The following is a 225,381-nucleotide window of genomic DNA, read 5'->3' as shown; positions in this document are numbered from 1 at the left end:
AGGCGATGGCAGCGGCGGTGGGCTCGCTGATCAGGCGCAGCACATTGAGCCCTGCCAGTTGCGCGGCATCCTTGGTGGCCTGTCGCTGGCCCTCGTCGAAATAGGCCGGCACGGTGATGACCGCGCCGTACAGGTCGCCGTCGAAGGTGTCTTCTGCGCGGTAGCGCAGCGTGGCCAGGATCTCCGCGCTCACCTCCACGGGCGACTTGGGGCCGGCGACGGTCTGCACCTTCACCATGCCGCCCTCATCGAGGAGCGTGTAGGGCATGGCAGACCGGTTGGCGATGTCGCCCAGCCCGCGGCCCATGAGCCGCTTGGCCGAAGTGACGGTATTGGCCGGATCCGAAGCGCGCGCATCCAGGGCCGCAAAGCCGATCTGCCGCCGCTGCGCATCCAGGTAGCGCACCGCCGATGGAAGGATCACCCTGCCCTGCTCGTCGGGCAGGCATTCGGCGACGCCGTTGCGCACCGAGGCAACCAACGAATGGGTGGTGCCCAGGTCGATGCCGACCGCGATGCGCCGCTGATGCGGGTCCGGCGCCTGGCCGGGTTCGGAGATCTGAAGAAGTGCCATGGAGAAAACTATTGTCCCAGCCGGTCGAGCCGCTCATCGAGTTCTGTCGAAAAGCGTTCGATGAACATGAGGGCTCTGACCTGCTGCGCTGCGGCGGGGTAGTCGCCCTTCTCGTCGATCAGCCAGTCCAGGCTGGAGAGGGCGCGAGCGCGGGCGGACTGCACCTGCTGCTGCAAGGCATCGAGCGCCGACGCGTCGCCTGCTTCTTCCAACTCCTCGCGCCAGCTCATCTGCTGCATGAGGAAGTCCGCCGGCATGGCCGTGTTGTTCTCGGCCTGCACAGGCGCGCCGTTCATTTCGCACAGGTAGGCCGCACGGCTCAACGGATCCTTCAGTCGCTGATAGGCCTCATTGATGCGCACGGACCATTGCATGGCCAGTCGCTGCGCCGCCGTGCCCTGCGCCGCGAAGCGATCAGGATGCGCCTCGCGCTGCAATTCCTTCCAGCGCGCATCCAATGCACCCCGGTCCTGCCCGAACGTGGGCGGCACCGCGAACAGCGTGAAGTCATCGTCGGTCAATTGCATGGGCCATTCCTCGTGCTGCCAAGAAAAAGCCGCCAAGCCCTTTCGGGTGGCGGCCCCGCTCCTTCCGAGTCGCAATCAGACGCGGAAGCTCTCACCGCAACCACAACGGTCGCGCTCGTTCGGGTTGTTGAAGCGAAAGCCTTCGTTCAGCCCTTCGCGCACGAAATCCAGCTCCGTGCCATCGATGTAGGCCAGACTCTTGGGATCCACCAGCACCTTGACGCCATGCTCCTCGAAGATGACATCCTCCGGCGCCGACTCGTCCACGTACTCCAGCTTGTAGGCAAGACCGGAGCAGCCCGTGGTCTTGACCCCCAGTCGCACGCCGATGCCCTTGCCACGCTTGCTCAGGTAGCGGGAGACATGGCGCGCCGCAGCTTCGGTCAGCGTGATCGCCATTGCGGTTGAAGCTCCAGTCACGAGGCGAGGGCTTCGGCGCCGGTCTTCGCGCCAACTTTGGCGCGATAGTCGTTCACGGCGGCCTTGATGGCATCTTCCGCCAGGATCGAGCAGTGGATCTTGACCGGCGGCAGCGCCAGCTCTTCGGCGATCTGCGCGTTCTTGAGCGAGGCGGCCTCGTCGAGCGTCTTGCCCTTCACCCACTCCGTCACCAGCGACGACGATGCGATGGCAGAGCCACAGCCATAGGTCTTGAAACGCGCGTCCTCAATGACGCCGGTCTGCGGATTCACCTTGATCTGCAGCTTCATCACGTCGCCGCAGGCGGGCGCACCCACCATGCCGGTGCCGACCGTATCGTCGCCCTTGTCGAAGGAGCCGACGTTGCGGGGGTTTTCGTAGTGGTCGATGACCTTGTCCGAATAAGCCATGGGGTCCTCTTCTTTCTTGGTGGATTCAGTGGGCCGACCACTGGATCGTGCTCAGGTCGACGCCATCCTTGTACATCTCCCACAACGGGCTCAACTCGCGCAGCTTGGCGACGTTGTGGCGGATGGACGCGATGGCGACGTCGATTTCTTCCTCGGTCGTGAAGCGGCCGATGGTCATGCGCAAACTGCTGTGGGCCAGCTCGTCGCTGCGGCCCAGGGCGCGCAATACGTAGCTCGGCTCCAGACTGGCCGAGGTGCAGGCCGAACCCGACGACACCGCAAGGCCTTTGATGCCCATGATCAGCGACTCGCCTTCGACGAAGTTGAAGCTGATGTTCAGGTTGTGCGGCACCCGGCGCTCCAGGTCGCCGTTGATGAACACCTGCTCGATGTCGGACAGGCCGTCGATCAGCCGCTTCTGCAGCGCGCGGGCCTTGGCCAGGTCCTGCGCCATCTCTTCCTTGGCGATGCGGAAGGCCTCGCCCATGCCCACGATCTGGTGGGTGGGCAGCGTGCCCGACCGCATGCCGCGCTCATGGCCGCCGCCGTGCATCTGCGCCTCCAGGCGCACGCGCGGCTTGCGGCGCACATAGAGGGCCCCGATGCCCTTGGGGCCATAGGTCTTGTGCGAAGCCAGGCTCATCAGGTCGATGGGCAGCTGGGTGACGTCGATCTCGACCTTACCGGTGGCTTGCGCCGCATCGACGTGGAAGATCACGCCCTTCTCGCGACAGGCGTTGCCCAGCGCGACCATGTCCTGCACCACGCCGATCTCGTTGTTGACGAACATCACGCTCGCCAGGATGGTGTCGGGGCGGATGGCGGCCTTGAACTTGTCCAGGTCGAGCAAGCCGTTTTCCTCGACGTCGAGGTAGGTCACCTCGAAGCCCTGGCGCTCCAGCTCGCGCATGGTGTCCAGCACCGCCTTGTGCTCGGTCTTGACGGTGATGAGGTGCTTGCCCTTTTCCTTGTAGAAGTGGGCCGCGCCCTTCAGCGCCAGGTTGTCGGACTCGGTGGCACCGGAGGTCCAGATGATCTCGCGCTGATCAGCATTGATCAGGGCGGCGACGTCGCCGCGGGCCTTTTCCACCGCCTCTTCCGCCTCCCAGCCCCACGCATGGCTGCGCGAAGCGGGGTTGCCGAAATGCTCACGCAGCCAGGGGATCATGGCGTCGACCACGCGCGGGTCGACCGGCGTGGTTGCGCCGTAATCAAGATAGATCGGGAAATGAGGAGTGACGTCCATGGCTCGCTCGTGCTGGCGTGGATACGGAAACAATCACGAACGGAGGAGCCGGCAGCGACAGGCCGCCGCGGCTCGCCCGCCGTGCATCAGGACTTGGCGAAGGCGTTGCCGAGGGCGAACACCGAGTTGGGCGCATTCACCCGGATCGGCTTGACCACCGGCTGGCTCGAGATCGCCCGCTTGACGGCCGGCTTGTTCTCGACCTGCACGCCCTTGGCGATCTGGTCGTCCACCAGCTTCTGCAGCGTGACAGAATCCAGGAACTCGACCATCTTCTGGTTGAGCGAGGCCCACAGCTCATGCGTCATACAGCGGCCGGCTTCGCCCATGCAATTTTCCTTGCCGGCGCAGTGGGTAGCGTCGATCGGTTCGTCCACCGATACGATGATGTCGGCGACGGTGATGTCGGCCGCCTTGCGACCCAGCGAATAACCGCCGCCGGGGCCGCGGGTGGATTCCACCAGCTCATGGCGACGGAGCTTGCCGAACAGCTGTTCCAGATAGGACAGCGAAATCTGCTGCCGCTGGCTGATTGCGGCCAGCGTGACCGGACCGGAGTTCTGGCGCAATGCCAGGTCGATCATGGCGGTGACCGCAAAACGGCCTTTGGTAGTGAGACGCATCGCAAGCTCCTTCAGTTGGCTTACCGTTAAACAACACCTGGGATCCACAGGATCCGGTGGCGCCCGTCTCCGCCCTGCCCGGCATCCAACCCATCGAAAGGTAGGAGCCGGCCCTTCATCGCGAAGTTCTTTGTTCTTGAGTGTTTCGCTCAAGTATAACAGAAACCCCGAGCCGTGCTCGGGATAACTCGGGTTTTTCCTCTTACTTGCGTCCGCCAACCGGAAGCACCGCGATGTTGTCGCTTCCGGCGGCGCCGAACGCCTGCTCGCGCAGCAGCGCCAACTGGTCGCGCACCCGGGCCGCCTTCTCGAACTCGAGGTTGCGGGCGTGCTCGAGCATCTGCTTTTCCAGCCGCTTGATTTCCTTCGCCACGTCGCGCTCGCTCATGTCCTCGACGCGGGCGCGTTCGACCTCGCGCTTGCCCGCCTCCTTGGCCGACTTCTCGCCGTAGACGCCGTCGATCAGCTCGCGCACCTGCTTGACGATGCTGCGCGGCACGATGCCATTGGCTTCGTTGAAGGCGATCTGCCGCTCGCGGCGGCGCTGCGTCTCGCCGATCGCCTTGTTCATTGACGCCGTGATGATGTCGGCATACAGGATGGCCTTGCCGTGCAGATTGCGCGCGGCGCGGCCGATGGTCTGGATCAGGCTGCGCTCGGCGCGCAGGAAGCCTTCCTTGTCCGCATCGAGGATGGCAACGAGCGACACCTCGGGAATGTCCAGGCCCTCGCGCAGCAGGTTGATGCCCACCAGCACGTCGAAGCTGCCCAGGCGCAGGTCGCGGATGATCTCCACCCGCTCCACGGTGTCCACGTCACTGTGCAGATAGCGAACCTTCACGCCGTTGTCGCTCAGGTACTCGGTGAGCTGCTCCGCCATGCGCTTGGTCAGCGTGGTGATCAGCACGCGCTCGTTCTTCTCGACGCGGATGCGGATCTCGCCCAGCACGTCGTCCACCTGGTGGGTGGCGGGGCGCACCTCGACCTCGGGATCGATCAGGCCGGTCGGCCGCACCAGTTGCTCGACCACCTGACCGGCATGCTCCTGCTCGTAGGCAGCGGGCGTGGCCGAGACGAAGATGCACTGGCGCATGCGGCGCTCGAATTCCTCGAACTTGAGCGGCCGGTTGTCCAGCGCCGATGGCAGCCGAAAGCCGTATTCCACCAGCGTGGTCTTGCGCGCCCGGTCGCCGTTGTACATGGCGGCGAGCTGGCCGATCATCTGGTGGCTTTCGTCCAGGAACATCAGTGCGTCCTTGGGCAGGTAGTCCGTCAGCGTGGCCGGCGGGTCGCCGGGCGCGGCGCCGGACAGGTGGCGCGTGTAGTTCTCGATGCCCTTGCAGTGGCCGATCTCGGCCAGCATCTCCAGGTCGAAGCGAGTGCGCTGCTCCAGGCGCTGCGCCTCCACCAGCTTGCCGGCGCCGACGAGTTCCTTCACGCGGTCGGCCAGCTCCAGCTTGATGGTGTCGACCGCGCGCAATGTCTTGTCGCGCGGCGTGACGTAGTGGCTGGACGGGTAGATGGTGAAGCGCGGAATCTTCTGCCGCACACGGCCGGTGAGCGGGTCGAACAGCGACAGGCTTTCGATCTCGTCGTCGAACAGCTCGATGCGGATGGCCAGCTCGCTGTGCTCGGCCGGGAACACGTCGATGGTGTCGCCGCGCACCCGAAAGGCGCCGCGCGAGAAGTCCTGCTCGTTGCGCATGTACTGCATGCGGATGAGCCGGCCGATCACGTCGCGTTGGCCGATCTTGTCGCCCACGCGCATGATGAAGCGCATCTCGGTGTAGTCCTCCGGGGCGCCGATGCCGTAGATGGCGCTCACCGTCGCCACGATCACCACGTCCCGCCTCTCCAACACGCTCTTGGTGGCCGACAGGCGCATCTGCTCGATGTGCTCGTTGATCGACGAGTCCTTTTCGATGAACAGGTCGCGCTGCGGCACATAGGCCTCGGGCTGGTAGTAGTCGTAGTAGCTGACGAAGTACTCCACCGCGTTCTTCGGGAAGAACTCGCGGAACTCGCTGTACAGCTGCGCCGCGAGCGTCTTGTTGGGTGCGAATACGATGGCCGGCCGGCCCAGGCGCGCGATGACGTTGGCCATGGTGTAGGTCTTGCCCGAGCCCGTCACGCCCAGCAGCGTCTGGAAGACCTCGCCGTCCTGAATGCCCTCGACCAACTGCTCGATGGCCTTGGGCTGATCGCCAGCGGGCGGATAGGGCTGGAACAGCTCGAAGGGCGAATCGGGGTAGCGGGCGAATTCGCCCTGGCGCGGCGCGGCGGCATCGTCGGCGGTCTGAAGGTCTGCGGTCATGGTGATGAGGCTCCGGGGCAGCAGTCCAACTGTGGGGCGGCCGGTAAAATTCCAAGCGAACCGGCAAGGCTACCCCAAAGGCGATGCCCGGTTCTGCACCCAGCCTCGCCGGCCGCGAGGCTCGCCCCAGCATCCAAAGGACTTTCTCCATGTCTCTCTTCTCCGCCGTCGAGATGGCGCCGCGCGACCCCATCCTGGGTCTGAACGAACAATTCGCCGCCGACACCAACCCCAACAAGGTCAACCTGGGCGTGGGCGTGTACTACGACGACAACGGCAAGCTGCCGCTGCTGGAATGCGTCAAGAAGGCCGAGGCCGACATGATGAAGGCCCCCTCGGCCCGCGGCTACCTGCCCATCGACGGCATCGCCGCCTACGACAACGCCGTCAAGGCCCTGGTGTTCGGCGCCGACAGCGAGCCAGTCAACTCCGGCCGCGTGGCGACCATCCAGGCCCTGGGCGGCACGGGCGGCCTGAAGGTCGGCGCCGACTTCCTCAAGAAGCTTTCGCCGTCGGCCAAAGTGCTGATCAGCGACCCGAGCTGGGAAAACCACCGCGCGCTATTCACTCAGGCCGGCTTCGAGGTCGGCACCTACGCCTACTACGACGCCGCCAAGCGCGGTATCGACTTCGACGGCATGCTGGCCGCCCTGCAAGGCGCGGCCGCCGGCACCGTCGTCGTGCTGCATGCCTGCTGCCACAACCCGACCGGCTACGACCTCACGCCCGCGCAGTGGGACCAGGTGGTCGAGGTGGTCAAGGCCCGCCAGCTGACGCCCTTCCTGGACATGGCCTACCAAGGTTTCGGCTACGGCATTGCCGAGGACGGCGCCGTGATCGGCAAGTTCGTGGCCGCCGGCCTGACCTTCTTCGTCTCGACCTCCTTCTCCAAGAGCTTCAGCCTGTACGGCGAGCGCGTGGGCGCCCTGTCGGTGCTGTGCGAGAACAAGGAAGAAGCAGCGCGCGTGCTGTCGCAGCTGAAGATCATGATCCGCACCAACTACAGCAACCCGCCGACGCACGGTGGCGCCGTCGTGGCGGCTGTGCTGGGCAACCCCGAGCTGCGCGCCCTGTGGGAGAAGGAGCTGGGCGAGATGCGCGTGCGCATCAAGGCCATGCGCCAGAAGCTGGTGGACGGCCTGAAGGCCGCCGGCGTGGAGCAGGACATGAGCTTCATCACCAGTCAGATCGGCATGTTCAGCTACTCGGGCCTGACCAAGGACCAGATGGTGCGCCTGCGCAACGAGTTCGGCGTCTACGGCACCGACACGGGCCGCATGTGCGTGGCCGCACTCAACAGCAAGAACATCGACCACGTCTGCGCGAGCATCGCCAAGGTGGTCTGAGGCGTTGCGGCCGCTGCCTCCTCCTCTCGGAGGTGGCCGCGCACCAAAGAAAAAGGCAGCACGGGGATCCATGCTGCCTTTTTCTTTGCAGCCCGCCAGCATAGGACCGGCGGGCCGTCCTCACCCGACGATCAGGCGAAGTTCTTTTCGGCGAATTCCCAGTTGACCAGCTTGGCCAGGAAGGTCTCGACGAACTTGGGACGCAGATTGCGGTAGTCGATGTAGTAGGCGTGCTCCCAGACGTCGACGGTCAGCAGCGCCTTGTCTTCGGTCGTCAGGGGCGTACCGGCGGCGCCCGTGTTGACGATGTCGACGGAGCCGTCGGCCTTCTTCACCAGCCAGGTCCAGCCCGAGCCGAAGTTGCCGACGGCGGACTTGACGAAGGCTTCCTTGAAGGCGTCGTAGCTGCCCCATTTGGCCTCGATGGCCTTGGCCAGCGCGCCAGAAGGGGCGCCGCCGCCTTGCGGCTTCATGCAGTTCCAGAAGAAGGTGTGGTTCCAGATCTGCGCGGCGTTGTTGTAGATGCCGCCGCTGGACTTCTTCACGATTTCTTCGAGCGTCATGCTCTCGAATTCGGTGCCCTTCTGCAGGTTGTTCAGGTTCACCACATAGGCGTTGTGGTGCTTGCCGTAGTGGTACTCCAGCGTTTCCTTGGAGTACTCGGGGGCCAGCGCGTCCATCGCGTACGGCAGGGGAGGCAGAACATGTTCCATGTGAAGCTCGTTCGTGGGTTGGTTGACAGAAACCGTGGGATTCTAGGAAGGATTGCCGCTGCCTGCGTCGGACGACGTCCCTTGCTGGAGGGTGATGACCTGCAGGTTGGCCGTGCCATCCGCCAGTGTGGCGTTCACGGATTCGCCCGGACGCAGTTGGGCCACGCGGGTCACGGTGCGTCCCTTGGCATCCGCCAGCCAGGCATAGCCCCGCTGGAGCACCACCGCAGGGTCGAGCATCTGGAGACGCAACGCAGCACGCTCCAGCCGATCAGAACGGTTGCGCAAGCTGGCCCGACCCGCGGCGGGCCATCGCCCTTCAGCGGCATCGAGCCGACGCTGCGCCTGATGCAGCCACGCGGTGGTGGCGCGATGCAGACGCTGGTCCCACTGCGCCAGCACCGCCTGCTGCCGCGCCGCGAGCCCGGAGGGTCGGCCAAGCCGGGAGGCAGCCTGGTCGAGCCGCTGCGCCAGCCGGTCCAGCCGGCCTTGCAAAGCATCTCGCAGATCGTCTTCGAGCGCATCCAGCCCCTGGAGCCAGACATCGCGCGAAGGCGCGACGAGTTCGGCGGCGGCGGTCGGCGTGGGTGCGCGCAGGTCGGCGCAGAAGTCGGCGATGGTGAAGTCCGTCTCATGTCCCACGCCGACGACCACAGGCACAAAGCTGGCCACGATGGCGCGCGCCAGTTGCTCGTCGTTGAATGCCCACAGGTCTTCCAGCGAGCCGCCGCCCCGCACCAGCAGGATGGCATCGGGCCGCGGTTCGATCTCCTGCAAGGCCGACAGGGCAGCGACCAGTTCGCCCGGCGCCTGGCCGCCCTGCACGGCCGCTGGAGCCACCACCACCTCCACATGCGGGGCGCGTCGGCGCAGCGCAGTCACCACATCGTGCAAGGCCGCCGCACCGAGGGAAGTGACCAGCCCGATGCGGGCGGGAAACATCGGCAACCGTCGCTTGCGCAAGGGTTCGAACAGCCCCTCGGCCTCCAGCTTCGCCTTGCGCTGCACGAACTGCTCGAACAACGTGCCCTGGCCCGCCCTGCGCAGGCTCTCCACCACCAGTTGCAGGTCGCCGCGGGCTTCGTACACCGTCAGCCGTCCGCGCAACTCGACAAGATCGCCATTGCGCACATCGAAGTCGACCAACGATGCTGCACGGCGGAACATGGCGCAGCGCACCTGCCCCTGGCCATCCTTCAGCGAGAAATAGCAATGGCCGCTGGTGGCGCGAGAAAAGCCGCTCACCTCTCCCTGCACCGCCACCGGGTTGAAGCGCGCATCGAGCGCGTCCGCCGCGGCCCGGCACAGCGCCCCCACAGCCCACACGCGCGGCTGGATGCCCAAGCCTTCAGCCATGGCCCGCCGCCTTGCGTCTTCCACAAGTACAGCGGGCACTGACGCGCGTGCGGCGCATGCCACTGGAGAGCCACGGTTTGTGGTGCAAGTGCTTGATGGAGAAAGAAAAACGACTGCTCAAAATCTGATCGTCCTGACGCCGGGCCCGTCAATGCTGGGCGCGCCAACGTTGCCCGCAGGGTTAGCCACAAAGTTATCCACAGAAAATGTGGGCGGCTGCAGCGCAGACGCCCCGGGTCGCGAGAAACATTCGGTCATAATTTTCGGCTGTTGGGCAGCGCTTCGCGACCACGCAGGAGGAACCTTGTTTTCGATCTTAGTCGCCGCAGGCTGGCCCATCGTGCCGCTGCTTTTGTGCTCGATCATCGCCACTGCGCTCGTCATCGAGCGCTTCGTCAGCCTCAAGGCGGCCAAGGTGCTTCCACCGCAGTTGCTCAACGAGGCCATCGCCGTTTCCCAGGACGGCATTCCTCCCGCCGACGTGATCGCCAAGCTGGAAAGGAATTCGGCGCTGGGCGAGATGCTCGCCAGCGGCTTCCGTGCCGCCCAGGCCGGCGCGGGCCATCCGGCGGATGAAGCGCGCACGGCCATGGAGACCTCGGGCCGGGCGATCGCCCACCGGCTCGAACGCTATCTGCCGGCGCTCGCCACCATTGCCTCGGCGGCGCCACTGCTCGGCCTGCTGGGCACCGTCATCGGCATGATCGAGATCTTCGGCTCGCAGGCACCGGGAACCGGCGCGGCCGGCAATCCGGCGCAACTGGCGCACGGCATCTCCATCGCGCTCTACAACACGGCCTTCGGCCTGATCGTGGCGGTGCCCACGCTGATCTTCTGGCGCTACTTCCGCAGCCGCGTCGACGGCTATCTGCTGCACCTCGAACTGGCCGGCGAGCGCTTCGCCCAACACTTGGCCGGGTTGCGGGCGGCCCCCCGCCCATGAGCGCGCCCCTGCCGGGGGGCGCCCGCCCCGCCTCCGCGCCGGGGAGTCGCCGCAGCGGACGAATTCAACTGCGGGCCGCGTCACGCGACGAGCCGGAGATCAACCTGATCCCCTTCATCGACGTGCTGCTGGTGATCCTGATCTTTCTGATGCTGTCGACCACCTACAACCGCTTCACCGAGATGGAAGTCCGACTGCCCACGGCCGACGCCGAGACGGCCACCACCCGCCCGCGCGAGATCGTGGTGGCGGTGGCGGCGGACGGCCGGTATGCCGTCGACCGGCAGGCACTGCCGGACCGCAGCGTGGAGGCCCTGGCCAGCGCCCTCGCGCCGCTCGCCAAGGTCGACGCCGGCGCTCCGGCGCCGATCCTCATCATCAGCGCAGATGCCGCCGCCGCCCATCAGTCGGTCATCACCGTGATGGAGGCGGCGCGGCGTGCGGGGCTGATGCAGATCACCTTTGCGACGCAGACCTCGGGCAAGGCGGCCCGCTGACGTGCTGACGGCCGACGTCTGGGAGCGCCGCGGCGCACGGGCCTGGATGCTCCGGCCGCTGGCGTGGCTCTTCGGCCTGCTTGCAGCCGTTCGGCGGCAGGCGTATGCCCGTGGCTGGCGTACGGTGCACCGGCTGCCCGTGCCCGTTGTCGTGGTCGGCAACGTGGTGGCAGGCGGCGCAGGCAAGACACCCGTGGTGGTGTCGCTGGTCCGGCATGCGCGGGCCCAGGGCTGGCCGGTTGGCGTCATCTCCCGAGGACATGGGCGGCGCACGCGGGAGGGGCAGGTCGTCCACGCCGACAGCGATCCGCGCGACGTGGGGGACGAACCTCTGCTGATTCATCGCGCGACTGGCGCGCCCGTGGTGGTCGATGCCGACCGGGTGGCCGCCGGGCGCCGGCTCCTGGCGCTGCATCCGGACACCCGCCTCATCGTCGCCGACGATGGTCTGCAGCACCTGCCGCTGGCACGCGATGTGGAGATCTGCGTGTTCGACGACCGCGGCGTCGGCAACGGCTGGCTGCTGCCGGCAGGCCCGCTGCGCGAGCCCTGGCCGCGCCAGTGCGATCTGGTGCTGCACACCGGCGAGCAACCGGCCTTCGCGGGCTTCCGCGGACATCGGGCGCTGGCAGCGCACGCGCTTGACCAGCGGAAGCAGCCCGTGCTCCTGCCCGAACTGGCGGCGCGGGACGATCTGGTGGCAGTCGCGGGCATCGCCCAGCCCCAGCGTTTCTTCGACATGCTGCGGGCGCGGGGCCTGCGACTGCAGCGCTGCATCGCGCTGCCGGATCACCATGACTACACGGACTGGGCACCGCCCGAGGGCGTGCAGCTGCTCTGCACGGAAAAGGATGCGGCCAAACTCTGGACACGCGCGCCCTCGGCGCTGGCCGTGCCGCTGGAGTTCTCCATCGAGCCGGCCTTCTTCGAGGCCCTCGACGCGCGGCTATCATCCCTCGATGGATCCGAAGCTGCTTGAACTGCTGGTCTGCCCGGTCACCAAGGGACCGCTGCAATGGGACGCCGCGCGTCAGGAACTGTGGTCGCGCAGTGCACGCCTCGCCTACCCGGTGCGCGATGGCATTCCTGTGATGCTCGAAAACGAGGCGCGCCCGCTCACGGACGAAGAACTCGGCCTGTGAGCTTCACCGTCCTGATTCCGGCGCGCATGAAGTCGACGCGCCTGCCCGATAAACCCCTGGCGGATATCGGCGGCCTCCCGATGGTGGTGCGAGTGGCGCAGCAAGCCGCACGTTCGGGCGCCAGCACCGTGTGCGTGGCCTGCGACGATCCGCGCATCGTACAGGCCTGCGAGGCAGCTGGTGTGCAGGCCCTGCTCACCCGCGCCGACCATCCCAGCGGCAGTGACCGCCTGGCCGAGGCCTGCACCCTGCTCGGGTTGGCCGACGACACCATCGTGGTCAATGTCCAGGGCGACGAGCCGCTCATCGACCCGACCCTGATCGACGCCGTCGCCCAGTCGCTGGCCGCCCGCCCGGACACGCCCATGGGCACGGCGGCGCACGCCATCGAGGACGAGGCCGACTTCGTCAACCCCAACGTCGTGAAGGTGGTGCTCGACGCGGCAGGGCAGGCGCTCTACTTCAGCCGTTCTCCCCTGCCCTTCTGGCGCGACGGCGGGTTGCCGCCCAGGCTTTCCGCGGACCACCCGGCGCTTCGCCACATCGGCATCTACGCCTACCGCGCCGGCTTCCTGCGCAGCTTCCCGGGCTTGGCAGCTTCACCGCTGGAGCGCGTCGAATCGCTCGAACAGCTTCGGGTGCTGTGGCATGGCCATCGCATCGCCGTGCACGTGACCCCGCACGCACCGGGCACGGGTGTCGACACGCCCGAGGATCTGGCCCGCGTGCGCCTGCATTTCTGAAGGGGTGGCGGACGCCCATCGGTGCGGGGGGCGCATGCTATCCTCGCCGGGATGGCGCGCCCGGAGGAGCCGGCACTGCTCGCCCACACGATTTCCATAAAAAGCTTCCGAGGACACCATGAGACTCATCCTGTTGGGCGCGCCGGGCGCCGGCAAAGGCACACAGGCCACCTTCATCTGCCAGAAGTTCGGCATTCCCCAGATCTCCACCGGTGACATGCTGCGCGCCGCCGTGAAGGCGGGCACGCCGCTCGGACTCCAGGCCAAGACCGTGATGGACGCCGGGGCGCTGGTGAGCGATGACCTCATCATCAACCTCGTCAAGGAACGTATCGCACTGCCCGACTGCGCCAATGGCTTCCTGTTCGATGGCTTTCCGCGCACCATTCCCCAGGCCGATGCGATGAAGGCGGCCGGCGTCAAGCTGGACTATGTGCTGGAGATCGACGTCCCCTTCTCCGACATCATCGAACGCATGAGCGGTCGGCGCTCGCACCCGGCCTCCGGCCGTACCTATCACGTGCGCTTCAACCCGCCAAAGGTCGAAGGCAAAGACGACGTGAGCGGCGAAGACCTGATCCAGCGCGAGGACGACAAGGAAGAGACGGTGCGCAAGCGTCTCGACGTCTACAGCCAGCAGACGCGCCCGCTGGTGGACTACTACGCGAAGTGGGCCGAGCAGGACCCCGTCAACGCGCCCAAGTACCGCGCGATCAGCGGCGTGGGCACGGTCGACGAGATCACACGCCGCGCGATGGCTGCGCTCGAGGGCTGACCCTCACGCCCCGGGGCTTACGCCCTCGGCATTCCCACGCCAAAGGCCGGCCGCAAGGCCCGGCCTTTTTGCTTCATGCAGGTCGATGGCGGCTGTCCATCAGATGGAGCATCAGCGAGATGCGCGCCTTCACCGGGGACAGGTCGAAGGCATGGGGACAACGATCCTCGCCACTCGACAGCACCGCCCCGTCCGCACAGCGGGTGGCACGTACCACGGCGATTCCCGCAGCCTGCGCCTTCGCGAGCGCCTCCTGGAGGCTCTCGTGGACTGTGCCATTGCCAGTCGCCGCCACCACGATGCCATCCACGCCGCCGGCCTGGACAAGCGCATCGACCAATGCCGTGTCGGCCCCTGCATGACTGGTGATGATCTGCACCGAAGGCCAGAGATCGGCGGCAGGCAGCCGCTGGGCGGAAAGCCTCGGGGCCAGCACCTCGGGCCACGCACAGACGCGCCGAATGCGCCCCTCCTCCACGAAGCCGACCGGTCCGCTTTCGCCCGAGGAAAAGGCATCGAGCCGATAAGTGTGCACCTTGCGCACCTGCCGGGCGCGATGGATGGTGCCGGCGCAGACCGCAAGCACACCCCGCGCGCGTTCGGCCACCGCCACGGCCAAGGCGTCTCGCAGGTTCTGCGGGCCATCCGGGGCGGCGGAGCTCGCCGGCCTCATGGCGCAGGTGAGCACCACAGGCTTGTGCGCCATCAGCACCTCGCCGAGGAAGAACGCCGTCTCTTCCAGCGTGTCCGTGCCATGGGTGATGACGATGCCGCGCACGCCTGGGTCATCGAGCAGTTGCTGGCACCGGGAGGCCAGCGCCCGCCAGTGCGCATGCGACATGTCCTTGCTGTCGAGGTTGCACACCTGTTCGGCGGCCCAGGTGATGCCTTCAGGAATCGGCACGTCCGCGAGGAGCTCGCCGACCTCCACCTGTCCGGCCACGTAGCCGAGGTTGTCGCCAGCAATCGCCGCACGTCCGGCAATCGTGCCTCCGGTGCCGAGCACCACGACGCGGGAGGGATGGGCGGGGGTGAGATGAGGACTTGTCAACGGTTTGAAAACTGGTTAAAAATACAGACACTGGATATGCACACAGTATGTGCATCAACCGCTGGAGCCGCAGACACATGCTCAAAGTGCCCACTCCCACCGCGTCGGTCAAGCTTACCGCCCGACAGCAGCAGATTCTCGAGTTGATCCGCGCCACCATGGCTCGCACGGGCGCGCCGCCGACACGCGCCGAGATTGCTGCCGAGTTGGGCTTCAAGTCCGCCAATGCTGCCGAAGAGCACCTGCAGGCCCTCGCGCGAAAGGGCGTCATCGAGCTGGTGAGCGGCACCTCGCGTGGCATCCGGCTCAAGAGCGAGGCGCTGCGCAACCTGCAGGAGAGCCGCACGCCGCAGTTCTCGCTGCCCATTCCTGGCCTGTCGCAGCTGTCCCTCCCGCTCATCGGCCGCGTCGCAGCTGGTGCCCCCATCCTGGCGCAGGAACATGTCGACCAGACCTATTACGTCGAAAGCACGCTGTTCCAGCATCGCCCCGACTACCTGCTCAAGGTGCGCGGCATGTCGATGCGCGACGCCGGCATCATGGACGGCGACCTGCTTGCAGTGCAAAGCACCCGCGAGGCACGCAACGGCCAGATCGTGGTGGCCCGGCTGGGCGACGAGGTCACCGTCAAGCGGCTCAAGCGGCTCAAGGACGTGGTCGAACTTCATGCCGAGAACCCCGACTACCCCACCATCATCGTCCAGCCCGGCGAGCCGTTCGAGATCGAAGGCCTGGCCGTCGGCCTGATCCGCAACACGATGCTGATGTAGCCCCCACCGTCATTTGCTGCTGCCGCGCCAGGTGGCGGGCGTATGGCCGGATGGCCATCACCCTGGTGCGTCGGCTTCGCTTCTCAATCCTGCCTGTGTCCAAACCCCTTCCGATCCTCAGGAGTTCAACATGGGAACCGCTCTGCTCGCCTTGTCCAGTCTTTTCGCCCCGATCCAGTCCTGGGTTGCCCGCCACGCCGATGCCCGCCGCAGCAGTGGACTCAATGCAACGGAGCTGCATTATGTGAATGTCCGCCCTCGCCCCGGCCGGGAGATGCGGCATGCCGCAAGCAGCCGGCGCGATGCAGCCGAGCGCCCCCCGCTGCGCGTCGTGCGGGTGGTGGAGTCGGGAGAGCCGCGCTCCCACGGTTCGAGACTGGTGATTGCCGGCCGCATGGCCGACGTCTGCGCCGAACTCGACCGCCTCGTCGAGAAGGAATTGCGCGAAGCCGCCCGGCCATCTGGCAGCACGCTGCACTGACGTCGCGCGACAGACGCTCTCCTTTCGAGGACGAGCGGAAGACCGCCGGAGCCGGAGGCAAAATGGGCGGCCATGAACATCGTGATTCTCGACGACTACCAGGACGCCGTACGCAAGCTGCGCTGCGCCTCCAAGCTGGACGCCTACACCGCCAAGGTCTACACCAACACGGTCAAGGGCATCGGGCAGTTGTCGGTCAGGCTGCGGGACGCGGACGTGATCGTGCTGATCCGCGAGCGCACCCAGATCTCCCGCCAGCTCGTCGAGAAGCTGCCACGCCTCAAGCTGATCTCGCAGACGGGCCGCGTGGGTGGTCATGTGGACGTGAATGCATGTACCGAGTACGGCGTGGCCGTGGCCGAAGGCACCGGCTCTCCCCTGGCACCGGCCGAACTCACATGGGCACTGATCATGGCGGCCACGCGCCGCCTGCCGCAATACATCAGCAACCTCAAGCACGGCGCGTGGCAGCAGTCCGGGCTCAAGTCCGCGTCGATGCCGCCCAATTTCGGCCTGGGCTCCGTGCTCAAGGGCAAGACGCTCGGCATCTGGGGCTATGGCCGCATCGGCCAATTGGTGGCGCGGTACGGACAGGCCTTTGGCATGCAGGTTGTGATCTGGGGCCGTGACGCGAGCTGCGAGCGCGCACGCAACGACGGCTTCCAGACGGCGCCCAGCCGCGAGGCGCTCTTCGAGATGGCGGATGTGCTCACCCTGCACCTTCGGCTGAATGACGACACGCGCGGTCTGGTGAGGCTGGAGGATCTGTCCCGCATGAAGCCGACGTCGCTGTTCGTCAACACCAGCCGGGCTGAACTCGTCGAGTCCGACGCCCTGCTCGCTGCACTCAACCGTGGACGGCCGGGCATGGCGGCCATCGACGTCTTCGAGAGTGAACCGCCCCTTCAAGGCCATGCGCTGCTGCGCCTCGAGAACTGCATCTGCACGCCGCACATTGGCTACGTCGAGCAGGAGAGCTATGAGCTCTACTTCGGCCAGGCCTTCGACAACGTCGTGAGCTTCATCCGCGGCAATCCCACGAACATCGTCAATCCCGGGGCGCTGCAGGTGCGCCGGTGAGGCGCGAGGCGCCCTGGCCTGGGGCGCTGTGGGCCTTGCTCTTCGGCAATTTCGCCATCGGCACGGGCGTGATGGTGGTGCCGGGCACGCTGCCCGAGTTGGCCGCTTCGTTTTCGACCTCCATCGCCGCGGTGGGGCAGTTGATTACCGCCGGCGCATTGGTGGTGTGTGTCGGCGCCCCGCTGCTGGCCGGCCTGGTGGCGGGCTGGGACAGACGCCGTCTCCTCGCCGTCTCGCTGGCCTGGTTTGCCCTTGGACACCTGGCGTCTGCGCTGATGCCGACGCTGGGCGCCCTGCTACCTGTCCGCATGGCCACGCTGGTCGCGCCCGCGGTCTTCACCCCCCAGGCGGCCGCTTGCGTAGGCATGCTGGTGCCACCGCACAGGCGCGCAGCGGCCGTGGCCTTCATCTTCCTGGGATGGTCCCTGGCCTCGGTGCTCGGATTGCCGATGGCCGCCTACCTCGGCGGGCATTGGGGCTGGCGCGCGGCCTTCGGCGTCATCGCCGCCCTGACGGCGATTGGCGCCCTGTGGGTCTGGCGCACCATGCCGGCCGGGGTCAAGCCTGCCCCGCTTTCGCGCGAAGGCTGGTTGCAGGTGCTGCGTCATCCGATCCTGATGCCCGTCGTGGGCATCACGCTGCTTCAGGCAGCGGGGCAGTTCGTGCTCTTCAGCTATTTCGGGCCGCTGCTCGTCCAGCGACTGCACGCGGGCCCAGGCGAACTCAGCCTGATCTGGTTATGGATTGGCCTGTGCGGCGTGGTGGGCAATCTGCTGGCCACGCGCTACATGGACCGGTTGGGCAGTGCCGGGATGGCGATGCTCGCGATGGCGCTGATCAGCGTCAGCCTGCTGTTGTGGCCTTTGGGCCTGGCCTTGGGCTGGACGGCGCTGACGGCCGTCCTGCTGCCCTGGGGCCTGGGCTGCTTCGCCGCCAACTCGTCGCAGCAGGCCAGGCTGGTGGGGCTGGCGCCCACGCTGGCCTCTGCGTCCATCGCGCTCAACAGTTCCGCGATGTACATGGGTCAGGCGGCAGGCGCAGGGCTGGGGGGCTGGCTGCTCGCCCGCGGCACGTCTTCGTGGATGAACTGGTGCGGCTTGGCGTGCCTGGTGGCCGCCATGCTGCTGAGCCTGAATCTGGGCCGACGCGGCCGCGCTACCGCCTGAGACACGGCGGGCGGGCGACCGGCCGACCCAGCCGACCCAGGCTCAAGGTGTCGGCGGCTTCTTGATGGACGCGCCCGGCCGGATGCTGTCCTCGAGTTCCGGATCGAAGAGCTGGAAGTCCGGCGGCACCGGGTCGAAATCGTTCGGCACGGTCAGCGCCGGATCGGCTTCGTGTGCGGCGGGTGGCGCCGGCTCGGCGGGGAGCGTGCGACCCTTCAGCGCCTTGGGGATGGTGTCGATGGACGACGCTTCCAGGTCTGAAAGGTCGAAGTCGATCGTGCCGGGAGGCGGCCCTGACACGACAGGAGTCGCCGCGCCCCCGCCTGTCCCCGCCGCCAGCGGCAGCGGCGCGGTCGGCGGCTGCGAGACGGCCATCGGCGCCAGCAACCCCATCGCCGAGGTCGTCCCGGCATCGCTGGCCATCATCATGCTGCCGTTCGCGATGCGCTCCTGGGCAGCGCCATACAGGGCCAGCAGCTCACGATACGCGGGCAGGTCGAAGGGCGCGCGGCCCTGCGAGTCCACGGCCTGGAACAGGAAGCCTTCGATGACGCCCAACACCTCCCGGCGCGGCCACGCCTTCTCGATGCGCTCGACCGCCTCGGGATAGGCCGCCAGCGAACGACCTTCGTCCTGGAAGTCGTCATAGGCCGGCAACTCGAGCCCCAGCGCCTTGCGGCATTCGCGCCGTGTGGTGTCGTAATCGGCCTTGCGCCCCTGGGAATGCAACAGCCGCAGCAGTTCCATGTACATGAGCGGGCTGGTGACGCCGTACTCGTCCAGGTGATCGGCCAGCACGCCGACGGCCTGATCGAACTGCCCGAGCGACAGGCAGAACTCGGCCTGCTGCTGCACGTCGAGCAGCCTGTCGGCGCTCACCGGCTCGGGCCCATCCGGGGGAAGCGTGGAAATGGTGTCCGGCCCCGGGTCGGCCGCCACCGCCACGGGGGCAGGCGTGGCACCGGCACCCGCGATATCGCCGGCAGCGGCGACGGCTGCCAGGCCAGCGGGCTTGATTGGCGGATCCGCAGGCAGATCGGCATACGGCTCCACCTCGCTGGGCTGCCACCAGGATGACTCCGCCGCCTGGCGCCTGGCACGGCGCCACAACACGCCGGCCACGGCGAGCAGCACGGCCAGCAACAGCAGCAACGGCCAGAGCCACCACGGCCTTTCCGAGGCGGCCTCGCGGGCCTGCGCCAGCTCGGTCCTGAGGCTTTCGATGGTGCGGTCGCGCTGGGCCATCTGTGCGCGCAGCGCCGCGCTCTGGCGGTCGGCGGACTGCGCGTCCTGGGGGGCGCTCGCCGCACCGGCCGGCGTGGCGGCGGCATCGCTCGCACCACCCTGAGGCAGTGGCGCAACGGCACCGGCCTCGATGTTCCTCAGCCGGGTGGCGATCTTGAGCCAGGCGGGCGGCAAGGTGTAGTCGTCTGCAGCGCCGGACGCGGCAGCGATGCCGGCAGCACCGGCGGCCGCAGCCGCTGCGCGGGGATCGAGCGCATCTACACGCAGCCGTCCGCCGGTGGTGAGCGCGGGGGTCCGCGGTGCGGCCCGGACCGCACCACCGGCACGCGGCGCCGGTGCGGTGTCGCGCGTGCGCGCGCCGGTGGAGGCACTGCGCCCCTCGGTGCTGCGCGCCCCGGAGCGCGGCGGCTGAGCACCCATGGGCGGCAGCGACGCGCCCAACGCTCGCTCGGCGCGGTCCGCATCGATGGCCGAAACCGGGGGCGGGTCGGCCAGCAGCGCGAACTCACGCACCATCGTGGCGCCGCAACCCACACGCACGTTCACTGTGACGACCGGCTCGTCGATCGGCCGGGTGGTGCGGATGCGCAGCCAGGGCGCGTCCGGCGAACGCCCCGGCTCCACGGTGGTGCCGAAGTCGCGGTCGGAGAGCGTGGCATCGCCCAGCTTCACACCGACCGAGGGACACGCACCGCCGCTGCCCTCCAGTTGCACGGGCACGCGCAGATCGAGCGGCTTGCCGATCCACACCGCCCCTTCCGGCCGGCCGATCGTCAACGCCGAGGCGGCAACGGGAAGCACAAGCCCCAGTCCGAGTACAAACGAAGCAGTCGATGCAGGTTTCGGAGGCACAGCGGGGCGTCGAGGGGAAGTAAAAGGTTTAAATATTTTCACACCACCCTGACGTTTATGAACAAACAAGATGCATATTTCTAACAGGGCTGGCGCCTCCGCCCCGCATCCCGACGCAATTGGCCTCGCCTCGACGCCATTTCCCCCGCATTGCGACACCCTCCCGACGATGACAATCGCCGGGTTTTTTGTATTTCTGGAGACAACTGCCATGCCTCTTTCGCCCCGGCCCGACGCTGCCACGGAGCCTTCCCGATGAGCGCGGAATTGAAGAGCACCACACAGGGCCGCACGATGGTGCTGACCCTGTCCAATCCTGCCCAGCGCAACGCGCTCGGCCCCGAGATGTACGCCGCTGGCGTCGAGGCCCTGTACGGCGCTGGCAGCAATGCCGAAATACGCTGCGTGGTGCTGGTCGGCGAAGGCCGCTGGTTTTGCGCAGGCGGGTCACTGCAGCGGCTGCAGTCCAACCGGGAGCGCGATCCCAGCGTGCAGGCCGAAAGCATCGACGCACTGCACAACTGGATCGAGGCCATCCGCAGTTTTCCGAAGCCGGTGATCGCCGCCGTGGAAGGTGCCGCCGCCGGCGCGGGGTTCTCGTTGGCCATGGCGTGCGATCTGGTGATCTCGGCGCGCGATGCCGTGTTCGCGGCGTCATACAGCAACGTTGCCCTGTCCCCCGATGGTGGCCTCAGCTGGCATCTGGCGCAGTGGCTGCCGCGACAACTGGCCACCGAATGGCTGATGAACGGTGAGCGCATCACCGCATCGCGCCTGCACGAACTCGGCCTGGTCAACACGCTGACCGAGACCGGCAATGCGCTGGACGAAGCGATGGCCCTTGCCCAGAAGCTGGAGGCCCGTGCTCCCAATGCGCTGGCCAGCATCAAGGAGCTTCTGGGCGAGGCCCGGGGCCGCACGCTCGGCGAGCAGTTGGGCCAGGAGCGCGAACACTTCGTGCGCAACCTCCACCATGCCAACGCCGGCATCGGCATCGGCGCTTTCCTCGGCAAGACCACGCCGCACTACCAATGAGCATGCTGGTCGCCCCTGCGACAAGCCCGCAAGATCCAGTCACGCAAACGACACGCCATGGATGACCCCATTCTTACCATCGAAGAACGAGAAGCCATCAACAGTGGCCGCTGGTTCACTTCACTCTCCCCTTCGCTCCGTCACGACATCCTCCGATGTGCCTTCGTCAAACGCTACAAGGACGGCGACCTGATCGCCGCACGGGGCGATCCGCCAGACCAGTGGATCGCCTGTGCGAAGGGCGCGGTGCGTGTGAGTTCGACGGCGGTCTCGGGCAAGCAAGTGACGCTGACGTACGTCGAGCCGGGCATCTGGTTCGGGGACGTCGCGATGTTCGATGGCGACCGGCGCACGCACGACGCCTATGCGCATGGCGACACGACCATCCTGTGCGTGGCACGTGCGGACTTCAACAAGATCCTCACCGCCCACGTGGAGTTGTACGAGGCGCTGATGCGCCTGCAGGCGCGACGCATCCGCACGCTCTTTGGCCTGGTGGAAGACCTGAACACCCTGCCCCTTCGGGCGCGGCTGGCCAAGCAGCTGGTGCATCTGGTGCGCAGCTACGGCGTCCCCAATCTGGCCGACGGAAGCCAGACGCGCATCGGCCTGCAGCTGGCACAGGAAGAGTTGGCGCAATTGCTGGGTGCCTCGCGTCAGCGCGTCAACCAGGAACTCAAGACGATGGAGCGCGAGGGCGCGATCCGCATCGAGCCGGCGGGGCTGGTGGTGCTGGACCGCGACGCGCTCACCCGCATCTCGCAGGCGGACAGCTGAGCGCGCCGTGCGGGGCGCGACAGGGCCGCCCCGCTCCCTTTCAAGAACAAAGAAAAAGCCAAGAGACATGAGCCAGGACTTCAGCACCTTCGTCGGCACCCGCGCGGTGTCCTCCCAGCATGCGGTCGACGTGCAGGCTCTCGAAGCCTGGCTCACCACGCACGTGGAAGACTTCAAGGGCCCATTGAGCATCGAGATGTTCAAGGGCGGCCAGTCCAATCCCACGTACAAGCTGCTGACGCCCGGCCGTCAGTACGTGATGCGCGCCAAGCCAGGCCCGGTGGCCAAGCTGCTGCCCTCGGCCCATGCCGTGGAGCGCGAATACAAGGTGATGCATGGCCTGGCAGGCTCCGATGTGCCCGTGCCGAAGATGCTGGCCCTGTGCGAGGACGAATCGGTGATCGGCCGCGCCTTCTACGTCATGGAGTGCATGCAGGGCCGCGTACTGTGGGACCAGACGCTGCCCGGCATGTCCAATGCCGAGCGCACCGCGATCTACGACGAGATGAACCGCGTCATGGCGGCGCTGCATACGGTCGACTTCGCCTCTCGCGGCCTGGGCGACTACGGCAAGCCCGGCAACTACTTCGAGCGCCAGATCGGCCGCTGGAGCAAGCAGTACAAGGCCTCCACCGATGGCGCCGGCGAGTTGTCGCAGCCCATCGACGAGATGGAGCGCCTGCTCGAGTGGCTGCCGGCCAACATTCCGGCCAGCGCACTCGATGCCTCGAAGGTGTCGATCGTCCACGGCGACTACCGCCTCGACAACATCATGTTCGCGGCCGATCAGCCGCGCGTCATCGCGGTCCTGGACTGGGAGTTGTCCACGCTGGGCCATCCGCTGGCCGATTTCAGCTACCACTGCATGTCTTGGCACATCCCGGCAGGCACCTTCCGCGGCATCGGCGGGGTGGACTTGGCGCCTCTCGGCATTCCGTCCGAGAAGGACTACGTGCGCCGCTACTGCGAGCGCACAGGGCTCACCACCCCCGAGGCGCTGGCGCAGGACTGGAACTTCTACCTCGCCTACAACCTGTTCCGTATCGCCGCCATCCTGCAAGGCATCGCCAAGCGGGTGGAAGCCGGCACCGCCTCCAGCGAGCAGGCGGTCAATTCCGCCAAGGGCGCCCGTCCCATGGCGCAGTTGGCCTGGCAATTCGCCCAGCGCGCCTGAGGACAGCGCCGCTTTTCACGACCCGACACCCACCACCGGAGACAGCATGGAGTTCGATTTTTCCCCCAAGGTCAAGGACCTGCAGAAGCGCGTCAGCGACTTCATGGACGAGTACATCTTTCCGGCCGAGGCGGAGTATGCGCAGGAGATGGAAGCCAATACGGCCGCCCGCAAGCGCTGGACGCCGCTGCAGGTGATCGAGCGCCTGAAAGACAAGGCCCGCGCCCAGGACCTGTGGAACCTGTTCCTGCCCAACGACACCGCAGAACTGGCCAAGAAGAAGGGCGGTGGCCTCACCAACATGGAGTACGCGCCGTTGGCTGAGTTGATGGGCCGTGTGCCATGGGCATCCGAGGTCTTCAACTGCTCGGCGCCCGACACCGGCAACATGGAGACCATCGCACGCTACGGTTCCGATGCGCATCGCGAGCAATGGCTGACGCCGCTGCTCGACGGCAAGATCCGCTCGGCCTTCGCCATGACCGAACCGGCGGTGGCCTCCAGCGATGCCACCAACATCGAAACCCGCATCGAACGCCAGGGCGACGAGTACGTCATCAACGGCCGCAAGTGGTGGATCTCGGGCGCCGGCGACCCGCGCTGCAAGGTCTTCATCACCATGGGCAAGTCCGACCCGGAGGCGCCCAAGCATTCGCAGCAGAGCATGGTGCTGGTGCCCGAGGGCACGCCCGGCATCAAGATCCTGCGTCCGCTCAACGTGATGGGCTACGACGACGCGCCCCATGGCCACATGGAGATGGTGTTCGAGAACGTGCGCGTGCCGGCCAGCAACATCCTGCTGGGTGAAGGCCGAGGCTTCGAGATCGCCCAGGGCCGCCTGGGCCCAGGCCGCATCCACCACTGCATGCGCCTGATCGGCCTGGCCGAACGTGCGCTGGAGCTCATGTGCCGCCGCGCGTCTTCCCGCGTTGCCTTCGGCAAGGCCGTGGCCGCGCAGACGGTGACGCAGGAGCGCATTGCCGAAGCACGCTGCCGCATCGACATGGCCCGCCTGCTGACGCTCAAGGCCGCCTGGCTGATGGACGTCGCCGGCAACAAGGTCGCCAAGACGGACATCGCCATGATCAAGGTGGTGGCGCCAAGCATGGCCTGCCAGGTGATCGACTGGGCAATGCAGGTGCATGGTGGCGGTGGCATGAGCGATGACTTCCCGCTGGCCTATGCCTACGCCAATGCCCGCACGCTGCGCTTCGCCGACGGCCCGGACGAAGTGCACCGCAATGCCATTGCGAAGTGGGAACTGGGCAAGTACGCGGCGGACAAGACGCCGATCGAGCCGCCCGTCACGCGCTTCTGAGTTCAGGGCCGCACAGAGACAAGAGCCGCTGCAGCCTCGACGGGCTGCAGCGGCTTTTTGCTTCCAGGGTCGCGTCACTGCCGATCGAGCGTGATCACGCGCGGACGACAGCAGGCGAGCTAGAGCTTCTTCTGAAGGAAGATTGCCTTGCCGTACGCCGGGTCGAGCTCGTAGCCATCGAAACCCGCGCGCCGGTAGGCGTTGAGCGCGGGCGCATTGCCCGAAAGCACTTCCAGCGTCAGCTTGCAGGCGCCGCGCCGGCGGGCCTCTTCCTCCACGGCAGCCAGCATTTGCTGCGCCACGCCCTGCCCGCGCGCATGCGCCAGCACCACCACGTCGTGGACATTCACCAGCGGCCGGCAGGCAAAGGTGGAAAAACCTTCGAAGCAGTTGATGAGCCCGACGGGCTCGTCCTGCGCGTCATAGGCCAGAACGCTGAAGGCCTGCGGGCGGGCTGCAAGGGCGGCCGGCAACTGGCGTTTGGCTTCGGCGTCCAGCGGTTGCCCACCACCGGCCGGATCGCAAGCATAGGCATCGAGCAGCCGCACCAGCGCGTCGGCCTGCTGCGGATCGAGGTAGTCGACGAGGTGGGTGCGCATCAGACAGGTTCCAAGGGACGATAGGGTTGTGCAGGCAGGACGACGGTGATCGCGTCACCGGCGGCCACCGAACCACCCGCGGTCACGATGGCCATCACGCCTGCCTTGCGCACGGTATGGCCCTCGGCATCGCGGTCCAGCACTGCGGCCATCAACCCGGGCTGGAAGCGGTCGATCTGCTTGCATGGATTGCGCAGGCCCGTGAGCATCAGTTCGGCGCTTGCGCCGATCCGCAGCCGCGTGCCGGTCGGCAGGCTCAGAAGGTCCAGGCCACGCGTCGTGATGTTCTCACCCATTTCGCCGGGAAAGACCGGGAAGCCCCTCGGCAGCAACTCGTCGAACAGTTCGGCAGGCAGCAGGTGCACCTGGCGCAAGTTGGGCTGCTGCGGATTGCGGGCCACGCGCGAGCGGTGCTTCACGGTCTTGCCCGCATGGGCATCCCCTTCGACCCCCTGCCCTTCGACCAGCACGATGTGGTCCTCCTCGAACTTGGAGAAGCCATGCACGGTGCTGGCGTGGACGGCCACGACGCGCGCTTGCATGCCGCCGCGTTCAGGCCGCCGCGACCGTGGCCGCAATCCGCGAGGCCAACGCCTGGGCACGCGCCTCCTCGGGGGCCTCCACCATCACACGCAGCAGCGGCTCCGTGCCGCTGGCACGGATCAGCACCCGGCCCTGATCGCCCAATTCGGCCTCCACCCGGGCACTTTCCTCGGCGAGGGCTGGATTGGACTTCCAGTCCTGCCCCGGGACGAGCCGCACGTTGACCAGGCTCTGCGGGAAGAGCTGCACCTCGGCCAGCAGTTCGGCCATGCTGCGCCCCCGCCGCACGATGGCCTGAAGCACCTGGAGCGCACTGACCAGGCCGTCCCCGGTGGTGTGACGGTCCAGCGCGAGCAGGTGCCCCGAGCCTTCGCCGCCCAACAGCCAGCCCCGACGATCCAGCTCTTCCAGCACGTAGCGGTCACCCACCCTGGCGCGAACGAAGTCGATGCCGGCATTGCGCAGCGCCACCTCCACCGCCTTGTTGGTCATCAGCGTGCCGACCACGCCTTCCACTGGCGTGCCGCGTGCCACGCGGTCCATGGCCATCAGGTACAGCAGCTCGTCGCCGTTGAACAGCCGCCCCGACGCATCGACCATCTGCAGGCGATCGGCGTCGCCGTCGAGCGCGATGCCGTAATCCGCACCCTGCGCCTTGACCTCGGCCACCAAGGCGCCGGGATGGGTGGCACCCACGCCCTTGTTGATGTTGAGTCCGTCGGGCCGCACGCCGATGCTGGCCACATCCGCACCCAACTCGTGGAAGATGTTGGGCGCCACCTGGTAGGCCGCGCCGTGCGCTGCGTCCACCACCAGGCGCATGCCGCGCAGGCTGAGGTCGGTCGGGAAGGTGCTCTTGCAGAACTCGATGTAGCGGCCCGCGGCATCGCTCAGCCGACGGGCACGGCCCAACCCGGCGGAGTCGACCCACACGGGCGGCTCGGCGAGAGCGGCTTCGACCTCGGCCTCCCATTCATCACTGAGCTTGGTGCCTTGTGCGCTGAAGAACTTGATGCCGTTGTCGGGATAGGCGTTGTGGCTCGCGCTGATCACCACACCCAGGCTGGCCCGCTGCGCACGGGTCAGGTAAGCGACGCCGGGCGTGGGCAAAGGACCGAGCAGCAGCACGTCGACGCCGGCAGAGTTGAAGCCGGACTCCATGGCCGACTCCAGCATGTAGCCGGAAATGCGCGTGTCCTTGCCGATGAGGACGGTGGGCCGAGCCTCCTTGCGCTTGAGCACGCGCCCCACCGCATGCGCGAGGCGCAGCACGAAGTCGGGGGTGATCGGGGCCTGCCCCACGGTGCCACGGATACCGTCCGTGCCGAAATACTGTCTGGTCATGTGTCGGGTTCTTGTTGTTGTGGTCGATGGGCCGGAGTCTGGGCCCGCATGGCTGACCACACGGCCAACCCCTGCACCGTCTCGCGCACGTCGTGGACACGGAGCACGCGAGCCCCACGATCCGCCGCGAGCACTGCGGCCACCACGCTGGGCAGGACACGTTGCGACGCCTCCGCCAGGCCAGTGACGGCACCGAGCGAGGATTTTCGCGACCATCCCGCAAGAATTGGGAAACCAAGTCGCACGAAGGCCTGCTGGCGCGCCAAAAGTGCGAAGTTCTGCTCAACCGTCTTGCCGAAGCCCACGCCAGGGTCGATCACGATGCGCTCGGCGGCCACGCCCAAGGCTTGAAGCTGACGCACCTGTTCCGCCAGAAAGTCCATCGACTGAGCCACGGCGTCGCCCTCCACGGGCGCCACCTGCATGGTCTGCGGATCGCGGTGCATGTGCATCAGGCAGACGCCGCAGCGAGGATGGCCCGCCACGACCTCGCGGGCGCCTGGCTGCCGCAGGCTCCAGATGTCGTTGACGATGTCCGCGCCCAGGTCGAGCACGGCCTGCATCACCTGCGGCTTGTAGGTGTCGATGGACAGCGGCACACCCAGCCGGACCGCTTCGCGGATCACCGGCACGACCCGTCGAAGCTCTTCCTCCAGCGGCACGGCGGGACTTCCGGGTCGGGTGGATTCACCACCGATGTCGAGAATGTCGGCCCCTTCGGAAAGGAGTTGTTCGCAGTGCGCCAGCGCAGAAGACACATCGGCATGCGAGCCGCCGTCCGAGAAGGAATCGGGCGTCACGTTGACGATGCCCATCACCAGCGGCCGGGCCAGATCCAGCTGGAAGCGACCAGCCTGCCAACCAAAGAAAACGGGGCCCGAAGGCCCCGTCTGCATGCCGTGCGCGGTCGGCATCATGCTGCGGTGGGCGCCGGGTCGGGCTTGACGGCCGGAGCGCCACCGCTGCCGCCGCCACCGGAGGACGGCGTGCGCGGCGTGAAGTCCTTGGGCGGACGCGGCTCGCGGCCAGCCATGATGTCGTCCAGTTGCTCGGCGTCGATGGTCTCCCATTCGAGCAGGGCCTTGGCCATGGCGTGCATCTTGTCGCTGTTCTCCTCGATCAGACGGCGCGCCAGGGCGTACTGCTCGTCAATGATGCGACGCACTTCCGAGTCCACCTTCTGCATGGTGGCCTCGCTCATGTTGGTGGTCTTGGTCACCGAACGGCCCAGGAACACCTCGCCCTCGTTCTCGGCATAGACCATCGGGCCCAGAGCCTCGCTCATGCCGTACTTCATGACCATGTCGCGGGCCAGATTGGTGGCACGCTCGAAGTCGTTCGAAGCGCCGGTCGTCATCTGGTTCATGAATACCTCTTCAGCGATCCGGCCACCGAACAGCATGCTGATCTGGTTCAGCATGTACTCGCGGTCGTAGCTGTAGCGGTCGTTCTCGGGCAGGCTCATCGTCACGCCGAGCGCACGACCGCGGGGGATGATCGTGACCTTATGGACCGGATCGCACTTGGGCAGCATCTTGCCGATCAACGCATGACCGGACTCGTGATAGGCCGTGTTGCGGCGCTCTTCCTCGGGCATGACCATGCTCTTGCGCTCGGGGCCCATGAAGATCTTGTCCTTGGCCTTCTCGAAGTCCTGCATCTCCACGACGCGGGCGTTGCGGCGGGCTGCCATGAGCGCGGCTTCGTTGCACAGGTTGGCCAGGTCGGCACCGGACATGCCAGGCGTGCCGCGGGCGATGATGCTCGGGTTGACGTCCTGGCCCACCGGGATCTTGCGCATGTGCACGCTCAGGATCTGCTCGCGACCCCGGATGTCCGGCAGCGTCACATAGACCTGGCGGTCGAAGCGGCCGGGGCGGAGCAGCGCAGCGTCCAGGATGTCCGGGCGGTTCGTCGCAGCGACGACGATCACGCCAAGGTTGGTCTCGAAGCCGTCCATCTCGACCAGCATCTGGTTGAGAGTCTGCTCGCGCTCGTCGTTGCCGCCGCCCAGGCCCGCGCCACGCTGGCGGCCGACGGCGTCGATTTCATCGATGAAGATGATGCAGGGCGCGTTCTTCTTGGCGTTCTCGAACATGTCGCGCACACGGGCCGCGCCCACGCCAACGAACATTTCCACGAAGTCCGAGCCCGAGATGCTGAAGAACGGCACCTTGGCTTCGCCGGCGATGGACTTGGCCAGCAGCGTCTTGCCGGTGCCCGGAGGGCCGACCAGCAGAAGGCCTCGGGGAATGCGGCCACCCAGCTTCTGGAACTTCTGCGGGTCCTTCAGGAAGTCGACGACCTCCTTCACCTCTTCCTTGGCCTCGTCGCAGCCCGCGACGTCCGCAAAAGTGACGGTGTTGTTGTTCTCGTCCAGCATGCGCGCCTTGCTCTTGCCGAAGCTGAAGGCGCCGCCCTTGCCGCCGCCCTGCATCTGGCGCATGAAGTACACCCACACGCCGATGAGCAGCAGCATGGGGCCCCAGCTCACCAGCAGCGTCATGAGCAACGAGCCCTCTTCGCGCGGCTTGACGTCGAACTTGACGTTGTGGTCGATGAGATCGCCGACGAGGCCTCGATCCAGCACGGTGGCGTTGGTGCGGATCTTCCGGTCGTCGTTGGTGATGGCGGTGATTTCACCACCGGCCAAGCCTTCGGGGATGACCGCGCTCTTGATCTGGTTGTTGCGGACCTGCTCCAGGAACTCGGAGTAGTTCACCGTGCCGGATCCCATGGCGCCTCGGGTGTCAAATTGCTTGAACACCGTAAAAAGCACCATTGCGATGACCAGCCAGACGGCGATCTTGGAAAACCACTGATTGTTGTTCAAACGAAGCTCCAGTCGTAATGCGCGGTGGGACACGCGCCATCGTGAACCCTTGCACGATGCTAATTGACGGTTATTTTAGGCTTTTCAAGCTGCGAAAAAGACCTACACGCCTATGACGTCCATAGGGCCAGCACGGTTACAAAATTCGAATCGCACTGAAGCTGCGGCGCATCAAGACTTCAGTCCGATCCCCACGAGGAAGGTTTCCGACGAGCGGTCCCGCGACGACTTGGGCTTGTGGGGCTTCACCACCTTGAACGTCGCCTTGAACAGGCGCACCAGCGGGTCATAGGCGGCACCATGAAAAACCTTCGTCACCAGGGCCCCTTCAGGACGCAGGTGATGGAGCGCGAAATCCAAGGCCAGTTCCACCAGGTTCTCGACGCGCGCCGCGTCCGCCGACTCGATGCCGGACAGATTCGGGGCCATGTCCGACACCACCAGATCCACCGGCCGCCCGGCGACGGCAGCCTCCAGTTGCGCCAGCACCTCCGGCTCACGAAAGTCCCCCTGCAGGAAGACGACGCCTTCGATCGGTTCCATCGGCAGGATGTCCAAAGCGATCAGCGTCCCGTCCAGCGCACCTTGCGCCGCGCCCACGGGTGCCATGCGCCGGCGCAGGTACTGGCTCCAGGCACCCGGTGTGGACCCCAGATCCACCACCACCTGCCCCGGCCGCACCAGGCCGAAGGCTTCGTCGATCTCCCTGAGCTTGTAGGCCGCGCGGGCGCGATAACCCTCCTTCGCGGCCAGTTTGACGTAAGGATCGTTGACGTGATCGTTGAGCCAGGCCTTGTTGACCTTCTTGCTCTGGGTGCGGACTTTCATGCGGGCTCGATAATACGGGGATGCCCGCCATTCAACTGACTCCCGCACAGCGCAAGGCGCATCGTGCGGACGCCCACCACCTCGACCCGATCGTCATGATCGGCAGCGACGGGCTCACCGACGCCGTCAAGAAGGAAGCCGACGCGGCCCTCAAGGCACACGGTCTCATCAAGATCCGCGTCTTCTCCGACGACCGCCTCGCCCGTGAAGCCATGCTGGGCGAGCTGGCCGATGCCCTGGACGCCGCGCCCATCCAGCACATCGGCAAGTTGCTCGTGCTTTGGCGTCCCAAGCCGGCCAAGACCCGCGGCGAAGAGGACGAGGACCGCATGCCCGGCCCGCGCGACGTCAAGATCCTCAAGTACAGCAAGCGTGGCGGCCAGCGGCCGGAGGTCAAGATGCTGCGCGTGCTGGGCAACCAGCGCCTCACGCCCGGCGGACTGGTCAAGCGCGCCAAGCCCAAGCAGAAATCCATCAAGAAGCGGCAGGACTGACGCGTGAGCGCGATTTCAGCCGCCAGCGCTGCCGATGGCGCGCCGGCGGAGAGCCAACGGCACATCCTGTGCATGAAGTGGGGCACCAAGTACGGGCCCCACTACGTCAACCGTCTTTATGCAATGGCCCGCCGGCACATGACCGGCGACTTCAGCTTCGTCTGCCTCACGGACGACGACCGGGGCATCCGCCCCGAGGTGCGCTGCCTGCCCATCCCGCAACTGGCAATGGAGCTCAAGCCCGGCCAGCCCGACCGTGCCTGGCGCAAGCTCACCACCTTCGAAGCGGACCTGCACGGCCTGCGCGGCACGGCGCTGTTCGTCGACCTCGACGTGGTGATCGTCGGCGGCCTGGATGCCTTCTTCGAGCAACCCGGTGAATTCCTCATCATCCACGACTACCCGCGCTTCTGGCGATTCGGCGAACGGGTGACGGGCAATTCCTCGGTCTATCGCTTCGAGCTGGGTGCCCATGCGGACGTGCTGGCGTACTTCCGCGCCCACATGGACGAGGTGCCGCGGCAATACCGCAACGAACAGGCCTACCTGTCTGCCTTCCTGCATCGCCAGGGCAAGCTGAGCTACTGGCCAGCCGAGTGGTGCCCGAGTTTCAAGTACCACAGCATCCCGCCCTGGCCCACCAACCTTTGGAAGGCGCCCGTGGTGCCGCCCGGTGCCCGCATCGTCATCTTCCATGGGGAATGCAATCCGCCGGACGCGCTCGCGGGCCGACGTAACCGGCGCTTCCGGCATATCGAGCCCGCCGCCTGGGTCGACGAGCACTGGCGCGAATAGCCGCGCCTGCGCGGGTCTCGTTCAGCCCGCCGCGTCTGCGCCCACGAGCGACCGCCCCGTGAGGCGCGTGAGGATGCCCAGCGGGCTCGCCGCATGGTCGTACTCGCCGCCAGCGCGCAGGAACAGGGTCTGCTCCATCATGTACTGGCCCGACATCGCGGCATGCGAAGTCTGGTCCGAAAAGCAGACCCAGGTCGAGCCTGCCGGGAAGTGGACGGTCTGCTGCGGCGAGTTGCGCTGGTAGTCCAGGTCACGCTTCATGCCGTCATGCAACTGGAGCATGAGGTGGTCGTACTCGCTGCGCAGCGACTTGGTCACATGCAGCGCCGCCAGCGCCTTGGCCTGCCAGAGCGCATAGGGCTTGGCGCGCGGCAGGAAGGTGCGGGCGACGGTCTCGAACGGCTCGCCCACGCGCCAGACGCGCTCGCCACCCGAGGGATGGATGTTGGTGAACACGCGCAGGATGCGCTCGCCCCGGTTGGGCCGCGAGGGGAAGGCATCCACGTGCAGCCGGCGGTCGTCGGCGCGCCATGACTGCTCGCGGCTCTCCACCTCCGAAGGACGCAGGCTCGTGGGAGCCAGCCGCAACTTGTGCTGGTAGCCAGGCAGCAGCCGCGCGATCAACTCCTGCGACTGGACCCGGAATCGGCCCATCCAGGCGGTGACGGCGGCCTGGACGGCGCCCTCGCCCGCCAAGCCTTTGAGTCGGCCGTCGGCATCGAGGCTGATGTTGCGGGACTTCGGATCGCGCATCTCGGGGCGAAGCAGCGCCTGCTCCTCAGCTTTCAGGCCGAAGCCGAGGTGCGGGAAGTACAGCACCTTGCCGGACTCGAGCGCGGCGGTCCATTCCGGGTTTTCTTGCAACTGCCCCACGGACGAGGCAGTGATCTCGATGATCTGGGAATCCATGGTCATTCTTGATGTTGTTATGACCGGCCATGGTGCCACCAAGTGGCGGGACGCGCCTTCGCTAGGCTCTACGCCACAGGGTTGCACCCGCACACAGCCATTGCGCTGCGTACATGGCCGTTCCCACGCCGTGCCACAGGCGAAGGTTCTCGCGCGCGACGATCCGCGGCGCGACGGCGTACTCCACCAGCAGGGCCAGCAGCAAGCCGCCGAGCATCAGCATCACCACGCCCGGGGGCGTCTCCGGCTCGCCCTCGTCCCGGCGGCCCATCGCCACCAGCATGAGGAGCACGCAGCCCACGGTGATCCAGGTCTGGGCGGAGAACAGCTTGGCCGCGGTCGCCCCGGCGAGCGCGGGCGTGGGCAGGTGCATGAACAGCAGCGGCACAGCGACGAAGCCGATTGCCGTGAGACTGCCCCACCAGAGCCCGGCGGCCATCAAGGCCACCCGCGGTTTCCAGGCCATGTGCTCAGGCGTAGCTGACGCCGACGATCTCGTAGCGCTTGACACCACCAGGCGCCTGCACCTCGGCCACGTCGCCTTCTTCCTTGCCGATCAGGGCACGGGCGATGGGGCTGGAAATGTTGATCAGACCCTGCTTCAGGTCGGCCTCGTCCTCGCCGACGATCTGGTACTTGACGGTGTCGCCGGTGGACTCTTCCTCGAGCTCGACCGTCGCGCCGAAGACAACCTTGCCACCGCCGTCGATTTCGGAAGGATCGATGACCTGCGCAGCAGACAGCTTGCCTTCGATCTCCTGGATGCGGCCTTCGATGAAGCCCTGTCGGTCCTTGGCAGCGTCGTAGTCGGCGTTCTCGCTCAGGTCGCCCTGGGCGCGCGCTTCGGCGATGGCGTTGATCACGGAGGGACGCTCCACCGTCTTCAGGCGATGGAGTTCTTCGCGCAGCTTTTCTGCGCCACGCTTGGTGATGGGAATGGTGGCCATGTCCGTCGTCGTTCTGGTCTGTCAAAGAAGCCCGGGCGGCCCATCCCAAGGAGGGGCTGCCCCACCGATGCGCGACGCGCACAGCGGCATGGGCCGGCGGCAAAAAAGAACGACACCGCCGGGCCGGAGCCGGGCGGTGTCGGTCATTCGATTATGCCGGCTGTTGCGGCCGGGTCAAAACCCGCACGGACGAGGCAGGCGATCCGGTGACATCAGTCGCGGCCCGCCTCCTCGATCTTCGCGGCGAGCAGGGACGGATTGGAAAAGCACAGCTCATGGCTGCCCGCGCACTCCACCAGCCGGAACAGCCCCAGCCGCTCGGACAGACGCGGATGCCACGGCAGGCTGTGCGGCAGCGCGGTGTCCTGCTGGGCATTGAGGTAGCTCTTGCCCACCTCCAGTGCAGCCAGCGGCTGCGGCAGGACGGCCGGTTCGGTGAACGTGCGGTAGGGGTGCGGATTGAGCAGCGCATAGGTGCTGCGCGCCAGAGCCTCGTCAGCGTCGTTGATGAAGGATTCGCGCCAGATCGGAAAAGGCAGCATCACCGCCTGACCATTGGCCGCCGCCACGCCGTCGAAGAGTTCTCGGTAGTGTGGCGGCACCATGTCGTTGAGGCATTGCCCATCCAGCGGCACGAAGGCGTTCCAGTAGACGAGGCGACGGATGCGCCCCGGAAGCCGGTGCGGCATGTGGCTGATGACCATGCCGCCGTAGCTGTGTCCTACGAGCCGGACGTCCTTCAGATCCTGCTGCTCGATGAAGGCCGCCAGGGAGTCGACGGCATCGGCCAGGCCGATGACGGATCGGTCGTCGCCCGGACGATTGCCGGCCAACGTGGGACAGTGGACGACGTGGCCGCGCTCACGAAGGAATTGCGCGGTCGCTTCCATCTCGGCGCCGGTGTGCCAGGCGCCATGCACGAGAACGTAGGTGTCTGCCATGGGGTTGCTCCATTCGATGATCAAGGCAGCCGGCCGCAGGAAAAAAACCGTGGCCGGCGCAGGGCTGACCTTAGAGGGCCGGTGGGGCCCGCGATGGCCTGCAAGAGCCACATGCATGGACGCCCCGTGCCATGACGACCGCTGTGCAGCACGACCGCCGCAACCCGGCTCAGCTGGCGCGACCCGATCCAGCCGCGCGACCGCGCGCGACGAAACGCCCGCAACTCAGCGCCTGCGACGCCAGGCCGCCGGCGTCGCCCCGACACTCCGCTGGAACTCACGCACGAAGTGCGACGCATCGGCGAAGCCGCAGCGCCGGCCGATTTCGCCAATGCCCAGATGGGCAAGCCGGGGCTGCGTCAACAGCGCCTGCGCCCGCTCGATGCGCAGGGACCGGAGCGTGCCCGCGAAGGTGCCGCCCGCCGCGGCAAAGGCGCGATGCAGCGTCCGCAGCGAAACGCCTGCCCCGTGGGCCAGCACCTCGGCCCGCAGGCCCGGCTGGTCGAGTTGCGCGCGCATCAGGGTCAGCAGCCGGCCGTGCAGGCTGACGCAGGCGCCCTCCTCTGCCCGCGGCGGCTCGAAGGCCGCGCCCATCAGTGCGCCCAGGTGCTGCGCGAACATGGGCGCGGGCATGGCGGCCGCGGTGTCCGGATCGCGCGCGAGCTGCACCAGCAGCGCCCCCAGGCTGCGGCCCCAGCCCTGGTCGTGCCATGCCACGCGGGGGCCATGCGCCTCCGGCCCGCTCAACCATTGCGCAACCCAGGCCCGTGGAAGCTGCACCGACACGCAATGCACGCCCTGCGGAAAGTGCAGCTCGTACGGCACCGCGGCATCGACCAGGGCCGCATCGCCAGGACGCAGATGCGCCACCTGGCCACCCTGGCGCACATGCCAGGGCCGGTCGGCCTGACCGATCAGGTAGAAATGGGAACGCCGGCTGCGGGCAATGCCGGCCGGCGTTCTGTAGACGTCCTGCGTGGACGCGATGACCTGGTTGACCGAAAGCTCCTCAATGTCGCGGCTCGCGAGCTGCCCGCCGAAGGCCTCGGCCTCGCGCGAGCAGCAGTCCATCTCGAGGAAGGCCTCGCAGATCGCGCCGACCCAGTAGTCCAGCCGCTCGTTGCATTCGACGGCCTCCGTGCTCCAGAGGCGTCGGTGCTCGGCGATGGCAGGCGGTGCGGGCGGCATGCGCGCACTCTAGCGATCCGCCCGTGCCATGCAAGCGGGCGAGCCCCAGGGATCGCTCGCCGCGGCGATCAGGCGCCGGCCAGCTCCGCGTGCATCTCCTGCACCGAGATCACGCCCAGGTCCTGCAGGTGCTGCATGCCCTCGACAGCCGCTTCGGCGCCGAAGATCGTCGTGATGGTCGTCACACGGGCCAGCAGCGCCGAGGTGCGGATCAGGCGGGAATCGGTGATGGCGTTGCGGCGCTCTTCCACCGTGTTGATGACCAGGGCGATCTCGTTGTTCTTGATCATGTCCACGATGTGCGGACGGCCTTCGGTCACCTTGTTGACCACCGCGCAGTTGAGGCCCGCCGCCTGGATGGCCGCGGCCGTGCCCTTGGTGGCGACCAGCTCGAAGCCCAGCTTGGCCAGGCCGCGGGCGCATTCGACCGCACGGGCCTTGTCGTTGTTCTTCACCGAGATGAAGACCTTGCCCGACTTCGGCAGGATGGTGCCGGCGCCCAGCTGGCTCTTGACGAAGGCCTCGCCGAAGGTCTTGCCCACGCCCATCACCTCGCCGGTGGACTTCATCTCCGGCCCGAGGATCGGATCGACGCCCGGGAACTTGACGAAGGGGAACACCGCCTCCTTGACGCTGAAGTACGGCGGCGTGACTTCCTTGGTGACGCCCTGGCTGGCCAGCGACTGGCCGGCCATGCAGCGCGCCGCCACCTTGGCCAGCTGGACGCCCGTGGCCTTGCTCACATAGGGCACCGTGCGCGAGGCGCGCGGGTTCACTTCCAGCACGTAGATCACGTCCTGACCATCTTTTTCCTGGATGGCGAACTGCACGTTCATCAGGCCAACCACGTTCAACGCCTTGGCCATGGCCGCGCTCTGACGCTTGAGTTCGGCGATGGTCTCGGCCTTGAGGCTGTAGGGCGGCAGCGAGCAGGCAGAGTCGCCCGAATGAACGCCGGCCTGCTCGATGTGCTCCATCACGCCGCCGATGAGCGTTGCGCCCTCGGCATCGCGGATGCAGTCCACGTCGCATTCGACGGCGTCGTTCAGGAAGCGGTCCAGCAACACCGGCGAGTCGTTGCTCACCTTGACGGCCTCGCGCATGTAGCGCTCCAGATCGCGTTGCTCGTGCACGATCTCCATCGCACGGCCGCCGAGCACGTAGCTGGGACGCACGACCAGCGGATAGCCCAGCGACGAGGCCTTTTCCAGCGCCTCGGCCTCGGTACGGGCGGTGGCGTTGGGCGGCTGCTTGAGATTCAGTTCGCGCAGCAGCGCCGAGAAGCGCTCGCGGTCTTCCGCAGCGTCGATCATGTCCGGCGTGGTGCCGATGATCGGCACGCCGTTGGCCTCCAGGTCGAGCGCGAGCTTCAGCGGCGTCTGGCCGCCGTACTGCACGATCACGCCGGTGGGCTTTTCCTTGTCGACGATCTCCAGCACGTCTTCCAGCGTCAGCGGCTCGAAGTACAGGCGGTCGGAGGTGTCGTAGTCGGTCGAGACGGTCTCGGGGTTGCAGTTGACCATGATGGTCTCATACCCGTCCTCGCGCATCGCCAGCGCCGCATGCACGCAGCAGTAGTCGAACTCGATGCCCTGGCCGATGCGGTTGGGACCGCCGCCGAGCACCATGATCTTCTTGTTGGTCGTCGGCTCGGCCTCGCACTCCTCGTCGTACGTGGAGTACATGTAGGCCGTGTCGGTGGCGAACTCGGCCGCGCAGGTGTCCACGCGCTTGTAGACCGGGCGGATGCCCAGGGCGCGGCGCTTGTCGCGGATGGCCTTGTCGGTGGTCTTGAGCTGGCGCGCCAGACGGCGGTCAGAGAAGCCCTTCTGCTTGAGCACGCGCAGCGTGTCGGCGTCGATGTCGTCCAGGCTCTTGGTCTCCAGCTCGAGCTCGATCTTCACGATCTCCTCGATCTGCACCAGGAACCAGCGGTCGATCTTGGTGAGGTCGAACACCTCGTCCACGCTCAGGCCCTGGGCGAAGGCATCGCCCACGTACCAGATGCGCTCGGGGCCGGGCTCGCCCAGTTCCTTCTCGAGCACTTCGCGGTCCTGGGTCTTCTCGTTCATGCCGTCCACGCCCACTTCCAGGCCGCGCAGCGCCTTCTGGAAGGACTCCTGGAAGGTGCGGCCCATGGCCATCACCTCGCCCACGGACTTCATCTGCGTGGTCAGGCGCGAATCGGCCTGCGGGAACTTCTCGAAGGCGAAGCGCGGGATCTTGGTGACCACGTAGTCGATGCTGGGCTCGAAGGAGGCCGGCGTGGCGCCGCCCGTGATCTCGTTGCGCAGTTCATCGAGCGTGTAGCCCACGGCCAGCTTGGCCGCGACCTTGGCGATCGGAAAGCCCGTGGCCTTGGAGGCCAGCGCCGACGAGCGCGACACGCGCGGGTTCATCTCGATGACGATCATCCGGCCGTCCTTCGGATTGACCGAGAACTGCACGTTGGAGCCGCCCGTGTCCACGCCGATCTCGCGCAGCACCGCCAGGCTGGCGTTGCGCATGATCTGGTATTCCTTGTCGGTCAGCGTCTGCGCCGGCGCGACGGTGATGGAGTCGCCCGTGTGCACGCCCATCGGATCCAGGTTTTCGATCGAGCACACGATGATGCAGTTGTCCGCCTTGTCGCGGACCACTTCCATCTCGTACTCCTTCCAGCCGAGCAGCGACTCTTCGATCAACAGCTCGTTGGTGGGCGAGGCTTCCAGGCCGCGCTTGCAGATGGTCTCGAACTCTTCCGGGTTGTAGGCGATGCCGCCGCCGGTGCCGCCCAGTGTGAAGCTGGGCCGGATCACGGTCGGGAACCCGACGCTCTTCTGAACCGCCCAGGCTTCTTCCATGCTGTGGGCGATGCCCGAGCGCGCCGAGCCCAGGCCGATCTTGGTCATCGCGTCCTTGAACTTCAGGCGGTCTTCGGCCTTGTCGATGGCCTCGGGCGTGGCGCCGATCAGCTCGACCTTGTACTTGTCGAGCACGCCATTGCGCCACAGGTCAAGCGCGCAATTGAGCGCCGTCTGGCCGCCCATGGTGGGAAGGATGGCGTCGGGCCGCTCCTTGGCGATGATCTTCTCGACCGTGGGCCAGGTGATCGGCTCGATGTAGGTGACGTCGGCCGTGGCCGGGTCGGTCATGATCGTCGCGGGGTTGCTGTTGATCAGGATGACCTTGTAGCCCTCCTCGCGCAGCGCCTTGCAGGCCTGGACGCCGGAGTAGTCGAACTCGCAGGCCTGGCCGATGACGATGGGGCCGGCGCCGATGATGAGGATGCTCTTGATGTCTGTGCGCTTAGGCATTCACCGCCTCCGCCTTGTGTTTTTCGATGAGGGTCGTGAAGCGGTCGAAGAGGTAACCGATGTCGTGCGGGCCGGGCGAGGCCTCGGGGTGCCCCTGGAAGCAGAAGGCCGGCTTGTCGGTGCGGGCCAGTCCCTGCAGCGTGTTGTCGAACAGGCTGATGTGCGTCGCACGCAGGTTGGCGGGCAGCGTCTTCTCGTCCACCGCGAAACCGTGGTTCTGGCTGGTGATGGAGACGCGGCCGGAGTCCAGGTCCTTCACCGGATGGTTGCCGCCATGGTGGCCGAACTTCATCTTGAAGGTCTTGGCCCCCGAGGCCAGCGCCATGATCTGGTGGCCCAGGCAGATGCCGAAGGTGGGGATGCCGGTCTCGATCAGCTCGCGCGTCGCCGTGATGGCGTAGTCGCAGGGCTCCGGATCGCCGGGGCCGTTGGCCAGGAAGACGCCATCGGGCTTGAGCTTGAGCACGTCGGCCGCAGGCGTCTGCGCCGGCACCACCGTGATGCGGGCGCCGCGCTGCGCCAGCATGCGCAGGATGTTCTTCTTGACGCCGAAGTCGAAGGCCACGACATGGAAGCGCGGCGTGATCTGCACGCCGTAGCCGGCGCCCAGCTTCCACTCGGTCTGCGTCCACTCGTAGGTCTGGCGGGTGGAGACCACCTTGGCCAGGTCCAGGCCGGCCATCGAAGGCGCCGCCTTGGCGGCGGCGATGGCGGCGTCGATGCGTTCCTGCGTGGGCGTCTCGCCAGCGGCCAGGCCGACGATGGTGCCGTTCTGCGCACCGTGGGTGCGCAGGTGGCGGGTCAAGCGGCGGGTGTCGATGCCGGCAATGGCGACGGTGCCGTTGGCGGCGAGGTATTCGCTCAGGCTGCGCGTCTTGCGGAAGTTGGACGCCAGCAGCGGCAGGTCCTTGATGATGAGCCCGGCGGCCTGGATCTTGTCGGCTTCGATGTCTTCCTCGTTGACGCCGTAGTTGCCGATGTGCGGATACGTCAGGGTGACGATCTGCTGGCAGTAACTGGGGTCGGTGAGGATTTCCTGGTAGCCGGTGATGGCGGTGTTGAACACCACCTCGCCGACTGTGGTGCCCGGGGCACCGATCGACTTGCCGAGAAAGACCGTGCCGTCAGCGAGCGCCAGGATGGCGGGCGAAAAAGACCCTTGGAGGGACAAAAGCACTGGGTTCTCCGGATAAGACGGTCGCCCAAGGTTCGTGGCCGCGCTGGCTGCGAACGGTGCTAGGGAATTTTCTGGCGAAGAAAAGAATCGGGCGACGCGGTTTGCGAAAAGCCGCCTATTGTAGCCTCGCCGCCTCACCTTCCAGCCGGCTGGTGTATGCCGAGACATCGAAGTCCGCCATCTCGCAGCGGTTGCGCCCGGCCCGCTTCGCCCGGTAGAGGGCCTGGTCGGCGCGGCGCAGCAGTTCATGGGTGTGCAGCCTCGCGTTCTGGCGCGTGAGCGCCACGCCGAAGCTCGCAGTCACGGCCATGGTGCCGTGGTCCGGAATCGAGAACGGCCGCCCCAGGGCGCTGCGCAGGTGTTCCGCCAACGCCATCGCCTCGGCCGGGCGGGCCACGGCCTGGAACACCACGAACTCCTCGCCCCCGATACGTGCGGTCTGGTCGGGCCGGTGCAGGGTCGACCGCAGCCGGTCCGCCAGTTGTCGCAGCAACTGGTCGCCAACCTCATGCCCATGCTGGTCATTGATCTGCTTGAAGTGGTCGATGTCGAACATGATCAGCGCCAGCATCTGGCCGCCGCTTTCCGCGCTGGCCTGCAGAAGCCGCTGCTCGAAGGTGCGACGGTTGGGCAGGCCGGTCAGATGATCCGTGCCTGCAAGTACATGCAGGCGGGCGATCAGTGCATCGCGCTCCCGCCGCACATGGATCGAGCGCTGAAGCAGTTCCTCCAGGTGGCGCAGAGCAGCAAAGATGGTCCGCAGCTCGCGCGCATACCCGCCGCGCCGCTGCGCCGGCGCCAGCGGCGTGAACGTGGTGTCTTCCTGGGTCAGGCCGATCAGCCGGTGCACGGTGTCGAGCAGGGGTGAGAGCAGCCGACGATTGAGCATCACGAGACCCACGGCCAGCAGCATCGTCAGCGACAGCGTGGCGACCACCACGCCCACCAGCACCCACCAGGCGCGATCGTGCAGACCGGAGAGATGGTTCTGCGCCAGCCGGGTCTCCAGGTCCCGCAGCGCCACGATCGGCGCCATGGTGGGGACATAGGCCTCCGCGAACTCGGCAGGCGTCGGACCGCGATGCTGGGCCATGCGCTCGAGCGTCGCGTCGAAATAGGGCATGCCCTGGCCGAAGTAGATGTCGGCCACGCGACCAAAGGCCCGGGCTTCTTCACCCTGGCCCTGCGCGGCAGGTATCGATGCCTGCAGCAGTTCGCTGAGCTGGCGGATCCGTCCCAGCAGCTCGGCGACCCCCTGCCGCTCAGGGACGGACAGCTCGCGCTGGGTGGCCAGGGCCACGGTCAACCGGGAGCCCAGGCGCCCTGCGTTCTCCCTCAGGCGGGCGGCCAGCCGGGCCCGGGTCACCGGGGCGGCAATCTCCGGCGCGAGCCGCTGGAGGTTCTGGCCGAGTTGGTCGATCAGTCGGAACTCGAGATCGACGACGCCGATCATGCGCTCGATGGTCAGGGCCATCTGCCCCGGGTCACGCTGCGCGAGCGTCTGCGTCAGCAAGGCCTGCACCTGCGTGCGGGCCTGCTGCAACTCGCTCTCGATGGCCGCGAATTCGTAGGGGCCCAGCTGGCAGGAACTGCAGGCCGACGCGGCACGTCGGAGGGCTTCGAGGGAAATGTCTGTCTTGCGGCGCGCCGCATCCAGCGTCGGCGCGAACTGGCCGGGGCGTCCGAGGGCTGCATTCATCGGCCCGCGCTCGGCGGACACCTGTTCGACCGCGCTCAGGGCGAGGCGATACACCTGCAGCTGGTCTTCGATCTCGTGCACCGCACGCACGCGCTGGACCGACCAGGTGAACACGAGGGCAGCAAACACCGCCGCCATCAGCAGCACGGCCGCTACCACCGCATTGACCAGCTGATTCAGCACCTGGGGCGCCGCACCGTTGCCACCGTGATGTTGCATGAACGAGCGCAAACACGATCCTGGCTGACGTCCCCGCCAACTCGGTCAATGTTTTTGACACGAAAGTTCACAATTCTGCCCCAACGGGCGCCACTTGCCCAGCAAGTTACGCACAAGTGTGAAAAATCGCACTCCCGGAAGCGCGTTGCACGCCCCAGGCGGTTCCCTCGTCAGGGCTGCGCGGACAGCTTCAAGGCGGCGCTGGCATGAAGGCAGACGGCGGCTGCGGCTGCGACGTTGAGCGACTCCTCGCCGCCCGGCTGCGCAATGCGGATGTGCAGATCAGCCCGCGCATCGAGCCCTGCGCCCAACCCCTGCCCTTCGTGCCCCATCATCCAGGCGCAGGGCCAGGGCAACGGGGCCTGGTGCAGCCAGAGCCCCCGATGGGAGCTCGTGGCCAGCAGCGGCAGGCCAAGATCGCCCACGGCCTCGGGCTCCAGGCCTTCAACGAGCCGCAAGGCGAAGTGCGCCCCCATGCCCGCGCGCATCACCTTCGGCGACCATAGCGCCACCGTTCCCTTGAGTGCCAGGATCTGCCCGAACCCAAAGGCAGATGCACTGCGCAGGATGGAGCCGACGTTGCCGGGATCCTGAAGGCGGTCGAGCACGACCGACGCCAGTCCCGCCTGGACGGAATGCTGCTCAGGCAGATCCATCAGGAAGCCGACCGGCGCGGGTGACTCCAATCCACTGGCCTCCGCCAGCAGCGCGTCCGGCAGCAGGAAGATCTTGGGCGCCGCCTCGGCGAGCTGCTTCGGCGCGTGGGCCCAGAAGGATTCCGCAAAGACCGCAGCCGCGGGCCGAAGGCCCCGATTCAGCGCCGCGCTGCAAAGGTGGTCCCCCTCCAGCCAGAGCCGTCCCAGGCGGCGGTAGGCGGCGCCATCGCGGGCCAGGCGACGCAAATCCTTCAGAAGCGGGTTGTCGCGCGAGCTGATGCGCACGGGCTCGGTCGCACGGTGCGCCATGGCCGGCGAGCGGGAACCGTCCGGGCCCGTCGAACCCGCACTCATGGCAGCAGCCGCTCCGGTGACGCGGCCATCTGCACCCGCACTGCGCTCTCCACCTGCACCACCACGGGCGGCACGCCGGCCACCTGCAGCGCCTGCGCTACAGGCGAGAACGAACGCCGGTGATGGACGCAGGCACCGTGCTGGCGCAACGCCGCCAGGTGCTCGGGGGTGCCATAGCCCTTGTGGGCGGCAAAGCCATACTGCGGAAACTCATCGTGCAGCGCCAGGCACAGCCGGTCCCGATGGACCTTGGCGAGGATCGAGGCGGCGGAAATGGCCTTCACCCGTGCGTCGCCCTTGACGATGGCTTCGGCCAGCACATCCAGGGGCGGCAGGCGGTTGCCGTCGACCAGCACCTTGGAGGGTCGAAGGCGCAGGCCCTGCACGGCGCGGCGCATGGCCAGCATCGTCGCCTGCAGGATGTTGTGGGTGTCGATCTCTTCCACCGTGGCGGTGGCGATCGAGCAGCACAGTGCCTTGGCCAGGATCTCGTCGTGCAGTTTCTCGCGCCGCAGCGGCGTGAGCACCTTGGAATCGGCCAGGCCCTTGATGGGGTGCAGGTCGTCCAGGATCACCGCCGCCGCCACCACCGGTCCGGCCAGGGGGCCGCGCCCGGCCTCGTCCACGCCGGCCAGCAGGCCCGGGGCATCCCACGCGAGGGGCACCTGTTCAGGCTTGGAGGACTTTCTCGATCGCATCGGCACAGAGTGTGGGGGTGTCACGCAGCAACTCACCATGGAGTTGCGTAAACCGCTGGCGCAGTGCGGCAACGCGCTCCGGCGCGTCAAGCCACGCCAGCGTGGCATCCGCGAGTGCCTGCGGCGTGGCAGCTTCCTGCAGCAATTCCGGCACCACGAAATCGCTGCACAGGATGTTCGGCAGTCCCACCCAGGGCTGCAGCTGCTGCCGGTGCATGAGGTGCCAGGAGACGCGGTTCATGTTGTAGGCGATCACCATGGGCCGCTTGAAGAGCGCCGCCTCCAACGTGGCCGTACCGCTGGCGATCAGCGTCACATCGCAGCTGGCCAGCACCTGGTGCGAGCGGCCGTCGACGAGCCTGATCGCACCGGCCATCTCGCTGGCCGCCAGCAAGGTCTCGGCCTCCCCGCGCAGACTGGGGATGATGGGCGCCACGAACTGGAGCTCCGGCCGGCTGCGCCGCATGCGCGCAGCGGCGGCAAAGAAACGTGTCGCCAGATATCGCAGTTCCGAACGCCGGCTGCCGGGCAGGAGGGCGACCACGGGCCGGTCTTCGTCCAGATCCAGGGCGCGGCGGGCCGCACGCTGATCCACCTCCATCGGGATCACATTCGCCAGCGGATGGCCCACGTAGCTGGCCGAGACGCCCTGCTCCGCCAGCAGCGCAGGCTCGAAGGGGAAGATGCACAGCACATGGTCAGCGGCGGCGCGGATCTTCTCGATGCGGTCTGCCCGCCATGCCCAGATGGAGGGGCAGACGAAGTGAACGGTGCGGATGCCGCGCCCGCGCAGGGCGGCCTCGAGATCGAGGTTGAAATCGGGGGCGTCGACACCGATGAACAGCTGTGGCCATTCGCGCAGCAAGCGGGCCCGCAAGTGCCTGCGGATGCCGGCGATCTCGGCATAGTGGCGCAGCACCTCGATGTAGCCGCGCACGGCGAGCTTTTCCTGGGGCCACCAGCTCTGGAATCCGCGGGCAAGCATCTGCGGCCCACCGATGCCCACCAGCGAGGCGTCGGGCCAACGGGGCTTGAGACCGTCGATGAGCAGGCTGGCCAGGAGATCGCCGGACGCCTCGCCCGCGACCATCGCGAACTGGCGCGAAGACACGGAAGTCCCCGCCATGTCAGCGTGCAATGCCGCGCGTGCTGTCCGCGAGAAAGGCGCTCATCAGCTGAACGTCGACTGCCGCATCGGGCATGTCGACGGCGAGTGCGTCGATGGCGGCGCGGGCGTCGTCGAGCGTGCGGCCCTGGCGATACAACAGGCGATGCATCTGCTTGATGGCCGCAAGACGCGCTGCCGAAAAATCCCGGCGCTTCAGGCCCACGATGTTGAAGCCGCGAACGGCCATGGGATTGCCATCGACCAGCATGAAGGGCGGGACGTCCTGGGAAACGGCGGTCGCGAAACCGACCATCGCATGCGCCCCCACCTTCACGAACTGGTGGATGCCCACCAGGCCGCCCACCGTCACCCAGTCACCCAGTTCCACATGGCCTGCCAGGGTGGTGTTGTTGGACAGTGTGGTGTGGTCGCCGACCCGGCAATCGTGCGCGATGTGGCTGTAGGCCATGATCCAGTTGTCGTGGCCCACGCGCGTGATACCACCGGCGCCTGGCACGCCCAGGTTGAAGGTGCAGAACTCCCGGATCGTGTTGCGGTCGCCAATCTCGAGCGCCGTATCCTCGCCGGCGTATTTCTTGTCCTGGGGGATCGCCCCGAGCGACGCGAATTGGAAGATCCGGTTGTCACGTCCGATGGTCGTGCGCCCTTCGATCACACAGTGCGGGCCGACGGAGGTGCCCGCCCCTATGCGGACCTTCGGCCCGATCACGGCGTAAGGGCCGACGCTGACCGACGCATCCAGCTCGGCGCCCGGGTCGACGATGGCGGTCGGATGGATCTGGGGCATGCCTCAGGCCTCGATGCGACGCATGGCACACATCAGCTCGGCCTCGCACGCGAGTTCTTCGCCCACCTTGGCGCGGCCCCGGAACTTGGAAATGCCCGCTTTCATGCGGTCGATCTCGACCTCGAGCGTCAGCTGGTCGCCCGGCTCCACCGGACGCTTGAAGCGTGCGCCGTCGATGGCGGCAAAGTAATAGACGGTGTTGTCGTCCGGCACGATGTCCAGCGAGCGGAAGGACAGCAGTGCCGCGGCCTGCGCCATGGCCTCCAGCATCAGCACGCCGGGCATGACCGGGCGATGCGGAAAGTGGCCGTTGAAGAACGGCTCGTTCATCGTCACGTTCTTCAGCGCCGTGATGCGCTTGCCCTTCTCCATGTCCAGCACCCGGTCGACCAGCAGGAAGGGGTAGCGATGGGGCAGGAGCTTGAGGATCTGGTGGATGTCGAGCGTGTTCGTCATGGTGTCAGGCCAGAGGCGGCTTGCTTCTCGAGCGCGCGCAGGCGCTCGCGCAACTGGTGCAGATGACGCAGCGTGGCGGCATTGCGCTCCCAGGCCGCGTTGTCATCGATGGGAAACACGCCAGTGTACTGCCCCGGCTTGAGGATCGAACGGGTGACCACGGTGGCGGCGGAGACATGAACGCCATCCGCCAGCTTGAGGTGACCGAGCACCACCGCGCCGCCGCCGATGGTGCACTGCGCGCCGATGTCGGCGCTCCCTGCCACGCCCACGCAACCGGCCATGGCCGTGTTGCGACCGACGCGCACGTTGTGGCCGATCTGGATGAGGTTGTCCAGCTTGACGCCGTCCTCGAGCACCGTGTCCTCCAGCGCCCCCCGGTCGATGCAGGTGTTGGCACCGATCTCCACGTCGTTGCCGATGCGTACCGCCCCCAGCTGCTCGATCTTGACCCAGGCACCTTCATGAGGCGCCAGTCCGAAGCCATCGGCGCCGATGACGACCCCAGGGTGGAGCAGGCAGCGATCACCGATGACGCAGTCCTCGCTGACGGTGACGCGCGACTTGAGGACGGTGCCAGCCCCGATGCGGGCACCGCGTTCGACCACGCACAGCGGACCGATGACCGCCGTCGCATCGACATGCGCACCCGCATCGACCACTGCCGAGGGATGGATGCCCGGTGGTTGCACGGGCGAGTGCCGCGCCTTCCACAGCTGTGTCAGCCGGGCAAAGTAGAGATAGGGATCCGCGACGACCAGGCAGGCTCCGCGCGCCATCGCCTCGTCCCGCATGGACGGGGCCACGATGACGCAGCCCGCCCGGGAGGCCAACAGTTCCTTGCGATAACGAGGGTGGCTCAGGAAGCTGATGGCGGCGGGGCCGGCCGCGCTTAGCGGCTCCAGCCGCTCTACCACCATCGCTGCATCGCCGAGCAACTCGCCGCCGAGCACAGCGACGATCTCGCCCAGAAGCAGGCTCACGGCGCCGGCGTCACTTGCTGCCGCTGCCGTTCGGAGCGGCCGCGGCGTTCAGGGCCTTGATCACCTTGTCGGTGATGTCGTGCTTGGGATTGACGTAGACCGCATCCTGAAGGATCACGTCGTACTTCTCGGCCTCGGCGACCTGCTTGATCGCACGTTGCGCGCTTTCGTACACCTTCTGCAGTTCTTCGCTGCGACGCAGGTTGAGGTCCTCCTGGAACTCACGGCGCTTGCGCTGGAAATCGCGGTCCTGATCGACCAGTTGGCGCTGGCGCTGGGTCCGCTGCGTCTCGGACAGGGTCGGCGCATCGCGCTCCAGCTTGTCCGAAGCCGCCTTGAGTGCCGCTTCCTGGTCCTTGAGATCCTTCTCGCGCTTGAGGAACTCCTGTTCCAGGCGAGTCTGGGCGGCCTTGGCCGCAGGCGCCTCGCGCATCACGCGATCAGGATTGACCACGCCAAAACGGAACGCTTCCTGGGCGTGCGCCACGCCCGTCATCATCAGGCCTGCCAGCAGTGCGGCAGCAGACCAAGAGTACATCTTCTTCATTGACTGACTCAGAATGCCGTACCGATCTGGAACTGGACGCGCTGCGTGCGGTCCGCCGGCACCAGCGGGACGAGAGGATTGTTGGGGTCCGGCACTTCCTTCTGCTGCCGGATCGGCACTGCATAGGCGATGCGCAGGGGGCCGAGCGGCGAGATCCAGCTGATCCCCAGGCCGAAGGAGGCACGGATGCGCTGCTGCGCCTTCCACTGCTCATCGGTCTGGCCGTCGCGGCGGTCGGCAAACACGTTACCGGCGTCGAGGAAGGTATAGAGACGCAGCGTGCGGTCATTGCCCGCGCCCGGGAACGGCGTGCTCAGTTCGATGTTGAACACGGCCTTCTTCGTGCCACCCAGTGCCGCGGTCGTGACCGTGTCGCGCGGACCGAGCGAGTTCTGCTCGAAGCCACGGATGGAGCCCAGGCCACCAGCATAGAAGTTCTTGAAGATCGGGAAGTCCTTGCCGCCGAATGCCTTGGCGTATCCCAGTTCGGCGTTGAGGGCCAACGTGTACTGCTTGGACAGCGGGATGTACTGCTGGAACTGGTAGCTCGTCTTGCCGTAGCTGAAATCGCCGCCCACGCCGAACTCGAGGTTGGCGCGCTGCACGCGACCCTTGGTCGGAACCAGAGCGCTGTCTCGATCGTCACGGGCCCAGCCGACCGTCAGCGGCACGCCCCAGACCGAGTCGCGGTTGCAGTCCAGCGACGTGGCGTAGCCGCCCGCGCCATACTGGAAGCCGCACTGGAAGTAGTTCAGGTACGCCTGCGGGATCGACTTGCCGTACAGGTCGCGGTAGTAGGTCGCCAGCGCCGGGTTGACGAGCGCGAGCAGCGAATAGTCGGGCACATCGCCCGGCTTGAACTTGTAGCGCTCGATGCCCGCACCGAAGAAGACTGTGTCCACTTCGCTGAACGGCACGCCGAAACGGATCGAGCCGCCCTCAGCCACGAGCGAGTAGTCGCCGTCGGTGCTGTAGTAGGGCCGCGTGGTCTGATGGAAAACGCTGATCGTCCGGGAGATGCCGTCCTGCGTGAAGTACGGGTCCGTGGTGGTCAGCGAGATGGTGCGGTAGTACTTGCTGGTGTTGACGTTCAGACCGAGGTAGTTGCCCGATCCGAAGACGTTCTCCTGCGTGATACCGAAGTTCAGCGAGATCTTGTCCGAACTCGAGAAACCCGCGCCCAGTTGCAGCGAACCCGTCGGCTTCTCGACCACGTTGTAGGTCAGGTCGACCTGGTCTGGCGAACCCGGCACTTCCTGCGTATCGACGTTGACTTCGGTGAAATAGCCCAGACGGTCCACCCGCTCGCGCGACAGCTTGATGCGATCGCCGTCGTACCACGAAGCCTCGAATTGGCGGAACTCGCGGCGGATCACTTCGTCGCGCGTCTTGTTGTTGCCGGACACGTTGATCCGGCGCACATAGACGCGGCGCGACGGATCGGCCTGAAGCACCAGCGCGACGCGGTTGTTCTCGCGATCGATCTCGGGCTTGGCCTGCACACGGGCGAAGGCATAGCCGAAGCTGGCGAAGTAGTCGTTGAAGGCTTTGGTGGTCTCCGTCACCTGCTCACCGTTGTACGCCTCGCCGGGCTTGATGGTGATCAGCGATTTGAACTCGTCGTCACGCCCGAGGTAGTTGCCATCGAGGCGGACACCCGATACGACGTACTTCGGACCTTCGTGGATGTTGACGGTGATCGACAGATCCTGCCGGTTGGGCGAGATCGCCACCTGCGTGGAGTCGACGCGGAACTCCATGTAGCCACGCGTAATGTAGTACTGCTTGAGCGTCTCGAGGTCGGCGTTGAGCTTGGTGCGCGAGTACTGGTTCGACTTGGTGTACCACGACAACCAGCCGCCGGTGTCCTGGTCGAACAGCCCGAGCAGCGTGGACTCGCTGAAGGCATTGGCACCCACGATCCGGATGTCGCGGATGCGGGCGGGCGCCCCTTCGGTGACCGTGAACGTGAGGTTGACCCGGTTGCGTTCGATCGGCGTCACCGTGGTCACCACCTCGGCGTTGTAGAGGCTGCGGGAGATGTACTGGCGCTTGAGCTCCTGCTCTGCACGATCCGCCAGCGCCTTGTCGAAAGGACGGCCGTCGGTCAGGCCGACCTCGCGCAGCGCCTTCTTCAGCGCTTCCTTGTCGAACTCCTTGGCGCCCACGAAGTCGACATCGGCAATGGTGGGACGTTCCTCGACGATCACCACCACCACATTGCCATTCACGTCGATGCGTACGTCCTTGAACAGGCCCAGGTCGAACAGCGCACGGATGGCCGCGGAGCCGCGATCATCGGTGTAGGTCTCGCCGACGCGCAGGGGAATGGAAGCGAACACCGTGCCGGGCTCGACACGCTGCAGGCCCTCGATGCGGATGTCCCGGACGGTGAACGGCTCAATGGCCCAGGCGGCCGTCGCGGCCAACGCACTGGTGAGCACCGCTGCCACGCTGCGCAGGCGAAAGCGACTGATCTGTTGGTTCATGTGTGAAGAAGAAGGCCGGCGCCGCCAGGGGCCGGCTGAAGGTTAACCAAAGAGACGATTCACGTCGTTGAAGAGTGCAATCGACATCATCACCAGCAGCAGCGCGACACCCCCGCGCTGAAGACGTTCCATCCAGGCGTCGGACACGCCCCTGCCAGTCAGGCCCTCCCAAAGATAATACATCAGGTGCCCCCCATCGAGGACCGGCAGCGGCAGCAGGTTCAGTACGCCCAGACTCACACTAATGAGGGCCAGGAAGACGAGGTATTGGGTCAGCCCCAGGCTGGCGGACTTGCCCGCGTAATCGGCGATGGTGAGGGGCCCGCTGATGTTCTTGATCGACGCTTCCCCGATCACCATCTTGCCCATCATCTTGAGCGTCAGCGTCGACACCTCCCAGGTGCGCTGCACGCCCTTGACGAGGCCATCCAGCGGACCCTGCCGCACCGTCACCATCTCAGGCGCGGCCCCGACATAGGCGCCGATTCGTCCGATGGCGGTGCCCGACTCGTCGCGGACGTCGGGCCGCACCTCCAGCGTCAGCATCCGCCCATCCCGCTCGATATGCCAGGGTTGCGCGCGGCCTTCTCGCCCGTCCACCGAGCGGCGGATGAGTTCGCGCAGGTGCTGGCCGTCGATCACCGTCGTGCTGCCGACCGACAGGACCTGGTCGCCCGCCTTCAGGCCGGACCGGCTCGCAGCCCCGTCGGCCATGACCTCGCCGATGACCGGGCGGGTGAACGGCGCGGCCAGGCCGATCCTGGCGAACATCTGCGGATCGGCATCTCGCGCACCCATGCTGCTCAACGGCAGCACCACCTCGCGCGTTCCTCGGCCTGCGGCGCCTTCGATCTCGAGCCGGAGGTCGCGGCCGTCCAGGGCGGCTCGCGTCGCCTGCCATCGAAGATCCTCGAAAGAGGAGACGGGACTGAGCGAGTCGGCGCCATCATCCCCCACCCCCAACACGCGTTCGCCGCCCTGAAGCCCAGCCTGGGCAGCCAAGGAAGATTCGGCGGGCTTGCCGATCACGGCTGCAGGCTCCTGGACGCCGATCCATCCCACCACCGCGTAGAGAAGAACGGCCAGCAGCAGGTTGGCCACAGGGCCGGCAGCCACGATGGCGGCCCGGGACTTCAAGGGTTGCGTATTGAAAGCGCGATGGCGCTCTTCGGGCGCCACCGGTGCCTCGCGCTCGTCGAGCATGCGCACGTAACCGCCCAGCGGCAACGCGCCCACGACGAACTCCGTGTCCTGGCCGGGACGCTGCCGGCGAGGCTTCCACCGCAACAAGGCGGGACCGAAACCGATGGAGAAACGGATGACCCGCACATTGCAGGCCACGGCCACGCGGTAATGGCCGTATTCATGGACGGCGATCAGCAGCCCCAGCGCGACGACGAAGGCAACGAGGGTGAGCATGGCAGGCAGGGGGTTGCAGTCAGGATGCCATCCGGCCGACGGCAAGCTCGGCGGCACGCCGGGCCTGCGCATCCAGATCCAGCAGATCGGCCAGGGACTGCGCCTTCGAGGGCCGCACACGGTCCAAAGTTTCGACGTTGACGGCGTGGATCCTGTCGAAGCGCAGCCGCCCGTCCAGGAAGGCCGCCACCGCCACCTCGTTCGCCGCGTTGAGCACCGCCGGCGTGCCCGGCGCGGCCTCGAGTACCTGCCAGGCAAGCTTAAGCCCGGGGAAGCGCCGCTCGTCGGCCTCCTCGAAGGTCAGCGAAGCCAGCTGACGGAAGTCGAGCCGCTGCGAACCGCTCTCCACCCGTTCGGGCCAGGCCAGACCGCAGGCGATCGGCACGCGCATGTCGGGCGTCCCCAGTTGCGCGAGCACGGAGCCGTCGATGAACTCCACCATGGAGTGGATGACGCTCTGCGGATGGAGCGTCACCTCGATGCGCGACGGGGGCAGCCCGAACAGATGCCGGGCCTCGATCACCTCCAGCGCCTTGTTCATCATGGTGGCGGAATCCACCGAGATCTTGCGACCCATCACCCAGTTGGGATGCGCGCAGGCCTGGTCCGGCGTCACGTCTGAGAGAGTTGACGGGTCGCACCCACGGAAGGGGCCGCCCGACGCGGTGAGGATCAGCCGCTCGACCCGCTGAGGCCAACTGGCCGGGTCTTCGGGCAGGCACTGGAAGATGGCCGAATGTTCGCTGTCGATCGGCAGCAGGGTCGCACCACCGCGGCGGACCGTCTCCATGAACAGCGCGCCACCCACCACCAGCGCCTCCTTGTTGGCCAGCAGCAACCGCTTGCCGGCCGCCGCGGCGGCAAGGCACGACGCCAGGCCGGCCGCGCCCACGATGGCTGCCATCACGGCATCGACGTCGGGATGCGCCGCCACCTCGTCCAGCGCCTGCGGGCCGCTCAGGACGCGGGTGGACAACTGGGCGGCCTCCAGGCGCGAGGCCAGATCGCGCGCCGCCAGCTCGTCAGCCATGACGGCGAAGCGGGGCCGGAAGCGCAGGCACTGTGCGGCCAGTTCGTCGACGCGGGTGGCGGCCGTCAGGGCGAAGACCTCGTAACGGTCCGGATGGCGGGCGATCACGTCCAGGGTGCTGGTGCCCACGGAGCCCGTCGCCCCGAGGATGGTCACGCGTTGTCTCACCGGAATCCCTTGAAGAAGATCAGGCCAGTGACGACAGCATCATCGCCAGTGGCAGTGTCGGGAGCAGCGCGTCGATGCGGTCGAGCACGCCACCGTGGCCCGGCAACAGTCCGCTGCTGTCCTTGGCGCCGGCGCTGCGCTTGATGAGCGACTCGACCAGGTCGCCCACCACGCTCATCGCGGCAAGGAACACAACGCCCAACAGCAGCAGCCACCAGCCGCGTGCAGCCAGGTGCGTGTACAGGCTGGGGACCACGGCAGCGGCCACCCGGTCCGCCCAGACCCAGCAAACTGCCAGCACGATCACGCCGACCACGCCGCCCCACACCCCTTCCCAGCTCTTGCCAGGGCTGATGGCTGGCGCCAGCTTGCGATGGGTGAAGCGAAGGCCGAAGGCGCGGCCCGCGAAGTACGCGAACACGTCGGCCACCCAGACCAGCACGAGAATCGACAGCAGGAAATTGATGCCGATGGTGCGCGCCTGCACCGCCGCGAGCCAAGCCGCCCACAGCGCCAGCAGCCCGCCAACGACACGGACGGCCTTTGGAACATGCGGCCAGCCCGGCACCGCCAGCTTCAGCAGTGCGGCGCCACCCAGCACCCACGCTGCACCGGCCACCGTCCACAGCAGAGGCAACGGCTTCGACAGCAGCCCCAGCCACCACGACAACGCGCACAGCAGCACCATCTCGCCACCCAGCAGCAAGGCGATGCCCTGGTGGTAACCGTTGAGACGGCCCCATTCCCAACCTGCTGCGGCCACCAGCACCAACATGACGCAGGCGAAAGGCTCGGGCGATGGGTAGAACAGCGCCGGCAGCAGAACGGCCAGCAGGACGAGGGCGGTGATGATGCGCTGCTTCAGCATGGAGACCGTCGCTCAGGCCACCTGGCTTTGCAGCGGCTGCGGTTGGTGACCCGCCACCAGCTGCTCGGAGGTTTTGCCGAAGCGACGCTCGCGGCCACGGAAGGCCTCGATCGCGAGATCGAGCGCGGCCTCGTCGAACTCCGGCCACAGGCAGTCTGTGAAGTACAGCTCGGAGTAGGCGCTCTGCCAGAGCAGAAAGTTGGAGAAGCGCTGTTCGCCACCGGTGCGGATCACAAGGTCCGGATCAGGGCTGTGCGCCAGCGCCATGGCCCGGCCGAGGCTTTCCTCGGTGATGGGATGACCATGCCGGGCCAACTGGGCCGCCGCCTGGGCGATGTCCCAACGGCCGCCATAGTTGAAGCAGATGTTCAGCACCAGACGCGTGTTCTGCGCAGTGTCCGCCTCGGCCTTGGACAGGCCCGACACGAGCCGGGCCGACAAGGCGGTGCGATCACCCACGAAATGCAGTTGCACCCCGTCCGCCGCCAACCGTGGCACCTCGCGCTGCAACACCAGCAGCAGCAGGTCCATCAGGCCGGAGACTTCGTCCTTGGGCCGGTTCCAGTTCTCCGAAGAGAACGCAAAGACAGTCAGCACCTCGATGCCGCGGTCGGAGCAGGCACGGACGCAGCGACGCAGCGATTCGACGCCTTGACGGTGGCCGGCCACCCGAGGAAGGAACCGGCGCGTCGCCCAGCGGCCGTTGCCGTCCATCACGATGGCGACATGGCGCGGCACACGTTGGGCAGTCATGGACGGGTCGGCTCCTGGCTCCGGCGTTCCGGAAAAGACACGGGGAATGGGCGACGCGACAGGGCGGGCCTCAGACGGCCAGGATGTCGACTTCCTTGGCCGCCACCAGCTTGTCGATCTCCGCGATGTAGCGGTCGGTCATCTTCTGGATCTCGGCCTCGGCGCGCTTCTGGTCGTCTTCCGACGCCGCCTTGTCCTTGACCAGCTTCTTGACCGACTCGTTGGCGTCGCGGCGAAGGTTGCGCGTGGCCACCTTGGCGTTCTCGCCCTCGTGGCGCGCCAACTTGGTCATCTCCTTGCGGCGCTCCTCGCTCATCGGCGGCATCGGCACGCGGATCAGCTCACCCATGCTGGCGGGATTGAGGCCCAGATCGCTTTCGCGGATGGCCTTCTCGATCTTGGCGCCCATGTTCTTTTCCCAGGGCTGGACGCTGATGGTGCGTGCGTCAAGTAGGGCCACATTGGCCACCTGCGACAGCGGCACCTGCGAGCCGTAGTACTCGACATGGATGCTGTCCAGCAAGGCCGGATTGGCGCGGCCCGTGCGGATCTTGGCGAGATGGCCCTGCAGCGCGGTCAGCGTCTGCTTCATCTTGGCTTCGGTCCCGCTGCGGATATCGGCAATGGTCATGATTTGTTCTCGTTGTCAGACATGCACCAAGGTGCCTTCGTCCTCACCCAGCACCACGCGCTTGAGGGCACCGGCCTTGAAGATGGAGAACACCTTGATGGGCAGTTTCTGATCGCGGCACAGCGCGAAGGCGGTCGCGTCCATGATGCCGAGGTTCTGGGAAATGGCCTCGTCGAAGGACAGCGATGAATAGCGCTGGGCCGACGGATCCTTCTTGGGATCGGCGCTGTACACGCCGTCGACCTTGGTGGCCTTGAGCACCAGCTCGGCGCCCACTTCAGCGCCGCGCAATGCAGCGGCGGTGTCCGTGGTGAAGAAGGGGTTGCCGGTGCCGGCGGCGAACACGACCACCTTGCCCTCTTCGAGGTACTGCAGCGCCTTGGGCCGCACGTACGGCTCCACCACCTGGTCGATGGCGATGGCCGACATGACGCGCGCGGTCAGGCCCTGCTTGTTCATGGCGTCGGCCAGGGCCAGCGAGTTCATCACCGTGGCCAGCATGCCCATGTAGTCGGCCGTCGCACGGTCCATGCCCACGGCACCGCCCGCGACGCCGCGGAAGATGTTGCCGCCGCCGATGACCACCGCCACCTCGACGCCCAGACGCACCACTTCAGCCACTTCCTCGACCATGCGCACGATGGTCGCCCGATTGATGCCGAAGGCGTCGTCGCCCATCAGCGCCTCACCCGACAGCTTGAGAAGAATACGCTTATGGGCGGGAGAGGCGTCTTGCATAGGCAATGGGAACAGAATGTTGAAGCGGGAGGGAGTGTACGTGGTGAGGCGCAAGAAAAAAGCGGTGGCACGCCCCGTTACAGGGCCCGCCACCGCTTGCGCGGGCAATCAGGCGCCGGCCTTGGCGGCAGCCACCTGTGCGGCGACTTCGGCCGCAAAGTCGTCGACCTTCTTCTCGATGCCTTCGCCGACGACGTACAGGGTGAAGCCCTTCACGGTCGTGGCCTTCTCCTTGAGCATCTGCTCGACAGTCTGCTTGTCGTTCTTGACGAAGGCCTGGTTGAACAGCGAGACCTCCTTGAGGTACTTCTGCACGCCGCCTTCGATGCGCTTGGCCACGATGTCGTCGGGCTGGGGCTTCTTGCCGGCAGCTTCAGCGGCCTTGCGGTCTTCCTCAGCCTTGCCGGCGGCCACGGCGCGTTCCTTCTCGATCAGCTCGGCGGGCACGTCGTTGGCGGACAGCGCCACGGGCTTCATGGCGGCCACGTGCATGGCCACATCCTTGGCGGCCGTGTCGTCACCTTCGTACTCGACAACCACGCCGATGCGGGTGCCGTGCAGGTAGGAAGCCAGCTTGGCGCCGTTGTCGAAGCGCTTGAAGCGGCGGATCGACATGTTCTCGCCGATCTTGCCGATCAGGCCCTTGCGCACGTCTTCCAGCGTGGGGCCGAAGCCGTCCTGGCTGTATTCCAGGGCGCCCAGGGCGGCCACGTCGGCCGGGTTGTGCTTGGCGACCAGTTGCGCCGCGGCCTGGGCCATGGCGATGAAGCTGTCGTTCTTGCTCACGAAGTCGGTTTCGCTGTTGACTTCGATCAGTGCGCCGACGGTACCTTCGATGCTGGCGGCGACCACACCTTCCGCGGTGATGCGGGCGGCGGCCTTGCCGGCCTTGCTGCCCAGCTTGACGCGCAGCAGTTCTTCGGCCTTTTCCATGTTGCCTTCGGCCTCGGTCAGGGCCTTTTTGCACTCCATCATGGGGGCATCGGTCTTGGCGCGCAGCTCGGCGACCATGCTTGCAGTAATTGCTGCCATGTCTTAACTCCGTAGATCGTTTTCAGTAGCCAGAGGAACGAAAAAGGGGCCACGAAGCCCCTTCTCCGGACCGCCTTGGAAATCAGGCCGAGGCGGAAGCGTTGTCTTCGACTTCGACGTATTCGTCGCCTTCGCCTTCGGCGACGGCCTTGACCACGTCATTGACGGCATTGTTGCGGCCTTCGATGACAGCGTCGGCCATGCCACGTGCGTACAGGGCGACGGCCTTGGAGGAGTCGTCGTTGCCGGGGATCACGTAGTCGATGCCTTCGGGCGAGTGGTTGGAGTCGACCACGCCGATCAGCGGGATGCCCAGCTTGCGGGCTTCGGACACGGCGATCTTGTGGAAGCCCACGTCGATCACGAAGATGGCGTCGGGCAGGGCGTTCATGTCCTGGATGCCGCCGATGTCCTTCTCGAGCTTCTCGATCTCGCGGGTGAAAGTCAGCTGTTCCTTCTTGGACATGCCTTCGAGGCCGGCTTCCTGCTGGGCCTTCATGTCCTTGAGGCGCTTGATGGAGGTCTTGACCGTCTTGAAGTTGGTCAGCATGCCGCCGAGCCAACGCGTCTCGACGAAAGGCATGCCGGCGCGGCGGGCTTCGTCGGAGACGATTTCACGGGCTTGGCGCTTGGTGCCGACAAACAGGATGGTGCCGCGATTAGCAGCCAGCTGCTTGGCGTACTTCTGCGCGTCCTGGAACATCGGCAGCGACTTTTCCAGGTTGATGATGTGGATCTTGTTCCGGTGGCCGAAGATGAACGGCGCCATCTTGGGGTTCCAGAAACGGGTCTGGTGGCCGAAGTGGACGCCGGCTTCCAGCATCTCACGCATGGTGGTGGACATTGCAGTTCTCCAAAGGTTGGGTCTTGAATCCAGCCCGCATATCGCACCCGGCAGCAGGGCCGGGTGGCGAACACCTTGAATGGGCTGGTTCGCGGATGAATTCCGCCGGCGGACCAGACAGCCGTACCGCTGCGTTGGGCCCTGCCCGGCATGCATAAAGACAGCCGGGACCGACGAAACCGTGGGAGTGTATCACGTGCCCTCCCCTCCTCGACGGCAGCGCCCCGCCACGTGGCCGCCCGGCCAGGCCTCGCCGATCGACGCATGACGGCAGCTGACTCGCTTCTCCGCAGATCCGGTCAGGCCCGCGTCCGCCAACAGCCGGCAACAAACGTTGCCTGAACTATGCTCCGCGCATCGGCTGACCGCGCGCGGCGTGCCCTGCCCTCCTCTGCTCTCCAATGAAAATCGCCATCGTGGGCGCCGGGATCATCGGCGTCACCACTGCCTGGGAACTGGCCTGCGACGGCCACGACGTCGCCGTCTTCGAACGCCGCCAGGCGGCCGCCGAGGAATCGAGCTTCGCCAACGCCGGAGTCGTCGCCCCCGGCTACGTCACACCGTGGGCCGCGCCGGGCATGCGCATGAAGGTGCTGCGCTCGCTGCTGTCGGCCCATGGCGCCATCAAGCTGCGCTGGCCGCTGCACCGCCGCGACCTCGCTTTCATGCGCGCCTGGCAGAAGGCCTGCCGGCTCGAGACCTACCTGGCCAACCGCGGCCGCATGCAGCGCCTGGCCTTCTACAGCCGGCAGCGCCTGCACGGAATCGTGGAAAGCCGCGAGCTGGCCTATGAGCGCAGCGATGGCTACCTCGTCCTGCTGCGCGGCGCGCGCGAACAGAAGCTGATCCAGCCCGGCCTGGACGTCCTGCGCGAAGCCGGCGCCGCCTTCGAAGTGGTCGACGCCGATGCCGCCCGCCGGATCGAGCCCGGCCTGACCGAAGGCACGGCCCTGGCCGGTGCCATCCACCTGCCCCAGGACGAGGTCGGCAACTGCCGGCAGTTCGCGCTGCTACTCAAGCGCGAAGCCGAGGCCCTGGGCGCCGAGTTCCATTTCGGCTGCGACATCGCGCCGCTGTCGGCTGCGCATCCGCGTTCGCTCAGCCTGGCCTCCGGCTCCGAGTCGGTGGCATTCGATGCCATTGTCGTCTGCGCCGGCCTGGGCGCCGTCCCGCTTCTGGCGCCCCTCGGACTGCAGATCCCGCTTGCACCGGTGTACGGGCACTCGATCAGCGCACCGATACGCGAGCCCTTGAATGCACCGCGCAGCGCCGTGATGGACGAGCGCTTCAAGGTGGCCATCTCGCGGCAAGGCCAGCGGGTGCGCGTGGCGGGTGGCGCCGAACTCGGCGGCGAGCCCGGCCGCATCCATCCAGCGGCGCTGCCGACGCTCTTCAAAGTGCTGCAGGACTGGTTTCCGGGGGGCGTCAATCTGAGCGCAGGCATGCAGCAGTGGAAGGGCGCGCGCCCCATGCTGCCCGACGGACCGCCGATCATCGGCCCGAGCGGCGTTCCCGGCGTATGGCTGAACCTGGGCCATGGCTCCAGCGGCTGGGCGCTGTCATGCGGCAGCGCACGCGTGCTGGCCGATCTGGTGGCTCACCGCGAGCCCGAGGTGGACATCGACGGCCTGGGCATGGAGCGCCTGCTGCGGCGCTGACCCGCGCGGGTTCAGGCATGCTCGCGCCATGCACTGCCTGGACCTCACCCTGCCCCATCCGCTGCACGGCGTCGCCGCATCGCGGCACATCGAACGAGCCGCTGCCGCCCACCTTCCTGCGCACACGCTCATGCGGCGTGCCGGCGCGGCGACGGCACGCCTGGCCATGGCCCTGGCCCCGCACGCGCGCTGCATCTGGATCGCCTGCGGCCCCGGCAACAACGGCGGCGACGGCTTCGCGGCGGCGCTCGAACTGGTGCGGCGCGGTCGGCCGGTGACCGTCACCTTTGACGGGGATGCGCAGCGACTGCCCTCCGACGCGCGCGACGCCTTCGACCGTCTGTGCGCGGCCGGCATCCCCCTCGCCCCTGAGGCGCCCGTGCACTTCGACTTGGCCGTCGACGCGCTGCTCGGCCTGGGCGCCTCGCGAGCGCCGGGCGGCCGAATGCGCGATCACCTTCGCATCATGCAGACCAGCGGCGCGCCCGTCCTGGCGGTCGACCTGCCCAGCGGCCTGGACGCGGACACGGGACGGTCTGCGGCCGATCCTGGCATTGCAGGCCCGGGCCAACGCCACTGCCTGAGTCTGCTCACGCTCAAGCCCGGCCTGTTCACGGCGCAGGGCCGCGATGCGGCGGGCGTGGTGTGGTTCGACGACCTGGGGGCTGACCGAACCAGTGTCCCGCCGGATGCCCGACTGCCTGGGCGCCCGGCACGTGCCTCGCGCCCGCACGACAGCCACAAGGGCAGCTTCGGCGACGTCGCGGTCATCGGTGGTGCCCCGGGCATGACCGGCGCTGCGTGGCTCGCGGCCACCGCTGCGCTGCATGCGGGCGCAGGCCGTGTGTTCGTGGGGCTGCTGGACGACGAAGCGCCCTCGCCCGCGGCCGACGATGCGCTCATGCGCCGCAACCCTCGGTCACTGGCGCTTGACCGGATGACGGTGGTCTGCGGGTGCGGGGGCGGCGTGGCCGCGGACGCGCTCCTGCCCGAGGTGCTCGCCCACGCAAAGTCGCTGGTGCTCGATGCCGATGGCCTCAACGCCCTCGGGCGCCACCCGGATTGGCGCGAACTGCTGCAGAAACGAGCGCAGGCCCATCGGGCCACCGTGCTCACGCCGCATCCGCTCGAAGCCGCAAGGCTGCTGAAGACCGACACCCAGGCCGTGCAGGCGGATCGTCTGACCGCGGCAAGCCAGCTTGCGCACGCCTTGGGCTGCACCGTCGTGCTCAAGGGCTCCGGCTCGGTGATCGCGAGCCCCGATGACTGCCCCCGCATCAACCCCACGGGCAACGCACGGCTGGCCACCGGCGGCACTGGCGACGTGCTGGCGGGCATGGTGGGCGCGGCCCTGGCATCCGGCCTCGATCCGCAAAGCGCCGCGACCCAGGCCGTGTGGTGGCATGGAGCGGCCGCGGACAGCTGGCTCGCCGACCGTCCGTTCAGCGCGTCGCAACTGGCGCGCCATGCCGGCCTCGGACTGGCGCTGCCCGCCTGACGCGCATGCTCGTCAGCCGCGACCGACGAACGGCATCTTGGTGGCCATCACCGTATGGAAGAGCACATTGGCCTCGAGGGGCAGATTGGCCATGTAGAGCACCGACTGGCCCACGACGTTGACGTCCATCGTCGGCTCGATCGCGATCTCTCCATTGGCCTGCGGCACGCCGCGCTGGAACTTGGCAGCCATCTCGGTGAGTGCATTGCCCACATCGACCTGGCCCACCGCGATGTCGTACTTGCGGCCATCCAGCGCAGCTGTCTTGGTTAGGCCGGCCACTGCATGCTTGGTGGCCGTGTAGGCCATGGAGTTGGGCCGCGGCGTGTGGGCCGAGATGGACCCGTTGTTGATGATGCGCCCGCCCCGCGGCGACTGGTCGCGCATGGCGCGGAAGGCGCGTTGCAGGCAATAGAACATGCCGTTGAGGTTGATGTCGACGACGCCCTTCCATTGCTCGGGCGTCCAGTCCTCGAAAGGACCGGGCGGGTTGCTCACGCCGGCATTGTTGAAGAGCAGGTCGACCCGGCCGTAACGCTGCAAGGTGGCGGCAAACAGCGCATCCACCGATTCGGGCTGGGTCACATCGGTCGGTACGGCGAAGACGCGCTCGCCCGCGCCGGACTCATCGGCCACGGCCTCCAGCGGCTCGGGACGGCGGCCTGCGAGCACGACGCTCCAGCCGTCGGCCAGCAGGGCCAGGGAGGCGGCGCGACCGATGCCGGAGCCGGCGCCAGTGACGATCGCGATGCGCGGCGCGCGGGCCGCAGGATTGGAACTCTTGTCGGTCATGGAAAGGAACCCGGCCACCGGCCGCATCGCCGGGACGATGCAGGAAGCCGATGGCCTTTCGGGTGGAGTCTCAGGGTGAAGGAAAAAGCTCAGGGACGCGGCGGACGGCGCTTCTTCTTGATCTTGCCAGCCGCCTTCTTGACGGCCGATTTCAGCGCCTGGATTGGCGACGCCGGCAGGTTGCCCTCGTGGCGCGACGAATTGGACGCCGCACGCTGGCGCGACTGCCGCTTTTCCGACGCCTTGACCGGCACGCCCTGCGCTGACACGCCCTTGTCGCGCATGGCGCGGGCCGTCAGGTCCTCGCCCTCGCGCACCAGGCGGAAGTCGATCTTGCGGCCGTCCAGGTCGACGCGGCTCACCTGCACCCGCACGCGGGTGCCGATGGAGTAGCGGATGCCGGTGCGCTCGCCGCGCAGTTCCTGCCGCGCCTCGTCGAACTTGAAGTACTCGCCGCCCAGCTCTGTGATGTGCACCAGGCCTTCGACATACATCGCGTCCAGCGTGACGAAGATGCCGAAGGTCGTGGCCGCGGTGACCACGCCGCCGAACTCCTCGCCCAGGTGCTCGCGCATGTACTTGCACTTGAGCCAGGCTTCGACGTCGCGGCTCGCCTCGTCGGCACGGCGCTCGTTGGCGCTGCAGTGCAGACCGGCGGCCTGCCAGGCCTGCGTTTCCTTCGTCTGCGCCGCCGGCAGCTTGGCCGGCGCCTGCGTCGGCGCCTTCACGCGCGAGGCGAGCCGTTTGGCCAGCTTGGCATGGGCCTCGCCCGGCGTGGGCAGCACCGGCAACTGATAGCGCGCGCCATCGAGGATCGCCTTGATCACGCGGTGCACCAGGAGGTCCGGATAGCGCCGGATCGGGCTGGTGAAGTGAGTGTAGGCGTCGTAGGCCAGACCGAAGTGGCCGCTGTTGATCGGCGTGTAGATCGCCTGCTGCATCGAGCGCAGCAGCATGGTGTGGATCTGCTGCGAATCCGGCCGCCCCTTGGTCGCCTCGGCGATGGCCTGGAACTCGGAGGGATGCGGCTCGTCGGTGATCGACATGCCCACGCCCATGGCCCGCAGGTAGTTGCGCAGGATCTCCTTCTTCTCGGGTGTCGGGCCTTCGTGCACACGAAACAGGCCGGGGTGCTTGCTCTGTGCGATGAAGTCGGCACTGCAGACGTTGGCGGCCAGCATGGCCTCTTCGATCAGCCGGTGGGCCTCGTTGCGCGTGCGCGGCACGATCTTCTCGATGCGTCCCGATTCGTCGCAGACGATCTGCGTCTCGGTGGTCTCGAAGTCCACGGCGCCGCGCTTGCTGCGCTGCGCCAGCAGGGCGCGGTACACGTCCGCCAGGTTCAGCAGGTCCTGCACGCGCTCCTTGCGGCGCGCCGCTTCGGGACCGCGCGTATTGGCAAGGATCGCCGCCACCTCGGTGTAGGTGAAGCGGGCGTGGCTGTGCATCACGGCCGGGTAGAACTGGTAGGCCTCGATCTCGCCTTCGGCCGTGATCACCATGTCGCACACCATGCACAGGCGGTCGACGTCCGGGTTGAGCGAGCACAGGCCGTTCGACAGCTTCTCCGGCAGCATCGGGATCACCCGCCGCGGGAAGTACACGCTGGTGGCGCGGTCGTAGGCGTCGATGTCGATGGGGGAGCCGGTCTTCACATAGGCGCTGACATCGGCAATGGCGACCAGCAGGCGCCAGCCGGTCTTCGCGGTCTTGCCACGGCCGATCTTCATGGGCTCGCAGTACACCGCGTCGTCGAAGTCGCGCGCGTCCTCGCCGTCGATGGTGCACAGGGGAATATCACGCAGGTCGATACGGTGGCGCCGGTCGGTGGGCCGCACCTTGTCGGGCAGCGCCTTGGCCTCGGCCAGGCACGCCTCGGAGAACACATGGGGCACACCATACTTGCGCACCGCGATCTCGATCTCCATGCCGGGGTCGTCGATCTCGCCCAGCACCTCGGCCACGCGACCCACAGGCTGACCGAACAGGGCAGGCGGCTCGGTGAGCTGCACCACGACCACCTGGCCCGTCTTGGCGGTGCCGGTGGCGCCCTTGGGGATCAGCACATCCTGGCCGTAGCGCTTGTCCTCAGGCGCTACCAGCCAGACGCCTCCTTCGTTCAGCAGCCGCCCGATGATCGGCTGCGCAGGGCGTTCCACGATCTCGACCACCCGCCCTTCCGGGCGGCCCCGCCGGTCGGTGCGCACGATGCGGGCCTTGACCCGGTCCTTGTGGAGCACCGCCCGCATCTCGTTCGGTGGCAGATACACATCGGCTTCCCCGTCGTCGCGCTGAACGAAACCATGGCCATCACGGTGACCTTGCACCGTTCCTTCGAACTCTTCCAACAAGGGGTTGGCAACTGCGGGATTTTTGATATGATCTCCTTCTTTCCTGAAACGCACACAAATTTTTGACGTTAACCCCTCTAGGGTACGACAGAAATTGGCCCAGGTGGCGGAATTGGTAGACGCACTAGTTTCAGGTACTAGCGAGTAACATCGTGGAGGTTCGAGTCCTCTCCTGGGCACCAACACAAAGCCGCCGGCAACCCCGGCGGCTTTCTTATTTGTGAGAGCCATTGCTGCTCCGCAGACGTCCAGCCTCCCCGCGCGACGCCAGTCGGAATGGATCAGCAAAGATTTTTTGGCAGTCAGTTGCACAACACATCTGATCGCTGATATGATCGCAGGCTTTCCTGAAACGGATATGTTCTTCGCGAAAGCAATGAATATTGAGCCCAGGTGGCGGAATTGGTAGACGCACTAGTTTCAGGTACTAGCGAGTAACATCGTGGAGGTTCGAGTCCTCTCCTGGGCACCAAGACACAGCAAAAAGGCCACCTCCGGGTGGCCTTTTTGTTTTGGCGCGCCGGGTAGAGGACAAGGAGGCTGCGCCTCCCGGTCCTGCTGCGGCCTCAGATGGGAAGCGCCACCAGGTCGTGCCCTTCGGCCGCCACGATGCGCGCCTTGGTGAACTCGCCCACCTTCATCGTCTTGCTGATCTTCTCCGGCGGCAGCAGCCGCACCACGCCGTCGATCTCGGGCGCATCGGCATAGCTGCGGCCTACCCCGCCCTTGCGGCCCAGGCCGGGCGCCGAGTCGACCAGCACTTGCATGGTGGCGCCGACGCGGCGCTGCAGGCGTTGGGCCGACACGGCCTCGGCCACTTCCATGAAGCGCGCGCGGCGCGCCTCGCGCTCGGCTTCGGGCAGCATGCCGGGCAGCTCATTGGCCGTGGCGCCTTCCACGGGGCTGTAGGCGAAGCAGCCAGCACGGTCGATGCCCGCGGCGCGCACGAAGTCCAGCATGTGCTCGAACTCCTCTTCCGTCTCGCCAGGAAAGCCGGCGATGAAGGTGCTGCGGATGACTAACTCCGGGCACATCCCGCGCCAGCGCGCGATGCGCTCCAGGTTCTTCTCGCCGCTGGCCGGGCGCTTCATGCGCCGCAGCACGTCCGGATGGCTGTGCTGCAGCGGCACATCCAGGTAGGGCAGCACGCGACCTTGGGCCATCAGCGGAATGACCTCGTCCACGCTCGGGTACGGGTAGACGTAATGCAGGCGCACCCAGGCGCCATACGGCTCGGCGATATCCCCCAGCGCAGCGACCAGGTCGAGCATGCGCGTGCGCACCGGCTTGCCGTCCCAGAAGCCGGTGCGGTACTTGATGTCCACGCCATAGGCGGAGGTGTCCTGGCTGATGACCAGCAACTCCTTGACGCCGCCTTCGAACAGCGCCTTGGCTTCCTTGAGCACATCGCCGATGGGCCGTGACACCAGATCGCCGCGCATCGACGGGATGATGCAGAAGGTGCAGCGGTGGTTGCAGCCTTCGCTGATCTTCAGGTACGCGTAGTGGCGAGGCGTGAGCTTGATGCCCGCGGGTGGAATCAGATCGATGAAGGGGTCGTGCGGCTTGGGCAGGTTGGCGTGGACGGCGTCCATCACCTCCTGCGTGGCATGCGGGCCCGTGACGGCCAGCACCGAGGGATGCAGTTCGCGCACCATGTTGCCGCCGCTGCCGCCCGTCTTGGCGCCCAGGCACCCGGTGACGATCACGCGGCCGTTCTCAGCCAGCGCCTCGCCGATGGTGTCCAGGCTTTCCTTGACCGCGTCGTCGATGAAGCCGCAGGTATTGACGATCACCAGGTCAGCGCCCTGGAAGGTCTTGGAGGTCTGGTAGCCCTCGGCGCTGAGCTGGGTGAGGATCAGCTCGGAATCGGTCAGGGCCTTCGGGCAACCGAGGGAGACCATACCGATACTGGGTGCGCGCTTCGGCTCGTCGGTGATCGTTGGGGTGTTCATTGGCAGGACTGATATGTAGCTACGCGCGTGTTGTCGGACCCGCGCCCAACCAGAGGAATGGGCACGCAGCGGCATGCGGCCTACGCGACCCGCTGGGCCGCGGAGCACGGGCTGCGGCGAACGAATCGCTGACGTTGCAGGATGAAGGGCTGTTGGCCTGCCACCACTGGCACGTCAGGCCGGGCACGCAGGGGTGTTGCGGGGCCACCGTCGAGTCTGGGAGGTGCAGGCTGCGTCCCTGGCTTTGGCCGAAGGCCACACCGACTCTTGCGGATCGAGCCCTTCCAGGCCACGGCCCATAGGGCCCGAATTGTAGATGCCGGAACCACTTGGCACCGCCTTGGCAAGGAGCCCCACCCGCAGCACCCCGCCCCTCCCCATCCTGGCACCGACGCCTTGGGGGTCTTGGCCCGCGCCGCCTTACCATGTCATGCATATTGAAGCGAGCGCGCAGCGAATGCAGCCAATCCCACCCCGGCTAGTGGTCCGACATCTTCAATCGCCCCGCTCCGGCCCGCACGCGCTCCAGCTCGACCGCGGCGAATGTGTCGCGATAAGAGGGCGCTCCGGCTCCGGCAAATCAGTCCTGCTGCGTCTGATCGCCGACCTCGATCCCCCCAGCGGAGGCACGGTCGAGCTGGACGGCCGGCCGCGCGAGCAGTTCAGCGGCCCGCAGTGGCGCCGTCGGGTCATCTACCAGTCGGCGGAGCCTGCCTGGTGGGCGCCCACGGTGGGTGACCATTTCGACGCTGCTCAGCGCTTGCGCATTGTGCAGATGGTTGAGGCACTGGGTCTGCCGCAGACGTCGCTCGACGCCGAGGTTCTCCGCTTGTCCACCGGCGAAAGGCAGCGATTGGCTCTCCTGCGATCACTGGCCCGTGAACCTGCCGTGCTGCTGCTGGACGAGCCCACGGCCGCACTGGACGCCGAGTCGACACAGGCCTTTGAGGACCTGCTGCGCCGGCAATGCGGGCAGGGGCTGGCGATCCTCTGGGTGACACACTCGGACGAACAGGCACGCCGGGTGGCAGCGCGCTCGCTTGTGGTCGATGGCGACTGGACACCTTCTTCGACGGTATTGCCCCTGCACCGGCCGGGCGTCGAGGCCCAGCTGGCGCTCGGCCTGCCCATGAAGACGGCACTGCAAGCGTTGGTCCGCACGTCCATCCGACGCGGGATCATTCCGATCATCAACCAGATGTCTGCCGCCGGCATCATCACCCTGCCTGGCATCATGACCGGGCAGCTGCTTGCTGGGATGGATCCCATCGACGCGGCGAAGTACCAGATCGTTCTTCTGCTGCTGCTCACGGGAGCGGGTGGACTGGCCTGCGTGGGCGCTGTCCTCATGGCAGCCCGAATGATCTCGGACGACCGGCAACGGCTGCGCATCGACCGACTCAGTCCAGCCAAGCCCACACGATCAGTGCCGGCCGGAAAAGGCTCAGTTCTCCGTGTCGGCCGGTCCGCCTTGCCAGGCGCGCCTGCGCCGTGGCGCTCCTGATCAGCCGCGAAAGCGCACCCGCACCCGCAGCCCACCCAGCGCGGCCGAGCGGTCCAGCGCCAGTTCTGCGCCATGCAGCTGCGCCACCGAGCGCACGATGGCCAGGCCGAGGCCGCTGCCTGAAGCGCCCGCGTCAGGCGCCCGGTAGAAGCGGTCCCACACCCGCTCGCGGTCCGACTCGGCCAGGCCGGGCCCCGAGTCCTCGACCACCAGCACCACGCCGCCGCCCTCTTGCTGCACCGTCAGATCGACGCGCCCGCCTTCAGGCGTGTACTTGACGGCGTTGTCCACCAGGTTGCGCAGCAGGATGCGCAGCGCATCCACATGGCCTGCCACGCTGACGGCGTCGGCGCGCGCCAACCCAAGGTCGATGCGTCGGGATTCGGCGCCGGGCACGGCATCCGCAATGGCCTCGCGGGCCAGTGCCGCCAGGTCTACCGGCACGGTCTCGCCGCCCGCCGCGGCGTGCGCCTCGTTGCGCGCCAGGGTCAGCAACTGCTCGACCAGCCGCGTCGCCCGGTCGATGCCGGCGGCCAGGCGCTGCACGGCCTGCTCATGCGCCGCCGGATCGCTGGCGCGGCGCAGCAGCTGCACCTGCAGCTTGAGGGCCGCGAGTGGCGAGCGCAGCTCGTGCGCCGCATCGGCCACGAAATGCTTCTGCGCGTCGAAGGCCCGGCGCACCCGCTCGAAGAGCAGATTGAGTTCGGCCACCAGCGGCCGCACTTCCTCGGGCAAACCTTCCTCGCCCACGGGCGAGAGATCGTCGGGCTGCCGCGAGGCCACCTGGCTGCGTACCCGCGAGACCGGCGCCAGGGAGCCGCTCACCACCCACCACACGACCAGCATCAGCAGCGGCGCCATCAGCGCCACGGGCGCGACGGTGCGCAGCGCCAGGCTGCCGGCCATCTGCCGCCGCGCCGCCATGTCCTGCGCCACCTGGATGACCAGGCCGCGCGTCTGCATCGACAGCACGCGGTAGGTGGTGCCCCGCGCATTCACCTCGGCGAAGCCCAGCACCGCCAGCTGCGGCAGCAGCGCCTCGTCGGCGGATTCGAAGATGCGCTGGCCGTCCTGCGTCCACACCTGCACGACGAAGTCGAAGTTCTGCTCCGAGGGACCGAGACCACTCACGGCCGCGCTGGGTGGCAGGCCGGAGCGCAGCGACAGCGCCATCTGCTGCATGTGATAGTCGAAGATGGCATCGGCCTCGCGCAGCACGGTGCGATAGGTCACGGCGGCCTGGATGCCACCGGCCAGCACGATGGCCGCCAGCAGGAAGGCCAGCAACCGGGCCCGCAGCGAGCGCATCAGCCGCGGGCGATTCATTCCTTCGGGACCATGTAGCCCACGCCCCGCACGTTGCGGATCAGGTCCGCGCCCAGCTTCTTGCGCAGGCCATGGATGTAGACCTCGACCGCATTGCTGCTGATCTCGTCCTTCCAGCTATAGAGCTTTTCCTCCAGTTGAGGGCGCGAAAGGATCAGCCCTGGCCGGGCGATCAGCGCCTCCAGCACCGCCCATTCGCGGGCCGACAGCACCATCGGCTTGCCGTCGACCATCGCCTCGTGCGTGGCAGGGTTCAGGCTCACGCCCTTGTGCTCGTACACCGGCTCGGCCCGACCCGCGGCGCGGCGCAGCAACGCACGGATGCGTGCCAGCAGCTCGTCCAGGTCGTAGGGCTTGAGCACGTAGTCGTCGGCGCCGGCGTCCAGGCCCTCGACGCGCTGCTGCACGGCGTCGCGCGCGGTGGTGATGAGCACCGGCATGCGCTGCTTGCGGGCCCGCAGGCCGCGCAGCACCTCCAGCCCGTCACGGCGCGGCACGCCCAGGTCCAGCAGCACCAGGTCGTAGTCCTGCGTGCGCAGGGCCGACTCGGCGGCCTCGCCGTCCTTGACCCAGTCGACGGCGTAATGCTCGGCGCGCAGCAGGTCGAGCACGGCCTCGCCGATCATGAGGTCGTCCTCCAGCAGGAGCAGTCGCATGGCGCAGGCTCAGCGGCGCTCGATGAGCTGGCCGCGCAGCTCGCCGTCGGGATAGCGGGCCGTGTGCAGGTTCACGTACCAGCGGCCGGCCAGCAGCTCGGCCTGCTGCGAGGGCGTGAGGTTGGCCCGGCCCTCGGGGGCGCGGTTGGGCGACGCGTCGATGGTGATGACCGGCGGCGCATTCATGCCGATCAGCGCCGGCCCGTGGAAATGTGCGGCAGTGACCGGGCCGCTGAGGTTGCTGTAGGCCAGACGCCAGCGCAGCAGTCCGGTGCTCTTGTCGAGCACGGCATCGAGCGTACCGGTGCCCATGCTGGCCACGGGCGGCACCTGGTTGCGGCCGTCCATGCGCGTGCTGAAGGCGGCCAGTTGCGGTTCGCGCGGCGGCTGGGGCCGGGGCGCCGGTGTCGGCACGTCCAGCGGCACCGAGGTACAGCCGGCCAGCACGGCGGCCATCAGGCCCAGGCCCAGGAGTCGACGGGAAAGGGGATGCGAGGTAACAGGCATGCGCGCGACCTTATCACTGCGATGCGGCGGGGCCAACGGGGGACGGCGGCATGTCGGCGGCCTCAGGCGGAAGGCGCCGTGTCCACCCCGGTGCCGGGCCGGCGAACACGCGCATGATCGGGCCTGGCCAGGTCGTAGGTGGTGACGCCGCCGCCCTGCACCTGCCGCTGCAGCCATTCCGGATGCGCGAGCGAGTGGCGCATGTCGCGAAGGCCATCGGCCCAGTGCGCATCTATCGCCAGGCGGGAGAACTCGTAGTCCTTGGCGTCCTGCTCCCATTCGGCGGGCCGATGGATGAGGTGGACGATGTCGATGGGCGCGCTGCGCAGGTGCTGGCACAACGCGCGCAGTCCCGGCTCTTCCAGCATCTGAGGCGGCAGGCGCTCCAGCAATCCGGCCAGCGCCTGCTGCAGGTTGACGTTGGCACCCAGCACATCGGTGTTGAGCCGGGTGCGGCTGGAGTACTGGATGTCCTTCTGCCGGGCTGTCACCTCGGCCAGCGTGGTGGGCATCGGGCCGACGGCGCTGAACAGATCCACCTGCAGCACGAGCAGGCGGCGGTTGCGCTCGTGCTCGTCCAGCACGTACTGCAGCGGCGTGTTGGAGACGATGCCGCCGTCCCAGTAGTCCTCGCCATCGATGTGCACCGGCGGAAAGCCCGGCGGCAACGCGCCGCTGGCCATGATGTGTTCCGGCCCGATGCGCACGCGGTGGTTGTCGAAGTACACCGAGTTGCCGTTGCGCACGTTGACGGCACCGACCGACACGCGGATGCCGTCGTCGTTGAGGCGGTCGAAGTCCACCAGCCGCTCCAGCGTGGACTTGAGCGCGGACGTGTCGTAGTAGCTCAGCACGGGTGCCGCGCCGCCCAGCAGCAGCGTCGGATCGACGCGCGGCGAGAAGAAGCCCGGGATGCCCATCGCCACGGCCGCATTGGCGCTGAACTGGGCGAGCAGCCGACGTTCGCCCGCCCAGATGGGCAGTTGCTGGCCCGGCGCCGACGAGACCAGCTGCCAGAACTCGCGCAGCCGCTCGACACGCCGCTCGGGCGGGTTGCCCGCGATCAGCGCCGCATTGATGGCGCCGATGGAGACGCCCGCCACCCAGTCGAGTGCGTGGTGCTCGCTGGACAGGCTTTCATACACGCCGGCCTGGTAGGCGCCGAGTGCGCCGCCGCCCTGAAGCACCAGAGCGCGGACCGTCCGGCCGTCACTGGCCGCCTCGGCTGGCGTGCTGGCCGATGGCTCGGCCGATGTGGATGGAACGGAAGACGGGGTCGGGAGTCGTCGGGAAGCCATGGCCGCATTGGACACCAGCCGCTTGACTGCCAGCCGACCTGGGCCCATCGGTCCAGGCCGGTGGAAGGCGCATGCCACCCGCTGGCCGCGATGCGCCTTCGGCCCCGGCTTCCGGCTCAGTCCAGGCTGGCGCCGGACTCCTTCACCAGCGCCTCCCAGGCCGGCGCGTCGCGCCTGTAGGCAGCGGCAAAAGCCTCCGGCGTAGAGGCCGCCACCGAGAAGCCCATGGCCACGATGCGGGCCTTGACCTCGGGCTGCTCGCACAGCTGCTGCACCTCGCGCGACATGCGTTGCACGATCTCCGGCGGCGTGCGCGCCGGGGCCGCCATGCCGACGAAGCCGACGATGCGGTAGGCGTCCTCGCGCATGCCCTGCTCGGCCAGCGTGGGCAGCTGCGGCAGGATCTCCATGCGCTGCTCGCCCGTCACGCCGATCAGCCGCAGCCGGCCGGTGTCGGCATGCGGCTTGGCGCCCAGCGCGCTGGCGAAGGCCATCTGGATCTGGCCGCCGATCAGGTCCTGCAGCATCAGGGCCTCGCCCTTGTAGGCCACGTGGGCCATGTCGGCATTCTGGCTGCGGCTCATGAAGGCGCCGCCCAGGTGCGCATAGGAGCCGATGCCCCAGGACCCGTACGACACCTTGCTGCGGTTGGCGCGCACATAGGCCAGCAGCTCCTGCGCGTTCCTGGCCGGCACGCTGGGATGCACGGCCAGCACCACCGGCGCCACCGCGACCTGGGACACCAGCGCCAGGTCCTTCTGCGGGCTGTAGGGCAGCTTGCTGTAGAGGAACTGGTTGATCAGCAGCGAGGTGCTCAGCGCCACGGTGAAGGTGCTGCCGTCCGGCGCCGCCTTGGCGACCATGTCGGTACCCAAAATGCCGCCGGCGCCGCCACGGTTGTCGACCACGATGGGCTGACCCAGCTTCGGCGCGAGCTTTTCCGACAGCAGGCGTGCCACGATGTCGGTTGCGCCGCCGGCGTTGAAGGGCACGACGAAGCGGATCGGCTTGTCGGGCCAGCTGGACTGGGCCTGCGCCAGGGGCAGCAGGCCGGCCGCACCCACTGCGGCGGTGGCGCGCAGCAGGTGGCGGCGGGTCAGGCCGAAGGGTTGGATCGAGGTCATGGTCTTGTCTCCTTTTCTTGCTTCCACTTGAAATCGTCGGGCGGCGTTCAGCCGTCCCGCAAGTGCACCTTCACGGGCAGGGGCGCCAGCGCGGCCTTCAGCGCTTCGCGCGCAGCGTCGGTCCAGTCGGCGCCCAGGTACACGGCCACATCGGCCGCGCCCTGGGGTTCGATGCGCACGCGGCCCGCGTCTGCGCCCTGCCCCGCCACGATCTGCCGCACCACCGCCACGGCGGTCATCTGTCTCAGCTCGGGCTTGTAGATCTTGCCGACGTTGGTGGTCGGCAAAGCCGGCAGCACTGCCACCCACTTCGGGCGCGCCGGCGGCTCGTCGACGCGGGCGCTGGCGAAGGCCAGCAGCTCGGCCTCCGTGGCCTCGGCGCCCGGCCGCAGCGTGGCGAAGAGCACCGGCAGTTCGCCGGCATAGGCGTCGGGCGCGCCCACGGCCGCGCAGGTCTGCACGGCGGGATGCGCGCCCAGGGCGTCTTCCAGCATGCCGGGGTCGATGTTGTGGCCGCCGCGGATGATCAGGTCCTTGGCGCGACCGGCCAGGTGCAGCAGGCCCTGCTCGTCCAGCCGGCCGAGATCGCCCGTGGCCAGCCAGCCATCGGGCGTAAAGGCCTTGGCCGTGTCCCGCGGGTCCAGGTAGCCCGGAAAGACGTTGGGCGACTTGAACAGCACCATGCCCGTCTCGCCGGGCGCCACCTCGCGCGCGCTGGCGCCGCCCTGCGCGTCGAGCGCCACGATGCGCACCTGCGCATGCGGCGGCACGAAGCCCACGCAACCGGCCGGCGCATACACGCCGCGCGGCGTGACGCTGCTGATGCCGGCCATCTCGGTCATGCCGAAGCTCTCGTGCACATGCAGGCCGAACAGCCGCTCGAAGCGCGCGCCCAACTCAGCCGGCAGCGGCGCCGCGCCGGTACGGCAATAGGTGATGGAGGAAATGTCGGCGCCTTCCAGCGGCACATTGGCGAGCGCCGCCAACATGGTGGGCACGGCCGCAAGCACGGTGGGCCGGTAGCGCTCGACGAGCTTCCAGTAGTTGCGCACCACCTCGCGGTTGCGCATCAGCAGCGTGGTCGGGATGACGATCTCGGCACCGGCCGAAAGCGACGCCAGCGCACCCGGCAGCACGCCTGCCACATGGAACAGCGGGAAGCCGGCGATGCCGACGTCGGCACTGTTCGTGCCCTGCGTGACGACGCTCGCCCAGGCGGTGAAGATCTGGTTGCCGTGCGTGTGCTGGGCGAGCTTGGGCGCGCCCGTGGTGCCGCCGGTGTGGAAGCAGGCCGCCACGTCCTCGGCGGCGATCACGCGGCCGCTCACCAGAAGGTCGTCGGGCTGGGCTGCCAGAACCTCCTGGAAGTGCAGCGCCCCGGGCGGCAGCGCGGGCGCATCCGCGGGCGCCTCATCATGCGGCGCCACGCGCAGCACATGCCGCAGGGTGGGCACGCGCGCCTGCAGCCGCAGGGCCTTGTCCCAATACTCCGCATCTTCCGGCGCGCCGTAGGCGATCAGCGCCTTCGCGCTAGTGGCCTGCAGCAGCGCCGCCAGCTTGTCCTCGGTCAGCAGCGGATTGAGCGGCTGCACGATGCAGGCCGCCTGGCCGCCCCAGTGGGCCAGGTGGTATTCCAGGCAGCCGGGCAAAAGCGCCGCCACGGTATCCGTGGGACCCAGGCCGAGCGCATGCAGCGCATTGGCCGTCTGATGCATGCGGGCCAGCAGCTCGGCATAGGTCCAGCGCACCGGCGGCGTGTCGGGGTTGCCGTCGCGCAGAAAGGTCAGCGCCGTCTTGTCGCCAAAGGCCAGCGCCGCGTTGCGGATCAGCTCGTAGGTGCTGCGCGCAGGCAGCGACTCGGCCAGCGGGGTGGCCGCCAGTCGCTCGATGTCGGCCCGGCTGCGCACGGGAAACGGCGCGGCCAGCGGCGGATGCCGTGGCGGCCAGGCCTGGGCGGAAGACGCGGCGGCGGCAGCCATCAGTTCACCGCCACCTGCTTGTCGCGGATCACCTTGCCCCATTTGTCGAAGTCGGTGCGCATGCGGCTGGCCATCTGCGCAGGGGCCTGGTACTCGGCGATGGCGCCGGCCTGGATCAGACGCTTCTGGATGTCGGGCTCCGCCAGGATCGCCTTGACCTCGCGGCTCACGCGGTCGATGACCAGCTGCGGGGTGCCGGCCGGCGCCAGCAGGCCGCCCCAGGACACGGCGTCGAAGCCCTTGAAGCCCTGCTCGGCCACCGTCTTCACCTCGGGCAGCTGCGCGATGCGCTGCGGCGAGCCGACGGCAATGGCGCGCAACTTGCCCGCCTGGATGTGCGGCAACGCCGCGACCAGGTCGGCATACATCACGGGCACCTGGCCACCCAGCAGGTCGGTCACGGCCGGCGTGCCGCCCTTGTAGGCGATGTGCTGCATGTCGAAGCCGCCCAGGTCCTTGAGCATCTCGGTGGTCAGGTGGCCGAAGCTGCCCGGGCCCGAGCTGGTGTAGTTGAGCTTGCCGCCTTCGGCCTTGGCCTTGGCGATGAGGTCGGGCAGCGTCTTCACGTCCGGCAGCACGGTGGGGTTGACCACCATCACGATGGGCAGGTCGTACACCGTGGCGACGGGCGCGAAGTCCTTGGCGGTGTCGTAGCCGGCGCTCTTGTACAGGTGGGGCGCCAGCAGCGTGGGCGTGGCCAGCATCATGAGCGTGTAGCCGTCCGGCGCACTCTTGGCGACGAACTGCGCGGCGATGGTGCCGGAGGCGCCGGCGCGGTTCTCCACCACCACCGGCTGCTTCAGGCGCTCGGCCAGCTTCTGGCCGACCAGACGCGAAGCCGTGTCGGTGGGGCCGCCCGGCGGGAAGGGCACGATCAGCTTGATGGGCTTGTCGGGCCAGGCCTGGGCGGCGGCCGGCAGTGCGGCCAGGCCGAGGGCGCCGGCCGCGGCGGCGAGAAGAAGGCGGCGGGCGTTGTGGGCTCGCTGGGTCATGGTGATGTCTCCAGGTCCTCGTGGGACCGTGTCGTCAAAAAAAGAAAGCCGACTGCCCGAGATGCAGATCGGTTCACCCGTTCGCTCTGAGCTTGCCTGTCCTAAGCCCGCCGAAGGGTCGAAGGGCTTTGACACGCGCGTGCCCGGCTTCGACAAGCTCAGCCCGAACGGACCTGGGTTCATTGGCCCGCATCGGACAGACGCCCGCTTGGGAGGCTGCCGCAGCAAAGCATTCAGAGCGCGCCGGACTGCCGCAGCGCCGCAACGCGGCTCGCGTCCAGGCCGAGCAACTCACTCAGTACATCCTCGGTGTGCTGAGCCAGGCCGGGCGGCGCGCGGCGCACCGGCACACGGGCGCCATCGAGGCGGTAGGGCGGCGCGAGCACGGGCACTGGAACGTCCGGCGCATCAGCCTCGGCGTACTGCGTGAGCAGCCCCGCATCGGCGGTGCGCTGGGACTGCAGCGCCTCCAGCAGGCCCAGCACCTCGCCGCAGGGAATGCCCGCGGCGCGCATGCGTTCGAGCAGCAGCGCGCGCGGGCGCTTGGCCAACTCGGCGCGCAACTCGGGCAGCAGCGTGTAGCGGTTGCGCGAGCGCGCGAGGTTGGTGGCATAGCGCTCGTCGGTCGCCATCTCGGGCCGCTCGATGACGTCGGTGCAGAAGCGCTGGAACTGCGTGTTGTTGCCCACGGTGATCACCACCGGGCCGTCTTGCGCATCGAACACACCATAGGGCACGATGGACGGATGCGCATTGCCGTACTTGGGCGGGTCGCCGCCCTGCAGCAGCGCCTCCATGCCGTAGTAGGCGGTGATCATCAGGCCGCAGTCGTACAGCGCCATCTCCACATGGCGTCCCTGGCCGGTGCGCTGGCGGTCGAACAGCGCGGCCAGGATGGCCTGCGCCGAATACATGCCGGTGAACATGTCCACCGCCGCCACGCCGAACTTGAGCGGGCCCTGCCCTTCCTCGCCGTTCAGCGCCATCAAGCCGGCCTCGCCCTGCACCACCAGGTCGTAGCCGGGGCGCGCCTTCTCGGCGCCGCCGCGCTCGTAACCGGTGATCGAGCAGTACACCAGGCCGGGGTTGATCGCGCGCAGCGCCTCGTAGCCCAGGCCCATCTTCTCGATGCCGCCGAACTTGAAGTTCTGGATCAACACGTCGCACTTGGCGGCCAGCTCGCGCGCGAGCTGCTGGCCCTCGGCCGTGCCGAGATCGATGCCGATGGAGCGCTTGTTGCGGTTGGCGCTGTTGAAGTAGCTGGTGTTGCGCGCGCCCACGCGCAGGCCCCAGTCGCGCGTGTCGTCGCCGCGGCCGGGATGCTCCACCTTGATGACCTCGGCCCCCAGGTCGCCCAGGGCCTGGGCGCACATGGGGCCGGCCAGCACGCGCGAGAGATCCAGCACGCGCACGCCTTCGAGCGGCAGGCGCATCGTCATGCCGGCACCTCCGCGCTCAGCGCCATGTAGCGCGCCAGGTGGTGGTCCTCGTCGCCGAACTGATGGTCGATCATGACCAGGCGCTTGGCATAGTGCGACAGCGGCAGCTCCCAGGTCATGCCGATGCCGCCATGCAGCTGGATGCTCTCTTCCGCCACCTTCGTGCCGATGCGGCCGATGCTGTACTTGGCGGCCGACAGCGCCTTCTCGCGCGCCAGCCGATCGGCGTCATCGATGGCCGCCGCCGCATTGATGACGGCCGAGCGCGCCTGCTCCACCTCCAGCAGCAGGTCGGCCATGCGGTGCTGCAGGGCCTGGAAGCTGCCGATGGGCACGCCGAACTGCCTGCGGGTGCGCAGGTATTCGAGCGTGTCTCGCTTGGCGATTTCCATGGCGCCCAGGGCCTCGGCGCACAGGGCGAGCACGCCCCAGCCGACCGCGCGCTCCAGAATGCCCGCGCCCTCGCCTTCCGCACCCAGCAGTGCATCGGCGGGCAACTGCACGCCTTCCGGCGTCAGCTCGGCCACGCGGCCACCGTCGATGCGCGGGCAGTCGCGACGCAGCAGGCCGGGCGCGTCGCCGGGCACCAGGAAGAGCGAAATTCCCTGCGCATCGTCGATGCCGCCGCCGGTGCGGGCCGAGACCAGCAGCAGATCGGCTTGCGCGCCCAGCGCCACCACGGCCTTGGCACCGTCGAGGCGCCAGCCCTCGCCCTGCCGCACGGCGCGCGTCGCCACGCGGTGGACCTCGTAGTGCGAACCGGGTTCGTCATGCGCCAGTGCGGCGAGGATGCTGCCATCCACCAGACCGGCCACGCGGGCCTGCTGCGCCTCGCTGCCCGCGGCGGCCAGGGCCTGGCCCACCACCAACGCGCCGAGGAAGGGCTCGACCACCAGGCCCTTGCCCAGGCTCTCGAACACCACGGCCACGTCGAAGCCGGTTCCGCCGAAGCCGCCCACGGCCTCGGGCAGCAGCGCGCCGATGGCGCCGATCTCGGCCAGCTGCGCCCAGTGCGCGCGGCTGAAGCCCTCGTCGCTCTCGGCGATGCGGTCGCGCGCCTCGAAGCCGTACTGGTCGGCGATGAAGCGGTCCAGGGAATCCGCCAGCATGCGGCGGTCTTCGGTGTGCTCGAAGTTCATAGGCCGAGGATCATCTTGGAGATGATGTTCTTCTGGATCTCGTTGGAGCCGCCGAAGATCGACAGCTTGCGGTTGTTGAAGTACTGCGCGGCCAGCGGCGCAGCCTCCTCGGGGCCGACGGCGGGCTCGTCCCAGCCTGCGTGCAGCGCGGCCTCGATGAAGGGCTGCGCATAAGGGCCCATGGCGCGGCGCGCCAGCGAGGAGATTTCCTGCCGGATCTCGGTGCCGCGGATCTTGAGCATGGAGCTTTCCGCCCCCGGCACACCGCCACCGGCCACGGCGGCGATCACGCGCAGGTTGGTGGTCTTCATGTTCTCCAGATCGATCTCGACCTTGGCGAGGCGCGCGGCGAAGAGCGGGTCCTGCGCCAACGGCCGGCCGTTGCGCTGCACCTTGGCGGCGATGCGCTTGAGCTTCTCGAGCGCGGCCACCGAGAAGCCCACGCCCGCGATGTTGGTGCGCTCGTAGGTCAGCAGGTACTTGGCATAGGTCCAGCTCTTGTCCTGCTCGCCCACCAGGTTGGCAGCCGGCACGCGCACGTCGGTGAAGAAGACTTCGTTGACCTCGTGTTCGCCGTCCAGCGTGATGATGGGCCGCACCTCCACGCCGGGCGAATCCATGTCCACCAGCAGGAAGCTGATGCCCGACTGGGCCTTGGCCTCGCGGTTGGTGCGCACCAGGCAGAAGATCATGTTGGCGTGGTGGCCCAGCGTGGTCCAGGTCTTCTGACCATTGACCACGTAATGGTCGCCGTCCAGCACGGCCGTGGTCTTGACCGAGGCCAGGTCCGAGCCCGAGCCGGGTTCGGAATAGCCCTGGCACCACCAGTCTTCGCCGCTCAGGATGCGCGGCAGCCAGTACTGCTTCTGCGCCTCGCTGCCGTACTTGATGAGCACCGGCCCGAGCATGTTGACGCCGAAGGGCACGATGCGCGGCGCGCCGGCCAGGGCGCATTCGTTCTCGAAGATGAACTTCTGCACCGCGCCCCAGCCCGGGCCGCCGTACTGCTTGGGCCAGTGGTTGGCCAGCCAGCCGCGCTCGTTGAGGATGCCGTGCCACTCGGCCATGTCCTCGCGCGTCAGGCGCAGCCCGCGCCTGACCTTGTCGGCGATGCGCGCGGGCAGCTTCTCACGCAGGAACTGCAGCACCTCGCTGCGGAAGGCCTCTTCCTCGGCCGTGAATTTCAGGTCCATCGGTGGTCCTTTGGGATGAGCACGGCCCTGCGCCTGCCGGCGCATGAACGCATGCTCGAAAAAAGAAATGAAAGACCGGCTCAGCGCGCCTGGTTCAGGCTCGAAAAGTCGCGGCCCTCGGCCACCAGCCTCTCCAGCAGCGGCGCCGGCTTCCAGAAGAGCGGGTCTTCCTTGGCGAAGGTGCGGATGTCGTCGAGCACCTTCGGCAGGCCGACCATGTCGGCGTACTTCATCGGGCCGCCACGGAAGCGCGGGAAGCCGTAGCCGTAGAGGAAGGTCACGTCCACATCCAGCGGCCGCAGGGCGATGCCCTCCTCGACCACCTTGGCGCCCTCATTGACCATGGCGGCCATGTAGCGGCGCATGATTTCTTCGGGTGTGAACTTCCGCGGCGTGATGCCCTTCTTCTGCCGCTCGGCATCGACGATGGCGAGCACTTCCGGGTCGGGCTGGCCGGTGCGGGCACCCTCGGGGTACAGGTAGAAGCCGCGGCCGGTCTTCTGGCCGAACCAGCCGCGTTCGCACACGCGGTCGGCCACTTCCACATAGCGGGCCTTGGGGTCGCGCGTGGCGGCGCGGCGCTTGCGCGTGGCCCAGCCGATGTCGCCGCCGGCCAGGTCGGTCACCTGGAAGGGGCCCATCGGATAGCCGAAGCCGCGCACCGCGTCGTCGATCTCATAGGGGCTGGCGCCGTCTTCCATGATGTAGTCGGCAGCCTGCTTGTAGACGGCCAGGATGCGGTTGCCGATGAAGCCGTCGCACACGCCCGCGCGCACCGGCACTTTCTTCATCTTCTTGGCCAGCGCGAAGGCGGTGGAGACCACGTCGGCGCTCACCTTGGCCGGCACCACGATCTCCAGCAGCTTCATGATGTTGGCCGGGCTGAAGAAGTGCAGGCCGATGACGTCCTGCGGCCGCGAGACGCTCGCTGCGATGGCGTCGATGTCCAGGTACGAGGTGTTGGTGGCCAGCACCGCACCGGGCTTGCAGACGCGGTCCAGCTCCTTGAAGACGGCCTTCTTGACCTCGATGTCCTCGAACACGGCCTCGATGACCAGGTCCACGTCGGCGAAGGCCGCGTAGTCGGTGCTGCCGCTGAAGCGGGCCATGACGGCCGTCTTGGCCTCGGGCGTCATGCGGCCCTTCTTGATCAGGCCGTCGTAGACCTTTTCGACGTTGGCCTGGCCGCGCGCAATGGACGCATCGTCGCGCTCGACCATCACCACCGGCAGGCCGGCGTCCAGCGCCGACACGGCGATGCCCGCGCCCATGGTGCCGCCGCCGACGATGCCCACCTTGTCCAGCTTGCGCGGCTGCGCGGCCTGGGCCTCGGGCACCTTGACCACTTCGCGTTCGGCGAAGAAGGCATGGATCAGGCCGGCGCGCTGTGGGCTGTCGATGCAGGCCATGAAGGCCTGGCGCTCCAGCGTCATGGCCTCGTCGAAGGGCTTGTCGAGTGCGGTCTGAACGGCCTCGACGATCTTGTGTGGCGAGAACAGGTTCTTCGACTTCTTGGCGGTGTCGGCGCGGGCCGCGTCGATGGCGGCCTGCGCAGCGGCCCGATCGGCCAGTCCCTGGGCGTCGCGGGTGCGGCGAACCGAGGCGTCGGCGGCCAGCAGCGCCTGGACATAGGCCAGACCCGCCGCCACGGCATCTTCACCTTCGGCAATGCGATCCACCAGGCCCAGCGACAGGGCCTCCTTGGCCTTGACGTGACGGCCGCTGAGCATCAGCTCCAACGCAGCCGCGGCACCGATGAGACGGGGCGCCCGCACCGTGCCGCCAGCACCGGGCATCAGGCCCAGTTGCACCTCGGGCAGGCCCAGCTTGGCATCGGGCAGGGCCACCCGGTAGTGAGCGGCGATGGCGATCTCCAGCCCCCCGCCCAGGGCTGCACCGCGCAGCGCGGCGACCACCGGCTTGCTGCAGGCCTCGATGCGGTTGCAGACCTCCGGCAGCGAGGGCGGCTGCGGCGTCTGGCCGAACTCGCGGATGTCGGCACCCGCGATGAAGTTGGCGCCCTGCCCCACGATCAGCACCGCCTTGACGCGCGGTTCGGCGTCCGCGGCCTCGATGGCGGCCAGCAGACCGCGCCGCACCGCGGCCGAGAGCGCGTTGACGGGCGGGTTGTCGACGGTGATCTGCAGGATCTCGCCCTGGATCTGGTGGCGGACGGCGTCGGCGGGCGTGGCGGGGGTCGATGTCATGAGGCGGCTGTCTCCGGGAAAGGCACAAGCCGGCATTGCGCCGGCACCTGCGCATTCTTGTCCCGCTCGTCGTGGATGACAATCCGCCGCTTGCTTGACAGACTGTCAAATGGGATTTGACGATGGATCTGAACATGCTCTCCCTGCTGGTGGAGATCATCGAAGCCGGCAACCTGAGCGAGGCAGCACGGCGCCTGCGCATGAGCCGCGCCAACGTGAGCTACAGGCTGGCCCAGTTCGAACGGACCCTGGGCCAGCAGCTGTTGCGCCGCACCACCCGCCGCATCGAGCCCACCGAGATCGGCCAGCGGCTCTACGAGCACGGCCGCGCCATCCGCGACGAATTGCTTGCAGCGCGCGAATCGGTGCAGATGCTGGGCCAGAGCCTGCAGGGCCGCATCCGGCTGTCCGTGCCCAGCGGCTACGGCCAGCAGGTGATGGCCGCTTGGCTGATCGACTTCAAGCGGCAGTACCCCGGCATCGTGCTGGACGTGGTGTTCGAGAACCGGGTGGAAGACCTGCTTCAGGGCGAGGTGGACATCGCCGTGCGCGTGATGTCCGAGCCACCGCAGAACCTGGTGGCGCGCGACCTGGGCCGGGTGCGCTACGTGGCCTGTGCGTCGCCGGCCTATGCGCAGGCGCACGGCCTGCCGCAGTCGCTGGAGGCGCTGCGGCAGTCGCCGCTGATCACGGCGATGGTGATCGGCCGCCAGCTGCGCGTGGCGGCCTACCTGGGCGCCGAGCGGCACGAGGTGCTGCTGGAGCCGACGCTGATCTCGGAGAACTTCGAGTTCCTGCGCCAGGCCATCGAGGCCGGCCTGGGCGTGGGCATCGTGCCCGACTACGTGGTGCGCAACGCCGTCGACCGCGGCGAGGTGCTGACCACGCTGGACGAATGGCGCCTGTCGATCTTCGGCAACCACATGTACATGCTGTACATGCCCAACCGCCACCACACCCGGGCGACGACGGTGTTCATCGACTTCCTGCTCGAACGTGTGAAGGAGACGGGCCGGCGCCGATGAGGCGGCCCGTCCGGGCCAGCAATCAGAGACCTTCGGGCCGCATGGGGATGTCGCCCATGGCTTCGTCGTTGCGCACGTCGCCAGCCACCTTGAGCGTGTCGATGGACAGGCCGTCGCCCCGGCCGGCGAAGCCCTGGGCGATGCCTTCGAGCGCCGAGGCCAGCGGCTGGTTGCCGTCTTCGCGCGCATTCATGCTGATGTTGAGCACACGGGCTGCCATCTGGCGGTAGCTGACGACGCCGTTGCGCTCCAGCAGCGCCACCAGGTCGAGGTACAGCGCCAGGTTGAGGTCGAACGCCAGCTTGGCGGACGGTTCGAAGCCGGCACCACCCGGCAGGTTGTCGTTGTCGTTGTTGTCGTTCATGGCTTCTTGCTCTTTCTTCATCAGGATGCGGCCGCCGCCTGGCGCTGGCGCATGGCCTCGTAGAGGCAGACGCCGCTGGCCACGGACACGTTCAGGCTCTCGACCGCGCCGGCCATGGGAATGCTCACGAGCTCATCGCAGGTCTTGCGGGTGAGCTGGCGCATGCCGGCGCCCTCGGCGCCCAGCACCAGGGCCGTCGGGCGGCGCATGTCGCATTGGTAGAGGGTGCCGGGCGCATCGTCGCTGGTGCCCACCACCCAGATGTCGCGCTCCTTCAGTTCGTTGAGCGTGCGCGCCAGGTTGGTCACCATGAAATAGGGCACCGTCTCGGCGGCACCGCTGGCCACCTTGGCCACCGTGGCATTGATGCCGGCGGCATGGTCCTTGGGCGCGATCACGGCCTGGGCACCGGCACCGTCGGCCACGCGAAGGCATGCGCCCAGGTTGTGCGGATCGGTCACGCCGTCCAGCACCAGCAGCAGCGGCACGGTGCCCGCGGCGTCGAGCTGGTCGAGCAGCTCGTCGAGGGAATGGGTCTGGGCGACAGGCTCGACGCGGGCGGCGACACCCTGGTGCCCATGGCCGCCGGTCAGGCGGGCCAGCCGCACGCCGTCGGCTTCGATGAGGCGCACGCCGCTTTCCTGGGCGCGGGCGATGAACTGCTTCATGCGGGCATCGCGCCGCGTGGGATCGAACAGCACCTCGAGGACGGAACCCGGCGAGGTCTTCAGCCGCACGCCCACGGCGTGGAAGCCGAAGATCACTTTGGGGGAGGAAGACATATCGCGCGGGATTATCGGCGGCCACCGGCGAGCCGCCCTCCTCCGCATGCCCGGGCCTTGTCGGCCGGCGCCGCATCGGCCTGACGGCCAAGGGCGCCCCCACCCGCGCCCCGCGCCCCGCGGCGCCCATGCGGCGTGCCGACGCCCCGTGGGGACCGCCTACCGCGCGCCGCTCAGGCGGCGGTGGCCCTGCTGCCCTTTATCGTGTCCATCACCTGCTGCGCCTGCGCCGGGCTTGCAAGGCCGTCGCCGGCCCAGGCGACGAACTGGTCCGGCCGGACCAGCACGAGCGCGGCACCGTAGCGCTGGCGATCGCCGTCCGCCGTGTCGCGGACCACGGTCAGGGGCAGCTTCACCGCTGCCGCAGCTTCGACCAGGGCTGCGACGTCCGCGTCGCTCGCGCCGAAGGCCAGCAGCGTGTAGCCCTCGCCCAGCGCCTCGAACACATTGCGGCCGTCGCGCAGGCCGGCCGGCGCCAGGTGATGGCCCGCGCGGGCCCGGAAGCTGTGGCTACCCACCGCGCTGCATGGACCGGCGTGGGCACCCGGAGCGTGCATCACGACCGGAGACCCTTCGTAATGGGGCTCGAAGGACTGCACCTCGCCCACCGCGCCGCTGCTGCGCGCGTTCCACGCCTCCTCGAAGGCAGCCGGGTCGCGGGCCGGGTCGTGGGCACGCAGGAAGTCGCGGTCGATCTCGATGGAGCGGGCGATGAAGTCGCGCGAGGTGGAGGCGAACACCGGTCGGCGCTCGGCGTCGTAGGAATCGAGCAGCGCCTCGCCGCCCCAGCCCTGCAGCGTGGCGGCGAGCTTCCAGCCCAGGTTGCGGGCATCCTCGAAGCCGGTGTTGACGCCGTAGCCACCGTAGGGCGGATGGCTGTGGGCCGCGTCGCCCGCAATGAAGACCGGGCCGGCGCGGTAGCGGTCGGCGATGGCGAAGCGCAGGTCCCAGAAGCCGATGTGCTGGAAGTCCACCTCGAACTCGGCGCCGACCGCCTCGTGCAGATAGCGCTTGAAGTCGAAGTTGTCGCGCGTGGTGCCGGGCGGCACCGGCGCATGGAAGAACCAGGTGCTGCCCAGGTCGACACGGCCGAAGAACTTCCAGTAGCCGTCCAGCTCGGGCTGCAGCACGTTGTAATAGGACTTCCCGGGGTAACGAGACAGCAGCTGGTGCAGGCCTTCGGAGCGGAAGACCAGCAGCACCATCATGCGGTCGTGGTCCGACAGCGTCTGCGTGATGCCGGCCTGGGCGCGCACCCTGGAGCGGCTGCCATCGCAGCCCACCAGGTAGCGGCCTTCGATGATGCGGTGGCCCTCGCCCCCGGTCTCCGCCACCTCGGCGTAGACGGTGTCGTTGTCCACACGCACGTCCTCGGCCGTCCAGCCGTAGAGCACGCGCACGGTGGGCAGCTGGGCGGCGCGGGCACGCAACACCGCCTCGGTGGCGTACTGCGGCAGACGTTCGTTGGCGGTGAAGTAGTAGGGCCGCACCAGTTCGCGCTGCAGCCAGTCGTAGTGGTAGGGGCTCAGCAGCGTGCCATGCGCCGTCAGACCGCCGATGCCGTATTCCGGTGGAATGGTGCGGGCCGCACGCAGGGCGGCTTCGGCACCCCAGAAATGGAAATGCTCCATCGTGCGCTGCGTCAGGTTCTGGCCCTTGGGGATGGGCTGCGGCTCGCGGTGGCGCTCGACCAGCGTGCAGTGGATGCCACGCTGGCCCAGCTCGATGGCCAGTCCGATGCCCACCGGGCCGCCGCCGACGATGACGACCTGTGTCTTCTCGTGCGGAATGCCGGTGCTTGCGTTGTCTGCGGTCATGGTGTGCGGTCTCGATGTCGTGTAGGCGATGGCGGTATTGGGCCGCAGGCCCAGGCATCAGACAAGTTTAGGTATGACATGCACTCATAAAATCAGCATATGAACCTGACCATGCGGCAGATCCGCGCCTTCCTGAGCGTCGCCCAGGCCGGCAGCTTCACCCGGGCGGCCGAGCGGGTGCACATGACCCAGGCCGGTCTCAGCATCCTGGTGCGCGAGGTCGAGAAGCAGCTGGGCGCGCGCCTCTTCGACCGCACCACGCGCGCCGTGCAGCTCACCGAGGCGGGTCGGCGCTTCGCCGCGGTGGCCGAGAACGTGCTGCAGCAGCTGGACGACGCCGGCACCGAGGTCGGCGCGCTGGGCCAGCGCACGCGCCAGCAGTTGCGCATCGCAGCGACGCCGCTGGTGTCTTCGCACCTTCTGCCGCAGATGCTCGCGCGCTTCAGCCAGGCGCAGCCCGAGGTGCGCGTCCAGCTCCTGGACAGCGACCTGCAGGGCGTGCAGGCGCTGGTGGAGTCGGGCGCGGCCGACATCGGGCTGGGCTTCTTCTTCAAGGTGACCTCGGGCCTGGTGCGGCGGCAGATTGCCGAATTCGCATTGATGAAGGTCTCGCCTGCGGCCGAGGCGCCCACGGCCGTCGGCCGGACGGGCTGGACCTCGCTGCGCGGCACGCGCCTGATCACCCTGCCGGCCGAGAACCCGATCCAGCGCAGCATCGACACCCATCTGCATCGCCTGGGCGTGACGCCCGAGGAGACACAACCGGTCAGCTTCATCGCCACCATGATCTCCATGGTGGAAGCCGGCTTCGGCAGCGCCGTGATCCCCACCTTCGCCGTGGCCGCCTGCCGGCGCCACCGCGTGGCCATCGACGTGCTGGGCAGCCCGCAGGTCAAGCTGGGCTTCTACCGGGTGTCGCGGCGCGGCGCGGCGCAGACAGCGGCGATGCAGGCCTTCGACGAAGTGCTGGTCGAACTACTGCCGACGATGTCGCGTTGAGCCTCGACAGGACGGGGGCCATTCATTGCCATGGCTAATCAATGCATGTGATTCCTGAATTTCACTTCATGGCCGCCCGCTGGCCCAATAGCACGCATCCCGACGCGCCGCCTTGCGCTGGCGCAAACTGAGATTCGACCGCCGCATGAAGCGGCAGGAGTGGAGACATGAAGATGAAGTGGATGCGCTGGCTGCCTCTGGTGGCCGCCGCGATGACGAGCGCCGCCCCCGCCTGGGCCTGGCCCGACCGCCCCATCACGCTGGTCGTGCCCTACACGCCCGGCACGGGCATCGACATCGTGGCGCGCCAGCTCTCGGCCCGCCTGCCCAAGACCCTGGGCCAGCCGGTGGTCGTGGACAACGTGCCCGGCGCCAGCGGCAACATCGGCAGCGAGCGCGTGGCCCGCGCCGCGCCCGACGGCTACACGCTGCTGGTGCAGGTCAACACGCTGGTGATGAACAAGAGCCTGTACAAGTCGCTGCCCTATGACCCCGTCAACGACTTCGCGCCCGTGGCCCTCACGTCGTGGGGCACGCTGCTGCTGGTGACCAACCCGCAGGTGCAGAAGGCGCACACGGCCGCCGAACTGGTGGCCCAGGCCAAGGCCAAGCCCGGCCAGCTCACCTACGGCACGCCCGGCGTGGGCACGCCGCATCATCTGTCGATGGCGCTGCTGACGCAGACCTCGGGCGTCGACATGCTGCATGTGCCCTACAAGGGCACAGCCGGCGCCGTGACCGACCTGCTGGGCGGCCGGCTCGACGCCATGTTCCTGCCGGTGCATGTGGCCCTGCCGCACATCAAGGCCGGCAAGCTGCAGGCCCTGGCGGTGGGCAGCGACAAGCGCGTGCCGCAACTGCCACAGACGCCCACGCTGACCGAGGCCGGTCTCAAGATGGGCAGTGTGGACATGTGGTACGGCGTGTTGGCGCCCAAGGGCACGCCCCAGGCGGTCGTCGACCGGCTCAACCGCGAGATCGCCGACGTGCTGAAGCAGCCCGAGGTAGCGACCATCTTCGAGGCGCAGGGAATGGTGCCCGCCCAATCGACGCCGGCCGACTTCGGCAAGCTGATCGCGAAGGACGCGACGCGCTGGGCCGAAGTGGTGCGTACAGGGAACATCACCGCCGACTAAGCGTCGGTGCGGCGAGTGGCGCTGTAAGGGGCCCTGTCTCGCGCAGCCCCCTGCACCGAGCCTGGCCGACAGGCACCGCCCCGCCAGCCTCCAGGCTCTAGATCAGGCGCCCTTGAGCGCTGCGGCGTGGTGCGCCACGTGGTCGCCGATGAAGCTGGCGATGAAGTAGTAGCTGTGGTCGTAGCCCGGCTGCATGCGCAGCGTGAGCGGATGGCCGGCGGCGTCGCAGGCCTTCTGCAGCAACTCGGGCTTCAGTTGCCCGGGCAGGAATTCATCGCCCTCGCCCTGGTCCACCAGCAGCGGCAGGCGCTCGGTGGCGGTGCCGATCAGCTCGACCGCGTCATGGGCTGCCCACGCACTGCGGTCCTCGCCCAGGTAGGCCGCGAAGGCCTTCTGGCCCCAGGGCACCTGCGTCGGCGCCACGATGGGCGAGAAGGCCGACACGCTCGCGTAGCGACCCGGATGGCGCAGGGCCAGCGTCAGCGCGCCATGGCCGCCCATCGAATGGCCGGAGATACCGCGCCGCGCGGTGGTGGCGAAGTGCTGCTCCACCAACGCAGGCAGCTCCTGCACCACGTAGTCCTCCATGCGGAAATGCGGCGCCCAGGGCGCCTGTGTGGCATTGAGGTAGAAGCCCGCGCCCTGCCCCAGGTCGTAGGCCGGGTCATTGGCGATGGCCTCGCCGCGCGGGCTGGTGTCGGGCGCCACCAGGATCAACCCGTGCTGCGCTGCATGCTGCTGCGCGCCGGCCTTGGTGATGAAGTTCTGCTCGCTGCAGGTCAGGCCCGACAGCCAGTACAGCACCGGGCAGGCCTCGCCGGCCAGCGCGGCCGGTGGCAAGTAGACGCCCAGTTTCATCTCGCAGCCCAGCACTGCGGAGGCGTGCTTCCACACCTCCTGGCGGCCGCCGAAGCTGGCATGTTGTTCGACGCGTTCCATCATGGTCACGCGCTCAGGCGTAGTGCACGACGGAGCGGATCGACTTGCCCTCGTGCATCAGGTCGAAGGCTTCGTTGATGTCCGTCAGCGGCATGGTGTGCGTCACGAAGGGCTCGAGCTGGATGCGGCCGGCCATCGCGTCCTCGACCACGCCCGGCAGCTGCGAGCGGCCCTTGACGCCGCCGAAGGCCGTGCCCAGCCACTTGCGGCCGGTGACCAGCTGGAAGGGCCGCGTCGAGATCTCCTGCCCCGCCCCCGCCACGCCGATGATCACCGACTGGCCCCATCCTCGATGGGCGCACTCCAGAGCGGCACGCATCACATTGACGTTGCCGATGCACTCGAAGCTGTGGTCCACGCCCCAGGTCGTCATCTCGACGATCACCTGCTGGATCGGCTTGTCGAAGTCCTTGGGGTTGACGCAGTCGGTGGCGCCGAAGGTGCGCGCCAAGTCGAACTTGGAAGGGTTGGTGTCGATGGCGATGATGCGGCCGGCCTTGGCCAGCTTGGCACCCTGGATCACCGCCAGGCCGATGCCGCCAAGGCCGAAGACGGCGACCGAATCGCCCTCCTGCACCTTGGCTGTGTTCTTGACGGCGCCCAGGCCCGTGGTCACGCCGCAGCCCAGCAGGCAGACCTGTTCGGGATTGGCATCGGGGCTGATCTTGGCCAGCGACACCTCGGCCACCACGGTGTACTCGCTGAAGGTCGAGCAGCCCATGTAGTGGTAGACCGGCTGGCCGTTGTAGCTGAAGCGGGTGGTGCCGTCGGGCATCACGCCCTTGCCCTGGGTGGCGCGCACGGCCACGCACAGGTTGGTCTTGCCGCTCTTACAGAACAGGCATTCGCCGCATTCGGCGGTGTAGAGCGGAATGACATGGTCGCCCGGCTTGACGCTGGTGACGCCCTCGCCCACCTCGACCACGATGCCGGCGCCTTCATGGCCCAGCACGGCGGGGAACAGGCCTTCCGGATCGTCGCCGCTCAGGGTGAAGGCGTCGGTGTGGCAGACGCCCGTGTGGGTGATCTTGACCAGCACTTCGCCCTTCTTCGGCGGGGCCACGTCGAGCTCAACGATCTGCAGGGGTTCTCCGGCCTTGAAGGCAACGGCGGCGCGGGATTTCATGGTCGGTTCTCCTGATGATGGATGGGTAGGGAAACGAAGAAGGTCTCAGCGCAGGTAGCTGCGCACGATGCGCATCACCTGCTCGATCTCTGCCTGGGTATCGGCCGGCTTTTCGCCGGCGGTGCCGAAGGTTTCGCGAAGGTGGCTGTCGAGCACCTCGGCCATCAGGCCGGTGGCGGCGCCACGCAGCGCCGACAGCTGCTGCAGCAATGCGCCGCAGTCGGTGCCGGCCTCCACCGCACGCTCCAGCGCCTCCGTCTGGCCACGGATGCGGCGCAAGCGGGTGATGACGCGCTTCTTCTCTTCGGCGGAATGGGGCAAAGGCGCTCCTCGGATACTCCCGGGGAGTATAAGAGTAGCGTCGTGCCGCGTCGAGTGGCGACGCGCTCGACAGTCGTCGTCCGGGTCAGGCGGCCAATGGCGCCGACGTCGATTCGTCCTGCGCGACCCGGCCGGCGGCAATGGTGATACGCCGCTCGCAGCGTTGCGCAATGGCGCGGTCGTGCGTCACCAGCAGCAGCGTCGTGCCCAACTCGCGGTTGAGATCAAACATGAGTTGCATCACCTGCTCGCCGGTGGCGAAGTCCAGGCTGCCAGTGGGCTCGTCGGCCAGCAGCAGCCGCGGCTGCACCACGAAGGCGCGGGCCAACGCCACCCGCTGCTGCTCGCCCCCGGACAGCAGCTTGGGATAGTGGCCCAGGCGCTGCCCCAGTCCGACGCGGCCCAGCATCTCGGTGGCGGCGGCGCGGGCATCGCTGCGGCCGGCGAGTTCGAGCGGCAGCATCACGTTCTCCAGCGCCGTCAGGTTGCCCAGCAACTGGAAGCTCTGGAACACGAAGCCGACCTGGCGTGCGCGCAGTGCGGCGCGGTCGTCCTCGTCCACCGCGAAGAGGTCCTCGCCCGCCAGCCTGACCGTGCCGCGGGTGGGAACGTCCAGCCCCGCGATGATGGACAGCAAGGTGCTCTTGCCGGAGCCCGACGCACCGACGATGGCGGCGGTCTCCCGCGCGCCGAGGGTGAAATGGATGTCTTGCAGAATGTCCAGCGTGCCTGTGGAATCGGCGACGGACTTGTAGACGTGTTCGACGGCGACGATGGCTTCCACGGTGTTGGACATGAATTGGAAAGGACTCGCGTGCTGATTCGACGTCACTTTATCCTGCGCACCGCGCTGGCCCTGTCGGCGGCGGGCCCGTGGGGTCTTTCGGCCCTGGCGCAGCCGGCGCCGGCCAAGACACCCGTGATCCTGGTGGTCGGCGATTCACTGTCGGCCGAGTACGGCCTCAAGCGCGGCGAAGGCTGGGTGGCGCTGATGGAGAAACGGCTCGCCGAGCAGAAGATCGCCGCCAAGGTCATCAATGCCAGCATCAGCGGCGACACCACCTCGGGTGGCCGGGCCCGGCTGCCGGCGCTGCTGGCCCAGCACAGGCCCACGCACGTCATCCTGGAGCTGGGCGCCAACGACGCCCTTCGCGGCCTGCCGCTGGCGTCGACCGAGGACAACCTCACGCAGATGGCAAAGGCCAGCCAGGCGGCCGGTGCCAAGGTGCTGGTGGTGGGGATACAGGTGCCGCCCAACTACGGGACGGACTACACGCGGCGCTTCGGGGAGATCTTCGGCCGCGTGGGAAAGGCGACCCAGTCCGACGTGGTGCCCTTCCTGCTGAAGAACGTGGCAGACGGGCCGGATGCGGCTTCGATGTTCCAGGCGGACCGAATTCATCCGCTGGCCATCGCGCATCCCCGCATTCTCGAGAACGTCTGGCCCGCCGTGCGCAGGATGCTGCGCTGAAGGGGCGAGCCTGGCCGGCGGAGGGGCTCAGCCGTCCTTGGTGGGCGTGTCGGGCACGGTGGGCGCGTCGTGCTCGAGCGAGGCGACATCCGTTTCGGGATCGCCAGGCGCGAGGCCCGGGCTGCTCGGGGGGATCTTGCGCTCCGCCTTGGCCCGCAGCTTCTCTTCCTTCTTCTGCCTCTTGGCCAGTTCCCGCTGCCTTTTCTCGTAACCGTAATTGGGTGTGGCCACGCGCACGCCTCCTTGTCGATGCCGCCGCCCCGGGGCTCGGGGCAGCCTCCGCCCCAATGTAAGCGATATCGCAGGACGTGCCTACGGCGCGCCAGGCGCTAGCGAGTCCGGCGCGAAGCCGAAGCCGCGCTCAGAGCCGGGCGAGCGCCTGCGCCAGGTCAGCCTGCAGGTCCTCCACCCGCTCCAGCCCCACCGAGAAGCGCACCAGCGTGCCCTTGTGGGGCCAGCGGCTCACGGAAGGGTCGCGCATCAGGCCGATGTCGTAGGGCACGACGAGGCTGATGGGTCCGCCCCACGAGTAGCCCAGCTTGAACAGCTTCAGACTGTCGCAGAAGCGGTCGATGGCCTCGACGGCAAAGCGGCCATCGAAAACCACCGAGAAGAGCCCGGCCGCCAGGTCGCTGGCGCCGCACAACGTCTGCCAGTGCGCATGACCGGGCGAGCCGGGCAGCGCCGGGTGCAACACCTGCGCAATTTCCTCCCGCTCGCCCAGCCAAGTGGCCAGGGTGCGCGCCGCGCGGTCGTGCGCGGCATAGCGCAGATGCACGCTGGGCAGCGCCCGCAGCAGCGTCTCGGCGTCGTTGGCACCGACACCGATGCCCAGGCGCATGTGCGTGAGCTTGAGCTTGAGGTGCAGGGCCTCATCGCGGGTGACCACGCTGCCCATCAGCACATCGCCACCGCCGCTCGGGTACTTGGTGAGCGCATGGACGGAGATGTCCACGCCCTGCCCGTCGCCCACGAGGTCGAAGGGATTGAAGGCCAGCCCTGCGCCCCAGGTGTTGTCGAGTGCGCTGACCACGCTCCGCGCGCGGCAGGCCGCGACCAGCGCGGGCAGGTCGGGAAACTCCATCGTGACCGAGCCCGGCGCCTCGATCCAGACAAGTCGGGTGCGCTCGGAAATCTTGGCGGCGAGGTCCGCGGGGTCCATCGCGTCGTACAACCGGTGGGTGATGCCATAGTTGGCGAGCTCACCGGTGGCCAGGGCCTTGTTGGGGCCGTAGGCGTTGTCGGGGATCAGCACCTCGTCGCCACGGCTGAGCAGCGAGAGCGCCACCAGCGAGATGGCGGCCAACCCGCTCGGCGCCAGCAGGCACTGGCTGCCGCCTTCGAGGGCTGCCAGCCGTTCCTCGAGCAGGAAGGTGGTGGGGGTGCCGTGAAGGCCGTAGGTGTAGCCGGCCTTGCTCTTCCAGTCGCGCGCACGCATCGCGGCGACGTTGGGGAAGAAGACCGTCGAGGCCTTGAAGATGCCCGGCTGTGGGGCTTCGAAACTCGACGGGGGAAGGTAGGGGTGGTGGATCAGGTCGGTGGCAGATGCGCTCATGCCACCGATGCTAGCCCCTCTTCAGACGGACCACTTCTTAAGCAGCTTCTCCGGTCGCATCGTGTCGTAGCCCTCGAAGGGCTGGTGGATCCAGGGATTGGTCTCCAGGTACTCCACCGAGTAGTCGGGCGTGAACACCGACAGCTGCTTGGTCCAGAGCACCGCGCTGCGCAACTCGGTGATGGGGGCGTACTTGGTGCGCAGCAGTTCCACCACGGCCTGCAGCGTGTGTCCGGAATCGGCCAGATCGTCCACCAGCAACACGCGGCCGGCGATCTCGCCTTTGGGTGTGGTGATGTAGTGGGCGATGTCCAGGTGGCCCTGGATAGTGCCGCCCTCGGAGCGGTACGAGCTGGTGGACATGATGGCCAGCGGCTTGTCGAAGATGCGCGACAGCACATCGCCGGGCCGCATACCGCCGCGGGCCAGGCACAGGATGTTGTCGAACTCCCAGCCGGACTGGTGGATCTTGAGCGCGAGCTTCTCGATGAGGTTGTGGTACTCGTCGTAGCTGACGTACAGGTGCTTGCCGTCTTCGGTCAACATGGGTCGTGGGCTCCTGGCGTGTTCAATCGGCGAGGTAGGGATGGCGCATCATGATCGTGTGGTCACGATCCGGGCTGGTCGAGATCATGGCGATGGGCACGCCCGTCACCTGCTCGATGCGCTGCAGGTACAGCCGGGCATTGACCGGCAGCTTGTCGTACTGCGTCACACCCACGGTGCTGTCGGACCAGCCTTCCATCGTCTCGTACACCGGCACGCAGCGCTCGATCTCGTCGGCACCCAGCGGCAGGATGTCGATGTGCTCGCCGTCCAGCTCGTAGCCGGTGCACAGCTTGAGTTCCTCGATGCCGTCCAGCACGTCGAGCTTGGTGATGCACAGCCCCGACAGGCCGTTGACCTGGGCCGAGCGCTTGAGCAGCGCGGCATCGAACCAGCCGCAGCGGCGCGAACGGCCGGTGGTCACGCCCTTCTCGGCACCCACGGTCGACAGGTGGTAGCCCACGGTGCCCGGCTTCTCCCAGTCCAGCTCGGTGGGGAACGGGCCGCCGCCCACGCGGGTGCAGTAGGCCTTGGTGATGCCGAGCACGTAGTGCAGCATGCCCGGGCCCACGCCCGAGCCGGCGGCCGCATTGCCGGCCACGCAGTTGCTGGAGGTGACGTACGGATAGGTGCCGTGGTCGACATCAAGCAGCGTGCCCTGCGCGCCTTCGAACAGCAGGTTGGCGCCGTTGCGGTGGGCCTCGTTCAGTTCACGTGACACGTCGGCGATCATGGGCTTGAGCACCTCGGCGTGCTTCATCGCCTCGCTGTAGACAGCATCGAAGTCGATGGGCTCGGCACCCAGCACCTGCGTCAGCACATGGTTGTGCAGGTCGAGCAGCACGCGCAGCTTCTGCGCGAAGCGCTCGGGGTGCTTCAAGTCCTGCACGCGCAGCGCGCGGCGGGCGATCTTGTCTTCGTAGGCCGGGCCGATGCCGCGGCCGGTGGTCCCGATCTTCTCGATGCCGCCCTTTTCGCGATAAGCCTCGCGCGCCACGTCCAGCGCGGCGTGGAAGGGCAGGATCAGCGGGCAGGCCTCGGACACGCGCAGGCGCGAACGCACCTCCACCCCCGCTTTCTCCAGCCCTTCGATCTCTTCGAACAGTTTGGCGCACGACAGCACCACGCCGTTGCCGATGTAGCAGGTCACGCCCGGGCGCATGATGCCGCTGGGAATGAGGTGCAGCGCCGTCTTGACGCCGTTGATGACCAGCGTGTGGCCCGCGTTGTGGCCGCCCTGGAAGCGCACCACACCCTGGGCGCTTTCCGTCAGCCAGTCGACCAGCTTGCCCTTGCCCTCGTCGCCCCACTGGGTGCCGACGACGACCACGTTACGTCCGGTTGTCACGCTCATGAATGTTCTCGTTGATCAGATGGCTTGCACTTCCCACCGGCCGCCGACGCAGTTCAGCGTGCGGTCGCAGTGGAATTCGTCGATTTCGCTCTCATGGCCCGGCAGCACGCAGACCACCGTCTCGCCGCCGGCGCGCAGCGCCGCAATGGCACTGCGCAGGCCAGCGTCGGTGTCGCTCCAGGGTGCACGGATGGCCGCGCGCAGGGGCGGCCGCGGCACCACGGCCACCAGGCTGCGTACGTCCAGGCTGAAGCCCACGGCTGGCCGGTTGCGGCCGAAGACCGCACCCACCTCGTCATAACGGCCGCCCCGCGCCAGCGAGTCGTTGGCACCCTCAGCGTAGATCGCAAACCGGGCACCGCTGTAGTAGGCATAGCCCTGAAGGTCGGCCAGGTCGAAGCTCACGCGGGCGGTGCCCAGTTCGGCCAACTGGGCCGACAGCCAGCGCAGGCCCGCCACGGCCGACAGGGCGTCAGGGAAGGCAGCCAAGACGCGTTCGGCTTCGTCCAGCACCAAGCGGTCGCCGTACAGCTCGGGCAGGACGCGCAGCGCATCGCGCACAGGCGCCGGGAATCCGCGTGTGAGTTCAACCAGCGTGCTCGCATCCTTGGCGGCCAGGGCCGCATGCACGCGCTCCAGGATGTCGCGGGGCGCCTGGGCGCCGGCCAGCAGGGCACGCACGATGCGCACGTCCGCCAGATCCACGAGCGCATCGCGCACATCCGCGGCACGCAGCGCGGCGAGAGCGAGTTCGAGCGCTTCGAGGTCCGCCTCGCGGCCGGCATGGCCGTAGATCTCGGCACCGAACTGCAGCGGCTCGCGGGTGGCGTTGGGACCGTCGGGCCGCGCATGCAGCACGGGCCCGCAGTAGCACAAGCGTGCCACGCCTTCGCGATTGAGCAGGTGCGCATCGATACGGGCGACCTGCGGCGTGGTGTCGGCACGCAGGCCCATGCTGCGGCCGGAGAGTTGGTCGACGAGCTTGAAGGTCTGCAGGTCCAGCGCCTCGCCGGTGCCCGAGAGCAGCGATTCCAGATGCTCGATGAGCGGCGGCATCACCAGCTCGTAGCCGTAGCTGCGGGCGGTGTCGAGGAGTTGGCGTCGGAGTTCTTCGATGTGGCGCGCCTCGGAGGGCAGCACATCGGCAATGTGATCCGGGAGGACCCAGGCGGACATGGCGTGTAGGCCGTGGTTAAAACGGGATTCTAACGGCCCTCGACAACGCCCCGGAGACGGCCGCGGCGGGCCGTCGCCTCAAGGACGCACGTGGAAGGCCTTCGGCAAGACGAAGGGATTCAGCTCGCCAGCCAGAAGAGCAGCACGCCGACGGCCACGCTGCACAGGGCAAAGAAGCGCAGTTGGCCGTCGCGCAGCTGGAGCAGCTGGCTGAACGCACGACGCCAGCCACCCGGCGAGAGCAGCGGAAACAGCCCCTCGATCACCAGCACGAGCGCCAGCGCCTGCCAGAGGCTGTCGCCGCTCATCAGCGCTGGGGCGAGGTGGTACTGCCGCTGCTGCGCATCGCGCGGAAGAAGTCGGTGGCGGCAGGATCCACCACCAGCACGTCGCTCTTCTTGTTGAAGCTTTGCTTGTAGGCCTCGAGGCTGCGGTAGAACTGCGCGAACTGCGGATCGCGGCCGAAGGCATCGGCATAGGCGGACGCCGCCTGCGCATCGCCCTCGCCCTTGATCTTCTGGGCGTCGCGGTAGGCGTTGGCCACCGTGACCTCGCGCTGACGGTCGGCGTCGGCGCGGATCTTCTCGCCCTCGGCCTGGCCGGTCGAACGCAACTCGTTGGCCACACGCTTGCGCTCGGCCTCCATGCGACGGTAGACCGACTCGGTGATGGCCTCGACATAGTCGATGCGCGTCACACGGACATCCACGATGTCGATGCCCCAGGCGTTGCCGCCCTGCACCACACTCAGCACCTCGCGGCGGACGTCGTTCATCACGTCCTCGCGGCGCGCGGAGATCAGGTCGCGCACGGTGCGCTTGTTGATGTTCTCCTGGAAGGCATTGCGGACCACGCGGTTGAGCTGCACAGCACCGGCGCTCTCATCGAGGCCGACGTTGCGGATGTAGGCCGACGGATCCACGATGCGCCAGCGCACGTACCAGTCGATCACAACGCGCTGTTTCTCGGCCGTCAGCATGGGTTCGGTGTCCATGCTCGACAGCGTCAGCAGGCGCTTGTCGATGTACGAGACGTTCTGCACGGGCGGGGGCAACTTGAACTTGAGGCCCGGCTCGGTGATGACTTCCTTGATCTGGCCTAGCTGGTAGACCACGCCGAACTGGCGCTGGTCCACCACGAAAAGCATGGAGCTGGCGAGCACCAGCAGGATGAGCAGCGAGGCGCCGATGAATCCGATTCTGTTCATGTTCTTGTTCTCGCCGGTTTCAGCGGACGTCACGCTCGCGCGAGCGAGCGTCGCGGGCGCGCGAGTCGCCCGAGGGCGCGACCGGGATGGCCGAGGATTGCGGGGCGGCGGTGCCAGCCACCGCCGGCGGTGCGCCGTCGGCCGGCGCGGGCGTGTTCTGCGATCCGCTCTGCTGCATCAACTTGTCCAGCGGCAGGTACAGCAGGTTCGAGCCCTGACGGCTTTCGACCAGCACCTTGCTGGTGTTGGCATAGATCTGCTGCATGGTGTCGGTGTACATGCGGTCACGCGTGACCTGCGGCGCCTTCTGGTACTCGGCCAGCACCTGGCCGAAGCGCTGCGCATCACCCTGGGCCTGCGCCGCTACACGGGCCTTGTACGCCTCGGCCTCTTCCTTCAGGCGCGAAGCCGTACCCACGGCACGCGGCACCACGTCATTGGCATAGGCCTGGGCCTCGTTCTTCGCGCGCTCGCGCTCCTGGCCGGCCTTGAGCACATCATCGAAGGCGGCCTGCACCTGCTCGGGCGGACGCACGCCGCCCTGCTGCAGGTTGATGCCGACGACTTCCACGCCCACCTTGTAGCGGTCGAGGATGGTCTGCATCAGCTGGCGCACCCGCGGCGAGATCTGGTCGCGCTCCTCGGCGAGTGCGGCGTCCATCTTCATCTTGCCCACGACCTCGCGCACGGCGGTCTCGGCCACCTGCACCACGGTCTCGGACGGGCTCTTGCTTTCGAACAGCCAGGCCCGTGCGTCGGACAGGCGGTACTGCACCGCAAACTTGATCTCGACGATGTTCTCGTCCTCGGTCAGCATGGCCGACTCGCGCAGGCCCGTCGAACGCACGATGGCGTCACGACCGACATCGGCCGAACGGATCTGCGTGACCACCACGATCTCGTGGCGCTGGATCGGATAGGGAAGGCGCCAGTTGAAGCCGGCACCCACGGTCTGCTTGTAGCGACCGAACTGGGTGATCACCGCCTGCTGGCCTTCGTTGACGATGAAAAAGCCGGTGCCCAGCCAGATCAGCAACGCGACGCCGATGACGGCACCGATGCCGAAGCCCGCATTCTTCATGTCAGGCTTGCCGCCGCCGAAATTGGGCGGACGCGGACCACCGCCATTGCCACCGCGACCGCCGAACAGGCCGCCGAGCTTGCGATTGAAGTCGCGCCAGAGTTCGTCGAGATCCGGCGGCCCCTGGTTGGGACCCGGATTCCTCGGACGGGGGTTGGAAGGCGGCACGGGCGGCTCGCCCTCCGGCCGGCTCGTGGACGGGCGGTCGCCCTCGGAGGAGGACGACGCATCGTCGCCCCGACCCCAACGGCCATCGTTCAGGTTGAACATTCCCTGAACCCGTCTCCACACAGGCATTGACTTCATTCGGTGATTAGGTGTGATTGGCGCGGGCTATTGTGCCCAATCAGTGCTCGGCACTCTGCAATTCGGACTGCGACCATGGGGTGATCGCGGCCGCTTCGGCACGCTGGGCCAGCGCCCCACGCAGCGCGGGCAGGCCCTCGCCCGTGTGGGCACTCACGAAGAGGCGCGGGACGGCCTGGCCATCCAGCTCCATCTCATCGGCGAGCTTGAGCGGACGCCGCTCCTCGGGCAGGGCGTCCAGCTTGTTGAAGACCAGCAGTTGCGGCACGTCGGTCGCGCCGATGTCGGCCAGCACCTGCTGCACCTCCGCGATCTGCTCGGGATGGTGAGGATTGGCGGCATCCACCACGTGCAGCAGCAGGTCGGCATCCACCGCCTCCTGCAGCGTGGCCTTGAAGGCATCCACCAGGCCGTGGGGCAGTTCGCGAATGAAACCGACCGTGTCCGAGATCGACACGCGCCGACCCACATCGCCGAGGTAGAGATGGCGGGTGGTGGTGTCCAGCGTGGCAAAGAGCTGGTCGGCCGCATAGGCACGCGCCTTGACCAGCGCGTTGAACAGCGAGGACTTGCCGGCGTTGGTGTAGCCGACCAGCGAGATGTTGAAGGTGTCGCGCCGCTCGCGCTGCCGCCGCTGCGTACCACGCTGCTTCTGCACCTTGGCCAGACGCTCGCGGGTGCGCTTGATCGACGAATCGATCATCCGGCGGTCGAGTTCGATCTGCTTCTCACCTGGGCCGCCCCGCACACCGGCACCGCCCGTCTGGCGCTCCAGGTGAGACCAGCGCCTTACGAGGCGCGTGCTCAGGTATTGCAGACGCGCCAGCTCAACCTGAAGCTTGCCCTCGTGGCTGCGCGCCCGCTGGGCAAAGATCTCGAGAATGAGGAAGGTGCGGTCGTACACGGCCACGCCCAACTCGCGTTCGAGGTTGCGCTGCTGGGCGGGCGACAAGGCCTGATCGAAGATCACCTCGCTCGCACGGTGCATCAGCGCGAGTTCGCGGATCTCTTCCGCCTTGCCACTACCGACGAAGAGTGCGGCATCGGGTGCCTTGCGCTTGCAGCTCAGGCGGGCAACAGGGTCGAGCCCGGCGGTCTGGGCGAGAAGGCCGAGTTCTTCCAGCTCGCCATCGAAATGGGGAAGGCCAAAGTCGACGCCGACCAGAACGGCCGCGCCTTCTTGGCGGGGGATGGATTCAGACAAATGCAGGGGAGCCTGATGCATGTTGGACGGGTTGACGGTTCGCCAACCCGTCCCATGCCACTCAGGCGCTGGCGTCGCTCTCGGTGACCGAGAAATTGACGGCCCGGCCGGGCACGATGGTCGAGATGGCGTGCTTGTAGACCATTTGCGTCACCGTGTTGCGAAGCAGCACGACGTACTGGTCGAAAGACTCGATCTGGCCCTGCAGCTTGATGCCGTTGACCAGATAGATCGAGACAGGAACATGCTCGCGGCGCAGCGTGTTCAGGAACGGGTCTTGTAGAAGTTGCCCTTTGTTGCTCACGATATTCTCCGTGTTCAGAAGAAGAGTTGTTGGACCGGGCACCTTAACACAGGGTTTCCGCACTGCAACATTCGCGTGCGAAAGCCGTCGTAAAAAGAGCGGCTACTGCCCGGAGGGGACGCCATGATGACGGATCACGATCCGTCCTTGTCGGCATAGGGGTTATGCGAAGTCTTGAACTCGATGCGCAGCGGCGTGCCGATCAGGTCGAACTCCTTGCGGAAGCGCGTCTCCAGGAATCGGCGATAGCTGTCGCTCACATGTTCCAGCGAATTCCCGTGGATGACGATCACCGGTGGATTCATGCCGCCCTGGTGCGCATAGCGCAACTTGGGCCGGTACATGCCGCTCTTCTTGGGCGCCTGGAACTGCACCGACTCCAGCAGCACGCGCGTGAGCACGGGCGTCGCCATCTTGCGCGTGGCCGAACGGTGGGCCTGGATGATCGACTGCCACACCGGCCCCACGCCCAGCCGCTTCTTCGCCGAGATGAAGTGCAGCGCGGCGAACTTGAGAAAGGGCAGCCGGTTCTCGATCTGCCGCTGCAGTTGCTCGCGCTGGTAGCTGTCGACGGCATCCCATTTGTTGACGGCGATGACCACCGCCCGGCCCGCCTCCAGGATGAAGCCGGCGATGTGCGCGTCCTGATCGGTGACGCCCTGTGTGGCATCGATCAGCAGCAGCACGACGTTGGCCGACTCGATGGCCTGCAGCGTCTTGACCACCGAGAACTTCTCGATGGCCTCGAACACGCGCCCCTTGCGACGCAGACCGGCGGTATCGATCAGCTCGAAGCGCTGCCCATTGCGCTCCAGCGGGACCGAGATGGCGTCGCGCGTGGTGCCAGGCATGTCGAAGGCCACCAGTCGCTCTTCGCCGAGCCAGGTGTTGATCAGCGTCGACTTGCCCACGTTGGGGCGACCGGCCACCGCCAGACGGATGGGGCGCACGCCCTCCTCGTCCTGCGCATCGGCGTCTTCCTCCTCGACGGGCGGCAGCATGTCGAGGGCCAGATCGACCAGCGTGCGGACGCCCTGGCCGTGTGCCGACGAGACGGCATGCACGTCTCCGAGCCCCAGCTCGTAGAACTCGGCCAGGCGTCCGCTGTCCTTCATGCCCTCGGCCTTGTTGGCAGCAAGGACGCAGGGCTTGCCGAGCCGGCGCAGTTCGCCGGCGATGTCGTGATCCTGGGCCGACAGGCCCTCGCGCGCATCCACGACGAAGACGATCACATCGGCCTCGGCCACGGCCTGCCGCGTCTGCTTGGCCATCTCCTGGTAGATGCCGCTGCCGGCATCGGGCTCGAAGCCGCCGGTGTCGATAACGATGAACTCGCGCGGCCCCGCCCGGCCGCTGCCGTAGTGCCGGTCACGGGTCAGGCCGGCAAAGTCGGCCACGATGGCGTCGCGCGTGCCCGTCAGGCGGTTGAACAGGGTCGACTTGCCGACGTTGGGGCGCCCTACGAGCGCGAGAACCGGCTTCATGCAAACCTTCGTTCAGAGCGGATCATTGAAAAAACGGCCGGCAGGCGCCGGCCATGCGGGAATCAGTCGGGCCGGTAGCCGAACACGCCGCCGTTGCGGGTGACGATCACGACCGTATCGGCAGCGACCGTCGGCGCGGCAGCCACGGCAGAACCGTCGGGCACCAGGCGGTTGAGCACGGCCCCATCCTGGCGCGAGAGGAAGTGCACGGTGCCCGTGTCCTCGCCGATGACCAGGGTGCGGCCCACGGCCAGCGGTGCCGTCAGATTGCGCAGGCGCAGGCGCTCCATGCTCCAGGCACGCTGGCCGTCGGCACGACGCCAGGCCTGGACGGTGCCGTTGCTTTCCACGCCGTACACCAGGGTGTCGTCGCCGGAGACGCCTTCAGAGCCGACGGCCGGCTGGGTCCACGTCAGCGCGCCACGCTGGGCATCCACACAGCCGACGGCCGCGTAGTAGGCCCGCGCACAGATGCTGTCGCCCACACGGCTGACGGTGCCGGTCAGGTCGACCAGCCGTTCCACATCGTTCGTCCCACGCGGGGACGCGACGGGCACCTCCCAACGCGAGTTGCCATTGGCCGGGTTCATGCCCACCAGACGTGCCCCGATGCCGGTGACCAGCGTGTCACCGAAAGGCAGCAGCACGCCCGGCTTGCGCAGCACCAGGGAATCGGCGCCAGCCCGGCTCTGCTGCCAGAGCCGACGGCCGCTCTGGCCATCGAAGGCTGCCGTGGTGCGATCGGCCGTCTGCACGAAGACCCGGCGGCCAGCCACCAGCGGCGGCGTGAAGGTCTCGGCGGGAAGGCGCTCCTTCCAGATGACCTTGCCGGCCTCGATCGCGACGAGTTCGTTGTTGCGGGTCACGACCGCGGCGAGCTGGCCGTCGCTGCCCACGCCTGCCGACAGCGGCGCGCCCACCTGGGTGCGCCACAGCTCGCGGCCCTGACGGGCGTCGATGGCCACCACGGTGCCGTCCGAAGCTGCCACGGTCACGCGGTCGCCGCTGACCGCCGCGCGCAGCGGAAAGCTCACCGACGGCATCTTGACGCTCCAGGCCTGGCTCACGCCGAGCGTGGCCGGATTCGCCGGCAGCTCCTCCGGCTTCAGCTTGGGCGCGCCTGAGCAGGCGGCCAGCGCTGCCACGAGGAGGCCGGCACAGGTGGCCCGCAGGGCGGAGACAGTGGACGTGGAAAGCTTCGACAGGGTCATGAATCGGATCCGTTTCAGGAAGTGGCCTTGGCCGAGAGCGAAGCCGGGTCAACGCCCACGGCGTTGAGCTTGACCTCCACCAGCCTGCGATAAGCCGCGTCCTGGGCCAGGGCGGCCCATGCCTTCTTGTATTCGGCCTGCGCCTCGTTGCGCTTGCCCTGCGCCAGCAGCACATCGCCACGGCGGTCGGCCACCAGGCCCTTGAATTCCTCAGGGAAGCTGCCGTCGAGCTGCTTGAGGGCCTCGTCGTAGGCCTTGGTCTCCATCAGCGCCGCAGCCAGGCGCAGCCGCGCGACAGCGCGATAGCCGGGATCGCTGCCCTTGTCCGCCACCCAGGTCAGCGCCGCGCGGCTGGCATCGGCCTGGCCCTTGTCGGCCAGCGTCTTGCTGGCCAGCAGGCCCGCCTGCTGGGCATAGACCGTGCCGCCGAAGCGGCTGGTCATGTCGTCGAAAGCCCGCTGGACCTTGGCCGGATCGCCCGCCTGCGCCGCACGATCGAGCTCGTCGTAAAGCGCGGCGGCTTGCGTGGACTGGCGCTGCTGCCAGTACTGCCAGCCGTTCCAGCCCAGCACTGCCACCGCGGCCAGGATCACGACACCGGTGATCAGATTGCCGTAGAGATTCCAGAAGTGCTTGAGGCGGTCGAGCTGTTCCTGCTCTTCGAGATCGAGATGGGTCGCCATACGGAGGGTCAGTCTTGGGAAGCGGCGGATTGTAGGCTGGGGGCCCAGGCGGCCACGTCGTCGAGCGGACGCGCGATCTGGGCGCCCGTGCCGTCGCGCAAGGATTTCACGGTGACCTCGCCACGGGCCAGTTCATCGGCGCCGAAGATGAGCGCAAACCGCGCGCCGCTGGCGTCGGCCCGCTTGAACTGCGACTTGAAACTGCCCTGGCCATCGGGCCCGGCCGCGTGCATCTGCACCTGCACGCCCTGCGCCCGCAACTGGGTCAAGGTGCGCAACACGACCGGCATGGCCGCGGCGTCGGGCACCACGGCGAACACGTCTGCAGCCGGCGTCGGGAATTCGGCGCCCTGCTCTTCCAGCAGCGCCAGCACGCGCTCCACGCCCATCGCCCAGCCCACGGCCGGCGCGGGCTTCCCGCCAATCTGAGCGATGAGATCGTCATAGCGGCCGCCGGCGCACACCGTGCCCTGGGCACCCAGACGATCGGTGACGAACTCGAACACCGACAGGTTGTAGTAGTCCAGGCCGCGGACCAGCCGCGGGTTGATGGTGTAAGCAATGCCGTTGGCATCGAGGATGGCGCGCAGGCCATCGAAGTGCGCCAGCGAGTCCTCGCCCAGGAAGTCGAGCAGCTTCGGCGCCGCCTCGACCACGTCCTTCATCGCCGGGTTCTTGGTATCGAGGATGCGCAGCGGATTGCTGTGCAGGCGGCGCTTGCCGTCCTCGTCCAGCTTGTCGGCATGCTGCTCGAAGTGGGCAATGAGCTGGGCGCGGTGTGCGGCGCGCTCGGCCGGCTGGCCCAGGCTGTTGATCTCCAGCCGCACGTCGGTCAGGCCCAGCGCCTTCCACAGCGAAGCGGCCAGCAGGATCAGTTCGGCATCGACGTCCGGGCCGGCGAAGCCCAGGGCCTCGGCGCCGATCTGGTGGAACTGCCGGTAGCGCCCGCGCTGCGGACGCTCATGGCGGAACATGGGGCCGGTGTACCAGAGCCGCTTCGGGCCGTCGTACAGGAACGAATGCTCGGTCACGGCACGCACCACGCTCGCGGTGTTCTCGGGACGCAGCGTCAGATGCTCGCCATTGAGGCGGTCCTCGAAGGAGTACATCTCCTTCTCGACGATGTCGGTCACCTCGCCGATGCCACGCACGAACAGCGCGGTGTGCTCCAGGATCGGGGTGCGGATGTTGCGGTAGGCATGGCGCGCCATCTGTTCGCGCACGATGCCTTCGAGCCATTCCCAGCGCGCCGATTCCGGCGGCAGGATGTCGTTCATGCCTTTGACGGCACTGATCTTTTCAGCCATGGGTGACGGGGGGTCGATCAGGCGCCTGCGGTGGCCGTGGCCTGGCCGAAGCGCTTCTCGATGTAGTTTTCGACGATCTGGTGGAATTCGGCGGCGATGTTCTCGCCGCGCAGGGTCAGCGCCTTCTCGCCGTCGATGAAGACGGGCGCGGCCGGCGCCTCCCCGGTGCCGGGCAGGCTGATGCCGATGTCCGCATGTTTGCTCTCGCCCGGGCCGTTGACGATGCAGCCCATGACGGCCACCTTCAGCGCCTCCACGCCCGGGTACCGATTGCGCCAGACGGGCATCTGCATGCGCAGGTAGTCGTCGATCTGCTTGGCCAGCTCCTGGAAGGTGGTGCTGGTGGTGCGGCCGCAGCCGGGGCACGCCGTGACGCTGGGCACGAACACACGCAGGCCCAGAGCCTGGAGGATCTCGGCAGCGATCACGACCTCCTGCGTGCGGGCCTCGCCGGGCTGGGGCGTCAGGCTCACACGGATGGTGTCGCCGATGCCTTCCTGCAGCAGGATCGACAGCGCGGTGGCCGAGGCGACCGTGCCCTTGGTCGCCATGCCGGCCTCGGTCAGGCCCAGGTGCAGCGCGTAGTCGCAGCGGCGGGCCAGTTCGCGGTAGACGGAGATCAGGTCCTGCACACCGCTCACCTTGCAGCTGAGGATGATCTGGTCGCCGTTCATGCCCATCGATTCGGCCAGGCGGGCGGAGTCGATGGCCGAGCTCACCAGCGCCTCGTACATCACGGCCTTGGCGTCCCAGGGCTGGGCGCGGCGGCTGTTGGCGTCCATCAGGCCGGCCAGCAGTTCCTGGTCCAGGCTGCCCCAGTTCACGCCGATGCGCACCACCTTGTTCCAGCGCATGGCGGCTTCGATCATCTGGCCGAACTGGCGGTCCTTCTTGTCGCCCTTGCCGACGTTGCCGGGGTTGATGCGGTACTTGGACAGCGCCTCAGCACAGGCCGGAAAGTCGGTCAGCAGCCGGTGGCCGTTGTAGTGGAAGTCACCCACCAGCGGCACGTCCACGCCCATACGGTCGAGTTGCTCGCGGATGTAGGGCACCTGGGCCGCGGCCTCGGGCGTGTTGACGGTGATGCGGACCATCTCGGAGCCGGCCTGCGCCAGCTCCTTGACCTGGATGGCCGTGCCGATGGCGTCCACCGTGTCGGTGTTGGTCATGGACTGCACGCGCACCGGCGCGTCGCCGCCCACCGTGACCACGCGCGGGCCCCAGACCACGCGGGCCTGGCGCGAGCGGCGCCCTGCCGGTGAGGCCGCCGCAATGGGCAAGGCGGCGGGGTCGAGGATGCGGTCGAAGCTCATCGTGCGGACTCCTGCGCGAAGACAGCCCGGAGGCTGCCGCGCGAACGGCGCAGGCGCCGGTTCACGGCGCCTCCGCCTTGACTTCGAAGCGGGCGACGCCGCCGCCCCGGGCGATGGGCGTCAGGTCGAAAGGCTTGCCGTGCACCAATACGTCCACCGCGGACGCGCGGCCGATGATCACCGCCAGCGGCAGCTTGCCGGAGAGCGCCAGCGTCTCGCCATTGGCCAGCGTGCGCTGCTGCAGCAACCGGCCGCCCGCCTCGGACACCGACACCCAGGCCTCGCCCTTGGCCGTGATCTGGATCGCCTCCGACGACGCAGGCGCGGCCGCTGGAGCGGCGGCCGGCGCTTCGGCGACCGCAGGCTGCGACGCCGCGGTCGCTGGCACAGGCGCCGCCGGCGCGGCTTGACCGGTGGCCGCAGCCTCAGGCGTCCCGCTGGTCGGTGCGTCGGCCGTGGTCGTGGATTCGCCCTGCGCGGATGGCGAGCGCCCACCCTGCGGAGCCAGGGCTGCCGTCACCTTGTCGATGGCGCTCTGCGGCACCCAGAACAGCAAGGCCGCCGCACCCAGCAGCAGCGCCACCACAGCGATCAATGGGCGCGACAGGCCCTGCGTCGTCCGCCCGAGTCCCGCGTTGCGATGCGAAGAGGATTTGATGGCGTCGCCGACCGCACGGTCGGATTCGGCCAGGGAGGCCCGGGGCGCACCCGGCAGCCGCGCCAGCACCGGTGCAGGATCGACGCGCAAGGCGCGGCAGACACTGGCCGCCAGCGCGCGCGCGAACACGGGATCGGGCAGGAGCGCCAGGTCGTCGGCCTCCAGCGCGGCGAGCTTCTGGACGGGCACCTTCAGCGCCGCGGCGACAACCTCGAGATGGAGGCCGTGCATCTCGCGCGCCTCCCGCAGCAATTGCCCTGCAGTCGGCTGGGCAGGGTTGGATGCCGGGGCGCCGCCCTGGACGGCCGCGTCGCTCGCCTGATCAGTCATTGAAGTTTCCACGCTCATAGGCCAGCGTCTCGCGCGCGTCCGGGAAGCGGCGACGCAGCTGAATTCCCAGTTGGGAGACCGCCTCCACATTGCCGAGCCGGCGCTCGATGCGCATGCCGAGCCAGAGCGACTCTGCATTCGCGGACGGGCCGTTGTTCACGCGCCGGATGTAGAACTGGGCGCGCACGTCGTCGCGGCGCTGGTAGAGCAACAGCGCCAAGTTGTAGCCGACCACCGGGTTGGCACTGTCGAGCTCGTAGGCCTGCATCAGCGAGCGCTGCGCCCCTGCGCTGTCGCCGGCCTGCATCTGGCACACGCCCTGGGTCATCCAGGTGCGTGCCGCGTCGCGGTAGCCCGGCACGGCCAGGGCAGCGCCAAAACGCTGGACGGCATCGGCATAGCGCTTCTGCTGGCACATCAGCCAGCCGTAGTTGTGCAGCGCGTCGCCGTCCCGCGGATTGAGCGCCACCGCCCGGCGGAAGCTGTCCTCGGCCTGCGCCGGATCGTCCAGGCGCATGTAGACCAGACCGCGCAGGTTGTACGCCGCCCCCAGCGACGGATCGGCCGCCAGGGCATTGCCGATCTCCTCGAGCGCGACCTGGTTCTGGCCCTGCTCGAAGTAGCCCAGCGCCAGTTGCAGGCGCAGTTGCGCCCTGCGCTTGGCCTGCACGGCCGGATCGACCGGCTCCACCTGCAGCGGCGCGTTGCCCGCCGGCGGCGGCGGCGTCACCACCGCCGGCGCCGTGCTCTTGCACGCCGAAACCAGTGCCGCCACGCAGAGCACCGGAACGAGCGCCAGAAGACGCCCCTGGGCGGAATGGAAGCGCGGCCAGCGCAGGCTCATCGTGCGGCTTCTCCAACAGGCTGGCGATCCGGCGGCGGAGACTCGGCCTTGCGCATCATCACGACGCGCCGCTCGGCCATACGCTCGGCGGCCCGCGTGCGATCCTTGACGTCACCGGCCAACTGGCCGCAGGCGGCGTCGATGTCGTCACCCCGCGTCTTGCGCACCGTGGTGACGATGCCCGCGTCGGCCAGCAGGCGCGCAAAGGCCTGCACGCGCGGCGCGGGCGAGCGCAGCAGGCCGGAAGCGGGGAAGGGATTGAAGGGGATCAGGTTGAACTTGCAGGAGACGCCACTCGTGCGCACCAGCTCAATCAGCTGACGGGCATGCTCGGGCTGGTCGTTGACGCCATCCAGCATGCAGTATTCGAAGGTGATGAAGTCGCGCGGGGCGGGCTCCAGGTAGCGCTTGCAGGCGCTCATGAGCTCGGCCAGCGGGTACTTGCGGTTCAGCGGCACCAGGTCGTCGCGCAAGGCATCGTTGGGTGCATGCAGCGACACCGCCAGGGCCACGGGGCAGTCGGCGCCCAGGCGATCCATCATGGGCACCACACCAGACGTGGACACCGTCACGCGCCGACGCGAGAGGCCGTAGGCGTTGTCGTCCAGCATGGTCCGAAGCGCCGGCACCAGCGCGCCGTAGTTCTGCAGCGGCTCGCCCATGCCCATCATCACCACGTTGGAGATGACGCGCTCGTCGCGCCCCAGATGGCGGCGCAGGAAATGTTCGGCAAACCAGAGCTGCGCGACGATCTCGCCGGTGCTCAGGTTGCGGCTGAAACCCTGGTGCCCTGTGGAGCAGAAGCGGCAGCCCACGGCGCAACCCGCCTGCGAGGACACGCACAGCGTGCCGCGGTCGTCTTCAGGAATGAACACGGCCTCGACGGCATCGCCGTTGCCGACATCGAACAGCCATTTGATGGTGCCGTCGGCCGACTCCTGCTGCGTCAGCACCGGCAGGCCGGTGACGGTGGCGCAGCCGGCCAGCTTGCCGCGCAGCGACTTCGCCAGATCGCTCATCTGCTCGAAATCGCTGGCGCCACGCTGGTGGATCCAGCGGAACAGTTGCGTGGCGCGAAAACGCTTTTCGCCCAGGCCCTCGCAGAACGCGGCCAGCCCTTCCAGATCGAGATCGAGCAGGTTGGTGGCAGTCATGGCGCGGGCTCGGGCTGGTTCAGCCTCAGCGGCTGTAGACGTTCATCGAGGGGAAGAAGAAGGCGACTTCGTTGGCCGCCGTCTCGGGGGCGTCGGAGCCGTGCACGGCGTTGGCGTCAATGCTCTCGGCGAAGTCGGCGCGGATGGTGCCGGCAGCGGCCTTCTTGGGGTCGGTGGCGCCCATCAGGTCGCGGTTCTTGGCGATGGCGTCTTCGCCTTCGAGGACCTGCACGAACACGGGGCCGGAGATCATGAAGTCGACCAGGTCCTTGAAGAAAGGACGCTCCTTGTGCACGCCGTAGAACTGCTCGGCTTCGGCGCGCGAGAGGTGCACCAGCTTGGCGGCAGCGATCTTCAGGCCGGCGGCCTCGAAACGGGAGACGATCTTGCCGATCACGTTCTTGGCGACAGCGTCAGGCTTGATGATGGACAGGGTGCGTTCGATGGCCATGGGCTTTTTTCTCTGAGGTTGAATGGAGGAAACACGTTTGCCAGAGGTTCCCGCGCAGTGCGGACGGGAGACCACACTCCCGGCCACGATGGGCGCCTCTCGGCAAAGCTCTCGATTTTATCCGCGCGTCAGGGTTGCCACGCAGTGTTCGAAGGTATTACTTCAACAAAGCCGGGCGACAGCCTTGTGAAAAGAGGCCGGTGCGGCACCTGGAAGGCGCCTGCGCCGGCCCGCGATGCGTCAGCGGCCCCGCTTGCGGCCAAAGCCGCCGCCGCCACCGCCCGGCCCGCCATTGCCGCGCCGCGCATCCTTGCGCTGGCGGGTGAAGCTGTCGGCGCCGATGTAGCCGAGCGAGGTCTTCATCGGATCGGGCTGGCTGCCACCGGTATTCTTGCCACCGCCGTCCTTGCGGCCGCCGCCCTGCCCGCCCTTGTTGCCCTTGCCGGGCCCGTTGCCTTCCTTGCCGAAAGACGATGGAGCCGGGCCGCGCGGGCCACCGTTGCGGCTGACGCCATTGCGCTTGCCGCCGCCATTGCGTCCCGGTCCTCCGCCTCGCCGATCGTCGGCCTGAGGCCGCGGCATCTCGGCGCCGGCGGCACGCGTGAGCGCACGGATGTCCTGCTCGTCAAGCTCCATCCAGGCGCCGCGCTTGAGGCCGCGCGGCAGCACCATCGCACCGTAGCGGATGCGGATCAGCCGGCTCACGGCATGGCCGACAGCCTCGAACAGCCGGCGCACTTCGCGGTTGCGGCCCTCGGAGATCGTGACGCGGTACCAGCAGTTGGAGCCTTCGCCCCCGCCGTCCTCGATGGTGCCGAACTGGGCGACACCATCGTCCAGGCGAACACCGTCGAGCAGCTTCTGCTTCTCTTCGTTCGACAGCGCGCCCAGCACGCGGACCGCATATTCGCGCTCCAGGCCGAAACGCGGATGCATCAGGCGGTTGGCCAGCTCGCCCGAACTGGTGAACAGCAGCAGGCCTTCGGTGTTCAGGTCCAGCCGTCCCACGGACTGCCACTTGCCCTGGTGCAGCCGCGGCAGCTTGCGGAACACCGTCGGCCGGTTCTGCGGATCGTCGTGCGTGACGACCTCGCCCACCGGCTTGTGGTAGGCGATGACACGGGCGGGCGGCGGCGCAATGCGGTAGCGGATCGGCTTGCCGTTGACCTTGACTTGGTCGCCGTACTGGATGCGCTGGCCGATGTGGGCCGGCTCGTTGTTGACCGAGATGCGGCCCTCCAGGATCAGCCGCTCCATCTCCAGCCGCGAGCCGAGGCCGGCCTGGGCCAGCACCTTGTGCAGCTTGGGAGCGTCCGCCTGGGGCAGCAGCACCCGCTTGGCGACGGCGCCGGCAGCCTCTTCTTCCTGCGCGTCGAAGTCGCCGGAGATCACATCCGCGAACTGGATCGGCTGGGCCGCCGGCGCACGCTCGCGGGCACCCTCGGAGGAATCGTCCACCTCGTCCGCCTCGTCGTCATCGACGGGGTCGTCCCCAGCGCCCTCGCCTTCGCGCTCGGCCGCATCTGCGGGCCCGGCCACGGTGGCCGGCACCGGCTCTGCCGCTTGCGCCGTGCCCGGCTCCTGCTCTGCGGTCATTGGGGCCGTGGTCTGGGTCTCGGAGGGTTCGGCGGCAAGCTCGCGCTTCCCACGCGGACGGCGCGTGCGAGCGGGCGTGCTGACGCCCTCCTCGCCGCCGGCCGGCTGCGGCACCGCCACCGACTCGGCATCGGCAGCAACGGGAGCGCCGGCGGGCAGGCCCTGTTCGGGATCGGATTCAGTCATGAGGGGCTTCCGGGAAAGTGTTCGTGTCGGGGGATGCCGCAGCGGGCGGCGGGGGAGCGGGCGCTGTCGGCTCGGCGTCGGGCGTGATGGCCGACCCCGTGGCGGCGGCCTCGGCGGAAGGCGCCTGCGGCTCGGGCACCGGCACCGTCTCCACCGGCAAGGCGGGCTGCCCGGCTTCCGGCGGCAAGCCGCGGCCCGCCAGGGCCTGGGCCATGTCGCCGGGCTGGTGCGGCGCCTCGATGGCCGGCAGTTGGTCAAGCGAGGCCAGGCCCAGGTCGTCCAGGAACTGCCGCGTGGTGGCGTAGAGGGCCGGACGGCCCACGGTCTCGCGGTGACCGATCACCTCGACCCAGCCGCGGTCCTCAAGCTGCTTGAGGATCAGCGAGTTGATCGTGACGCCGCGGATGTCCTCCATGTCGCCGCGGGTGACCGGCTGGCGATAGGCAATGATGGCCAGCGTCTCGAGCGCGGCGCGGGTGTAGCGCGGCGGCTTCTCGGGATGCAGACGGTCGAGGAAGTCGCGCATCTCGGGCCGGCTCTGGAAGCGCCAGCCGCTGGCAACGCCCACCAGCTCCATGCCCCGCTGCGCCCACTCGTCCTGCATCTGGGCGAGCAGCGACTTGAGCGTGTCGGTGCCCACCTCTTCATCGAAGAGCACACGCATGTCGCGCAGCGTCAGCGGCTGCGACGAACACATCAGGGCGGTTTCGAGAATGCGCTTGGCATCCGCCGTATTCATGGTGGCGAGGTTCCAGGCAAGGAGCGCGCGGAGCGCGCCGGGACAGAAGAGCCGAGAGAGAAGAAGGCGCCGACGTCTGCGGCTGTGCGCCAGGACGGGCCGCCGTCCTGAAGGCGCGAACGGCCAGTCGAGAAGATGGCCGCCGGAGGTCGCGCCGCGAGGCGCTCAGCCGCGATTGTAGTCGAGCCCCCAGGCCCGGGCGGCGTCGGCAATGTCGGACGGCAGGGCCGAGCGCAGGTCCAGCGCCTGGCCGGTCATCGGGTGCGCGAAGGCCAGCCGGAAGGCATGCAGCGCCTGACGGTGCAGGCCGGCCGCCGGTGCGCCGCCGTAGGTCTCGTCGCCCACCAGCGGATGGCCGATGGAGGCCATGTGCACGCGGATCTGGTGCGTGCGGCCGGTGTCCAGCGTGCAGCGCACCAGGCAACCGCGGTCGTGGCCGTCGAGCAGCTCGAAGCGGGTGCGGGCCGGTTTGCCGGGATGCTGCGCCAGGTCGACCACGGCCATGCGCAGGCGGTTGCGCGGGTCGCGGCCGATGGCGCCTTCCACCGAACGGCTGGCGGGGCCGGACCACGCGCGGTGGCCCATGGCCAGGTACTGCCGGGAAACCTCCCGCGCCGCGATCATCCGCACCAGCGCGTCCATGGTCTGGCGCGTGCGGGCCACGACCATCAGGCCGCTGGTGTCGCGGTCCAGCCGGTGCACGATGCCGGCGCGCGGGAGGGTGGCCGCCTTCGCATCACGCGCCAGCAGGCCATTGAGCAGGGTGCCGCTCCAGTGCCCGGGCGCCGGGTGGACCACCAGGCCCGCGGGCTTGTCGATGACGACGAGGTGCTCATCCTCGTGCACCACCTGCAGCGGCATGGCCTCGGGCCGGAAGGCCTGGCTTTGCGGCGTGGGGCGCAATTCGATCTCGCCAGCCTGGCCGGCCTGGACCGCCGTCGCCGACTTGCGGATCGGCCGGCCCTGGAGCTGCACCGCGCCCTCCTCGACCAGCTGTTGCAGGTAGCTGCGGGAGAACTCGGGGATCAGTTGCGCCAGGGCCCGGTCCAGGCGCTGACCATGCAGGGTCGCGGGGATGGAAAAGGCCCGTCGCTCGCTCTCGTCGAGGTGGTCCGAGGGTTCGTCGGCCTCGGCATCGGGCCCGGGCTGGGCCAAGGGGGGGGTCGATATAATCCCGGGGGTTTGACTCACGAAAGCTTGCCTGTGACGTTTCGCACCCGATTATCGGCGGTCCCCTCGTGGCTCGCCCTCTGCGCCGCCGGGTTCCTGCTGGCGGGCTGCTCCTCCACCAAGACCGATCCGACGGCCAACTGGAGCCCGAACAAGATCTACTCCGAGGCGAAGGACGAAGCCGATGGCGGCGCCTACGACAAGGCAGTGCCGCTGTTCGAGAAGCTGGAAGGCCGGGCCGCAGGCACGCCGCTGGCCCAGCAGGCCCAGATCGACAAGGCCTACGCCCAGTACCGCGCCGGCGACAAGGCCCAGGCCCTCGCCACGCTGGACCGGTTTATGAAGCTGCATCCGGCCAGCCCCGCCATCGACTATGCCCTCTACCTCAAGGGCACGATCAACTTCAACGACGACCTGGGCATGTTCGCCTGGCTGACGCGGCAGGACCTGTCCGAGCGCGACCAGAAGGCCGCCAAGGAATCCTTCGAATCCTTCCGCGAACTCGTCACGCGCTTCCCCGATTCGCGCTATGCCAACGATGCGCGCCAGCGCATGAACTACATCGTGAACTCGCTCGCACAGTACGAGGTTCACGTGGCCCGCTACTACTACAAGCGCGGCGCCTACCTGGCCGCGATCAACCGCGCCCAGATCGCCCTGGCCGACTACCGCGAGGTGCCGGCGCTCGAAGAGGCGCTCTACATCATGGTGCTGTCGTACGACGCCCTGGGCATGAACGACCTGCGCGACGACACCAAGCGCGTGCTCACCACCAACTACCCGCAGAGCCGCTATCTGGCCCAGGGCTTCAAGACCAAGGACGATCCGTGGTGGAAGCTGTGGTGAGCGGCACCTGAGCCTGCATCGCCCTGCGTCGAAGGCCGCCATGTGCGGCCTTCTTCTTTGGGGCGCCAGTTCCGCGCTGCGGGGCAGGTCAGGATGCCCAGGCCCTCATGGCTCGGAAGCCGCGGCGCTGCATCCTCAGGGCTTCTTCGCGCCGGCCGAAGCCGGCACCGCCGTCGCCACCTGCGTCCGCAGTTCGCGCAGCTTGGCCTTCAGCCGCCGCTCGTTGACCAGCCCCACCCGCACCATGAGCTTCTGGCCCGCCGACAGCGACTGCAGGCGCTCGTCGGCGTATTCGTAGCGCACCCAGGGCCGGTCGCCGGGCGTGTCGCCCTTGACCTCCACCACGCGGATCTGCAAGGGCCCGGCGGGTTCGGGCGCGGCCAGCAGATGGTCGATCACCGCGACCAACCTGTCGTTGAAGTAGCGGCCGGGATAGCCCAGTTCCTCGTACGCCTGCTGGAAGAGCGGATAGAGCCGCGCATACACGCCCGCGACCCGCGCCGCGTCCAGGCTTTCGGCCAGCAGCACGAAGGGCGTGTAGCGCGCGGCGTTGTCGGGGGCGACGGTGCGCAGCTCGCCCTGTCCCTGGAGCTGGAAGCGGCCGTCGGTGGGCCGCACGGGCCAGCGCTGCACCGGGGCATGTTCGCGCGGGAGGTTGTCGATGGTGGCGACGCCACGGCGGACGAAGTCGTCCATCTGCAGGAACTGGCCCACGGCCTTGCTGCCCAGCAACTCGACCAGTGCCGCCCGCATTCGGGCATCGGATTCGCCCAGCGCCGGCAGGTTCTTGTCGGGCTCGGCGATGGCCACCACCTGGTTCTGCGGCGTCGTGGGCGCAGGCGGCGTGGCGGCCAGCGGTGGCGGCGCATCGGGCGGCGTGGGCGGGCTGGCCACGGGCGCCGTGGGCGGCGGTGGCATCTGCCGTTGCTGCCACCACTGCCAGCCGAACCAGCCGGCGGCGGCCAGCGCGATGACGAGGGCGATGATCAGGCCGACAGGACGGTCGGCACGGGGACGGAAATCGGGCTCGGACATGCGGGTCTCTCCTGGACTTCGGCGACAGGCCCATTGTGGGCGGCGCCCTGCCCGGGCCGGAGACGGCGCGGTAAGCCGTTGTGACAGGGCAGGTCGCTGATGGCGCGCTGGCGGTGCGAATCGCGCCGGAGCACGAGGTTCCCCGCGATCAGCGGACGCCCAGGCCTTCGGCGAGGGTGCGCGTGAGCTCGCCGGCCGGCACCGGACGGCAGCCCGCGGCGTTCTGCCCGGACCACAGGGGCGTGAAGTCGCCACGGCCTGCCGCCTCGGCCTTTGCGCGCAGGGGTGCGATGGCCGCCGTGGCTAGCGGGAAGGCAGGCGCATCCGGACTCATCGGCCCAAGTTCGCGCATGACCCGGTTGACGATGCCGCGGGCCGGCCGGCCGGTGAACAGCCGCGTGAGCGCCGTGTGCCGCGCCGCCTCGGACTGCAGCGCCGCCCGGTGCAAGGCACTTGTCGTGGCCTCGGGGCACAGCAGATAGGCCGTGCCCACCTGCACGCCCGCGGCGCCCAGCGCCATGGCCGCCGACACGCCGGCTGCATCGGCGATGCCGCCGGCAGCGATCACCGGCACCTCCAGCGCGGTCACCAGCTGCGGCAGCAGCGCGAACAGGCCGCTCTGCCGGCTCAGGTCGTCCGACAGGAAGTGGCCGCGGTGGCCGCCGGCCTCCAGCCCCTGCGCGATCACGGCATCGGCGCCCTGGGCCTGCAGCCACAGGCCTTCCTCCACGGTCGTGGCGCTGGCCAGCACGCGGGCGCCCCAGCCCTTGACGCGGGCCAGCAACTCTGGCGACGGCAGGCCGAAATGGAAGCTCATCACCGGCGGACGCAGCGGCTCCACCAGGTCGCACAGCGCGGCGCTGAAGGGCTGGCGGCCGGCACCCGCACCGATGCCGGCCGGGTCGATGCCGTACTCCGCGTAGTACGGGGCCAGCCGCTCGCGCCAGCGCGCCTCGTGGGCGGCGTCCGGCTCGGGCGGCACGTGGCAGAAGAAGTTGAGGTTGAAGGGCCGGTCGGCCGCGGCGCGGATGGCGGCCACCTCGCCCGCGATCGCGTCGGGCGCCAGCATGGCACAGGGCAGCGAGCCCAGCCCGCCGGCCTGCGACACCGCGATGGCCAGGGCACTGCCCTGCACGCCCGCCATGGGGGCCTGGATGATGGGAAGCGCGGTGCCCAGCAGGGCGGCGAGGTCGAGGCGCATGCGTCGGTGTCCTGGGGATGCGGAACCGCCGATTGTGCGCAAGGTGCCTCAGACCAGCTTCAAGTCGCGCGCCGCCACGCCCGGAAAGACCCGCGCCACCTGCTGGGGCGACAGCCCGTACATGCGCTGGAACAGTCCGCCGAGCACCGCGCGGTATTCGTTGAGCACCGGCCAGTCGCGGTTCTGGAACAGCGTCTGCGCCGTCAGCGCCTGCTGAGTGCCGACGATGTGCCCACCCGCCGAAGCCGCCAGTCCGCCACCGAGCACCCAGTAGACCGTGCCGTGGCCATGGTCCGTGCCCTTGTTGCCGTTCTCGCGGAAGGTGCGGCCGAATTCGCTGATGACCACCACCACGGTCTCGCGCCAGGCGTCCTCGCCGAGTTCCTCGGCAAAGCCATTCACGCCCCGGCCCAGTTCCTCCAGCCGGTTGGCCAGGTAGCCCGTGCTGCCGCCCTGGTTGACGTGCGTGTCCCAGCCGCCCACATCCACGAAGCCCAGGTCGAAGCGCTCGCGCATCAGACGCGCCATGCGGCGCGCGACCAGCTCGAAGCCCTTGGCGCTGATGGCATTGCGGCTGGCCTGGTCCATCTCGGCCTGGATGCTGCGGCGCAACTCGGCCTGCAGCGCGAAGCCCTCGGAGACCGCACTCTGCAGCGGGCTTTTCGCATACATGCCGGCGATGTCCTCGACCTGCCGCGCACCCAGGCCCTGCCCGCCCGGGTTGCCCATGCCGATGTTGCCCACGCGCACCATGCCACGCAGCGAGAGCGGCAACTGGTCGGTGAAGGCGATGGGCGTGACCTCCTGCAGCGGTCCGCCACCCAGCACCTGCGCCAGCCGGTTGAGAAAGCCGGAGCCGTAGTCGCGCCGCCCCGTCAGCGCCTGGCCCAGCTCGATGCCGTCCTGCGTCTCGAAATGGCTGCGCGTCAGGTCGTCGGTGCCGGCAAAGGGGATGAAAGCGGCCTGCCCGCGCTGGAACAGCGGCATCAGGCTGCCCGCCAGCGCCGGATGCAGGCCCCAGTCGGCGTCGAGCGCCAGGGCCCCGCCCACCTGCTCTGGGCGCGGCACGGCGATGGACGGACGGCTCTGGTAGTAGAAGTCGCTGCCCGTGGGCACGAGGAAGTTGCAGCAGTCGTAGGCCCCGCGCAGGAACACCACCAGCAGGCGCGTGCCCTCGGCGGCCGGTGCGGCGAGCAGGCGGCCGACGGGTGCAGCGAGGGACAGCGCGGCCCCCGCCTGCAACAGGCGGCGGCGGGACGGCGACGAGGGTGAGGAAATGGGCATCGAAGGACTCCTTCTTCAGGCGGGCATACGCCGCGACGATCTCGCCCCGCAGGGGATCCCGGCGGCGGCCAGACGCGGCACGGCATGCGGTGCGGGGCGGTTCATCGGTACATCCGTTCCGGCGACGCGAGCAGATAGGTGTTCCAGTCCTGCACGGACGACGCCTTCGCCAGCGCCTGCCGGGTGGCGGCGCCCAGCGTGGGTTCGATGCGGCGCACGGCCTCGGCGTGGGCCATCGCGGGATAGGGCGGCTTCTCCAGCGGCGCGCGCGGCTCGGCGCGGAACAGCACCGCGCCGTTGCTGCCCAGCGACCGGGCGACGTCGAAGCGCGCATTCATCTGGCCGGCGCTGGCCCACTCCTGCTGCCGCAGGGGATAGCCGTCGGGCGTGTCGTGCGCGTGGGGCGCCTCGCCCAGGCGGTTGACCCAACCCATCAGCGGCCCGATGTCGCTGGCCACCCGATCACCGTAGGCCAGCCGCACGCTGCCGATGGCGTACTGCAGCGGATCGCGGAACTTGCGGCCCAGCGAGGCCGTGAATTCGGGCGAGCCCAGCATGGTGCGCATGACGGCGGCGATGTCGCCATCGGTACGCTCGAAGGTCCGGGTCATGCGCTCGACCAGGGCGGGCGGCGGATCGTCCGCGACGAAGTAGGTGGCCAGCTTGCGGGAGATGTGCCGCGCCGTGGCGGGCGCGCGGGCCAGCCGGTCCAGCGCCTCGTCGACCTCCGCCAGGCCGCTGGCGTGAAGCGGCGCGCCCAGCAGCGTCTTGGGGTTGCGGTCATGGCGGGCGGGGTTGAACTCGAAGACGCCGCGGCGCACCCACTGCCCGGCCAGCGCCGGCGGCAGGCGCGGCGGCGGCGCGTCCAGCGGCTGCAGGTTGGTGCCCAGCCCGGTGAGCACGCGCGCCATCTCCTGTACATCGCCCTGGGTGTAGCCGCCATCCACGCCCAGCGTGTGCAGCTCCATCATCTCGCGCGCCAGGTTCTCGTTGATGCGGCCGGCGGCGTTCTGCGGGTTGTCCAGGTACACCAGCATGGCCGGGTGCAGCTCGACCGCACCGAGCAGGTCGCGGAAGCGACCCAGCGCATGCGGCCGGATGGCGCTGTCCTCGTAGTCGGCGAGCAGCGCCCGCGTCTTCTGCACGCTGACATAGAAGTGGTTGGCCCAGAACCAGCTCATCACCTCGCGCAGCTGGTCGGGGCTGTAGAGGGCGCGCAGCAGGAAGCGCTGCTGCGTCTCGCGTCCCGCCTGGCCCAGGGCCTGCTGCCACGCCTGGCGCGCCGCGAGGCGCTCGCCCTCCTCCGGCAGCGCGTCGGCGGCGCGGCGCTGGGCGTCCAGCCTCAGCGCCAGGGCACCGCCCGGCTCGGCGCTGATGCTCATGGCGTCGATCTTCTGCTGGGCCGCGGGCGGCAGCGGCGCACCTGCGACATCCGGACGCAGCTGGTCATCGATCCAGCGGGCCAGGCCCAGGCGGTCGACCTGGGCCACGGTGTCGCTGCTGACGCCCCAGCTCAGGCGATCGATCCAGGCCAGTTGGGCGACAGGCGCAGACGGCACCGGCAGGGAGCGGCCGGGCGACGCGCAGCCCCACAGCAGCACGGCCGCACACAGCGCCGCGCCACAGGCACGAAGACGGGAAAAGCGCTGCATGGGATCTCCTGACGAGGTGGCCTGCACGATGCCGGATCAACCCGCGCGATGCCGCTCGCGTTGACGCGCAGCCACCGCAACAAATGTAAAGATCTGGGAACAGGCGAACCTGACCGGCCGGCACTCCTCACACACAGGCAGGCCCGGCACGGCGAGCGGTGGCGCGCGCCCCATGTCCTACACCGGCCGGGGGCCCCGGCGCACCGCGGCCCGACCCGGGCCTTGCGATGCTCGCCGCCTTTCAACCGGATCCACCATGCGCCGCCTCTGGGAAATCGACGCGCTGCGCGGGCTGATGCTCGTGCTGATGACCGTCACGCACCTGCCGTCGCGGCTCACCGACCCGTTGGGCCAGCCCTTCGGCTTCGTCTCGGCGGCCGAGGGTTTCGTGCTGCTGTCGGCCTTCGTGTGCGGCCTGGTGTACGGTGGCATCGGCCACCAGAAGGGCGTGGCGGCCATGCGGCAGGCCTTCTGGCGGCGCGCGGTGACGGTCTATCTGTGCCAGGCGGCGCTGCTGCTGTTCCTCTTTTTCGTGATCGCAGGGCTGGGCCTGCGGGCCGATCAGCCGGCGGTGCACGAACGGGTGCGCTACTTCATCGCCTATCCGCACCAGGCCTTCGTCTGGGCACTGGCGCTGGTGCACGAGCCGGCCCTGCTCGACATCCTGCCCATGTACATCCTGTTCATGCTCGCCAGCCCCTGGGTCATGGCCTACGGCATGCGCCATGGCTGGAAGCGGCCGCTGATGGTGAGCGCCGGGCTGTGGCTGCTGGCGCAATTCGGCTTCACCAACCTTCTGTACCGCGTGGCGCAGGCACTGCTCGGCATTCCAGTGCCCATCGACGAGACGGGCTCCTTCGATTCGCTGGCCTGGCAGTTCCTGTGGTTCGCCGGGCTATGGTTGGGCTGCAGCCGGCACGATGCGCTGCCCCCGATGCTCGAATTCCCGGCGGGCGTCGTGCGCGCGGCCGTGGTCACGGTCATCGTGGTGATGCTGTGGCGCCATCTGGGCCCCACCGGCCAGGCGCCCTTCGGCAGCCACGACGCGCTCAACGAGTGGTTCGACAAGTGGCGACTGGCGCCGCTGCGCCTGCTGAACCTGGTGGCCATCGGCATCGTGGTCCTGCGCTACGGACCCACCTGGCTGAAGCACCTGCCCCGCCCGCGCGTGCTGGAGACGCTGGGCAGTGCCTCCCTCTCCGTGTTCTGCGCCCACCTGGTCGCCGTGTTCGTGGTCCTGGTGGTCTGGGGTGGCGACTTCCACGTCCGGCCCTGGTGGGGCGATGCGCTGATGCTGGGCGTGGTCTTCGGCGCCCTCTATGGGGTGGCCATCGGCGTGGCCCGATGGGAGGCGCGGGTCAAGCCTCCATCACGGAAGAAGGCTGCGCGCCCGCAATCTGCCTGAGCGCCCGCTCGAACACCTCGGGCGGCTGGCCGCCGGAGATCAGGTGCTGCCGGTTGAGGATGATGGCCGGCACCGAATGGATGCCCGCCTGTGTGAACATGCGTTCGGTCGCACGCACCTCGTCGGTGAACTCGTCGCTGGCCAGGAGGGCCCGGGCACGCTCGGCGTCGAGGCCCGCCTCAGCCGCCAGCCGCACCAGCAGTTCATGATCGGCCGGGCTCAGGCCGTCGAGGAAGTAGGCCTTGAACAGCGCCTTCTTCAAGGCCAGCTGCTTGTCCGAGCCTTCCAGCTCGGCCCAGTGCAGCAGGCGATGGGCATCGAAGGTGTTCCACACCCGCTTGCGCATGTCGAGGTTGAAGGGAAAGCCCACCGCCTCGCCGCGCTGGCGCAGCACCTCGCCGTTGGCACGCACCTGGGTCTCGTCGATGCCGTACTTGCGCATCAGGTGCTCGATGGAATCCTCGCCCTCGGCCACCATGTCCGGATTGAGTTCGAAAGGCTGGAAATGCAGGTCGACCTGGACGTCCGGCGCCACGCGCGCCATGGCGGTCTGGAGCGAAGCCAGGCCGACGGCGCACCAGGGGCAGGACACATCGGAGACGAAATCAATGCGCAGGGTGTTCATGCGCGCCATTCTGCGTTCGGCCGGCCACACCTGCACCGTCCAGGCCTTTGGGTCATCCTGCCTGAGGACGCGGCCAGGCCAGGCGTTCAGCTGCGCCGGGTGCGCTGCAGGCGAGGCAGCCAGCCATAGGCGATGCCGACCAGCGCCGCCCCCGCCAGCAGCAGTGGCAGCACCATCGGCCAGGCTCCCGCCGAATAGCGCGCATCCACGAACAGCGCCGCCGTCTGCCCGGCGCAGAAGGCCACCAGCATCATCAGGAAGCCCGACCACGACACGGCCCGTCCCGCCAGGTGCGGCAGGTCGCCCACCGCGCCCGCCTGGCCGCAGGGCTGGTGGATGCCATGGCCCATCACATACACCGCATGTCCGGCCAGCAGCGGCAAGGGCGAATGCGGCAGCAGCAGGCAGCCGAGCGCCTGGATGCTGGCACCCGTCAGGCTGAGCACCGAGCCGATCTGCACCGTGCGCACCGGGCCGACCCGGGCCAGCAGCCGCCGGCACAGCAGCGTGCTGCTGATGTAGACGACGGAACCGCCCGCCGGCACCCAGCCGTACATGACTGGCGACATGCCGAGGTAGCCGATGTAGACCATGGGCGACAGCAGCAGGAAGCAGAACAGCCCGCCATAGGTGCAGGCCGCCAGCGAGGCCCAGGCGCGGAAAGGCCGGTTGCGCCAGACCTCCCGCGCGCTGCCGCGGGGCGCGGAGGCATCGGGTGCGTCCAGGGCGCCGGCCAGCATCGGCCGGTGCGTCTCGGCGAAGGAATGCCAGCACAGCCCCAGCAGCACCAGCGCGTAGACCGCCATGCCCACCAGCACCCAGCGCCAGCCCAGGGCCTCCACGCCCCAGGCGCCCAGCAGCGGTGACATCAGCGCCACCACGCCAAGGCCCGTCAGCCCGCGGGCCATCACCTGCGGCCCCTGGTGGGCGGGGTACAGGTCGCGCACCGCGGCCCGTGAGCACACCAGGATGGCGGCCATGGCAAAGCCCTGCACCGCCCGCCCGGCCGCGAGCAGCAGCACGCTGCCCGCCAGCGCGCAGCCCAGGGCCGCGACGGCATAGGCGCCCAGCCCCGCCAGCAGCACCGGCCGCCGGCCGAAGCGGTCGGCCAGCGGGCCGCACAGCAGCTGCGCCACGCCGAAGGCCAGGATGAAGACCGTCAGGCTGCTGCTGGCCGAGCCCAGGTCGCGCGCGATCTCGGGCAGCGCGGGCAGGTAGCTGTCGGTGGCCACCGGCTGCGCGGCCAGCAGCAGCGGCAGCAGCATGGCGAAGGCGATGCCGCCGCGCGGGCGATCCGGGGCAGCGTCACTCATGCGCGGCCCTCCTCGACCTTCGCGCGCCACGCGCACAGGCTGCCGATGACCGCCAGGGCCGTCGCCGCCCAGAACATGACCACATAACCCATCTGCTGCGCCACCGCCCCGCCGGCCAGCATGCCCAGCACGCCACCCAGGCCGTAGCCGATCACGGTGAACAGCGCCTGCCCCCGCCCGCGCAGCCGCCCCGGAAAGTGCTCCGTCACCATCGCGATGCAGGTGGTGTGGTGCGCCGCGAAGCTCAGGGCATGCAGCATCTGCCCCAGCACCAGCGCCCAGACCCATTGGCCGAGGCCGGCGGTCAGGCCCATGCGCAGCACCGCGGCCACGCCGCACAGCAGCAGCCACTGCGGCATGCGCAGCCGCCGCACCACTCGGCCCTGCAGCCCGAACCAGGCCACTTCGGCTGCCACCGACAGCGCCCAGAGCGCGCCGATGGCCGCCTTGTCATAGCCGATCGAATCGAGGTAGAGCGAGAAGAAGCCGTAGATGGCGAAGTGCGCCGTGACATGGAAGAACAGCGAGGCGAAGAACCAGCGCACCACCGGCCGCTGCAGCACCGGCCCGACCGGCTCGTGCACCGCGCCGCGGGCGGCCACGGGCTCGCGGTGATCGGGCAGCCTGAGGGTGGCGAAGAACACCAGCCCCAGCGTGACCAGCGCCCAACCCGGGAAGTGCCCCATGCCGAAGCGGTCGAACCAGGCCCCGGCCAGGAACACGGTCACCAGAAAGCCCGCCGAACCGCACAGCCGGATGCGTCCATAGCGGCCCCAGTCCCCCGCCACCAGGTGCGCCAGCGCCGCCTCGGTGAGCGACATCATCGAGCTGGTGTGGGTGAACATGACCAGCAGCACCAGCGCGATCCACCAGTGCCCGCCACTCCACCAGAGCCCCAGCGATGCCGCCATGGCGACCGCCGCACTGATGCGCAGCAGCTTCACGCGCTCGCCCGTGCGGTCCGACAGCGTGCCCCAGGCATAGGGCGCGAACACCCGGGTGAAGGACTGCACCGAGGTCAGCAGGCTGATGGTGAAGATCGGCAGCCCCAGGCTCTGCAGCCACAGCGGCAGGTAGGGATTGAAGAAGCCGATGTGGGCGAAATAGCTGGCCGACAGCCCCGCGAAGGCGAGCAGCGGACGCCGGCTGGCGGCGGCAGAGGGCGTGGTGGCCGGGTCGGCCACTACAGGAAGGAGGCCTGCAGGCCCTCCGGTCGGTCGGCCTGGGCCTTGTCGCCTCGCACCACAGGAAAGGCCGCGCCCGGCTCGCCGCACTGGGCGCGCTGGCGCAAGGCGTGTTCCATCACCACCAGCGCCAGCATGGCCTCGGCGATGGGCGTGGCGCGGATGCCCACGCACGGATCGTGGCGGCCCTTGGTCACCACCTCGACCGGCCGGCCGTCCACGTCCACGGAAGTACGGGGCGTGGTGATCGAGCTGGTCGGCTTGATGGCGATGGCCACCTCCAGGTCCTGCCCCGTGCTGATGCCGCCCAGCACGCCGCCCGCATTGTTGCTGTCGAAGCCGTCGGGCCGCATGGCGTCGCCGTGCATGCTGCCGCGCTGCGTCACGCTGGCGAAACCGGCGCCGATCTCCACGCCCTTGACGGCGTTGATGCCCATCATGGCGTAGGCGATGTCGGCATCGAGCTTGTCGAACAGCGGCTGGCCCAGGCCGGCAGGCATGCCGGTGGCCACCACGCGCAGGCGGGCGCCGCAGGAGTCCTGCGCCTTGCGCAGCGCGTCCATGTAGGCCTCCAGGGCCGACACGTCGGCCACGGGCGCGAAGAAGGGGTTGTTGGGCACGTGGTCCCAGCTCTCGAAGCCGATCACCTGCTCGCCGATCTGCGTCATGCAGCCGCGGAACTCGGTGCCGTACTGCTCGCGCAGCCACTTCTTGGCCACCGCGCCGGCCGCCACCATCGGCGCCGTGAGGCGGGCCGACGAACGGCCGCCCCCGCGCGGATCGCGGATGCCGTACTTCTTGAAGTAGCTGAAGTCGGCATGGCCGGGGCGGAACTGGCGCGCGATCTCGCCGTAGTCCTTGCTGCGCTGGTCGGTGTTCTGGATCAGCAGCGCAATGGGTGTGCCGGTGGTCTTGCCTTCGTACACGCCGGAGAGTATCTGCACCGCATCGGGCTCGTTGCGCTGCGTGACGTGCCGGCTGGTGCCGGGCCGCCGGCGGTCCAGGTCGGGCTGGATGTCCGCCTCCGAAAGGGCCATGCCGGGGGGGCAGCCGTCGATGACGCAGCCGATCGCGGGGCCGTGGGATTCGCCGAAGTTGGTCACCGCGAACAGGGTGCCGAAGGTGTTGCCGCTCATAGGCGCGCGATTATCGGTGCGTGTCGATACCGGGGCGTCCTGCTGCGGGAACGCTTTATGCATGTTGCGGCGCAGCACCCACCCAGGAAGGAGCGCGCCCCATGTTGGATCGGACCACCACGGAGTTCTCGCACGTCAAGCCCGGCGACACCGACTACCAGTCGGGCGGGCTGCGGGACTTTTTCCTCTACCGGGACCTCGGCATCGCCGAGGCCACCCATGGCAAGGTGATCGCGCACCTGGTCAAGGCAAACATGGCGCCCGAAACGGGCACGGGCTGGCACCGTCACGAGGCGGACTTCCAGATCGTCATCATGGTCAAGGGCTGGGCCCGCTTCATGTACGAGGACAAGGAAACGCTGGTGGAGGCCGGCGACGTGGTGCACCAGCGCCCGGGCATCCGCCACTACCTGTTCGACTACTCGCCGGACATGGAGTACCTGGAGATCGTCTCGCCGGCCGACTTCAAGAGCGTGGACGTCGAGCCCGTCTGCGAGGTGCCGACCCCCACGCCCTGGAAGTAGCCATCTGCCGGCACGTCGTCGGTGACCACGGGCACGAGCCCCAGGGCCAGCCCATTCACGCGCCGCGCTGCCCCAGGCCCAGGTAGGTGTCGATGATGCGGCGGTCATGCAGCAGCGCGTCGGCCGGGCCTTGCAGCGCCACGCGGCCGGTCTCCAGCACATAGCCGCGGTCGGCCACCTGCAGGGCGGCGCGTGCGTTCTGCTCCACCAGCAGCACCGACACGCCCTGCGACCGCAACGCCCCCACCACCTGCAGCACCTCGCGCACGATCAGCGGCGCCAAGCCCAGGGAGGGCTCGTCCAGCATCAGCAGTCGGGGGCGCGCCATCAGGGCACGGCCGATGGCGAGCATCTGGCGCTCGCCGCCCGAGAGCGTGCTGGCCCATTGGGTCCGCCGCTCCTGCAGCCGCGGAAAGATGGCGAACACCTCGGCCATGCGGGCGCGCTGGTCCCGGCGGCCCGTGCGCCAGCGGTAGAAGCCGCCCAGCAGCAGGTTGTCCTCGACCGACATCTCGCCGAAGAGCTCGCGCCGCTCGGGCACCAGCGCCACGCCGCGCGCCACCATGGCCTCGACGCTGGGCCGCGGGATCAGCTCGCCGGCCAGCCGCAGCCGGCCGCGCGAAGGCAGCAGCCCCATGGCGGCCCCCAGCAGCGTGGTCTTGCCCGCGCCGTTGGGCCCGATGACGGTGACGATCTCGCCTTCGTCGATGTGCAGGGCCACGCCATGCACGGCCTCGACGGAGCCGTAGGCGACGTGGAAGTCCTCCAGCGCGAGCACGGGCCGGGCGGCACCGGGCCGGGCCTCGGCGGCGGCCAGCCGGGCGCTCATGCGGCCGGCTCCAGCACCGCGGATGCCGCAGCGACGGCGGGTGGCGGTCCGTCGGGCTCCGCACCGCCCAGATAGGCATCCAGCACGCGCGGATTGCGCTGCACCGCGTCCGGCGTTCCCTCGGCGATGACGGTGCCGAACTCCAGCACCGTCACGCGGTCGGCCAGGTTCATCACGAACTCCATGTCATGTTCCACCACCAGGATGCCCAGGCCCTCGCCGCGCAGTTGCGCCAGCAGGCCGGCCAGTGCCTGTTTCTCCAGGTGGCGCAGGCCGGCGGCGGGCTCGTCCAGCAGCAGCGCCACCGGGTTGCCCGCCAGGGCGCGTGCGATCTCGACCACCCGCTGCTGGCCCAGCGCCAGCGAGGCCGCCGGCCGGTCGGCGAAGGCCCCCAGGCCGCAGCGCTCGATCTGCCGGCGGGCCTCGGCCAGCAGGGCCGCCTCTTCGGCCCGATCCAGCCGCAGCATCGCGGCCCACCAGCCGCGCCGGCCGCGCAGGTGGGCGCCCAGCGCCACGTTCTCGAGCACGCTGCGCTCGCCCAGCAGGCGCACATGCTGGAAGGTGCGGCCCAGCCCGCGGGCCGCGAACTCGCGCGAGGGCCGGCCCTGCATGGGCGCGTCCAGCAGGCGCACCTCGCCCTCGCTCGGGTCGTCCACGCCCGACACCATGTTGAAGAAGGTGCTCTTGCCCGCGCCATTGGGGCCGATCAGCGCATGCACCTCCCCGGCCCGCAGCGTCAGGTCGACGGCGCTGTTGGCCACCAGGCCGCCGAAACGCCTGGTGACGGCACGCGCCTCCAGCAACAGCGCGCCCGCCGGCTGCATGGCCCGCGCCGGCAATGCGCAAGGCGGCACCCCGCGGCGCCCTTCGCGCTCGGGCCGGAGCCAGCGTCCGCCCCACCGCGCCACCGTGGGCCACAGGCCTTCGGCGAAGCGCTGCAGCACCAGCACCATCAGCAGGCCGAAGACGATCTGCTCGAAGTTGCCGCTGGCGCCGAGCAGCCGGGGCAGCCAGTCCTGCAACTGCTCCTTGAGCAGCGTGATGAGCATGGCGCCCAGCACAGCGCCCCACAGATGACCTGCGCCGCCGACCACGGCCATGAACAGGTATTCGATGCCCACGTTCAGGCCGAAAGGCGTCGGATTGACGAAGCGCTGCATGTGCGCATAGAGCCAGCCCGACAGCGCCGCGAGCAGCGCTGCCAGGACGAAGACGCGGGCACGCTGCCGGGCCGTGTCCACGCCCATCGATTCCGCCATCAGCCGGCCCGACTTCAGCGCGCGGATGGCCCGCCCCTCCCGCGAATCCAAAAGGTTGTGCAGCGCCCACAGGGCCAGCAGCAGCACCAGCCAGATCACCGGACCCAGCACGCGCGGCGAGGCCAGCGAGATACCGAAGACGCTGAGCGCCGGCAGACCGGTGATGCCCGTCTGCCCGCCCAACGCCTGCAGGTTGCCGAACAGGTAGTACAGCCCCAGCCCCCAGGCGATGGTGCACAGCGGCAGGTAATGGCCCGAGAGCTTGACGGTGATGCCGCCCAGCGCCCAGGCCAGCACGAAGGTGAGCGCCAGCCCGAGCGCCAGCCCCACCCAGGGCCACAGCGGCGGCGGCAGCGCCGAGAGCGCCGCGGCGGCCGTGGGCGATGTGCAGACCCAGGCCGTGGCATAGGCGCCGATGGCCACGAAGGCCGCCTGTCCGAAGGAGGTCATGCCGCCCACGCCGGTGAGCATGACCAGCCCGGCCGCCACCAGGGCATACAGCCCGATGTAGCTGAACACCGTGGCGGTGAACTCGGGCAGCAGCGGCCAGGCCACGGCCAGCGCCGCGACGAAGAGCAGCGTGAGGTGCCGGCGGGTCATTCCTCGTCCTCCACATGGCGGCTGCGCAGCGAACGCCACCACAGCACCGGAATGATCAGCGTGAACACCAGCACCTCCTTGAAGGCGCTGGCCCAGAAGGAGGAGAAGGCCTCCAGCTGGCCCACGATCAGCGCGCCCGCCAGCGCCACCGGATAGCTCGCAAGCCCACCCACGATGGCGGCCACGAAGCCCTTGAGGCCGATCAGGAAGCCGGTGTCGTAGTAGACGGTGGTCAGCGGTGCCACCAGCAGGCCGCCCACGGCGCCGATCAGCGCCGCCAGCGCAAAGCTCAGGTCGCCCGACAGATCGGCCGGAATGCCCATGAGCCGCGCACCCACACGGTTCATGGCCACGGCGCGCAGCGCCTTGCCCACGATGGAGCGTTCGAAGAACACGAACATCAGCACCACCAGCAGCACCGCCACCCCCACCACCACGAGCGACTGCCCGGCCACCGTCACGCCGCCCCAGTCGAAGCGGGTCTCCGAGAAGGCCGGCGTGCGCGAGCCCTCGGCGCCGAAGAACAGCAGGCCGAGGCCCACCAGCACGCCATGCAGTGCCACGGACACGATCAGCAGGATCAGCACACTCGCCCGTGCCAGCGGACGGTAGGCCAGGCGGTAGAGCAGCGGGCCCAGCGGCGCCACCACCAGCAGCGTCGCCAGCGACTGGCCCCACAGCGAGGCCGGTCGCCACAGCAGCACCACAGCGCAGGCCAGCAGCGGCAGCACCACCGTCCAGGCCAGCGTCGCCCGCCATTCCACGACCGCGCCGCGCCGGGCGCGCCAGAGCTCCAGCAGCAGCACCGCCACGGCCAGCACCAGCAGCAGCCACAGGGTGCCCGGCACCTTGCCGGTGCCGAGCGCCGCCATCGACAGCGCGCCGAAGGCCACCAGTTCGCCCTGCGGAATGAAGATGACGCGCGTGACCGAGAACACCAGCACCAGCGCGAGCGCCATCAGCGCATAGATGGCGCCGTTGACGATCCCGTCCTGGCCCAGCAGCAGGGCGATCTGGAGGTCCATGCCGTTCAGGGCAGGTACTTCCAGGTGCCGTTCTGGATGGTCACCATCACCCGGGCGCGGTTGTCGAGGCCGAGGTGGTCGGTGGGCGTCATGCTGAAGACGCCATGCGCGCCGGGCACTTCCTTGATCTGCTCCAGCGCGTCGCGCAGCGCGGCACGGAACTCGGGGGTTCCCGGCTGCGCCTTCTTGAGCGCCTCGGGCACGGCGGCCTGCAGCATCAGGCCGGCATCCCACGCATGGCCGCCGAAGGCCGCGGTACTGCCCTTGCCGTGGGCCGCCTCGTAGGCGGACACATAGGCCATGGCCGACTTCTTGACCGGGTTGCTGTCGGGCAGTTGCTCGGCCACCAGCATGGGCCCCGCGGGAAGGATGGTGCCTTCCACGTCCTTGCCGCCCACGCGCAGGAAGTCGGCATTCGCCACGCCATGCGTCTGGTAGACCTTGCCCTTGTAGCCGCGCTCGGCCAGCGTCTTCTGCGGCAGCGCAGCCGGCGTGCCCGAGCCGGCGATCAGCACGGCCTCCGGATTGGCGGACATGAGCTTGAGCGCCTGGCCCGTCACCGAGGTGTCGGTGCGCGCATAGCGCTCGTTGGCCGCCAGCTTGATGCCCTTGGCCGCGGCGGCCTTGGAGAAGACCTCGTACCAGCCCTCGCCATAGGCGTCGGAGAAGCCGATGAAGCCGACCGACTTCACGCCGCGCGCCGCCATGTGGTCGACGATGGCCTGCGCCATCATGTCGTCGTTCTGCGGGGTCTTGAAGACCCACTTCTTCTTGTCGTCCATGGGCGAGATGATCCGGGCCGATGCCGCCAGGCTGATCATCGGCACGCGCGCCTCGGCGGCCACGTCGATCATGGCCAGCGAGTTGGGCGTGACGCTGGAGCCGACGATCACGTCGGCCTTGTTGTCGGCGATCAGCTTGCGGGTGTTGTTGACCGCGGTGGTGGTGTCGCTGGCATCGTCGAGCACCACGTAGTTGACCTTCTGCCCGCCGATGGTCTTGGGCATGAGGGCGATGGTGTTCTTCTGCGGAATGCCCAACGAGGCCGCCGGGCCCGTGGTCGACAGCGTGACGCCCACCGTCAGGTCGGCCCACGACAGGCTGGCCGCGCAGGCCAGCGCGGCGGCGGCGAGCGCCTGGATCTTGAACTTCATGGCTTGTCTCCTTCTGTACTTTCTCGGTCTGGCAGAAAACGCCGGGGCGCGTCGCCCCGCGGCGTGCGAAAGGTGCCGCCGGTCAGCCGGTCGGCGCCGGATCGGTGTCGGAATCGGAAGCGGCAATGGGAACGTCCACCGGCCGACGCGCAGCGTCGGGCAGGCGCACCGCCGGCAGCCCGCCCAGGAACAGGTCGGCCACCACGGGCGCCATGTCCTCGTAGTCCAGCGGCCCATCGGGCTTCATCCAGGTGAACATCCAGTTGATCATTCCGAACAGCAGCATGGTCAGCGGCATGCCCATCAGCGTGTCCTGCAGGTCGGGCCGCAGGGCCGCCACGGCCCGCGCGAAACCGCGCACCACGGCGCGCTCCTTGTCGAGCACGCGCTGGCGGTCTTCGGGCTCCAGGAAGCGCACGTCCTCGGTGAGCACGCGGTGGGCGCTCTGCGCGGTGGCGTACTCGCGCACCAGCCGCAGGATCAGCTCGCGCATGCGGGCCTCGGGCGGCATCTCGCCGGCCCACACCTCCGAGACGATGGCATCGAGCCGGCTCACATGGGCCTCGGCGATGCTCACGAGCAGCGTGTACTTGTCCTTGTAGTAGTGGTAGAGCGTGGGCTTGGACAGGCCGCAGGCCTCGGCCACCTGGTTCATCGAGGTGGCGGGATAGCCCCGCCGCGCGAACAGCAGCCCGGCCTGCGCCAGGATGGTCTCGCGTTGTTCGTCGTAGCCTGCTGCGCGTCCTCGTGCCATCCCTGCGTTCCCGTCAACGTTCGTCGAACGAGAGTACCACCCGGTCCGTGGTGGGATGGGCCTGGCAGGTGAGCACGAAGCCGGCCTGCACCTCCGCCTTGTCGAGGGCGAAATTGCGCCCCATGCGCACCGCGCCTTCGAGCACCTTGGCGCGGCAGGTGCCGCACACGCCCGAGGTGCACGAATACGGCACCTCCACACCGGCCGCCGCCGCGCAGTCGAGGATGCTGGGCTGGTCACGGCGGAACTCGATCTCGCGCGAGAGCCCATCGCGCACGATGACCACCCTTGCCTGCTCGGCATCGCCCGGCAGCGCCTCGTGCATCACGGCGCCGACGGCTCCGGGGGCGGTGGCCGGCTGGGCGATGCCGAAGCGCTCCACATGGATCGCCGACCCCGGCACGCCGGCCGCGCGCAATGCCGCCTCGGCCTCGTCGTTCATCTGGTAGGGCCCGCAGATGTAGGCATGGTCGATGGACCAGGCCGGCACCAGCGTGCGCAGGAAGTCGCCCACCTTCTCGCGGTCGAGCACGCCGCTGTTGATGGGCGCGTCGGTGTGCTCGTCCGAGAACACATGGTGCAGGACCAGCCGGCTCAGGTAGCGGTTCTTGAGGTCCTCCAGCTCCTCCTTGAACATGGTGGAACGCAACTGCCGGTTGCCGTAGATCAGCGTGAAGCGGCTGCCGGGCTCGCGCGCCAGCACGGTCTTCATGATCGACAGGATGGGCGTGATGCCGCTGCCCCCAGCGACGCCCAGGTGGTGCCGGCGCTCCTCGGGCGCCAGCGGAACGAAGAAGCGGCCCTGCGGCGCCATGACGGCAATCTCGTCGCCGGGCCGCAGCTGGGCGTTGATCCAGTTGGAGAACACGCCGCCGCGCACCTTGCGCACGCCCACGCGGAGCACGCCATCGTCCACGCCGGCACAGATCGAGTACGAACGCCGCAGGTCCTGCCCGTCGATCTGCTTGCGCAGGGTGAGGTACTGGCCCTGGGTGAAGCCGAAGGTCTGGCGCAGCTCGGGCGGCACATCGAAGCTGACGATCACCGCCTCGGCGGTATCGGGCTCCACGGTCCGCACGCGCAGGGAATGGAACAGGGGCGTCATAGCGGCTTGAAATGCTCGAAGGGTTCGCGACAGGCGATGCAGCGGTAGAGCGCCTTGCAGGCGGTGGCACCGAAGGCGGACAGCCGCTCGGTCTCGATGCTGCCGCAGCGCGGACAGGCGACCATGGGCGTGGCGCCACGGCGTCCCACCAGCCGCACCGGCACGCCCTGCCCCGCCGCCACCGGGCCGGGGGGCGCGATGCCGTACTCGCGCAGCTTGCGGCGGCCGTCCTCGCTGATCCAGTCGGTGGTCCAGGCCGGCGCGCGGCGCAACACGGTCTGCACCGGCCCCAGGCCGTCGGCCTCGATCGCATCGCGCACGCTCTGCGCGATCACCTCGGTGGCAGGACAGCCGGAATAGGTCGGCGTCAGCACCACGGTCAGGCCGTCGGCGTCGAGGCGAATTTCGCGCACCAGGCCCAGGTCGCACACCGACAGCGCCGGTACCTCCGGGTCGGGAACGTCGGCCAGCACAGCCCAGGCACGCGCCATGCGCGCGGACTGTTGCGGCACCGAAGCCGGCGTGGGCACGGCCGCCATCGCGCTCACCACACGCCTCCGGGATAGGCCCGCTGCAGTTGCTGCATCTCGGCCAGGATGTAGCCCATGTGCTCGCTGTGCACGCCGCGCTTGCCGGTGCTGACAAAGGCCGTGTGCGCGGGCACCGGCAACGAGGCCTCGGCCAGCACCTCGGCCATCGCGGCCTCCCAGTCGGGGCGCAGCGCGCTCCAGCGCGGGCCCAGGCCGCTGGCGGCGGCGGCCTCGTCCACCGCGTCGTCGGCGAAAAGTTCGGCGGCATAGGGCCACAGCCGCTCCAGCGCGGCCACCATGCGCCAGCGCGACTCCGCCGTGCCGTCGCCCAGGCGCACCACCCAGTCGGCGGCATGCTGCTGGTGGTAGCGCGCCTCCTTCACGGCCTTGCCGGCGATGGCCGCCAGCTCGGCGTCGGTGGAGTCCTGCAGCCGCGTCCACAGCAGGTGGAAGAAGGTCGCGGCCATGGTGTTGCGCAATACGGCGAGCGCGAAGTCGCCGGGCCGGCCCGGGCCATTGGGCAGCTCCACCAGCGTCACGTTGCGGTAGTCGCGCTCCTCGCGCAGGAAGGCGAGCTGGTCCTCGTCATGGCCGCGGCCCTCGACGGCGCCGGCATGGCTCAGCACCGCGCGGGCCTGGCCGATCAGGTCCAGCGCCATGTTGGCCAGCGCGATGTCCTCTTCCAGCACCGGCGCGTGACCGGTCCATTCGCCCAGCCGCTGGGCGAGGATGAGGGCGGTGTCGCTGATGCGCAGCAGGTACTGCAGCGGCGCGTCCTGGGCGATCTCGATGGAGGCTTGCATGTGGTGTCTCCCGTCGGTGCTCACATGTGGTCCACCGCGCCGGGCAGCGTGTAGAAGGTGGGATGGCGGTAGACCTTGTCCTCCATCGGGTCGAAGTACATGTCCTTGTCGCCGGGATCGCTGGCGACGATCTGGTCGGCCCGCACCACCCACACGCTGGTGCCCTCCTGCCGGCGCGTGTACACGTCGCGCGCCAGCTGGATGGCCATGCGCGCGTCGGCAGCATGCAGGCTGCCGCAGTGCTTGTGGTCCAGGCCGGCCTTGGTGCGCACGAAGACCTCCCACAGCGGCCACTCGGCGCGGGGCGGTTGCGCCCGGCTTGCGTTGCCCACGGGTCTGGCTTCGGCCTCGCCTGCGATGCGGTCGCCCTTCGCGTCGGGGGTGTGCTCGCTCATGCGGCCTCCTTGAATCGCTCTTCCTGCTTGCGGGCATGGGCCAGGGCGGCTTCGCGCACCCAGGCGCCCTCCTTCCAGGCCTTCACGCGGGCGGCCAGGCGCTCGCGGTTGCAGGGGCCGTCGCCGGCGATGACGCGCCAGAACTCGGCCCAGTCGATGGCACCGAAGTCGTGGTGCTGGCGCGCCTCGTTCCACTTCAGCGCGGGGTCGGGCAGGTTCACGCCCAGCACGCGGGCCTGCTCGACGGCGGCGTCGACGAACTTCTGCCGCAGCTCGTCGTTGGACACGCGCTTGATGCCCCAGCGCATGGACTGCGCCGTGTTGGGGCTCTGGTCGTCGGGCGGGCCGAACATCATCACCGAGGGCCACCACCAGCGATCGACGGCGTCCTGCACCATGGCCTTCTGCGCCTCGGTGCCCTGCTGCATCATGGTCAGCAGGCTTTCGAAGCCCTGGCGCTGATGAAAGCTCTCCTCCCGGCAGATGCGCACCATGGCGCGGGCATAGGGCGCATAGGAGCAGCGGCAGATGGGCACCTGGTTCATGATGGCCGCGCCGTCCACCAGCCAGCCGATGGCGCCCACGTCGGCCCAGGTGAGCGTGGGGTAGTTGAAGATCGAGCTGTACTTGGCCTTGCCGCTGTGCAGGGCCTCCAGCATCTGGTCGCGCGAGGTGCCCAGCGTCTCGGCCGCGGCATACAGGTACAGGCCGTGGCCGCCCTCGTCCTGCACCTTGGCCAGCAGGATGGCCTTGCGCTTGAGCGTCGGTGCGCGGGTGATCCAGTTGCCCTCGGGCAGCATGCCGACGATCTCGGAATGCGCATGCTGGCTGATCTGGCGCACCAGCGTCCGGCGGTAGTGCTCCGGCATCCAGTCCTTCGCCTCGATGAAGGCGCCGTCGTCGATGCGCGCATCGAAGCGGGCCTCCAACAGGGCCTCCTGGGCGGAGCGCACGGGCTTGCGGGCGTCGGCGTCCTTGCCGGCGGTGTCCATGGCCTGGGTGTACATGGGGCGGTCCTTCCTGTGGTTTGCGTGGGGGCGGACGAAGGCCGGTCAGCGGGCCTTGGCGCGTTCGTCGAAGACCCGGCGTGCCTTGCCGGTGAGCGTGCGCTCGATGCCATCGGGCGGCAGCACGTTGACGGTGGTGCTGATGCCGATCAGCGTCTTGATGCGGTGCTGCACCCAGCCGGCCACCTCCGCCGCACTCGCGGCGGCCGCGGCCTCGGGCTGCAGCTCGCAGCGCACCTCCACCGTGTCCAGGTGGCCATCCCGGCGCACCACCAGCTGGTACTGGCCGGAGAGATGCGGGTGCTGCAGCACGATCTCCTCCACCTGCGTGGGAAAGACATTGACGCCACGGATGATCAGCATGTCGTCGCTGCGGCCGACGATCTTGCCCATGCGCCGGAAGGCGCGGGCGGTGGGCGGCAGCAGCCGCGTGAGGTCGCGCGTGCGGTAGCGCACGATGGGCAGGGCCTCCTTGGTGAGCGTGGTGAAGACCAGCTCGCCCTCCTCGCCGTCGGGCAGCACCGCGCCGGTCTCGGGGTCGATGATCTCGGGATAGAAGTGGTCTTCCCAGATCACCGGGCCGTCCTTCGACTCGATGCATTCGCTGGCCACGCCCGGGCCCATGACCTCGGACAGGCCATAGATGTCCACCGCATCGATGCCGGCACGGCCCTCGATCTCGCGGCGCATGGCCTCGGTCCAGGGCTCGGCGCCGAAGATGCCGACCCTGAGCGAGCAGTCGCGCGCGTCCAGGCCCTGGCGCGCGAACTCCTCGACGATCACCTGCATGTAGCTGGGCGTGACCATGATGATCGACGGCTTCAGGTCGCGGATCATCTGCACCTGCTTCTCGGTCTGTCCGCCCGACATGGGAATGGCGGTGCAGCCCAGCCGCTCCACCCCGTAGTGCGCCCCCAGGCCGCCGGTGAACAGGCCGTAGCCGTAGGCCACGTGGATCAGGTCGCCGGCCCGGCCGCCCGCGGCGCGGATGGAGCGGGCCACCAGGTCGGCCCAGCGGTCGATGTCGCCGGCGGTGTAGCCCACCACCGTGGGCTTGCCCGTGGTGCCCGACGAGGCATGGATGCGCGCCAGCCGCTCGCGCGGCACGGCCAGCATGCCGAAGGGATAGTGGTCGCGCAGGTCGCTCTTGACGGTGAAGGGGAACTTCGCCAGGTCCGACAACTGCCGCAGGTCCGACGGATGCACGCCCCGCTCGTCGAAGGCGCGGCGGTAGTGCGGCACGTTCTCGTAGACGTTCTCCAGCGTGGCGCGCAGGCGCTGCAACTGCAGCGCGGCGATCTCGTCGCGGCTGGCGGTCTCGATGGGTTCCAGGTCGCCGGGGGCCGGCTGCTTGACGGGCATGGGTCGTCTCCTTGCGGGCAAATCGGTCAGCGCGGTACCGCGGGCCGGCCGCGGGCGGTGTAGGAGCGGCCGCGGAACACCGCCATGCGCTCGCCGCGCTGGTTGGTCACGACCACGTCGTACACGCCGGTGCGCCCGGTCTTCGAGACCTCGGTGCACCGCGCTTCCAGACGGTCGCCCAGACGGGCCGGCGCGACGAAGTCCACGCCGAAGCCCGAGGCCACGGTGAGTTCGTCGTAGGCATTGCAGGCGTAGGCGAAGGCGGTGTCGGCCAGCGTCGCGATCAGGCCGCCGTGGCAGATGTCGTGGCCGTTGAGCATGTCCTCGCGCACGGTCATGGCGGCCGTGGCCGCGCCGGGCGAAATGGCGGTAATGGCGATGCCCAGCGCATGCAGGGCCCGGTCGTTGGCGGCCATGCCGTCGCGCACGGCGTCGGCGATCTGCTGGGGTGTAGGGGACGCGGCCATGGCGGCTTCAGCGGTCGGTGAACTGCGGGGCACGGCGCGCGCCGAAGGCGGCCACGCCTTCCTGGTAGTCGTGGGCACGCCCGAGCTCGCCCTGCAGGCGGCCCTCCTGCGCCAGGGCAGCCTCCAGATCCAGCGCCTGCGCCGCATCGAAGGCCGTGCGCGTGGCGACCAGGGCCTTCACCGGCATGGCGGCCAGCCGGCGGGCCAGTTGCTGCGCCTCCTCCGCCAGGGCGGCATCGTCGACCACGCGCCAGATCAGGCCGATACGCTCGGCTTCCCCGGCCGGCAGCTTGTCGCCCAGCAGGCCCAGGCCCAGCGCGCGCGCACGGCCCACCAGCCTCGGCAGCAGCCAGGTGCCACCCGTGTCGGGCACCAGGCCGATCTTGGCAAAGGCCTGGATGAAGCTGGCCGAGCGCGCCGCCAGGACAAGGTCCGCACACAGCGCGAGGTTGGCGCCGGCGCCCGCGGCCACGCCGTTGACGGCCGCCACCACCGGCACCGGCATGCTGCGCAGGCGCAGCACCAGCGGACGGTAAAAGCGGTCGATGACCTCGCCCAGGTCCTTGGGCGTGCCGCCAGGCTCGGGGGCCACGGCGGGATCGGCCAGATCCTGGCCGGCGCAGAAGCCACGGCCGGCGCCGGTGAGCACCAGCGCGCGCACGCCGACATCCGCCGCAGCGCGCTCCAGCGCGTCCATGAGCGCGTGGTGCATGGCCTGCGTGAAGCTGTTGAGCGCGGCGGGACGGTTGAGCGTCAGGGTGCGCACGGCATCGGCCGTGCTCTCGATCACCAGGGCGTCGGACATGGGGCGTCTCCGGGATTGTTCGGGGGTCGTTTCGCCGAATTACTTTCGACCGACCGGTCGGCTTATCTTAAGATTGCCGCGCTGTTTGACGCAAGTCAGCACACCCCGAGAAAACCCGTGTCAGCGCCGTGCCGTTCGGTGCTGCGCCCGAAGGAGACCTTGCGCAATGCCCTGCTATGCCATCGAAGGCGTGGTGCCCGTCGTGGACCCGAGCGCCTATGTGCATCCCACCGCCGTGCTGATCGGCGACGTCCACGTCGGCCCGGGCTGCTATGTCGGGCCCGCGGCATGCCTGCGTGGCGACTTCGGCCGTGTGGTGCTGGAGGCCGGCTCCAACGTGCAGGACACCTGCGTGATCCACGGCTTTCCCGAGCGCGACACGGTGGTGCGCGAGAACGGCCACATCGGCCACGGCGCCGTGCTGCACAGCTGCGTGGTCGGCCGCGATGCGCTGGTGGGCATGAATGCCGTGGTGATGGACGAGGCCGTGGTCGGCGAGCGCACCATCGTGGCCGCCTGCGCATTCGTGCCCGCGGGCATGCAGATCCCCGATGCCAGCCTGGTGGCGGGCGTGCCCGCGCGGGTCAAGCGACCGCTGACCGAGCAGGAGATCGCGTGGAAGCGCGAAGGTACCCTCACCTACCAGGACCTCACCCGCCGCTGCCTGGCCACGATGGAAGAGGTCGCGCCGCTGGCCCTGGCCGAGGCCGACCGGCCCCGCCTGAAGGCCCCCGACGTGCAGCCGCTCATCGCCACCCGCCGCGGCTGAAGCGCAGCATCCATCCACCCGTTCGCAACCACTCCGGGAGACCCGCCATGATCCGTGTCAGCGTCCTCTACCCTTTCACCGAAGGCGCCCGCTTCGACCACGACTACTACCGCGACAAGCACATGCCCATGATCCAGGCCCGCATGGGTGCGGCCTGCCTGGGCTACCGCGTCGACCGGGGACTGTCGGGGCCTGCACCGGGCTCCAGGCCCGCCTTCGAAGCCATGTGCCACATCGACTGCGAATCGGTCGAAGCCTTCCAGGCCGCCTTCGGGCCGCATGCCAAGGAGATCAACGGCGACGTGAAGAACTACACCGACATCCGCCCGACCATGCAGATCAGCCAGGCGGGCTGATCGCCATCGCCCCACCGGCTTCAAGGCATTCCTGGGATTTCCGCTTTTCCTGAAATTCCAGCACGCACAATCGGGCCATGCCCAACAGCCGCCCCGCCGACCCGCGCCCCGACCTGCCCGAACTCCATCGCCAGTTCGTCGACCATTTCGGCGAGATGGGCAGCCGGTGGGGCATCAACCGGACCGTGGGGCAGATCTATGCGCTGCTGTTTCTGTCGCAACGGCCGCTCAATGCCGAGGAGATCAGCGAGACGCTGTCCTTCTCGCGGTCGAACGTGAGCATGGGCCTCAAGGAGCTCCAGGCCTGGCGGCTCGTGCAGCTGCGGCATCTGGCAGGCGACCGGCGCGAGTATTTCGAGACGCCGGGCGAGGTGTGGGACATCTTCCGCGTGCTGGCCGAGGAACGCCGCCGCCGCGAGATCGAGCCCACGCTCTCGATGCTGCGCAACGCGCTGCTGCAGGAGCCGGCCACCGAGGAGGAGCGCCATGCCCAGCAGCGCATGCGCGAGATGCACGACCTGATCGACCGGCTGGTGCGCTGGTTCGACGACGTGCAGCGCCTGTCGCCCGACACGGCCATGCGGCTCATGGGCATGGGCGCCGCGGTGACGCGGGTGCTGGACCTCACCGGGCGGCTGACCAGCGGCGGCCGAGGGCGCAAGGACGCCGACGGCGAATAGGCGAGACCACCGGTCGCAAGCAAAAGGGCTGCATCGCTGCAGCCCTTTTGCTTGGTTGGCCGGATGCCGCCGCGTGTCACCACGCGCGGACCCTGTGTGTGAACTCAGTCCTTGCCCTTGAGCGCGTCCTTGGCCTTGTCGGCCGAGTTCTTGGAGCGGTTCTTGTGGTACTCCGACTTGACGTTGTTGACGGCCTTGCCCACCGGGCCGCTCTTCTTGGCGTCGCTCTCGGCGCGCTTCTGGTCGATCTTGTGCTCGGCGGCGTCCGACGCCTCCGATGCGGCCTTGCCCAATTGGGCATGGCTGGCGCCGGCAAAGGCGATCAGGGACAGGGCGGTGGCGATACCGAAAAAGGTTTGACGCATGGTGTTCTCCGAATCTGTGAGCGATGCGCCAAGCGTGCCTGCCGCGGGCCAGGCCGGGCTGTCGGCCATCGCGCCATCGTCGTGACCGAAGCGGCAGTGCGCGCTCGCAGGCCATCGGGCGATCACGGGGCGCGCCATCCGTCTATGCGAACGGACTCCATGCGCGAGCCAGCGCGTCCTGGCTGGCCGGGGGCAGCACACCCAGTCGCACCCAGCCCGGCATGCCGAAGCTGCCGCAGTCGCGCAGCTTGATGCCGTGGGCGCGCAGGTCGCGCAACGCCTCGTCGAGGGACGGCGCGCTTGGCCTGGCACAGAAGAAATTGGCGACGCCGGGCGCCACCCGCCAGCCCATCGCTTCGCAGTGCGAGATCTGGCGCTGCTTCCATTGCCGAAGGCGCGGCAGGCATTGCGTCGAAAGCCAGTCCTGGACGGCCGGCTCGGTCCAGGCCCGGAGCATGGCCTCGGCATGGGCGCTCAGAGGCCACGACGGTGCCAGGGCGTGCAGGTCCTGGACCAGCCGGTCGGGCGCCTCGGCCGGTGCGATGGCATAGGCGCCACGCACCCCCGTCAGCCCCAGGGCCTTGTTGGGCGTCCACAGCTGCCAGCACCGGTCGCGCTGCGCCGCGGTCAACGCCGAGGCGCCCTCCAGCCGCAGAGGGACGTAGGCGCAGTCCAGGACCAACGCCGTGCCCGGTGGCAGGGCATCGAGCCGGGCTGGCAGATCCGCCACGGCGTCGCCGCGCGGGGAGGACGGCTCGCAGGCCCAGGCCAGGACCGGCGGCCGATCGTCACCGAGCGCCAGCGACTCGCCGACAACCTGTACCGGCAGTCCATGGGCTTCGGCCGCCCGCCGGTAGTCGCCATAGGCGGCCGCGGGCACCTGCACCGGCCCTTCGCCCCGACGGCGCAGGGCCACGGCCGCCGTGATGCGCACGATGAACTCGCTCGCGCTGGCGGCCACCAGCACCCGTTCGGGAGCGACGCCGTGCCACGCAGCCAGCCGGGCGCGCAGTGCCGTGGCCGCGGGGTCCGGATAGCGCGTGGGATCGGCCTGCCGCAGCGCTTGCATCACCGCCGCGCAGGGTCCGCAGGCGTTGGCGTTGGTGGAGAAGTCGTGCACCGGCACGCCCTGCGCGTCCGGCCCCCCGTGGACCATGGGCCTCATCGCGCCTGCCCCAGCCAGACGAGCGCCAGCGTGGCCAGCGCGCCTGCCATCGGCACGGCACGCCCTGCCAGGAGGAGTGCCCGCTGCGTGTCCCGCGCCTGCGGCGCGCGGCCGCCCGCGTGGAGCACGTAGACCCCGGGCTTGCGCAGATGCACGCCCAGCAGCAGCGCCATTGCGCCCATGGGCCAGCCCCCATTGGGCGACGGCGTGCGCGCCGCTTCCCGCCGCAGCCCGGCGAGCCAGCGCCCGGCGGCCAGCATCAGCAGCAGGGCCGTGAGCCGGGCCGGCAGCCAGGACAGGGCGTCGTCCGCCCGCGCCGCCCATGTGCCGGCCCAGGTCCAGTCCCGGCCGCCGCGCTCGCCGCGGTAGCCCCACATGGCGTCCGCCGTGTTGGCGAAGCGGTAGAGCGCGGCGCCCGGCAGGCCGGCGATGGCGAACCAGAACAGCGGCGCCACCACCGAATCGTTGAGGTTCTCGGCCAGCGACTCCATGGCGCTCTCGCGCACCTCGCCGGCATCCAGCCGCTGCACATCGCGGCTCACCAGGCGGGCGAGGCGTTCACGGCCTTCGGGGAGCGAACGCCCCAGCGCCGCCTCCACCGCCGCCACCTCGTCACGCAGCATGCGCCAGGCCAGCAGCGGCTTGAGGCACAGCGCGAGCGCCATCGCCGCCAGCAGCGCCGGCAAGGCGCCGGCGGCCCGTTGCAGGGCCCAGCCCAGCACCGTCGCCGCGAAGGCGCCGACGAGCCATGCCAACGCACCGCGCACGAAGGGCCCGGCACGCCGCGCGTCGCCCGGCAGCGGCGCCACATGGCGTCCGGCCCAGCCCAGCCAGCGGCCCATGCCCACCACCGGATGCATGGGCGCCGGCGGCTCGCCCAGCCAGCGGTCGACGGCGAGCGCCAGCCAGAGCGCGGCGGCCAACACGACCGGGCCGTCCGTCACGGGGGACTAATCCTCGATGCCGCGCTGCGCCGGGATGCCCGCATCGAAGGCATGCTTGACCTTGCGCATTTCGGTCACGGTGTCGGCGATGTCGATCAGCTCCTGCGGGCAGCGCCGGCCGGTGAGCACCACGCTCACCGACGAGGGCCGCTGCGTCAGTACCTCGATCACCGGCTCCAGCGGCAGCCAGCCGTAGATCAGCGGATAGGTGATCTCGTCCAGCACCACCAGGAAGTGCTCGCCCGAGCTGATGGCCGCCGCCGCCCGGCTCCAGCCATCGCGCGCCAGCTGGGCGGAGCGCTCCAGGTCCTGGCTCTTCCAGCTGAAGCCGTCGCCCAGGCCTTCGATGGGCAGGCCCAGTTGCTCGAACACGCGGTGCTCGCCGAAGCGCGCGCTGGGCACCTTCATGAACTGGAAGATGCGCACCGGCTTGCCGCGGCCGTGGGCCCGGATGGCCAGGCCGAAGGCGGCGGTGCTCTTGCCCTTGCCGTCACCGGTGTTGACGATCAGCAGCCCGCGGCGCTCGCCTTCGGGCTTCTCGTAGGGCTTGGTCTGGGGCGGGGTTTCGGTCTGCATGATGGGTTCTCGGATGAAGGTTCAGCGGTGCAGCGCCACCCACTGGTCGTCGACGCGGCGGATGCGGATGCGGTGGTCGAACACGGTCTCGACCGCCGCATGGGTCGCGCTGTCGCCACAGGGGCCGTGGTGGATCAGCCGGCCACCGGCCATCACGGCCAGGTCGTCGGCGGCCAGGGCGGCATGCAACTCGTGCAGCACGGTGACCACGGTGCGGCCGGCATCGGCCAGGGTGCGGGCCAGCGCCAGGCAGTCGGCCTGGTGCGGCGGGTCGAGGTTGGCCAGCGGCTCGTCCATCAGCAGCACGCCCGCCTCGACGGCCAGCGCGCGGGCCAGCAGCACCCGCTGCCGCTCGCCGCCGGAAAGCTGCGACAGCGCGCGGGCTCGCCAGTCCCAGGCCTGCGTCCGGCGCAGGGCCTGCTCCACGGCGGCATGGTCGGCATCGGACGGCGCGGCCAGCCAGCGTTGATGCGGCAGCCGGCCGAGCATGGCGACGTCGTAGGCCGTGAGGTCGTCGGCGGCCGGATCGGCCGCGCCGCCCTGCGCCAGCCAGGCGAGGCGGCGGGCGCGCGCCCGGTGAGGCCAGGTCGAAAGCACCTCGCCATCGAGCAGAACCTCGCCGCCCGAGGGTGCAAGCAGTCCGGCCATGGCCTTGAGCAGCGTGGACTTGCCCGCGCCGTTGGGGCCGACGATGCTGGTCCAGCGGCCGGCGTTCAGGGCCAGCGTCACGCCGTGCAGCACGGGCGCACCGCCCAGGCGCGCATGGAGGCCATCGACCTGCAGTACCGGCGCCGCGTCGAATGCGGCGCGGCCGGCCTGCCCTGCGTCGGCTTCCTGGCCTGGGGGGGGTTCACCGCGGCCCTGTCTGCCGCGCGTCATGGCGCCGCTCATCGGCCGCTCCCGCGCGAGCGTCGGTGCATCAGGAAGAGCAGGTAGCCGCCGCCGAGCACGGCGGTGAGCACGCCCACCGGCAGTTCCTGCGGCGCGATCAGCCAGCGCGCCAGCAGGTCGGCCGCCATCAGCAGCGCGCCGCCCATGAAGGCCGACAGCATCAGCAGCCCCGCGTGCGTGGTCTTGACGATCGACCGCACGAGGTGCGGCGCCGCCAGGCCGACGAAGGCGATCAGCCCCGTCTGCGCCACGGCGGCGCCGGTGGCCAGCGACAGTACCGCCACCAGCGCGGCACGCATGGCCGGCAGCGGCAGGCCCAGGCTGGCGGCCGTGGCCTCGCCCAGGGCCAGGCCATCGAGCACAGGCGCCAGCAGCCGCGCCGCGATCAGGCATCCCACCAGGGCGACGGCCATGATGGCGCAGGCATTCCAGCCCACCAGCGCGGTGTTGCCCAGCATGAAGACCACCAGCGCCTGCAGGATGTCGGCCGAGGACAGCGTGAACAGGTCCTTGATGGCGCCCAGCACCATGCCCACGATCACGCCGGCCAGCAGCAGGCGCAGCGTGTGCTGGGCGCCGCGGGCAAGGGTCAGCGTGAGCAGCACGGCCGCCACGGCGCCCGCGAAGGCCGCCCCGGTGAGACCCAGCCGCACGCCCCAGGCCGCCGCGGCGGGCGATCCCCCGATGGCGCCCAGCGCCAGCGCCACGCCCAGGCCGGCGCCCGAGGCGCTGCCCAGCAGCCAGGGATCGGCCAGCGGGTTGCGGAACAGGCCCTGTGCCACGGCACCCGCCAGGCCCAGCAGCGCGCCCGCCAGCCAGGCGCCGGTGGTGCGCGGCAGGCGGATGTCGCGCACGATCTGCCAGGCGATGGGATCGTCGGCGAGTTGCCACAGGCGCTCGACACCGGTGCTGCCCACGGCCGCGCCCAGCGCGCCCAGCAGCAGGGCCGCCAGCAGCAAGGCCAGCGTGAGCACCCGGGCGCGGCGGCCCTGCTGAAGGTGGAGGGCCATCACTCGGCCAGGGGCCGACCGGCCAGGCAGTCGGCCATCAGGCGCGCGGCCTCGCCCATGCGTGGGCCGGGGCGCACCAGCACGTCGGCCTGCGCGGCGCTGAAGCGGCAGATGCGTCCGTCGCGCACGGCGCGGATTCCGGCCCAGCCAGGGCGCTGCTCCATGCCGGCGGCACTGCGCACGCTGACCATGATCAGGTCGGGGTCGGCCCGCACGACGAACTCCGGATTGAGCTTGGGAAAGGGCCCCATCGCCGCCGGCACGATGTTGCGCGCGCCCAGGCGAGTCAGCGTCTCGCCCATGAAGGAGCTCTCGCCCGCCGCATAGGGGCCGTTGTTGACCTCGAAGTAGACGCGCTGGCCGCGGCGCGCGGGCGGCACGGACTGCGCGGCGGCGTCCAGCTCACCCTGCAGGCGCTGCCAGAGCGCGGGCGCACCCGGCTGGCCCAGCAGCGTGCCGACCTTGGCCATCACGCGCTCGACGTCGGCCTGGGTCTTGGGCTCCAGCACCGCGACCTTCAGGCCCAGGGCCTCCAGCCGTTCGACCACGCGCGAGGACTTGGCCAGCAGCACGAGGTCGGGCTTCAGGGCCACGACCGCCTCGACATTGGGATCGATGCCGCCGCCGACCTGCGGCAGGTTGCGCACCGGCGCCGGCCAGTTGGAATAGCGGTCCACGCCCACCAGGCGCTCGCAGGCGCCAAGCACGCAGACGGTTTCGGTGAGCGAGGGCAGCAGCGTCACGATGCGCTGCGGCGGCTGGGCGAGGCGCACGGTGGCGCCGCGTTCGTCCACCACCTCCACCGGGGCAGCGAGCAGGGCGGGCGCGGCGGCGGCGAGCAGCAACGCGGCAAAGGCCGCGCGCAGGGCGCGGCCGGTGCGCAGGAGGGGCCAGGTCGTCATCCGTTGTCCTTCACGGTCAGGGGCAGGCCGGCCACCATCAGGGTGACGCGGCGGCAGGCGGCGGCCACATGCTGGTTGAGCTGGCCCAGCGCGTCGACGAAAGCCCGGGTTTCTTCGCCCAACGGGATCACGCCCAGGCCGATCTCGTTGCCGACCAGCACCACGGGCCCGGGCGCCCGCGACAGCGCCTCCACCAGCAGCAGGGCCTCGGTGCGCCAGTCGGGCAGCGCGGCGCGCTGCGGGTCCAGCTCAGGCGGCATCAGCAGGTTGGTCAGCCACAACGTGAGGCAGTCGACCACCAGCAGCGTGTCCGGGCGGCTCAGCGCGCCGATCAGCTCGGGCAGGCGCAGCGGCTCTTCCACGGTCTCGAGGCCGGGCACGCGCTCGGCCCGCTCCTGGCGATGGCGGGCGATGCGCTGCGTCATCTCGGCGTCCCAGGCCTGGGCGGTGGCGATGAGCACGGCCCGCCGCCCGGGCGCGCCGGCCAGCCAGTCGCCGGCCGCGGATTCGGCGCGGCGCGACTTGCCGCTCTTCTGGCCGCCGAGGATGAATTCGTGGGCGTTGTCGGTCATCGGGAGGCCGATGTTCGCAGCAGGGGCCGGCCGTCGAAGAGGCGGGCCGCAGCCACGGGGTCGGAGGGAAACCAGGCGTGGAAGTAGCTGGCCCGCACCGGCCCCTGCGCATACAGCGCCTCGCCAGCATCGGCCTTGGGCTCGGCACCGGGCCGCGCGCTGCGCGCCAGGGGCGCCAGCGCCGTCTCGCAGCGCGAGTAATGGAAGGTGTGGCCGCGCAGCAGCCCGCCGTCGATGGCGAGCCATTGCGAGCCCAGGCCCGCCAGACGCGGCTGCATCACGGTGCGGCCGGGCAGCAGGCCCCACAGGCGATGACTGCGGCCTTCCTTGTCCACCAGTTCGTCGAACAGGCTCATCATGCCGCCGCATTCGGCCCAGACCGCGCGGCCCTGCGCCACATGCCCATGCAGGGCCGCGCGCAGGTCGGTACGCGCGGCCAGGCGCTCGGCATGCAGCTCGGGATAGCCGCCCGGTAGCCACAGCGCGTCGCATTCCGGCAGGGCATCGCCCGCCAGCGGCGAGAAGAAGGCCAACCGCGCGCCGAGCTGCACCAGCAGGTCGAGGTTGGCGGCATAGAGGAAGCAGAAGGCCGCGTCGCGCGCGATGGCGATGGTGCGGCCCGCCAGCAACGCCGGCACGGGCGCGGCTGCAGGCGGCGCCGCGAAGTCGACCTGCGGCAAGGCCGCGAGTCCGCCCTGCCCCAGTGGCGTGGCGGCGAGTGCGTCCGCGGCGGCGTCCAGACGCGCCAGGCCGTCGTCCAGCTCGGCGCTGGCCACCAGGCCCAGATGCCGCTCGGGCAGGCCGAAGTCGGCGCTGCGCGGCAGCCCGCCCAGCCAGTGCGCCGGATCGCGCAATGAGCCACGCAGCATCTCGCCGTGGCGCTCGCCGGCCACTCGGTTGGCCAGCACGCCGGCCCAGGGCAGGCCTGGGCGGTAGCTCTGCAGCCCATGCGCCAGCGCGCCGAAGGTGCCAGCCATGGCGCCGGCGTCGATCACGGCCAGCACCGGCAGGCCCAGGCGCTGGGCCAGGTCGGCCGCGCTGGGTTCGCCATCGAACAGGCCCATCACGCCCTCGACCACGATCAGGTCGGCCTCGCACGCCGCGGCGTGCAGCCGGGCGCGTGCATCGGCCTCGCCCGTGATCCACAGGTCCAGCGAATGCACGGGCGCGCCGCTGGCCAGTGCCAGCCATTGCGGATCGAGAAAATCGGGCCCGCACTTGAAGGCCCGCACGCGCCGGCCCTGCCGCGCGTGGAGCCGCGCCAGGGCCGAGGCCACGGTGGTCTTGCCCTGGCCCGAGGCCGGGGCCGCCACCAGCACCGCGGCGCAGGTGGCGGGCCTGCGGGCGCCGTCGGTCAGCGCGGCGTCCACTTCAGGCCCACGTAGGCCGTGCGGCCGGCCGTCGCGTAGTTGTTGGCCAGCACGTAGTTCTTGTCGGTGGCGTTGTCCAGCCGCGCGACCAGGCGCAGGTCGGGGCGCAGTTGCACGCTGCCGTACAGGTTGAGCAGGCCGTAGCCGGCCAGCACGATCTTGTTGGCCGTGTCGTCGAAGCGGCGCGAGGCCAGTTGCACCTCGGCCCCCACGGTCCAGATGCCCTGCGTCCAGTCGCCGCCGAAGGTGGCATAGCGCTTGGCACGGCGGGGCAGTTGGCGGCCGGTCTCGGAATCCTTCGGGTCCTGCACGTCAATGGAGCCGCGCAGGGTGAAGTGGTCGCCGAAGCGATGGTCGGCGGCCAGCGTGGCGCCCTGGTACACCGCGCGTCCCACGCTGGCGTAGCAGCCGAAGAGCGAGGCGCAGCTCGTGCTGGTGCTGCTGAACACGATCAGGTTGCGCACCCGGTTCTCGTAGACCACCAGGCTGGCGTTGGTGCGGCCATCGCCGTAGCGCAGGCCCACCTCGGCATTGCGGCCGGTCTCGGGCTTGAGGCTGGCGTCGCCGTATTCGCTGAAGCGCTGGTACAGCGTGGGCGCACGGAATGCCGTGCCGGCCGCCGCCGTGACGCGCCAGTTGCGCACGAACTCGTAGCCATAGGACGCGCTGCCGGTGGTCTTGCCGCCGAACTCGCTGTCGTCGTCGTGGCGCACGTTCAGTTGAACCGTGTGCGCACCCTGGTGGAAGCCGTAGCCCAGGGCCACGGCGTCCTGCGCGCGGTCGCGGTTCAGGGTCTTGCGCCAGTCGGTGAGCGAGGGGTTGAGCAGTTCGTCCTCGCGGCGCTCCAGCGCGGCCGTGAAGCGGTGCGGACCGTACTTGCCTTCGGCCTGCAGCAGGTAGCCGCGCAGCTGGGTGTCGGTGATGTAGGTGGTGCTCGGGTAGCCGGCGTAGCCCGCCGCGATGCGGGCCGAGGTGGTCTCGTAGCGGCTGTTGCTGTCGGTCACCTGCAGCAGTGTCTTCCAGTGCTCGGTCCATTGGGCCGTCCAGCTGAGGCCCGCCGTGCGCAGGTGGTAGAGGTTGCGGTCGTCGGTGGCCGTGGCCAGGCGGTAGCCGGTGCCGGAGGTGGCGTCGTAGCCCGACGTGGTCTCGCTCTCCAATACAGTGGCCTCGATGCGGTGCTGCGCGTTGATCTGCCAGCCCAGCCGCACATTGCCCGAGGTCGCACGGTAGAGGTCGTCGTCGGGGTTGTGGTTGATGTTGGGCGTGCGCACGTCGAAGCCGCGCGTGGTCGTGTAGCCGGCGCCCAGCGAGTAATCGAAGGCGCCGGACTTGCCCGACAGGCCCACCTGCGCATCGCGCAGGCCGCGGCTGCCCGCACCCACGCTCACGCTGGGCGAGAAGCCGTCTTCGCCGCGGCGGGTGAACAGCTGCACCACACCGCCGATGGCGTCCGAGCCGTAGACGGCCGCGGCCGGGCCGCGCAGCACTTCGATGCGGTCGATCTGTCCGAGCGGCAGTGACTCCCAGGCGGCGCCGCCGGTGGATTGGGAGTCGATGCGCACGCCATCGAGGTAGACCGCGGTGAAGCGCGTCTCGGCGCCACGCAGGAACACGCTGGTGGTGTTGCCGATCCCGCCGTTGCGCGAGATCTGCACGCCGGGCAGGCGTGCCAGCAGGTCGGCCACGCCGGTGGCGCCGCTGTTCTCGATGGCCTGGCGATCGATCACCGACACATCGGAGACCAGCTCGGACAGCGGCTGCTCGACACGGGTGGCGGTGACCACGGTTTCCTGGAGGGTTGCCGTCTGGGCCAGCGCGCCCAGCGGCGCGAGAAGGGTCATGGCTGCAGCCACGGAAGACAGGGGACAGGTGCGCGACAAGGCGCGCGCGGAAGAACCAACGCGGACGATCATGGTGTGGAAGCCGAAGCTCCGTGAAGCATGTCCCTGGCCGGCCTCCCCGCCGGCGATGGGACGTCATGGCGGCCGCGCTCCTGTGGAGGGCGCGCGGCCGCCGCCTGTGTTGGCCGGTATCCGGGCTGGCAGCACGCGCCGGCCGCCTTCCCAGGGATCGCGTGTCGACGATCTCCAGTGGCTTGCTTGGACGACGTGGCGCATGGACGAGACATGCGCCGGCTGCTTCACCGTTGCGGGGGCAGCGCAGGCTTGCCGGTGGCCGGCGTCGGTCCGATCCTGCTTCCTGCCGAGGGGCGAAAGGGTTCGATCCCGGTGCCGGCCTTGCGCGCTGGCATGCGCGCGGGCTCCTGCTTCCCGTTGAACTGCGACGCGCGAACCGCGTCGCGAGCACCAACAACGGCGCGCATTGTAGGCAGACGCCGACAGGCCGGCCCCTACAATCGCCGACCATGTCTGCACCGAGCCCCATCGATCAGATCGCCGAGCGCGTGGAACGGCTGCTCGTCCGCCACGAGGAAATGCGGCGCACCAATGCGCTGCTTGTGCAGCAGGTCGATGCACTCACACGCGAGCGCGACGCGCTGCGGGCCCGGCTGACAACGGCCCGCACCCGCATCGACGCCATGCTGGAACGGCTGCCGGCCGAGCCGGCCTCCGACGCCGACGCCGACGCATCCACATCCACCTCCGCCGCGCCATGAATCAGATCGAAGTCCGGATCATGGGCCAGAGCTACCTGCTGGCCAACCCCGACGATGGCGAGCACGCCCTGCGCGAGGCCGTGGCACGGGTGGACGAGGCGATGTGCAGCATCCGCGACGCCGGCAAGGTGAAGGCGCGCGAGCGCATCGCCGTGCTGGCCGCCCTCAACCTGGCGTACGACCTGATCCAGCACGAATCGGCGCCTGCGCCTACACCCGCACCGGCTGCGATGGACGAAGGCGATCCCGAGCGCGCAGCGCAGCTCATCCGCCGCCTCGACCAGGCCCTGGCCGGCGACGGATTGCTGCTGTAGCGCGGCGGCGTTTACGCACGTCTCGGGCTGCCTTGCAAGCCCAGCACAACAAGGCCAACACGGCGCATGGGACACTGCAGACCGGTCGCAACCGACGCATAGAATGGCCTCGTCTGCGGTGCCGCCGGGCTTTATATTTCCTTGAACCAATGCTCTATGGAGCCCGGGCTTGGTACATCGCCTGGCAAGCGTGATCATCTCGCGTCAGATGAACCCAATGCCTTGCTGCCCTCGCCCACCTGAACCCTGCGTTCAGGATGACGGTCCGGTCGCATTCGCAGACACCTATTCCTTCAACGGCCCCTCCACGGGGCCGTTGTCATGTGTGCCCTTCCCCGAAGCACACGCGGGCCCTGCACCGCACGCATCACGACACCCGGAGACTCCATGAGCATCGAACCCCTGCTGATCGTCGAACTCGGCCTGCTCGGGCTGGGCGCCGGCTTCCTGGCCGGCCTGCTGGGCATTGGCGGCGGCATGCTGATGGTGCCCTTCCTCACCTACATCATGAGCACGCGCGGCGCCTCGGCCGACCTGGCGGTCAAGATGGCCATCGCCACCTCGATGGCGACCATCATGTTCACCTCCATCAGCAGCGTGCGCGCGCACCACAAGCGCGGCGCGGTGCGCTGGGACATCGTGCGGCACCTGGCGCCCGGCATCGTCATCGGCAGCCTGGTGGGCAGCCTCGGTGTGTTCGCGCTGCTCAAGGGCTCGGTGCTGGCCATCTTCTTCGCGCTCTTCGTCGGCTTCTCGGCCACGCAGATGTTCCTGGACAAGAAGCCGGCCCCCAGCCGGCAGATGCCCGGCACTGGCGGCCAGCTGGCGGCGGGCGGGCTGATCGGCTTCATCTCGGGCCTGGTCGGCGCGGGCGGCGGCTTCATCAGCGTGCCTTTCATGACCTGGTGCAACGTGGCGATCCATGCCGCGGTGGCGACGAGCGCGGCGCTGGGCTTTCCCATCGCCGTGGCCAACGTGGTGGGCTACATCGCCAGCGGCTGGTCGGTGCAGGGACTGCCGCAGGGCGCCTTCGGCTACATCTGGCTGCCGGCGCTGGTGGTCATTGCCGTGTGCAGCGTGCTGATGGCACCCCTGGGCGCGCGCGCCGCCCATGCACTGCCCGTGAGGAAGCTCAAGCGCGTCTTCGCCAGCGTGCTGTATGTGCTGGCGGCCTACATGCTGTGGAAGGGGCTGAGCGCCTGAGGCTGCGCCTCAGGGAACGCTGGCGGTGAACCCGAGCTGTCCGCTGTAGGTGCCGGCGGCCGGCATGCCCGGCATGCCCAGACTGAAGGTCCAGTTGGCGCTGCGCTGCGTGACGAGGTTGCCGAATGCCGTGCCCGCCACCGTGACGGCCGCACCCGATCCCGACGCGGGGACAGGCGGTGCCGGCAATCCGGCATTGTCGGAAGCGATGGCGATCCCGTTCATGCCGATGCTGGCGCTGCCGCTGCTCAGCGCCGAGATGACGGAGGCCTGCAGGCTCACCGTGCCGGCATTGCTGGCCACCTCGACCGGCAGCACGTTGTTGCTGGCCGTCACGCCGTAGCCGGGCGCCGCCCCGCTCCACGACACGCTCTTGTTGTTGCCGTTGGTGGCGGCCGCGGAACCCGCCGGGATCGTCGCGCCGAGGCTGAAGGCCACCGTCGCCAATCCCGCGCCGGCCGGGCCGACGCGCAGGTAGACGAACTTGCCGACGTCGATGCGGAAATCCAGGCGCGCGGACGCGCTGTAGGGGCTCGTGGCATCGCTGACCTGCTCGGCGCGGGCGGCACCCGCGCCGGCCGCGCAGGCGGCCAGCAGCACAAGGCAGGCCGCGCCGCGTCGCGGACTCACCGGAACTCCGCCTCCACGCGGAAGCTCCCCTCCTCCCAATCGAGCAGGCCGGTGGTCCTGACCGGCAAGGGAAGCGGCTTGGGCACGAGGCCTTCCTCCGGCCGCGGGCTCAGCAGCAACTGCCGCGTCTGGCCGGGCATCACCGGCGTGCCCTCGGCCAGCCATTCCTGCTGGCGCCCGTCCGCGCCGCGCGCGTCGAGCGAGCCGCTCAGGCGACCATGGGCATCGCCGTCGTTGCGCACCACCACCACCGGCTGACGCCGGCCCTGCTGCTCTCGCATGCCAGCGCTCTCCAGCACCAGCCGGGGCGCGGCCCCGCCCACTGCGACATAGACGGCCACGGCGATCCGCCCGCTCACGGGCAGGCGCAGGTTCAGGCCCTGTTCGCGCACGAGGGCCTGGTAGGCGGGCTCGACGCCCTCGATGGCGATCATGAAGCGGCACTCCTGGCGCGGCGCGTCCGGCGGCACGTCGATCTGGAAGCGGAACCTGCGCTTTTCCATCGGCCCGAGCTTCAGACTCCGGCGCTCCAGCGTGACCCAGGGCCGGCAACTGCCGGGCAGCAGTTCGTCGTGATAGCCGATCTGGCCTTCGGCCGTGTAGGTCCAGTCGAGCGTGCGCAACGTGAGGTCGGTCGTCGCATTGCCCATGTTCTGCAGGTCGAGGACCTGGCCCACGCGGTCGCCGGGCTTGGACGCCAGCTCGTAGCGGGAGGGCGCCGCACCCAGCTCGAAGGGCGCGGCAAACACGGGCATGGCCACGGCGCCCGCGACCAGCAGCGCGGCACGAAGCAGGGTCCGCACGGCGGCCACCGGCGCCATCCGCGGCGCGGCGGGGCGTGCGCGCGCCCTGGAAAGACTTGTCATGGCATCACCTCGATGTCGAAATAACTCTCCACGTCGAAGGGCCGTCCCGCGACGGGCCGCCATTCGCGCAGGTCCAGCCTCAGCCGGAGGTCGAGCCGCTCGACCATCCATGGGCCCGGCACCACCCCCGCCCAGACCAGTCGCCGGTCGCCGGCCATTGCCGAGCCGCTGGCGAAGGCGCCACCACCCGACCATTCGACGAGCAGGCCGGCGGGCGAACGCAGTCCGCTGACGAACGCCGGGATCACGTGGTGGATCCGTGCGCGCCGGCCGACGTAGGCGGCAGTCGCCAGGCGGTACTCGACACCGCGGAACGTGACCCAGGTATAGGGTGCGCCGGGCTCGCGGGCGCCCAGGTCCAGCGTGGCCTGCACGCGCGCACGGGGCGAACTCGAATCGTCCAGACGCTCCGCCCGGACCGGCGGAGTCCCAGCCAGCAACAGGCACGTCAGCAGCAGAAGCCGGCCCGCTCGGCCGAAGGGTGCACGCCCCATGGTCAGTTCATCGTCGCCGTGAACGTGACGCGACCGCGGTAGCTGCCCGCCGGATACAGGGTGCCGTTGGCATAGCTGAAGCTCAGCGTATTGGTCATCTGCGTGCGGCTGCTTCCCAGGAACAGGGTCTGCAACAGGCCCGGCAGCGCGAACTGCGCCAGTTGCTGGCTCGCGGAGCCGTCGAAGCTGCCGCTCTGGATGTCGTTGCCCGCATTGGTGCCGGTGTCGAGGTTGGCCGACACCCAGCTGATGGCGGAGAACGGGATCACCGTCGATCCGCAGCTTGCCGGCGTGATGCAGGGCAGCCCCGCCGACGAGGACGCGGTGAGCGTCGCCACGGTGGGGCCGAAAAGGCTGCCCTTGTCCGCCGACACCGTGATGGCGATGGCCCCCGCGCCTGCGCCAGCAATGACGCCGGGGCTGGGCGCCACGTTGGCATTGCTGACATCGAATCGGACCTCGTCGATCGTCCCGCCCGCCGAGCCCACCCTCAGCGTGATGCCCTCCGAGACCGAGAGGTAGGTCGTCAGCACCACGGCGCCCGCCGGCGACGGGCAAGCCACCAGCGCAAGCCATCCCAGCAGGACGGCGCCGATGCGCACGCGCACCGGCCCGCCTGCCCTGCTCTGCCGCCCGAGCCGCACCGCGGGGCCCTCAGACGCCGGAGGCGGTATAGGTCACGGTCGCGCTGTAGCTGCCCGCATTCCAGCTGGCCGGCGTGCCGCCCAGCACATAGGCCCAGGTGCCACTGGCCAGTGCATTGCTACCGAAGGAGGTCGAGGCGCAGGCGCCCAGGTTGGCCCCCGGGTGCGACAGCGAGCCGGTCGCCGTGACCGTGAAGCTTGAATTGGGTGGCCCGCCCGTCGCCGGCACCCACGTGCTGACGGCGCAGTTGATGGTGCCGGCGCCAGCGTTGGTCCAGGCCGCCACGGTCAAGCTGCCCGGTTGGGTGCCGGCCGCGACCGTCGGCGCGGCGCCATCCCAGGGCACGGCCGTGTTGTTGCCGGTGGCGGGCGTGGTCGGCGCCGAGGGAATGCTGATCGACGGCGTCCAGCCCAGGTTGGCCTGCACGGTGCTGGCGGCGCCGACGCGCAGCAGGATGAGCTTGGGCACGGTCACCGAGAGGTTGACCCGGCCCGTGGCCGTGAGCGTGCCCGTGCCGGCGCTGTTGTAGCCATAGGTCGATTCGGCCGCCGCCGGGAAGGCGGTGGCGACCGTGGCAGCCAGGACGGCGCAGAGCCGGATGGCAGGAAGAAGGACGCCGTCGCGGGCCTTCTGCGTGCCCGATGAGCGGATCGGGAGGTCCTGTGGGCAACGCGCGTGGCGCGTCGTGCGGTGGTGCGTGGAGATTCGCATGCTGGTCACACCCCCGTGGCGGTGTACGTCACCGTGGTGGTGTACGCGCCAGCCGTCCAACTGGACGCCGTGCCGCCCAGTGCATAGGCCCAGGTGCCCGTGGCCAGCGTGTTGCTCGTGAAGCTGGTCGACGCGCAGGCGCCCAGCGTCGCGCCGGGATGTGGCAGGGTCCCCGTGGCCGTGACGGCGAAGTTGGCATTGGCCGGCCCGCCCGTGGCGGGGCTCCAGGCGGCGACGGAGCAGTTGATGGTGCCAGCCCCGGCATTGGTCCAGGCGCTGACCGTGAGCGCGCCGGGGTTGGTGCCTGCCGTGACCGTCGGCGCATTGGCGTCCCAGGCCACGGCCGTGTTGTTGCCTGCCACAGGGACCGTGGGCGTCGCCGGAATGCTGTAGGTCGACGTCCATGACAGGGTGTCGACCGTCGTGTTGGCGCTGCCGATGCGCAGCAGGATCAACTTGGGCACGGTCACCGACAGGTTGACGCGCGCCGTGGCCGTGACGGTGCCGCTGCCCGCCGCGTTGTAGCCATAGGTGGACTCGGCCAGCGCCGTGCCGCTCACCAGCGCCAGGCCGGCGAGCGCGCCGACCAGCAGGTGGCGCAAGGACAAATGCTTCGATGTCATGGGGATCCTCTCTGTTGTGGTGAAGGGGTGGCCGGGCCGGCGCTCATGGCGCCTCCCTGGCCAGGGGAATACGGAGATGGGCCGTGCCCCGCAAGGGCACGTCCACGGCCTGGGCGGCACCTGCGTCCGACCAGGGCAGCGGCACGCTCTCGGTCGCCAGGCTGATCTGGTGCCGACCGACGGCGACCGTGGGAAAGGCGAAGCGGCCGTCGCCATCGGTGGTGGTCCGGTAGCGTCCATCGAGGACGACCTCCACGCCGCGGGCGCCCCGTTCGCCCGCGCCCGGCAGGCCGTCGCCATCGGCATCGAGGAACACGCGGCCCTCGATGTCGCCGCTGCCGGCGCCCCCGGGGCCGCGCTCGCCCAAAGGCGCATAGGCCCGTCCGGCCTGACCTTGCCAGCGGACATAGAGGTAGACCGACTTGTCGTTGCTGCGATAGACCTGCGGTGCATCGAATGCCGCGGGCACCAGCGCCGAACGCGCCTGGTTGAGGCTCAGCATCGCGCCGATGCGCCAGCCGGCGGCCAGGGCCTTGTCGAGCGACACGCTGCCCGACAGCCCGCGGCTGGCCGACAGGTTGCTGCTGCGCGAGGTGTAGCGCAGGCTTCCCTGCAGATCGAGTGTGCCGCCCAGGCTCTGCCGGAACTGGACACCGGCCGTGGGATAGCGCTGGGTAACCGCCCGGCCCTCGTCGCGGGCGTAGCCCAGCGTCGTGGTCAGTTGCATCGCACGGCCGGCGTTGCGGGCGTCGAACCAGTCCTGCTCCCAGGACAGCTCCTGCCCCGTGGCGGCATCGCTCTGCGCCGCCACATAGCGGTTGCGCTGCACCGTCAGGGCGAGGCGACTGCGCGGCAGGTTGGCGAAGCGTGTCTGGGCGAAGACCGTGGCCGCCATGCTGCGCTGGGTGAGGGCCGGGTCGGAAGCGCCAGCCAGGCCGACGCCCGACGGGTCGGCCTCGCTCAGGCTGCGGACCCGGGTGGCCTGGATGTTGCCGCCGAGCAACGTGTCCCGGGCCGCCACGTATTGCGCGTTGGCGGTATAGGCCCACCGTGAGCGGTCTGCACCGGCGCGCGTGGGGTCGAGCGGCGAGCGGTCGGCATCGACGCCCGCGCCCCAGCTGAGCCTGGCGCTGCTGCTGTCGATCCGCCAGTGACCGCCGCGGGTGCCGGTCCACAGCAGCGCATCGCCGAAATGCAGGTTGGGCTGTGCCGCATAGGCGCTGAAGCTGTGCCGGACGCCGCCGAGCCGCACGGCACCCTCGCCGAAGAGGCCAGCCGCGCTGCCCTGTGCGACGCCGGCCGTGCGCGTGCCGACGCTGCTGGCGACCAGGGTGGCGCGCAATCGCAGGTCGCCCTCGCGCAGTGGCCACGGATTGCGCCCGACCGATGCGGCCATGCTGCGCACATCCTTGCTGCCCGTGCCCTGGCCGGTCAGCCTGTCGGTGTAGTAGGCGGGAACATCGCTGGCCTGCTCGACCTGCAGGGCGGCGAAGAGGTCGTCATCGAGCTTGCGGGTCGTCCCCAGCCAGCTGCGGCTGCCCTGGCTGCGCTCGAAGGCGGGGTAAGGTCCGCCCACCATCCAGCCGCGCTGGCCGCTGCCCATGCGCCACTCGCCCCCGTCGTCGATGAGCCGCACGGACGCGCCCCGCAACGGGGTGGCGCCGAAGGCCAGCCGATCGTGACGGAGCAGGCCGTCGGTGCGTTCGGCATGGAAGTCGCCCACCGTGACATCGGCGAAGCGCCGGGGCGTCAGCGGCAGTCCCAGCACCCGCAGGGTGAACCGGCCGCCGCTGGGCTCGCTCGACATGCCCAGCGTGCCGGCGCCGTACAGGCTCGCCTCGGGATCGCCGCGGTAGGCGCGGCCGTCGAACTGCAGGGACCAATCCCCCAGATTGAGGGTCTCGCGCCGGTATTCGGCGCGGATGCCGGCCTCGGCGCCCCGCGAGGTGCCCGACCCCGTGGCCGCCGACCGGCCCCAGCCCGCGCGGGATTCCAGCAACCAGGCGCGCACGCCCTCGGGTGCCTCGGCGGCCGACGAGTTCTCCGCGTCGCCGGCCCCCGGCGGGGTGTCGTCCATGACCCGGTCGATGTAGGTGGGTGGCCCCTGCTCCAGTTGGCTGCGCAGCCGCGCCTGTTCCGCCTCGAAGCGGCTCATCGGCTGCACCCGGAGCTCTCCGCCCGCGATCGTCTGGGCAGCGCTCGGCACGAGGCCCGCGACGTAGACGCATGCCACAGCGGCCAGATGGATGGGGAGAAGGCGCAGCTGCACATGGAAGGGCTTCAACCCAGAACGCCCTGGTTGTGCGGACCGGCGCGGCGGCCCACGTCACGTGCTCGCAGCCAGCCGTGTGCGAGCAGATCGGAGGAGATGGAAGGGGTTGTCGAAGGAGGCGTCGACATGGCGGGCGCGTGGACTCCTGAAGCCTGGATGGTGGGGTGGCAGGGCGGGTCCCGCGCTGCACCAGCACCGGCCACCCCTGACTTGAAAACTCCTTCCGAAGGTATTCCGAAGTGCTTTGGCGCCCAAGAAACTTCTTGACAGGCGGTCTCATCAGCAGCCCATAGCCGACAAAAGGTGATGAACCGTGAAGATTTGACTCAGCGTCCGGACCACGGCGGCTGGCCGATGCCGGTTGGCCGGTTCAGGCGCACCAGCGCGCGATGTCGTGCTGGAGGTCCGTCCACAGCGCGTAGGCCGCGACGGCCATGAGCAGGACCCCGGCGATGCGGCTGGCCCAGGCGGGCTGCGCGCCATCCGGTCCGCGCCGCAGCAGATGCCAGAGCCAGGGCACGCCGCTGAGTGCCGCCGCGCCCCCCAGCGCGAACAGGCCCATCACGAGGGCGCCCTGCAGCGGCTGCGACGCCAAGGCGGCGAGCATGAGGGCCGAATAGAGCATGCCGCAGGGCATGAGGACCCAGGCCGCGCCGAGCAGCAATCGGCGCGCCGGGCTGGCCGTGAGCGGCCGCAGCCGGCGCAACGTGGCCGCCCCGACCCGCGATGCCCACAGCGGTTGCCGCCCGGCGATGGCCAGCACCACGCCCCAGGCCAGGATGCCCGCGTGCAGCAGCACCCAGACCGGCCGCAACAGAGAGATGCCATCCCGGAGCCATGCCAACGTGTCGAACGCCGCGGCCACGACCGCGCCGGCGGCGGCATAGCCGAGCAGCCGCCCCAGCTGAAACGCCACGGATGGCGCGGCCGGGCGATGCGCCGCAGCAAGGCCTGGCCCGGAGGCATCCACGCGCACCAGCGGCACAGCCTCGCGCTGCAAGGGACGCGGCGGCACGAGCGCAGCGCAGGCCGGCCCGCACATGACGGCGCAGTGGGGCGCGCCCGTCAGGCCCAGCAACAGGGCCGACACCGCGAGCGCACCGGAGGCGTCCATCACCCGCGTCAGATGATGCGCGAGAAGCGCGTGCGTGCCCGGTCGGCCTGCAGGTAGCGGTCGAACACCATGGCGATGGCGCGCACCACGTACCAGCCGGCCGGCGTGACCTCGAGTTCGCGCGCATCCAGGCGCACCAGCCCCTGCTCCGCCAGGGGCTGCAACGCCTGCAGCTCGGCCGCGAAGTACTGGCGGAAGTCCACCAGATTGGCGGCGCCCATGGCCTCGAAGTCGATGCGGCCCTGGCACATGATGGCCATGATGACCGCGCGGCGCACCACGTCGTCGCGGCCCAGGGCCAGGCCGCGCACCACGGGCAGTTGGCCCTGCTGCAGGCGGTCGCGGTAGTCCTCCAGCGTCTTGGCGTTCTGGCTGTAGCTGGCACCGACGCGGCCGATGGCCGAGACGCCCAGGCCGATGATGTCGCAGTCGGGCTGGGTGCTGTAGCCCTGGAAGTTGCGGTGCAGCCGGCCCTGGCGCTTTGCCACGGCCAGGGCGTCCTCCGGCACCGCGAAGTGGTCCATGCCGATGTAGACGTAGCCCGCCTCGCCGAACACGCCGATGGCGCGCGAGAGCATGTCGATCTTGGTGGGGCCGTCGGGCAGCTCCTGCGACAGGATGCGGCGCTGCGGCTTGAAGCGCTCGGGCAGATGGGCGTAGGCGTACAGGGCGATGCGGTCGGGCCGCAGCTCCACCACCTGCGCCAGCGTGCGCTCGAAGGACGTGCTGTTCTGCCGCGGCAGACCGTAGATCAGGTCAGCGTTGATCGAGGTGAAACCCAGCCGTCGTGCCGCTGCCATCAGCGCGAAGACCTCGGACGCGGGCTGGATGCGGTGCACCGCCTTCTGCACCTGCGCATCGAAGTCCTGGATGCCGAAGCTCAGGCGGTTGAAGCCCAGCGCCGCCAGGTGCGCAAGCCGGGCCTCATCGACCGTGCGCGGGTCGACCTCGATGGAGCATTCGGCGCCGGGCAGGAAGTCGAAGGACTCGCGCAGCGCCGTCATCAGGGTGGACAGCTCCTCGTCGCTGAAGAAGGTGGGCGTGCCCCCACCCAGGTGCAGCTGGCTCACCGGCTCGCCCCGGCCGAGTTCGGCCACCTGCAGCCGCAGCTCGCACAACAGGTCCTGCAGGTATTCGGCTGCGCGCTCGTGGTGGCGCGTGATGATCTTGTTGCAGGCGCAGTAGTAGCAGAGCGACTCGCAGAACGGGATGTGCACGTACAGCGACAGCGGCAGCGCACGGGCGCCGGCCGCTTCGCGGCGCTGGACCAGGGCCTGGGCATACTCAGCGGGGCCGAAGGCCTCCACGAAGCGGTCGGCGGTCGGGTAGGAGGTGTAGCGCGGGCCCGGCACGTCGAAACGGCGCAGCAGCGACGTCGACAGCACCGCGGGCTCGGCCGCGCAGGAGGACGGGATGGGCAGGGAACTCATCGCAGCAGGAGGGCACAGCAGCGCCAGGGTTGTTGCCTCTAATGTGCGTTCGAAGCCATGATCGGCGCTTGATCCACATCAAACAGAAAGTTGATCGCTGTCGGAGAATGACTGACACGGGAGCTTTCGGACGCCACAGACCCCACGAGCGAGGCGTCGGGCCGTCCCCCACCCTACAGAGTCGGACACACCATGACCCCAGAATCCATCAAAGTCGCTTGTTCCAACTGCAACCTGCGCGAGTTGTGCATGCCCGTGGGCCTGTCGCCGGAGGAACTGCAGCGACTGGATTCGCTGGTCGCCACGCGCCGCAAGGTGCGCCGCAAGGAACTGCTGTTCCACAACGGCGAGCAGTTCGTCTCGCTCTACGCCATCCGCACCGGCGTGTTCAAGACCCGCATCACCTCGGAGGACGGCCGCGACCAGGTCACCGGCTTCCAGATGGCCGGCGAGATCATCGGCCTGGACGGCATCGTCAACGACCGCCACAGCTGCGACGCCGTGGCGCTGGAGGATTCCGAGGTCTGCGTGATGCCCTTCGACCGCATCGAGGAACTGTCGCGCGAGGTGTCGGCGCTGCAGCGCCATGTGCACCAGATCATGAGCCGCGAGATCGTGCGCGAGCACGGCGTGATGCTGCTGCTGGGCAGCATGCGCGCCGAGGAGCGCCTGGCCGCCTTCCTGCTGAACCTGGTGCAGCGCCTGCATGCGCGCGGCTTCTCGGCCTCCGAGCTGGTGCTGCGCATGACCCGCGAGGAAATCGGCAGCTACCTGGGCCTCAAGCTCGAGACGGTGAGCCGCACCCTGTCCAAGTTCGTCGACGACGGCATCGTGGAGGTGAACCAGCGGCATGTGCGCATCCTCGATGCGGAGGCGCTACGGCGGATGGTGAACCCCACGGTCTGCGCCTGAGGCGCGAACGGCGGCCGGCTCGCGCAAGTCGACCGCCGCATCGGCAGACGAGAGGGACGCCACGGCGTCCCTTTTTCATTGCTGGGATCTTCAGGCCGGCCCGCCCGGCCCCGGCTGCGCATTGACCTGGGCCGGCGTGCGCATCAGCAGTGCCGTGGTCGCGCTGCACACCATGGTCACGACCCAGAAGCCGAAAAAGCCCAGCGCGTAGATGGCCTGCCGCGGCATCTCCAGCACATGGCCGAACCAGCGCAATTCCGCCGGATCGACGAAGCCGAAGACCAGGAACTCCATCAGGCAGGCGGCCAGGAAGGCCGGCCAGGCGATGGCCATCAGGCAGTGGGGCTGGCGCAGCATGCGGGAGGTCTCCGTCTTCTGGGTTGCGGGGCGCCGACGACCCCGCCGCAGCGGGGCATGTTTGGCCGCGGAAGGCCGTGCCGGTGAGCGACGCGCCATGTCAAGGCTGCGCGGGAGGCAGGTTCCGTGCGGGCGTGGTGACGTGGTTGCGGGCCTGCTGCGCCGGCGTCAGCGCACGCTGGGCCTCCAGGGTGCGGTTGATCTCGATGCCCCGGCGGTAGTAGTCCGCCTCGATCACCGGATCGGGGCTGTGCACCGCCAGCCACAGCGTGGCAAAGCCGGCCACCACCACCATCGCCGGACCGCCCACCACCATCCACATCAGCGGATGGCGCCACCAGGGACCGCTGGAGGGCTCGACCAGGGAGGCGGAAGCAAGCGTCGTCGGGTTCGTCATGGGGTCCTCGTCGTGATGGATGCGAAGTCGATGCGTCGGGCAGTCAGCGCGGCACCAGGAAGGCGGCCTTCTCGGCCACATGGGCGCCGCCGCCCTCCTCGCCCACCTCGATGCGCACGCTGTGCGAACCGGGGGCGGCACTGCCGTAGGGAATGCTCAGCCGCACGGCCACCCAGCGGGCCTCGGCCGGACCGACCTCCACCGGCGTGTCGGGCGAGACGGCGATGCCCTCCAGCCCCTGTGCCGCGAGCCGGTACTTCTGCGGCCGCTCGGTGGCATTCATGATCTGCAGGCGGTAGACGTTCTCCAGCCGGCCACCTTCGGCGATGCGGGCCAGCGAGGCGCGGTCGCGCACCACGTCTACCTTCAATGGCGTGCGGGCCACCAGGCTCACCAGCATGCCCACCACCAGCAGCATGAGCACCGAGGCGTAGATGAGCACGCGCGGCCGCAGCACGCGGCGCCACAGCTGCGCGCGGCTCCAGTGGCCGGCCATGCCGTTGACCGTGTCGTAGCGGATGAGGCCCTTCGGGTAGTTCATCTTCTCCATCACGGTGTTGCAGGCGTCCACGCACTGGCCGCAACCGATGCATTCGTACTGCAGGCCCTGGCGGATGTCGATGCCCGTGGGGCAGACCTGCACGCACAGGTCGCAGTCGATGCACTCGCCCAGGCCGCGGGCCTTGTAGTCCACGCTGCGACCCCGCGGCGCCCGCGGCTCGCCGCGGCCAGGGTCGTAGGTGACGATCAGCGTGTCGCGGTCGAACATGGCGCTCTGGAAGCGCGCATAGGGGCACATGTACTTGCACACCTGCTCGCGCATGAAGCCGGCGTTGCCGTAGGTGGCGAAGGCATAGAAGAAGACCCAGAACACCTCCCAGGAGCCCATCTGCGTCTGCAGGAAGGCCAGGCCCAGCTCGCGCACCGGCGTGAAGTAGCCCACGAAGGTGAAGCCGGTCCACATGGCGATGGCGATCCACACGATGTGCTTGTAGGCCTTCTTGACCAGCTTCTCCGTCGAGAGCGACTCGCCGTCCAGCCGCATGCGCGCCGTGCGGCTGCCTTCGATCTTCTGCTCCACCCACATGAAGATCTCGGAGTACACCGTCTGCGGGCAGGCATAGCCGCACCACAGCCGCCCCGCCACGGCCGTGAACAGGAAGAGCGAGAGCGCCGAGATGACCAGCAGACCCGACAGGTAGATCAGGTCCTGCGGATACAGCACCAGCCCGAACAGGTAGAAGCGCCGCGATGCCAGGTCGAAGAGCACTGCCTGCCGCTCGCCCCAGCTGAGCCACGGCAGGCCGTAGAACACCAGCTGCGTGGCGAACACCATGGCCCAGCGCCAGCGCGCGAACAGGCCCTGCACTGCGCGCGGGTAGATCTTCTTGCTCGCGGCGTACAGCGACACGGCCTCCTCGGCCGGCGGCTCGGCGGCAATGGGGATGACGCGCCGAGGGTTGGGCGTGGGCGCGTTGGAGGATGCGGACATGGCGTTGGGGCGCCCGCGGGCGCCTTCGTTCGTGGGGATCAGGCTCGGAGGGTCATGAAGCCACTCAAGGCTTGGCCGACGCCGTGGTGGCGTTGTGGGACAGGCCCCAGACGTAACTCGCGAGCACGCGGATTTGCGCCTCGGTCAGCCGCTCGTTCTGCGCCGGCATCACGTTCTGCTTGCCGTTGTTGACCATGGCGATGATGGCGGCCTCGCCGTAGCCGTGCAGCCAGATGTTGTCGTTGAGCCGCGGGGCGCCCAGCGCCTGGTTGCCGCCGCCGTCGGCGCCATGGCAGGCCGCACAGACCGCGAACTTGGCCTTGCCCAGGCCGGCGCGCACCGAGTCGTGCGGGCTGCCCGACAGGCTGAGCACGTAGTTGGCCACGTTCTTCACGTCGTCCGCCGTGCCCACGGCGGCTGCCATGGGCGGCATGGTCCCGACGCGGCCCAGCGTGATGGTCTCGATGATCTTGTCGGGCGTGCCGCCGTGCAGCCAGTCGTTGTCGGTCAGGTTGGGAAAGCCCTTGCTGCCCCGCGCGTCCGAGCCGTGGCACTGGGCGCAGTTGTTCATGAACAGCCGCTCGCCGATGGCGCGCGCTGCGGGGTCGGCGGCCACCTGCTCCACCGGCGCACTGGCGAAGCGCGCATAGACGGGGGCCAGCTCCGCATTGGCCTTCTCGACCTCGGCCTTGTACTCGCCGGCCGAGCTCCAGCCCAGCTTGCCCTGCACACTGCCCAGGCCGGGGAAGAAGGCCAGGTAGCCCACCGCGAAGACGATGGTGATGATGAACAGGCCCACCCACCACAGCGGCAGTGGGTTGTTGGCCTCGCGCAGGTCCTCGTCCCAGACGTGGCCGGTGGTGTTGTCCTTGTCGGCGACGACGCGCTTGCGCGCCGTCATCCACAGCAGGATCGCGCAGCCCAGGATGCTCAGCACCGTGGCGGCGATGACGTAGTTCGACCAGAAGTTGTTGATGAAGTCGCTCATCGTGATCTCTCTCGTTCGATGCGTTGGCGCGGTGCGCTCAGTCCTGCTCGAAGGGCAGGCGTGCTGCCTCCTCGAAGCCGGCACGGTTGCGCCGCGCATAGGCCCAGGCCACGATGCCCAGGAAGAGCACGAAGCACACGACAGTGGCGATGGAACGCAGGGTGGTCAGGTCCATGATGGGGGTACTCCTCGTTCGCTTACTTCAGGGCACGGCCCAGCGACTGCAGGTAGGCGATGGTGGCTTCCATCTCGGTCTTGCCTTCGACGGCAGCCTGCGCGCCGGCGATGTCCTCGTCGGTGTAGGGCACGCCCACCTTGCGCAGGGCCCGCATGTGGGACGGCAGGGCCGCGGCGTCCACGGTGTTCTTCTCCAGCCAGCTGTAGGCGGGCATGTTGGACTCGGGCACCACGTCACGCGGGTTGTTCAGGTGGATGCGGTGCCACTCGTCGCTGTACTTGCCGCCCACGCGCTGCAGGTCGGGGCCGGTGCGCTTGCTGCCCCACTGGAAGGGGTGGTCGTACACGAACTCGCCGGCCACCGAGTAGTGGCCATAGCGCAGCGTCTCGGCGCGGAAGGGGCGGATCATCTGCGAGTGGCAGTTGTAGCAACCCTCGCGCAGGTAGATGTCGCGGCCGGCCAGCTGCAGCGCCGTGTAGGGCTTGAGGCCGGCGATGGGCTCGGTGGTGGACTTCTGGAAGAACAGCGGCACGATCTCCACCAGGCCGCCGACGGCGACGACCAGCAGGATCAGCACGATCATCAGGAAGTTGTTGGTCTCGACCTTCTCATGCGAGAAGCCGGTGGACGTGGAGGGCGTCGTCTGGCTCATGTTCTTGTGCTCCGTTCGATCAGGCATGGGCCGCTTGCGGGGCCGGGATGGTGGCGCGCACGGCACGGCCCGAGATCACGGTCATCCACACGTTCCAGGCCATGACCAGCATGCCGCCCAGGTACAGCAGGCCGCCCAGCAAGCGCACCACGTAGAAGGGGAAGGTGGCCTTCACGCCTTCGGCGAAGGTGTAGGTGAGCGTGCCGTCGGGGTTGATGGCGCGCCACATCAGGCCCTGCATCACGCCGGCGATCCACATGGCGGCGATGTAGAGGACGATGCCGATGGTGGCCATCCAGAAGTGAAGCTCGATGGCCTTGATGCTGTGCATCGTGGTGCGGCCCCACATGCGCGGGATCAGGTAGTAGAGCGAGCCCATCGAGATCAGGCCCACCCAGCCCAGTGCGCCGGAGTGCACGTGGCCGATGGTCCAGTCGGTGTAGTGGCTGAGGGCGTTGACCGTCTTGATGGACATCATCGGGCCCTCGAAGGTGGACATGCCGTAGAAGGACAGGGCCACGATCAGGAAGCGCAGGATCGGATCCGTGCGCAGCTTGTGCCAGGCACCCGACAGGGTCATGATGCCGTTGATCATCCCGCCCCAGCTGGGCGCCAGCAGGATCAGCGAGAACAGCATGCCCAGCGATTGCGTCCAGTCGGGCAGCGCGGTGTAGTGCAGGTGGTGCGGGCCTGCCCACATGTAGGTGAAGATCAGCGCCCAGAAGTGCACGATCGACAGGCGGTAGCTGTAGACCGGGCGCTCGGCCTGCTTGGGGATGTAGTAGTACATCATCCCCAGGAAGCCGGCGGTGAGAAAGAAGCCCACCGCGTTATGGCCGTACCACCACTGCACCATGGCGTCCTGCACGCCGGCATAGGCCGAGTAGCTCTTCATCCAGCCCGCGGGCACCTCGGCGCTGTTGACCACATGCAGCAGGGCCACCGCGATGATGAAGGCACCGTAGAACCAGTTGGCCACATAGATGTGCTTGACCTTGCGCGTGCCCACCGTGCCGAAGAACACGATGGCATACGACACCCAGACCAGCGTGATCAGGATGTCGATGGGCCATTCGAGCTCGGCGTATTCCTTGCCGGTGGTGTAGCCCAGCGGCAGGCTGATGGCCGCGGCCACGATGACGGCCTGCCAGCCCCAGAAGGTGAAGGCCGCCAGGCCCGGCGCGAACAGCCGCGTCTGGCAGGTGCGCTGCACCACGTGATAGCTGGTGGCAAAGAGCGCGCAGCCGCCGAAGGCGAAGATGACCGCGTTGGTGTGCAGCGGCCGCAGGCGTCCGTAGCTCAGCCAGGGAATGCCGAGGTTGAGATCGGGCCAGGTCAGCTGGGCGGCGATGATCACGCCGACGAGCATGCCGACCACGCCCCAGACCACGGCCATCAGCGAGAACTGGCGCACGACCGTGTCGTTGTAGAGCGCCGCAGGTGAGTGGGAGGACTGCATCTTGGGAACCAGGTTGAGGAACTTGTAGGCAGTGTCCGACTCGGTTCCCGCCGGTCGATTGACGGAGATCAATCGCTTTGCAGAATGCGCGCGCCTTCCTGTTCCACGTCATCGAACTGGCCGCGCTCCACGGCCCACCACAGGCCCGCGATGATCAGCAGCACCAGCAGCACCGACAGCGGCACGAGCACGAAGAGGATGTCCATGGCCCTTCCCCCTCAGCCTTGCGGCACCAGCGTGGCATCCGCAGGCATGCGCTCCGCCGAGGCCACTGTCGGTTGGATTCCGCCGGCATCCATGCGCGACAGGCGTGCACTGTTGAGCACCACCACCAGCGAGCTGAGCGCCATGCCCAGGCCAGCCAGCCAGGCCGGCAGCCAGCCTGCCAGCGCCAGGGGCACGCACAGCGCGTTGTAGGCCGCGGACCCGACCAGGTTCTGTCGCACGATGCGCAACGTGCGCCGCGCCTGTGCCACGGTGTCGGGCACCGCCTGCAGCGAATCGGCCAGCACCACGAAGTCGGCCCGCGCCTGCGTGAGCGGCACGGCATTGCCGAAGGCGAAGGAGGCATCGGCCTGGGCGATCACCGGCCCATCGTTGAGACCGTCGCCCACCATGGCCACCGCCCTGCCCTGCGCCTGCAGGCGGCGCACCTCGTGCAGCTTGTCCTCGGGGCTGCAGCCGCCGCGTGCCGTGTCGATGCCGGCGCTGGCCGCCAGCCGCTGCGCGGCGGCCTCGCGGTCGCCGGAAAGCAGGCGTGGCACCAGGCCCTGGGCCTTGAGCCGCGCGATCGCCTCCGGCGCTTCGGGCCGCAGGTCTTCGGCGAGCGCGAAGCTGGCCACCCAGCCCTCGTCGTCGCGCAGGTGGACCTGCATGGCGTCGGTCTGCAGCGCACGGGCCTCGCAGAAGGCCGCACTGCCCAGCCGCACATGGCGCGCGGGCGCATCGCCCTGCCGCGGCCGCAGGAGGCCCTGCACGCCCTGCCCGTGCAGTTCCTGCATTGCCTCGGCACGCCACGCGGGCGGAACGCGACGCTGCGCGTCCCAGGCCTGGCGCAACGCCCGTGCGGCCGGGTGCAGCGAACCTTCGGCCAGTGCCACCGCGAGTTCGAGTGCGTCGCCGGGCAGCGTGCCGCGGCGGCTGTAGACCCGGTCCAGCCGCGGCGTGCCGCGCGTGAGTGTTCCGGTCTTGTCGAAGACCACCGTCTGCGCCGTGGCCAGCGATTCCAGCGCCTGCATGTGGGCCACCAGCACGCCACGCCGTGCCAGCGCGCCTGCGCTGGCCAGCATGGCCGCGGGCGTCGCCAGCGAGAGCGCGCAGGGACAGGTCACGATCAGCACCGAGACCGCGACCATCAGCGCATGACCCGGGTCCACCGGCCACCACCACAGCGCCGCACCGCCCGCCGCGAGCACCACCGCCAGCAGGAAGGGCCGCGCGATGCGGTCGGCCATCGCGGCCAGCCGCGGGCGCTGCATGGCTGCGCTTTCCATGAGCGCCACGATCTGCGCGAAGCGCGTGCCACTGCCCACCTGACGCACGAGCACCAGCACTGGCGCCGACAGGTTGTGGCTGCCGGCATGCACCGTCTCGCCATAGGGCTTGGCCACGGGGCGCGACTCGCCGGTCAGCAGCGCCTCGTCGGCCAGCGTGTCGCCGTCGACCACGATGCCGTCCGCCGGAAAGGACTCGCCGGGCCGCACGCGCAGCACGTCGCCCACCTGCACGCGGCGCAGCGGCACGCGCTCGAAGCCGCCGTGGATCTGCCGCCGCTCGGCCGTCTCCGGCAGGCGGCCGGCCAGCGCATCGAGCGCACCCGCCGTGCGGTCGCGCAGCCGCGACTCCAGCCAGCGTCCCGTGAGCAGGAAGAACACGAACATGGTGAGCGAGTCGAAGTACACCTCGTGGCCCAGCGCACCGTCGGGGTCGAAGGTGCCCGCCGTGCTGACCACGAAGGCGATGGCCATACCCAGCGCCACGGGCACATCCATGCCGATACGGCCATGGCGCAGATCGCGCCAGGCGCTGCCGAAGAAGGGACCGCAGGCAAAGGCCATGACGGGCAGCGTGAGCACCCACGAGGCCCAGCGCAGCAGGCGCTCGATGTCGGGCGTCATCTCGCCCGGGCCGGCCACGTAGGCCGGCAGCGCATACATCATCACCTGCATCATGCACAGGCCGGCCACCAGCCAGCGGAAGAGCGCGCGCCTTGCTTCCTTCTGCCGTGCAATGCGCAGCGAGGCATCGGCGGCGGGCGCGAAGCGGTAGCCCGCCTCGGCCACGGCCGCGAACCAGCGCGAGGGCTGCACCTGCGTGGGCGACCACACGATGCGCGCACGGCGGCTCGCGGCATTGACCGTCACCTTGCGCACGCCGGGCAGGCGCAGCAGGGCGTCCTCGATGGTGAAGGCGCAGGCTGCGCAGTGGATGCCTTCCACGCAGACCTGCGACTCCCAGTCACCGCCCGCGCGCAGTTCGTGGCCGAAGGCCGGCCATTCGGCCGGGTCGTCGAGGGCCGTGCGGGCCTGGACGTCGGCTTCCGTCGGTGCGCTGGCGGAGCCTAGAGGAAGGGCAGCTTGCATGCACCGATGCTGCGCGTGCGCACCCTCGTGGGCCTTGACCTCGGTCAAGTTTCGGCCGCGCCGTGCTGCCTATGCTGGAGCCACATCAACACGGAGCCTCAGACCATGTACCAGCGCATCCTCGTCCCCACCGACAGCTCCAGCCTGTCGAAGAAAGCCGTCCAGCACGCCACCGCGCTCGCCCAGACCTGCGGCGCCGAGATCGTGGTGCTGAACGTGGTGCCACGCTACCCGGTGAGCTATCTCGAAGGCGCCGTGGTGTTCGAAACGCAGGACGTCGCGCGTATCGAGAAGCAATGGTCCGAGCAGGCCCGCGAGCTGGTGGACAAGGTGGTGGCCCAGGTGCAGGCCAAGGGCGTGAAGGCGCGGGCCGCGGTGGTCAAGTCCGACCTGGTGGCCGAGTCGATCATCAGCGCCGCGCGCAAGCACAAGGCCGATCTGATCGTGATGGCCTCGCACGGCCGCAAGGGCATCAAGCGGCTGCTGCTGGGCAGCGAGACCCAGCACGTGCTCACCCATTCCACATTGCCCGTGCTGGTATTGCGCTGAGCGCGGTCCCCAACAGCCACACTGGGCTGCGCCCTCGTGGCGCATGTCCTCACCCCAGAAAAGGAGCAAGAGCAATGAAGATCGTCGTCGCCGTGGATGGCAGTGAGTTCACCCGCAAGGCACTGGACTACATCGCCGCCCAGCGAAGCATGTTCGTCGATGGCCATGAGTTGGTGCTGGTGCATGTGTGCCCGGCCATCCCGCCGCATGCCAGCCGCCACATCGCGAAGGACACCCTGGCCGAGTACTACAAGGAAGAAGGCGCCAAGGTGATCGATCCGGTGAAGCAGCAGCTGCAGGGCCTGGGCATCGCCAACGCCTCGGTGCAGACCCGCCATGGGCAGGCTGCCGAGGAGATCGTGCGTGCCGCAGAGGAATGCGGCGCGGGCCTGGTCGTCATGGGCACGCACGGGCATGGCACCCTGGGCCGCGCGCTGATGGGCTCGGTGGCCACCAAGGTGATCGCCGAGAGCGACCTGCCGGTGCTGCTCGTGCAGTGAACCTGCGCCACCCCCCATGCCGCTTCGCGGCTCCCCCCTCTCTGGCGCCTTCGGCTTGGAGGGGGGCGCACCCGGAGGCCTGGCAAAGCCAGTTCCTCGGGTGCTCTCGCATGGCCTGCTCCGCGGCCCTTCGATCAATCGGGCTGCGCCGGTTTCATGCTGGGCGGGCCGCTTGCCGAATCAGGTGAACAGGGCCTTGTGCTGGTCGCGAAGCAAGGCCTTCTGCACCTTGCCCATCTGGTTGCGCGGCAGTTCGTCGACGACGAAGCAGCGCTTGGGGATCTTGAAGTTGGCCAGCTTGGCCTTGAGCTCGGCCACGATGGCGTCGGCGTCGGGCGAGGCGCCCGGCTTGCCCACCACGACCGCCACGCCCACCTCGCCGAAGTCGGGATGCGGCACGCCAACCACCGCGCTCTCGGCCACGCCGGGCATCTCGTTGATGTAGCCCTCGATCTCGGCCGGGTACACGTTGTAGCCGCCGCTGATGATCAGGTCCTTGCTACGGCCCACGATGGTCACATAGCCCAGCGTGTCGACCTTGCCCACGTCGCCGGTCTTGAAGAAGCCGTCGGGCGTGAACTCCTCCTTGGTCTTCTCGGGCATGCGCCAGTAGCCGGCGAACACATTCGGGCCGGCCACCTCGATGTTGCCGATCTCGTCGCGATCGCAGTCGCGCGGCGGCTTGCCGTCTTCATAGGCCCGCACCCGCAGCTTGACGCCCGGCAGCGGAAAGCCCACCGTGCCGCCGCGCCGCGCGCCCTGCACCGAGGTGTAGGGATTGGAGGTCAGCATGATGGTTTCGCTCATGCCGTAGCGCTCCAGGATGGTGTGGCCGGTGCGGGTCTGCCAGTCGTTGAAGGTCTCGATGAGCAGCGGCGCCGAGCCGCTGATGAAGAGGCGCATGTTGTCGCAGGCCGCCAGGCTCAGCGTGGGCTCGGCCAGCATGCGCACGTACAGCGTGGGTACGCCCATGAAGACGGTCGCCTCGGGCAGCTTGGCGATGACGCGCTTGGGGTCGAACTTGCCGAACCAGAGCATCTTGCTTCCGTTGAGCAGCGCGCCATGGATGGCCACGAACAGCCCGTGGACGTGGAAGATGGGCAGCGCGTGCAGCAACACGTCGCCGTGCGTCCAGCCCCAGTAGGTCTTGAGCACCTCGGCATTGCTGCGCAGGTTGCGGTGCGACAGCATCGCGCCCTTGCTGCGGCCGGTGGTGCCGCTGGTGTAGAGGATGGCCGCCAGATCGTCGTCGGCCTTGCGCACGATCTCGTGCTCGGCGCTGCAGGTGGCGGCATGGCCCAGCAGCGTGCCGGTGCGGTTGTCGTCCAGCGTGAACACCCAGCGCGTGCCGGCCGCCTTGGCGATGGGCTCCACCCACTCCAGGTTGGCAGGGGTGCACACCACCACCTCGGGCTCCGCATTGCCGATGAAGTACTCCATCTCGGCGCGTTGGTAGGCGGTGTTCAGCGGCAGGAAGACGTAGCCCGCCCGCAGCGTGGCCAGGTACAGCAGCATGGCCTCCACCGACTTCTCGACCTGCACCGCCACGCGCGCCCCGGGCTGCAGGCCCAGGCTGCCCAGCAGGTTGGCGATCATGGCGCTGGCCCGCTCCAGGTCGCGCCATGAATAGGCGAGGCCCTCATCGGTTTCGACGGCGATCTCGTCGAGGTCGTGCGGAAAGGCGGCGCGCAGCGCGGCAAAGAGGTTGGCGTTGGGCGTGGAGCTCATGAAGAAGGGCGGGAGACGAAGGGGCGGTTGGATGAAGGTTGGGGGGCTGGACAGGGGCCGAGTATTCACGGATTCAGTCGAAGCGGGGTGGCCTTTTGGCGAGAAAGGCGCCGATGCCCTCGCGGTGCTCGGCCGAGTCGGCGTAGTCGTAGGCGCCGGCCAGCAACTGCTGCATCTCGCCCGCGGCCAGGGCGCGAAAGGTGGCCTTGTGCAGCCGGGCGGCCTGGGGCGCCAGGTTGGCGATGCGCTGGGCATGGCGCCAGGCCGCATCGGCCACCTCGGCGTCGGGCAGCACGTCGAGCAGGAATCCCGCCGCCAGCAGCCGCGGCGCCGGATGCAGGCTGGCGGCCAGCAGCATGTCGCGCGCCAGAGCATCGCCGATCTGGCTGCGCACGAGCGCCGCCTCGCGCGGTGCCATCGGGAAGCCCAGCTTGGCGATGGGCGCGCCGAAGCGGGCCGAGGCGCCGGCCAGCCGGATGTCGCAGCAGCTGGCGATCTCCAGCCCCGCCCCCATGCAGGCACCCTCGATCTGCGCCACCAGCGGCACCGGGCAGGCCAGCAGGGCGGCCAGGGCGCCCCAGACCTCTTCCTCGTGGAAATGCCGCAGGCTGGCCACGTCGTAGCGGAAGGCCGGGTATTCGGAGATGTCGCCGCCGGCGCAGAAGGCGCCGCCCTCCCCGCGCACGACCACGCAGCGCAGGCTGGCGTCGACCGCCAGCCCCTCGGCGGCGGCCCGCAGGCCATGCCACATGCCGCGGGTCATGGCGTTGAGCCGGCCGGGGTTGCGCAGCGTCAGGGTGGCGATGGCACCGTCGCGCGCCAGGTCGATCGCATCGTTCTTGTCGCTCATGAAGGCCAAATCTATTCGAGTTTGGCCCCCGAGGCCTTGACCACCGCCGCCCAGCGCCTGACCTCGGCCGAGACGAACTGGCCATAGGCCGGGCCGGTCAGGTTGGGGATCTCCGAGCCGTTGTTGGCCCAGATGGTCTTGAGCTCGTCGGCGGCCAGCGTGCGGCGCATGTCCTCGGTGATGCGCGCCGCCAGCTCGGGCGGCGTGCCCTTGGGCGCCCACAGGCCGTACCAGGTGGTGACGGTGTAGTCGGGCAGGCCCGACTCGCTGGCGCTGGGCACATCGGGAAAGGCGGCGTTGCGCTGCGCGCCCGAGACCATCAGCGCCTTGATGCGGCCGGCCTTGATGTGCTGCGCCGACGAGCCCAGCCCGTCGAAGCCACAGTCCACGTTGCCGGCGATCAGGTCCTGAAGCATGGGGCCCGCGCCGCGGTAGGGAATGTGCGTGATGAAGGTGCCGGTCTGCAGCTTGAACAGCTCGCCCGCCAGGTGGTGCGAGGTGCCCGCGCCGGCCGAGGCGTAGTTGAGCTTGCCGGGGTTCTGCTTGGCATAGGCGATGAATTCCTTGATGCCCGGCTGGGTCACGCGCCGTGGGTTGACCACCACCACCTGCGGCACGTTGGCCAGCAGCATCAGCGGCACGAAGTCGCGCTCGATGTCGTAGTCGAGCCGGGGGTAGATGGCCGGCGCGATGGCATGGTGCACGGCCCCCATGAACAGCGTGTGGCCGTCGGGCGCGCCTTTGGCCGCGATGCTGGCGCCCACGGTGCCGCCCGCGCCCCCGCGGTTGTCAATCACCAGCGTGTGGCCGGTCGCCTTGGTGAACTGCGCCGCCAGCGGCCGCGCGAAGGCGTCGGTGCCGCCGCCGGCGGGAAAGGGCACGACCAGCGTCACGGGCCGGCTGGGCCAGGTGCTCTGCGCGCGCACGCCGGCGCAGGCGGCAGCGGCGCCGGCCGCGGCCAGGCGCAGCAGGCTGCGCCGATGGATCGGTGGGGGGGTCATGGCTTGTCTCCGTCTCTCGTCTTGGATGCGCCGGGGCCGGCGGCGCTTGTGGGATGGAATCGGCCCGGGGATTCAGCAGGGGCTCAGAGCAGCAGCCCCTCGATGTCGCCCGACACCGGCACCTTGCCGTCGGCGAGCAGGGCGCGGTGCTTGTCCAGGCGCTTGAGGTCGTACAGGTAGTTGACCATCAGGCCCCAGGACTGCTTGATGCCCTTGGGCGACAGGTCGGCGGCCCAGTTGAGCCGCTCGACCCGCGCGCCGTTGCCGAGGTGGAAGCGTGCCACCGGGTCGGCGGGCTTGCCATCCTGGCCGACCCGACCCAGGTACTCGGCCGCCAGGTGCAGCAGCGTCTGACGCAGCGGCGAGCGCTCGCCCAGCGAAGGCGCATCGTCCAGCGCCGCCAGCAGCCGGTCGGCCGTGGGCGGCAGGCTGCCCAGATGACGGCCCAGCGCCTGGGCCTGCTTGTCGGGCAGGCGTGGCAGCAGGGCCGCGGCCTGGCCGCCCAGCCACTGGCGCAGCCCGGGGATGGGCGAGAGCGTCGCGAAGTTCTTGAGCTTGGGGAATTCCTCGCGCAGCGTCTCCACCACCCGCTTGATCAGCGAATCGCCGAAGCTCACGCCCCGCAGGCCGGTCTGGGTGTTGCTGATGGAGTAGAAGATCGCGGTCGAAGCCTTGTGCGCCGGGGTGGCGGTGGCCGCCTCGTCCAGCAGCGGCGCGATGGCATCGCTGATGGCGTCGGTCAGCGCCACCTCCACGAAGATCAGCGGCACGCCGGGCAGGCGGGGATGGAAGAAGCCGTAGCAGCGGCGGTCGGTGTCGTCCAGCCGGTTCTTGACGTCGGACCAGCCCTTGATGTCGTGCACCGCCTCGTACTCGATCAGCTTCTCGATCAGCGAGGCGGGCGAATCCCAGCTGATGCGCTTGAGGTCGAGGAAGGCCACATCGAACCAGGTCGAGAACAGCTGCTCCAGCTCGGCGTCGAGGGCGGCCAGGCGCCGGTCCTTGCGCACCACGGGCAGCAGCTCGGCCCGCAGCCCGACCAGGAAGCGCAGCCCTTCCTCGGGGATGGCGAAGCGTTGCAGCAGACGGGCGCGGGGCGAGGCCGAGGCGCGACGCAACTTGGCCTCGGCCTGGGCCTGCTCGGGCGAGCCGGGCTCGGCGGCTTCGTACTGCTCGCGCGCGGTCTTCAGCTTGGCGCCGTCGGGGGCGAAGCATTCGGCCATCAGGAGCCAGACGTCACGGCGCTCGTCGGCGGTCAGCGCCTGGTAGGCAGTCATCACGGCATGGGCGCGGCGGCCGGCCTCGACCTCGCTGGTGCGGCTGTCGGTCACGCCCTGCAGGTCTTCGAGCATGCGGCGCAGCGCGCGGGGCGGCAGGGCCTCGCCATGGCGGCGCAGCGTGGCGGCCATGCGTTCGGTCAGGGTGCGGGTCGGGCGCGCATCGCCGGTGGCGGCGGGGGCCGGCCTGGCGGCGCCCGCAGCGTCTGCCGGCGCGCCCGGGCGCAGCAGCGAGACGCCCTTGGACAACCAGTCGGGGGGAGTTTTGCTCATGGAATCAACAAAATTTCGGGACCGGGCCAACGCGGCGGCCGGGGCCTGCGTTGTGGCTTGAGGCCGACGGCGCATGCCGGCAGGCCCCCTCTTTGTACACCGTGACCGAGCTTTCCCACCCCTCCCCCGACTCCGCCTCGACGGGGACGCGCCCTGTTCCTACAGAGGCCGTCGCCCTCGGCTGGCAGCGCCTCAAACCCTGGCTGATCGCCGCCGCAGCACTGCTGCTGTGCCTGCTGCTCGCCGCCGCCCTGCACGGCCTGGCCGGCGAGGTGCGCTACGACGACGTGATGCGGGCCATCGCCGGCACGCACGAGCTGGACATCGTGCTGGCGCTGATGGCCACCGCCGCCAGCTACTTCATCCTGTCGGGCTACGACTTCTCGGCCCTGGCCTATGCCCATGCCCGGGTGAACCGGGGCACGGTGCTGCTGACCTCCTTCACGGCCTATGCGCTGTCCAACACCATCGGCCTCGGCCCGCTGACCGGCGGCGCGGTGCGCACCCGGCTCTACACGGCGGCGGGCCTCAAGGCGCACCAGGTGGCGCAGGTGGTGGTATTCAACGCGGCGGCCTTCGGCCTGGGCATCACCGCCTTCGGCGCGGTGGCGCTGCTGTGGGGCGCGCCCGACGTGGCGGGGCTGGTCGGCCTGCCGCCAGAACTGCTCCAGTTGGGCTCGGGCCTGCTGCTGGTGGGCGTGGGCGTGTTCCTGGCGCTGTGCCGGCGCCAGCGCAACCTGCAGATCGCCGGCCGCTGGCGCCTGCGGCTGCCGCCGGCAGGCCTGGCGGTGCGGCAGTTGGTCATCTCGGCCTTCGAGCTGACGGCCTCGGCGGCGGCGCTGTGGTTCCTGCTGCCGGGCGAGCGCATCGACCTGCCGGCCTTCACCGCCTTCTATGCCATCGCCATCGTGGCCGGCATCATCAGCCATGTGCCCGGCGGCGTGGGCGTGTTCGAGGCGGTGATGCTGATGGCCACCCGCAACGACGTGCCGGCCGACTCGATGCTGGCCGCGCTGGTGCTCTATCGCGGCATCTACTACATCGTGCCGCTGGTGGCGGCCACCGCCCTGGTGCTGGGCTGGGAGCTGAAGAGCGGCGTGGGCACGCCCATCGCCCGGGCCGCCACGCGCCTCAGCCCGCGGCTGCTGGCGGCGCTGACGCTGGTGGCAGGGCTGTGGCTCATCGCCTCGGGCGTCACGCCCTTCACCGAAGACGCCCGCGAGATGCTGGCCACGCTCAACGTGCCGCTGCCGCTGGTGGAAGCCTCGCACTTCCTGGGCAGCGTGGCGGGCCTGGGTCTGCTGCTGGTGGCGCGCGGGCTGTTCCACCGGCTCGATGCGGCCTGGTGGGCGGCGCTGGTGCTGGCCGTGGTCTCGGCCGTGCTGGCCCTGCCCAAGGGCATCGCGCTGCACGAGGCTGGCCTGCTGGCCACGCTGGCGGTGCTGCTGGTCGTCTCGCGCAAGCAGTTCGACCGCCGGTCCTCGCTGCTGTCGATGCGGCTGGAGCCCGGCTGGCTGATCGGCCTGGGCGCGGTGCTGGCGGGCTCGCTGTGGCTGCTGTTCTTCGCCTACCAGGAAGTGGCCTACACCCACCGGCTGTGGTGGCAGTTCGAGTTGGACGCGCAGGCACCGCGCTCGCTGCGCGCGCTTCTTGGCGTGGCGCTGGCCGGCATGGCCTACGGCCTGTGGCAGCTGCTGCGCCCGCCTGTGGGCCAGGCGGCGGCGCCCACCACCGAGGACCTGGACCGCGCCGCCGCCATCGTGGCCGCCAACCCGCGTGCCGACGCCTGCTTCGCGCTCACCGGCGACAAGCACCTGCTGTTCTCGCCCTCGGGCCGCAGCTTCCTCATGTACGGCAAGCAGAACCGCTCCTGGATCGCGCTGTACGGCCCCGCGGGCGACAAGGCCGAATGGGCCGAGCTGGCGTGGCGCTTCGTCGAGATGGCACGCACCCATGGCGGCCGGCCGGCCTTCTACCAGGTGCGCCCGGCCAGCCTGCCGCTGTACCTGGACTGCGGCCTGCAGGCCTTCAAGCTGGGCGAGCATGCGCACATCGAGCTGCCCGGGTTCGACCTCAAGGGCGCCAAGCGGGCCAACCTGCGCTCGGGCATGAACCGCGGCGAGCGCGAGGGCCTGGTGTTCGAGGTGATCGAGGGCGAGGCGCTGGAAGCCGCCCTGCCCGAGCTGCACGCCGTGTCGGACGCCTGGCTTTCGCGTCAGAAGACGCGCGAGAAAGGCTTCTCGGTCGGCCGCTTCGACGAGGACTACCTGCGCCGCCTGCCGGTGGCCGTGGCCCGGCGCGAGGGCCGCATCCTGGCCTTCGCCAACCTGCTGGTCACCGCGCCCGCCGAAGAGGCCGCCGTCGACCTGATGCGCCACCTGCCCGATGCGCCGCCCGGCACCATGGACTTCCTCTTCGCCAAGGTGCTGCTGCACCTGAAGGACCGCGGCTTCCAGCGCTTTGCGCTGGGCATGGCGCCCATGGCCGGCATGGCCGAGCGCCGCCATGCGCCGCGCTGGCAGCGCCTGGGCCGTCTGCTCTACGAGCATGGCGAACGCTTCTACAACTTCCGCGGGCTGCGCAGCTTCAAGGACAAGTTCGAGCCCGTCTGGGAGCCGCGCTATCTGGCCGCGCCCGGCGGCGTGGCACCGCTGTGGGTGCTGCTGGACCTGGCCGCGCTGATCGGCGGCGGCACCAAGGGCGTGATCGGCAAGTGACGCCGCGCTGCCCGCTTTCGATTTCCCTCGCATGACATTGCCGACCTCCTTTTTGCGCCGCGCCCTGGTGGCCGGCGCCTCGGGCCTGTTGCTGGCCTGCGCCGCCATCGCCCAGCCCACCGCCCCCGTGGCGAGCGCGGCCGCCCTGCCGCAGCCGGCCAAGCGCATCACGCGCGAGATCTTCAAGGACGTGCCGCTGTACCGCCCCGCCGGTGCCGTGCAGCAGTTCGTGGTGCTGCTGACCGGCAGCGACGCGCCCACTGCGCGCGACCTGCGCCTGGTGCAGGCCATGACCGCACAGGGCGCCATGGTGATCGCCGTGCCCGGCCTGGGCTTCTACCGCAGCCTCGCGGCGGTCAGTCAGCAGTGCGTGCACGGCCCGGGCGCCCTGGAGAACTTCGCGCGCTTCGTGCAGGCCGGCGAAAAGCTGCCCACGTACATCGAGCCGATCCTGGTCGGCACCGGCCAGGCCGGTGCGCTGGCCTACGGCCTGCTCGCGCAGTCGCCTGCCGACACCTACACCGGCGCCCTGTCGCTGGACTTCTGTCCGCGGCTCGCCCTGCCGCTGCCGATGTGCGGCGACGAGAACTTCCGCAGCAAACCCGTGGCCGGCGAGCCTGCGCGGCCCGGCCCGGCCGCGCAGACCTTGCGGCCGCTGGAGCCCGCTTTCGACCTGCAACCCGCCAAGCGCCTGGCCGGCGCCTGGACGGCGATGGGCGCCGATCCGCATGCCGCGGCCTGCGCTGCGGGTCCGCAGGCGCCTGCCGCGTTCACCGCCCAAGTGCCCAACGCCCGCTGGGTCGCGCCCGCCGCGGCCAGTTCGACCGACGCGCCACCGCCCGGCTTCGACGCCGCCTTCGCGCAGATGGCCGCGAAGCGTGCCGGACTGGCCCTGCCGCCCAGCCAGCTGTCGGACCTGCCCGTGACCGAGGTGCCCGTGCAGGGCGCCGGCAAGCGCTTCGCCGTGCTGGTGTCGGGCGACGGCGGCTGGGCCAGCATCGACAAGCGCCTGGCCGCGGCCCTGGCCAAGGACGGCATTCCCGTCGCCGGCCTGGATTCGCTGCGCTACTTCTGGACCCGCCGCACGCCCGAGGGCGTCGCCGCGGACCTGGACCGGCTGATCCGCTACTACGCCGCCCGCTGGGGCCGCAGCGAGGTGCTGCTGCTGGGCTACTCGCAGGGCGCCGACGTGCTGCCCTTCGCCTACAACCGCCTGCCCGAGCGCACCCGCGCCAGCGTCAAGCTGCTGGGCCTGCTGGGCCCCGGCGAAAAGGCGGCCTTCGAATTCCACGTCAGCAACTGGATCGGCAAGAGCGGCGACCAGCCGATCGCGCCCGAGGCCAAGCGCCTGCCAGCGGGCCTCACGCTGTGCGTGTACGGGACCGAGGAGAAGGCCGACTCGCTCTGCCCGCGCCTGGATGCGACACAGGCGAAGGTGCTGCCGATGCCGGGCGGCCACCATCTGGGCGAGAACTACGAGGACCTGGCGGCCAAGGTGCTGCAGGCGGCCCCGCCCTTGCGCTGACAGCGGCCAGTCCAGGCCCTGAGGGCCGCTGCCAGGCCGCATGCGCCTCGGCCGCGGCGACGGGGGGCGCTTCGGCCGTCTGGTCGTCGCGACGCCGGACCGGCCTGCATCACGACAATCGCCGCCCATGTCCGACTGCCCCGCCCGCAAATCCGGCAGCGCCCGCCGAGCCGCCCAGCCCCGCCCGCTGCCGGTGGACGGCGGCCTGGGCCCGAGCTGCGTGGCGCTGCCGCCCGGCGGCTGGGCCACGGTGCTGGACTTCCTGGCCGAGCGCTTTCCGATGGTGTCGTGCGGCGACTGGCAGGCCCGCATGGCCGCCGGCCGCGTGGTGGCGGGCGACGGCAGCCGGCTCGACGCGCATACGGCCTACCGCAAGGACCTGCGTGTCTGGTACTACCGCGAATGGGCCGACGAGGCGCCCGTGCCCTTCCAGGAGACGGTGCTCTTCCAGGACGAGCAGTTGGTGGTGGCCGACAAGCCGCACTTCCTGCCCGTGATGCCCAGCGGCCGCCATGTGCGCGAGACGCTGCTGGTCCGCCTCAAGCGACGCCTGGGGCTCGACACCCTGGTCCCCATCCACCGCATCGACCGCGAGACCGCCGGCCTGGTCGTCTTCAGCGTGCAGCCGGCCACGCGCGGTGCCTATCAGCGGCTGTTCGCCGAACGGGCCGTGCGCAAGCAGTACGAGGCCATGGTGCACTGGCCGCCGCCCCATCCGCTGCCGGCGGTGTACCGCAGCCGGCTGGCAGACGTGTTCATGCGCAGCGAGACGGTGCCCGGCGAGCCCAATTCGGAGACGGCCATCGCGGTGCGCGAGATGCGCGGCAACGTCGCGCTGCTCGACCTGGCGCCGCACACCGGCCGCAAGCACCAGCTGCGCGCGCATTGCCAGGCGCTGGGTGTGCCGATCGTGGGCGACGGCATCTATCCCGTGCTGCGGCCGCAAGGGGCGGACGACTGGCAGAACCCGCTGCGGTTGCTGGCGCGCAGCATTGCCTTCGATGACCCGGTGACGGGGCAGCCAAGGCAGTTCCGAAGCACGCTGGCGCTGGCCTGGCCGACCGGCGCCGATTGAAGATCGCACGCGCCTGTTGCGCCAAGTGGCCAGATCCGTGGGCCAATTGTCCTTGTGGCCATTCGCGTCACGGCCCACACTGCCGCCATGCCCGCCGCCGCCCCGCCCCGCACCATCGCCTGCCTGCTCTACGCCGACTGCATGAGCCTGGACGTCACCGGGCCGATGCAGGTCTTCGCCACCGCCAACGACGTGGCGCAGCATGGCCATCGGAGGGCGGCGCCGTACCGGCTGCGGTTGCTCGCCGAGACGCTTGCGCCCGTCGCCACGTCCGCCGGAATGCGCCTTGTGCCCGATGACGCCTGGCCCGCTGTTGCGGCGGGCGCCATCGACACCCTGCTCGTGCCCGGCGGCGATGGCGTGATTGCCCAACGCGGCAGCGCGGCGCTGCTGGATTGGCTGCGCCGCGCCGAGCCCGAGGTGCGACGCCTGGGCTCGGTGTGCTCCGGCGCCCTGCTGCTGGCCGAGGCCGGCCTGCTCGACGGCCGCCGCGCCACCTCGCACTGGTCGCGGCTGGACCAGCTGCGCGAGCGGCATCCGGCCGTGCAGGTGGAGCCCGACTGCCTGCACACCTTCGACCCCGGCAGCGCGCAGGACGGCCATGTCTTCACCTCGGCCGGTGTCACGGCGGGCATCGACCTTGCGCTGGCGCTGGTGGAGGCCGACCTGGGCCGGCCGATGGCGTTGGCCGTGGCGCGTCAACTGGTGATGTTCCTGCGCCGGCCGGGCGGGCAGGCGCAGTTCAGCGCCCTGCTCGCGCCCGAGCCGCGCCGCACGCCCCGGCTGGCCGCGCTGCTCGACTGGCTGCCGGGCCAGCTCGGCGGCGACCTGTCGCTGGAGCGGCTCGCGGCCCAGGCCTGCCTGCCGCCCCGCTCGCTCACCCGCGCCTTCCAGAAGGAGCTGGGCACCTCGCCCGCCCGCTACATCGAGCGGCTGCGGGTGGAGACGGCCAGCGCCCTGATGGCCCAGGGCCAGGCCTCGGTCGCCACCGTGGCCCGGCTGTGTGGCTTCGGCCATCCGGAGAACCTGCGGCGCAGCTTCCACAAGCACTACGGCGTGGGGCCGCAGGCCTGGGCGGAGCGCTTCGGCGGCGGCGCCATCGATCCGGCGCAATCCAGCGCCTGACCCGCCTCTCGGCCTTGCCGGCTGTGTCCCCTCCCCCTCTGGGGGAGGCTGGGTGGGGGCCGCGCGCGCTCGCGGCAGTCGTTTGGCAAGCAAACGCCCAGGCCCTCACCCCAGCCCTCTCCCAGAGGGAGAGGGGGCCAGACACCCGCCGCGCACCTTGCATCACTCCCGCAGTCCGCTACCCACTACCCACCACCCAAAGCTCACCACCCAGAGCCCACTGCCCACTGCCCACTGCCCACTGCCCACTGCCCACTGCCCACTGCCCACTGCCCACCGCCCACCGCCCACCGCCCACCATGTTCGCCCTGCTCCGCACCCACGCCAGCCTGCGCCTGCTCTTCATCGGCCAGGCGCTCTACTGGTCCTGCTCCATCATCGGCATCGCCCTGACCGCGCTGGTCGGCGCCAGGCTGGCGCCGCTGCCCTGGCTGGCGACGCTGCCGCTGGCGCTGCTGGTGGCCGGCAACCTGGTCGCTGTGCGACCGTTGGCGGCGGCCATGCAGCGCCACGGCCGGCGGCGGGTGCTGGTGGCCGGGGCGCTGGTCGGCGTGGCGGGCGGCCTCACGGCGTGCCTCGCCATCGTGGCGGACAGCTTCGCGCTCTTCGGCCTGGGCATTGCGGGCGTGGGCGTGTACCAGGCATCGTCGGCCTACTACCGCTATGTGGCGCTGGAGGCCGTCGAGGCCCAATGGCGCGGCCGTGCCGCCGCCTGCGTGCTGGCCGGCGGCGTGTGCGCGGCGCTGTTCGCGCCCTCGCTGGCGCTGGCCGCGCGGCAGTGGCTGATCACGCCCTTCGCCGGCGCCTACCTGGCCATCGCCGGCCTGGCCGCCGTCGCCGCCCTGCTGCTGACCCGGCTGCCCGAAGGCGCATCGGCCACCCCCGCGGCTGGCCATGCGCCCACCACCCGCTGGCGCACGCTGCTGTCACGACCCGCGCTGCGCGCCGCCATCGTCATGACCGGCGTCGGCCACGGGCTGATGATCCTGGTGATGAATGCCACGCCGCTGGCCATGGCGGACTGCGGCTTCGCCATCGAATCGTCGGCGCGGGTGATCCAGTGGCATGTGCTGGGCATGTTCCTGCCCGCCTTCTTTGCCGGCGGCCTGGTGGACCGCCATGGCAGCCGCCGGGTGGCGGCCGTGGGCATCGGCGTGCTGGTGGCCAGTGCGGCGCTGGCCCTGTCGGGCGTGGCCCTGGCGCAGTTCGCGGCCAGCTCGCTGCTGCTGGGCATCGGCTGGAGCCTGATGATCGTGGCCGGCACCACGCTGTTGACCGAGGCGCATGCGCCGGCAGAGCGGGCCGGCGCCCAGTCGCTGATGGAATTCGCCAACGGCGGCACGGCGGCGGCGATGTCCTTCGCCTCAGGTGCGCTGCAGGCGGGCATCGGCTGGACGGCGATCAACGCCGCGATGCTGCCGATGCTGGTGCTGGCGGCCTGGCTGCTGTGGACGACGCAGGCGCCGCGGATGCGCCCCGCCTGACCGTGCTCAGGCTGTCGCCACGCGCGGCTGCTTCGGTGCCGTGGCGTACAGCACGATGCCGGCCAGGATCATCGGCACGCACAGCCACTGGCCCATGCTCATGTTGAGCGCCAGCAGGCCCAGGAAGTCGTCCGGCTCGCGGAAGTACTCGGCCACGAAGCGCATCACGCCATAGCCCATGAGGAAGACGGCCGACACGCGCCGCTCCAGCCGCGGCTTGCGCGCATACAGCCACAGGATGACGAACAGCAGCAGCCCTTCGAGCAGGAACTGGTAGACCTGCGACGGGTGTCGCGGCAGCATCGAGCCGCTCTGCGGAAACACCATGCCCCAGGGCAGATCCGGCGATGAGAAGCGGCCCCACAGCTCGCCGTTGATGAAATTGCCGACACGGCCCGCCGCCAGGCCCGTCGGCACGCAGGGCGCCACGAAGTCCATCAGTTGCCAGAAGCGCCGTCCGCGCGCCCGCGCGAACCAAGCCATGGCGGTGATCACGCCGATCAGCCCGCCGTGGAAGCTCATGCCGCCGCGCCAGACCATGAAGATCTCCAGCGGGTTCGACAGGTAGTAGCCCGGCTTGTAGAACAGGCAGTAGCCCAGCCGGCCGCCCACGATCACGCCCAGCACGCCGAAGAAGAGGATGTCCTCCACGTCCTTGCGCGTCCAGGCCGCGCTGCCCGTCATCGAGGCGAAGGGCTCGTGCCGCAGCCGGCGCGTGCCCAGGAAGAAGAACAGGCCGAATGCCGCGAGGTAGGTCAGGCCGTACCAGTGCACGGCGAGCGGGCCGATCTGCAAGGCGACCGGGTCGATATGGGGGTACATCAGCATGGCGCGCATTGTGCCCGCCGCCCCATGGCGAGGCGGTGACGCGCCGTTGCGAATGCGTCTGATCGGCTGCCGCATCCGCATGCAGAACGCGGCGTGGGGGGCATTGCCCGCGGGCGTTTCGCCAAAGCGGGGGCCGGGCGGATACTCGCGGCGTTTTTGTCTTCGAAGAATCACACATCATGCAGGGCAACCCCCAAGTCATCGACTACCTGAAGGACCTGCTGCGCGGCGAGCTCGCCGCCCGCGACCAGTACTTCATCCACTCCCGCAACTACGAAGACCAGGGGTTCGGCCGCCTCTACGAGCGCATCGACCACGAGATGCAGGAAGAGACCGAGCATGCCGACGCGCTGATGCGCCGCATCCTGATGCTCGGCGGCAAGCCCGACATGAGCCCCAAGGCCTTCACCCCCGGTCTGACCGTCGAGGAAATGCTGCGCAAGGACCTCGACACCGAGTACGAGGTGCGCGACGCGCTGCGCAAGGGCGCGGCCCTGTGCGAGAGCGTGGGCGACTACGTGAGCCGCGACATCCTGGTCTCGCAGCTGCACGACACCGAGGAAGACCATGCGTACTGGCTCGAAAAGCAGTTGGGACTGATCGCCAAGATCGGCCTGCCCAACTACCTGCAATCGCAGATGGGCGAAGGCGACTCCGCCACCTCGGCCGGCTGATCAGCCCGCCCCGCCGGCCTCGGCCCGCGTCCGCAGGAAGCGGACGAAGCGCGCCAGGGCCGGCGGCTGCCGCTCCGCCAGCCACACCAGGCTGGTTTCGCAGGACGGCAGCCTCACCTTCTTCCCACCCCGTTCCTTCAGTTCCTCAGCCCGCCGGTAGACCACGCCGGCGCGGCTGAAGGCCGTCACGCTGGCCGGCACCCAGGCCACGCCCAGGCCGCCGGAGACCAGGTTGACGATGGTCTGCATCTGGATCGCCTCCTGCGCCACGCGCGGGCGGCGGCCATGGGCGGCGTAGAGCTGCATCACCGCGTCGTGCACGCCGGGCAGGATGCGGCGTGGGTACAGCACCAGCGGCTCGTCCATCACCTCGGCCAGGGCCGGGCGCACCTGCTGCGCCAGCGCATGCACGGCTGGCAGCGCCAGCACCAGCGGCTCCTGCGCCACCGCCAGCTGCGCGAGGCCGGCCGGTGCCGCACCCGGCGGATGCAGCAGCAGGCCGGCATCGATGTCGCCACGAGCCAGCGCCTCCAGCTGCACGTCGCCGGTCGCCTCCACCAGTTCCAGCGCCACCTGCGGGCTGTGCTCGCGGAAGTCGCGCACCCAGCCCGGCAGCCGGTCGAAGCCGATGGTGGAGACGAAGGCCAGGCGCACCCGTCCAGCCTCGCCCGAGTCCGCCGCACGCGCCCGGGCGGGCAACGACCGCGCCTGCGCCAGCAGGGCCCGCACCTCGGGTACCAGCGCCTCGCCCGCGGCCGTGAGCGCCACGCGCCGGCGCGTGCGGTCGAAGAGCTGCACGCCCAGCGTGCGCTCCAGCTGGGCGATGGCCTGGGTGACGGGCGGCTGCGTCATGTGCAGCCGCTGCGCCGCGCGGCCGAAGTGCAGTTCCTCCGCCACGGCCAGGAACTGCCGCCAGGCGCGCAACTCGATCGGAGCCTCTTCCTTCATTCGGCCAGCATATCAATCTGCTCGCCAAATAGGATTGGAAGCAATCAGACGCCCGGTCGAGAATCGCCGCCACCCACGAACCGCGGAGACACGCCCCATGGCCACCCAACCGATCAAGATCAACCGTCGCAGCGCCAACATCACCGAAGGCAAGAGCCGCGCGCCCAACCGCTCGATGTACTACGCCATCGGCTACGAGGCCGACGACTTCGCCAAGCCCATGGTCGGCGTGGCTAACGGCCACAGCACCATCACGCCCTGCAATGCCGGCCTGCAGAAGCTGGCCGACGCGGCGGTGGCCGGCATCGAGGAAGCCGGCGGCAACGCCCAGATCTTCGGCACGCCCACCATCTCCGACGGCATGGCCATGGGCACCGAGGGCATGAAGTACTCGCTGGTCAGTCGCGAAGTCATCAGCGACTGCATCGAGACCTGCGTGCAGGGCCAGTGGATGGACGGTGTGCTGGTGGTCGGCGGCTGCGACAAGAACATGCCCGGCGGCATGATGGGCATGCTGCGCGCCAACGTGCCGGCGATCTATGTGTATGGCGGCACCATCCTGCCCGGCCACTACAAGGGCCAGGACCTGAACATCGTCAGCGTGTTCGAGGCCGTCGGCCAGAACGCCGCCGGCAACCTGAGCGACGAAGACCTGCTGCAGATCGAGCGCCGCGCCATCCCCGGCACCGGCTCCTGCGGCGGCATGTACACGGCCAACACCATGAGCTCGTCCTTCGAGGCGCTGGGCATGAGCCTGCCCTACTCGTCGACCATGGCCAACCCGCACGACGAGACGCAGAACTCGGCCAAGGAATCGGCCAAGGTGCTGATCGAGGCCATCAAGCGCGACCTCAAGCCGCGCGACATCGTCACCCGCAAGGCCATCGAGAACGCCGTGTCGGTCATCATGGCCACGGGCGGCTCGACCAACGCGGTGCTGCACTTCCTGGCCATCGCGCATGCGGCCGGCGTGGAATGGACCATCGACGACTTCGAGCGCATCCGCCAGCGCGTGCCGGTCATCTGCGACCTCAAGCCCAGCGGCCGCTGGCTGGCCGTCGACCTGCACCGCGCGGGCGGCATTCCGCAGGTCATGAAGCTGCTGCTCAACGCCGGCCTGCTGCATGGCGACTGCATCACCATCACCGGCAAGACCATCGCCGAGACGCTCAAGGACGTGCCCGATGTGCCGCCCAACCCCGAGGTGATCCGGCCCATCGACCAGCCGCTGTATGCGCAGGGCCACCTGGCCATCCTGAAGGGCAACCTGAGCCCCGAGGGCGCTGTCGCCAAGATCACCGGCCTCAAGAACCCCGCCATCACCGGCCCGGCCCGCGTGTTCGAGGACGAGCAGTCGGCGCTGCAGGCCATCCTGGCCGGCAAGATCCAGGCCGGCGACGTGATGGTGCTGCGCTACCTGGGCCCCAAGGGCGGCCCCGGCATGCCCGAGATGCTGGCGCCCACGGGCGCGCTGATCGGCGCCGGCCTGGGCGAGAGCGTGGGCCTGATCACCGACGGCCGCTTCTCCGGCGGCACCTGGGGCATGGTGGTGGGCCACGTGGCGCCCGAGGCGGCCGCGGGCGGCACCATCGCGCTGGTGCACGAGGGCGACTCGATCACCATCGACGCCACCACGCTGAGCCTGGAACTGAACGTGCCGGAAGAAGAGATCGCCCGCCGCCGCGCGGCCTGGAAAGCGCCCGCCCCGCGCTACACCCGCGGCGTGCAGGCCAAGTTCGCCTTCAACGCGTCTAGCGCGAGCCTGGGCGCGGTGCTCGACCGGTTCTGACCACGCCCCTGCGCCCGCGCCGGAGAGGCGCCGCGGGACGGGCATCCTCCATATGAGGGATGGCACCGCATGGGATGGCTGCAAAGCTTCGGGCACCTCGAAGCACCGCGCGGCCCACTCCCATGCCAGCCTCCGCCACCCATTGCCCCGACACCGGCACGGCCGATGCGCTGTCGCCTGCGGCCCAGATCGAACTGATCGCCCTGCTCTACGAGGGCGCCATCTCGGCCAGGGGCTGGACCGACGCGCTGCGGCGGCTCGCCCAGCTCACGGGCTCGGCCCAGTCGCACCTGCTGGTCTGGGACCACCGGGACAACCGCTTCCGCATCTGCGAGGGCTTCTGCGACGACCCCGATGCCCGGCTGCGGTTCCTGACGGAATACAACGCCGAGTTCCAGACCATCGACCCGTCCAAGCTGGTGGCGGACCGCGTCGCGCAAGGCACGGTCTACCAGGACCACCGCAACCTCGGCCGCTTCGTCATCGACAAATCACCCTTCTACGGCGACTTCTTCCACCGCTATGGCCTGCACGCAAACATGGCGTCGCGGCTGGCCAAGCATGACGACATCGAATACGTGCTCTCGTTCCAGCGGGAACGCCTGCACGGCCACTACCGGCCGCGCGACGAGGCCGTGCTGCTCGAGGTGATGCCGCACCTGATCCGCGCGGCCCGGCTGCGGCTGGAGTTCAGCCGCCTGGACGACCAGGCCCGCCTGAGCGCCGCCGCGCTGGACCGGCTGAGCTTTCCGGTACTGGTGGTGGACGCGGCCGGCGCACCGGCGCTGTGCAACAGCCTGGGCCGAACCTGGCTGGAGACGCCGGAGTGCGCACTGCGAAAGAGCACCCAGTCACCCGACCGACAGCGCCTGGTCAAGGTGCTGCGCAGCGCCTGCGGGGTGGAGGGGCGGCGGCGCCCATCGGGCGTCGTGCTGGGCCGGCGCGGACCCGATGGCACCGGACCCGACCATGCGCTGGCCATTCCGCTGCAGGAGCGCGATGGCGCGGGCACCACGCCGCTGTGCCTGCTGGTCATCCAGGGACCGCGCTGGGCGACGGTCCACCTCGACGGCGTGCTGCGCGACCTCTTCGGCCTCTCGCCGGCGGAAAGCCGGCTGGCGCGACTGCTGTTCGAGGAGCATTCGATGCAGGACGCCGCGGAGCGCGTGTGCATCTCCATCGCCACGGCCCGCACCCAGCTCAAGTCGATCTTCGCCAAGACCCAGTTGCGGCGGCAGACCGAACTGATCCGGCTGCTCTCCCGCCTGTCGGTGGTGGGCCAGGGCGACCCCGCGGGACGGTGATGGCGCCGCGGCGCGCGTGCACCCCGCGGCAGGCCTGTGCCCCATCCTTTCACGGCGTGTGGACAAACCCGACGTAGCCCGGCAGCCAGGATCGGGCCATCAAGGCCTCCTCAGGGCTTGCGGCGCGCGGCGCTCCGGGCGCGCGTCGTGAGACCCAGCACATCGCGCTGGCGGTCGATCCGCGCCTGCTTGCGCGCGTCGTCACGTTCCATCGCCCGGCGTGCGGTGTAGCCCGACCAATCCGCGAAAGCCCACCACAGCATCGCGGCCGGAAAGGGCAACAGTACGATCCACCACGCGAGCCCGGCGAAGAAGCCGACCGCGAAGTACTTCAACCCGATTGCCACCAATCCCACGACCAACAGCCACATGTTCCGCTCCTCGTTCCAACAGCCCGCCGCGCGACGCACGAGCCACATTGCAAACGACTGTAACGCCGTCACTGGGCGAATGGCAGCTTCCGCGTCCGCGCTGCGCGCCGGGCTGATCGCCACCGCGGCGCTGGCCGGCCTGCTGCCTGCGGCCCATGCCGACCTGGCCCTGGCCACCAGCAAGGCCTGCATGGCCTGCCACACGGTGGACCGCAAGGTGATCGGCCCCGCCTTCAAGGACGTGGCCGCCCGCTACAAGGACCAGAAGGGCGCCGCGGACATGCTGGCCGCCAAGATCCTCAAGGGCGGCTCGGGCGCCTGGGGGCCGGTGCCCATGCCGGCCAACACGCAGGTCAGCGAGGCCGATGCGAAGAAGCTGGCCGCCTGGGTGCTGACGCTGAAGTAAGCCGCTCCCAGCCACACCGGCCGAGCGTGCTCAGCCCAGCGGCCGCGTGAGGTAGACCGCCTCGCGCCCCACGATGGCGTCGCGCGTGGGCATGAAGACGGTGCAGCCGTCGCAGGGCGAGACGATGCGCCGCTCGCCGTCGGTGGCGATCAGCTCGTCCTTGGCGAAGGTCTCGAAGCCGACCAGGGGCCGCTCGAAGCGGAATTCCGGCGTGTGCACCATGTGCGTCTGCAGCAACTCGAAGCGGCGCTGCGGCGCAGGCGGCTGGCGCCCCTCGCGGGGCGCGATCAGGCCGAAATGGGCGATGAAGTCGTGCGCCACCTTCGTGGCCAGGTCCGCCGCGGACTGCGCGAAGTGCTGGCCGCACTCCACCACCAGCGCCGTCTGCGGCCCGTCACCGTCCACGCCATGGCGGCCGTACTGGATCAGCGGCGTGCCCGACCCCAGGCCCTGCGGCATGACCAGGTGCACCGGCGGCAGGCCCAGCGCCACGGCCACGGCCGCATTGCGCGCATAGGCCGGGTAGACCCAGAAGGGCTGCACGTCCTGGCTGGTGGAGTGGATGTCCAGCACATGGTCTGCCGCGTCGACCACGGCGCGCAGTTCGCGGGCGCGGCGCAGCTCGGGGCTGTCCTCGCTGCCGTCGAGCATCTCCGCGGACCAGATGCGGTTCATGTTGTGCACCAGCTGGCGACTGTCGAAGGGCCGCTCGATGTCGAAGCTCTCGTAGGCCGCGACGTTGGAGAAGCTGATGGTCAGCGTGCCCTTGACGGGCCGCACGCCGCTGTCGAGCAGATGGGTGGCGGCCACCATGCCGCAGATCTCGTTGCCGTGGGTCAGGGCATTGACCAGCACATGCGGCCCGGGCTGGCCCGAGTCGAAGCGGTGCACATAGTCGATGCCGGTGTTGCCCTGCCGATAGGCGGAGAGGTCGCGCGGCAGGACCTCGAAGGTGGGATGTGGGGCGGTCATCGGGGCATTGTGGGCGAGCCGGCCGAAGCCTGCTCGGCGCCGCGGGGCCCGTGGCCGCTCACTCGATGGCCAGATCCATCCGCGAGACCAGGGCGCGGGTCTGCGCGTTCATGCCCACCACCTCCACCGCGCTGCCATGCTTGCGCAGGCGCTGGCAGACCTTGTCCAGGGCGTTGACGGCGGTGATGTCCCAGAAATGCGCGCCAGTCAGGTCGACGCGCACCGGCCGGCCCTCGATGTCGCGGATGTCGAAGGCCTCCACCAGCATGTCGGCCGAGGCGAAGAAGACCTGGCCCGAGACGCGGTAAACCAGCGCCCCGCCCTCCTCCGCCGGCTCGACCGCGATCAGCCGCGCCACCTTGAAGGTGAAGAACACGCCGCTCAGCAGCACGCCCACCGCCACGCCCGCGGCCAGGTTGTCGGTGAGCACCGTGACCACCACCGTCGCCAGCATCACGACACTGGAGAGCTTGGGATGCCGCCACAGCGCCCGGGCCGAGCCCCAGTCGAAGGTAGAGGCCGACACCATCACCATCACGGCCACCAGCGCCGCCACCGGCACCTTGGACACCCAGGGCTTGAGCAACACCATCAGCACCAGCAGGAAGGCGCCCGCGAACAGCGTCGACAGCCGGCCGCGCCCGCCGTAACGCACGTTGCTGACGGTCTGGCCGATCATCCCGCAGCCGGCGATGCCGCCGAAGAAACTGGCCGCGACGTTGGCCAGGCCCAGGCCGGTGGCCTCGCGGTTCTTGGCGCTGGGCGTGTCGGTCAGCTCGTCCACCACGCTGGCGGTCATGAGCGACTCCAGCAGGCCCACCATGGCGATGGCCAGCGCCGGCAGCGCGATCAGCTGCAGCGTCTGCCACGACAGCGGCACCTGCGGCACGCCGAAGCTCGGCAGGCCGTCGGGCAGCAGGCCCAGGTCGGCCACGGTCTTGAGCGGCAGGTTCAGCCACTGGGCCGCCAGCGTGAGCACCACGATGCTCACCAGCGGCGAGGGCACCACCGTCGTGAGCCGCGGCAGGCCGTAGATGATGACCAGGCCTGCGCCCACCGCGGCCCAGGTCGGCAGGTTGGCGCCCACCAGGTGCGGCATCTGTGCCGAGAAGATCAGGATGGCCAGTGCATTGACGAAGCCGGTGCGCACCGAGCCCGACACGTAGCGCATCAGCGTGCCCAGCCGCAGCCAGCCGAAGAGCATCTGAACCAGCCCCGCCAGCACGCCAGCCGCGAACAGGTACTGCACGCCGTGCGAATGCACCAGCGGCGCGGCCACCAGCGCCACCGAGCCGGCAGCCGCCGACACCATGGCCGGCCGCCCGCCGGCGAAGGCGATCACGATGCTGATGACGAAGGAGGCGAACAGGCCCACGGCCGGATCGACGCCCGCCACGAAGGAGAAGGCGATGACCTCCGGGATCAGCGCGAAGGTGGCCACGGCACCGGCCATGAGCTCGCGCGGAATGCTGGGCGCCCATTCGGCGCGGAAGGGATGGGGGTGTCGGGACATGGGGTATCTGGCGAGGAAAGGCGGGGCGCCGCTGGCATCGAACGGCGAGGGCCGCGGCGGAGGGACAGGCGTTCAGCCCTCTTCTTCGGAAGGACCACCCCAGTTCTCGTCCTGCTCGATGGCATCCGCATCGCGCCCGCGCCCCCGGGCGCGCAGGGCCGCGGCGCGCTGGCGCTTGAGTTCGGCCTCGGCCTTGCGGCCCGCCGCCAGCCAGCCCAGGAACTGGTTGACCGTCTCCAGCGTGATGCGGCCGATCACGCCGCCGCGCAGGTCGGTGAGCACCGCCTCGGCGGCCTTCTGCATGTCGATGCGACCGCCTCCCAGCAGCGCGCCGCGCTTGCGGCCGATGGCGCCCAGGATGTCCTCGTCGGGCTGGGTGCACAGCGCCAGCTGGGCGTTGTCGGCCGGCAGCTTGTAGCGGGCCCGCAGCAGCTCGGTGTACTGGGCCTTGAGGTAGGCCAGCACGTCCAGCGCCACCGATTCATCGTCGTAGGCATTGCGGCCCACGGCGCCGGTGGCGGCCAGGCGCACGCCGCTCTCGGGCACGATGATCTTGGGCCACAGCATGCCGGGCGTGTCGTACAGGTAGAAGTCGTCGGCCAGCAGGATGCGCTGCTCCTGCTTGGTCACGCCGGCCTCGTCGGCGGCCTTGGCCTGCCGCTTGAGGCTCAGGGTGTTGATCAGCGTGGACTTGCCCACGTTGGGCACGCCGCAGATCAGCACCCGCATCGGCTTGGCCAGCCCGCCTCGGTTGGGCGACAGGCGGTGGCAGGCCTCGATGATGGCCGCGCGCTGGGCCGGCGGCGTCTGGCTGGCGTCCAGCGCGATGGCGCCGGTGGCCTCCTGCGCCTGGTAGTGGGCCAGCCATTCGGCGGTGCGGGCCGGGTCGGCCAGGTCCTGCTTGTTGAGGATCTTCAGCCGCGGCTTCTTGGCCGTGATGGCCGCCAGCGCCGGGTTGGCGCTGGAGCCGGGCAGGCGCGCATCCAGCAGCTCGATCACGACGTCGGTGGTCTTCATCCGCTCGGTGATGGCCTTGCGGGTGGCATGCATGTGGCCGGGAAACCATTGGATCGTCATGGCAGCAGTCGGGGCGAGGAGACAGGGGAAGGAAAGCGCGCGGCAAGGGCGCGTCGGCCCGCCGCGGGGGCGGGGCCGTGGGGCATGGCGCGGCAGCGCACCACGGCGGCGAAGGGGCCGGATTGTCGCCGCTCACCGCCGGCCTCGCCTGCAACCACGCATTGGCCTTGGCCTACGCCGGCCCGCCCTGGGCTGGGGCACAGTGCAAGCTCGTCCCCATGGCCGGCACGGCAGCCCTGCCGACCGGCCCTCACCGACAAAGGAGCCCATTTCATGCAGATCCAGGTCAACACCGGCAACGGCATCGAGAACAAGGAGTCGCTGGAGCGCTGGGCCGACGCCGAACTGCGTCAGCAACTGCACCGCTTCGCCGAGGAAGTCACCCGCGTCGAGGTGCACCTGAGCGACGAGAACGCCGCCCGCGGCGGCCAGGCCGACAAGCGCTGCACCATGGAAGCCCGGCTCGCAGGCCATGCGCCGATCGCCACCTCGCAGGACGCGCCCACCCAGGACGAAGCCTTTCGCGGCGCCCTGGACAAGCTCAAGCGCGCGCTGGACACCGCCATCGGCAAGCGCACCGACCACCGCGACCGCACCACCATCCGCACAGCCGGCATCGACGCCGGCCTGGGCGATTGAGCGCTGATGCGCCGGACGTGGCCGCCCCCGGGCGCCATGTCTGGGAATTCGCCCGCACCGGCGGCGTCGACCAGGTCCTGATCCGCCGGGGCGAGGACGTCGCCCACATCGGCCAGCTGGACCGCAAGCTGTGGGTCGCCCTGGCCTGCCCGGTCCAGGGCCTCGAATTCGACAGCCGCACCCTCGCCCTCATCGACACCAACAACGACGGGCGCATCCGTCCGCCCGAGCTGATCGCCGCCTGCGAATGGGCCTGCGGCGAATTGCGCGACGCGCAGCGGCTCATCACGGGCGGCGACACCCTCTCCCCCGACGACATTGCCGACCGCAGCACGCTGCAGGCCGAGGCCCGGCGCATCCTGCGCATCGTCGGGAAGGACGAAGCCGCGGCGCTCACGCTGGAAGACGTGACAGGGCGCAGCGAATTGCTGGCGTCCCTGCGGTTCAACGGCGACGGCGTCATCACCCCTGCGACGGCGGAGGACGACAGCGTCCGCACCGTCATCGAGCGGATCATCCAGACCCAGGGCGGCGTCGCGGACCGCAGCGGCGCCATGGGCATCCAGCGGGCCCAGGCCGAGGCCTTCTTCCAGCAGGCGCACGCGCTGGCGGACTGGCAGGCCAGGGCCGTGAGCGACGACGCCACCATGCCGCTGGGCGAGGCCACGCTGGCGGCAGCGGCGGCACTCGATGCCGTCGAAGCCAAGGTGGACGACTTCTTCGCCCGCTGCAGCGTGGCGGCCTTCGATCCGCAGGCCGTCCCGGCCCTCAACCCGGCCGCCGCAGCCTACGACGCGCTGGCGGGCAGCGCCATCGACACGCATTCGCCGGCACTGGCCGCCCTGCCGCTGGCACCGGTGGCGCCCGGCCGTACGTTGCCGATGGCCGGCCGGGTCAATCCAGCCTGGGCCGGGGCGCTGACCCAGCTGCGTGAGCGCGCCGTCGCGCCGCTGCTGGGCGAGGCACTCGAAGCCATCGACGAGGGGCAGTGGGCGTTGTTGCGCGAGCGGCTGGCGCCCTGCCGCCGCTGGCTGGCCAGCCGCCCACCGACCCGGCTGGGCAGCGCGGCCGACACGCCGACCGAAAAGCTGGAAACCTGGCTCGCGGCCGAAGACGCCGTGCTGGCGCTGCTCACTCAGGACGAGGCCGAGGAGGCGCACAACAAGCGCCTGGTCGACCTGGAGCGGCTGCTGCGCTTCAAGCGCGACCTGTACCGGCTGCTGCGCAACTTCGTCTCGTTCGAGGACTTCTACGCGCGGCGGGGTGCGATCTTCCAGGCCGGGCGCCTGTACCTGGACGGCCGCAGCTGCGACCTGGTGGTGCGGGTCGCCGATGCCAAGAAGCACGCCATGCTGGCCGGCCTGGCCAAGACCTGCCTGGCCTACTGCGAATGCACCCGTGGCAAGGACAAGCAGACCATCGTGGCCGCCTTCACGGCGGGCGATACCGACTTCCTCTTCGTCGGACGCAACGGCGTGTTCTACGACCGCGAGGGCAAGGACTGGGACGCCACCATCACCCAGCTGATCGACAACCCGACCAGCGTGGCGCAGGCCTTCGTGGCGCCCTACAAGAAGTTCATCCGACTGGTCGAGGAGCAGGTGGCCAAGCGGGCCGCCGCCAGCGAGGCCACGGCCCAGGCCAGCCTGAGCAGCGTGGCGACCACCGTGGCCACGGCCGACAAGGCCGTGCCGCCGGTCACCGCCGGCCAGCCGGCCGCGCTGCCCAAGCTGCCCGGCCGCATCGACGTGGGCACCGTGGCCGCGCTGGGCGTGGCCATGGGCAGCATCAGCGCGGTGCTCGTGGCCATGTTCACCAAGTTCGTCGACCTGGGGCCGTGGATTCCCATCGCGCTGGTCGGCGTGGTGGTGGCCATCTCGGGGCCGAGCATGCTGATCGCCTGGATCAAGCTGCGCCAGCGCAGCCTGGGCCCGATCCTGGATGCGAGCGGCTGGGCCATCAACGGGCGGATGAAGGTGAGCGTGCGGCTTGGCGGATCGTTGTCGCGGATGGCCAAGCTGCCGCCGGGCGCCAAGCGTGTGCTGCAGGACCCATATGCCGACCGCAGCAGCGGCTGGCTGGTCGGGCTGGGCGTGCTGGTGGTCGCCGGCGCGCTGACGGTCTGGGCCTGGCGCACGGGCTGGCTCGAGCGGCATCTGCCGCAGGCCGTGCAGCCGCCGGCGACAGTACCCGCGGGCGCGGCGCCCGCCGCAGTGCAGACGCCAGGGGGGTGATGCGCCGCGGCGCGCGCGGCTCGTCAAGGGGCTGGGGAGGCGCTGCGACAAGCTCAGCGCGAACGGTGCGGAGCGCCCGCGGGCCTCAGCGCTGTGCCGCCATCGCCTGGCTGACCTCGTTGGTGCCCTGGGCCGAGCCGCTCTGGGGCACCTGCTCGCCGTTGCGGTCGGTCACCTCGGCCAAGCGCGCGGCAAGTTGCTCGGGCACCGTCTCGCCCAGGCCCAGGTGCACGCCCTGCGTCAGCGTGATGTGGGCGGCCTCGAAGGTGCCTGCACCGGCGCACAGCACCGTGCGCGTGGGCGCCGATTCGTGCGCCAGCACCAGCATGGCCGGCACCACGGCCTCGGGCTTGAGGGCGTCCAGCACTTCCTGGGGCATCAGGCCCTCCGTCATGCGCGTGGCGGCCGTGGGCGCCAGGCAGTTGACGTGGATGTTGTTCTTGGCGCCTTCCAGGCTCAGCGTCTGCATCAGGCCGACCAGGGCCATCTTGGCGGCGCCGTAGTTGCTCTGACCGAAGTTGCCGTACAGGCCGGACGAGGAACTGGTCATGACGATGCGGCCGTACTTCTGCGCATTCATGATCGGCCACACGGCCTTGGTGCAGTGCACGGCGCCCATCAGGTGCACGTCCACCACCAGGCGGAAGTCGTCGAGCTCCATCTTGCTGAAGCTCTTGTCGCGCAGGATGCCGGCGTTGTTGACCAGCACGTCGACGCGGCCCCAGGCGTCCACCGCCTGCTGCACCATCGCCTCCACGGCGGCGAAGTCGGTCACCGAAGCGCCATTGGCCAGCGCCTCGCCGCCCATGTCGCGGATCTCCTGCGCCACGCGCTCCGCGGCCGTGGCCGAGCCGCCCTGCCCGTCCACCGCGCCGCCCAGGTCGTTGATCAGCACCTTGGCGCCACGACGCGCCAGGGCCAGCGCATGCTGGCGGCCCAGGCCGCCGCCGGCGCCGGTCACGATGGCCACGCGGCCGTTGAAGTCGAGGGAGGGGGTGGTCATTGCGGGCGTCCTTTCGGGGCTGTCTCGTCGGAAATGCGAAACGAGCACTGTACCGGCCCCTCTGGTCCGCCCCTGTCTCCGAGGCGGTCGCCGCGGCCCGCCTGCACGCCCTCAGGGACGCGGGTCGAAGGCCACCGGCGCCGGCGCGGCGCTGAGCGGCGTCACGGCCACGGGCGTCGATGCGGTGGCGGCGGCGGCCCGCCGATCCAGCCTGTCTTCGAGCTGGCCGATGTGCGCGGCCAGCGTGTTGTCCGCCTGCTCCGCGCGCTGGCGCAGGGCGGCTTCGAGCTGTTCGATGCGGGCCAGCAGGGCCGCGTGGCGCTCGCCGTTGCGGGCCATGTGGGCGTTTTCCTGCGATTCGAGGAAGGTGCGCAGCTCGGTGAAGCGGCTGGCCTCGGCCTTGTCGGCCAGCTCGCGCTGGGCCTGCAGTTCCTTGGTGTGCCGGCGGGCGTCCAGCAACACCGTGCCCTGCAGCCACAGCACATAGGCCAGGAAGAAGGCGGCCAGCAGCACGGTCAGGCCGAGCATGACCAGACCCAGCGGCGCCGTGACCGTGGTGACACCCAACGACATGGCGGTGGACGCCGACAGCGTGCCCCAGTTCAGCGCGGCAAGGGCCGCGATGACGATGGCAATGACGAACAGGGCGATGGAGCGCACACCCATGGGGCTTCCTCTCTTTTTCGATGTGGAAAGCCCCGGGTTGTACATCGGCCGGGCCGCGCGGCCGTGTCGGCCACGGGCGCCGCCCGGTGTGGGCCGGCCGCGCAACAGGCGGCCGCAGTCGGCGAAGGCGCGCCCGCTCAGCCCACGCGGCCGTAGCGGTCGGAGAAGCGGACGATGTCGTCCTCGCCCAGGTAGGCGCCGGACTGCACCTCGATCAGCTCCAGCGGGATCTTGCCGGGGTTCTCCAGCGCGTGGATCACGCCCAGCGGGATGTAGGTGGACTGGTTTTCGGAGAGCAGGATCTCCTTGTCGCCGATCTGCACCTTGGCCGTGCCCGACACCACGATCCAGTGCTCGGCGCGGTGGTGGTGCATCTGCACCGACAGCTTCTCGCCGGGCTTCACCGTGATGCACTTGACCTGGTAGCGGTCGCCATGGTCGATGGAGTCGTAGGCGCCCCAGGGCCGGTAGACCTTGCGGTGGGCCGAGGCCTCGGAGCGGCCGTCGGCCTTGAGCTTCTCGACGATCTTCTTGACGTCCTGCACTCTGGACTTGCTGGCCACCAGCACGGCGTCGGCGGTCTCGACGACCACCACGTCCTGGATGCCCAGCACCGACACCAGGCGGTGCTCGGCATGCACATGGCTGTTGCGCACCTCGTGGGCCACCACGTCGCCGCGGAAGGCGTTGCCCTGGGCGTCCTTGGCGCTGACTTCCCACACGGCGTTCCAGGCGCCCACGTCGCTCCAGCCGGCGCGCAGCGGCACGACCACGGCCTTGTCGGTCTTTTCCATCACGGCGTAGTCGATGGAGTCCTCGGGCGAGGTGGCGAAGGCCTCGGCGTCCAGGCGCACGAAGTCCAGGTCCTTCTTGCCCTTCTCGACGGCCTCGCGTGCGGCCTTGGCGATGGCGGGCGCAAAGCGCTCGAGCTCCTGCAGGTAGGCCGAGGCCTTGAACAGGAACATGCCGCTGTTCCACAGGTGCCGACCACCCTCCAGGTAGCCCTGGGCGGTCTGCAGGTCGGGCTTCTCGACAAAGGCCTGCACGGCCATGGGCGCCACCGGCGCCGCGGCGTCGATGCGGTTGGCGACGCTGATGTAGCCGTAACCGGTCTCGGGCGCCGTCGGCACGATGCCGAAGGTGACCAGCTTGCCCGCCTCGGCCGCGGACAGGCCGGCGCGCACGGTCTCGTGGAAGGCGGCGGTGTCGGGAATGGCATGGTCGGCGGCCAGCACCAGCAGCACCGGGTCCTGTCCATCGGCCATCGCGGTCACGGCGGCGGCAGCAATGGCCGGCGCCGTATTGCGCGCCACCGGCTCCAGCACGATGGCATGGGCGCTCAGGCCCTTCTCGCGCAGCTGCTCGGCCACGATGAAGCGGTGGCCTTCATTGCACACCACCAGCGGCCGCACCGGCGCGTTGCCGTTCAGGCCCGCCAGGCGCGCCGCGGTGAGCTGGAACAGCGTCTGCTCTTCAGTGAGACCCAGGAACTGCTTGGGGTAGCCCGCGCGCGACAGAGGCCAGAGTCGCGTGCCGGAGCCGCCGGAGAGGATGACTGGAATCATGGTGGCAGAGGAGTCGGTAATGAAAAAGGATCAGGCGGCAGCCGCGCGGCCGCTTTGCCAGCGCCAGACATCGGCACACATGGTGTCGAGGTCGCGGCGGGTCTGCCAGCCCAGCAATTGGCTTGCCAGCGCCGGGTCGGCCCAGTATTCCGCCACGTCGCCCGCGCGGCGCGGCGCCACCCTGTAGGGGATGGGCTTGCCGCAGGCCCGCTCGAAGGCCTTGACCAGGTCCAGCACCGAGGCCGGACGGCCGGTGCCCAGGTTCACCGTCAGCAAGCCGGCCTGGCGGTCCAGGTGGTCGAGCGCGGCGACATGGCCTTCGGCCAGGTCCATGACATGGATGTAGTCGCGCACGCCGGTGCCGTCGGGCGTGGGGTAGTCGTTGCCGAACACGCTCAGCTCGGTGCGCTGGCCCACGGCCACCTGAGCCACATAGGGCATCAGGTTGTTGGGAATGCCCTGCGGGTCTTCGCCGATCAGGCCGCTCTCGTGCGCGCCCACCGGGTTGAAGTAGCGCAGGCGCGCCACCCGCCAGTCGGGCTCGGCGGTGCACAGGTCGGCCAGCACCTGCTCCATCATGGCCTTGGTGTGGCCATAGACGTTGGCGGGACGGAAGGGAAAGTCCTCGCGCACGGGCACGGTGTCGGGGTCGCCGTACACGGTGGCCGAGGACGAGAACACCATCTGCCGCACGCCCGAGGCCTGCATGGCCCGCAGCAGCGTCACGGTGCCGGCGACGTTGTTGTCGTAGTAGCGCAGCGGCTGCGCCATGGACTCGCCCACCGCCTTCAATGCCGCGAAGTGGATGACGGCTTTGATGCCATGCTCCGCCAGCACCCGCCGCACCAGCGCCTCGTCGCGCACGTCGCCCTCCACGAAGGGCACCTCGCGGCCGATGATCTGGCCCACGCGCGTGAGCACGTCGGGCCGGCTGTTGTCGAAGTTGTCGAGGACGACGAAGGGACGGTTCGCCGCCGCCAGCGCGACGCAGGTGTGGGAGCCGATGAAGCCGGCGCCTCCGGTGACGAGGATCATGAGTCGGGCTTTGTGAAAAATCGCTACCGAAAGGCAACGCGATGGCGCCCGATCTTAAACAGCTCCTGACCAGCGGACGCGCAATACGCATCTACCCGCACTTTGGTTGTAAGCACGGTGACAAATCTTTGCAGTCGCCGTGTTGCAGCGGCGGGGGCGCGGCGCCCGCCCCCGCCGGCCGCGCTCAGTTGGTCTGCGCCAGCTGCTCCAGGATCGCCGGGTTCTCCAGCGTCGAGGTGTCCTGCGTGATCGCCTCGCCCTTGGCAATGCTGCGCAGCAGGCGGCGCATGATCTTGCCGCTGCGCGTCTTGGGCAGGTTGTCGCCGAAGCGGATGTCCTTGGGCTTGGCGATGGGCCCGATCTCCTTGGCCACCCAGTTGCGCAGCTCGTTGGCGATCTGCTTCGCCTCCTCGCCCGTCGGCCGGCCGCGCTTGAGCACGACGAAGGCGCACACCGCCTCGCCCGTCACGTCGTCCGGGCGACCCACCACGGCGGCCTCGGCCACCAGGTCGGTCTTGGCGACCAGCGCGGATTCGATCTCCATGGTGCCCAGGCGGTGGCCCGACACGTTCAGCACGTCGTCGATGCGGCCGGTGATGCGGAAGTAGCCGCGGTCCTCGCTGCGCACGGCGCCGTCGCCGGCCAGGTAGATGGTGCCGCCCATCTCCTCGGGGAAGTAGCTCTTCTTGAAACGCTCGGGGTCGTTCCAGATGGTGCGGATCATCGAGGGCCAGGGCCGCTTGATGACCAGCATGCCGCCGGCGCCGTTGGGCAGGTCCTTGCCGGTCTCGTCCACGATGGCGGCCATGATGCCCGGCAGCGGCAGCGTGCACGAGCCCGGCACCAGCGGCGTGGCGCCCGGCAGCGGCGTGATCACATGGCCACCCGTCTCGGTCTGCCAGAAGGTGTCGACGATGGGGCAGCGCTCGTGGCCGATGTTCCGGTGGTACCACATCCAGGCCTCCGGATTGATGGGCTCGCCCACCGAACCCAGGATGCGCAGCGACGACAGGTCCCAGTTCTTCGGGTGCACCTTTTCGTCCGACTCGGCCGCCTTGATCAGCGAGCGGATGGCCGTGGGCGCCGTGTAGAAGATGCTGACCTTGTGCTTCTCGATCATCTGCCAGAAGCGCCCGGCGTTCGGGTACGTGGGAATGCCCTCGAACACCACCTGCGTGGCGCCCGCCGCCAGCGGGCCGTAGGCCACGTAGGTATGGCCCGTGATCCAGCCGATGTCGGCCGTGCACCAGAAGACGTCTTCGGGGCGGATGTCGAAGGTCCACTCCATCGTCATCTTGGCCCACAGCAGGTAGCCGCCGGTGGCGTGCTGCACGCCCTTGGGCTTGCCGGTGGAGCCCGAGGTGTAGAGGATGAACAGCGGATGCTCCGCGCCCACCGCCACCGGTGGGCAGTCGTCGCCCTGCCCCTGCAGCGCCTCGGCGAAGGTCTTGTCGCGGCCTTCGACCTTGTTCCAGGCCGAGGGCGTGCGCTCGTACACCAGCACCGTCTTGAGCGTGGTGCAGCCGCCCAGGGCGATGCCGTCGTCGACGATGGCCTTGAGCGGCAGCTCCTTGCCGCCGCGCAGCTGGTAGTTGGCCGTGATCACCGCCACGGCACCCGCGTCGATGATCCGCTCGTTCAGTGCCTTGGCCGAGAAGCCACCGAACACCACGCTGTGCGTCGCGCCGATGCGCGCGCACGCCTGCATGGCGACCACGCCTTCCACGCCCATCGGCATGTAGACGATCACGCGGTCACCCTTGCCGATGCCCTGCGCCTTGAGCGCGTTGGCGAAGCGGCTCACGCGCGAGAGCAGCTCTTTGTAAGTGACGTGGGTGACCGTGCCGTCGTCGGCCTCGAAGACGATGGCCGTCTTGTTCTCGACCGGGGTGCCGATGTGGCGGTCCAGGCAGTTGGCGCTGGCGTTGAGCTCGCCGTCGTCGAACCACTTGTAGAAGGGTGCATTGGACTCGTCGAGCGTGCGGCTGAAGGGCTTGCTCCAGTTCAGGTGCTCGCGGGCCTGGCGGGCCCAGAAGCCGTCGAAGTCGCGATTGGCCTCGTCGCACAGCGCCTGGTAGGCCGCCATGCCCGCCACGCGGGCGCCCTGCTGCGCCTGGGCGCTGGGCTCGAAGACGCGGTTTTCGACGAGCACGGACTGGATGGTGGAAGCCGAGCTGCTGCTCATGGTGATGTCTCCTGAGGGCCGGATGGCCCGGTCTTGAATGGCGGAAGAGGAACGCGGTGTACTGTCCCGCGGGCGTCTTACGAGGCTCTGACGATACAAAACAGAATGGCTAATGATCAAGTGACGATACAATCGCCGCCATGGATTGGGCAGATTCCGAGATCATCGAAGCCGTGCGCGCAGGCGGCCCTGTCGCGCAACGCGCCGTCGAGCGTACCGGACTGACGCGCGTCACCATCTCGCGCCGCCTTGCCCGCCTGGTCGAGCAGGGCTTCGTCAGCCGCAAAGGCGCCGGCACACGTCCGACCTACAGCGCTGGCGACAAGCTCTGGTGGCAAAAGCGATGGGAGCGCCAAGCGCTTGCGGCCGACGGCGAAGGCGAAGGCGAAATCTGGCTGGCCCACGTGGCCCCGATCGTCACGGCGCTGCCACCCAACGTGCGCAACATCGTGCACATCGGGTTCACCGAAATGCTCAACAACGCCATCGACCACGCACAGTCCTCGCATATCAGTTGCAGCCTGCTTGCCGATGCCGAAGTGGTGCAGATCGCCGTGGTCGACGATGGCGTGGGCATCTTCCGGCGCATCGCCGATCATCTGACGCTGCCGGACAAGCGCCTGGCCATCCTCGAGCTGGCGAAAGGCAAGTTCACCACGGCGGCCGAAGGGCACTCGGGCATGGGCGTCTTCGTCTGTTCGCGCATGTTCGACCGCTTCACCATCCACAGCGACGGCCTGGTCTTCACCCATGACCACGACTTCACCTTCGACTGGCTCGACGCTGGCCATCAAGAGACCGGGACCACCGTCCTGATGGAGATCGCACGACGTTCGGCCCGGACCTCCACCAGCGTGTACGACCGTTATTTCGATCCCGATCAGAGCGGACCGGACGCCTTCCTCATCACCGAAGTGCCTTTGCGGCTTGCAGCGCTCGGCAGCGACCTCGTCTCGCGGTCGCAGGGCAAGTGGGTCACCGCGCGCATCGACCAGTTCCGCCGGGCCATCCTCGACTTCGAGGGTGTCACCGGCGTCGGCCAGGGCTTCGTCGACGAAGTGTTCCGCGTGTTCGCGCTGGCCCATCCGCAGGTGGACCTCGTCGCCATGAACATGAGCGACGAGGTAGCACGGGTGGTGAAAATGTTCGCCCCGCGCAATACCGCCCTCTGACTCTCCGACTTTTCTTCCGCTTTTTCCATGGCCGACCTCAACGACCCGACTCCGCCCGCGCCCGTCAAGCGCACCTCTCCCCTGCGCCCCCTGCCCAACCTGATCTTCGCCAGCCGCTGGCTGCAGCTGCCGCTGTACCTGGGCCTGATCGTGGCGCAGGCGGTGTACGTGGTGCACTTCCTGGTCGAGCTGCTGCACCTGGTGGAGGCCGCCTTCGGCAACCAGAACGCGCTGCAGGCCCTGATCAACAGCATCGGCTACAAGACCACGGCGCCCATCACCACCTTGAACGAGACGGTGATCATGCTGGTGGTGCTGGCGCTGATCGACGTGGTGATGATCAGCAACCTGCTGATCATGGTGATCGTGGGCGGCTACGAGACCTTCGTCAGCCGCATGAACCTCGAAGGCCACCGCGACCAGCCCGAGTGGCTCAGCCACGTCAACGCCTCGGTGCTCAAGGTCAAGCTGGCCATGTCGATCATCGGCATCAGCTCGATCCACCTGCTCAAGACCTTCATCAATGCCGACAACTACACCGAGAAGGTGCTCATTGCGCAGACGGTGATCCATGTCGCTTTCCTGTTCTCGGCCATGGCGATTGCCTATACCGACAAGCTGATGAGCAGCACGGCGTCGCATGGGAAGAAGAACGGCGGGCATTGAGCGTCGCCCCACCCGCACAGCCCGCTCGGCGCACACCGCGGCGGGCTTTTTCATTCGGGCAAGAATTCTCGACAACCTTTCATCATCCTCGGCCACCGCCGTGTCGTGCAAACCCCAGATGGAGGATGTGCTCCTCCGGGCCCCCACCAAGAATGCCTCGCCAATGAACGAGGTCGGACCTCAGGTCCGAAGGAGGGGTCGAGATGAAAGTCGAAGAGCCATCGCCCGGGCAGGGCGAACTGCAGCAGGCCGTGGCGCTGCGTCGCGCCGCGCTGGGCGCCACCGCGGCCCGTGGCGCCGACCTGGGCATGCCGCCACCGGCGCAAGAGGCCCCGCTCTGGGGACTGGCCCTCTCGGGCGGCGGGATCCGCAGCGCCACCTTCTGCCTGGGGCTGCTGCGCTCGCTGGCGGCCAACCGGCTGCTGCTGCGCTTCGATCTGCTTTCCACGGTCTCCGGCGGTGGCTACATCGGCGGCATGCTCGGCCGCCTGTTCGACCGCGCGCGCACGGGACCGGGCGCGGATGAGGTTGATCGGGCGCTGGCACAGGCGGAGAAGACCCACTTTGGCTGGTGGCTGCGCACCAACGGCCGCTACCTGACGCCGGCCGGCGCCCGCGACACGCTGTTCGCCCTTGCGCTCTACCTGCGCAACCTCATCGGCATCCATGTGGAATTCGGCGTCCTGGCCGTGCTGCTGGCGCTGGGCCTGTGCGCTGTCGACCTGGCTGCGTGGCAAGCGCTGGCCACCGTCGGCAGCCACGAGCCACGGATGTTCGCTTGGACGGACTGGATCCAGCCCTGGATGCCCACGCTGTGGCCGCTGGCGGCGATCGCACTGCTGCCCGCCCTGAACTTCCTGCTTGCCTACTGGCAACTCCAGTGGGTCCGCGCCAGGAGCTTCGGCGCCATCGTGCTTGGCGCCGGGGCGATCCTCGTGGCCGCAGGCTTGCCGGCATTCGCGCTGTACCGGCTGGGGCAGCTGGGCGACATCCAGCCGCAGCGCTGGCATGCCGTGGCCATGACGGCCGCCGCGCTGTTCCTGTTGCTCAATCTCGGCGCGGCATTCACCGCCCGCTGGATCGCTGGTGGCCCGGGCGGCACGGTCGGCGCCGCCCGCAACGCGCTGACGCATGCGCTTTCCCGGTGGCTGTCGATGTTCGGCGCCTGCCTGGGATTGGGCCTGGTCGAGCGCCTGGCGTGGGTGCTGGCGTTCGACAGCATCTCCACGCTCAACCTCGGCCTGGCGCTGGGCGTCGCTGCCGTCGGCCTGCGGGGCGCCGCGCCCCTGTTCGCCGCCGAAGGCCATCTGGCGCCGCGCTGGGTGCGGGGCATCGGGATGTGGCTGCTGCAAGGCGTGGACTACCTGCTGAGCCTGTGCATGGTCGTGTGGTGGGTCGCGCTCGTGATGAAGGTGGTGATGCGGCCGGTGTTCATCGACTCCGATGCCGGCGTGCAGGCCGGTACGCGCCTCGTCACCCAGATGGCGTTCACGCAAGGGTGGATTCACCTCGCCCTGCTGGCCGTTCCGGTGCTCGGCTATGCCCTTCTCACCGGAAGGAATGTGCAGTTCCTCAACCTGTCGTCGCTGCACGCGTTCTATGCGGCCCGCCTGACACGGGCCTACCTGGGTGCCGCCAACGGCACGCGTTTCGGCCCCGACGTGAGCGCGCTCAGCCCCATTGCCAGTGCCGTGCGTACCGGCAAACCCGCCGTCAGCGTGGGCGAGGTCGCCTTCGACGACGACGTGCCCCTTGGGGCCTACGCGCCCCATCGCGCAGGCGGGCCGGTCCACCTCATCAACAGCTGCGTCAACCAGAGCGCGGACGACAAGGGCCGCCTGTTCAACCGCGACCGCAAGGGCCTGCTGCTGAGCGTGATGGCCGGCGGAGCGTCGCAACTCGGCCAGGAAGGCTGGCGCCGCATCCCAGGGATCGGCCAGCTCAGCCTGGGGGCCTGGCTGGCCATCTCCGGCGCCGCCGTCTCGCCGGGCCTTGGCGCACGCACCCAGCGCGGCCTGTCGGCCCTGCTCACCTTCGCGGGCGTGCGGCTGGGCTACTGGCTGACCGGTGCAGCCCGGCATCCAGGGACCCGCGCGCAGGGCGGGTGGTGGCGCCGAAACCTGGCCAAGTCGATCGGGCTGCTCCACGAGACCACCGGGACGTTCGCCGCCGCCGGGAAGAACGACTGGTTCATCTCGGACGGAGGGCATTTCGAGAACACCGGTGGCTACGCACTGCTGGCTGCGCGGGCGCAATTCATCCTGCTCGCCGACTGCGGCGCCGATCCCAACTACCGCTTCGGCGACCTGGAGGAGCTGGTGCGCAAGGCCCGCGTCGACCTGGACACGCACATCACCTTCCAGAAGCCCGCCGCGACGCCCGCCGCCTGGTGGGAGACGCTGAAGTACTTCGGCTCGCTCAATGCACTCGCATCCAGCGACAGCAACGCCTGCCTCGCCCTCGCCACGATCCGCTATCCGCAGCCTGCCGACGGCACGGCCCCGCCCGTCGGCATCCTCATCGTCGTCAAGCCGAACATGTGCGCCGGGCTTCCGATGGACATCGAGAACTACCGGCTCAAGGCGCCGAGCTTTCCACAGCAGCCGACCAGCGACCAGTTCTTCAGCGAGGCCCAGTGGGAAAGCTATTTCTACCTGGGCCGCTTTCTGGCGGACAAGCTCTCCACCGGCTTCGTCGACAGCGTCCTGCAGAACCCTGGCCAGTACTTCGAACCCGACGAACACGCCAAAGGCGCGACGTCCCGTCAGACCGACAAGAGCGCGACAGCAAGCCCGGCGTCGACCGGCATCCGCCTTCCGCCGAGGATCGGCGTGGCCGCCGTCGGCGCCACCCTGAGTGCCGGTGCGCTCGCCACCATCGGCATCTCGGCGTGGCAGGCGGCCGAGGGTCTGCGCAATGCGATCAACAGCCGGATCGTGGGCGAACGTGCGGCCATGAAGGAACTGGCCCAGCTCTGGGCACAGTTGCCGCGGTCGCCCGACCCGGTACGGGAGGAGCGACAAGTACAGGCTGCGCCTGCGGACAGCGACCGCGGGAGCGAAGCCATCTCGGCCCTGGCCATGGCCGTCGTGCGCTCTGCCGATGCCTATTGCCAGCGCGACGAGGCCCGCTGGCTGCAAACGTCCGCACTCGGGGTGCGCATCGTGCGCGACGCCTCGGTGGCCTGCCAGCGACTCGGCAGCCAGATGGGCAACGCCTGCAATGTGCTGTTGAGCGCCAGCCACGGCCCCATGCCGTCGGCCTTTCCCACCTGCATGACGCAGCCCGACGCGCTGCCGGCCGTGCGCTACTGGGGCCACGACTACAGCCAGGGTGCGAGTTGGGAGGCATTGCATCCCTGCTCTCCGCGCCGGGAAGCGATGGTGCTGGCCGAAGAGGTGTTCCAGGCGTCGAACGACCACACCCGGACCAATCCTTCCATCTCCCGGAGCGCGCTCGACGAACTCTGGGACAGCAAGTGCCCGCCCCGCCCGGCACCGGCCGCCCCCCATCACGGGTTGCCATTGCCCGCGACGACCTCCGCCATCGTTGCCGCGCCTTCTCCCGACGCCCCGCCCGCCCCCGCCGCGGCGGAGACGCCTGCGCCCATGACAGCCAGTACCCCTGCGGCATGGAAGCGCGCCGAGACCATCTGCAAGCGGATCACGATCTATGTGCAGATCTACGGCGGGGCTCAACGCGACAGCGTGCGGGGTCTGCGCGACTGGTGGCGCAACTGGGGCGCCAGCGTTCCGCCCATCGAGGACGTCTACGACGCCGCCCGCAGGACCGGCCGGGCCAACCCCGCCCCCGTCACCACCACCGTGCTGCGCTACCACGACACCAGCGGCAGGGCCTGTGCCTATGCCATCGCCGCGGGGATGAGCTCGGCATTCGGCGATGGCGGAGAGGGCCGATGGATCGCAGAACCTCTCGCCCCCGCACTGAGGGCCACGCCGGGCGTCGTCGAGCTGTGGGTCAGACCGAACGACCCGTTGCTCGCAAAGATGAATGCCCTGCCGCCTGCCGCGCCCCCCGTGCCGTCCGGCGCGCCGGCATCGCCCCGCTGAACCCGCCGCGCCGCTGCGCGGCGGCCACGCCGTCCCTGCCCGCCCAACCACCTTCATGGAGCACTCGATGTCCCTTCCCAACCCTGCCTGCGTCGTCAGTTTCAACGGCTACGACTCCGATGCCTACAACGGCAAGCCGGCCACCGGCCCGGACGATCCGGCCTTTGGCAAGCGGATCATCTGCGAGGGGGATTCGTGGTTCTCCATTGGCGGAGCGCCCTCTTCCAACATCCTGGAGCCCCTGCACTTTCGTCAGAGGACCCTGCTGATCAACCTGGCCCGGCCGGGCGACACGCTGCTCAACATGACCGACCCACATGCCAACCGGCCGCTGGTGCAGACCCTGAACGAAACGCGCTGGGACGCCATCTTCATCAGCGGTGGCGGCAACGACCTGATCGACAACCTGATGAACATCATCTGCACGCCCTCCGTGGGTGCGGGGCAGCACTTTCTGGACTACATCGACCGCATCGAACTCACGCGACTGCGTGTGAACGTCCACCAATACCATCGGCGGCTGGCCCGATTGCGCGACACCAGCAAAAAGAATGCCGGCATCCCCATCGTGACGCACGTGTACGACTACCCCACGCCGCGCGACGCGCCGGCGAACCTGGCCGGCATCCTGAGTCTGGCCGGCCCCTGGCTGTATCCGGCACTGATGACGCGGCAGGTGCCCCAGGACTTCTGGATCCCGATCACCGACTACATCTTCGAATCGCTGGGCTCCTTTCTTGTGGAGTTGTGCGCCGAGATCGACAACTTCCATGTGATCAGCAAGACGAAGGGCGTGCTGCAGCGCGCCCGGCTGGGAACCAGCGGGGCGGATGGCGACTGGCTCAACGAGATCCACCCCACCGCGCGGGGCTACGGCAAGCTGGCCGAGGTCATCTCGCCCGAGTTGGATCGCATTCTGTTTTCGGCGTGAGGGGGTGGGGATGGGGCAGCCACGTCTCCCCAGCCCTCTCCCGCGAGGGGGAGCGGGAGCCCATCCGCCCGCGCGGGGCACTGCGCCTCAGCTCGCCCGCGCCGTCAGCCACTGGCTCGGCGGCAGGGGCGCGCCGACGATGCGGATCTCGCCCAGGCTGCCGAGGAAGCCGGTGGACATGCCGTCGGCCCACTGGCCGCAGCCGATGGCCATCTGCTGCTGGGCGGCCACGTACTGGATGCCGTGCATGTTGCTGTTGTTGCGCAGCACCGGCGCACCCTCCACGTACATCGTGGTCGCGTAGCCGTCCGCCGGGTCGTTGACGATGGCGACGTGCAGCCACTGGCCCGCCGAGATGCTGCCCGACCAGCAGGTCAGGTTGGTCGCCTGGTCGGTGGGCACGATCTCCCACTGGAACTCCATCAGGTTCGACAGCGCGAACATCATGGGGGTGTCGCCCTCGCCGCTGCCGAAGCCCTGCAGGTGCGAGCGCGCACCCAGCCGGTACAGGATGCCCATCCAGCCGTTGACGTTGGCGTCGAAGGCCGGGTCGATGTAGACGAAGGCCTCGACCGTGTAGCCGTTCAGGAACTGCTCGGTGTTCAGCTTCGAGGTCTTGTCGGTGGTGAAGTACGAGGCCCGGCTGCCGGTGGCATTCAGAAAGCGCAGGCTGCCCGGCGCGGCCGACAGCGGGTGGTGGCTCCTGGACCAGACCAGGTCGCCGTCCTTGCCCATCCAGGTGTTGACCGAGATGGGATTGGCGGCCGCGGGGGACACGTCGGCGATCTGCTGGCCGTTCTGGTACGGAAACTTGTCGCCCTCGGCCGCCGTGCTGCTGTAGAAGCGCCAGTGCGCCAGCGTGTTGGCCACCTTGGGATAGTCGTCCGGACCCGACGCCGGCCGGCTCGAGGCCACGGTGGGGCTCTTGAAGTTGGTGAGGATCGTCTCCTTGGCCTGCTGCGTGATGGCCTTGGTGCGCGTGCCGGCGGGCACCGCAAAGCCGGGGTTGAAGCCGCCGAAGCGCGCCGCAAAGTCGATGTCGAGCGTGAAGCCCTGGTTGGCCTCCGTGAGCCAGGCCGAGTCGAAGTTGTTCAGCTCGGCCTGCGGCTTGACCGGCACCCACGGCGAGAAGGAACTGGCCACGATCTTCTTGTGGGTCAGGTCGAACTCGTACATGCGCATCAGGCCGTTGCCGCCCATGTAGGCCATCTGGTAGTCCACCACCATCAGGAACACGTCGTGGCCGAAGGCGTTCTTCTTCGTCACGGTGCACGAGCCGTGGTAATGGCCGTTCACGGCCATGAAGATCTGGTCGTTGTTCTTGATGAGCCTGTCCCACATGTAGTTGGAATAGGCCGTGTCGGCGGCGGTCACGCCGTCCTGGCCGATGCCCATCAGCTGGTGGTTGATCAGGATGACCGGCAGCGTCGGGTTCTTCTGGATCACCTGGTTGGCCCAGGCGATGGCGTCGTCGGAGGCGCGCCACGACATGGAGAGCACCAGAAAGCGGTTTCCCTCGGCCTGGAACACGTGGTACTCGTGGAAGCCGGAGGAATGCCGCCCGCCGAAGGTGGACTGCTGCTGGGCCCGCGCGGTAGGAAACACCTGCAGGTAGGGCTCGAACAGGTTCACGCGGTGGCTGCCGCCGTCCTGGTAGCCGTCGGTGTTGTCGAAGCCGGTCACGCCCACGCCCCAGTCGGGGCCCCATTGCATGTCGGAGCCGATGGCGCCCACGTCATGGTTGCCGGCGCAGATGGAATACGGGCATTTGGCCTGCTCCAGCACCTGCATGGCCTGGCTGGCCAATTCCCATTCCTTTTGCACCGTATTGGCGGCGATCTGGCCATTGCCAACCAGGTCGGTGGAAGCGCTCCAAGGCGCGGATTTTTCCGACGAGTAATACCAGGATTGGTCGACCACGTCGCCCAGATGCATGGTGAATGCGGTCTTCAATTGCTGCGCGTTATTGGCGATCCATTGCGTCTGCGCCTTGAAGGGATTGTTGTAGCGCGGATCGATATCGGCATAGAGCTTCTGGTAGAGCATGCCCATTTTTTGCGACGCATAGCGCGAATAGAACTGCGTGTCGGGCAGCACAATCACCGAAAACGACGACGTCGGCACCACCGGCGTGGGTTGCGTCTGCGGCGCGGCAGCGGGCGCCGGTGCGGGCGCAGGCGCCGCACCGGTGCCGCTGCCCGAGGAGGAAGAGGACGCCGGCAGCAGCGTGCTGCCATCGCCGCCGCAGCCGGCCAGCACGCCCGACACGCCCACGGCGGAGCCTGCCAGCATCAGCTGGAGCAGGCGCCGGCGCTGGATCTCGTTGACGCGCGCGAGCTCGTCGATATTCAACGCCGCGGGAATGCGCGTATTTTGGTATTCATTCATTTCAAACCCTCGATGGAACGGCGCAATGCAGTGCGCCTGAAAAAGGCGAAATGATCGGGACGCGTCTTTACATTCAAGTGACAAATTCACCTGAATATTTCCCAGACCTGGTCAGCTTGGTTTAAGCAAAAACAAGGAATCGCGCGCGGCCACGAAATGCCGCCGCTGCACGCGCCAGAAGTCAGCATCGTTTCAGCTTTCCTTCACGGGCGTGACACCGCCATTAACCACCATTCACCGGTTTCGTATTTCCAGCCACGATCAAGAGGTCATCTTGAAATCCACCGCCCCTTCGACTTCGCGTCTTCTTCTCCCGGCCCTCACCGTGCTGGCCGCAGCCGCCCTGACCGCCTGCGGCGGCGGTGGCAACGACGGCATCGCCTTCCTGCCGGCATCGACCAGCAGCGGCAGTAACAGCAACGGCGGCCAGACCGGCAGCACGGCCAACACCGTGGCCGTCAACGGCGTGGTCGCGGCCACGGCCTTCAAGTCCGGCAGCGCCACCGACCCGGTCTTCTCGGCCGGCTACTTCGCCGGCGCCAAGGTCTGCGTCGACAGCAACAACAACGGCCGCTGCGACGACGGCGAGACCGCCACCACCACCGACGCCAGCGGCAAGTTCGGCCTGACGGTGCCCACCGGCTCGGCCCTGCTGGCCGACATCGGCACGAGCGCCAGGAACACCGCCACCGGCCAGGCCGTGGCCAGCCGCGAGGCGCTGCGCATCAGCGCCGGCCAGGTCAGCGACCAGCAGGCCGCGCAGGTCGTCATCAGCCCGCTGTCGGCCGAGGTGGCCCGCCTGATCGACGCCAACGGCAGCAGCTATGCCACCGAGCGCAAGAACGTCGCCAGCCGCCTGGGCGTGGCCGAGACCGCCGTGCTGGGCGACTTCAACCAGGCCAGCGGCAAGGCCCAGGCCGCCCTGCTGGCCGAGGCCAATGCGCTGAACAACCGCTACGTCTACGCCACCGCCAAGCTCGACCGCGGCGACCTGTACCCCGACGCGCTGGCCGTGCCCGGCGGCGACCCGCGCCTGACGGGCAAGAACGGCGTCACCGCCCTGACCGCCAACACGGCCGACACGCGCAAGCCCATCACCTTTGCGCAGGCCCAGCAGGCCGCCTTCAACGTCGAAGGCATCCCGCGCTACGACAACATCTTCATCGTGATGCTGGAGAACAAGGCGACCTCGTCGATCGTCAACTCGCCCTACGCGCCCAAGATCAACGCCTACCTGCAGGCCGGCAACCAGCTGGTGAGCTACTACGCCACCGGCAACCCCAGCGAGCCCAACTACACCGCCCTGGGCGGCGCCGACGACTTCGGCATCACCGACGACAGCCAGTGGAACTGCGACGCCACCGGCCCCACCGCCGTGCAGGACCTGCCCGTGCCCGACAACACCCAGCCCGGCCTGGCCAGCTCGCCCTTCAAGACCACCTGCACGCAGACCGCCGCCGTCAGCCACAACATCGTGGGCCGGCCGAACCTGTTCAACGCCATCACCACCGCGGGCATGACCTGGCGCACCTACAGCGAGTCGATGAACCCGGGCCAGGACTTCCGCACCGACAGCGTTGCCGACGCCGCCGTCACCGCGCAGGACCATGTGTACCCGCCCGGCACCCTGGGCCCCAACACCAGCGCCATCGGCGACGCCACGCTCACGCTGCCCATGCCCGCCGGCCTGTACAAGACCAAGCACCACCCCGGCATGGCTTACCAGAACGTGCGCAGCGCGCCCGAGTGGAAGTACAGCAACCGCACCATGGGTGGTGGCCAGTGGGACGCAGCCCTCAGCAAGGCCAGCGCCTACACCGTGCCCACCGGCTACGACATCGACCAGCTGGGCACCGACCTGGCCAGCGGCAACGTGGGCAACCTCAACTTCCTGATGCCCGACCAGTGCGACGACATGCATGGCATCAGCGTCAAGGGCACCAATGGCGGCGGCACCACCGCATCGGCCAGCGATTGCAGCAGCGTGGCCAACAACGTGGCCACCAGCGCCGTGTCGCCCATCATCACGCGCGGCGACAACTACGTGGACTACGTCGTCAAGAAGATCCAGGCCTCGCCGCTCTGGCAGAACCCCAACAAGCGCGTCGCCATCGTGCTGATGTTCGACGAGGGCAACGCCACCGCCGGCTTCAACTCCTGCTGCGGCTGGAACCCGCTGAAGGTCAAGCAGACCACCAACATGCCCAACCCGCTGCAGCAGAACGCGGACGGCAGCTGGTCGCAGGACACCAGCATCAACAACTACCAGATGGGCAACCGCGGCCACGGCGAGAGCATCTTCGGCATCCTGACCAACCAGCCCAACGCGCCCAAGGGCGTGGTCGACAGCGACGCCTACAGCCACTTCGCCTTCGTGCGCACGCTGCAGGACATGTTCGGCCTGGCCGACCCGGCCAACGATGCCTCGTACATGAACCGCTCCAAGTACACCGAGGCCTTCATCGCCGCGAACATCCTGAACCTGCCCGAGTACGCCGGCAGCGCCGACACGCACTTCGACAGCGTGCGGCCCATCAACCACGCCTTCGTGGCGCCCGCCGGCTACACGCAGAAGCAGTCCGCCGACGTGACCGTGGCCGCGCAGACCGGCCCCGACGCCAACCAGACCAACGTCTGGGCCGTCAAGCCATGAGGCGGACCATCGCTCCGGCGGCCGGCGCCACGCTCATCGCGGTGGTGGCGGCGGCAGCCGTGGCGGTGGGCCTGGCCAGCTGCGGCGGCGGCAGCGGCGGGGGCGCCAACGCCCTGCCGCTGGGGCTGGGTGCCGGCGGCAGCGCGGCGGCGCCCGCCCCTGCGGCGGCGGCGCCTGCGGCTGCCCCCGCGCCGGCCTCCGGTCCGCTCAGCCTGGCCGCCCAGGTGGGCCAGAAGATGTTCTTCGACAAGGCCCTGTCGGGCTCGGGCCAGATGAGCTGCGCCTCGTGCCACGACCCGGCCCATGCCTACGCCCCCGCCAACGACCTGGCCGTGCAACTGGGCGGCCCCAGGCTCGATCAGCCCGGCACCCGCGCCGTGCCCTCGCTGCGCTACAAGGAATTCACCCCCGCCTACGCCGACCTGCTGGACAACCCCGACGGCATCAGCGCCCCGGGCCCCGGCGGCGGCTTCACCTGGGACGGCCGCGCCGACACCCTGGCCGACCAGGCCCGCGTGCCGCTGCTCAACGCCGCCGAAATGGCCAATGCCAGCCCGACCGACGTGGTGCGCAAGCTACAGGCCGCCAGCTATGCGCCACTCATCGCGCAGGCCTTCGGCGCGCACGTGTTCGACAACCCCGACACCGCCTTCGCCAGCGCGGTGCAGGCCCTGCAGGCCTACCAGTTGGAAGACACGAGCTTCCACCCCTACACCAGCAAGTTCGACCGCTACGCCAGCAACAAGCTGGGCGGCAACCTCTCGCCCGCGGAGGTGCGGGGTCTGAAAGTCTTTACCGACCCTGCCACCGGCAACTGCGCCTCGTGCCACTACCAGGGCGCGGGGCTCAACGGCAGCTCGGCCCTGTTCACCGACTTCTCGTACGAGGCCATCGGGGTGCCGCGCAATGCCGCCATCGCCGCCAATGCCGACCCCACTTACTACGACATGGGCGTGTGCGGTCCCCTGCGCACCGACCACCTGCCCGCCAGCCCCGGCGCGGCCGACAGCTTCTGCGGCATGTTCAAGGCCCCCACCCTGCGCAACGTGGCGACGCGCAGCGCCTTCTTCCACAACGGGGTGATGCACACGCTGGAGCAGGTCATCCGCTTCTACAACACGCGCGACACCAACCCCGAGCTGTGGTACCCCACCGTGGGTGGCCAGCCCAAGGCCAAGAAAGACCCGGCCTTTCCGACCTACGGGCTCATCACCACCCAGTACACGGGCGGCACCGTCCGGAAGTTCGACGACCTGCCCAGCGCCTACCTGCCCAACATCGACCCGCAGATGCCCATGGACGGCCGCAAGCCCGGCTCCGCGCCGCCCATGTCCGAGCAGGACATCCATGACCTGATCTGCTTCCTGCACACCCTGGACGACGCCGACACCACGGCCGCCCAACCACTCAAGCCCGAAGACTGCGCCCAATGACGCGCCCCATGACCCCGACCACCCTGCCCCTTCCCGCCCCTGGCCCCGTCGCCCCGCGTAGCCGCCGGGCCGTGCCCGCTGCCGCCGCGCTGCTCTGCGCCGCCGCCCTGCTGGCCGGCTGCCAGCACGAAGCCACCGTGGACCCCGGCGCGCTGCATGCCGCCACCGAGCTGTACCTGGCCCGCCACGGCGACCTGTGCCTGGGCAAGCCCCACTGGCCCATCGACGTGACCCAGGCCGAAGCCCGGGCCCATGTGCGCGACGCCGTGCAGATGCCCGTGCTGCAGCACCTGGGCCTGGTGCAGGCCGAAGACATCGCCCTGCCCGCCACGGCCGAGGCGCCCGCCACCGCCGCCACGCACTACACGCTCACCCCCGAAGGCCAGAAGTACTTCATCGCCCGCAAGACCGCCACCGGCGCCGCAGCGCCGGCCGACTTCTGCGCCGCCCACCTCACGCTCGACCGCATCGTCGGCTGGGCGCCCGAGCCCGGGCACCCCGCGGCCGACGGCGGCCCGGTGGTCGTCACCTACACCTACCACGTGCAGCCCGCGCCCTGGGCCGCCGACGCCGATGCGCAGCGCGTGTTTCCGATGGTGGCCCGCGTGGTGCAGGGCGCGGGCAGCCTGCAGCTGCGCCAGGCCTTCACGCATGGGCCCGAGGGTTGGGTGCCCGCCAGCGGCACCTGACCTCATCCCGGCCGCCGCGGCCGCTCTTGGCAAGCCATCCAGCGGCCTGCCCCACCCCGCAAAGCACAACGCCCATGGCCCCTTCACAGGGCCATGGGCGTTCTTGCTTGGGGCTGGCGGAGCCCCTTTACAACCACACCGCTAATCGTTGCTGAATTCAGTAGAAATCTTGCGGAGATAGAGATTTTTTCTCATTTCCTTCACTTTTATTAAGCCTAAAGTGTCAGCAAGTCTTCAATTCCGATGATTTCGTGCGCACAAGCCCACATCCCAGCTTCTAGCATGCGTTACTACTTTCAGCCTCCTTGCAACGCATGCAGCGAATCGTCACATTTGGCGCTGCTCATTATTTCGGCTGCGGCCGGCTTGAACGCGCATGTTGATTCATCCTTTGCTTTCCGAAGTGCCCCAAGGGGTGCGCCAGCAACTGATGCGGTTCGTGGAACTGCGCCACTTCCGCAAAAATGACGTAGTTCTACTTACGGGCCAGCCTGCGTTTTCGATGTATTGCGTTGCCTCGGGACTGCTGCGGGTGGGCCTGCCGACCGACGCCACAGCCCGCGCAGAACTCATCACCACCAACTTCCTGCGCGTCAACGACATCTACCTGAGCGGCCCCCTTGCCCAGGCCGACCGCCCCAACATCTCCGAACTCACCCTGGTGGCCGCCCTGCCGTCGGCGGTGTACGTGCTGCCGATGGACATCGTACGCGGACTCTGTACACAGTACCCCTCGATCTCGATGGCTTTGGTGGACATCAGCCTGGAACGCGCCAACATGCTCCGGCGCCAGCTGCGCCGCCGAAGCACCCTGTCGGCCGAGAAAATGGTGGCACGCGTCTTGCACGAACTGACGCAACTCGCACCCCAGGGCACCCGGGCCTTCAGCAAGCGCATCTCCCAGGCGCTCATCGCCTCCTACACCGGCCTGTCGCGCGGCGTCGTCAACAAGGTCATCAACGACCTGGAGCAGCGCGGCCAATTGCGCAGAAGCGGCGATTCGATTCAATTGGAAGAATCCGACGAATACGACACCCTTTTTGGAGAAACGCAGGAATCGCTGAGAAAACTGTACCAGCAGCAACAGCAGCAGGCGGGCAAGGACCCTGGCGCCGCGGCCAATTACAAGAAGCCCAAATGGGCGTGATCTGCCATTGCTTTGCCGGTCCGGTGCGCAAGACGAATGCTTAAATTCATTTTCAGTCCCGAATACGCGGCCCGCCGGCTTGGGAAATGGCGCGGGCTGGTTCTTTTGCTTTATTCCATCCTGCTTTTTCTGGTCGTATTTCTCGCGATCTTTGTGGCGGCACCGGCCAGCGCGGGCAGCGGCGGCTACATCGTCGTCACGGTGTCCGCTGCGTTGCTCTGCGTGGTGTTCCTGCTGCGCGGCCTGCACATGCTGTACCGCGACCTGCTGTTCAAGGACTACGCCACGCTGGCCTGGCGCGCCCGCCGCAGGCACCGTTAGCCGCACCGCGACGGGGCTCCGCGCACCGCCCCGTCCTCACTCCTGCCCCGCATAGCCCACCAGTTGGGCAGGCGCCAGGCTGGATTCGGACAGCCGCTCTTCCACCTCGCACGCCGCCTGGAGCGGCGTCAGCTTGTGCACCCGCGCATAGCCCTCGATGGCATTGCCCAGCGTCACGCGGGATACGAAAAAAGAAGTCAAACGCAGGAATGCGTGAATCGCATCTAGCCGTGCGGCCAGATCGGGTTGGGGAACGGGGACCTGTTCTGATGCGTGACTCATGCCGACTCCTGTGCGCGATCCAGCATGCGATGCAAGGAGCGTGCACATTGCCCGGATGCCTCGGGCAGCGCCGCGTTTTTTCCAAATGGACAACTTTTTTCTGCCGGCCATGTGAGGACCGACCATCCGCAGATGCGGAGGTTTGAGCCGGGGAACTATTCCACGGATCGCGGCAAAAGTTGGGGCGGTCCGCGCCAAGTGCCGCGGACCGCCAAGACCCGCATTTACCCTCCCCCGCGCCGCCTTCGCACCCATAACAAAGCAAGCGAAAGCGCGGCGCAAAGGGAGAGGTTTCATGTCCACGCTGTCACACACGCTGCGGGTGCATTCGCCCGCACTGCCGGTCTTTGCCGGCACGCCCCTGCTGCAGCCCGTGCGGCTGTCGGGCCACGAGGGCGTCAATGCCCTCTTCACCTATGAGCTGCTCCTGCAGACCCCCGATGCGCTGGACCCCGGCGCCCTGGCCGATGCCTGCGCCGACATCGACCTGGACGCGCTGATCGGCCGCGAGATCCATTGCGAGATCGACCTCGATGGTGCCGGCACCTTCGTGCCCGGCGGTGTCGGCGATGCCGTGGATCACCTCGGCGCCGGCGTCCGCCAGATCAACGCCCTCATCACCGAAGCAGAGTTGCTGGGCGAGCATGGCCGACACCTGCGTTACCGCCTCGTGCTGCGCCCCTGGCTGCACCTGGCCACCCTCAACGCCGATTGCCGCATCTTCCAGAACGCCACCGTCGTCGACATCCTCGACGCCCTCCTGGCGAACTACCCCTTCCCCGTCGACAAGCGCCTGGCCGAGTCCTTCCCCATCCGCGACTACCAGACCCAGTTCAACGAAAGCGACTTCGCCTTCTTCGAGCGCCTGTGCCAGGAGTGGGGCATCAGCTACCACTTCGAGCACGACGCGGACGCCCACCGGCTGGTGCTCTCGGACCATCTGGGCGCCTTTGCACCCAACCCCAGCGAGGCCTACCGACAGGTGAGCTATCACCCGCCCGGCTGGAAGCTCGACGCCGAGTATCTGCATGCCTTCATGCCCGCCAGCCGCCTCGCCAGCGGGCGCTACAGCAGCCGCGACTACGACTACACCCGGCCGCGCGCCGACCTGACGGTCAGCCGCAGCGATCCACGGCCCACGGGCTTTGCGGAGGCCGAGGTCTACGCCTGGCATGCCAGCCTCGGTGGCAGCCACTACGCCCAGCCACGCGCCGGCACCGCGGGGGCCAACGACCCGCTGGCCGAGGGCGACCTGATCGCCCGGCTTCGCATGCAGCAGCTGCGCACAGCGGGTGCACGCGCACGGGCCAGCGGCAACCTGCGCGGCATGGTGCCGGGCTTCAGCTTCGTGCTGCAGGGCCATCCAAGGGAGGCAGCCAATGCGGAATATCTGGTCCTGGAAACCGAATTCCTCATCGAGGACGTGGGGCAGGACAGCCAGGCGGCGCTGGCCGCGGGGGCGACGGTAGCGCGGCCCCAGGCGCAGCAACGCTGGCGGGTGCAGGTGGACCTGCTGGCCCATCCCATCACCGAGCCCCTGCGGCCGACGCTCACCCGCACCAAGCCCCACACCCATGGCCCGCAGACCGCCCGCGTGGTCGGCCCCGAGGGCCAGGAGCTGTGGACCGACGAACTCGGCCGCATCAAGGTGCAGTTCCCCTGGGACCGGCAAGGCCAGGAGAACCCGCACAGCAGCTGCTGGCTGCGCGTCTGCAGCCCGTGGGCGGGCAACCAGTTGGGCGGCGTGCACCTCCCGCGCATCGGGCAGGAGGTGGTCGTCGACTTCCTCGGCGGCGATCCGGACCTGCCCATCTGCACAGGACGGGTGCACAACCAGCTGAACCTGCCGCCGTGGAAGCTGCCCAGCCAGAGCGCCCTCAGCGGCTTCCGCAGCCGCGAGCTGACCGACGGCGGCGGCAACAGCGCGGCCGGGCGCAGCAACCACCTGGTGATGGACGACACGGCCGGGCAGATCCAGGCCCAGCTGAAGAGCGACCACCAGCACTCCAGCCTGAGCCTGGGCGCAATCACGCGCATCGAAGACCACCAGGGCCGCAAGGCCGCTCGTGGCGAAGGCTTCGAACTGCGCACCGATGGGCACGGCGTACTGCGCGCCAAGGACGGGATGCTGATCACCACCGAGGGGCGGCCCGGCGCCGCAGGCCACGTCAAGGGGCTCGCCTCCCTCGTCGGGCGCCTGACCAGTGCACGCGACCAGATCGAAGGCCTGCACGAAGCCGCTGTCCAGGCCACCGCCCAGGAACAGGACCAGGACCAATCCCGCGTCGCCCAGGCCGTCAAGCAGCAGAACCAGGCCCTGCAGGGCCGCGGCGTGGTCGATGCCGCGGCCCGTCGCTTCCCAGAACTGGCGCAACCCCATCTGGCGCTGGACAGCCTCGCCGGCCTTGCAGCCACCAGCACGCAGGACCTTCATCTGCACAGCGCCGTGCACACCCAGATGACGAGCGGCGGCCATGTGTCGCTGAGCAGCGGCAGGCGCCTGCTCGCGGCGGTCGCCGAAGGGCTGCGCTTCTTCACGCTCGAACACGGCCTGAAGGCCTTCGCCAGCGAAGGCGACATCCAGATCGAGGCGCAGAGTGACATGGGCGAGATCACCGCCCTGCAGGACGTGGAGGTGCTCAGCACCGAGGACACCGTCTATCTGATGGCGCCCCAGCGGGTGGAAATCCAAGGCGGCACCAGCTTCAGCGAATGGAGCGGCTCCGGCGTGCTGCACGGCACGCCCGGCGTCTGGCTAGAACACGCGGCCAGCCATGCCACGCCCGGGCCCGACCAGCGCCCGCCACCGGGTGCCGAGCAGCGGTTCGCCCAGCTGCCCCCTCGCGTCTGCCCGGAATGCATGCAGCGCGCACTGCGTCGCGGCGCGGCGGCCGTCCCTCAGGCCTGAGCGGAACCTGCCGGATGAGCGCCCTCCTTCTCGCCGACTTCGAACATGCGCAAGCCGTCCGCCAGGCCTTCGACGCCACGCTCCACCGCTGGCTGTGCGCCCAGATCCAGCGGCTGCTCGAATCGCCCGCCGCCGCATCACCCGGCGCTTCGCAGCCCCTGCACCGCTATGCCCTGGTGAGTGCCGGACAGTGCCTGCATCACCTGCCCGAGTCCCTGGCAGCCACCCACGGCCTGCTGCACGAATGCCTCTTCCTCCAGACGTCGGAGGCCGAATCGGTCGATGTCGGTCCCTGGCTGATCGCGCTGCCACCGGCCACGGATGCGGCCTTGCAGGATGCGCTGGCCTGGCAAGCCGCCGACGAGGCATTGACGCTGCTGGCCAGTCCGCTGCGCCTGCCCGCACTGGCCGCCCATCTGCGCGGCTTCCTCCACGGCACCCTGGATAACGGCGGGGCCGATCACGGCATCGCCGTGCTGCTGCGCTACTTCGATCCCCGCATCGGCTTCGACGCCGTCCAGCACTGGGCGCCGGCCTTGCGCGATGCCTTCCTGCAACCGCTGGCATGGTGGGCGGGCTGGGACGCGTCCGGCCAGCCCCGCTTTCTGAAAGGCCGTGCCCGGCTCTCGGCCAACCCGCCCGCGGGACGGCTGCCCCTGCCCCTCACCTGGCGCAAGGCCGTCGACGCCGTGGGCGAGCCGCAGCTCCTGGCAGCCCTCACGGCCGAAGCGCTCGAGGCCGACGACCCGGTGGCGGCGCAATGGCTGGCGCTGGTGCATCCGTTGATCCAACGCCGGATCGTCCGCGATGCCCTGGACTTTGCCGCCAGCACCGGCCTCTCCGGCTGGACGGACCGCAGCCTGGCCTGCCGGCAGGCGCTGCTCGTGCACGCGCGCTTTCATGCGCATCCGGCCGTGGCTGCAGCCCTGGCCAACCAGGCTCCCGCCCAACAGACTGGCCCCACACCGCAACTGCACACGCTGCTGGCCAGCCTGCCGCCCCAGGTCGTCCAGGACTGGGCCGCCGACCGCGACCCGATGCTGGGCCGTCTGTACGAGGCGCAGGCCCGGGCGCTCGACGCGCTCCCCTCGCATTTCCAGGGGGCCTGACCGCGCCGCCCGTTCGACCCTTTGCCATGACCGACCCCACCCCTTCCAGCGCCCTGTGCGACTGCGGCGAGCCCACGCCGCTGATGGCCGTGATCCTGTACCCGAGCCTGGGCACGCCGCTGCTGCTCGCGCCCGGGCAGAAGAAGTGCAGCGTCTTCATCGCCACGGCGGCGCCGCTGGGCGTGGCCAACACGGCCGCCGGACGCCTCAGCCTGGACCGCAAGGCCGTCGTCACCCCCATGGACGGCGACAGCGCCCACAGCGCTGCCGCCACCGTCGCCCGCCATCTGCGCCTGGTGCCCATGGAAGGCCCCAAGCCCGCCACCGACACCACCGTCGGCGCCCTCACCGGCGATGGCCGCGACTGCGCCACCGCACGCCGCGCCATCCGCGTTTGGCGCGTGGGCAGCTTCACCGCCGGCGCCCTCATCCACAACCAGATGGGCGAAGCCTTCGCCACCGTCAGCCCCCAGGCCGTCGCGGCCTACGCCAGTGCCGGCTTCGGCAGTGCTCACGTCTACGAGGTCGAGCTCACGCTGGACGCGCTGGCCGTGCAGCCCGAGACGGGCACCTTCAAGAGCTTCGCCTGGATGGTGCAGCCCACCGCCGAGCAGAAGAAGAACTACCCCACCCTGTGCCAGGCCGCCACCGTGCACGCACAGGACCTGATCGTCGAGGCCTTCCTCGGCGCCCAGACGCGCGACGCACGCCACCGCCACTTGGCGGCCAACGGCAACGGCCCGCGCCGCGGCCTGGAAGCGACGCTGCTGGAGTACGACGTCGAGGCCACCGCCGCCAGCGCACGCGACCTGATCCAGGGCAGCCAGCGCCTGGCCGCCTGGCATCCCGTCATCCGCCTGGACAGCCGCAAGCCGCTCAAGCTCGGCCACCTCAGCGACGTGCACATCAACGTGCGCCACTGCGCCCTGGCCAAGTCGCCCGCCAAGGTGATCGAGGACGCCCAGTTCACCCAGCCGCCCGTCGGCCAGCGCGTGTGCAACAGCTTCAACGCACTCAAGCAGCTGTTCGACCAGTTCGGCGCCGCCGGCCGCCCCGACACCGCCCTGCTGCTCACCGGCGACCTGATCGACTTCAACCGCAACATCGATCCGGCGCGGGTGGGCCACACCATTGCCGATCAGTGGAAGCGCTTCAACGTCATGAACCAGCTGAACACGCCCGGCCTGTACCCGCGCGGCCTGGACGACCTGCTGGCCTTCAGCCTCGTGCGCCATGCCTACACCCGGCTGAAGCTGCCCGTGTTCATGACCAGCGGCAACCACGAGGCCTACGGCGTGCCCTATGGCATCAGTCCGCGCATCAACGACTGGAGCGGGGCGCTGGGGGTGCTGGAGGACGCCACCGACGCGCTGGAACAGGGCCGCTGGGGCCGCGAGCGACAACTGAACGAGACAGAAACACTGGCCGGCATGGCTGCCTGGGCCGGCAAAGTGGCGGTGAATGCAAGCAAGCAGTTGCAGATCAAGGACCTGGCCGCGACCTACAACGACTTCGACAAGGCCAGTGCTTGGCACAGCAACAAGGGCAACGAGGGCATTGCGGCCGACCACAACATGACCATCTACGAGGCCGCCCTCGCCTACGGCCCCACCTATGCCCAGGTGCTGACCAGCAACAACTACAGCCTGGACAACTACGACTGGTTCTACGCGCTGTTCACTCCGCTGGAAGACGCCGTGCTCGCCCTGGGCGCCGAGCCGCACCAGCCCTCCCCCGCCATGCAGGTGCTCGCCCTGCTGGGCTGGGGGCAGGGCGAGAACTACAAGAACCTGGTCAGTGGCCTGACGGGCAAAAATGTCGGCGGTGTGGACCGGCAAGGCACCGGCGTCCTGCCGCGGGCCACCCAGTCCTTCAGCGAAGCCCAACTGGCCCTGCTGGCCCAGGCCCAGCAGCACAAGCGCCGCAGCCCAGGCGCCAGCCTGGCCATGGCCAGTCACTTCACCCTCATCAACTACGACGAGCCCATCGCCTATTCCGCCCGGCCGCAGGACATGCGCTTCGTGCCGCCGCGTGGGCCCGGCAATCCTCTCGTCTCGGCCGGCTTCAACCGCGTCAACACCGGCACCTGCGAGATCAACCAGGCGCGTTACTTCGACACCGCTGTGCGCAGCAAGGGCGCCTCCGACGGACCCGCCAGCCCCCATGTGCCCGCCGACGCCTGCGTGGACTGGCATTTCAGTGGCCACAGCCATCGCAGCGGCGTGTACGAGGTGGCGTGGCGCCAGGTGAGCACACCCACGAGCAGCCGACCCACGCAACCCGTGCGCAGCATCGAAGTGCAAAGCGCCCGCGACCCCGGCATCCAGGGTCCCCAGCCTGCGGCCCCACGCGAACACACCCGCTTCGTCGTCTCCAGCTGCGGCGGCCCCATCGGCAAGCAGAACCTCGACCACGAACTCGACAGCTGGACGCTGCGCCCGCCCTCGGGCACGCTGCTGGACCCGGCCGAGCGGCTGATCCGCCAGATCAAGACCCTGCGCACCAGCCGCAGCGCGGGACGCCCGCTCAACGAGAAGCCGCGCCTGTGCGTGGCGCTCGATTACCTCGCCGTGATGAGCGCCGACCCCGAGAAGAAGATCGCGCCGCCTCTGCGATTCGAGTCGGTGCAATTGCCGGCCAGCGGCGGGCGCGTGCCCATCAAGCTCAGTCCTACGGTGGCCAGACTGGACTGCATTGCGGGGGTGAGGATCTGGGTGTTCCAAGGGGGAAAAGACGCATCAGGAGACGCCATCAAAAGCTGGCATGTCATCTCGCCTGCCTTCAACTCCGACGCCAAAGGCGCCAGCATGACGCTGACTCGCGGTGATTTGAAGGTGCTGGATCGAGCCATCGCAGCCTATGTCAATGCGGATAACGGCAGCAGTCACCGCGCTCGCGGGCGCGGCGTGGAACAGGCGTTCTTTGAGGTAATGCTAAAGAGTCGGCCCTGCAAAATTCAGAGAGCCACCCAGCCGACGCGAGCGGCCCTGGCTTTGCCCACGCCCGAGGCCACTGCAAGCGAGTGCACCAGCAT

Annotated in this window: 209 protein-coding genes, 2 tRNA genes and 1 riboswitch (1 of these 212 only partly in view); of the genes, 61 read left to right on the top strand and 150 right to left on the bottom strand. The window is 69.0% G+C overall.

Going from position 1 to position 225,381, the window contains the following annotated elements; translation table 11 throughout:
• From hscA to uvrB, 7 genes are all read right to left on the bottom strand, one after another.
• Window positions 1-574, bottom strand: partial view of a Fe-S protein assembly chaperone HscA gene (hscA, locus tag ABIC63_RS05375; protein WP_354318976.1) — the start only. 1,283 nt of this gene lie to the left of the window's left edge; only the first 574 of its 1,857 coding nucleotides appear in the window; its start codon is at window positions 572-574; its stop codon lies beyond the left edge, outside the window.
• An 8-nt stretch (window positions 575-582) separates the two neighbouring features.
• Window positions 583-1,101 carry a Fe-S protein assembly co-chaperone HscB gene (hscB, locus tag ABIC63_RS05370; RefSeq protein WP_354318975.1) on the bottom strand — a complete coding sequence of 173 codons (519 nt, stop codon included), beginning with the start codon at window positions 1,099-1,101 and terminating at the stop codon, window positions 583-585.
• A 75-nt stretch (window positions 1,102-1,176) separates the two neighbouring features.
• Complete coding sequence (gene iscA / locus ABIC63_RS05365) at window positions 1,177-1,500, bottom strand: iron-sulfur cluster assembly protein IscA (RefSeq protein ID WP_017756982.1); 324 nt, start codon at window positions 1,498-1,500, stop codon at window positions 1,177-1,179.
• A 17-nt stretch (window positions 1,501-1,517) separates the two neighbouring features.
• On the bottom strand, window positions 1,518-1,931 hold the full coding sequence (gene iscU / locus ABIC63_RS05360; RefSeq protein ID WP_354318974.1) for a Fe-S cluster assembly scaffold IscU: 414 nt from the start codon (window positions 1,929-1,931) through the stop codon (window positions 1,518-1,520).
• A gap of 25 nt (window positions 1,932-1,956) precedes the next feature.
• A complete protein-coding gene (locus tag ABIC63_RS05355; protein ID WP_354318973.1) occupies window positions 1,957-3,177 on the bottom strand; it encodes an IscS subfamily cysteine desulfurase in 1,221 nt (406 codons plus the stop codon).
• Window positions 3,178-3,263: 86 nt separating this feature from the next.
• Window positions 3,264-3,800 (bottom strand): Fe-S cluster assembly transcriptional regulator IscR, encoded by a 537-nt coding sequence (iscR, locus tag ABIC63_RS05350; protein WP_017756985.1) that lies wholly within the window; start codon window positions 3,798-3,800, stop codon window positions 3,264-3,266.
• Window positions 3,801-4,002: 202 nt separating this feature from the next.
• Window positions 4,003-6,114, bottom strand: coding sequence for an excinuclease ABC subunit UvrB (uvrB, locus tag ABIC63_RS05345; protein ID WP_354318972.1), 2,112 nt, complete (start codon window positions 6,112-6,114; stop codon window positions 4,003-4,005).
• Window positions 6,115-6,263: 149 nt separating this feature from the next.
• Here uvrB and ABIC63_RS05340 point away from each other — a divergent pair, with 149 nt between their 5' ends.
• Window positions 6,264-7,460 (top strand): amino acid aminotransferase, encoded by a 1,197-nt coding sequence (locus tag ABIC63_RS05340; RefSeq protein ID WP_354318971.1) that lies wholly within the window; start codon window positions 6,264-6,266, stop codon window positions 7,458-7,460.
• A 131-nt stretch (window positions 7,461-7,591) separates the two neighbouring features.
• Here the strand turns inward: ABIC63_RS05340 and ABIC63_RS05335 are convergent, their stop codons facing one another.
• Window positions 7,592-8,173 (bottom strand): superoxide dismutase, encoded by a 582-nt coding sequence (locus tag ABIC63_RS05335; RefSeq protein WP_114804109.1) that lies wholly within the window; start codon window positions 8,171-8,173, stop codon window positions 7,592-7,594.
• 42 nt (window positions 8,174-8,215) lie between these two features.
• Complete coding sequence (xseA, locus tag ABIC63_RS05330; protein WP_354318970.1) at window positions 8,216-9,529, bottom strand: exodeoxyribonuclease VII large subunit; 1,314 nt, start codon at window positions 9,527-9,529, stop codon at window positions 8,216-8,218.
• Window positions 9,530-9,833: 304 nt separating this feature from the next.
• On the opposite strand from xseA, the gene ABIC63_RS05325 reads away from it, so the two are divergent.
• From ABIC63_RS05325 to adk, 6 genes are all read left to right on the top strand, one after another.
• Entirely contained in the window at window positions 9,834-10,472 is a 639-nt protein-coding gene (locus tag ABIC63_RS05325; RefSeq protein ID WP_354318969.1) for a MotA/TolQ/ExbB proton channel family protein, read from the top strand.
• Window positions 10,473-10,534: 62 nt separating this feature from the next.
• Window positions 10,535-10,969: an ExbD/TolR family protein gene (locus ABIC63_RS05320; protein WP_370645994.1), complete on the top strand. Its 435-nt coding sequence runs from the start codon at window positions 10,535-10,537 to the stop codon at window positions 10,967-10,969.
• Window positions 10,970-11,015: 46 nt separating this feature from the next.
• Window positions 11,016-11,948: a tetraacyldisaccharide 4'-kinase gene (gene lpxK / locus ABIC63_RS05315; RefSeq protein WP_354319034.1), complete on the top strand. Its 933-nt coding sequence runs from the start codon at window positions 11,016-11,018 to the stop codon at window positions 11,946-11,948.
• Window positions 11,929-12,111 carry a Trm112 family protein gene (locus ABIC63_RS05310; RefSeq protein ID WP_017756993.1) on the top strand — a complete coding sequence of 61 codons (183 nt, stop codon included), beginning with the start codon at window positions 11,929-11,931 and terminating at the stop codon, window positions 12,109-12,111. Before lpxK ends, ABIC63_RS05310 begins: the two co-directional genes overlap by 20 nt.
• Window positions 12,108-12,854 (top strand): 3-deoxy-manno-octulosonate cytidylyltransferase, encoded by a 747-nt coding sequence (kdsB, locus tag ABIC63_RS05305; protein WP_354318968.1) that lies wholly within the window; start codon window positions 12,108-12,110, stop codon window positions 12,852-12,854. The genes ABIC63_RS05310 and kdsB overlap by 4 nt, the downstream gene beginning before the upstream one ends.
• A 118-nt stretch (window positions 12,855-12,972) precedes the next feature.
• Window positions 12,973-13,629, top strand: a complete 657-nt coding sequence (gene adk / locus ABIC63_RS05300) for an adenylate kinase (protein ID WP_354318967.1) — start codon at window positions 12,973-12,975, stop codon at window positions 13,627-13,629.
• A 73-nt stretch (window positions 13,630-13,702) separates the two neighbouring features.
• Here adk and ABIC63_RS05295 read toward each other — a convergent pair whose 3' ends face one another.
• Entirely contained in the window at window positions 13,703-14,638 is a 936-nt protein-coding gene (locus tag ABIC63_RS05295; RefSeq protein WP_354318966.1) for an asparaginase, read from the bottom strand.
• A 119-nt stretch (window positions 14,639-14,757) separates the two neighbouring features.
• On the opposite strand from ABIC63_RS05295, the gene lexA reads away from it, so the two are divergent.
• The 4 genes from lexA (at window position 14,758) to ABIC63_RS05275 (ending at window position 18,177) form a co-directional block, all read left to right on the top strand.
• On the top strand, window positions 14,758-15,450 hold the full coding sequence (gene lexA, locus ABIC63_RS05290; protein ID WP_043116164.1) for a transcriptional repressor LexA: 693 nt from the start codon (window positions 14,758-14,760) through the stop codon (window positions 15,448-15,450).
• Window positions 15,451-15,580: 130 nt separating this feature from the next.
• Window positions 15,581-15,931, top strand: coding sequence for a hypothetical protein (locus ABIC63_RS05285; protein WP_295371562.1), 351 nt, complete (start codon window positions 15,581-15,583; stop codon window positions 15,929-15,931).
• A gap of 72 nt (window positions 15,932-16,003) precedes the next feature.
• Window positions 16,004-17,011, top strand: a complete 1,008-nt coding sequence (locus ABIC63_RS05280) for a D-2-hydroxyacid dehydrogenase family protein (RefSeq protein ID WP_234194186.1) — start codon at window positions 16,004-16,006, stop codon at window positions 17,009-17,011.
• Complete coding sequence (locus ABIC63_RS05275; protein WP_354318965.1) at window positions 17,008-18,177, top strand: MFS transporter; 1,170 nt, start codon at window positions 17,008-17,010, stop codon at window positions 18,175-18,177. The genes ABIC63_RS05280 and ABIC63_RS05275 overlap by 4 nt, the downstream gene beginning before the upstream one ends.
• Before the next feature lie 42 nt (window positions 18,178-18,219).
• Here ABIC63_RS05275 and ABIC63_RS05270 read toward each other — a convergent pair whose 3' ends face one another.
• Window positions 18,220-20,487: a hypothetical protein gene (locus ABIC63_RS05270; protein ID WP_354318964.1), complete on the bottom strand. Its 2,268-nt coding sequence runs from the start codon at window positions 20,485-20,487 to the stop codon at window positions 18,220-18,222.
• A gap of 42 nt (window positions 20,488-20,529) precedes the next feature.
• Between ABIC63_RS05270 and ABIC63_RS05265 the strand changes: the two genes are divergently transcribed.
• From ABIC63_RS05265 to ABIC63_RS05250, 4 genes are all read left to right on the top strand, one after another.
• The gene (locus ABIC63_RS05265) at window positions 20,530-21,309 is read left to right on the top strand and encodes an oxepin-CoA hydrolase, alternative type (RefSeq protein ID WP_354318963.1); all 780 of its coding nucleotides are present in this window, start codon (window positions 20,530-20,532) and stop codon (window positions 21,307-21,309) included.
• 57 nt (window positions 21,310-21,366) lie between these two features.
• Window positions 21,367-22,086: a Crp/Fnr family transcriptional regulator gene (locus ABIC63_RS05260; protein ID WP_017760000.1), complete on the top strand. Its 720-nt coding sequence runs from the start codon at window positions 21,367-21,369 to the stop codon at window positions 22,084-22,086.
• A 67-nt stretch (window positions 22,087-22,153) separates the two neighbouring features.
• Complete coding sequence (locus tag ABIC63_RS05255; RefSeq protein ID WP_294364850.1) at window positions 22,154-23,260, top strand: phosphotransferase; 1,107 nt, start codon at window positions 22,154-22,156, stop codon at window positions 23,258-23,260.
• A gap of 46 nt (window positions 23,261-23,306) precedes the next feature.
• A complete protein-coding gene (locus ABIC63_RS05250) occupies window positions 23,307-24,578 on the top strand; it encodes an acyl-CoA dehydrogenase family protein (protein ID WP_354318962.1) in 1,272 nt (423 codons plus the stop codon).
• 119 nt (window positions 24,579-24,697) lie between these two features.
• Here the strand turns inward: ABIC63_RS05250 and ABIC63_RS05245 are convergent, their stop codons facing one another.
• The 6 genes from ABIC63_RS05245 to ABIC63_RS05220 form a co-directional block, all read right to left on the bottom strand.
• Window positions 24,698-25,177 carry a GNAT family N-acetyltransferase gene (locus ABIC63_RS05245; RefSeq protein WP_354318961.1) on the bottom strand — a complete coding sequence of 160 codons (480 nt, stop codon included), beginning with the start codon at window positions 25,175-25,177 and terminating at the stop codon, window positions 24,698-24,700.
• On the bottom strand, window positions 25,177-25,719 hold the full coding sequence (locus ABIC63_RS05240; RefSeq protein ID WP_354318960.1) for an MOSC domain-containing protein: 543 nt from the start codon (window positions 25,717-25,719) through the stop codon (window positions 25,177-25,179). Before ABIC63_RS05240 ends, ABIC63_RS05245 begins: the two co-directional genes overlap by 1 nt.
• Before the next feature lie 10 nt (window positions 25,720-25,729).
• Window positions 25,730-27,064 carry a phosphoglucosamine mutase gene (gene glmM, locus ABIC63_RS05235; RefSeq protein ID WP_354318959.1) on the bottom strand — a complete coding sequence of 445 codons (1,335 nt, stop codon included), beginning with the start codon at window positions 27,062-27,064 and terminating at the stop codon, window positions 25,730-25,732.
• Window positions 27,061-27,981: a dihydropteroate synthase gene (gene folP, locus ABIC63_RS05230; protein ID WP_354318958.1), complete on the bottom strand. Its 921-nt coding sequence runs from the start codon at window positions 27,979-27,981 to the stop codon at window positions 27,061-27,063. Before folP ends, glmM begins: the two co-directional genes overlap by 4 nt.
• Window positions 27,978-29,897 (bottom strand): ATP-dependent zinc metalloprotease FtsH, encoded by a 1,920-nt coding sequence (gene ftsH / locus ABIC63_RS05225; protein ID WP_294374917.1) that lies wholly within the window; start codon window positions 29,895-29,897, stop codon window positions 27,978-27,980. Before ftsH ends, folP begins: the two co-directional genes overlap by 4 nt.
• Before the next feature lie 171 nt (window positions 29,898-30,068).
• A complete protein-coding gene (locus ABIC63_RS05220; RefSeq protein ID WP_354318957.1) occupies window positions 30,069-30,725 on the bottom strand; it encodes an RlmE family RNA methyltransferase in 657 nt (218 codons plus the stop codon).
• A 20-nt stretch (window positions 30,726-30,745) separates the two neighbouring features.
• Between ABIC63_RS05220 and ABIC63_RS05215 the strand changes: the two genes are divergently transcribed.
• Complete coding sequence (locus ABIC63_RS05215) at window positions 30,746-31,219, top strand: YhbY family RNA-binding protein (RefSeq protein WP_294374913.1); 474 nt, start codon at window positions 30,746-30,748, stop codon at window positions 31,217-31,219.
• A 72-nt stretch (window positions 31,220-31,291) separates the two neighbouring features.
• Window positions 31,292-32,014 carry a glycosyltransferase gene (locus tag ABIC63_RS05210; RefSeq protein ID WP_354319033.1) on the top strand — a complete coding sequence of 241 codons (723 nt, stop codon included), beginning with the start codon at window positions 31,292-31,294 and terminating at the stop codon, window positions 32,012-32,014.
• Window positions 32,015-32,035: 21 nt separating this feature from the next.
• Here ABIC63_RS05210 and kdoO read toward each other — a convergent pair whose 3' ends face one another.
• The 24 genes from kdoO to rpsB form a co-directional block, all read right to left on the bottom strand.
• Window positions 32,036-32,923: a Kdo hydroxylase KdoO gene (gene kdoO, locus ABIC63_RS05205; RefSeq protein ID WP_354318956.1), complete on the bottom strand. Its 888-nt coding sequence runs from the start codon at window positions 32,921-32,923 to the stop codon at window positions 32,036-32,038.
• Window positions 32,924-32,984: 61 nt separating this feature from the next.
• Entirely contained in the window at window positions 32,985-33,389 is a 405-nt protein-coding gene (locus ABIC63_RS05200; RefSeq protein ID WP_114804095.1) for a DUF4149 domain-containing protein, read from the bottom strand.
• 4 nt (window positions 33,390-33,393) lie between these two features.
• Window positions 33,394-33,870, bottom strand: a complete 477-nt coding sequence (gene greA, locus ABIC63_RS05195; RefSeq protein WP_017757706.1) for a transcription elongation factor GreA — start codon at window positions 33,868-33,870, stop codon at window positions 33,394-33,396.
• Window positions 33,871-34,082: 212 nt separating this feature from the next.
• Window positions 34,083-34,811, bottom strand: coding sequence for an alpha/beta hydrolase (locus ABIC63_RS05190; protein WP_114804094.1), 729 nt, complete (start codon window positions 34,809-34,811; stop codon window positions 34,083-34,085).
• 225 nt (window positions 34,812-35,036) lie between these two features.
• On the bottom strand, window positions 35,037-35,999 hold the full coding sequence (locus ABIC63_RS05185; protein WP_354318955.1) for an AraC-like ligand-binding domain-containing protein: 963 nt from the start codon (window positions 35,997-35,999) through the stop codon (window positions 35,037-35,039).
• A 68-nt stretch (window positions 36,000-36,067) separates the two neighbouring features.
• Window positions 36,068-39,295, bottom strand: coding sequence for a carbamoyl-phosphate synthase large subunit (gene carB, locus ABIC63_RS05180; RefSeq protein ID WP_354318954.1), 3,228 nt, complete (start codon window positions 39,293-39,295; stop codon window positions 36,068-36,070).
• Window positions 39,288-40,472 (bottom strand): glutamine-hydrolyzing carbamoyl-phosphate synthase small subunit, encoded by a 1,185-nt coding sequence (gene carA / locus ABIC63_RS05175; protein WP_354318953.1) that lies wholly within the window; start codon window positions 40,470-40,472, stop codon window positions 39,288-39,290. The genes carB and carA overlap by 8 nt, the downstream gene beginning before the upstream one ends.
• Window positions 40,473-40,587: 115 nt before the next feature.
• On the bottom strand, window positions 40,588-42,309 hold the full coding sequence (locus ABIC63_RS05170) for a GGDEF domain-containing protein (protein ID WP_294374962.1): 1,722 nt from the start codon (window positions 42,307-42,309) through the stop codon (window positions 40,588-40,590).
• Between the two features lie 251 nt (window positions 42,310-42,560).
• The gene (locus tag ABIC63_RS05165) at window positions 42,561-43,355 is read right to left on the bottom strand and encodes a TrmH family RNA methyltransferase (protein WP_354319032.1); all 795 of its coding nucleotides are present in this window, start codon (window positions 43,353-43,355) and stop codon (window positions 42,561-42,563) included.
• Between the two features lie 41 nt (window positions 43,356-43,396).
• Window positions 43,397-44,098: a ribonuclease HII gene (gene rnhB / locus ABIC63_RS05160; RefSeq protein ID WP_354318952.1), complete on the bottom strand. Its 702-nt coding sequence runs from the start codon at window positions 44,096-44,098 to the stop codon at window positions 43,397-43,399.
• Window positions 44,070-45,224, bottom strand: a complete 1,155-nt coding sequence (lpxB, locus tag ABIC63_RS05155; protein WP_354318951.1) for a lipid-A-disaccharide synthase — start codon at window positions 45,222-45,224, stop codon at window positions 44,070-44,072. The genes rnhB and lpxB overlap by 29 nt, the downstream gene beginning before the upstream one ends.
• Before the next feature lies 1 nt (window position 45,225).
• Window positions 45,226-46,014 carry an acyl-ACP--UDP-N-acetylglucosamine O-acyltransferase gene (lpxA, locus tag ABIC63_RS05150; protein WP_017761651.1) on the bottom strand — a complete coding sequence of 263 codons (789 nt, stop codon included), beginning with the start codon at window positions 46,012-46,014 and terminating at the stop codon, window positions 45,226-45,228.
• A 3-nt stretch (window positions 46,015-46,017) separates the two neighbouring features.
• Window positions 46,018-46,470: a 3-hydroxyacyl-ACP dehydratase FabZ gene (gene fabZ / locus ABIC63_RS05145; RefSeq protein WP_017761652.1), complete on the bottom strand. Its 453-nt coding sequence runs from the start codon at window positions 46,468-46,470 to the stop codon at window positions 46,018-46,020.
• Window positions 46,467-47,453 (bottom strand): UDP-3-O-(3-hydroxymyristoyl)glucosamine N-acyltransferase, encoded by a 987-nt coding sequence (lpxD, locus tag ABIC63_RS05140; RefSeq protein ID WP_354318950.1) that lies wholly within the window; start codon window positions 47,451-47,453, stop codon window positions 46,467-46,469. Before lpxD ends, fabZ begins: the two co-directional genes overlap by 4 nt.
• 10 nt (window positions 47,454-47,463) lie before the next feature.
• The gene (locus ABIC63_RS05135; RefSeq protein ID WP_294374885.1) at window positions 47,464-48,000 is read right to left on the bottom strand and encodes an OmpH/Skp family outer membrane protein; all 537 of its coding nucleotides are present in this window, start codon (window positions 47,998-48,000) and stop codon (window positions 47,464-47,466) included.
• 8 nt (window positions 48,001-48,008) lie between these two features.
• Window positions 48,009-50,489: an outer membrane protein assembly factor BamA gene (gene bamA, locus ABIC63_RS05130; protein ID WP_294374883.1), complete on the bottom strand. Its 2,481-nt coding sequence runs from the start codon at window positions 50,487-50,489 to the stop codon at window positions 48,009-48,011.
• A gap of 42 nt (window positions 50,490-50,531) precedes the next feature.
• Window positions 50,532-51,908 (bottom strand): RIP metalloprotease RseP, encoded by a 1,377-nt coding sequence (gene rseP, locus ABIC63_RS05125; protein ID WP_354318949.1) that lies wholly within the window; start codon window positions 51,906-51,908, stop codon window positions 50,532-50,534.
• Between the two features lie 19 nt (window positions 51,909-51,927).
• Complete coding sequence (ispC, locus tag ABIC63_RS05120; RefSeq protein ID WP_354318948.1) at window positions 51,928-53,106, bottom strand: 1-deoxy-D-xylulose-5-phosphate reductoisomerase; 1,179 nt, start codon at window positions 53,104-53,106, stop codon at window positions 51,928-51,930.
• 19 nt (window positions 53,107-53,125) lie between these two features.
• On the bottom strand, window positions 53,126-53,974 hold the full coding sequence (locus ABIC63_RS05115) for a phosphatidate cytidylyltransferase (protein WP_294374878.1): 849 nt from the start codon (window positions 53,972-53,974) through the stop codon (window positions 53,126-53,128).
• Between the two features lie 12 nt (window positions 53,975-53,986).
• Window positions 53,987-54,688 (bottom strand): polyprenyl diphosphate synthase, encoded by a 702-nt coding sequence (gene uppS, locus ABIC63_RS05110; RefSeq protein ID WP_476345426.1) that lies wholly within the window; start codon window positions 54,686-54,688, stop codon window positions 53,987-53,989.
• Window positions 54,689-54,797: 109 nt separating this feature from the next.
• Window positions 54,798-55,358: a ribosome recycling factor gene (frr, locus tag ABIC63_RS05105; protein ID WP_354318947.1), complete on the bottom strand. Its 561-nt coding sequence runs from the start codon at window positions 55,356-55,358 to the stop codon at window positions 54,798-54,800.
• A gap of 15 nt (window positions 55,359-55,373) precedes the next feature.
• Window positions 55,374-56,096: a UMP kinase gene (gene pyrH, locus ABIC63_RS05100; RefSeq protein ID WP_043112667.1), complete on the bottom strand. Its 723-nt coding sequence runs from the start codon at window positions 56,094-56,096 to the stop codon at window positions 55,374-55,376.
• Window positions 56,097-56,204: 108 nt separating this feature from the next.
• Window positions 56,205-57,128, bottom strand: coding sequence for a translation elongation factor Ts (gene tsf, locus ABIC63_RS05095; RefSeq protein ID WP_354318946.1), 924 nt, complete (start codon window positions 57,126-57,128; stop codon window positions 56,205-56,207).
• Between the two features lie 82 nt (window positions 57,129-57,210).
• Window positions 57,211-57,972 (bottom strand): 30S ribosomal protein S2, encoded by a 762-nt coding sequence (gene rpsB / locus ABIC63_RS05090; RefSeq protein ID WP_234194139.1) that lies wholly within the window; start codon window positions 57,970-57,972, stop codon window positions 57,211-57,213.
• Window positions 57,973-58,373: 401 nt separating this feature from the next.
• On the opposite strand from rpsB, the gene ABIC63_RS05085 reads away from it, so the two are divergent.
• A complete protein-coding gene (locus tag ABIC63_RS05085; RefSeq protein WP_354318945.1) occupies window positions 58,374-59,630 on the top strand; it encodes a D-amino acid dehydrogenase in 1,257 nt (418 codons plus the stop codon).
• 28 nt (window positions 59,631-59,658) lie between these two features.
• Entirely contained in the window at window positions 59,659-61,128 is a 1,470-nt protein-coding gene (locus tag ABIC63_RS05080) for an NAD(P)H-hydrate dehydratase (protein ID WP_354318944.1), read from the top strand.
• Window positions 61,129-61,140: 12 nt separating this feature from the next.
• Here ABIC63_RS05080 and ABIC63_RS05075 read toward each other — a convergent pair whose 3' ends face one another.
• Both ABIC63_RS05075 and rnr read right to left on the bottom strand, forming a co-directional pair.
• Entirely contained in the window at window positions 61,141-61,920 is a 780-nt protein-coding gene (locus tag ABIC63_RS05075; RefSeq protein WP_294374856.1) for an SDR family oxidoreductase, read from the bottom strand.
• 89 nt (window positions 61,921-62,009) lie between these two features.
• On the bottom strand, window positions 62,010-64,325 hold the full coding sequence (rnr, locus tag ABIC63_RS05070) for a ribonuclease R (RefSeq protein ID WP_502935846.1): 2,316 nt from the start codon (window positions 64,323-64,325) through the stop codon (window positions 62,010-62,012).
• Between the two features lie 43 nt (window positions 64,326-64,368).
• Between rnr and ABIC63_RS05065 the strand changes: the two genes are divergently transcribed.
• Together ABIC63_RS05065 and ABIC63_RS05060 are read left to right on the top strand one after the other, a co-directional pair.
• Window positions 64,369-64,453, top strand: a tRNA-Leu gene (locus tag ABIC63_RS05065).
• 205 nt (window positions 64,454-64,658) lie between these two features.
• A tRNA-Leu gene (locus ABIC63_RS05060) sits at window positions 64,659-64,743 on the top strand.
• A 94-nt stretch (window positions 64,744-64,837) separates the two neighbouring features.
• Here ABIC63_RS05060 and rimO read toward each other — a convergent pair.
• Window positions 64,838-66,226, bottom strand: a complete 1,389-nt coding sequence (gene rimO, locus ABIC63_RS05055; protein ID WP_354318943.1) for a 30S ribosomal protein S12 methylthiotransferase RimO — start codon at window positions 66,224-66,226, stop codon at window positions 64,838-64,840.
• A gap of 430 nt (window positions 66,227-66,656) precedes the next feature.
• Between rimO and ABIC63_RS05050 the strand changes: the two genes are divergently transcribed.
• On the top strand, window positions 66,657-67,730 hold the full coding sequence (locus ABIC63_RS05050) for an ABC transporter permease (RefSeq protein WP_354318942.1): 1,074 nt from the start codon (window positions 66,657-66,659) through the stop codon (window positions 67,728-67,730).
• On the opposite strand, the gene ABIC63_RS05045 is transcribed toward ABIC63_RS05050, so the two are convergent.
• From ABIC63_RS05045 to ABIC63_RS04995, 11 genes are all read right to left on the bottom strand, one after another.
• Entirely contained in the window at window positions 67,731-69,056 is a 1,326-nt protein-coding gene (locus tag ABIC63_RS05045) for an ATP-binding protein (protein WP_294374846.1), read from the bottom strand. It lies immediately after the preceding gene.
• The gene (locus ABIC63_RS05040; RefSeq protein ID WP_294374843.1) at window positions 69,053-69,712 is read right to left on the bottom strand and encodes a response regulator; all 660 of its coding nucleotides are present in this window, start codon (window positions 69,710-69,712) and stop codon (window positions 69,053-69,055) included. Before ABIC63_RS05040 ends, ABIC63_RS05045 begins: the two co-directional genes overlap by 4 nt.
• Before the next feature lie 9 nt (window positions 69,713-69,721).
• A complete protein-coding gene (locus tag ABIC63_RS05035; RefSeq protein WP_294374839.1) occupies window positions 69,722-70,219 on the bottom strand; it encodes a CHRD domain-containing protein in 498 nt (165 codons plus the stop codon).
• Between the two features lie 62 nt (window positions 70,220-70,281).
• Window positions 70,282-71,406 carry a patatin-like phospholipase family protein gene (locus ABIC63_RS05030; RefSeq protein WP_354318941.1) on the bottom strand — a complete coding sequence of 375 codons (1,125 nt, stop codon included), beginning with the start codon at window positions 71,404-71,406 and terminating at the stop codon, window positions 70,282-70,284.
• Between the two features lie 227 nt (window positions 71,407-71,633).
• The gene (locus tag ABIC63_RS05025; protein ID WP_354318940.1) at window positions 71,634-72,641 is read right to left on the bottom strand and encodes a Bug family tripartite tricarboxylate transporter substrate binding protein; all 1,008 of its coding nucleotides are present in this window, start codon (window positions 72,639-72,641) and stop codon (window positions 71,634-71,636) included.
• A gap of 47 nt (window positions 72,642-72,688) precedes the next feature.
• Complete coding sequence (locus ABIC63_RS05020; RefSeq protein ID WP_354318939.1) at window positions 72,689-74,620, bottom strand: acyl-CoA synthetase; 1,932 nt, start codon at window positions 74,618-74,620, stop codon at window positions 72,689-72,691.
• Window positions 74,620-75,612: a tripartite tricarboxylate transporter substrate binding protein gene (locus tag ABIC63_RS05015; protein ID WP_354318938.1), complete on the bottom strand. Its 993-nt coding sequence runs from the start codon at window positions 75,610-75,612 to the stop codon at window positions 74,620-74,622. Before ABIC63_RS05015 ends, ABIC63_RS05020 begins: the two co-directional genes overlap by 1 nt.
• A 233-nt stretch (window positions 75,613-75,845) precedes the next feature.
• Window positions 75,846-77,051, bottom strand: coding sequence for a CaiB/BaiF CoA transferase family protein (locus ABIC63_RS05010; protein WP_017757984.1), 1,206 nt, complete (start codon window positions 77,049-77,051; stop codon window positions 75,846-75,848).
• Window positions 77,048-78,190, bottom strand: coding sequence for an acyl-CoA dehydrogenase family protein (locus tag ABIC63_RS05005; RefSeq protein WP_354318937.1), 1,143 nt, complete (start codon window positions 78,188-78,190; stop codon window positions 77,048-77,050). The genes ABIC63_RS05010 and ABIC63_RS05005 overlap by 4 nt, the downstream gene beginning before the upstream one ends.
• On the bottom strand, window positions 78,187-79,383 hold the full coding sequence (locus ABIC63_RS05000) for an acyl-CoA dehydrogenase family protein (RefSeq protein ID WP_354318936.1): 1,197 nt from the start codon (window positions 79,381-79,383) through the stop codon (window positions 78,187-78,189). Before ABIC63_RS05000 ends, ABIC63_RS05005 begins: the two co-directional genes overlap by 4 nt.
• An 80-nt stretch (window positions 79,384-79,463) precedes the next feature.
• Window positions 79,464-81,590 carry a 3-hydroxyacyl-CoA dehydrogenase NAD-binding domain-containing protein gene (locus tag ABIC63_RS04995; RefSeq protein WP_354318935.1) on the bottom strand — a complete coding sequence of 709 codons (2,127 nt, stop codon included), beginning with the start codon at window positions 81,588-81,590 and terminating at the stop codon, window positions 79,464-79,466.
• Window positions 81,591-81,712: 122 nt separating this feature from the next.
• On the opposite strand from ABIC63_RS04995, the gene ABIC63_RS04990 reads away from it, so the two are divergent.
• Entirely contained in the window at window positions 81,713-82,615 is a 903-nt protein-coding gene (locus ABIC63_RS04990; RefSeq protein ID WP_295527780.1) for a LysR family transcriptional regulator, read from the top strand.
• 22 nt (window positions 82,616-82,637) lie between these two features.
• Here ABIC63_RS04990 and ABIC63_RS04985 read toward each other — a convergent pair whose 3' ends face one another.
• The 3 genes from ABIC63_RS04985 to ABIC63_RS04975 form a co-directional block, all read right to left on the bottom strand.
• Window positions 82,638-82,979 carry a hypothetical protein gene (locus ABIC63_RS04985; protein WP_043114793.1) on the bottom strand — a complete coding sequence of 114 codons (342 nt, stop codon included), beginning with the start codon at window positions 82,977-82,979 and terminating at the stop codon, window positions 82,638-82,640.
• A gap of 20 nt (window positions 82,980-82,999) precedes the next feature.
• On the bottom strand, window positions 83,000-83,761 hold the full coding sequence (gene rlmB / locus ABIC63_RS04980) for a 23S rRNA (guanosine(2251)-2'-O)-methyltransferase RlmB (RefSeq protein WP_294374817.1): 762 nt from the start codon (window positions 83,759-83,761) through the stop codon (window positions 83,000-83,002).
• A 173-nt stretch (window positions 83,762-83,934) separates the two neighbouring features.
• Entirely contained in the window at window positions 83,935-85,578 is a 1,644-nt protein-coding gene (locus ABIC63_RS04975) for an FAD-dependent monooxygenase (RefSeq protein WP_354318934.1), read from the bottom strand.
• Window positions 85,579-85,677: 99 nt separating this feature from the next.
• On the opposite strand from ABIC63_RS04975, the gene ABIC63_RS04970 reads away from it, so the two are divergent.
• Window positions 85,678-86,577 (top strand): LysR family transcriptional regulator, encoded by a 900-nt coding sequence (locus ABIC63_RS04970; protein WP_294374814.1) that lies wholly within the window; start codon window positions 85,678-85,680, stop codon window positions 86,575-86,577.
• 167 nt (window positions 86,578-86,744) lie between these two features.
• On the top strand, window positions 86,745-87,713 hold the full coding sequence (locus tag ABIC63_RS04965) for a tripartite tricarboxylate transporter substrate binding protein (RefSeq protein WP_502935845.1): 969 nt from the start codon (window positions 86,745-86,747) through the stop codon (window positions 87,711-87,713).
• Window positions 87,714-87,815: 102 nt separating this feature from the next.
• Here ABIC63_RS04965 and fghA read toward each other — a convergent pair whose 3' ends face one another.
• The 4 genes from fghA to ABIC63_RS04945 all read right to left on the bottom strand — a co-directional run bounded on the left by fghA (window position 87,816) and on the right by ABIC63_RS04945 (window position 90,895).
• Entirely contained in the window at window positions 87,816-88,652 is an 837-nt protein-coding gene (fghA, locus tag ABIC63_RS04960; protein ID WP_354319030.1) for an S-formylglutathione hydrolase, read from the bottom strand.
• Window positions 88,653-88,665: 13 nt separating this feature from the next.
• On the bottom strand, window positions 88,666-89,778 hold the full coding sequence (locus ABIC63_RS04955; RefSeq protein ID WP_354318933.1) for an S-(hydroxymethyl)glutathione dehydrogenase/class III alcohol dehydrogenase: 1,113 nt from the start codon (window positions 89,776-89,778) through the stop codon (window positions 88,666-88,668).
• Between the two features lie 45 nt (window positions 89,779-89,823).
• A complete protein-coding gene (locus ABIC63_RS04950; RefSeq protein ID WP_294374809.1) occupies window positions 89,824-90,099 on the bottom strand; it encodes a metal/formaldehyde-sensitive transcriptional repressor in 276 nt (91 codons plus the stop codon).
• Window positions 90,100-90,184: 85 nt separating this feature from the next.
• On the bottom strand, window positions 90,185-90,895 hold the full coding sequence (locus ABIC63_RS04945) for an ABC transporter ATP-binding protein (RefSeq protein WP_354318932.1): 711 nt from the start codon (window positions 90,893-90,895) through the stop codon (window positions 90,185-90,187).
• 21 nt (window positions 90,896-90,916) lie between these two features.
• Here ABIC63_RS04945 and ABIC63_RS04940 point away from each other — a divergent pair, with 21 nt between their 5' ends.
• A complete protein-coding gene (locus tag ABIC63_RS04940) occupies window positions 90,917-91,570 on the top strand; it encodes an arylesterase (protein ID WP_502935847.1) in 654 nt (217 codons plus the stop codon).
• Between the two features lie 27 nt (window positions 91,571-91,597).
• On the opposite strand, the gene ABIC63_RS04935 is transcribed toward ABIC63_RS04940, so the two are convergent.
• From ABIC63_RS04935 to ABIC63_RS04830, 22 genes are all read right to left on the bottom strand, one after another.
• Window positions 91,598-91,801, bottom strand: a complete 204-nt coding sequence (locus ABIC63_RS04935) for a hypothetical protein (protein ID WP_294374806.1) — start codon at window positions 91,799-91,801, stop codon at window positions 91,598-91,600.
• Between the two features lie 130 nt (window positions 91,802-91,931).
• Window positions 91,932-93,125, bottom strand: a complete 1,194-nt coding sequence (locus tag ABIC63_RS04930) for a PLP-dependent transferase (RefSeq protein WP_294374803.1) — start codon at window positions 93,123-93,125, stop codon at window positions 91,932-91,934.
• A gap of 21 nt (window positions 93,126-93,146) precedes the next feature.
• Window positions 93,147-93,671 carry a phosphoribosyltransferase gene (locus ABIC63_RS04925; protein ID WP_017760720.1) on the bottom strand — a complete coding sequence of 175 codons (525 nt, stop codon included), beginning with the start codon at window positions 93,669-93,671 and terminating at the stop codon, window positions 93,147-93,149.
• 22 nt (window positions 93,672-93,693) lie between these two features.
• Complete coding sequence (locus ABIC63_RS04920; protein WP_043114796.1) at window positions 93,694-95,025, bottom strand: adenylosuccinate synthase; 1,332 nt, start codon at window positions 95,023-95,025, stop codon at window positions 93,694-93,696.
• Window positions 95,026-95,040: 15 nt separating this feature from the next.
• The gene (locus tag ABIC63_RS04915; protein WP_294374798.1) at window positions 95,041-96,201 is read right to left on the bottom strand and encodes an ATP phosphoribosyltransferase regulatory subunit; all 1,161 of its coding nucleotides are present in this window, start codon (window positions 96,199-96,201) and stop codon (window positions 95,041-95,043) included.
• 119 nt (window positions 96,202-96,320) lie between these two features.
• Window positions 96,321-96,509, bottom strand: a complete 189-nt coding sequence (locus ABIC63_RS04910) for a DUF2065 domain-containing protein (RefSeq protein ID WP_294374796.1) — start codon at window positions 96,507-96,509, stop codon at window positions 96,321-96,323.
• On the bottom strand, window positions 96,509-97,408 hold the full coding sequence (gene hflC, locus ABIC63_RS04905) for a protease modulator HflC (RefSeq protein ID WP_294374794.1): 900 nt from the start codon (window positions 97,406-97,408) through the stop codon (window positions 96,509-96,511). Before hflC ends, ABIC63_RS04910 begins: the two co-directional genes overlap by 1 nt.
• Window positions 97,409-97,427: 19 nt before the next feature.
• Window positions 97,428-98,759 (bottom strand): FtsH protease activity modulator HflK, encoded by a 1,332-nt coding sequence (hflK, locus tag ABIC63_RS04900; RefSeq protein WP_354318931.1) that lies wholly within the window; start codon window positions 98,757-98,759, stop codon window positions 97,428-97,430.
• A 76-nt stretch (window positions 98,760-98,835) separates the two neighbouring features.
• Complete coding sequence (gene hflX / locus ABIC63_RS04895) at window positions 98,836-99,999, bottom strand: GTPase HflX (protein WP_294374791.1); 1,164 nt, start codon at window positions 99,997-99,999, stop codon at window positions 98,836-98,838.
• A 61-nt stretch (window positions 100,000-100,060) separates the two neighbouring features.
• The gene (gene hfq / locus ABIC63_RS04890; RefSeq protein ID WP_017760713.1) at window positions 100,061-100,303 is read right to left on the bottom strand and encodes an RNA chaperone Hfq; all 243 of its coding nucleotides are present in this window, start codon (window positions 100,301-100,303) and stop codon (window positions 100,061-100,063) included.
• 134 nt (window positions 100,304-100,437) lie between these two features.
• Window positions 100,438-101,787 carry a ribosome biogenesis GTPase Der gene (gene der, locus ABIC63_RS04885; RefSeq protein WP_354318930.1) on the bottom strand — a complete coding sequence of 450 codons (1,350 nt, stop codon included), beginning with the start codon at window positions 101,785-101,787 and terminating at the stop codon, window positions 100,438-100,440.
• A 62-nt stretch (window positions 101,788-101,849) separates the two neighbouring features.
• On the bottom strand, window positions 101,850-102,998 hold the full coding sequence (gene bamB / locus ABIC63_RS04880) for an outer membrane protein assembly factor BamB (RefSeq protein ID WP_294374786.1): 1,149 nt from the start codon (window positions 102,996-102,998) through the stop codon (window positions 101,850-101,852).
• Window positions 102,999-103,012: 14 nt separating this feature from the next.
• The gene (locus tag ABIC63_RS04875; protein ID WP_294374783.1) at window positions 103,013-103,681 is read right to left on the bottom strand and encodes a YfgM family protein; all 669 of its coding nucleotides are present in this window, start codon (window positions 103,679-103,681) and stop codon (window positions 103,013-103,015) included.
• A gap of 8 nt (window positions 103,682-103,689) precedes the next feature.
• Entirely contained in the window at window positions 103,690-104,988 is a 1,299-nt protein-coding gene (gene hisS, locus ABIC63_RS04870) for a histidine--tRNA ligase (protein ID WP_294374781.1), read from the bottom strand.
• Window positions 104,989-105,005: 17 nt separating this feature from the next.
• Entirely contained in the window at window positions 105,006-106,301 is a 1,296-nt protein-coding gene (gene ispG / locus ABIC63_RS04865; protein ID WP_294374779.1) for a flavodoxin-dependent (E)-4-hydroxy-3-methylbut-2-enyl-diphosphate synthase, read from the bottom strand.
• A gap of 61 nt (window positions 106,302-106,362) precedes the next feature.
• Window positions 106,363-107,289, bottom strand: coding sequence for a helix-turn-helix domain-containing protein (locus ABIC63_RS04860; RefSeq protein WP_354318929.1), 927 nt, complete (start codon window positions 107,287-107,289; stop codon window positions 106,363-106,365).
• Complete coding sequence (gene pilW, locus ABIC63_RS04855) at window positions 107,282-108,133, bottom strand: type IV pilus biogenesis/stability protein PilW (RefSeq protein ID WP_354318928.1); 852 nt, start codon at window positions 108,131-108,133, stop codon at window positions 107,282-107,284. The genes ABIC63_RS04860 and pilW overlap by 8 nt, the downstream gene beginning before the upstream one ends.
• Entirely contained in the window at window positions 108,130-109,287 is a 1,158-nt protein-coding gene (gene rlmN, locus ABIC63_RS04850) for a dual-specificity RNA methyltransferase RlmN (RefSeq protein WP_294374773.1), read from the bottom strand. Before rlmN ends, pilW begins: the two co-directional genes overlap by 4 nt.
• Window positions 109,288-109,312: 25 nt before the next feature.
• The gene (gene ndk / locus ABIC63_RS04845) at window positions 109,313-109,738 is read right to left on the bottom strand and encodes a nucleoside-diphosphate kinase (protein ID WP_017759345.1); all 426 of its coding nucleotides are present in this window, start codon (window positions 109,736-109,738) and stop codon (window positions 109,313-109,315) included.
• A 240-nt stretch (window positions 109,739-109,978) separates the two neighbouring features.
• Window positions 109,979-111,520, bottom strand: a complete 1,542-nt coding sequence (locus ABIC63_RS04840; protein ID WP_354318927.1) for a pseudouridine synthase — start codon at window positions 111,518-111,520, stop codon at window positions 109,979-109,981.
• The gene (gene scpB / locus ABIC63_RS04835; RefSeq protein WP_354318926.1) at window positions 111,513-112,259 is read right to left on the bottom strand and encodes an SMC-Scp complex subunit ScpB; all 747 of its coding nucleotides are present in this window, start codon (window positions 112,257-112,259) and stop codon (window positions 111,513-111,515) included. The genes ABIC63_RS04840 and scpB overlap by 8 nt, the downstream gene beginning before the upstream one ends.
• Window positions 112,260-112,424: 165 nt before the next feature.
• Window positions 112,425-113,414, bottom strand: coding sequence for an RluA family pseudouridine synthase (locus ABIC63_RS04830; RefSeq protein WP_354318925.1), 990 nt, complete (start codon window positions 113,412-113,414; stop codon window positions 112,425-112,427).
• Window positions 113,415-113,462: 48 nt separating this feature from the next.
• Here ABIC63_RS04830 and ABIC63_RS04825 point away from each other — a divergent pair, with 48 nt between their 5' ends.
• Window positions 113,463-114,275: an outer membrane protein assembly factor BamD gene (locus tag ABIC63_RS04825; protein ID WP_017760851.1), complete on the top strand. Its 813-nt coding sequence runs from the start codon at window positions 113,463-113,465 to the stop codon at window positions 114,273-114,275.
• Window positions 114,276-114,410: 135 nt separating this feature from the next.
• On the opposite strand, the gene ABIC63_RS04820 is transcribed toward ABIC63_RS04825, so the two are convergent.
• From ABIC63_RS04820 to ABIC63_RS04805, 4 genes are all read right to left on the bottom strand, one after another.
• Entirely contained in the window at window positions 114,411-115,310 is a 900-nt protein-coding gene (locus tag ABIC63_RS04820) for a DUF3014 domain-containing protein (protein ID WP_354318924.1), read from the bottom strand.
• 148 nt (window positions 115,311-115,458) lie between these two features.
• Window positions 115,459-116,511 carry an NAD(P)H-dependent flavin oxidoreductase gene (locus ABIC63_RS04815; protein WP_354318923.1) on the bottom strand — a complete coding sequence of 351 codons (1,053 nt, stop codon included), beginning with the start codon at window positions 116,509-116,511 and terminating at the stop codon, window positions 115,459-115,461.
• Window positions 116,512-116,559: 48 nt separating this feature from the next.
• Complete coding sequence (locus ABIC63_RS04810) at window positions 116,560-117,795, bottom strand: DUF1501 domain-containing protein (RefSeq protein WP_354318922.1); 1,236 nt, start codon at window positions 117,793-117,795, stop codon at window positions 116,560-116,562.
• 101 nt (window positions 117,796-117,896) lie between these two features.
• A complete protein-coding gene (locus ABIC63_RS04805; protein ID WP_354318921.1) occupies window positions 117,897-119,447 on the bottom strand; it encodes a DUF1800 domain-containing protein in 1,551 nt (516 codons plus the stop codon).
• Between the two features lie 256 nt (window positions 119,448-119,703).
• On the opposite strand from ABIC63_RS04805, the gene opgC reads away from it, so the two are divergent.
• Entirely contained in the window at window positions 119,704-120,852 is a 1,149-nt protein-coding gene (gene opgC / locus ABIC63_RS04800) for an OpgC domain-containing protein (RefSeq protein WP_354318920.1), read from the top strand.
• Here the strand turns inward: opgC and ABIC63_RS04795 are convergent.
• From ABIC63_RS04795 to aroC, 4 genes are all read right to left on the bottom strand, one after another.
• The gene (locus ABIC63_RS04795; protein WP_294374746.1) at window positions 120,806-121,486 is read right to left on the bottom strand and encodes a DsbA family oxidoreductase; all 681 of its coding nucleotides are present in this window, start codon (window positions 121,484-121,486) and stop codon (window positions 120,806-120,808) included. The genes opgC and ABIC63_RS04795 overlap by 47 nt on opposite strands.
• A gap of 77 nt (window positions 121,487-121,563) precedes the next feature.
• A complete protein-coding gene (locus ABIC63_RS04790; protein WP_354318919.1) occupies window positions 121,564-122,790 on the bottom strand; it encodes an MFS transporter in 1,227 nt (408 codons plus the stop codon).
• Window positions 122,787-123,974 (bottom strand): MFS transporter, encoded by a 1,188-nt coding sequence (locus ABIC63_RS04785; protein WP_354318918.1) that lies wholly within the window; start codon window positions 123,972-123,974, stop codon window positions 122,787-122,789. Before ABIC63_RS04785 ends, ABIC63_RS04790 begins: the two co-directional genes overlap by 4 nt.
• Entirely contained in the window at window positions 123,974-125,110 is a 1,137-nt protein-coding gene (gene aroC, locus ABIC63_RS04780; RefSeq protein ID WP_234194039.1) for a chorismate synthase, read from the bottom strand. Before aroC ends, ABIC63_RS04785 begins: the two co-directional genes overlap by 1 nt.
• 101 nt (window positions 125,111-125,211) lie before the next feature.
• Here aroC and ABIC63_RS04775 point away from each other — a divergent pair, with 101 nt between their 5' ends.
• Window positions 125,212-125,634: a cupin domain-containing protein gene (locus tag ABIC63_RS04775; RefSeq protein ID WP_294374736.1), complete on the top strand. Its 423-nt coding sequence runs from the start codon at window positions 125,212-125,214 to the stop codon at window positions 125,632-125,634.
• Between the two features lie 55 nt (window positions 125,635-125,689).
• Here ABIC63_RS04775 and ABIC63_RS04770 read toward each other — a convergent pair whose 3' ends face one another.
• From ABIC63_RS04770 to ABIC63_RS04710, 13 genes are all read right to left on the bottom strand, one after another.
• The gene (locus ABIC63_RS04770; protein WP_354318917.1) at window positions 125,690-126,463 is read right to left on the bottom strand and encodes an ABC transporter ATP-binding protein; all 774 of its coding nucleotides are present in this window, start codon (window positions 126,461-126,463) and stop codon (window positions 125,690-125,692) included.
• Window positions 126,460-128,322, bottom strand: coding sequence for a branched-chain amino acid ABC transporter ATP-binding protein/permease (locus ABIC63_RS04765; RefSeq protein WP_354318916.1), 1,863 nt, complete (start codon window positions 128,320-128,322; stop codon window positions 126,460-126,462). Before ABIC63_RS04765 ends, ABIC63_RS04770 begins: the two co-directional genes overlap by 4 nt.
• Window positions 128,319-129,347: a branched-chain amino acid ABC transporter permease gene (locus ABIC63_RS04760; protein WP_017762293.1), complete on the bottom strand. Its 1,029-nt coding sequence runs from the start codon at window positions 129,345-129,347 to the stop codon at window positions 128,319-128,321. Before ABIC63_RS04760 ends, ABIC63_RS04765 begins: the two co-directional genes overlap by 4 nt.
• Before the next feature lie 5 nt (window positions 129,348-129,352).
• Window positions 129,353-130,501, bottom strand: a complete 1,149-nt coding sequence (locus ABIC63_RS04755) for an ABC transporter substrate-binding protein (protein WP_354318915.1) — start codon at window positions 130,499-130,501, stop codon at window positions 129,353-129,355.
• 82 nt (window positions 130,502-130,583) lie between these two features.
• A complete protein-coding gene (locus ABIC63_RS04750; RefSeq protein WP_294374725.1) occupies window positions 130,584-131,255 on the bottom strand; it encodes a TetR/AcrR family transcriptional regulator in 672 nt (223 codons plus the stop codon).
• A gap of 13 nt (window positions 131,256-131,268) precedes the next feature.
• The gene (paaE, locus tag ABIC63_RS04745; RefSeq protein WP_354318914.1) at window positions 131,269-132,360 is read right to left on the bottom strand and encodes a 1,2-phenylacetyl-CoA epoxidase subunit PaaE; all 1,092 of its coding nucleotides are present in this window, start codon (window positions 132,358-132,360) and stop codon (window positions 131,269-131,271) included.
• Window positions 132,357-132,899: a 1,2-phenylacetyl-CoA epoxidase subunit PaaD gene (paaD, locus tag ABIC63_RS04740; RefSeq protein WP_294374941.1), complete on the bottom strand. Its 543-nt coding sequence runs from the start codon at window positions 132,897-132,899 to the stop codon at window positions 132,357-132,359. Before paaD ends, paaE begins: the two co-directional genes overlap by 4 nt.
• Before the next feature lie 5 nt (window positions 132,900-132,904).
• A complete protein-coding gene (gene paaC / locus ABIC63_RS04735; RefSeq protein ID WP_354318913.1) occupies window positions 132,905-133,693 on the bottom strand; it encodes a 1,2-phenylacetyl-CoA epoxidase subunit PaaC in 789 nt (262 codons plus the stop codon).
• A gap of 20 nt (window positions 133,694-133,713) precedes the next feature.
• Entirely contained in the window at window positions 133,714-134,025 is a 312-nt protein-coding gene (gene paaB, locus ABIC63_RS04730) for a 1,2-phenylacetyl-CoA epoxidase subunit PaaB (protein ID WP_114804145.1), read from the bottom strand.
• 59 nt (window positions 134,026-134,084) lie between these two features.
• Window positions 134,085-135,095 carry a 1,2-phenylacetyl-CoA epoxidase subunit PaaA gene (gene paaA, locus ABIC63_RS04725; protein ID WP_354318912.1) on the bottom strand — a complete coding sequence of 337 codons (1,011 nt, stop codon included), beginning with the start codon at window positions 135,093-135,095 and terminating at the stop codon, window positions 134,085-134,087.
• Between the two features lie 45 nt (window positions 135,096-135,140).
• Window positions 135,141-136,457, bottom strand: a complete 1,317-nt coding sequence (gene paaK / locus ABIC63_RS04720) for a phenylacetate--CoA ligase PaaK (RefSeq protein WP_354318911.1) — start codon at window positions 136,455-136,457, stop codon at window positions 135,141-135,143.
• A gap of 26 nt (window positions 136,458-136,483) precedes the next feature.
• Complete coding sequence (gene paaI, locus ABIC63_RS04715) at window positions 136,484-136,924, bottom strand: hydroxyphenylacetyl-CoA thioesterase PaaI (RefSeq protein ID WP_354318910.1); 441 nt, start codon at window positions 136,922-136,924, stop codon at window positions 136,484-136,486.
• 7 nt (window positions 136,925-136,931) lie between these two features.
• Window positions 136,932-137,729, bottom strand: a complete 798-nt coding sequence (locus ABIC63_RS04710; protein ID WP_354318909.1) for an enoyl-CoA hydratase-related protein — start codon at window positions 137,727-137,729, stop codon at window positions 136,932-136,934.
• 166 nt (window positions 137,730-137,895) lie between these two features.
• On the opposite strand from ABIC63_RS04710, the gene paaY reads away from it, so the two are divergent.
• From paaY to ABIC63_RS04695, 3 genes are all read left to right on the top strand, one after another.
• On the top strand, window positions 137,896-138,498 hold the full coding sequence (gene paaY / locus ABIC63_RS04705; RefSeq protein ID WP_354318908.1) for a phenylacetic acid degradation protein PaaY: 603 nt from the start codon (window positions 137,896-137,898) through the stop codon (window positions 138,496-138,498).
• Between the two features lie 47 nt (window positions 138,499-138,545).
• Window positions 138,546-138,854: an EthD family reductase gene (locus ABIC63_RS04700; RefSeq protein ID WP_354318907.1), complete on the top strand. Its 309-nt coding sequence runs from the start codon at window positions 138,546-138,548 to the stop codon at window positions 138,852-138,854.
• A gap of 77 nt (window positions 138,855-138,931) precedes the next feature.
• The gene (locus tag ABIC63_RS04695) at window positions 138,932-139,534 is read left to right on the top strand and encodes a GbsR/MarR family transcriptional regulator (protein WP_354318906.1); all 603 of its coding nucleotides are present in this window, start codon (window positions 138,932-138,934) and stop codon (window positions 139,532-139,534) included.
• Window positions 139,535-139,638: 104 nt separating this feature from the next.
• Here the strand turns inward: ABIC63_RS04695 and ABIC63_RS04690 are convergent, their stop codons facing one another.
• From ABIC63_RS04690 to ABIC63_RS04645, 10 genes are all read right to left on the bottom strand, one after another.
• Window positions 139,639-139,899 (bottom strand): hypothetical protein, encoded by a 261-nt coding sequence (locus tag ABIC63_RS04690; protein ID WP_043112290.1) that lies wholly within the window; start codon window positions 139,897-139,899, stop codon window positions 139,639-139,641.
• Window positions 139,900-140,041: 142 nt separating this feature from the next.
• Window positions 140,042-141,064, bottom strand: coding sequence for an aminotransferase class I/II-fold pyridoxal phosphate-dependent enzyme (locus ABIC63_RS04685; protein ID WP_354318905.1), 1,023 nt, complete (start codon window positions 141,062-141,064; stop codon window positions 140,042-140,044).
• Window positions 141,061-142,008 carry an adenosylcobinamide-phosphate synthase CbiB gene (cbiB, locus tag ABIC63_RS04680; RefSeq protein ID WP_354318904.1) on the bottom strand — a complete coding sequence of 316 codons (948 nt, stop codon included), beginning with the start codon at window positions 142,006-142,008 and terminating at the stop codon, window positions 141,061-141,063. The genes ABIC63_RS04685 and cbiB overlap by 4 nt, the downstream gene beginning before the upstream one ends.
• Before the next feature lie 6 nt (window positions 142,009-142,014).
• On the bottom strand, window positions 142,015-142,584 hold the full coding sequence (cobO, locus tag ABIC63_RS04675; RefSeq protein WP_354318903.1) for a cob(I)yrinic acid a,c-diamide adenosyltransferase: 570 nt from the start codon (window positions 142,582-142,584) through the stop codon (window positions 142,015-142,017).
• 21 nt (window positions 142,585-142,605) lie between these two features.
• The gene (locus ABIC63_RS04670; protein WP_354318902.1) at window positions 142,606-143,463 is read right to left on the bottom strand and encodes an ABC transporter ATP-binding protein; all 858 of its coding nucleotides are present in this window, start codon (window positions 143,461-143,463) and stop codon (window positions 142,606-142,608) included.
• A gap of 8 nt (window positions 143,464-143,471) precedes the next feature.
• Window positions 143,472-144,485 carry a FecCD family ABC transporter permease gene (locus tag ABIC63_RS04665; RefSeq protein ID WP_354318901.1) on the bottom strand — a complete coding sequence of 338 codons (1,014 nt, stop codon included), beginning with the start codon at window positions 144,483-144,485 and terminating at the stop codon, window positions 143,472-143,474.
• Entirely contained in the window at window positions 144,485-145,387 is a 903-nt protein-coding gene (locus ABIC63_RS04660) for an ABC transporter substrate-binding protein (protein WP_354318900.1), read from the bottom strand. Before ABIC63_RS04660 ends, ABIC63_RS04665 begins: the two co-directional genes overlap by 1 nt.
• The gene (locus ABIC63_RS04655; protein WP_294374674.1) at window positions 145,384-145,959 is read right to left on the bottom strand and encodes a bifunctional adenosylcobinamide kinase/adenosylcobinamide-phosphate guanylyltransferase; all 576 of its coding nucleotides are present in this window, start codon (window positions 145,957-145,959) and stop codon (window positions 145,384-145,386) included. Before ABIC63_RS04655 ends, ABIC63_RS04660 begins: the two co-directional genes overlap by 4 nt.
• Window positions 145,956-147,329: a cobyrinic acid a,c-diamide synthase CobB gene (locus ABIC63_RS04650; protein ID WP_354318899.1), complete on the bottom strand. Its 1,374-nt coding sequence runs from the start codon at window positions 147,327-147,329 to the stop codon at window positions 145,956-145,958. Before ABIC63_RS04650 ends, ABIC63_RS04655 begins: the two co-directional genes overlap by 4 nt.
• A complete protein-coding gene (locus ABIC63_RS04645) occupies window positions 147,314-149,170 on the bottom strand; it encodes a TonB-dependent receptor domain-containing protein (protein WP_354318898.1) in 1,857 nt (618 codons plus the stop codon). Before ABIC63_RS04645 ends, ABIC63_RS04650 begins: the two co-directional genes overlap by 16 nt.
• Window positions 149,171-149,336: 166 nt before the next feature.
• Window positions 149,337-149,655: riboswitch (cobalamin riboswitch) on the bottom strand.
• A 39-nt stretch (window positions 149,656-149,694) separates the two neighbouring features.
• On the opposite strand from ABIC63_RS04645, the gene ABIC63_RS04640 reads away from it, so the two are divergent.
• The 3 genes from ABIC63_RS04640 to ABIC63_RS04630 all read left to right on the top strand — a co-directional run bounded on the left by ABIC63_RS04640 (window position 149,695) and on the right by ABIC63_RS04630 (window position 151,463).
• Window positions 149,695-149,946 carry a DUF904 domain-containing protein gene (locus ABIC63_RS04640; protein ID WP_354318897.1) on the top strand — a complete coding sequence of 84 codons (252 nt, stop codon included), beginning with the start codon at window positions 149,695-149,697 and terminating at the stop codon, window positions 149,944-149,946.
• Window positions 149,943-150,260: a cell division protein ZapA gene (locus tag ABIC63_RS04635; RefSeq protein WP_354318896.1), complete on the top strand. Its 318-nt coding sequence runs from the start codon at window positions 149,943-149,945 to the stop codon at window positions 150,258-150,260. Before ABIC63_RS04640 ends, ABIC63_RS04635 begins: the two co-directional genes overlap by 4 nt.
• A gap of 387 nt (window positions 150,261-150,647) precedes the next feature.
• The gene (locus ABIC63_RS04630; RefSeq protein WP_354318895.1) at window positions 150,648-151,463 is read left to right on the top strand and encodes a sulfite exporter TauE/SafE family protein; all 816 of its coding nucleotides are present in this window, start codon (window positions 150,648-150,650) and stop codon (window positions 151,461-151,463) included.
• Between the two features lie 9 nt (window positions 151,464-151,472).
• On the opposite strand, the gene ABIC63_RS04625 is transcribed toward ABIC63_RS04630, so the two are convergent.
• The 9 genes from ABIC63_RS04625 to hemN form a co-directional block, all read right to left on the bottom strand.
• Complete coding sequence (locus ABIC63_RS04625) at window positions 151,473-152,093, bottom strand: hypothetical protein (protein ID WP_354318894.1); 621 nt, start codon at window positions 152,091-152,093, stop codon at window positions 151,473-151,475.
• A complete protein-coding gene (locus ABIC63_RS04620; RefSeq protein ID WP_354318893.1) occupies window positions 152,090-152,959 on the bottom strand; it encodes a COG1470 family protein in 870 nt (289 codons plus the stop codon). Before ABIC63_RS04620 ends, ABIC63_RS04625 begins: the two co-directional genes overlap by 4 nt.
• On the bottom strand, window positions 152,956-153,399 hold the full coding sequence (locus ABIC63_RS04615) for a hypothetical protein (RefSeq protein ID WP_354318892.1): 444 nt from the start codon (window positions 153,397-153,399) through the stop codon (window positions 152,956-152,958). Before ABIC63_RS04615 ends, ABIC63_RS04620 begins: the two co-directional genes overlap by 4 nt.
• Before the next feature lie 56 nt (window positions 153,400-153,455).
• Complete coding sequence (locus ABIC63_RS04610) at window positions 153,456-154,061, bottom strand: hypothetical protein (protein ID WP_294374647.1); 606 nt, start codon at window positions 154,059-154,061, stop codon at window positions 153,456-153,458.
• Between the two features lie 46 nt (window positions 154,062-154,107).
• Window positions 154,108-154,809 carry a hypothetical protein gene (locus tag ABIC63_RS04605; RefSeq protein ID WP_354318891.1) on the bottom strand — a complete coding sequence of 234 codons (702 nt, stop codon included), beginning with the start codon at window positions 154,807-154,809 and terminating at the stop codon, window positions 154,108-154,110.
• A 5-nt stretch (window positions 154,810-154,814) separates the two neighbouring features.
• Window positions 154,815-155,432 carry a hypothetical protein gene (locus tag ABIC63_RS04600; RefSeq protein ID WP_294374643.1) on the bottom strand — a complete coding sequence of 206 codons (618 nt, stop codon included), beginning with the start codon at window positions 155,430-155,432 and terminating at the stop codon, window positions 154,815-154,817.
• A 43-nt stretch (window positions 155,433-155,475) separates the two neighbouring features.
• Complete coding sequence (locus ABIC63_RS04595; RefSeq protein ID WP_354318890.1) at window positions 155,476-157,716, bottom strand: hypothetical protein; 2,241 nt, start codon at window positions 157,714-157,716, stop codon at window positions 155,476-155,478.
• Window positions 157,717-158,074: 358 nt separating this feature from the next.
• Complete coding sequence (locus tag ABIC63_RS04590; protein ID WP_354318889.1) at window positions 158,075-158,818, bottom strand: sulfite exporter TauE/SafE family protein; 744 nt, start codon at window positions 158,816-158,818, stop codon at window positions 158,075-158,077.
• Window positions 158,819-158,826: 8 nt separating this feature from the next.
• The gene (hemN, locus tag ABIC63_RS04585) at window positions 158,827-160,248 is read right to left on the bottom strand and encodes an oxygen-independent coproporphyrinogen III oxidase (protein ID WP_354318888.1); all 1,422 of its coding nucleotides are present in this window, start codon (window positions 160,246-160,248) and stop codon (window positions 158,827-158,829) included.
• Between the two features lie 192 nt (window positions 160,249-160,440).
• On the opposite strand from hemN, the gene fnr reads away from it, so the two are divergent.
• Window positions 160,441-161,160: a fumarate/nitrate reduction transcriptional regulator Fnr gene (gene fnr, locus ABIC63_RS04580; RefSeq protein ID WP_354318887.1), complete on the top strand. Its 720-nt coding sequence runs from the start codon at window positions 160,441-160,443 to the stop codon at window positions 161,158-161,160.
• Between the two features lie 90 nt (window positions 161,161-161,250).
• On the opposite strand, the gene ABIC63_RS04575 is transcribed toward fnr, so the two are convergent.
• The 9 genes from ABIC63_RS04575 to ABIC63_RS04535 form a co-directional block, all read right to left on the bottom strand.
• Window positions 161,251-161,517: a hypothetical protein gene (locus ABIC63_RS04575; protein ID WP_234193989.1), complete on the bottom strand. Its 267-nt coding sequence runs from the start codon at window positions 161,515-161,517 to the stop codon at window positions 161,251-161,253.
• A 100-nt stretch (window positions 161,518-161,617) separates the two neighbouring features.
• Complete coding sequence (locus ABIC63_RS04570) at window positions 161,618-161,914, bottom strand: FixH family protein (RefSeq protein ID WP_294374632.1); 297 nt, start codon at window positions 161,912-161,914, stop codon at window positions 161,618-161,620.
• A 43-nt stretch (window positions 161,915-161,957) separates the two neighbouring features.
• The gene (gene ccoG, locus ABIC63_RS04565) at window positions 161,958-163,406 is read right to left on the bottom strand and encodes a cytochrome c oxidase accessory protein CcoG (RefSeq protein ID WP_354318886.1); all 1,449 of its coding nucleotides are present in this window, start codon (window positions 163,404-163,406) and stop codon (window positions 161,958-161,960) included.
• Between the two features lie 64 nt (window positions 163,407-163,470).
• Entirely contained in the window at window positions 163,471-164,394 is a 924-nt protein-coding gene (gene ccoP, locus ABIC63_RS04560; RefSeq protein WP_354318885.1) for a cytochrome-c oxidase, cbb3-type subunit III, read from the bottom strand.
• A gap of 37 nt (window positions 164,395-164,431) precedes the next feature.
• Window positions 164,432-164,569, bottom strand: coding sequence for a CcoQ/FixQ family Cbb3-type cytochrome c oxidase assembly chaperone (locus ABIC63_RS04555; protein WP_017761489.1), 138 nt, complete (start codon window positions 164,567-164,569; stop codon window positions 164,432-164,434).
• Between the two features lie 22 nt (window positions 164,570-164,591).
• A complete protein-coding gene (gene ccoO / locus ABIC63_RS04550) occupies window positions 164,592-165,224 on the bottom strand; it encodes a cytochrome-c oxidase, cbb3-type subunit II (protein ID WP_295524774.1) in 633 nt (210 codons plus the stop codon).
• Window positions 165,225-165,243: 19 nt separating this feature from the next.
• Window positions 165,244-166,683 (bottom strand): cytochrome-c oxidase, cbb3-type subunit I, encoded by a 1,440-nt coding sequence (ccoN, locus tag ABIC63_RS04545; RefSeq protein WP_295524794.1) that lies wholly within the window; start codon window positions 166,681-166,683, stop codon window positions 165,244-165,246.
• 68 nt (window positions 166,684-166,751) lie between these two features.
• Window positions 166,752-166,889, bottom strand: coding sequence for a cbb3-type cytochrome oxidase assembly protein CcoS (gene ccoS / locus ABIC63_RS04540; protein WP_017761492.1), 138 nt, complete (start codon window positions 166,887-166,889; stop codon window positions 166,752-166,754).
• 12 nt (window positions 166,890-166,901) lie between these two features.
• Window positions 166,902-169,265 (bottom strand): heavy metal translocating P-type ATPase, encoded by a 2,364-nt coding sequence (locus ABIC63_RS04535; RefSeq protein ID WP_354318884.1) that lies wholly within the window; start codon window positions 169,263-169,265, stop codon window positions 166,902-166,904.
• Between the two features lie 105 nt (window positions 169,266-169,370).
• Between ABIC63_RS04535 and ABIC63_RS04530 the strand changes: the two genes are divergently transcribed.
• Both ABIC63_RS04530 and ABIC63_RS04525 read left to right on the top strand, forming a co-directional pair.
• Window positions 169,371-169,814: a universal stress protein gene (locus ABIC63_RS04530; RefSeq protein WP_017760202.1), complete on the top strand. Its 444-nt coding sequence runs from the start codon at window positions 169,371-169,373 to the stop codon at window positions 169,812-169,814.
• Between the two features lie 74 nt (window positions 169,815-169,888).
• Window positions 169,889-170,314, top strand: a complete 426-nt coding sequence (locus ABIC63_RS04525; RefSeq protein ID WP_354318883.1) for a universal stress protein — start codon at window positions 169,889-169,891, stop codon at window positions 170,312-170,314.
• Between the two features lie 180 nt (window positions 170,315-170,494).
• Here the strand turns inward: ABIC63_RS04525 and ABIC63_RS04520 are convergent, their stop codons facing one another.
• The 4 genes from ABIC63_RS04520 to ABIC63_RS04505 form a co-directional block, all read right to left on the bottom strand.
• Complete coding sequence (locus ABIC63_RS04520; protein WP_354318882.1) at window positions 170,495-172,042, bottom strand: malonate--CoA ligase; 1,548 nt, start codon at window positions 172,040-172,042, stop codon at window positions 170,495-170,497.
• Window positions 172,043-172,115: 73 nt separating this feature from the next.
• A complete protein-coding gene (locus ABIC63_RS04515; protein WP_354318881.1) occupies window positions 172,116-172,892 on the bottom strand; it encodes an enoyl-CoA hydratase/isomerase family protein in 777 nt (258 codons plus the stop codon).
• A gap of 11 nt (window positions 172,893-172,903) precedes the next feature.
• Window positions 172,904-173,893 carry a Bug family tripartite tricarboxylate transporter substrate binding protein gene (locus ABIC63_RS04510; protein ID WP_354318880.1) on the bottom strand — a complete coding sequence of 330 codons (990 nt, stop codon included), beginning with the start codon at window positions 173,891-173,893 and terminating at the stop codon, window positions 172,904-172,906.
• Window positions 173,894-173,976: 83 nt separating this feature from the next.
• Window positions 173,977-175,443, bottom strand: a complete 1,467-nt coding sequence (locus ABIC63_RS04505; RefSeq protein ID WP_354318879.1) for a malonyl-CoA decarboxylase — start codon at window positions 175,441-175,443, stop codon at window positions 173,977-173,979.
• A 101-nt stretch (window positions 175,444-175,544) separates the two neighbouring features.
• Between ABIC63_RS04505 and mprF the strand changes: the two genes are divergently transcribed.
• From mprF to ABIC63_RS04480, 5 genes are all read left to right on the top strand, one after another.
• Complete coding sequence (gene mprF / locus ABIC63_RS04500) at window positions 175,545-178,160, top strand: bifunctional lysylphosphatidylglycerol flippase/synthetase MprF (protein WP_354318878.1); 2,616 nt, start codon at window positions 175,545-175,547, stop codon at window positions 178,158-178,160.
• Window positions 178,161-178,191: 31 nt separating this feature from the next.
• Window positions 178,192-179,685: a virulence factor family protein gene (locus ABIC63_RS04495; protein ID WP_354318877.1), complete on the top strand. Its 1,494-nt coding sequence runs from the start codon at window positions 178,192-178,194 to the stop codon at window positions 179,683-179,685.
• Between the two features lie 127 nt (window positions 179,686-179,812).
• Window positions 179,813-180,760, top strand: a complete 948-nt coding sequence (locus ABIC63_RS04490; RefSeq protein ID WP_354318876.1) for a pseudouridine synthase — start codon at window positions 179,813-179,815, stop codon at window positions 180,758-180,760.
• 87 nt (window positions 180,761-180,847) lie between these two features.
• Window positions 180,848-181,885, top strand: a complete 1,038-nt coding sequence (locus ABIC63_RS04485) for a GlxA family transcriptional regulator (RefSeq protein WP_354318875.1) — start codon at window positions 180,848-180,850, stop codon at window positions 181,883-181,885.
• A 299-nt stretch (window positions 181,886-182,184) separates the two neighbouring features.
• Window positions 182,185-183,369 carry an MFS transporter gene (locus tag ABIC63_RS04480; RefSeq protein ID WP_354318874.1) on the top strand — a complete coding sequence of 395 codons (1,185 nt, stop codon included), beginning with the start codon at window positions 182,185-182,187 and terminating at the stop codon, window positions 183,367-183,369.
• 6 nt (window positions 183,370-183,375) lie between these two features.
• Here ABIC63_RS04480 and lgt read toward each other — a convergent pair whose 3' ends face one another.
• Window positions 183,376-184,197: a prolipoprotein diacylglyceryl transferase gene (gene lgt, locus ABIC63_RS04475; protein WP_354318873.1), complete on the bottom strand. Its 822-nt coding sequence runs from the start codon at window positions 184,195-184,197 to the stop codon at window positions 183,376-183,378.
• A 179-nt stretch (window positions 184,198-184,376) separates the two neighbouring features.
• Between lgt and bfr the strand changes: the two genes are divergently transcribed.
• Window positions 184,377-184,871 carry a bacterioferritin gene (gene bfr, locus ABIC63_RS04470; protein WP_354318872.1) on the top strand — a complete coding sequence of 165 codons (495 nt, stop codon included), beginning with the start codon at window positions 184,377-184,379 and terminating at the stop codon, window positions 184,869-184,871.
• Here the strand turns inward: bfr and ABIC63_RS04465 are convergent, their stop codons facing one another.
• Complete coding sequence (locus tag ABIC63_RS04465) at window positions 184,872-185,819, bottom strand: LysR family transcriptional regulator (protein ID WP_354318871.1); 948 nt, start codon at window positions 185,817-185,819, stop codon at window positions 184,872-184,874.
• Between the two features lie 97 nt (window positions 185,820-185,916).
• Here ABIC63_RS04465 and ilvD point away from each other — a divergent pair, with 97 nt between their 5' ends.
• Complete coding sequence (ilvD, locus tag ABIC63_RS04460) at window positions 185,917-187,608, top strand: dihydroxy-acid dehydratase (protein ID WP_354318870.1); 1,692 nt, start codon at window positions 185,917-185,919, stop codon at window positions 187,606-187,608.
• A 122-nt stretch (window positions 187,609-187,730) separates the two neighbouring features.
• Entirely contained in the window at window positions 187,731-188,912 is a 1,182-nt protein-coding gene (locus ABIC63_RS04455; RefSeq protein WP_294378503.1) for a helix-turn-helix transcriptional regulator, read from the top strand.
• Between the two features lie 110 nt (window positions 188,913-189,022).
• Here ABIC63_RS04455 and ABIC63_RS04450 read toward each other — a convergent pair whose 3' ends face one another.
• Complete coding sequence (locus tag ABIC63_RS04450; RefSeq protein ID WP_294378505.1) at window positions 189,023-189,283, bottom strand: TIGR04438 family Trp-rich protein; 261 nt, start codon at window positions 189,281-189,283, stop codon at window positions 189,023-189,025.
• Between the two features lie 79 nt (window positions 189,284-189,362).
• On the opposite strand from ABIC63_RS04450, the gene ABIC63_RS04445 reads away from it, so the two are divergent.
• Complete coding sequence (locus ABIC63_RS04445; RefSeq protein ID WP_294378508.1) at window positions 189,363-189,689, top strand: c-type cytochrome; 327 nt, start codon at window positions 189,363-189,365, stop codon at window positions 189,687-189,689.
• 30 nt (window positions 189,690-189,719) lie between these two features.
• On the opposite strand, the gene ABIC63_RS04440 is transcribed toward ABIC63_RS04445, so the two are convergent.
• The 3 genes from ABIC63_RS04440 to ylqF form a co-directional block, all read right to left on the bottom strand.
• The gene (locus tag ABIC63_RS04440; RefSeq protein ID WP_294378511.1) at window positions 189,720-190,661 is read right to left on the bottom strand and encodes a M14 family metallopeptidase; all 942 of its coding nucleotides are present in this window, start codon (window positions 190,659-190,661) and stop codon (window positions 189,720-189,722) included.
• Between the two features lie 58 nt (window positions 190,662-190,719).
• Window positions 190,720-192,174: a SulP family inorganic anion transporter gene (locus ABIC63_RS04435; RefSeq protein WP_294378513.1), complete on the bottom strand. Its 1,455-nt coding sequence runs from the start codon at window positions 192,172-192,174 to the stop codon at window positions 190,720-190,722.
• A gap of 72 nt (window positions 192,175-192,246) precedes the next feature.
• Complete coding sequence (gene ylqF, locus ABIC63_RS04430) at window positions 192,247-193,251, bottom strand: ribosome biogenesis GTPase YlqF (RefSeq protein ID WP_354318869.1); 1,005 nt, start codon at window positions 193,249-193,251, stop codon at window positions 192,247-192,249.
• Between the two features lie 273 nt (window positions 193,252-193,524).
• Between ylqF and ABIC63_RS04425 the strand changes: the two genes are divergently transcribed.
• Both ABIC63_RS04425 and ABIC63_RS04420 read left to right on the top strand, forming a co-directional pair.
• Window positions 193,525-193,890 (top strand): HPF/RaiA family ribosome-associated protein, encoded by a 366-nt coding sequence (locus ABIC63_RS04425; RefSeq protein ID WP_114804015.1) that lies wholly within the window; start codon window positions 193,525-193,527, stop codon window positions 193,888-193,890.
• A complete protein-coding gene (locus ABIC63_RS04420) occupies window positions 193,887-196,124 on the top strand; it encodes a hypothetical protein (protein WP_354318868.1) in 2,238 nt (745 codons plus the stop codon). Before ABIC63_RS04425 ends, ABIC63_RS04420 begins: the two co-directional genes overlap by 4 nt.
• An 85-nt stretch (window positions 196,125-196,209) precedes the next feature.
• On the opposite strand, the gene ABIC63_RS04415 is transcribed toward ABIC63_RS04420, so the two are convergent.
• From ABIC63_RS04415 to acs, 5 genes are all read right to left on the bottom strand, one after another.
• Window positions 196,210-197,127: an SDR family oxidoreductase gene (locus ABIC63_RS04415; protein WP_354318867.1), complete on the bottom strand. Its 918-nt coding sequence runs from the start codon at window positions 197,125-197,127 to the stop codon at window positions 196,210-196,212.
• 111 nt (window positions 197,128-197,238) lie between these two features.
• Window positions 197,239-197,793, bottom strand: coding sequence for a LapA family protein (locus tag ABIC63_RS04410; RefSeq protein WP_354318865.1), 555 nt, complete (start codon window positions 197,791-197,793; stop codon window positions 197,239-197,241).
• 137 nt (window positions 197,794-197,930) lie between these two features.
• Window positions 197,931-199,358 (bottom strand): mannose-1-phosphate guanylyltransferase/mannose-6-phosphate isomerase, encoded by a 1,428-nt coding sequence (locus ABIC63_RS04405; protein ID WP_294378529.1) that lies wholly within the window; start codon window positions 199,356-199,358, stop codon window positions 197,931-197,933.
• Between the two features lie 30 nt (window positions 199,359-199,388).
• The gene (gene galE, locus ABIC63_RS04400; protein ID WP_294378532.1) at window positions 199,389-200,393 is read right to left on the bottom strand and encodes a UDP-glucose 4-epimerase GalE; all 1,005 of its coding nucleotides are present in this window, start codon (window positions 200,391-200,393) and stop codon (window positions 199,389-199,391) included.
• Between the two features lie 184 nt (window positions 200,394-200,577).
• On the bottom strand, window positions 200,578-202,578 hold the full coding sequence (gene acs, locus ABIC63_RS04395; RefSeq protein ID WP_354318864.1) for an acetate--CoA ligase: 2,001 nt from the start codon (window positions 202,576-202,578) through the stop codon (window positions 200,578-200,580).
• Between the two features lie 173 nt (window positions 202,579-202,751).
• Between acs and ABIC63_RS04390 the strand changes: the two genes are divergently transcribed.
• From ABIC63_RS04390 to ABIC63_RS04375, 4 genes are all read left to right on the top strand, one after another.
• Window positions 202,752-203,750: an ATP-binding protein gene (locus ABIC63_RS04390; RefSeq protein ID WP_354318862.1), complete on the top strand. Its 999-nt coding sequence runs from the start codon at window positions 202,752-202,754 to the stop codon at window positions 203,748-203,750.
• A 27-nt stretch (window positions 203,751-203,777) separates the two neighbouring features.
• A complete protein-coding gene (locus ABIC63_RS04385) occupies window positions 203,778-204,416 on the top strand; it encodes a TIGR00645 family protein (RefSeq protein WP_017758740.1) in 639 nt (212 codons plus the stop codon).
• Window positions 204,417-204,619: 203 nt separating this feature from the next.
• Window positions 204,620-208,486 (top strand): hypothetical protein, encoded by a 3,867-nt coding sequence (locus tag ABIC63_RS04380; RefSeq protein WP_354318860.1) that lies wholly within the window; start codon window positions 204,620-204,622, stop codon window positions 208,484-208,486.
• A 67-nt stretch (window positions 208,487-208,553) separates the two neighbouring features.
• On the top strand, window positions 208,554-209,417 hold the full coding sequence (locus ABIC63_RS04375) for an SGNH/GDSL hydrolase family protein (RefSeq protein WP_354318858.1): 864 nt from the start codon (window positions 208,554-208,556) through the stop codon (window positions 209,415-209,417).
• A gap of 87 nt (window positions 209,418-209,504) precedes the next feature.
• Here ABIC63_RS04375 and ABIC63_RS04370 read toward each other — a convergent pair whose 3' ends face one another.
• The gene (locus tag ABIC63_RS04370; protein ID WP_354318857.1) at window positions 209,505-211,805 is read right to left on the bottom strand and encodes a LamG-like jellyroll fold domain-containing protein; all 2,301 of its coding nucleotides are present in this window, start codon (window positions 211,803-211,805) and stop codon (window positions 209,505-209,507) included.
• A 274-nt stretch (window positions 211,806-212,079) separates the two neighbouring features.
• Here ABIC63_RS04370 and ABIC63_RS04365 point away from each other — a divergent pair, with 274 nt between their 5' ends.
• The 5 genes from ABIC63_RS04365 (at window position 212,080) to ABIC63_RS04345 (ending at window position 218,048) form a co-directional block, all read left to right on the top strand.
• Window positions 212,080-214,458 (top strand): phosphoesterase, encoded by a 2,379-nt coding sequence (locus ABIC63_RS04365; protein ID WP_354318856.1) that lies wholly within the window; start codon window positions 212,080-212,082, stop codon window positions 214,456-214,458.
• Window positions 214,455-215,891: a cytochrome-c peroxidase gene (locus ABIC63_RS04360; RefSeq protein ID WP_354318854.1), complete on the top strand. Its 1,437-nt coding sequence runs from the start codon at window positions 214,455-214,457 to the stop codon at window positions 215,889-215,891. The genes ABIC63_RS04365 and ABIC63_RS04360 overlap by 4 nt, the downstream gene beginning before the upstream one ends.
• A gap of 8 nt (window positions 215,892-215,899) precedes the next feature.
• The gene (locus ABIC63_RS04355) at window positions 215,900-216,580 is read left to right on the top strand and encodes an SEN1982 family lipoprotein (protein WP_354318853.1); all 681 of its coding nucleotides are present in this window, start codon (window positions 215,900-215,902) and stop codon (window positions 216,578-216,580) included.
• Between the two features lie 376 nt (window positions 216,581-216,956).
• Entirely contained in the window at window positions 216,957-217,727 is a 771-nt protein-coding gene (locus ABIC63_RS04350; protein WP_114804004.1) for a Crp/Fnr family transcriptional regulator, read from the top strand.
• A gap of 36 nt (window positions 217,728-217,763) precedes the next feature.
• Window positions 217,764-218,048 (top strand): hypothetical protein, encoded by a 285-nt coding sequence (locus tag ABIC63_RS04345; protein WP_294378559.1) that lies wholly within the window; start codon window positions 217,764-217,766, stop codon window positions 218,046-218,048.
• Between the two features lie 36 nt (window positions 218,049-218,084).
• On the opposite strand, the gene ABIC63_RS04340 is transcribed toward ABIC63_RS04345, so the two are convergent.
• Entirely contained in the window at window positions 218,085-218,225 is a 141-nt protein-coding gene (locus tag ABIC63_RS04340) for a hypothetical protein (protein ID WP_017759858.1), read from the bottom strand.
• Between the two features lie 400 nt (window positions 218,226-218,625).
• Here ABIC63_RS04340 and ABIC63_RS04335 point away from each other — a divergent pair, with 400 nt between their 5' ends.
• From ABIC63_RS04335 to ABIC63_RS04325, 3 genes are all read left to right on the top strand, one after another.
• Window positions 218,626-221,238 carry a type VI secretion system Vgr family protein gene (locus ABIC63_RS04335; protein WP_354318852.1) on the top strand — a complete coding sequence of 871 codons (2,613 nt, stop codon included), beginning with the start codon at window positions 218,626-218,628 and terminating at the stop codon, window positions 221,236-221,238.
• Between the two features lie 14 nt (window positions 221,239-221,252).
• Window positions 221,253-222,347 (top strand): DUF4123 domain-containing protein, encoded by a 1,095-nt coding sequence (locus tag ABIC63_RS04330; RefSeq protein ID WP_354318850.1) that lies wholly within the window; start codon window positions 221,253-221,255, stop codon window positions 222,345-222,347.
• A 26-nt stretch (window positions 222,348-222,373) separates the two neighbouring features.
• A partial coding sequence (locus ABIC63_RS04325) for a metallophosphoesterase (protein ID WP_354318849.1) occupies window positions 222,374-225,381 on the top strand: 3,008 nt, incomplete at its 3' end.

The sequence above is a fragment of the Pseudacidovorax sp. 1753 genome (genome assembly GCF_040544975.1).
Classification (GTDB): Bacteria; Pseudomonadota; Gammaproteobacteria; order Burkholderiales; family Burkholderiaceae_C; genus Xenophilus.
Note: the sequence above shows the minus strand (reverse complement) of the source record. Positions and strands in the feature narration are given on the sequence as shown.

Excerpts from the sequence above, each read along its gene's own strand:
- ABIC63_RS04450 (WP_294378505.1), bottom strand. The coding sequence starts at position 189,283 with ATGTGGCTGTTGGTCGTGGGATTGGTGGCAATCGGGTTGAAGTACTTC.
- ABIC63_RS04995 (WP_354318935.1), bottom strand. The coding sequence starts at position 81,590 with ATGACATCGACCCCCGCCACGCCCGCCGACGCCGTCCGCCACCAGATC.
- ABIC63_RS05025 (WP_354318940.1), bottom strand. The coding sequence starts at position 72,641 with ATGACCTCGATCCAACCCTTCGGCCTGACCCGCCGCCACCTGCTGCGC.
- ABIC63_RS04805 (WP_354318921.1), bottom strand. The coding sequence starts at position 119,447 with ATGCAGCGCTTTTCCCGTCTTCGTGCCTGTGGCGCGGCGCTGTGTGCG.
- iscR (WP_017756985.1), bottom strand. The coding sequence starts at position 3,800 with ATGCGTCTCACTACCAAAGGCCGTTTTGCGGTCACCGCCATGATCGAC.
- lpxK (WP_354319034.1), top strand. The coding sequence starts at position 11,016 with ATGCTCCGGCCGCTGGCGTGGCTCTTCGGCCTGCTTGCAGCCGTTCGG.
- ABIC63_RS05355 (WP_354318973.1), bottom strand. The coding sequence starts at position 3,177 with ATGGACGTCACTCCTCATTTCCCGATCTATCTTGATTACGGCGCAACC.
- ABIC63_RS04360 (WP_354318854.1), top strand. The coding sequence starts at position 214,455 with ATGAGGCGGACCATCGCTCCGGCGGCCGGCGCCACGCTCATCGCGGTG.
- ABIC63_RS04910 (WP_294374796.1), bottom strand. The coding sequence starts at position 96,509 with ATGAGCGGCGACAGCCTCTGGCAGGCGCTGGCGCTCGTGCTGGTGATC.
- greA (WP_017757706.1), bottom strand. The coding sequence starts at position 33,870 with ATGGCCACCATTCCCATCACCAAGCGTGGCGCAGAAAAGCTGCGCGAA.
- ABIC63_RS05240 (WP_354318960.1), bottom strand. The coding sequence starts at position 25,719 with ATGCAAGCGCGCGTCGTGGCCGTCCACGCCAGCACCGTGCATGGCTTC.
- ABIC63_RS05250 (WP_354318962.1), top strand. The coding sequence starts at position 23,307 with ATGGAGTTCGATTTTTCCCCCAAGGTCAAGGACCTGCAGAAGCGCGTC.
- ABIC63_RS04975 (WP_354318934.1), bottom strand. The coding sequence starts at position 85,578 with ATGACCGCAGACAACGCAAGCACCGGCATTCCGCACGAGAAGACACAG.
- iscU (WP_354318974.1), bottom strand. The coding sequence starts at position 1,931 with ATGGCTTATTCGGACAAGGTCATCGACCACTACGAAAACCCCCGCAAC.
- paaC (WP_354318913.1), bottom strand. The coding sequence starts at position 133,693 with ATGCAAGCCTCCATCGAGATCGCCCAGGACGCGCCGCTGCAGTACCTG.
- ABIC63_RS04590 (WP_354318889.1), bottom strand. The coding sequence starts at position 158,818 with ATGGACGCCTCCGGTGCGCTCGCGGTGTCGGCCCTGTTGCTGGGCCTG.
- lpxA (WP_017761651.1), bottom strand. The coding sequence starts at position 46,014 with ATGCCCCAGATCCATCCGACCGCCATCGTCGACCCGGGCGCCGAGCTG.
- ABIC63_RS04410 (WP_354318865.1), bottom strand. The coding sequence starts at position 197,793 with ATGGGTGTGCGCTCCATCGCCCTGTTCGTCATTGCCATCGTCATCGCG.
- hemN (WP_354318888.1), bottom strand. The coding sequence starts at position 160,248 with ATGAGTTCCCTGCCCATCCCGTCCTCCTGCGCGGCCGAGCCCGCGGTG.
- ABIC63_RS04495 (WP_354318877.1), top strand. The coding sequence starts at position 178,192 with ATGACATTGCCGACCTCCTTTTTGCGCCGCGCCCTGGTGGCCGGCGCC.
- ABIC63_RS04665 (WP_354318901.1), bottom strand. The coding sequence starts at position 144,485 with ATGGCCCTCCACCTTCAGCAGGGCCGCCGCGCCCGGGTGCTCACGCTG.
- ABIC63_RS04985 (WP_043114793.1), bottom strand. The coding sequence starts at position 82,979 with ATGAACGACAACAACGACAACGACAACCTGCCGGGTGGTGCCGGCTTC.
- ABIC63_RS05185 (WP_354318955.1), bottom strand. The coding sequence starts at position 35,999 with ATGCCGCCCGCACCGCCTGCCATCGCCGAGCACCGACGCCTCTGGAGC.
- ABIC63_RS04335 (WP_354318852.1), top strand. The coding sequence starts at position 218,626 with ATGTCCACGCTGTCACACACGCTGCGGGTGCATTCGCCCGCACTGCCG.
- bamA (WP_294374883.1), bottom strand. The coding sequence starts at position 50,489 with ATGAACCAACAGATCAGTCGCTTTCGCCTGCGCAGCGTGGCAGCGGTG.
- carB (WP_354318954.1), bottom strand. The coding sequence starts at position 39,295 with ATGCCTAAGCGCACAGACATCAAGAGCATCCTCATCATCGGCGCCGGC.
- ABIC63_RS04695 (WP_354318906.1), top strand. The coding sequence starts at position 138,932 with ATGCCCAACAGCCGCCCCGCCGACCCGCGCCCCGACCTGCCCGAACTC.
- ilvD (WP_354318870.1), top strand. The coding sequence starts at position 185,917 with ATGGCCACCCAACCGATCAAGATCAACCGTCGCAGCGCCAACATCACC.
- ABIC63_RS05085 (WP_354318945.1), top strand. The coding sequence starts at position 58,374 with ATGAAAATCGCCATCGTGGGCGCCGGGATCATCGGCGTCACCACTGCC.
- ABIC63_RS05015 (WP_354318938.1), bottom strand. The coding sequence starts at position 75,612 with ATGACCCAGCGAGCCCACAACGCCCGCCGCCTTCTTCTCGCCGCCGCG.
- ccoG (WP_354318886.1), bottom strand. The coding sequence starts at position 163,406 with ATGTCCGCATCCTCCAACGCGCCCACGCCCAACCCTCGGCGCGTCATC.
- ABIC63_RS04915 (WP_294374798.1), bottom strand. The coding sequence starts at position 96,201 with ATGTCCGCCTGGGTCCTCCCGGATCACATTGCCGATGTGCTGCCCTCC.
- frr (WP_354318947.1), bottom strand. The coding sequence starts at position 55,358 with ATGACCATTGCCGATATCCGCAGCGGGACCGAAGCCAAGATGAAGCAG.
- xseA (WP_354318970.1), bottom strand. The coding sequence starts at position 9,529 with ATGGCTGAAGGCTTGGGCATCCAGCCGCGCGTGTGGGCTGTGGGGGCG.
- hisS (WP_294374781.1), bottom strand. The coding sequence starts at position 104,988 with ATGGCTGAAAAGATCAGTGCCGTCAAAGGCATGAACGACATCCTGCCG.
- ABIC63_RS04810 (WP_354318922.1), bottom strand. The coding sequence starts at position 117,795 with ATGCCCATTTCCTCACCCTCGTCGCCGTCCCGCCGCCGCCTGTTGCAG.
- ABIC63_RS04635 (WP_354318896.1), top strand. The coding sequence starts at position 149,943 with ATGAATCAGATCGAAGTCCGGATCATGGGCCAGAGCTACCTGCTGGCC.
- paaE (WP_354318914.1), bottom strand. The coding sequence starts at position 132,360 with ATGACGCCCCTGTTCCATTCCCTGCGCGTGCGGACCGTGGAGCCCGAT.
- ABIC63_RS04380 (WP_354318860.1), top strand. The coding sequence starts at position 204,620 with ATGAAAGTCGAAGAGCCATCGCCCGGGCAGGGCGAACTGCAGCAGGCC.
- ABIC63_RS04790 (WP_354318919.1), bottom strand. The coding sequence starts at position 122,790 with ATGAGTGACGCTGCCCCGGATCGCCCGCGCGGCGGCATCGCCTTCGCC.
- ABIC63_RS04490 (WP_354318876.1), top strand. The coding sequence starts at position 179,813 with ATGTCCGACTGCCCCGCCCGCAAATCCGGCAGCGCCCGCCGAGCCGCC.
- der (WP_354318930.1), bottom strand. The coding sequence starts at position 101,787 with ATGAAGCCGGTTCTCGCGCTCGTAGGGCGCCCCAACGTCGGCAAGTCG.
- ABIC63_RS05335 (WP_114804109.1), bottom strand. The coding sequence starts at position 8,173 with ATGGAACATGTTCTGCCTCCCCTGCCGTACGCGATGGACGCGCTGGCC.
- ABIC63_RS04820 (WP_354318924.1), bottom strand. The coding sequence starts at position 115,310 with ATGTCCGAGCCCGATTTCCGTCCCCGTGCCGACCGTCCTGTCGGCCTG.
- ABIC63_RS04510 (WP_354318880.1), bottom strand. The coding sequence starts at position 173,893 with ATGACCCCCCCACCGATCCATCGGCGCAGCCTGCTGCGCCTGGCCGCG.
- ABIC63_RS04685 (WP_354318905.1), bottom strand. The coding sequence starts at position 141,064 with ATGAGGCCCATGGTCCACGGGGGGCCGGACGCGCAGGGCGTGCCGGTG.
- pilW (WP_354318928.1), bottom strand. The coding sequence starts at position 108,133 with ATGAGCCTGCGCTGGCCGCGCTTCCATTCCGCCCAGGGGCGTCTTCTG.
- hscB (WP_354318975.1), bottom strand. The coding sequence starts at position 1,101 with ATGCAATTGACCGACGATGACTTCACGCTGTTCGCGGTGCCGCCCACG.
- hflK (WP_354318931.1), bottom strand. The coding sequence starts at position 98,759 with ATGTTCAACCTGAACGATGGCCGTTGGGGTCGGGGCGACGATGCGTCG.
- ABIC63_RS04370 (WP_354318857.1), bottom strand. The coding sequence starts at position 211,805 with ATGAATGAATACCAAAATACGCGCATTCCCGCGGCGTTGAATATCGAC.
- ABIC63_RS04795 (WP_294374746.1), bottom strand. The coding sequence starts at position 121,486 with ATGGCGCGCATGAACACCCTGCGCATTGATTTCGTCTCCGATGTGTCC.
- ndk (WP_017759345.1), bottom strand. The coding sequence starts at position 109,738 with ATGGCCATCGAACGCACCCTGTCCATCATCAAGCCTGACGCTGTCGCC.
- ABIC63_RS05280 (WP_234194186.1), top strand. The coding sequence starts at position 16,004 with ATGAACATCGTGATTCTCGACGACTACCAGGACGCCGTACGCAAGCTG.
- ABIC63_RS04945 (WP_354318932.1), bottom strand. The coding sequence starts at position 90,895 with ATGTCCAACACCGTGGAAGCCATCGTCGCCGTCGAACACGTCTACAAG.
- ABIC63_RS04520 (WP_354318882.1), bottom strand. The coding sequence starts at position 172,042 with ATGAGCTCCACGCCCAACGCCAACCTCTTTGCCGCGCTGCGCGCCGCC.
- ABIC63_RS05000 (WP_354318936.1), bottom strand. The coding sequence starts at position 79,383 with ATGGACCTGAAATTCACGGCCGAGGAAGAGGCCTTCCGCAGCGAGGTG.
- ABIC63_RS04425 (WP_114804015.1), top strand. The coding sequence starts at position 193,525 with ATGCAGATCCAGGTCAACACCGGCAACGGCATCGAGAACAAGGAGTCG.
- ccoS (WP_017761492.1), bottom strand. The coding sequence starts at position 166,889 with ATGGACATCCTCTTCGTGCTCGTGCCGCTGTCGGTGCTGCTGGTGCTG.
- ABIC63_RS04555 (WP_017761489.1), bottom strand. The coding sequence starts at position 164,569 with ATGGACCTGACCACCCTGCGTTCCATCGCCACTGTCGTGTGCTTCGTG.
- ABIC63_RS04875 (WP_294374783.1), bottom strand. The coding sequence starts at position 103,681 with ATGGCGACCCATCTCGATCTCGAAGAGCAGGAACAGCTCGACCGCCTC.
- ABIC63_RS04645 (WP_354318898.1), bottom strand. The coding sequence starts at position 149,170 with ATGACCCTTCTCGCGCCGCTGGGCGCGCTGGCCCAGACGGCAACCCTC.
- bamB (WP_294374786.1), bottom strand. The coding sequence starts at position 102,998 with ATGACCCTGTCGAAGCTTTCCACGTCCACTGTCTCCGCCCTGCGGGCC.
- ABIC63_RS04435 (WP_294378513.1), bottom strand. The coding sequence starts at position 192,174 with ATGTCCCGACACCCCCATCCCTTCCGCGCCGAATGGGCGCCCAGCATT.
- ABIC63_RS04920 (WP_043114796.1), bottom strand. The coding sequence starts at position 95,025 with ATGAGCGTGACAACCGGACGTAACGTGGTCGTCGTCGGCACCCAGTGG.
- fghA (WP_354319030.1), bottom strand. The coding sequence starts at position 88,652 with ATGGAACGCGTCGAACAACATGCCAGCTTCGGCGGCCGCCAGGAGGTG.
- ABIC63_RS04535 (WP_354318884.1), bottom strand. The coding sequence starts at position 169,265 with ATGCAAGCTGCCCTTCCTCTAGGCTCCGCCAGCGCACCGACGGAAGCC.
- ABIC63_RS04655 (WP_294374674.1), bottom strand. The coding sequence starts at position 145,959 with ATGACCGACAACGCCCACGAATTCATCCTCGGCGGCCAGAAGAGCGGC.
- ABIC63_RS04840 (WP_354318927.1), bottom strand. The coding sequence starts at position 111,520 with ATGACTGAATCCGATCCCGAACAGGGCCTGCCCGCCGGCGCTCCCGTT.
- hflC (WP_294374794.1), bottom strand. The coding sequence starts at position 97,408 with ATGAACAGAATCGGATTCATCGGCGCCTCGCTGCTCATCCTGCTGGTG.
- ccoN (WP_295524794.1), bottom strand. The coding sequence starts at position 166,683 with ATGCAGTCCTCCCACTCACCTGCGGCGCTCTACAACGACACGGTCGTG.
- scpB (WP_354318926.1), bottom strand. The coding sequence starts at position 112,259 with ATGAATACGGCGGATGCCAAGCGCATTCTCGAAACCGCCCTGATGTGT.
- lgt (WP_354318873.1), bottom strand. The coding sequence starts at position 184,197 with ATGCTGATGTACCCCCATATCGACCCGGTCGCCTTGCAGATCGGCCCG.
- ABIC63_RS05080 (WP_354318944.1), top strand. The coding sequence starts at position 59,659 with ATGCACTGCCTGGACCTCACCCTGCCCCATCCGCTGCACGGCGTCGCC.
- ABIC63_RS05285 (WP_295371562.1), top strand. The coding sequence starts at position 15,581 with ATGGGAACCGCTCTGCTCGCCTTGTCCAGTCTTTTCGCCCCGATCCAG.
- fabZ (WP_017761652.1), bottom strand. The coding sequence starts at position 46,470 with ATGACGAACACGCTCGACATCCACCAGATCCTCAAGCTCCTGCCCCAT.
- kdoO (WP_354318956.1), bottom strand. The coding sequence starts at position 32,923 with ATGGATTCCCAGATCATCGAGATCACTGCCTCGTCCGTGGGGCAGTTG.
- ABIC63_RS05165 (WP_354319032.1), bottom strand. The coding sequence starts at position 43,355 with ATGGCGCACCGTGCGACCGAGCCCGTGCGCATCAGCTCGCGCGACAAC.
- ABIC63_RS05035 (WP_294374839.1), bottom strand. The coding sequence starts at position 70,219 with ATGCCTGTTACCTCGCATCCCCTTTCCCGTCGACTCCTGGGCCTGGGC.
- ABIC63_RS04630 (WP_354318895.1), top strand. The coding sequence starts at position 150,648 with ATGAGCATCGAACCCCTGCTGATCGTCGAACTCGGCCTGCTCGGGCTG.
- folP (WP_354318958.1), bottom strand. The coding sequence starts at position 27,981 with ATGATGCCGACCGCGCACGGCATGCAGACGGGGCCTTCGGGCCCCGTT.
- ABIC63_RS05310 (WP_017756993.1), top strand. The coding sequence starts at position 11,929 with ATGGATCCGAAGCTGCTTGAACTGCTGGTCTGCCCGGTCACCAAGGGA.
- ABIC63_RS04765 (WP_354318916.1), bottom strand. The coding sequence starts at position 128,322 with ATGACCCGCCGGCACCTCACGCTGCTCTTCGTCGCGGCGCTGGCCGTG.
- ABIC63_RS04530 (WP_017760202.1), top strand. The coding sequence starts at position 169,371 with ATGTACCAGCGCATCCTCGTCCCCACCGACAGCTCCAGCCTGTCGAAG.
- ABIC63_RS04440 (WP_294378511.1), bottom strand. The coding sequence starts at position 190,661 with ATGACCGCCCCACATCCCACCTTCGAGGTCCTGCCGCGCGACCTCTCC.
- ABIC63_RS05075 (WP_294374856.1), bottom strand. The coding sequence starts at position 61,920 with ATGACCGACAAGAGTTCCAATCCTGCGGCCCGCGCGCCGCGCATCGCG.
- ABIC63_RS04760 (WP_017762293.1), bottom strand. The coding sequence starts at position 129,347 with ATGGACCTCCAGATCGCCCTGCTGCTGGGCCAGGACGGGATCGTCAAC.
- ABIC63_RS04775 (WP_294374736.1), top strand. The coding sequence starts at position 125,212 with ATGTTGGATCGGACCACCACGGAGTTCTCGCACGTCAAGCCCGGCGAC.
- aroC (WP_234194039.1), bottom strand. The coding sequence starts at position 125,110 with ATGAGCGGCAACACCTTCGGCACCCTGTTCGCGGTGACCAACTTCGGC.
- ABIC63_RS04415 (WP_354318867.1), bottom strand. The coding sequence starts at position 197,127 with ATGACCACCCCCTCCCTCGACTTCAACGGCCGCGTGGCCATCGTGACC.
- uvrB (WP_354318972.1), bottom strand. The coding sequence starts at position 6,114 with ATGACCGCAGACCTTCAGACCGCCGACGATGCCGCCGCGCCGCGCCAG.
- ABIC63_RS04965 (WP_502935845.1), top strand. The coding sequence starts at position 86,745 with ATGAAGATGAAGTGGATGCGCTGGCTGCCTCTGGTGGCCGCCGCGATG.
- ABIC63_RS05005 (WP_354318937.1), bottom strand. The coding sequence starts at position 78,190 with ATGAACTTCGAGCACACCGAAGACCGCCGCATGCTGGCGGATTCCCTG.
- ABIC63_RS05210 (WP_354319033.1), top strand. The coding sequence starts at position 31,292 with ATGAAGTGGGGCACCAAGTACGGGCCCCACTACGTCAACCGTCTTTAT.
- tsf (WP_354318946.1), bottom strand. The coding sequence starts at position 57,128 with ATGGCAGCAATTACTGCAAGCATGGTCGCCGAGCTGCGCGCCAAGACC.
- paaA (WP_354318912.1), bottom strand. The coding sequence starts at position 135,095 with ATGTACACCCAGGCCATGGACACCGCCGGCAAGGACGCCGACGCCCGC.
- ABIC63_RS05215 (WP_294374913.1), top strand. The coding sequence starts at position 30,746 with ATGCCCGCCATTCAACTGACTCCCGCACAGCGCAAGGCGCATCGTGCG.
- paaY (WP_354318908.1), top strand. The coding sequence starts at position 137,896 with ATGCCCTGCTATGCCATCGAAGGCGTGGTGCCCGTCGTGGACCCGAGC.
- ABIC63_RS04355 (WP_354318853.1), top strand. The coding sequence starts at position 215,900 with ATGACCCCGACCACCCTGCCCCTTCCCGCCCCTGGCCCCGTCGCCCCG.
- ABIC63_RS04480 (WP_354318874.1), top strand. The coding sequence starts at position 182,185 with ATGTTCGCCCTGCTCCGCACCCACGCCAGCCTGCGCCTGCTCTTCATC.
- ABIC63_RS04505 (WP_354318879.1), bottom strand. The coding sequence starts at position 175,443 with ATGAGCAAAACTCCCCCCGACTGGTTGTCCAAGGGCGTCTCGCTGCTG.
- ABIC63_RS04640 (WP_354318897.1), top strand. The coding sequence starts at position 149,695 with ATGTCTGCACCGAGCCCCATCGATCAGATCGCCGAGCGCGTGGAACGG.
- pyrH (WP_043112667.1), bottom strand. The coding sequence starts at position 56,096 with ATGCAAGACGCCTCTCCCGCCCATAAGCGTATTCTTCTCAAGCTGTCG.
- ABIC63_RS05270 (WP_354318964.1), bottom strand. The coding sequence starts at position 20,487 with ATGGCAGTTGTCTCCAGAAATACAAAAAACCCGGCGATTGTCATCGTC.
- ABIC63_RS04485 (WP_354318875.1), top strand. The coding sequence starts at position 180,848 with ATGCCCGCCGCCGCCCCGCCCCGCACCATCGCCTGCCTGCTCTACGCC.
- ABIC63_RS04815 (WP_354318923.1), bottom strand. The coding sequence starts at position 116,511 with ATGCGCCTCGACCTCGCCGCCCTGCTGGGCACCGCGCTTCCCATCATC.
- paaI (WP_354318910.1), bottom strand. The coding sequence starts at position 136,924 with ATGGCCGCGTCCCCTACACCCCAGCAGATCGCCGACGCCGTGCGCGAC.
- ABIC63_RS04570 (WP_294374632.1), bottom strand. The coding sequence starts at position 161,914 with ATGACGAACCCGACGACGCTTGCTTCCGCCTCCCTGGTCGAGCCCTCC.
- ABIC63_RS04620 (WP_354318893.1), bottom strand. The coding sequence starts at position 152,959 with ATGACAAGTCTTTCCAGGGCGCGCGCACGCCCCGCCGCGCCGCGGATG.
- ABIC63_RS04515 (WP_354318881.1), bottom strand. The coding sequence starts at position 172,892 with ATGAGCGACAAGAACGATGCGATCGACCTGGCGCGCGACGGTGCCATC.
- ABIC63_RS04770 (WP_354318917.1), bottom strand. The coding sequence starts at position 126,463 with ATGAGCGCCCGGCTGGCCGCCGCCGAGGCCCGGCCCGGTGCCGCCCGG.
- bfr (WP_354318872.1), top strand. The coding sequence starts at position 184,377 with ATGCAGGGCAACCCCCAAGTCATCGACTACCTGAAGGACCTGCTGCGC.
- ABIC63_RS04455 (WP_294378503.1), top strand. The coding sequence starts at position 187,731 with ATGCCAGCCTCCGCCACCCATTGCCCCGACACCGGCACGGCCGATGCG.
- ABIC63_RS04755 (WP_354318915.1), bottom strand. The coding sequence starts at position 130,501 with ATGAAGTTCAAGATCCAGGCGCTCGCCGCCGCCGCGCTGGCCTGCGCG.
- acs (WP_354318864.1), bottom strand. The coding sequence starts at position 202,578 with ATGAGCAGCAGCTCGGCTTCCACCATCCAGTCCGTGCTCGTCGAAAAC.
- galE (WP_294378532.1), bottom strand. The coding sequence starts at position 200,393 with ATGATCCTCGTCACCGGAGGCGCCGGCTTCATCGGCTCCCACACCTGC.
- ABIC63_RS04465 (WP_354318871.1), bottom strand. The coding sequence starts at position 185,819 with ATGAAGGAAGAGGCTCCGATCGAGTTGCGCGCCTGGCGGCAGTTCCTG.
- ABIC63_RS05200 (WP_114804095.1), bottom strand. The coding sequence starts at position 33,389 with ATGGCCTGGAAACCGCGGGTGGCCTTGATGGCCGCCGGGCTCTGGTGG.
- ABIC63_RS04860 (WP_354318929.1), bottom strand. The coding sequence starts at position 107,289 with ATGACTGATCAGGCGAGCGACGCGGCCGTCCAGGGCGGCGCCCCGGCA.
- rseP (WP_354318949.1), bottom strand. The coding sequence starts at position 51,908 with ATGCTCACCCTCGTTGCCTTCGTCGTCGCGCTGGGGCTGCTGATCGCC.
- ABIC63_RS05265 (WP_354318963.1), top strand. The coding sequence starts at position 20,530 with ATGAGCGCGGAATTGAAGAGCACCACACAGGGCCGCACGATGGTGCTG.
- ABIC63_RS04930 (WP_294374803.1), bottom strand. The coding sequence starts at position 93,125 with ATGAGCGCATCTGCCACCGACCTGATCCACCACCCCTACCTTCCCCCG.
- uppS (WP_476345426.1), bottom strand. The coding sequence starts at position 54,688 with ATGGACGGCAACGGCCGCTGGGCGACGCGCCGGTTCCTTCCTCGGGTG.
- ABIC63_RS04955 (WP_354318933.1), bottom strand. The coding sequence starts at position 89,778 with ATGAAATCCCGCGCCGCCGTTGCCTTCAAGGCCGGAGAACCCCTGCAG.
- fnr (WP_354318887.1), top strand. The coding sequence starts at position 160,441 with ATGACCCCAGAATCCATCAAAGTCGCTTGTTCCAACTGCAACCTGCGC.
- ABIC63_RS04345 (WP_294378559.1), top strand. The coding sequence starts at position 217,764 with ATGCTTAAATTCATTTTCAGTCCCGAATACGCGGCCCGCCGGCTTGGG.
- rnhB (WP_354318952.1), bottom strand. The coding sequence starts at position 44,098 with ATGCGATCGAGAAAGTCCTCCAAGCCTGAACAGGTGCCCCTCGCGTGG.
- adk (WP_354318967.1), top strand. The coding sequence starts at position 12,973 with ATGAGACTCATCCTGTTGGGCGCGCCGGGCGCCGGCAAAGGCACACAG.
- ABIC63_RS04405 (WP_294378529.1), bottom strand. The coding sequence starts at position 199,358 with ATGATTCCAGTCATCCTCTCCGGCGGCTCCGGCACGCGACTCTGGCCT.
- ABIC63_RS05255 (WP_294364850.1), top strand. The coding sequence starts at position 22,154 with ATGAGCCAGGACTTCAGCACCTTCGTCGGCACCCGCGCGGTGTCCTCC.
- ABIC63_RS04750 (WP_294374725.1), bottom strand. The coding sequence starts at position 131,255 with ATGGCACGAGGACGCGCAGCAGGCTACGACGAACAACGCGAGACCATC.
- ABIC63_RS04700 (WP_354318907.1), top strand. The coding sequence starts at position 138,546 with ATGATCCGTGTCAGCGTCCTCTACCCTTTCACCGAAGGCGCCCGCTTC.
- ABIC63_RS04350 (WP_114804004.1), top strand. The coding sequence starts at position 216,957 with ATGTTGATTCATCCTTTGCTTTCCGAAGTGCCCCAAGGGGTGCGCCAG.
- glmM (WP_354318959.1), bottom strand. The coding sequence starts at position 27,064 with ATGACCAGACAGTATTTCGGCACGGACGGTATCCGTGGCACCGTGGGG.
- ABIC63_RS05010 (WP_017757984.1), bottom strand. The coding sequence starts at position 77,051 with ATGACGATGCGCCTGCCGCTCGAAGGCGTGCGCGTGCTGGATCTCTCG.
- cobO (WP_354318903.1), bottom strand. The coding sequence starts at position 142,584 with ATGCAGACCGAAACCCCGCCCCAGACCAAGCCCTACGAGAAGCCCGAA.
- rlmB (WP_294374817.1), bottom strand. The coding sequence starts at position 83,761 with ATGTCTTCCTCCCCCAAAGTGATCTTCGGCTTCCACGCCGTGGGCGTG.
- ABIC63_RS04670 (WP_354318902.1), bottom strand. The coding sequence starts at position 143,463 with ATGACGCGCGGCAGACAGGGCCGCGGTGAACCCCCCCCAGGCCAGGAA.
- ABIC63_RS05245 (WP_354318961.1), bottom strand. The coding sequence starts at position 25,177 with ATGCGCACCCACCTCGTCGACTACCTCGATCCGCAGCAGGCCGACGCG.
- ccoP (WP_354318885.1), bottom strand. The coding sequence starts at position 164,394 with ATGAGCGACTTCATCAACAACTTCTGGTCGAACTACGTCATCGCCGCC.
- rpsB (WP_234194139.1), bottom strand. The coding sequence starts at position 57,972 with ATGTCCACCACCATGCGTGAGATGCTGGAAGCCGGCGTCCACTTCGGC.
- ABIC63_RS04660 (WP_354318900.1), bottom strand. The coding sequence starts at position 145,387 with ATGACGACCTGGCCCCTCCTGCGCACCGGCCGCGCCCTGCGCGCGGCC.
- ylqF (WP_354318869.1), bottom strand. The coding sequence starts at position 193,251 with ATGACGATCCAATGGTTTCCCGGCCACATGCATGCCACCCGCAAGGCC.
- ABIC63_RS05340 (WP_354318971.1), top strand. The coding sequence starts at position 6,264 with ATGTCTCTCTTCTCCGCCGTCGAGATGGCGCCGCGCGACCCCATCCTG.
- lpxB (WP_354318951.1), bottom strand. The coding sequence starts at position 45,224 with ATGGCGGGGACTTCCGTGTCTTCGCGCCAGTTCGCGATGGTCGCGGGC.
- ABIC63_RS04385 (WP_017758740.1), top strand. The coding sequence starts at position 203,778 with ATGGCCGACCTCAACGACCCGACTCCGCCCGCGCCCGTCAAGCGCACC.
- ABIC63_RS04970 (WP_294374814.1), top strand. The coding sequence starts at position 85,678 with ATGAACCTGACCATGCGGCAGATCCGCGCCTTCCTGAGCGTCGCCCAG.
- ispG (WP_294374779.1), bottom strand. The coding sequence starts at position 106,301 with ATGAGCTTCGACCGCATCCTCGACCCCGCCGCCTTGCCCATTGCGGCG.
- ABIC63_RS05190 (WP_114804094.1), bottom strand. The coding sequence starts at position 34,811 with ATGGCAGACACCTACGTTCTCGTGCATGGCGCCTGGCACACCGGCGCC.
- ABIC63_RS04605 (WP_354318891.1), bottom strand. The coding sequence starts at position 154,809 with ATGCGAATCTCCACGCACCACCGCACGACGCGCCACGCGCGTTGCCCA.
- ABIC63_RS05040 (WP_294374843.1), bottom strand. The coding sequence starts at position 69,712 with ATGCGACTGCTCCTGCTGGAGGACGACCTCATGATCGGCGAGGCCGTG.
- ABIC63_RS05170 (WP_294374962.1), bottom strand. The coding sequence starts at position 42,309 with ATGGCGGCGGTGTTTGCTGCCCTCGTGTTCACCTGGTCGGTCCAGCGC.
- lexA (WP_043116164.1), top strand. The coding sequence starts at position 14,758 with ATGCTCAAAGTGCCCACTCCCACCGCGTCGGTCAAGCTTACCGCCCGA.
- ABIC63_RS04330 (WP_354318850.1), top strand. The coding sequence starts at position 221,253 with ATGAGCGCCCTCCTTCTCGCCGACTTCGAACATGCGCAAGCCGTCCGC.
- rimO (WP_354318943.1), bottom strand. The coding sequence starts at position 66,226 with ATGAACACCCCAACGATCACCGACGAGCCGAAGCGCGCACCCAGTATC.
- ABIC63_RS05020 (WP_354318939.1), bottom strand. The coding sequence starts at position 74,620 with ATGGCTGCCGCCGCCGCGTCTTCCGCCCAGGCCTGGCCGCCACGGCAT.
- ABIC63_RS04375 (WP_354318858.1), top strand. The coding sequence starts at position 208,554 with ATGTCCCTTCCCAACCCTGCCTGCGTCGTCAGTTTCAACGGCTACGAC.
- ABIC63_RS04445 (WP_294378508.1), top strand. The coding sequence starts at position 189,363 with ATGGCAGCTTCCGCGTCCGCGCTGCGCGCCGGGCTGATCGCCACCGCG.
- iscA (WP_017756982.1), bottom strand. The coding sequence starts at position 1,500 with ATGGCGATCACGCTGACCGAAGCTGCGGCGCGCCATGTCTCCCGCTAC.
- opgC (WP_354318920.1), top strand. The coding sequence starts at position 119,704 with ATGCGCCGCCTCTGGGAAATCGACGCGCTGCGCGGGCTGATGCTCGTG.
- ABIC63_RS05135 (WP_294374885.1), bottom strand. The coding sequence starts at position 48,000 with ATGAAGAAGATGTACTCTTGGTCTGCTGCCGCACTGCTGGCAGGCCTG.
- ABIC63_RS04710 (WP_354318909.1), bottom strand. The coding sequence starts at position 137,729 with ATGTCCGACGCCCTGGTGATCGAGAGCACGGCCGATGCCGTGCGCACC.
- paaD (WP_294374941.1), bottom strand. The coding sequence starts at position 132,899 with ATGGCGGCCGTGCCCACGCCGGCTTCGGTGCCGCAACAGTCCGCGCGC.
- ABIC63_RS04990 (WP_295527780.1), top strand. The coding sequence starts at position 81,713 with ATGGATCTGAACATGCTCTCCCTGCTGGTGGAGATCATCGAAGCCGGC.
- ABIC63_RS04525 (WP_354318883.1), top strand. The coding sequence starts at position 169,889 with ATGAAGATCGTCGTCGCCGTGGATGGCAGTGAGTTCACCCGCAAGGCA.
- ABIC63_RS05260 (WP_017760000.1), top strand. The coding sequence starts at position 21,367 with ATGGATGACCCCATTCTTACCATCGAAGAACGAGAAGCCATCAACAGT.
- ABIC63_RS04600 (WP_294374643.1), bottom strand. The coding sequence starts at position 155,432 with ATGACATCGAAGCATTTGTCCTTGCGCCACCTGCTGGTCGGCGCGCTC.
- ABIC63_RS05045 (WP_294374846.1), bottom strand. The coding sequence starts at position 69,056 with ATGAATCGCCCGCGGCTGATGCGCTCGCTGCGGGCCCGGTTGCTGGCC.
- ABIC63_RS04575 (WP_234193989.1), bottom strand. The coding sequence starts at position 161,517 with ATGCTGCGCCAGCCCCACTGCCTGATGGCCATCGCCTGGCCGGCCTTC.
- ccoO (WP_295524774.1), bottom strand. The coding sequence starts at position 165,224 with ATGAGCCAGACGACGCCCTCCACGTCCACCGGCTTCTCGCATGAGAAG.
- rlmN (WP_294374773.1), bottom strand. The coding sequence starts at position 109,287 with ATGACTGCCACCAACCTGCTCGATCTCGATCTGGAAGGGCTGGCCGCG.
- ABIC63_RS04690 (WP_043112290.1), bottom strand. The coding sequence starts at position 139,899 with ATGCGTCAAACCTTTTTCGGTATCGCCACCGCCCTGTCCCTGATCGCC.
- ABIC63_RS04925 (WP_017760720.1), bottom strand. The coding sequence starts at position 93,671 with ATGTTGACCGAAGACGGCAAGCACCTGTACGTCAGCTACGACGAGTAC.
- paaK (WP_354318911.1), bottom strand. The coding sequence starts at position 136,457 with ATGCCCGTCAAGCAGCCGGCCCCCGGCGACCTGGAACCCATCGAGACC.
- ABIC63_RS05050 (WP_354318942.1), top strand. The coding sequence starts at position 66,657 with ATGCATATTGAAGCGAGCGCGCAGCGAATGCAGCCAATCCCACCCCGG.
- ABIC63_RS05115 (WP_294374878.1), bottom strand. The coding sequence starts at position 53,974 with ATGCTGAAGCAGCGCATCATCACCGCCCTCGTCCTGCTGGCCGTTCTG.
- ABIC63_RS05220 (WP_354318957.1), bottom strand. The coding sequence starts at position 30,725 with ATGAAAGTCCGCACCCAGAGCAAGAAGGTCAACAAGGCCTGGCTCAAC.